The sequence below is a fragment of the Streptomyces sp. NBC_01622 genome, assembly GCF_045209635.1.
Taxonomy (GTDB): Bacteria; Actinomycetota; Actinomycetes; order Streptomycetales; family Streptomycetaceae; genus Streptomyces.
In genome coordinates, this window is record NZ_CP109293.1 from 3,953,442 (window position 1) to 4,182,212 (window position 228,771).

General features: G+C 69.3%; 213 protein-coding genes, 2 tRNA genes, 4 pseudogenes and 1 riboswitch (2 of these 220 running past the window's edge). Of the genes and pseudogenes, 92 read left to right on the forward strand and 127 right to left on the reverse strand.

Features of this window, described 5'->3' with window-relative positions; translation table 11 throughout:
- Both lon and OH768_RS17620 read right to left on the reverse strand, forming a co-directional pair.
- On the reverse strand, positions 1-931 hold the start of the coding sequence (lon, locus tag OH768_RS17615; RefSeq protein WP_406454691.1) for an endopeptidase La. The gene continues 1,490 nt to the left of window position 1, outside the view; 931 of the gene's 2,421 nt are visible here — the first part of the coding sequence; it begins with the start codon at positions 929-931; the stop codon falls past the left edge of the window.
- Between the two features lie 430 nt (positions 932-1,361).
- Positions 1,362-1,937, reverse strand: a complete 576-nt coding sequence (locus tag OH768_RS17620; protein WP_406454693.1) for a TIGR03086 family metal-binding protein — start codon at positions 1,935-1,937, stop codon at positions 1,362-1,364.
- Between the two features lie 150 nt (positions 1,938-2,087).
- On the opposite strand from OH768_RS17620, the gene OH768_RS17625 reads away from it, so the two are divergent.
- Positions 2,088-3,572, forward strand: coding sequence for a sulfatase (locus tag OH768_RS17625; protein ID WP_406454695.1), 1,485 nt, complete (start codon positions 2,088-2,090; stop codon positions 3,570-3,572).
- Here OH768_RS17625 and OH768_RS17630 read toward each other — a convergent pair.
- Positions 3,569-4,424 (reverse strand): annotated as a pseudogene (locus tag OH768_RS17630) (rhomboid-like protein). The gene OH768_RS17625 and the pseudogene OH768_RS17630 sit on opposite strands and share 4 nt — an antisense overlap.
- 166 nt (positions 4,425-4,590) lie before the next feature.
- On the opposite strand from OH768_RS17630, the gene OH768_RS17635 reads away from it, so the two are divergent.
- The 5 genes from OH768_RS17635 to OH768_RS17655 all read left to right on the forward strand — a co-directional run bounded on the left by OH768_RS17635 (position 4,591) and on the right by OH768_RS17655 (position 11,579).
- Positions 4,591-5,268: a spermidine synthase gene (locus OH768_RS17635; protein ID WP_406454697.1), complete on the forward strand. Its 678-nt coding sequence runs from the start codon at positions 4,591-4,593 to the stop codon at positions 5,266-5,268.
- Positions 5,269-5,381: 113 nt separating this feature from the next.
- Complete coding sequence (locus OH768_RS17640; protein WP_033282112.1) at positions 5,382-6,122, forward strand: response regulator transcription factor; 741 nt, start codon at positions 5,382-5,384, stop codon at positions 6,120-6,122.
- Positions 6,119-7,225, forward strand: a complete 1,107-nt coding sequence (locus OH768_RS17645; protein WP_406454700.1) for an ATP-binding protein — start codon at positions 6,119-6,121, stop codon at positions 7,223-7,225. The genes OH768_RS17640 and OH768_RS17645 overlap by 4 nt, the downstream gene beginning before the upstream one ends.
- Positions 7,226-7,506: 281 nt before the next feature.
- Positions 7,507-11,310, forward strand: a complete 3,804-nt coding sequence (locus tag OH768_RS17650) for a multifunctional oxoglutarate decarboxylase/oxoglutarate dehydrogenase thiamine pyrophosphate-binding subunit/dihydrolipoyllysine-residue succinyltransferase subunit (protein WP_406454702.1) — start codon at positions 7,507-7,509, stop codon at positions 11,308-11,310.
- An 86-nt stretch (positions 11,311-11,396) separates the two neighbouring features.
- The gene (locus tag OH768_RS17655; RefSeq protein ID WP_019075209.1) at positions 11,397-11,579 is read left to right on the forward strand and encodes a DUF6104 family protein; all 183 of its coding nucleotides are present in this window, start codon (positions 11,397-11,399) and stop codon (positions 11,577-11,579) included.
- A gap of 33 nt (positions 11,580-11,612) precedes the next feature.
- Here the strand turns inward: OH768_RS17655 and OH768_RS17660 are convergent, their stop codons facing one another.
- A complete protein-coding gene (locus tag OH768_RS17660; protein WP_406454704.1) occupies positions 11,613-12,458 on the reverse strand; it encodes a hypothetical protein in 846 nt (281 codons plus the stop codon).
- 173 nt (positions 12,459-12,631) lie between these two features.
- Here OH768_RS17660 and OH768_RS17665 point away from each other — a divergent pair, with 173 nt between their 5' ends.
- Positions 12,632-13,585: a DUF4097 family beta strand repeat-containing protein gene (locus OH768_RS17665; RefSeq protein ID WP_406454706.1), complete on the forward strand. Its 954-nt coding sequence runs from the start codon at positions 12,632-12,634 to the stop codon at positions 13,583-13,585.
- Between the two features lies 1 nt (position 13,586).
- The gene (locus tag OH768_RS17670; RefSeq protein ID WP_406454708.1) at positions 13,587-14,666 is read left to right on the forward strand and encodes a helix-turn-helix transcriptional regulator; all 1,080 of its coding nucleotides are present in this window, start codon (positions 13,587-13,589) and stop codon (positions 14,664-14,666) included.
- Between the two features lie 63 nt (positions 14,667-14,729).
- Here OH768_RS17670 and OH768_RS17675 read toward each other — a convergent pair whose 3' ends face one another.
- The 4 genes from OH768_RS17675 to OH768_RS17690 form a co-directional block, all read right to left on the reverse strand.
- Positions 14,730-15,299: a Clp protease N-terminal domain-containing protein gene (locus tag OH768_RS17675; protein ID WP_406454710.1), complete on the reverse strand. Its 570-nt coding sequence runs from the start codon at positions 15,297-15,299 to the stop codon at positions 14,730-14,732.
- Entirely contained in the window at positions 15,299-15,508 is a 210-nt protein-coding gene (locus OH768_RS17680) for a helix-turn-helix domain-containing protein (RefSeq protein ID WP_359602372.1), read from the reverse strand. The genes OH768_RS17675 and OH768_RS17680 overlap by 1 nt, the downstream gene beginning before the upstream one ends.
- Positions 15,509-15,619: 111 nt before the next feature.
- On the reverse strand, positions 15,620-16,585 hold the full coding sequence (locus OH768_RS17685; RefSeq protein WP_362984907.1) for a zinc-binding dehydrogenase: 966 nt from the start codon (positions 16,583-16,585) through the stop codon (positions 15,620-15,622).
- A 381-nt stretch (positions 16,586-16,966) separates the two neighbouring features.
- Complete coding sequence (locus OH768_RS17690; RefSeq protein ID WP_406454713.1) at positions 16,967-18,190, reverse strand: NADP-dependent malic enzyme; 1,224 nt, start codon at positions 18,188-18,190, stop codon at positions 16,967-16,969.
- A 501-nt stretch (positions 18,191-18,691) separates the two neighbouring features.
- On the opposite strand from OH768_RS17690, the gene OH768_RS17695 reads away from it, so the two are divergent.
- Genes OH768_RS17695 through OH768_RS17705 form a run of 3 tightly spaced genes read left to right on the forward strand, consistent with a single transcriptional unit; the run spans position 18,692 to position 21,412 of the window.
- A complete protein-coding gene (locus tag OH768_RS17695; protein ID WP_406454715.1) occupies positions 18,692-19,651 on the forward strand; it encodes an ABC transporter substrate-binding protein in 960 nt (319 codons plus the stop codon).
- A 28-nt stretch (positions 19,652-19,679) separates the two neighbouring features.
- A complete protein-coding gene (locus tag OH768_RS17700; protein WP_406454717.1) occupies positions 19,680-20,615 on the forward strand; it encodes an amino acid ABC transporter permease in 936 nt (311 codons plus the stop codon).
- Positions 20,612-21,412, forward strand: coding sequence for an amino acid ABC transporter ATP-binding protein (locus tag OH768_RS17705; RefSeq protein WP_406454719.1), 801 nt, complete (start codon positions 20,612-20,614; stop codon positions 21,410-21,412). Before OH768_RS17700 ends, OH768_RS17705 begins: the two co-directional genes overlap by 4 nt.
- Positions 21,413-21,485: 73 nt before the next feature.
- On the opposite strand, the gene OH768_RS17710 is transcribed toward OH768_RS17705, so the two are convergent.
- The gene (locus tag OH768_RS17710) at positions 21,486-21,695 is read right to left on the reverse strand and encodes a hypothetical protein (RefSeq protein ID WP_406454721.1); all 210 of its coding nucleotides are present in this window, start codon (positions 21,693-21,695) and stop codon (positions 21,486-21,488) included.
- A 449-nt stretch (positions 21,696-22,144) separates the two neighbouring features.
- Entirely contained in the window at positions 22,145-22,903 is a 759-nt protein-coding gene (locus OH768_RS17715) for a class I SAM-dependent methyltransferase (RefSeq protein ID WP_406454723.1), read from the reverse strand.
- 127 nt (positions 22,904-23,030) lie between these two features.
- Here OH768_RS17715 and OH768_RS17720 point away from each other — a divergent pair, with 127 nt between their 5' ends.
- Positions 23,031-23,660, forward strand: a complete 630-nt coding sequence (locus OH768_RS17720; RefSeq protein WP_406454725.1) for a CGNR zinc finger domain-containing protein — start codon at positions 23,031-23,033, stop codon at positions 23,658-23,660.
- Here the strand turns inward: OH768_RS17720 and sodX are convergent.
- Positions 23,564-23,998: a nickel-type superoxide dismutase maturation protease gene (gene sodX, locus OH768_RS17725; protein WP_406454727.1), complete on the reverse strand. Its 435-nt coding sequence runs from the start codon at positions 23,996-23,998 to the stop codon at positions 23,564-23,566. The two genes, OH768_RS17720 and sodX, sit on opposite strands and share 97 nt — an antisense overlap.
- Before the next feature lie 145 nt (positions 23,999-24,143).
- Between sodX and sodN the strand changes: the two genes are divergently transcribed.
- On the forward strand, positions 24,144-24,539 hold the full coding sequence (gene sodN / locus OH768_RS17730) for a superoxide dismutase, Ni (protein ID WP_019075224.1): 396 nt from the start codon (positions 24,144-24,146) through the stop codon (positions 24,537-24,539).
- Positions 24,540-24,649: 110 nt separating this feature from the next.
- On the opposite strand, the gene OH768_RS17735 is transcribed toward sodN, so the two are convergent.
- From OH768_RS17735 to OH768_RS17745, 3 genes are all read right to left on the reverse strand, one after another.
- Positions 24,650-25,462 carry a class I SAM-dependent methyltransferase gene (locus tag OH768_RS17735; protein ID WP_406454729.1) on the reverse strand — a complete coding sequence of 271 codons (813 nt, stop codon included), beginning with the start codon at positions 25,460-25,462 and terminating at the stop codon, positions 24,650-24,652.
- Positions 25,459-25,734 carry a hypothetical protein gene (locus OH768_RS17740; protein WP_406454733.1) on the reverse strand — a complete coding sequence of 92 codons (276 nt, stop codon included), beginning with the start codon at positions 25,732-25,734 and terminating at the stop codon, positions 25,459-25,461. Before OH768_RS17740 ends, OH768_RS17735 begins: the two co-directional genes overlap by 4 nt.
- A gap of 661 nt (positions 25,735-26,395) precedes the next feature.
- The gene (locus tag OH768_RS17745) at positions 26,396-26,725 is read right to left on the reverse strand and encodes a hypothetical protein (protein WP_406454735.1); all 330 of its coding nucleotides are present in this window, start codon (positions 26,723-26,725) and stop codon (positions 26,396-26,398) included.
- A 66-nt stretch (positions 26,726-26,791) separates the two neighbouring features.
- Between OH768_RS17745 and OH768_RS17750 the strand changes: the two genes are divergently transcribed.
- From OH768_RS17750 to OH768_RS17775, 6 genes and pseudogenes are all read left to right on the forward strand, one after another.
- Positions 26,792-27,283 (forward strand): ATP-binding protein, encoded by a 492-nt coding sequence (locus tag OH768_RS17750; RefSeq protein WP_406454737.1) that lies wholly within the window; start codon positions 26,792-26,794, stop codon positions 27,281-27,283.
- 469 nt (positions 27,284-27,752) lie between these two features.
- A pseudogene (locus OH768_RS17755) lies at positions 27,753-28,867 on the forward strand (hypothetical protein).
- Complete coding sequence (locus tag OH768_RS17760; protein WP_406454739.1) at positions 28,864-29,220, forward strand: ASCH domain-containing protein; 357 nt, start codon at positions 28,864-28,866, stop codon at positions 29,218-29,220. Before OH768_RS17755 ends, OH768_RS17760 begins: the two are co-directional and overlap by 4 nt.
- 687 nt (positions 29,221-29,907) lie before the next feature.
- Entirely contained in the window at positions 29,908-35,061 is a 5,154-nt protein-coding gene (locus tag OH768_RS17765) for a DUF6531 domain-containing protein (protein ID WP_406465318.1), read from the forward strand.
- A gap of 71 nt (positions 35,062-35,132) precedes the next feature.
- On the forward strand, positions 35,133-35,477 hold the full coding sequence (locus tag OH768_RS17770) for a hypothetical protein (protein WP_406454741.1): 345 nt from the start codon (positions 35,133-35,135) through the stop codon (positions 35,475-35,477).
- A gap of 520 nt (positions 35,478-35,997) precedes the next feature.
- Positions 35,998-37,230 (forward strand): annotated as a pseudogene (locus OH768_RS17775) (IS701 family transposase); the annotation flags it as partial.
- A gap of 193 nt (positions 37,231-37,423) precedes the next feature.
- On the opposite strand, the gene OH768_RS17780 reads toward OH768_RS17775, so the two are convergent.
- Together OH768_RS17780 and OH768_RS17785 are read right to left on the reverse strand one after the other, a co-directional pair.
- A complete protein-coding gene (locus tag OH768_RS17780) occupies positions 37,424-38,062 on the reverse strand; it encodes a TMEM175 family protein (protein ID WP_406454743.1) in 639 nt (212 codons plus the stop codon).
- A 501-nt stretch (positions 38,063-38,563) separates the two neighbouring features.
- Complete coding sequence (locus OH768_RS17785) at positions 38,564-39,115, reverse strand: class I SAM-dependent methyltransferase (protein ID WP_406454745.1); 552 nt, start codon at positions 39,113-39,115, stop codon at positions 38,564-38,566.
- Between the two features lie 36 nt (positions 39,116-39,151).
- On the opposite strand from OH768_RS17785, the gene OH768_RS17790 reads away from it, so the two are divergent.
- Positions 39,152-39,508, forward strand: a complete 357-nt coding sequence (locus OH768_RS17790; protein WP_406454747.1) for an ASCH domain-containing protein — start codon at positions 39,152-39,154, stop codon at positions 39,506-39,508.
- A gap of 74 nt (positions 39,509-39,582) precedes the next feature.
- On the opposite strand, the gene OH768_RS17795 is transcribed toward OH768_RS17790, so the two are convergent.
- The 4 genes from OH768_RS17795 to OH768_RS17810 are packed head-to-tail and all read right to left on the reverse strand — an operon-like array spanning position 39,583 to position 44,455.
- Entirely contained in the window at positions 39,583-41,223 is a 1,641-nt protein-coding gene (locus OH768_RS17795; RefSeq protein ID WP_406454749.1) for a glycoside hydrolase family 13 protein, read from the reverse strand.
- A gap of 45 nt (positions 41,224-41,268) precedes the next feature.
- On the reverse strand, positions 41,269-42,102 hold the full coding sequence (locus OH768_RS17800; protein ID WP_406454751.1) for a carbohydrate ABC transporter permease: 834 nt from the start codon (positions 42,100-42,102) through the stop codon (positions 41,269-41,271).
- Positions 42,099-43,145: a carbohydrate ABC transporter permease gene (locus OH768_RS17805; RefSeq protein ID WP_406454753.1), complete on the reverse strand. Its 1,047-nt coding sequence runs from the start codon at positions 43,143-43,145 to the stop codon at positions 42,099-42,101. The genes OH768_RS17800 and OH768_RS17805 overlap by 4 nt, the downstream gene beginning before the upstream one ends.
- An 11-nt stretch (positions 43,146-43,156) precedes the next feature.
- The gene (locus OH768_RS17810) at positions 43,157-44,455 is read right to left on the reverse strand and encodes an ABC transporter substrate-binding protein (protein ID WP_406454755.1); all 1,299 of its coding nucleotides are present in this window, start codon (positions 44,453-44,455) and stop codon (positions 43,157-43,159) included.
- A 367-nt stretch (positions 44,456-44,822) separates the two neighbouring features.
- Between OH768_RS17810 and OH768_RS17815 the strand changes: the two genes are divergently transcribed.
- The 4 genes from OH768_RS17815 to OH768_RS17830 all read left to right on the forward strand — a co-directional run bounded on the left by OH768_RS17815 (position 44,823) and on the right by OH768_RS17830 (position 47,871).
- Positions 44,823-45,896, forward strand: coding sequence for a LacI family DNA-binding transcriptional regulator (locus OH768_RS17815; RefSeq protein ID WP_406454757.1), 1,074 nt, complete (start codon positions 44,823-44,825; stop codon positions 45,894-45,896).
- Positions 45,897-46,247: 351 nt separating this feature from the next.
- Positions 46,248-46,658 (forward strand): helix-turn-helix transcriptional regulator, encoded by a 411-nt coding sequence (locus tag OH768_RS17820; RefSeq protein ID WP_019072194.1) that lies wholly within the window; start codon positions 46,248-46,250, stop codon positions 46,656-46,658.
- Positions 46,659-46,668: 10 nt separating this feature from the next.
- A complete protein-coding gene (locus tag OH768_RS17825) occupies positions 46,669-47,085 on the forward strand; it encodes a VOC family protein (protein ID WP_019072193.1) in 417 nt (138 codons plus the stop codon).
- Between the two features lie 45 nt (positions 47,086-47,130).
- On the forward strand, positions 47,131-47,871 hold the full coding sequence (locus OH768_RS17830; protein WP_406454759.1) for a VOC family protein: 741 nt from the start codon (positions 47,131-47,133) through the stop codon (positions 47,869-47,871).
- A 4-nt stretch (positions 47,872-47,875) separates the two neighbouring features.
- On the opposite strand, the gene OH768_RS17835 is transcribed toward OH768_RS17830, so the two are convergent.
- The 5 genes from OH768_RS17835 to OH768_RS17855 form a co-directional block, all read right to left on the reverse strand.
- The gene (locus OH768_RS17835; RefSeq protein WP_406454761.1) at positions 47,876-48,220 is read right to left on the reverse strand and encodes a DUF952 domain-containing protein; all 345 of its coding nucleotides are present in this window, start codon (positions 48,218-48,220) and stop codon (positions 47,876-47,878) included.
- 9 nt (positions 48,221-48,229) lie between these two features.
- Positions 48,230-49,438 (reverse strand): RNA polymerase sigma factor, encoded by a 1,209-nt coding sequence (locus tag OH768_RS17840; protein WP_406454763.1) that lies wholly within the window; start codon positions 49,436-49,438, stop codon positions 48,230-48,232.
- Between the two features lie 5 nt (positions 49,439-49,443).
- On the reverse strand, positions 49,444-49,857 hold the full coding sequence (locus tag OH768_RS17845; RefSeq protein WP_406454765.1) for a YciI family protein: 414 nt from the start codon (positions 49,855-49,857) through the stop codon (positions 49,444-49,446).
- 87 nt (positions 49,858-49,944) lie between these two features.
- Positions 49,945-50,130, reverse strand: a complete 186-nt coding sequence (locus OH768_RS17850) for a hypothetical protein (protein ID WP_406454767.1) — start codon at positions 50,128-50,130, stop codon at positions 49,945-49,947.
- A 4-nt stretch (positions 50,131-50,134) separates the two neighbouring features.
- Positions 50,135-50,740, reverse strand: a complete 606-nt coding sequence (locus tag OH768_RS17855; protein WP_406454769.1) for a GNAT family N-acetyltransferase — start codon at positions 50,738-50,740, stop codon at positions 50,135-50,137.
- 94 nt (positions 50,741-50,834) lie between these two features.
- Between OH768_RS17855 and OH768_RS17860 the strand changes: the two genes are divergently transcribed.
- Positions 50,835-51,605 (forward strand): transposase, encoded by a 771-nt coding sequence (locus OH768_RS17860; RefSeq protein WP_406454771.1) that lies wholly within the window; start codon positions 50,835-50,837, stop codon positions 51,603-51,605.
- A 358-nt stretch (positions 51,606-51,963) separates the two neighbouring features.
- Here the strand turns inward: OH768_RS17860 and OH768_RS17865 are convergent, their stop codons facing one another.
- Together OH768_RS17865 and OH768_RS17870 are read right to left on the reverse strand one after the other, a co-directional pair.
- The gene (locus OH768_RS17865; protein WP_406454773.1) at positions 51,964-53,070 is read right to left on the reverse strand and encodes a family 2 encapsulin nanocompartment cargo protein polyprenyl transferase; all 1,107 of its coding nucleotides are present in this window, start codon (positions 53,068-53,070) and stop codon (positions 51,964-51,966) included.
- 113 nt (positions 53,071-53,183) lie between these two features.
- Complete coding sequence (locus OH768_RS17870) at positions 53,184-54,590, reverse strand: family 2B encapsulin nanocompartment shell protein (protein ID WP_406454775.1); 1,407 nt, start codon at positions 54,588-54,590, stop codon at positions 53,184-53,186.
- Positions 54,591-54,886: 296 nt separating this feature from the next.
- Here OH768_RS17870 and OH768_RS17875 point away from each other — a divergent pair, with 296 nt between their 5' ends.
- Entirely contained in the window at positions 54,887-55,477 is a 591-nt protein-coding gene (locus tag OH768_RS17875) for an N-acetylmuramoyl-L-alanine amidase (RefSeq protein WP_406454777.1), read from the forward strand.
- Between the two features lie 48 nt (positions 55,478-55,525).
- The gene (locus OH768_RS17880; protein ID WP_406454779.1) at positions 55,526-56,431 is read left to right on the forward strand and encodes a 1-aminocyclopropane-1-carboxylate deaminase/D-cysteine desulfhydrase; all 906 of its coding nucleotides are present in this window, start codon (positions 55,526-55,528) and stop codon (positions 56,429-56,431) included.
- Between the two features lie 4 nt (positions 56,432-56,435).
- Here the strand turns inward: OH768_RS17880 and OH768_RS17885 are convergent, their stop codons facing one another.
- Positions 56,436-58,031: a Na+/H+ antiporter gene (locus OH768_RS17885; protein ID WP_406454781.1), complete on the reverse strand. Its 1,596-nt coding sequence runs from the start codon at positions 58,029-58,031 to the stop codon at positions 56,436-56,438.
- Positions 58,032-58,093: 62 nt separating this feature from the next.
- Between OH768_RS17885 and OH768_RS17890 the strand changes: the two genes are divergently transcribed.
- The 3 genes from OH768_RS17890 to OH768_RS17900 all read left to right on the forward strand — a co-directional run bounded on the left by OH768_RS17890 (position 58,094) and on the right by OH768_RS17900 (position 60,173).
- Positions 58,094-58,354 carry a UBP-type zinc finger domain-containing protein gene (locus OH768_RS17890; RefSeq protein WP_406454783.1) on the forward strand — a complete coding sequence of 87 codons (261 nt, stop codon included), beginning with the start codon at positions 58,094-58,096 and terminating at the stop codon, positions 58,352-58,354.
- Between the two features lie 266 nt (positions 58,355-58,620).
- Positions 58,621-59,034, forward strand: a complete 414-nt coding sequence (locus OH768_RS17895; protein ID WP_004925829.1) for an anti-sigma regulatory factor — start codon at positions 58,621-58,623, stop codon at positions 59,032-59,034.
- A gap of 17 nt (positions 59,035-59,051) precedes the next feature.
- The gene (locus OH768_RS17900; RefSeq protein ID WP_406454785.1) at positions 59,052-60,173 is read left to right on the forward strand and encodes an RNA polymerase sigma factor SigF; all 1,122 of its coding nucleotides are present in this window, start codon (positions 59,052-59,054) and stop codon (positions 60,171-60,173) included.
- A gap of 16 nt (positions 60,174-60,189) precedes the next feature.
- On the opposite strand, the gene OH768_RS17905 is transcribed toward OH768_RS17900, so the two are convergent.
- Positions 60,190-60,654, reverse strand: a complete 465-nt coding sequence (locus tag OH768_RS17905; RefSeq protein WP_406454787.1) for a hypothetical protein — start codon at positions 60,652-60,654, stop codon at positions 60,190-60,192.
- 116 nt (positions 60,655-60,770) lie between these two features.
- Here OH768_RS17905 and OH768_RS17910 point away from each other — a divergent pair, with 116 nt between their 5' ends.
- Both OH768_RS17910 and OH768_RS17915 read left to right on the forward strand, forming a co-directional pair.
- The gene (locus OH768_RS17910; RefSeq protein WP_406454789.1) at positions 60,771-61,739 is read left to right on the forward strand and encodes a diacylglycerol/lipid kinase family protein; all 969 of its coding nucleotides are present in this window, start codon (positions 60,771-60,773) and stop codon (positions 61,737-61,739) included.
- A gap of 319 nt (positions 61,740-62,058) precedes the next feature.
- Positions 62,059-62,316: a WhiB family transcriptional regulator gene (locus OH768_RS17915; protein ID WP_006142322.1), complete on the forward strand. Its 258-nt coding sequence runs from the start codon at positions 62,059-62,061 to the stop codon at positions 62,314-62,316.
- A gap of 209 nt (positions 62,317-62,525) precedes the next feature.
- On the opposite strand, the gene OH768_RS17920 is transcribed toward OH768_RS17915, so the two are convergent.
- On the reverse strand, positions 62,526-63,992 hold the full coding sequence (locus tag OH768_RS17920) for a sensor histidine kinase (RefSeq protein WP_406465320.1): 1,467 nt from the start codon (positions 63,990-63,992) through the stop codon (positions 62,526-62,528).
- A gap of 363 nt (positions 63,993-64,355) precedes the next feature.
- Positions 64,356-64,985, reverse strand: a complete 630-nt coding sequence (locus OH768_RS17925) for a TetR/AcrR family transcriptional regulator (RefSeq protein ID WP_406454791.1) — start codon at positions 64,983-64,985, stop codon at positions 64,356-64,358.
- Positions 64,986-65,094: 109 nt separating this feature from the next.
- On the opposite strand from OH768_RS17925, the gene OH768_RS17930 reads away from it, so the two are divergent.
- Positions 65,095-65,847: an SDR family oxidoreductase gene (locus OH768_RS17930; protein ID WP_406454793.1), complete on the forward strand. Its 753-nt coding sequence runs from the start codon at positions 65,095-65,097 to the stop codon at positions 65,845-65,847.
- Positions 65,848-65,857: 10 nt separating this feature from the next.
- Here OH768_RS17930 and OH768_RS17935 read toward each other — a convergent pair whose 3' ends face one another.
- A complete protein-coding gene (locus OH768_RS17935; protein ID WP_406454795.1) occupies positions 65,858-66,928 on the reverse strand; it encodes an SIS domain-containing protein in 1,071 nt (356 codons plus the stop codon).
- Between the two features lie 188 nt (positions 66,929-67,116).
- Here OH768_RS17935 and nagB point away from each other — a divergent pair, with 188 nt between their 5' ends.
- Positions 67,117-67,902 carry a glucosamine-6-phosphate deaminase gene (gene nagB / locus OH768_RS17940; RefSeq protein WP_406454797.1) on the forward strand — a complete coding sequence of 262 codons (786 nt, stop codon included), beginning with the start codon at positions 67,117-67,119 and terminating at the stop codon, positions 67,900-67,902.
- Between the two features lie 142 nt (positions 67,903-68,044).
- Here the strand turns inward: nagB and OH768_RS17945 are convergent, their stop codons facing one another.
- From OH768_RS17945 to OH768_RS17960, 4 genes are all read right to left on the reverse strand, one after another.
- Positions 68,045-69,637: a glycoside hydrolase family 3 protein gene (locus tag OH768_RS17945; protein WP_406454799.1), complete on the reverse strand. Its 1,593-nt coding sequence runs from the start codon at positions 69,635-69,637 to the stop codon at positions 68,045-68,047.
- A 9-nt stretch (positions 69,638-69,646) separates the two neighbouring features.
- Complete coding sequence (locus OH768_RS17950) at positions 69,647-70,510, reverse strand: carbohydrate ABC transporter permease (protein WP_359602442.1); 864 nt, start codon at positions 70,508-70,510, stop codon at positions 69,647-69,649.
- Positions 70,507-71,490, reverse strand: a complete 984-nt coding sequence (locus tag OH768_RS17955) for a carbohydrate ABC transporter permease (RefSeq protein ID WP_406454802.1) — start codon at positions 71,488-71,490, stop codon at positions 70,507-70,509. Before OH768_RS17955 ends, OH768_RS17950 begins: the two co-directional genes overlap by 4 nt.
- 99 nt (positions 71,491-71,589) lie before the next feature.
- Positions 71,590-72,876, reverse strand: coding sequence for an extracellular solute-binding protein (locus OH768_RS17960; RefSeq protein ID WP_406454804.1), 1,287 nt, complete (start codon positions 72,874-72,876; stop codon positions 71,590-71,592).
- A 309-nt stretch (positions 72,877-73,185) separates the two neighbouring features.
- Between OH768_RS17960 and OH768_RS17965 the strand changes: the two genes are divergently transcribed.
- The 5 genes from OH768_RS17965 to mctP all read left to right on the forward strand — a co-directional run bounded on the left by OH768_RS17965 (position 73,186) and on the right by mctP (position 78,332).
- Entirely contained in the window at positions 73,186-73,950 is a 765-nt protein-coding gene (locus tag OH768_RS17965; protein WP_406454806.1) for a GntR family transcriptional regulator, read from the forward strand.
- A gap of 68 nt (positions 73,951-74,018) precedes the next feature.
- Positions 74,019-76,163: a carbon starvation CstA family protein gene (locus OH768_RS17970; RefSeq protein WP_406454808.1), complete on the forward strand. Its 2,145-nt coding sequence runs from the start codon at positions 74,019-74,021 to the stop codon at positions 76,161-76,163.
- Positions 76,135-76,335, forward strand: coding sequence for a YbdD/YjiX family protein (locus tag OH768_RS17975; RefSeq protein ID WP_406465321.1), 201 nt, complete (start codon positions 76,135-76,137; stop codon positions 76,333-76,335). The genes OH768_RS17970 and OH768_RS17975 overlap by 29 nt, the downstream gene beginning before the upstream one ends.
- Positions 76,336-76,461: 126 nt before the next feature.
- Complete coding sequence (locus OH768_RS17980) at positions 76,462-76,725, forward strand: DUF3311 domain-containing protein (protein ID WP_406454810.1); 264 nt, start codon at positions 76,462-76,464, stop codon at positions 76,723-76,725.
- A complete protein-coding gene (mctP, locus tag OH768_RS17985) occupies positions 76,722-78,332 on the forward strand; it encodes a monocarboxylate uptake permease MctP (RefSeq protein WP_406454812.1) in 1,611 nt (536 codons plus the stop codon). The genes OH768_RS17980 and mctP overlap by 4 nt, the downstream gene beginning before the upstream one ends.
- A gap of 388 nt (positions 78,333-78,720) precedes the next feature.
- Here the strand turns inward: mctP and OH768_RS17990 are convergent, their stop codons facing one another.
- Both OH768_RS17990 and OH768_RS17995 read right to left on the reverse strand, forming a co-directional pair.
- Entirely contained in the window at positions 78,721-79,899 is a 1,179-nt protein-coding gene (locus tag OH768_RS17990) for a hypothetical protein (RefSeq protein WP_406454814.1), read from the reverse strand.
- 92 nt (positions 79,900-79,991) lie between these two features.
- Entirely contained in the window at positions 79,992-80,942 is a 951-nt protein-coding gene (locus tag OH768_RS17995) for a hypothetical protein (RefSeq protein WP_406454816.1), read from the reverse strand.
- A gap of 494 nt (positions 80,943-81,436) precedes the next feature.
- On the opposite strand from OH768_RS17995, the gene OH768_RS18000 reads away from it, so the two are divergent.
- The 5 genes from OH768_RS18000 to OH768_RS18020 all read left to right on the forward strand — a co-directional run bounded on the left by OH768_RS18000 (position 81,437) and on the right by OH768_RS18020 (position 88,669).
- A complete protein-coding gene (locus tag OH768_RS18000) occupies positions 81,437-81,943 on the forward strand; it encodes a GNAT family N-acetyltransferase (protein ID WP_406454818.1) in 507 nt (168 codons plus the stop codon).
- Between the two features lie 45 nt (positions 81,944-81,988).
- Positions 81,989-82,120, forward strand: a riboswitch (cobalamin riboswitch).
- A gap of 122 nt (positions 82,121-82,242) precedes the next feature.
- Positions 82,243-84,672, forward strand: coding sequence for a ribonucleoside-diphosphate reductase subunit alpha (locus OH768_RS18005; protein WP_406454820.1), 2,430 nt, complete (start codon positions 82,243-82,245; stop codon positions 84,670-84,672).
- Positions 84,672-85,685: a ribonucleotide-diphosphate reductase subunit beta gene (locus tag OH768_RS18010; protein WP_406454822.1), complete on the forward strand. Its 1,014-nt coding sequence runs from the start codon at positions 84,672-84,674 to the stop codon at positions 85,683-85,685. Before OH768_RS18005 ends, OH768_RS18010 begins: the two co-directional genes overlap by 1 nt.
- A gap of 296 nt (positions 85,686-85,981) precedes the next feature.
- Entirely contained in the window at positions 85,982-88,066 is a 2,085-nt protein-coding gene (locus OH768_RS18015; protein ID WP_406454824.1) for a putative Ig domain-containing protein, read from the forward strand.
- A 141-nt stretch (positions 88,067-88,207) separates the two neighbouring features.
- Positions 88,208-88,669, forward strand: a complete 462-nt coding sequence (locus tag OH768_RS18020; RefSeq protein WP_406454826.1) for a hypothetical protein — start codon at positions 88,208-88,210, stop codon at positions 88,667-88,669.
- On the opposite strand, the gene OH768_RS18025 is transcribed toward OH768_RS18020, so the two are convergent.
- Entirely contained in the window at positions 88,644-88,817 is a 174-nt protein-coding gene (locus OH768_RS18025; RefSeq protein WP_406454828.1) for a hypothetical protein, read from the reverse strand. The genes OH768_RS18020 and OH768_RS18025 overlap by 26 nt on opposite strands.
- Before the next feature lie 78 nt (positions 88,818-88,895).
- Here OH768_RS18025 and OH768_RS18030 point away from each other — a divergent pair, with 78 nt between their 5' ends.
- The gene (locus OH768_RS18030; RefSeq protein ID WP_406454830.1) at positions 88,896-89,858 is read left to right on the forward strand and encodes a GlxA family transcriptional regulator; all 963 of its coding nucleotides are present in this window, start codon (positions 88,896-88,898) and stop codon (positions 89,856-89,858) included.
- 16 nt (positions 89,859-89,874) lie between these two features.
- Here the strand turns inward: OH768_RS18030 and OH768_RS18035 are convergent, their stop codons facing one another.
- From OH768_RS18035 to OH768_RS18080, 10 genes are all read right to left on the reverse strand, one after another.
- Positions 89,875-91,245 (reverse strand): cytochrome P450, encoded by a 1,371-nt coding sequence (locus tag OH768_RS18035; RefSeq protein ID WP_406454832.1) that lies wholly within the window; start codon positions 91,243-91,245, stop codon positions 89,875-89,877.
- Positions 91,242-92,327 carry an epi-isozizaene synthase gene (gene cyc1 / locus OH768_RS18040; RefSeq protein ID WP_406465323.1) on the reverse strand — a complete coding sequence of 362 codons (1,086 nt, stop codon included), beginning with the start codon at positions 92,325-92,327 and terminating at the stop codon, positions 91,242-91,244. The genes OH768_RS18035 and cyc1 overlap by 4 nt, the downstream gene beginning before the upstream one ends.
- A 289-nt stretch (positions 92,328-92,616) precedes the next feature.
- Positions 92,617-93,267 (reverse strand): peptide deformylase, encoded by a 651-nt coding sequence (gene def / locus OH768_RS18045; protein ID WP_406454834.1) that lies wholly within the window; start codon positions 93,265-93,267, stop codon positions 92,617-92,619.
- Between the two features lie 149 nt (positions 93,268-93,416).
- The gene (locus OH768_RS18050; RefSeq protein ID WP_019072153.1) at positions 93,417-94,397 is read right to left on the reverse strand and encodes a hypothetical protein; all 981 of its coding nucleotides are present in this window, start codon (positions 94,395-94,397) and stop codon (positions 93,417-93,419) included.
- A gap of 169 nt (positions 94,398-94,566) precedes the next feature.
- Positions 94,567-95,811, reverse strand: a complete 1,245-nt coding sequence (locus OH768_RS18055) for an HD-GYP domain-containing protein (RefSeq protein WP_406454836.1) — start codon at positions 95,809-95,811, stop codon at positions 94,567-94,569.
- Complete coding sequence (locus tag OH768_RS18060) at positions 95,808-97,148, reverse strand: HD-GYP domain-containing protein (RefSeq protein ID WP_406454838.1); 1,341 nt, start codon at positions 97,146-97,148, stop codon at positions 95,808-95,810. The genes OH768_RS18055 and OH768_RS18060 overlap by 4 nt, the downstream gene beginning before the upstream one ends.
- A gap of 115 nt (positions 97,149-97,263) precedes the next feature.
- Positions 97,264-97,566 (reverse strand): mycothiol system anti-sigma-R factor, encoded by a 303-nt coding sequence (rsrA, locus tag OH768_RS18065; RefSeq protein ID WP_262055769.1) that lies wholly within the window; start codon positions 97,564-97,566, stop codon positions 97,264-97,266.
- Complete coding sequence (sigR, locus tag OH768_RS18070; protein ID WP_019072149.1) at positions 97,563-98,246, reverse strand: RNA polymerase sigma factor SigR; 684 nt, start codon at positions 98,244-98,246, stop codon at positions 97,563-97,565. The genes rsrA and sigR overlap by 4 nt, the downstream gene beginning before the upstream one ends.
- Before the next feature lie 236 nt (positions 98,247-98,482).
- Positions 98,483-99,109, reverse strand: coding sequence for an alpha/beta family hydrolase (locus tag OH768_RS18075; RefSeq protein ID WP_406454841.1), 627 nt, complete (start codon positions 99,107-99,109; stop codon positions 98,483-98,485).
- A gap of 1 nt (position 99,110) precedes the next feature.
- Positions 99,111-99,926, reverse strand: coding sequence for an SOS response-associated peptidase (locus tag OH768_RS18080; RefSeq protein WP_406454843.1), 816 nt, complete (start codon positions 99,924-99,926; stop codon positions 99,111-99,113).
- A gap of 50 nt (positions 99,927-99,976) precedes the next feature.
- Between OH768_RS18080 and OH768_RS18085 the strand changes: the two genes are divergently transcribed.
- The 4 genes from OH768_RS18085 (at position 99,977) to OH768_RS18100 (ending at position 103,584) form a co-directional block, all read left to right on the forward strand.
- Positions 99,977-100,699 carry a M50 family metallopeptidase gene (locus OH768_RS18085; RefSeq protein ID WP_406454845.1) on the forward strand — a complete coding sequence of 241 codons (723 nt, stop codon included), beginning with the start codon at positions 99,977-99,979 and terminating at the stop codon, positions 100,697-100,699.
- 123 nt (positions 100,700-100,822) lie between these two features.
- On the forward strand, positions 100,823-102,151 hold the full coding sequence (aroA, locus tag OH768_RS18090) for a 3-phosphoshikimate 1-carboxyvinyltransferase (RefSeq protein WP_406454847.1): 1,329 nt from the start codon (positions 100,823-100,825) through the stop codon (positions 102,149-102,151).
- 12 nt (positions 102,152-102,163) lie between these two features.
- Positions 102,164-103,174: a ribosome small subunit-dependent GTPase A gene (rsgA, locus tag OH768_RS18095; protein WP_406454849.1), complete on the forward strand. Its 1,011-nt coding sequence runs from the start codon at positions 102,164-102,166 to the stop codon at positions 103,172-103,174.
- Positions 103,175-103,260: 86 nt separating this feature from the next.
- Positions 103,261-103,584 carry a multidrug efflux SMR transporter gene (locus OH768_RS18100; RefSeq protein ID WP_043674501.1) on the forward strand — a complete coding sequence of 108 codons (324 nt, stop codon included), beginning with the start codon at positions 103,261-103,263 and terminating at the stop codon, positions 103,582-103,584.
- Between the two features lie 4 nt (positions 103,585-103,588).
- Here OH768_RS18100 and OH768_RS18105 read toward each other — a convergent pair whose 3' ends face one another.
- On the reverse strand, positions 103,589-104,209 hold the full coding sequence (locus OH768_RS18105) for a TetR/AcrR family transcriptional regulator (RefSeq protein ID WP_406454851.1): 621 nt from the start codon (positions 104,207-104,209) through the stop codon (positions 103,589-103,591).
- Between the two features lie 226 nt (positions 104,210-104,435).
- On the opposite strand from OH768_RS18105, the gene hisN reads away from it, so the two are divergent.
- Positions 104,436-105,236 carry a histidinol-phosphatase gene (gene hisN, locus OH768_RS18110; protein ID WP_317884661.1) on the forward strand — a complete coding sequence of 267 codons (801 nt, stop codon included), beginning with the start codon at positions 104,436-104,438 and terminating at the stop codon, positions 105,234-105,236.
- Between the two features lie 37 nt (positions 105,237-105,273).
- Here the strand turns inward: hisN and OH768_RS18115 are convergent, their stop codons facing one another.
- The 9 genes and pseudogenes from OH768_RS18115 to OH768_RS18155 form a co-directional block, all read right to left on the reverse strand.
- Positions 105,274-106,509, reverse strand: coding sequence for a tyrosine-type recombinase/integrase (locus OH768_RS18115; protein ID WP_406454853.1), 1,236 nt, complete (start codon positions 106,507-106,509; stop codon positions 105,274-105,276).
- 82 nt (positions 106,510-106,591) lie between these two features.
- On the reverse strand, positions 106,592-106,834 hold the full coding sequence (locus OH768_RS18120) for a helix-turn-helix domain-containing protein (RefSeq protein ID WP_317773352.1): 243 nt from the start codon (positions 106,832-106,834) through the stop codon (positions 106,592-106,594).
- A gap of 467 nt (positions 106,835-107,301) precedes the next feature.
- Entirely contained in the window at positions 107,302-108,792 is a 1,491-nt protein-coding gene (locus OH768_RS18125; protein WP_406454855.1) for an ATP-binding protein, read from the reverse strand.
- A 2-nt stretch (positions 108,793-108,794) separates the two neighbouring features.
- Positions 108,795-109,648: pseudogene (locus OH768_RS18130) on the reverse strand (DNA primase).
- 91 nt (positions 109,649-109,739) lie between these two features.
- Positions 109,740-111,584: an ATP-binding protein gene (locus OH768_RS18135; RefSeq protein ID WP_406454857.1), complete on the reverse strand. Its 1,845-nt coding sequence runs from the start codon at positions 111,582-111,584 to the stop codon at positions 109,740-109,742.
- Between the two features lie 345 nt (positions 111,585-111,929).
- Complete coding sequence (locus OH768_RS18140) at positions 111,930-112,226, reverse strand: hypothetical protein (RefSeq protein WP_406454859.1); 297 nt, start codon at positions 112,224-112,226, stop codon at positions 111,930-111,932.
- Positions 112,227-112,345: 119 nt separating this feature from the next.
- Positions 112,346-113,356, reverse strand: a complete 1,011-nt coding sequence (locus OH768_RS18145; RefSeq protein WP_406454861.1) for a DUF2637 domain-containing protein — start codon at positions 113,354-113,356, stop codon at positions 112,346-112,348.
- Positions 113,353-113,649, reverse strand: a complete 297-nt coding sequence (locus tag OH768_RS18150) for a DUF6303 family protein (RefSeq protein WP_406454863.1) — start codon at positions 113,647-113,649, stop codon at positions 113,353-113,355. The genes OH768_RS18145 and OH768_RS18150 overlap by 4 nt, the downstream gene beginning before the upstream one ends.
- Positions 113,646-113,903, reverse strand: a complete 258-nt coding sequence (locus OH768_RS18155; protein WP_406454865.1) for a DUF6284 family protein — start codon at positions 113,901-113,903, stop codon at positions 113,646-113,648. Before OH768_RS18155 ends, OH768_RS18150 begins: the two co-directional genes overlap by 4 nt.
- Positions 113,904-114,394: 491 nt before the next feature.
- Between OH768_RS18155 and OH768_RS18160 the strand changes: the two genes are divergently transcribed.
- Together OH768_RS18160 and OH768_RS18165 are read left to right on the forward strand one after the other, a co-directional pair.
- Positions 114,395-115,240 carry a sigma-70 family RNA polymerase sigma factor gene (locus tag OH768_RS18160; RefSeq protein WP_406454867.1) on the forward strand — a complete coding sequence of 282 codons (846 nt, stop codon included), beginning with the start codon at positions 114,395-114,397 and terminating at the stop codon, positions 115,238-115,240.
- Between the two features lie 83 nt (positions 115,241-115,323).
- Entirely contained in the window at positions 115,324-116,049 is a 726-nt protein-coding gene (locus tag OH768_RS18165) for a hypothetical protein (RefSeq protein ID WP_329349478.1), read from the forward strand.
- Positions 116,050-116,248: 199 nt separating this feature from the next.
- On the opposite strand, the gene OH768_RS18170 is transcribed toward OH768_RS18165, so the two are convergent.
- The 8 genes from OH768_RS18170 to OH768_RS18205 form a co-directional block, all read right to left on the reverse strand.
- Positions 116,249-116,917 (reverse strand): DUF6461 domain-containing protein, encoded by a 669-nt coding sequence (locus OH768_RS18170; RefSeq protein WP_406454869.1) that lies wholly within the window; start codon positions 116,915-116,917, stop codon positions 116,249-116,251.
- Between the two features lie 72 nt (positions 116,918-116,989).
- A complete protein-coding gene (locus OH768_RS18175) occupies positions 116,990-117,754 on the reverse strand; it encodes a hypothetical protein (RefSeq protein ID WP_406454871.1) in 765 nt (254 codons plus the stop codon).
- 113 nt (positions 117,755-117,867) lie between these two features.
- Positions 117,868-118,236, reverse strand: coding sequence for a hypothetical protein (locus tag OH768_RS18180; RefSeq protein ID WP_406454873.1), 369 nt, complete (start codon positions 118,234-118,236; stop codon positions 117,868-117,870).
- A gap of 31 nt (positions 118,237-118,267) precedes the next feature.
- Complete coding sequence (gene istB, locus OH768_RS18185) at positions 118,268-119,014, reverse strand: IS21-like element helper ATPase IstB (protein WP_406454875.1); 747 nt, start codon at positions 119,012-119,014, stop codon at positions 118,268-118,270.
- A complete protein-coding gene (gene istA, locus OH768_RS18190) occupies positions 119,011-120,606 on the reverse strand; it encodes an IS21 family transposase (protein WP_406454877.1) in 1,596 nt (531 codons plus the stop codon). Before istA ends, istB begins: the two co-directional genes overlap by 4 nt.
- 965 nt (positions 120,607-121,571) lie before the next feature.
- Entirely contained in the window at positions 121,572-121,745 is a 174-nt protein-coding gene (locus OH768_RS18195; protein ID WP_406454879.1) for a hypothetical protein, read from the reverse strand.
- A gap of 253 nt (positions 121,746-121,998) precedes the next feature.
- Positions 121,999-122,199, reverse strand: a complete 201-nt coding sequence (locus tag OH768_RS18200) for a hypothetical protein (protein ID WP_406454881.1) — start codon at positions 122,197-122,199, stop codon at positions 121,999-122,001.
- A gap of 181 nt (positions 122,200-122,380) precedes the next feature.
- Positions 122,381-122,770, reverse strand: a complete 390-nt coding sequence (locus OH768_RS18205) for a DUF6415 family natural product biosynthesis protein (RefSeq protein ID WP_406454883.1) — start codon at positions 122,768-122,770, stop codon at positions 122,381-122,383.
- A gap of 226 nt (positions 122,771-122,996) precedes the next feature.
- Here OH768_RS18205 and OH768_RS18210 point away from each other — a divergent pair, with 226 nt between their 5' ends.
- From OH768_RS18210 to OH768_RS18225, 4 genes are all read left to right on the forward strand, one after another.
- Positions 122,997-123,257 (forward strand): hypothetical protein, encoded by a 261-nt coding sequence (locus tag OH768_RS18210; RefSeq protein ID WP_406454885.1) that lies wholly within the window; start codon positions 122,997-122,999, stop codon positions 123,255-123,257.
- Entirely contained in the window at positions 123,229-123,756 is a 528-nt protein-coding gene (locus tag OH768_RS18215) for a DUF6879 family protein (protein WP_406454887.1), read from the forward strand. Before OH768_RS18210 ends, OH768_RS18215 begins: the two co-directional genes overlap by 29 nt.
- Before the next feature lie 24 nt (positions 123,757-123,780).
- The gene (locus OH768_RS18220) at positions 123,781-124,632 is read left to right on the forward strand and encodes a helix-turn-helix domain-containing protein (protein ID WP_406454889.1); all 852 of its coding nucleotides are present in this window, start codon (positions 123,781-123,783) and stop codon (positions 124,630-124,632) included.
- A 141-nt stretch (positions 124,633-124,773) separates the two neighbouring features.
- Positions 124,774-125,016, forward strand: a complete 243-nt coding sequence (locus tag OH768_RS18225) for a hypothetical protein (protein ID WP_327401418.1) — start codon at positions 124,774-124,776, stop codon at positions 125,014-125,016.
- 35 nt (positions 125,017-125,051) lie between these two features.
- Here the strand turns inward: OH768_RS18225 and OH768_RS18230 are convergent.
- Positions 125,052-125,869 (reverse strand): IS5 family transposase gene (locus OH768_RS18230; protein ID WP_406448790.1). Its coding sequence is split into 2 segments (ribosomal slippage): positions 125,052-125,527 and positions 125,527-125,869, totalling 819 coding nucleotides; the frame shifts between segments, so codons are not numbered across the junction.
- Between the two features lie 51 nt (positions 125,870-125,920).
- Positions 125,921-126,738 (reverse strand): IS5 family transposase gene (locus OH768_RS18235; RefSeq protein WP_406454891.1). Its coding sequence is split into 2 segments (ribosomal slippage): positions 125,921-126,388 and positions 126,391-126,738, totalling 816 coding nucleotides; the frame shifts between segments, so codons are not numbered across the junction.
- Positions 126,739-126,837: 99 nt separating this feature from the next.
- Between OH768_RS18235 and OH768_RS18240 the strand changes: the two genes are divergently transcribed.
- A complete protein-coding gene (locus OH768_RS18240) occupies positions 126,838-127,272 on the forward strand; it encodes a DUF6228 family protein (protein WP_406454893.1) in 435 nt (144 codons plus the stop codon).
- Between the two features lie 247 nt (positions 127,273-127,519).
- Here the strand turns inward: OH768_RS18240 and OH768_RS18245 are convergent, their stop codons facing one another.
- Together OH768_RS18245 and OH768_RS18250 are read right to left on the reverse strand one after the other, a co-directional pair.
- Positions 127,520-130,834: an NACHT domain-containing protein gene (locus tag OH768_RS18245; RefSeq protein WP_406454895.1), complete on the reverse strand. Its 3,315-nt coding sequence runs from the start codon at positions 130,832-130,834 to the stop codon at positions 127,520-127,522.
- Entirely contained in the window at positions 130,835-131,167 is a 333-nt protein-coding gene (locus tag OH768_RS18250; protein ID WP_406454897.1) for a trypco2 family protein, read from the reverse strand.
- A gap of 244 nt (positions 131,168-131,411) precedes the next feature.
- On the opposite strand from OH768_RS18250, the gene OH768_RS18255 reads away from it, so the two are divergent.
- From OH768_RS18255 to OH768_RS18280, 6 genes are all read left to right on the forward strand, one after another.
- Entirely contained in the window at positions 131,412-131,768 is a 357-nt protein-coding gene (locus OH768_RS18255) for a hypothetical protein (protein ID WP_406454899.1), read from the forward strand.
- 388 nt (positions 131,769-132,156) lie between these two features.
- Positions 132,157-132,549 (forward strand): cyclic nucleotide-binding/CBS domain-containing protein, encoded by a 393-nt coding sequence (locus OH768_RS18260; protein WP_384156092.1) that lies wholly within the window; start codon positions 132,157-132,159, stop codon positions 132,547-132,549.
- A 100-nt stretch (positions 132,550-132,649) separates the two neighbouring features.
- Positions 132,650-133,066 carry a Fur family transcriptional regulator gene (locus OH768_RS18265; protein WP_406454901.1) on the forward strand — a complete coding sequence of 139 codons (417 nt, stop codon included), beginning with the start codon at positions 132,650-132,652 and terminating at the stop codon, positions 133,064-133,066.
- 152 nt (positions 133,067-133,218) lie between these two features.
- Positions 133,219-134,013: an ABC transporter ATP-binding protein gene (locus OH768_RS18270; protein ID WP_406454903.1), complete on the forward strand. Its 795-nt coding sequence runs from the start codon at positions 133,219-133,221 to the stop codon at positions 134,011-134,013.
- Positions 134,010-134,873, forward strand: a complete 864-nt coding sequence (locus tag OH768_RS18275; RefSeq protein ID WP_406454905.1) for an ABC transporter permease — start codon at positions 134,010-134,012, stop codon at positions 134,871-134,873. Before OH768_RS18270 ends, OH768_RS18275 begins: the two co-directional genes overlap by 4 nt.
- Positions 134,870-136,015, forward strand: coding sequence for an ABC transporter substrate-binding protein (locus OH768_RS18280; protein ID WP_406454907.1), 1,146 nt, complete (start codon positions 134,870-134,872; stop codon positions 136,013-136,015). Before OH768_RS18275 ends, OH768_RS18280 begins: the two co-directional genes overlap by 4 nt.
- Positions 136,016-136,063: 48 nt before the next feature.
- Here OH768_RS18280 and OH768_RS18285 read toward each other — a convergent pair.
- The 4 genes from OH768_RS18285 to OH768_RS18300 form a co-directional block, all read right to left on the reverse strand.
- Positions 136,064-136,137: transfer RNA gene (locus OH768_RS18285), tRNA-Met, on the reverse strand.
- A gap of 213 nt (positions 136,138-136,350) precedes the next feature.
- Positions 136,351-138,351 (reverse strand): tetratricopeptide repeat protein, encoded by a 2,001-nt coding sequence (locus OH768_RS18290; protein ID WP_406454909.1) that lies wholly within the window; start codon positions 138,349-138,351, stop codon positions 136,351-136,353.
- A 206-nt stretch (positions 138,352-138,557) separates the two neighbouring features.
- Positions 138,558-138,631, reverse strand: a tRNA-Met gene (locus OH768_RS18295).
- 72 nt (positions 138,632-138,703) lie between these two features.
- A complete protein-coding gene (locus OH768_RS18300; RefSeq protein WP_406465325.1) occupies positions 138,704-141,637 on the reverse strand; it encodes a UPF0182 family protein in 2,934 nt (977 codons plus the stop codon).
- 174 nt (positions 141,638-141,811) lie between these two features.
- Here OH768_RS18300 and OH768_RS18305 point away from each other — a divergent pair, with 174 nt between their 5' ends.
- Complete coding sequence (locus tag OH768_RS18305) at positions 141,812-142,354, forward strand: PPA1309 family protein (protein WP_043674543.1); 543 nt, start codon at positions 141,812-141,814, stop codon at positions 142,352-142,354.
- Between the two features lie 86 nt (positions 142,355-142,440).
- Here the strand turns inward: OH768_RS18305 and OH768_RS18310 are convergent, their stop codons facing one another.
- The 4 genes from OH768_RS18310 to OH768_RS18325 form a co-directional block, all read right to left on the reverse strand.
- Positions 142,441-143,538 carry a PDZ domain-containing protein gene (locus OH768_RS18310; protein ID WP_406454911.1) on the reverse strand — a complete coding sequence of 366 codons (1,098 nt, stop codon included), beginning with the start codon at positions 143,536-143,538 and terminating at the stop codon, positions 142,441-142,443.
- Positions 143,539-143,603: 65 nt separating this feature from the next.
- Positions 143,604-143,768 carry a hypothetical protein gene (locus tag OH768_RS18315; protein WP_406454913.1) on the reverse strand — a complete coding sequence of 55 codons (165 nt, stop codon included), beginning with the start codon at positions 143,766-143,768 and terminating at the stop codon, positions 143,604-143,606.
- A 130-nt stretch (positions 143,769-143,898) separates the two neighbouring features.
- Positions 143,899-144,360 carry a molybdenum cofactor biosynthesis protein MoaE gene (locus OH768_RS18320; protein WP_406454915.1) on the reverse strand — a complete coding sequence of 154 codons (462 nt, stop codon included), beginning with the start codon at positions 144,358-144,360 and terminating at the stop codon, positions 143,899-143,901.
- 109 nt (positions 144,361-144,469) lie between these two features.
- Positions 144,470-145,582, reverse strand: coding sequence for an SDR family oxidoreductase (locus tag OH768_RS18325; protein ID WP_355917631.1), 1,113 nt, complete (start codon positions 145,580-145,582; stop codon positions 144,470-144,472).
- 192 nt (positions 145,583-145,774) lie between these two features.
- Here OH768_RS18325 and OH768_RS18330 point away from each other — a divergent pair, with 192 nt between their 5' ends.
- Both OH768_RS18330 and OH768_RS18335 read left to right on the forward strand, forming a co-directional pair.
- Positions 145,775-147,202, forward strand: a complete 1,428-nt coding sequence (locus tag OH768_RS18330; RefSeq protein ID WP_406454917.1) for a zinc-dependent metalloprotease — start codon at positions 145,775-145,777, stop codon at positions 147,200-147,202.
- Entirely contained in the window at positions 147,199-147,714 is a 516-nt protein-coding gene (locus OH768_RS18335; protein WP_406454919.1) for an NUDIX hydrolase, read from the forward strand. The genes OH768_RS18330 and OH768_RS18335 overlap by 4 nt, the downstream gene beginning before the upstream one ends.
- A gap of 55 nt (positions 147,715-147,769) precedes the next feature.
- Here the strand turns inward: OH768_RS18335 and OH768_RS18340 are convergent, their stop codons facing one another.
- The 4 genes from OH768_RS18340 to OH768_RS18355 form a co-directional block, all read right to left on the reverse strand.
- Positions 147,770-148,525, reverse strand: a complete 756-nt coding sequence (locus tag OH768_RS18340) for an AIM24 family protein (RefSeq protein ID WP_406454921.1) — start codon at positions 148,523-148,525, stop codon at positions 147,770-147,772.
- A 17-nt stretch (positions 148,526-148,542) separates the two neighbouring features.
- Complete coding sequence (locus OH768_RS18345; protein WP_093629034.1) at positions 148,543-149,223, reverse strand: AIM24 family protein; 681 nt, start codon at positions 149,221-149,223, stop codon at positions 148,543-148,545.
- A gap of 11 nt (positions 149,224-149,234) precedes the next feature.
- Positions 149,235-150,908: a TerD family protein gene (locus OH768_RS18350; RefSeq protein ID WP_406454923.1), complete on the reverse strand. Its 1,674-nt coding sequence runs from the start codon at positions 150,906-150,908 to the stop codon at positions 149,235-149,237.
- 114 nt (positions 150,909-151,022) lie between these two features.
- The gene (locus OH768_RS18355; RefSeq protein ID WP_406454925.1) at positions 151,023-151,619 is read right to left on the reverse strand and encodes a M48 family metallopeptidase; all 597 of its coding nucleotides are present in this window, start codon (positions 151,617-151,619) and stop codon (positions 151,023-151,025) included.
- Between the two features lie 219 nt (positions 151,620-151,838).
- Here OH768_RS18355 and OH768_RS18360 point away from each other — a divergent pair, with 219 nt between their 5' ends.
- Both OH768_RS18360 and OH768_RS18365 read left to right on the forward strand, forming a co-directional pair.
- A complete protein-coding gene (locus tag OH768_RS18360) occupies positions 151,839-153,065 on the forward strand; it encodes a ThiF family adenylyltransferase (protein ID WP_406454927.1) in 1,227 nt (408 codons plus the stop codon).
- Positions 153,058-154,446 (forward strand): ABC1 kinase family protein, encoded by a 1,389-nt coding sequence (locus tag OH768_RS18365; RefSeq protein WP_406454929.1) that lies wholly within the window; start codon positions 153,058-153,060, stop codon positions 154,444-154,446. The genes OH768_RS18360 and OH768_RS18365 overlap by 8 nt, the downstream gene beginning before the upstream one ends.
- 34 nt (positions 154,447-154,480) lie before the next feature.
- Here the strand turns inward: OH768_RS18365 and OH768_RS18370 are convergent, their stop codons facing one another.
- From OH768_RS18370 to OH768_RS18390, 5 genes are all read right to left on the reverse strand, one after another.
- Positions 154,481-154,690: a hypothetical protein gene (locus OH768_RS18370; RefSeq protein WP_406454931.1), complete on the reverse strand. Its 210-nt coding sequence runs from the start codon at positions 154,688-154,690 to the stop codon at positions 154,481-154,483.
- Between the two features lie 134 nt (positions 154,691-154,824).
- Positions 154,825-155,154 carry a hypothetical protein gene (locus OH768_RS18375; protein ID WP_406454933.1) on the reverse strand — a complete coding sequence of 110 codons (330 nt, stop codon included), beginning with the start codon at positions 155,152-155,154 and terminating at the stop codon, positions 154,825-154,827.
- Positions 155,151-155,519, reverse strand: a complete 369-nt coding sequence (locus OH768_RS18380; RefSeq protein ID WP_019072119.1) for a WhiB family transcriptional regulator — start codon at positions 155,517-155,519, stop codon at positions 155,151-155,153. The genes OH768_RS18375 and OH768_RS18380 overlap by 4 nt, the downstream gene beginning before the upstream one ends.
- A 174-nt stretch (positions 155,520-155,693) precedes the next feature.
- Positions 155,694-156,011 (reverse strand): hypothetical protein, encoded by a 318-nt coding sequence (locus OH768_RS18385; RefSeq protein WP_262055790.1) that lies wholly within the window; start codon positions 156,009-156,011, stop codon positions 155,694-155,696.
- A 168-nt stretch (positions 156,012-156,179) separates the two neighbouring features.
- Positions 156,180-158,378: an ATP-dependent DNA helicase UvrD2 gene (locus OH768_RS18390; RefSeq protein ID WP_406454936.1), complete on the reverse strand. Its 2,199-nt coding sequence runs from the start codon at positions 158,376-158,378 to the stop codon at positions 156,180-156,182.
- Positions 158,379-158,562: 184 nt separating this feature from the next.
- Between OH768_RS18390 and OH768_RS18395 the strand changes: the two genes are divergently transcribed.
- Complete coding sequence (locus OH768_RS18395) at positions 158,563-158,805, forward strand: mycoredoxin (RefSeq protein WP_406454938.1); 243 nt, start codon at positions 158,563-158,565, stop codon at positions 158,803-158,805.
- Between the two features lie 86 nt (positions 158,806-158,891).
- Here the strand turns inward: OH768_RS18395 and nudC are convergent, their stop codons facing one another.
- The 5 genes from nudC to OH768_RS18420 form a co-directional block, all read right to left on the reverse strand.
- Positions 158,892-159,836, reverse strand: a complete 945-nt coding sequence (nudC, locus tag OH768_RS18400) for an NAD(+) diphosphatase (RefSeq protein WP_406454940.1) — start codon at positions 159,834-159,836, stop codon at positions 158,892-158,894.
- A 154-nt stretch (positions 159,837-159,990) separates the two neighbouring features.
- On the reverse strand, positions 159,991-161,403 hold the full coding sequence (locus OH768_RS18405; protein ID WP_406454942.1) for a dipeptidase: 1,413 nt from the start codon (positions 161,401-161,403) through the stop codon (positions 159,991-159,993).
- 70 nt (positions 161,404-161,473) lie between these two features.
- Positions 161,474-165,001 carry a UvrD-helicase domain-containing protein gene (locus OH768_RS18410; RefSeq protein WP_406454944.1) on the reverse strand — a complete coding sequence of 1,176 codons (3,528 nt, stop codon included), beginning with the start codon at positions 164,999-165,001 and terminating at the stop codon, positions 161,474-161,476.
- 100 nt (positions 165,002-165,101) lie between these two features.
- Entirely contained in the window at positions 165,102-168,482 is a 3,381-nt protein-coding gene (locus OH768_RS18415; protein WP_406454946.1) for an ATP-dependent helicase, read from the reverse strand.
- 257 nt (positions 168,483-168,739) lie between these two features.
- A complete protein-coding gene (locus OH768_RS18420; protein ID WP_406454948.1) occupies positions 168,740-169,126 on the reverse strand; it encodes an MGMT family protein in 387 nt (128 codons plus the stop codon).
- Positions 169,127-169,312: 186 nt separating this feature from the next.
- On the opposite strand from OH768_RS18420, the gene OH768_RS18425 reads away from it, so the two are divergent.
- The 3 genes from OH768_RS18425 (at position 169,313) to OH768_RS18435 (ending at position 175,410) form a co-directional block, all read left to right on the forward strand.
- The gene (locus tag OH768_RS18425; protein ID WP_406454950.1) at positions 169,313-172,069 is read left to right on the forward strand and encodes a YbhN family protein; all 2,757 of its coding nucleotides are present in this window, start codon (positions 169,313-169,315) and stop codon (positions 172,067-172,069) included.
- A 96-nt stretch (positions 172,070-172,165) separates the two neighbouring features.
- Complete coding sequence (locus tag OH768_RS18430) at positions 172,166-173,710, forward strand: alpha/beta hydrolase (protein ID WP_406454952.1); 1,545 nt, start codon at positions 172,166-172,168, stop codon at positions 173,708-173,710.
- Positions 173,711-173,847: 137 nt separating this feature from the next.
- A complete protein-coding gene (locus tag OH768_RS18435; protein ID WP_406454954.1) occupies positions 173,848-175,410 on the forward strand; it encodes an alpha/beta hydrolase in 1,563 nt (520 codons plus the stop codon).
- Between the two features lie 80 nt (positions 175,411-175,490).
- On the opposite strand, the gene moeZ is transcribed toward OH768_RS18435, so the two are convergent.
- The 12 genes from moeZ to OH768_RS18495 all read right to left on the reverse strand — a co-directional run bounded on the left by moeZ (position 175,491) and on the right by OH768_RS18495 (position 190,754).
- Positions 175,491-176,669, reverse strand: a complete 1,179-nt coding sequence (gene moeZ, locus OH768_RS18440; protein ID WP_019072108.1) for an adenylyltransferase/sulfurtransferase MoeZ — start codon at positions 176,667-176,669, stop codon at positions 175,491-175,493.
- 63 nt (positions 176,670-176,732) lie between these two features.
- Positions 176,733-177,479: a spherulation-specific family 4 protein gene (locus OH768_RS18445; protein WP_406454957.1), complete on the reverse strand. Its 747-nt coding sequence runs from the start codon at positions 177,477-177,479 to the stop codon at positions 176,733-176,735.
- Positions 177,467-178,426, reverse strand: coding sequence for an NAD-dependent epimerase/dehydratase family protein (locus OH768_RS18450; RefSeq protein WP_406454959.1), 960 nt, complete (start codon positions 178,424-178,426; stop codon positions 177,467-177,469). The genes OH768_RS18445 and OH768_RS18450 overlap by 13 nt, the downstream gene beginning before the upstream one ends.
- Before the next feature lie 144 nt (positions 178,427-178,570).
- Positions 178,571-179,884, reverse strand: a complete 1,314-nt coding sequence (locus tag OH768_RS18455) for a hypothetical protein (protein ID WP_406454961.1) — start codon at positions 179,882-179,884, stop codon at positions 178,571-178,573.
- Positions 179,881-181,794: a DUF3492 domain-containing protein gene (locus OH768_RS18460; protein ID WP_406465326.1), complete on the reverse strand. Its 1,914-nt coding sequence runs from the start codon at positions 181,792-181,794 to the stop codon at positions 179,881-179,883. Before OH768_RS18460 ends, OH768_RS18455 begins: the two co-directional genes overlap by 4 nt.
- A gap of 201 nt (positions 181,795-181,995) precedes the next feature.
- The gene (locus OH768_RS18465; RefSeq protein ID WP_406454963.1) at positions 181,996-183,633 is read right to left on the reverse strand and encodes a dipeptide ABC transporter ATP-binding protein; all 1,638 of its coding nucleotides are present in this window, start codon (positions 183,631-183,633) and stop codon (positions 181,996-181,998) included.
- Positions 183,630-184,628, reverse strand: coding sequence for an ABC transporter permease (locus tag OH768_RS18470; RefSeq protein ID WP_406454965.1), 999 nt, complete (start codon positions 184,626-184,628; stop codon positions 183,630-183,632). Before OH768_RS18470 ends, OH768_RS18465 begins: the two co-directional genes overlap by 4 nt.
- Positions 184,625-185,722, reverse strand: coding sequence for an ABC transporter permease (locus tag OH768_RS18475; protein ID WP_406454967.1), 1,098 nt, complete (start codon positions 185,720-185,722; stop codon positions 184,625-184,627). Before OH768_RS18475 ends, OH768_RS18470 begins: the two co-directional genes overlap by 4 nt.
- A gap of 4 nt (positions 185,723-185,726) precedes the next feature.
- A complete protein-coding gene (locus tag OH768_RS18480; RefSeq protein WP_406454969.1) occupies positions 185,727-187,445 on the reverse strand; it encodes an ABC transporter substrate-binding protein in 1,719 nt (572 codons plus the stop codon).
- 193 nt (positions 187,446-187,638) lie between these two features.
- On the reverse strand, positions 187,639-187,731 hold the full coding sequence (locus tag OH768_RS18485; RefSeq protein WP_327389191.1) for an Ms4533A family Cys-rich leader peptide: 93 nt from the start codon (positions 187,729-187,731) through the stop codon (positions 187,639-187,641).
- A gap of 56 nt (positions 187,732-187,787) precedes the next feature.
- Positions 187,788-189,569, reverse strand: a complete 1,782-nt coding sequence (locus OH768_RS18490; protein WP_406454971.1) for a DUF3152 domain-containing protein — start codon at positions 189,567-189,569, stop codon at positions 187,788-187,790.
- Positions 189,570-189,578: 9 nt separating this feature from the next.
- Positions 189,579-190,754 (reverse strand): alpha/beta fold hydrolase, encoded by a 1,176-nt coding sequence (locus tag OH768_RS18495; RefSeq protein ID WP_406454973.1) that lies wholly within the window; start codon positions 190,752-190,754, stop codon positions 189,579-189,581.
- Positions 190,755-190,988: 234 nt separating this feature from the next.
- On the opposite strand from OH768_RS18495, the gene OH768_RS18500 reads away from it, so the two are divergent.
- The 4 genes from OH768_RS18500 (at position 190,989) to OH768_RS18515 (ending at position 192,875) form a co-directional block, all read left to right on the forward strand.
- On the forward strand, positions 190,989-191,207 hold the full coding sequence (locus OH768_RS18500) for a hypothetical protein (protein WP_406454975.1): 219 nt from the start codon (positions 190,989-190,991) through the stop codon (positions 191,205-191,207).
- Positions 191,208-191,420: 213 nt separating this feature from the next.
- Positions 191,421-192,065 carry a TetR/AcrR family transcriptional regulator gene (locus OH768_RS18505; RefSeq protein WP_019072096.1) on the forward strand — a complete coding sequence of 215 codons (645 nt, stop codon included), beginning with the start codon at positions 191,421-191,423 and terminating at the stop codon, positions 192,063-192,065.
- 143 nt (positions 192,066-192,208) lie between these two features.
- Positions 192,209-192,436 carry a DUF3107 domain-containing protein gene (locus OH768_RS18510; protein ID WP_019072095.1) on the forward strand — a complete coding sequence of 76 codons (228 nt, stop codon included), beginning with the start codon at positions 192,209-192,211 and terminating at the stop codon, positions 192,434-192,436.
- Between the two features lie 169 nt (positions 192,437-192,605).
- The gene (locus OH768_RS18515; RefSeq protein WP_406465328.1) at positions 192,606-192,875 is read left to right on the forward strand and encodes a hypothetical protein; all 270 of its coding nucleotides are present in this window, start codon (positions 192,606-192,608) and stop codon (positions 192,873-192,875) included.
- Between the two features lie 248 nt (positions 192,876-193,123).
- On the opposite strand, the gene OH768_RS18520 is transcribed toward OH768_RS18515, so the two are convergent.
- Complete coding sequence (locus OH768_RS18520) at positions 193,124-193,861, reverse strand: ferritin-like fold-containing protein (RefSeq protein WP_406454978.1); 738 nt, start codon at positions 193,859-193,861, stop codon at positions 193,124-193,126.
- Between the two features lie 480 nt (positions 193,862-194,341).
- Between OH768_RS18520 and OH768_RS18525 the strand changes: the two genes are divergently transcribed.
- Entirely contained in the window at positions 194,342-197,011 is a 2,670-nt protein-coding gene (locus OH768_RS18525) for a DEAD/DEAH box helicase (protein ID WP_406454980.1), read from the forward strand.
- Between the two features lie 161 nt (positions 197,012-197,172).
- The gene (locus tag OH768_RS18530; protein ID WP_406454982.1) at positions 197,173-198,051 is read left to right on the forward strand and encodes an alpha/beta fold hydrolase; all 879 of its coding nucleotides are present in this window, start codon (positions 197,173-197,175) and stop codon (positions 198,049-198,051) included.
- Positions 198,052-198,057: 6 nt separating this feature from the next.
- Here OH768_RS18530 and OH768_RS18535 read toward each other — a convergent pair whose 3' ends face one another.
- Positions 198,058-198,951, reverse strand: coding sequence for an NYN domain-containing protein (locus tag OH768_RS18535; protein ID WP_406454984.1), 894 nt, complete (start codon positions 198,949-198,951; stop codon positions 198,058-198,060).
- Positions 198,952-199,147: 196 nt separating this feature from the next.
- On the opposite strand from OH768_RS18535, the gene OH768_RS18540 reads away from it, so the two are divergent.
- Positions 199,148-199,300, forward strand: a complete 153-nt coding sequence (locus tag OH768_RS18540; RefSeq protein ID WP_019058373.1) for a hypothetical protein — start codon at positions 199,148-199,150, stop codon at positions 199,298-199,300.
- 106 nt (positions 199,301-199,406) lie between these two features.
- On the opposite strand, the gene OH768_RS18545 is transcribed toward OH768_RS18540, so the two are convergent.
- The 3 genes from OH768_RS18545 to OH768_RS18555 all read right to left on the reverse strand — a co-directional run bounded on the left by OH768_RS18545 (position 199,407) and on the right by OH768_RS18555 (position 201,734).
- Positions 199,407-200,012, reverse strand: a complete 606-nt coding sequence (locus tag OH768_RS18545; protein WP_406454986.1) for a MarC family protein — start codon at positions 200,010-200,012, stop codon at positions 199,407-199,409.
- Positions 200,013-200,066: 54 nt separating this feature from the next.
- On the reverse strand, positions 200,067-200,924 hold the full coding sequence (locus tag OH768_RS18550) for a PHP domain-containing protein (protein ID WP_406454988.1): 858 nt from the start codon (positions 200,922-200,924) through the stop codon (positions 200,067-200,069).
- 168 nt (positions 200,925-201,092) lie between these two features.
- Complete coding sequence (locus tag OH768_RS18555) at positions 201,093-201,734, reverse strand: DUF6758 family protein (protein ID WP_406454990.1); 642 nt, start codon at positions 201,732-201,734, stop codon at positions 201,093-201,095.
- A 148-nt stretch (positions 201,735-201,882) separates the two neighbouring features.
- Here OH768_RS18555 and OH768_RS18560 point away from each other — a divergent pair, with 148 nt between their 5' ends.
- Entirely contained in the window at positions 201,883-203,124 is a 1,242-nt protein-coding gene (locus tag OH768_RS18560) for an MFS transporter (protein WP_406454992.1), read from the forward strand.
- A gap of 42 nt (positions 203,125-203,166) precedes the next feature.
- Here the strand turns inward: OH768_RS18560 and OH768_RS18565 are convergent, their stop codons facing one another.
- Positions 203,167-203,763, reverse strand: coding sequence for a suppressor of fused domain protein (locus tag OH768_RS18565; RefSeq protein ID WP_406454994.1), 597 nt, complete (start codon positions 203,761-203,763; stop codon positions 203,167-203,169).
- 511 nt (positions 203,764-204,274) lie between these two features.
- Between OH768_RS18565 and OH768_RS18570 the strand changes: the two genes are divergently transcribed.
- Both OH768_RS18570 and OH768_RS18575 read left to right on the forward strand, forming a co-directional pair.
- The gene (locus OH768_RS18570; protein ID WP_406454996.1) at positions 204,275-205,393 is read left to right on the forward strand and encodes a magnesium and cobalt transport protein CorA; all 1,119 of its coding nucleotides are present in this window, start codon (positions 204,275-204,277) and stop codon (positions 205,391-205,393) included.
- Between the two features lie 23 nt (positions 205,394-205,416).
- Entirely contained in the window at positions 205,417-205,932 is a 516-nt protein-coding gene (locus OH768_RS18575) for a hypothetical protein (protein WP_406454998.1), read from the forward strand.
- A 6-nt stretch (positions 205,933-205,938) separates the two neighbouring features.
- Here OH768_RS18575 and OH768_RS18580 read toward each other — a convergent pair whose 3' ends face one another.
- Entirely contained in the window at positions 205,939-206,670 is a 732-nt protein-coding gene (locus OH768_RS18580) for a hypothetical protein (RefSeq protein ID WP_406455000.1), read from the reverse strand.
- Positions 206,671-206,861: 191 nt separating this feature from the next.
- Here OH768_RS18580 and OH768_RS18585 point away from each other — a divergent pair, with 191 nt between their 5' ends.
- Genes OH768_RS18585 through OH768_RS18595 form a run of 3 tightly spaced genes read left to right on the forward strand, consistent with a single transcriptional unit; the run spans position 206,862 to position 209,919 of the window.
- Positions 206,862-208,169 carry a magnesium transporter MgtE N-terminal domain-containing protein gene (locus OH768_RS18585; RefSeq protein ID WP_406455002.1) on the forward strand — a complete coding sequence of 436 codons (1,308 nt, stop codon included), beginning with the start codon at positions 206,862-206,864 and terminating at the stop codon, positions 208,167-208,169.
- Entirely contained in the window at positions 208,159-208,743 is a 585-nt protein-coding gene (locus tag OH768_RS18590) for a DUF1003 domain-containing protein (RefSeq protein WP_406455004.1), read from the forward strand. The genes OH768_RS18585 and OH768_RS18590 overlap by 11 nt, the downstream gene beginning before the upstream one ends.
- 42 nt (positions 208,744-208,785) lie before the next feature.
- Complete coding sequence (locus tag OH768_RS18595; protein WP_406455006.1) at positions 208,786-209,919, forward strand: Mrp/NBP35 family ATP-binding protein; 1,134 nt, start codon at positions 208,786-208,788, stop codon at positions 209,917-209,919.
- A 61-nt stretch (positions 209,920-209,980) separates the two neighbouring features.
- On the opposite strand, the gene OH768_RS18600 is transcribed toward OH768_RS18595, so the two are convergent.
- From OH768_RS18600 to sigE, 5 genes are all read right to left on the reverse strand, one after another.
- Complete coding sequence (locus OH768_RS18600; protein WP_406455008.1) at positions 209,981-210,640, reverse strand: hypothetical protein; 660 nt, start codon at positions 210,638-210,640, stop codon at positions 209,981-209,983.
- A 222-nt stretch (positions 210,641-210,862) separates the two neighbouring features.
- Positions 210,863-211,291 (reverse strand): sec-independent translocase, encoded by a 429-nt coding sequence (locus OH768_RS18605; protein WP_406455010.1) that lies wholly within the window; start codon positions 211,289-211,291, stop codon positions 210,863-210,865.
- A 201-nt stretch (positions 211,292-211,492) separates the two neighbouring features.
- Positions 211,493-212,947 (reverse strand): S1C family serine protease, encoded by a 1,455-nt coding sequence (locus OH768_RS18610; protein ID WP_406465330.1) that lies wholly within the window; start codon positions 212,945-212,947, stop codon positions 211,493-211,495.
- A gap of 35 nt (positions 212,948-212,982) precedes the next feature.
- Positions 212,983-213,957: a zf-HC2 domain-containing protein gene (locus tag OH768_RS18615; protein ID WP_406455012.1), complete on the reverse strand. Its 975-nt coding sequence runs from the start codon at positions 213,955-213,957 to the stop codon at positions 212,983-212,985.
- Positions 213,954-214,727, reverse strand: a complete 774-nt coding sequence (gene sigE, locus OH768_RS18620; RefSeq protein WP_235029434.1) for an RNA polymerase sigma factor SigE — start codon at positions 214,725-214,727, stop codon at positions 213,954-213,956. Before sigE ends, OH768_RS18615 begins: the two co-directional genes overlap by 4 nt.
- A gap of 198 nt (positions 214,728-214,925) precedes the next feature.
- Here sigE and OH768_RS18625 point away from each other — a divergent pair, with 198 nt between their 5' ends.
- The gene (locus OH768_RS18625) at positions 214,926-215,624 is read left to right on the forward strand and encodes an O-methyltransferase (RefSeq protein WP_315986651.1); all 699 of its coding nucleotides are present in this window, start codon (positions 214,926-214,928) and stop codon (positions 215,622-215,624) included.
- 87 nt (positions 215,625-215,711) lie between these two features.
- Here OH768_RS18625 and OH768_RS18630 read toward each other — a convergent pair whose 3' ends face one another.
- Positions 215,712-215,879, reverse strand: a complete 168-nt coding sequence (locus OH768_RS18630; protein WP_003966491.1) for a DUF3117 domain-containing protein — start codon at positions 215,877-215,879, stop codon at positions 215,712-215,714.
- Positions 215,880-216,254: 375 nt separating this feature from the next.
- On the opposite strand from OH768_RS18630, the gene OH768_RS18635 reads away from it, so the two are divergent.
- A complete protein-coding gene (locus OH768_RS18635) occupies positions 216,255-217,058 on the forward strand; it encodes an enoyl-CoA hydratase/isomerase family protein (RefSeq protein WP_406455014.1) in 804 nt (267 codons plus the stop codon).
- Positions 217,059-217,064: 6 nt separating this feature from the next.
- Here the strand turns inward: OH768_RS18635 and OH768_RS18640 are convergent, their stop codons facing one another.
- Positions 217,065-217,637 (reverse strand): DNA-3-methyladenine glycosylase I, encoded by a 573-nt coding sequence (locus OH768_RS18640; RefSeq protein ID WP_406455016.1) that lies wholly within the window; start codon positions 217,635-217,637, stop codon positions 217,065-217,067.
- Entirely contained in the window at positions 217,634-217,981 is a 348-nt protein-coding gene (locus tag OH768_RS18645) for a DivIVA domain-containing protein (RefSeq protein ID WP_406465331.1), read from the reverse strand. Before OH768_RS18645 ends, OH768_RS18640 begins: the two co-directional genes overlap by 4 nt.
- A gap of 135 nt (positions 217,982-218,116) precedes the next feature.
- Between OH768_RS18645 and folP the strand changes: the two genes are divergently transcribed.
- On the forward strand, positions 218,117-218,977 hold the full coding sequence (gene folP, locus OH768_RS18650) for a dihydropteroate synthase (protein WP_406455018.1): 861 nt from the start codon (positions 218,117-218,119) through the stop codon (positions 218,975-218,977).
- A 185-nt stretch (positions 218,978-219,162) separates the two neighbouring features.
- Here folP and OH768_RS18655 read toward each other — a convergent pair whose 3' ends face one another.
- Both OH768_RS18655 and dapE read right to left on the reverse strand, forming a co-directional pair.
- A complete protein-coding gene (locus OH768_RS18655) occupies positions 219,163-219,921 on the reverse strand; it encodes a TIGR00730 family Rossman fold protein (protein ID WP_406455020.1) in 759 nt (252 codons plus the stop codon).
- Positions 219,922-219,998: 77 nt separating this feature from the next.
- A complete protein-coding gene (dapE, locus tag OH768_RS18660; protein WP_406455022.1) occupies positions 219,999-221,078 on the reverse strand; it encodes a succinyl-diaminopimelate desuccinylase in 1,080 nt (359 codons plus the stop codon).
- 85 nt (positions 221,079-221,163) lie between these two features.
- Between dapE and OH768_RS18665 the strand changes: the two genes are divergently transcribed.
- Both OH768_RS18665 and OH768_RS18670 read left to right on the forward strand, forming a co-directional pair.
- Positions 221,164-222,156 (forward strand): heavy metal transporter, encoded by a 993-nt coding sequence (locus OH768_RS18665; protein ID WP_406455024.1) that lies wholly within the window; start codon positions 221,164-221,166, stop codon positions 222,154-222,156.
- Positions 222,157-222,439: 283 nt separating this feature from the next.
- Complete coding sequence (locus OH768_RS18670; protein ID WP_406455026.1) at positions 222,440-222,892, forward strand: ATP-binding protein; 453 nt, start codon at positions 222,440-222,442, stop codon at positions 222,890-222,892.
- A gap of 144 nt (positions 222,893-223,036) precedes the next feature.
- On the opposite strand, the gene OH768_RS18675 is transcribed toward OH768_RS18670, so the two are convergent.
- Positions 223,037-224,131, reverse strand: coding sequence for a bifunctional succinyldiaminopimelate transaminase/glutamate-prephenate aminotransferase (locus OH768_RS18675; RefSeq protein ID WP_406455028.1), 1,095 nt, complete (start codon positions 224,129-224,131; stop codon positions 223,037-223,039).
- A gap of 138 nt (positions 224,132-224,269) precedes the next feature.
- Positions 224,270-224,590 (reverse strand): ferredoxin, encoded by a 321-nt coding sequence (gene fdxA, locus OH768_RS18680; protein WP_019058397.1) that lies wholly within the window; start codon positions 224,588-224,590, stop codon positions 224,270-224,272.
- A 140-nt stretch (positions 224,591-224,730) separates the two neighbouring features.
- Between fdxA and OH768_RS18685 the strand changes: the two genes are divergently transcribed.
- Both OH768_RS18685 and OH768_RS18690 read left to right on the forward strand, forming a co-directional pair.
- A complete protein-coding gene (locus OH768_RS18685) occupies positions 224,731-225,774 on the forward strand; it encodes a GNAT family N-acetyltransferase (protein ID WP_406455031.1) in 1,044 nt (347 codons plus the stop codon).
- Between the two features lie 17 nt (positions 225,775-225,791).
- Positions 225,792-226,643: a tetratricopeptide repeat protein gene (locus OH768_RS18690; RefSeq protein ID WP_406455033.1), complete on the forward strand. Its 852-nt coding sequence runs from the start codon at positions 225,792-225,794 to the stop codon at positions 226,641-226,643.
- Between the two features lie 97 nt (positions 226,644-226,740).
- Here OH768_RS18690 and OH768_RS18695 read toward each other — a convergent pair whose 3' ends face one another.
- The 3 genes in view from OH768_RS18695 to OH768_RS18705 are tightly spaced (at most 5 nt apart) and all read right to left on the reverse strand, a layout consistent with a single transcriptional unit that may run on beyond the window.
- Positions 226,741-227,355, reverse strand: a complete 615-nt coding sequence (locus OH768_RS18695) for a response regulator (protein ID WP_406455035.1) — start codon at positions 227,353-227,355, stop codon at positions 226,741-226,743.
- Positions 227,352-228,560 carry a sensor histidine kinase gene (locus tag OH768_RS18700; RefSeq protein WP_406465332.1) on the reverse strand — a complete coding sequence of 403 codons (1,209 nt, stop codon included), beginning with the start codon at positions 228,558-228,560 and terminating at the stop codon, positions 227,352-227,354. Before OH768_RS18700 ends, OH768_RS18695 begins: the two co-directional genes overlap by 4 nt.
- Before the next feature lie 5 nt (positions 228,561-228,565).
- Positions 228,566-228,771: the 3' portion of an ABC transporter permease gene (locus OH768_RS18705; RefSeq protein WP_406455037.1), read on the reverse strand. It continues 544 nt past the right edge of the window; the window shows 206 of its 750 coding nt (coding positions 545-750); its start codon lies beyond the right edge, outside the window; its stop codon occupies positions 228,566-228,568.

The window sequence follows — 228,771 nt, forward strand, 5'->3', positions numbered from 1 at the left end:
CCTCGGTCCGCTCGTTCCACGGGAGTTCGAGGACGGTGTCCAGCCACGTACGGATCCACGACCCCTCGGGCGACTGGTCGGAGGACCGCTCCAGCTTGTCGACCTCCTTGAGGGCGGCCTCGCGGACCTTCTCGGGAAGATCGGCGGCCTCGACCCGGGCGCGGTAGTCGTCGGACTCCTCGCCGTCCTTGGCCGAGTCGCCGTTCAGCTCGCGCAGCTCCTTGCGGACGGCTTCGAGCTGGCGGCGCAGCAGGAACTCGCGCTGCTGCTTGTCGACGCCTTCCTGCACGTCCTTGGCGATGGTCTCGGCAACGTCCTGCTCGGCGAGGTGGTCGCGCAGGTGCTGCGTGGCGAGCTTCAGCCGGGCCACCGGGTCGGCGGTCTCCAGCAGCTCGATCTTCTGTTCGGTAGTGAGGAAAGGTGAGTAACCGGAGTTGTCAGCGAGGGTGGACACGTCGTCAATGGCCTGCACGCGGTCGACGACCTGCCAGGCCCCCCGCTTGCGCAGCCACGCGGTGGCCAGCGCCTTGTACTCCTTCACCAGCTCGGTCACCGAGCCGGGCAGGGGTTCGGGCAGGCTCTCGTCGAGCGCGGTGCCCTCGACCCAGAGCGCGGCACCGGGACCGGTGGTGCCGGCGCCGATCTGCACGCGGCTACGGCCGCGGATCAGCGCACCCGGGTCGCCGTCGGCCAGCCGGCCGACCTGCTCGACGGTGCCGAGCACACCCGTGCTCGCGTATGTCCCGTCGATCCGTGGCACCAGCAGAACCTTGGGCTTTCCGGGCTCGGACCGGGCAGCGGCCTGGGCGGCCTCCACGGCGGCGCGTACATCGGTGTCGTTCAGGTCCAGCGGAACCACCATTCCGGGCAGCACGACCTCGTCGTCGAGCGGCAGCACGGGCAGGGTGAGCGGTGTGGACGTCGAAGCCATGATCTCCCCTTAGGCAGTCAAGTTGAGCTATGCCGACTCAATGCTTGAGCGCCTTCGATTGTTCCCCACCTGTTGTTCGCCGTGAGCGATCAGAGGGAGGGTGTCCGCCTCCGTGCAGGTCAACACGGAAACGGGTCGGGTGCTTCCCGGGAGTACGGGGGTGTTCTGCCGCTGGGAGAAAAGCCGCCTGATCTAGGCTCACAGCGCTCTGGAACAACTGCCCGAGAGTGTGGGCCGGGACATCCTGGAGCATCGGATCATCTCTGCGACCTTGCCCTGAGCCGGGACGAGTACGGCCGGGGCTTCTACTCCTGATGCAGCTCGGCCGGCCCTGGACGCGCGGGGAGGGTGGGGTGCGAAAGTGTGACACTCCGCTCCAGAAGCGTCACGCTTTTATGGAGGGGTGGGCGTGGCCACCGGGTCGGCGGGATCAGGAGAGTGTGCGGCCCAAGTACGCCAGCAACCGCGCATGCGGGGCCGCGTCCGCCGGGGCCTGGACCTCGGGGCCGAAGACGCCCGGTATGCGGTACGCGTCGAAGCCGCCCATGCCCCGCATCACCGCCAGCAGCTCCTCGCACAACTCCTCGTCCACCAGAGCCCGTTGGTCCGTCGCGACCGCCAGGTCCACGCCGTGGACGCAGATCTCCGTGAAGTGGATCAGGGCGGCCATCGGGCCGGGCAGCGCGCCGAGTGAGATGTGGACGGTGGCGTCGAGGGCACCGGGGCGGTTCCAGGCCGCGCGGTCGGTCTCGGACGCCTCCGCGTACGCGCCACGGGGATCCGCGCCCAGCCAGTCGGACTCGTGCTCGGCGCCCGGATCGGTGCCGTTCAGTTCGGCGGTGAAGATGCGCATTCCGCCCACCGTGTGGTTGAGGAGCGTCCGGGCGTCCCACTCCGCGCACGGGGTGGGGTCCGTCCACCGGCCCTCCGCAACTCCCGCCACCACAAGGCCGGTTGCCGCGAGCGCCCGCTCGATCCGCCGTACCACCGCGACCGTCTCCGCCACTTGGACCTCCCCCGTCCAGGACCGCGCTCGGCTGTCCACACCATCGCTACACCCCCGCAACGGCATTCATAGGCAACTGCCCCAAACTGCAAGCGGATTCACAGCTGAGCGAGTGCGCATACGTGAACATACGGGGACACGGGGGATGGCATGGACAAGGATCAGGAGCGGCGCGGGCCCGGCAGGCGTGCGGTCGCAGCCGGGGCCGCGGTAGTCGCTACGGCCGCGGCGATCCCGGCCGTCCTCCACGCGACAAAGGGTGACCAGCACACCTCCCCGGCCGAACCGGCCACCCCTGTACGGAACTTCGCCTCCCCAACTCCCCGCACCCGCAGCCGGGGCGACGACCGCCCCAACATCCTCCTCGTCGTCACGGACGACCAGCCCAAGGACACCGAGTGGGCGACCCCGCAGACCGTGGACTGGCTCGGCGACCACGGCGTCACCTTCGAGCGGGCGCACGCCAACACCCCGCTGTGCGCGCCCTCCCGCGCCTCGATCATGTCGGGCCGCTACGCCCACAACCACGGCGTCCTGGACACCCGCCACCCCTACCACCTGGACCAACACACCACCGTGCAGCGGCAGTTGCACAACTCCGGCTACCGCACCGGCCTGTTCGGCAAGTACCTGAACTACTGGCACACCGGCGACAACCCGCCCCACTTCGACGAGTGGCTGCTCCAGGAACCGGTGGCGTACTACAACGGCCATTACAACGACGGCGGGACCGTCCGGAACATCCCCGGCTACAACACCACCGTCATCAAGAACCGCGCCCTCGCCTTCCTGGAGAACTCCCGCACGGACCGGCGGCCGTGGTTCGCCTACGTCGCCACGCGCAGCGCGCACGAACTGAACATCCCGGAGAAGAAGTACGCCCGCACACGCGTCCCCGAGTGGCCGGGGCGGCCGTCCGTCTTCGAGACCGACAAGGCCGACAAGCCCGCGTTCCTGCGCCACGCGAAGCACGGTCTGACCGCCGGACAGGCCCTGCGCGCCCGCCAGTTGAGGACCCTGCTGTCGGTGGACGACGCGATGCGCGACTTCCGCGACCAACTGCGGTCGCTCGGTCAGCTGGAGAACACGCTCGTGCTGTACACCAGCGATCACGGGCTGTGCTGGGGCGACCACGGCTGGCTGCGCAAGTCGGTGCCGTACCGGCCGAGTCTGGAGGTGCCGTTCCAGCTGTCGTGGCCGGCCCGGGGCCTCGACAGGGGCACCTCCGACGATCGTCTCACCGGTCACGTCGACCTCGCGCCCACCCTCCTCGACGCGGCCGGCCTCACCCCGGACACCCCGCACGACGGCCACTCGCTCCTCGGCACCGGCGACCGGGACCATCTGCTCGCCGAGTGGTGGTGGAACCGGCAGGACAAGGAGCCGATCCACACCTGGGCGACGTACATCGGCAGGTCGGAGCAGTACACGGAGTACTACCGCACCCGTCTCGACCAGAACGGCCTGCCCACGGACGGCGACGGCAAGGTGGTCTTCCGCGAGTACTACGACCTGCGCGCCGACCCCTACCAGCTCACCAACAAGCTGCACGGAGCAACCCCCGTGCAGGAAGCGCGACTTGGCATCCCGGCATTGGCGAAGGGGCTGAACGCGGCCAGACGGGCGGGGAGTTAGACCGGGGCCACCTCGACCCGGGCCACCTCGACCCGAGCCAGCCGAACCATCCGCCCGGCCCGCTGCCAGCGCCGTATCAACGGCCAGGTCGCGACGCCTATCGCGAGCGAGATCAGATGGCCCCAGTTCGTCATGGGGTCGGTGAACGCGATCAGGTCGGTGACCAGTGTCCAGCCGAACAGGGCGAGCAGCGGCAGCCCGAGCCAGGGCCTGAGCAGACCGGCCAGCGCCCCGGTGCTCGCGGCGACGCCGAAGCTGATGCCGTAGTCGAGGCGGTGCAGCGAGGTGTCGGGCAGGTGCCCGGCCAGCACGGCCAGCCCCACGGTGCCCTCGGTCGCGAGCGTGGCCAGGATGTGCCCGGTCAGGAACACCCCGGCGGCCCGCACCCCGCCGATCCGCCGCGGTCAGCACCAGCAGGAAGAGGATCGCGTACGGCGACAGCACCCCGCCGACGATCCACAGCGCGCTGGCGACCAGCACGAGGAACGGGTCGCTGACGAGGTGGGTGACATCGGTACTGGAGGCCTGGTGCAGCTGGTTCACCAGCGTGGCATCGGCGTACTGCGCGATGAGCGAGGTGACGACGAGCAGCGTCGCGTAACCGAAGGTGAACGGCGTCCCGGTGGGCGTGGGCAGCACCCGCCAGGGGCGGAGAAGACGCAGCGCGGCCGGGACTCGCGGCGCGCGGGGAACGGCAGGCGTGGACGCCAAGACGGACACCGCCGGCCGGCTCAACCCCCAGGCCGTTTCCACCACTTCGCGCTGTCTCGGCATCGCGTCCAGCAGAGGTGAGTCCTCCTCGGCCTGGGGCGTGGCGGAGACCTGGGTATCGGCCGTCGCGGTCCGTTCCACCGTGAGGAGCTCCTTCCGTTTCACCCCACCCTTCGCCGTCCCACCTGTCGCTGTCTATGACCGACGCCACGCGAGAGCCGATTCACAGCAACCCGAGAGGCTTCTTACGCGTCCACCGGGGGCCGATCCCGCCGCCCGTTCCGGTGAAACTGCCAAAATGGACCGCATGACCACCGCGTACGACACTCCCGTTGTCCTGGACCGTCGCGAGGGCCCCTACGGCGAGGTGGTGCTGCGCCGGCATGGGGAGTTGCTGCAGATCATCGCCAACGGGTGCTTCCTGATGGACACCTCGGACGGGCGCTCGGAGCGGCTGCTGGTCGACGCCGCGTACGCCGCGCTCGACGGGCGCCCCCAACCGGACGTGCTGATCGGCGGGTTGGGCGTGGGTTTCTCGCTCGCGCACGCCGCCGCCGACCCCCGCTGGGGCCGGATCACGGTCGTGGAGCGGGAGCCCGCGATCGTCGAATGGCACCGCTCCGGACCCCTGTCCGAGCTCTCCGCGTCCGCTCTCGCCGACGCGCGCACCGACATTCTGAAAACGGATCTGGTCGCATTCGTCAATGAGACTTGCGCCACTTTCGACGCGCTCTGCCTCGACATCGACAACGGGCCCGGCTGGACCGTCACCGACAGCAACGAGAGCCTCTACTCACCGGCCGGACTGGCAAGCTGCGTAAGGGTGTTGAGGCCTGGCGGGGTACTCGCCGTGTGGTCGGCACAGCCCTCTCCGGAATTCGAACGAACCTTATGGAATGCCGGGTTCAAACAGGTGCGTACCGAAGAGATCCCCGTTGCCCGAGGAGTTCCCGACGTCGTACACCTCGCCGTCCGACCTGGATAGCAAAGGTGTGCTCCCTGCCCGTACCCTGCTTGCCTGACGCAGATCATTCAAGCGTCAAGCGCAGTCATGGGATCACCCCACTGGTTCCGGAAAGCACACTTCAGGGGCGGGCGATGGAGCAGACACACACCTCCCACAACGGCACGGCCACGGCCACGCCGGGCGCACAGCGCCGGGTACTGGTGGTCGAGGACGACCCCACGATCGTGGACGCGATCGCCGCCCGCCTGCGCGCCGAGGGATTTCTCGTGCAAACCGCGGGCGACGGGCCCTCGGCCGTCGACACCGCCGAGGCCTGGCAGCCCGATCTGCTGATCCTCGACATCATGCTGCCCGGCTTCGACGGCCTGGAGGTCTGCCGCCGGGTGCAGGCCGCCCGCCCGGTGCCGGTGCTGATGCTCACCGCGCGCGACGACGAGACCGACATGCTGGTCGGGCTCGGGGTCGGCGCCGACGACTACATGACCAAGCCGTTCTCCATGCGGGAGCTGGCGGCGCGGGTGCACGTCCTGCTGCGCCGCGTGGAGCGTGCCGTGGTGGCCGCCTCCACCCCGCGCTCGGGCATCCTGCGCCTCGGCGAGCTGGAGATCGACCACGCGCAGCGCCGGGTACGGGTGCGCAGCGAGGACGTGCACCTCACGCCCACCGAGTTCGACCTGCTGGTCTGTCTGGCGAACACCCCGCGTGCCGTGCTCTCCCGCGAGCAGCTGCTCGCCGAGGTGTGGGACTGGGCGGACGCCTCCGGGACCCGTACCGTCGACAGCCACATCAAGGCGCTGCGCCGGAAGATCGGCGCCGAGCGGATCCGCACGGTCCACGGCGTCGGCTACGCACTGGAGACACCAACGCCATGAACGAAGGGCCGACGTCACGGAGGAGCCCCGGGGAGCCCTGGGGCGGCGTACGCCCGTTCTCGATCAAGACCAAACTGGGCGCACTGGTCGTCATCTCGGTGCTCATCACCACCGGGCTGATGGTGATCGCCATGCGCACGGCGACCGAGCTGCGCTTCATCACGGTCTTCTCAATGATCGCCACACTACTGATAACGCAGTTCGTGGCCCATTCGCTCACCGCGCCGCTGGACGAGATGAACACGGTGGCCCGGTCCATCTCGCGCGGCGACTACACCCGCCGGGTGCGCGAGAACCGCCGCGACGAACTGGGCGACCTGGCCGAGACGATCAACGTCATGGCCGACGAGCTGGAGGCCCAGGAGCGCCAGCGCAAGGAACTCGTCGCGAACGTCTCGCACGAGCTGCGCACCCCCATCGCGGGCCTGCGCGCCGTACTGGAGAACGTCGTCGACGGCGTCTCGGCCGCCGATCCGGAGACCATGCGGACGGCCCTGAAGCAGACCGAGCGACTCGGGCGGCTCGTCGAGACGCTGCTGGACCTCTCCCGCCTGGACAACGGCGTCGTACCGCTGAAGACGCGCCGCTTCGAGGTGTGGCCGTATCTCTCGGGCGTGCTCAAGGAGGCCAACATGGTCGCCTCGGTGCGCGCCGGCATCGCGTCCGGCTCGGGCAGCCACACGCGCACGGACGTCCATCTGCACCTGGACGTGTCCCCGCCGGAGCTGACCGCGCTCGCGGACCCCGAGCGCATCCACCAGGTCGTCGCCAACCTGATCGACAACGCGGTGAAGCACAGCCCGGCGCACGGGCGCGTGACGGTCAAGGCACGGCGCGGGTCACTGCCGGAGTCGCTGGAGCTGGAGGTCCTGGACGAGGGCCCCGGCATCCCGGAGGCGGAGTGGGCGCACATCTTCGAGCGGTTCAACCGGGGAGCGGTGAGCGCGCCCCACGGACCCGGCAGCGACGGCGGTACGGGCCTCGGCCTGGCGATCGCCCGCTGGGCGGTTGATCTGCACGGCGGCCGGATCGGTGTGGCCGAATCCGACCGTGGCTGCAGGATTATCGTCACCCTTCCGGGAGAGTCATCCGTGCCAAGTTGACGTAAAGTTCGCCCCCGAGGCACAAGATCCACGGCGGTCCGCGCTGACGGACACGTGTGATCAGGCAGAGGCCCGCGCCGTTCGCGCGCCCGGCCCGCACCAAGACGCCCCCGCTGTAGCGGAACCACGCTTGTTTCCCGCCATTTCAGCCCCCGAAACACACTTTCCGGTGTGACTTACACGACGATGGACCGGCCCGACCTGACCTTCGTGGTCATGGGGGCGTAGCCTTAATTCCCGCTGTCCATCACCTTGTGAAGCGGAAGAGGGCGGTTGCCGCCGTGTCGTCACAGTCCCCCAGTAACTCGACCATCTCGACCGAGTCCGACCAAGCCGCGGGTAAGAATCCCGCGGCGGCGTTCGGCCCCAACGAGTGGCTCGTCGACGAGATCTATCAGCAGTACCTCCAGGATCCGAACTCGGTGGACCGAGCCTGGTGGGACTTCTTCGCCGACTACAAGCCGGGCGCGGCTGCCGCCCCGACCTCGACTTCGGCGGGTACTGCGGCCGCGGGGGCCGCAGGGACCTCCACCCCGGCCGCACCGGTGGCCCCGGCCCCGGCTGCTCCTGCGGCGCCCGCCGCTCCGGCGGTCCCCGCGCCGGCGCCCACAGCCGCCGCTCCGGCCCCGGCTCCCGTCGCCGCTCCGGCCCCTGTGAAGGCGGCGGCTCCGGCCGCGCAGCCGAAGAAGGCCGAGCCCGCGACCGAGGCCCCCGCCGGCCCCGAGTACGTGACGCTGCGCGGCCCCGCCGCCGCGGTCGCGAAGAACATGAACGCCTCGATCGAGGTGCCCACGGCCACGTCCGTGCGCGCGGTCCCGGTCAAACTGCTCTTCGACAACCGCATCGTCATCAACAACCACCTGAAGCGCGCCCGGGGCGGGAAGATCTCCTTCACCCACCTCATCGGCTACGCGATGGTGCAGGCCATCAAGGCCATGCCGTCGATGAACTACTCCTTCGCGGAGAAGGACGGCAAGCCGACCCTGGTCAAGCCGGAGCACGTCAACTTCGGTCTCGCCATCGACCTGGTGAAGCCCAACGGCGACCGCCAGCTCGTCGTCGCCGGCATCAAGAAGGCCGAGACGCTGAACTTCTTCGAGTTCTGGCAGGCCTACGAGGACATCGTCCGCCGCGCCCGCGACGGCAAGCTGACGATGGACGACTTCACCGGCGTCACCGTCTCCCTGACCAACCCCGGCGGCCTCGGCACGGTCCACTCGGTGCCGCGTCTGATGCCCGGTCAGTCGGTCATCATGGGCGTCGGCTCCATGGACTACCCGGCGGAGTTCCAGGGCACCTCCCAGGACACTCTCAACAAGCTCGGCATCTCGAAGGTCATGACCCTCACGTCGACCTACGACCACCGGGTCATCCAGGGCGCCGCCTCCGGCGAGTTCCTGCGGATCGTCGCGAACCTCCTGCTCGGCGAGAGCGGCTTCTACGACGAGATCTTCGAGGCGCTGCGCATCCCGTACGAGCCGGTCCGCTGGCTCAAGGACATCGACGCGTCGCACGACAACGACGTGACGAAGGCCGCCCGCGTCTTCGAGCTGATCCACTCCTACCGGGTGCGCGGCCACGTCATGGCCGACACCGACCCGCTGGAGTACCGCCAGCGCAAGCACCCCGACCTGGACATCACCGAGCACGGCCTCACCCTGTGGGACCTGGAGCGGGAGTTCGCGGTCGGCGGCTTCGCCGGCAAGTCCCTGATGAAGCTGCGCGACATCCTGGGCGTGCTGCGCGACTCGTACTGCCGCACCACCGGCATCGAGTTCATGCACATCCAGGACCCGAAGCAGCGCAAGTGGATCCAGGACCGGATCGAGCGCTCGCACTCCAAGCCGGAGCGCGAGGAGCAGCTGCGCATCCTCCGCCGCCTGAACGCGGCGGAGGCCTTCGAGACCTTCCTGCAGACGAAGTACGTCGGCCAGAAGCGCTTCTCCCTCGAGGGTGGCGAGTCGGTCATCCCGCTGCTCGACGCGGTCATCGACAGCGCGGCCGAGTCGCGCCTCGACGAGGTCGTCGTCGGCATGGCCCACCGCGGCCGCCTGAACGTTCTCGCGAACATCGTCGGCAAGTCGTACGCCCAGATCTTCCGCGAGTTCGAAGGCAACCTCGACCCGAAGTCGATGCACGGCTCCGGCGACGTGAAGTACCACCTGGGCGCCCAGGGCACCTTCACCGGCCTGGACGGCGAGCAGATCAAGGTCACGCTCGCGGCGAACCCGTCCCACCTGGAGACGGTCGACCCGATCATCGAGGGCATCGTCCGCGCCCGCCAGGACATCATCAACAAGGGCGGCACGGACTTCACGGTCCTGCCGCTCGCCCTGCACGGTGACGCGGCCTTCGCGGGCCAGGGCGTGGTGGCCGAGACGCTCAACATGTCCCAGCTGCGCGGCTACCGCACCGGCGGCACGATCCACATCGTCATCAACAACCAGGTCGGCTTCACGGCCGCCCCGGAGTCCTCCCGCTCCTCGATGTACGCCACTGACGTGGCGCGCATGATCGAGGCCCCGATCTTCCACGTGAACGGCGACGACCCGGAGGCCGTGGTCCGCGTCGCGCGGCTGGCCTTCGAGTTCCGTCAGGCGTTCAACAAGGACGTGGTGATCGACCTCATCTGCTACCGCCGCCGCGGTCACAACGAGTCGGACAACCCGGCCTTCACCCAGCCCCTGATGTACGACCTGATCGACAAGAAGCGCTCGGTGCGCAAGCTGTACACCGAGTCGCTGATCGGTCGCGGCGACATCACTCTGGAAGAGGCCGAACAAGCCCTCCAGGACTACCAGGGCCAGCTGGAGAAGGTCTTCACCGAGGTCCGCGAGGCGACGGCCCAGCCGGGCGCCGCCCCGATGGCGGACCCGCAGGCGGAGTTCCCCGTCGCGGTCAGCACGGCCATCTCCTCGGAGGTCGTCAAGCGGATCGCCGAGTCCCAGGTCAACATCCCGGACAACTTCCACGTCCACCCGCGCCTGCTGCCCCAGCTGCAGCGCCGGGCGACGATGGTCGAGGACGGCACGATCGACTGGGGCATGGGCGAGACGCTCGCGATCGGTTCGCTGCTGCTCGAAGGCACGCCTGTCAGGTTGTCCGGCCAGGACTCCCGACGGGGCACCTTCGGCCAGCGCCACGCGGTCCTCATCGACCGCCAGACGGGCGAGGACTACACCCCGCTCCAGTACCTCTCCGAGGACCAGGCCCGCTACAACGTCTACGACTCGCTGCTCTCCGAGTACGCGGTCATGGGCTTCGAGTACGGCTACTCACTCGCCCGCCCGGACGCGCTGGTGATGTGGGAGGCGCAGTTCGGCGACTTCGTCAACGGCGCGCAGTCGGTCGTCGACGAGTACATCTCGGCGGCGGAACAGAAGTGGGGCCAGACGAGCGGTGTGACGCTGCTCCTCCCCCACGGCTACGAGGGCCAGGGCCCCGACCACTCCTCGGCGAGGGTCGAGCGCTTCCTCCAGCTCTGCGCGCAGAACAACATGACAGTAGCGATGCCGACCCTGCCGTCGAACTACTTCCACCTCCTGCGGTGGCAGGTGCACAACCCGCACCACAAGCCGCTGGTGGTCTTCACCCCGAAGTCGATGCTGCGCCTCAAGGCCGCCGCGTCGAAGACGGAGGAGTTCACGACCGGTCAGTTCCGCCCGGTCATCGGCGACGAGACGGTGACGGACCCCGCGGCCGTCCGCAAGGTCGTCTTCGTCACGGGCAAGCTGTACTACGACCTTGAGGCCGAGCGCGCCAAGCGCGGCACCACGGACGTGGCGATCATCCGCGTCGAGCGCCTGTACCCGCTGCCGGGTGCGGAGCTCCAGGCCGAGGTCAACAAGTACCCGAACGTCGAGAAGTACCTGTGGGCCCAGGAGGAGCCGGCCAACCAGGGCGCCTGGCCGTTCATCGCCCTCAACCTGATCGACCACCTGGACCTCGCTGTTGGCGCGGACGTGCCTCACGGGGAGCGACTGCGGCGGATCTCGCGCCCGCACAGCTCGTCCCCGGCCGTCGGTTCCGCGAAGCGGCACCAGGCGGAGCAGGAGCAGTTGGTGCGGGAGGTCTTCGAGGCGTAACCGTCCCGAACCCGTCGTACGCGGCCGGGCCGCACCCCCACTCCGGGGGTGCGGCCCGGCCGTTTGCGCGCACTTATCCTTGACCCATGTACTTCACGGACCGTGGCATCGAGGAACTGGAGAAGCGGCGCGGCGAGGAAGAGGTCACCTTCGAGTGGCTCGCCGAGCAGCTGCGGACGTTCGTCGATCTGAACCCGGACTTCGAGGTCCCGGTGGAGCGCCTGGCGACCTGGCTGGCCCGGCTGGACGACGAGGACGACGACGAGTAGGAGTTTCTACGACGACCGGTCCGGCCCCCGTTGTCAGTCGCGCGGGCGGGCCAGTTCGTAGGCGATGCCCAGTGCCCCGTGGGCCAGGAGCAGTGCCCCCGCGACGGTCCAGCCCGCGCTGCGGCGTCGTAGGCCCCAGGCCGTGAGCGGGAGGCCCGCCGTCAGCTGGGTCAGGGACAGGGCGCGTGCCGCGGGGGTGCCGGACCAGGGGAGCCAGGGGCCCAGGCGGCTGTTGTCGACCGCTTCCAGTTCCGTGCGGACCACCTCGCGCCAACCCGAACGCTCGATCTGGCGGGTGTCCGGGCGGGTGCGGGCGATCTCGTGGAGGCGGTCTGCCGGTTCGCCGGGGGCGAGGCCTGCCGGAAGGGCCACTCCCGCGCGCGTGAGGACCGCCAGGAGGCCGCGCAGGCGGGTGCGGGCGTCGGCCTCGGGGTCCGGTTTCGTCAGGCGGTCGAGGGACTGCAGATCCAGTACGGGGTCCAGGGCCAGGCGGGCGGCGAAGGTGCGCATCGCCTCGTCCTCGCCGGCGGGAGTGCCGTCGGCGAGCCAGACGTAGCCGACGGGACGGCGGAAGCCCGAGGCCAGGGTGTAACCGGCGCGGTCGGCGTCCCACCACAGGGCGAGTACGGGCCAGGGGGCGCCGACGGCCAGCGCGGCGGCCCAGCCGGTGAGGACGCGGTCGACCGGTTCGTCGCCGTCCAGCCAGGGCTTGCCCTCGGGGACGAGCACACTCCAGTCGTCGCCCGCGCGGGTCAGCAGCATGCGCTCGCGGAGCAGATGTGCGGCCGGAGCGACGGAATCCGGTTCGGCCCGGCAGAGCAGCAGGGCGCCCGGTCCTGCACCGGCCCGGCGTCCGACCTGGGATTTCTCCGTGGACATGGTCACACGCTAGGGCAATACGCCTCTTTCCGCCGGTCGTCGGACGGTCGGCGATCACCGAAACGAGTGCCTTGACTTTCCGCATCCACGATATATCGTGTTTCTCGGAAGACGCGATATGGCGCGTCGTGTCCGATCCCATCCCGTGCGGTTCGACCGAGGAGGTCTGCATCATGTCCGAGTGGTCCGTCGCAGAGCCCAGGAAGCTCACCTTCGACGAGCCCGTGAGCGATCTCCATGTACGCATCGTCAACGGAACGGTGAACGTCGTGGGGACGGACGAGGGTTCCGCCCGCCTCGAAATCTCCGAGATCGACGGGCCGCCCCTGGTGGTGACCCAGCAGCACGGCACCCTGACGGTGGCGTACGAGGACCTGCCCTGGAAGGGCTTCCTCAAGTGGCTGGACCGCAAGGGCTGGCGGCGCAGCGCGGTGGTCTCGCTGGCCGTTCCCGCGAGCACCCGGGTCGAGGTCGGCGTGGTCGGCGCCGCGGCCGTCGTCTCCGGGATCAGCGGGCCTTCGGTGGTGCGGGGCGTCACGGGCGACACGACCCTGGTCAGCCTCTCCGGTGCGGTCCGCGCCGAGACCGTCTCGGGGAACCTGGAGGCCCAGGCCGTCACCGGCGACCTCCGCTTCAACTCCGTCTCCGGCGATCTCACCGTCGTCGAGGGCTCGGGGAGCTCCGTTCGCGCCGAGTCGGTGAGCGGCTCCATGATCGTGGACCTCGACCCGGACGGCCCGACCGACATCCGGCTGACCAATGTCTCGGGCGAGATCGCCATCCGGCTGCCGCATCCGGCGGACGCGGACGTCGAGGCGAACACGGCGAGCGGTTCCATCTCCAACGCCTTCGACGGACTGCGGGTGCACGGCCAGTGGGGCGCCCACAAGATCACCGGCCGGCTGGGCGCGGGCACCGGAAAGCTGCGCGCCACGACCGTCTCCGGCTCGATCGCCCTGCTGCGCCGGCCGGCGGCGGAGGACGAGGAAGAAGGCACTGAGGACGACGTGACCGGTGCCCCCGCGAACGGGGCTCAGGGCGACTCGGGGGACAATTCCGTTTCCGGCCCGGACGATGCTTCCGGCAGCGCAGCGGCCGACGGCACGACCGACAAGAAGGTGCTCTGACATGCCTCCCGTCTTCGCCCACGGCCGCCTCCGCCTCTATCTGCTGAAGCTGCTGGACGAGGCCCCCCGCCACGGCTACGAGGTGATCCGCCTCCTGGAGGAGCGCTTCCAGGGGCTGTACGCGCCGTCGGCGGGCACGGTCTACCCGCGCCTGGCCAAGCTGGAGGCCGAGGGCCTGGTCACCCACACCACCGAGGGCGGCCGGAAGGTGTACGCCATCACGGACGCCGGCCGCGCCGAACTGGCCGACCGCAGCGGCGAGTTGGTCGACCTGGAGCTGGAGATCCGCGAGTCCGTCGCCGAGTTGGCCGCCGAGATCAGGGCCGACGTCCGGGGCGCGGCGGGCGACCTGCGGCGCGAGATGCGCGCGGCGGCCTCAGAGGCCCGGCGGGGCACCGGCAGCGCGCGGGCCCGAAGCGGCGACCACGAGGGCACCGCCGGGGACTTCACGGACTTCGGCGACAAGGAGTCGTGGCGCGCCGCCAAGGAGGAGATGCGCCGCGCCAAGCAGGAGTGGAAGGAGCAGGCCCGGCGCGCCAAGGACGAGAGCCGGCGGGCCCGCGAGGAGGCCCAGCAGGCCCGGCGCCAGGCCAAGGAGGCCCAGGCGCGGGCATGGGCACAGGCCCAGGAGGAGATGCAGCGCATCGGCCGCCAGGTCCAGGAGCATGCGCAGGACCACTTCGCGCGCGGCGACTGGCCCACGGGCGTACGGGAGAGCCTGACCGAACTGGCAAAGGAGTTCGGGGACTTCGGGAAGGAGTTCGGCAAGGACTTCGGGTTCGGGGGGCGGCCGGGTACGGGCAAGTCGGCTTCGGCACCGGCACCGGGGGCGTCGGCACCGGAGTACAGCCAGACCCCGGAGGACTTCCCCGCGGAGTACGAACCGGCCTGGGCCCACGAGGGCTCCACCGGCGACCCGGCCCGCGATCTGGACCGGCTCCTCGACCGCTTCCGGGACGACATCCGCGACGCGGCCCGCGACCGGGGCGTCACCGAGGACCAACTCCGCGACACCCGCCGCCACTTGTCCGCGGCGGCGGCACACATCGGGGCGATACTGCGGGGCGGACGCAAGTCCTGAGCCGAGGCCGAGGCCCGCAGGCGGTGCGCCGCGACATCAAACCGAGGCGCACCGCCCCGCTCCTCAGCCCGCCTTCGCCTCTCCCCCGCCGTACAGCACTCGTGTCGCCGCCTCGTGGGTCACCCCGTGATCGGCGAGCACCTCACCCGGCACGCCGGGGAGGATGGTCAGGGCGAGGAGGAGGTGTTCGTCGCCGATGTGGCCGTCGTGGTGGGCCACGGCGATGCGCAGGGACTTCTCCAGGACGTTCTTGGCACCCCGGCTGAAGGTACGGCGGCCCGACCACAACTTCCCGCCCTTGCGGTCGCCGGACATCGCCCCGACACCGTGCACCTCCTCGACGCGAGCCACGATCTCCGAGACGTCGATACCGAGCCCGGCAAGGGCGTCGGCCTCGGACTGCGAGAGCCCGGCTCGTCGGCGAGCGTCGTCCAGAGCCTGCCGTAGGGACTGCTTGCGTTCTTCGGTGGTGAGGCCGAGGGCGGTAAGGGTGAACGAGGCCCGACTGCCCTCGCGGTCGAGGAGTGCCAGCAGCAGGTGTTCGGCGTCGACGGAACCGGACCCCGACCGCTCGCAGTGCTCCACCGCGCCCTGCACCACGGCGCGGGCGTCCTTCGTGAACCGTTCGAACATCACTGCCTCCCGTACTTCTTGTGGACGGCCTGCCTGCTGACTCCGAGTTCCGCGGCGATCTCCTGCCACGACCAGCCCTGGTTGCGCGCAGCGCGCACCTGCACCGCCTCCAGTTGCTCCACGAGCTTGCGCAGCGCGGACACGGCACGGAGGCCGACCCGTGGGTCACGGTCACCCGCGCGCTCGGCGAGATCCGTTGCTTCGGTCATGATGTCAACCTACGTTGACAGGCACCCCCCTGTCAATCAAAGTTGACAAACGCCGACGGCCGGCCCGGAAAGAACCGGGCCGGCCGTGAGCCAGACAGAAGGGACGAGACGTCAGCCGTTCGTGAGCACGATCTTGCCGAACTGGCCGCCGGAGTCGAGGCGTTCGAAGCCCTCGCGGGCCCGGTCCAGTGGGAGTACCTCGTCGATGACCGGGCGGACACCCGTCGTGGCGCAGAAGGCGAGCAGGTCCTCCAGCTCGTCCTTGGTGCCCATGGTCGAGCCGACGACCTTGAGTTCGAGGAAGAAGATGCGGGTCAGTTCGGCGTGCGAGGGGCGGTCGCCGCTCGTGGCACCGGAGATGACGAGCGTGCCGCCGGGCTTCAGCGACTTGACCGAGTGGGACCAGGTGGCCGCGCCGACGGTCTCGATGACGGCGTCCACACGCTGCGGCAGCCGAGCCCCCGGCTCCACCGCCTCCAAGGCACCCAACTCCAGCGCGCGCTTCCGCTTGGCCTCGTCCCGGCTGGTCGCGAAGACCCGTAGCCCGGCCGCCTTCGCGAGCACGATCGCCGCCGTGGCGACACCGCCGCCCGCGCCCTGCACGAGCACCGAGTCGCCGGGCCGTACGCCGGAGTTGGTGAAGAGCATGCGGTACGCCGTCAGCCAGGCCGTGGGCAGACAGGCGGCCTCCGCGAAGGACAGCTCCTTCGGCTTCGGCAGCACGTTCCACGTCGGTACGGCGACCTGCTCGGCGAAGGTGCCCTGGTAGTGCTCGGTGAGGATGGAACGGGGTTCCCTGGGGCCGACGCCGTGGCCGGTCTGGCCGATGACGGAGTGCAGGACGACCTCGTTGCCGTCCTCGTCGACGCCGGCGGCGTCGCAGCCGAGGATCATCGGCAGCTTGTCCTCCGCGAGGCCTACGCCGCGCAGGGACCACAGGTCGTGGTGGTTGAGGGAGGCGGCCCTGACATCGATGGTGCTCCAGCCCGGCCGGGCCTCGGGGGCGGGACGCTCCCCCAACTCAAGGCCGGAGAGCGGCTGGTCGCGGTCGATTCGGGCGGCGTAGACGGCGAACATGACCTTGACCATAGGCTCCGCCGGTGGCGCGGGGAACTACCTCGCGGTGTGACGCATGCCCTCTTGCCAAGGGGCGGGGGGTGTTTGTGCCGGGGTCTTCTGGGGGCTGCGCCCCTCAGACCCCCGCTTTGGGCCCGAACGGCCTTGCCCTCAAACGCCGGACGGGCTGAGATATCCGGACCGACGCCAACACGCCCACCCAGGCCGCAGCCGAGGGCCCAGAGCCCAGAGCCCTCAGCCGCCAGCCGCCAGCCGCCAGCCGCCAGCCGCCAGCCGCACAACGACCCGGGCTCCCACGGAATACGTCCACCCCTCAATCACCCGATCGGGTGGGCCGGTGGGCAAAAAATGGCCCCGCCCGAGTGGGCGGGGCCATTCGGACTACCGTCGGGCAACACCCTCCGCCCGCGCCGCCGCCGCGACAGCCGCGGTGACCGCAGGCGCGACCCGCTCGTCGAACGGCGACGGAATCACATAGTCCGGGGCGAGATCGTCCCCGACGACCCCGGCCAGCGCCTCGGCCGCCGCGATCTTCATCCCCTCGGTGATCCGAGACGCCCGCACCTGCAGCGCGCCCGCGAAGATGCCCGGGAACGCCAGCACGTTGTTGATCTGGTTCGGGAAGTCGGACCGGCCCGTGGCGACGACCGCCGCGTACTTGTGCGCCACATCGGGGTGCACCTCGGGGTCCGGGTTGGCCATGGCGAAGACGAACGCGCCGTCGGCCATCGAGGCCACCGCCGGCTCCGGGACCGTACCGCCGGAGACACCGATGAAGACGTCGGCGCCTTCCAGCGCCGCTTCCAGCGTCCCGGAGAGTCCCGCCTTGTTGGTGAGCTCGGCGAGTTCCCGCTTGACCGGCGTGAGGTCGTCCCGGTCGCGCGAGACGACGCCCTTGCGGTCCGTGACGGCCACGTCGCCGAGCCCTGCCTCCAGCAGGAACTTGGCGATGGCCACCCCGGCCGCACCCGCGCCGGAGATGACGGCCCGCAGGTCGCCCAGCTCCCGCCCGGTCAGCTTCGCCGCGTTGCGGAGGGCCGCAAGCGTCACGATCGCTGTGCCGTGCTGGTCGTCGTGGAAGACGGGGATGTCGAGCCGCTCCTGGAGCCTGCGCTCGATCTCGAAGCAGCGTGGCGCCGAGATGTCCTCCAGGTTGACGCCCCCGAAGGAGGGCGCGAGGCGCACGACGGTCTCGATGATTTCGTCGACGCCGGTGCAGTCCAGCGCGATCGGCACCGCGTCCACGCCGCCGAACTGCTTGAACAGGATCGCCTTGCCCTCCATGACGGGGAGGGAGGCCTCGGGACCGATGTCGCCGAGTCCGAGCACCGCCGTACCGTCCGTCACGACGGCGACCACGGACGACTTCCATGTGTAGTCGTGGACGAGTTCCGGCTGCTCCGCGATGGCGGTGCACACGCGCGCGACGCCGGGTGTGTACGCCAGGGACAGGTCGTCCTTGTCGCGGATCGGCACGGTGGCCTGCACGGCCATCTTGCCGCCGCGGTGCAGCGCGAACGCAGGATCGAAGGAATCGAGGGGCTCGGCCCCGCCGTCCTGATCCGTACTGCTGTCGCTGCGAGGATTGACGATCTCCGCTGCCACTTTGTCTTACCCCTTAAGTCTTCATTGATTTTGAGGGTGGCCACTCCCTGGTGAGGGGTGGGCGGGCACCGCGCAGGGCCCAGAGAGTTGATGCGTACGAGCACCTGCGCGACGGGCGCGCCGCACACGCGCCCTGAGCCCCGGATGAGGGGTGTAAAGAACCTTCTTACCGGACGGACGGCACCGAGGACGAGTCCAATAGGCGCAAGGTCACATCGCGTCGGCCGAGGGCGGAACGATGATCGATCACATCGTGGGACCTACCGAAGATCTTCCGGCCGGAAGGAGTGATTCCAGCAGATGGTCCGTGATCAGGGCGTCCTCATGTACCGACCTGATGCGTTTCGGGGGTCACCCGTTATCCGATTTTGACATAGGGAGTCCCCTGAATGGTTCAGTCCGAATGGCAAGATGCCCTAATCACACGAGGTCGCGACACCCGAAGGTGTGTGTTCTCGTCGACCCGTCGGCACCGCCATCCATCCGCCGGAGGAACCCATCATGACCGCACGCTTCACCCGTCGTACGACCGCCCCGCACACCCGGCTGGCAGCGGTCGGTGCGATCGCGGTCGCCGGCTCCCTGCTGCTCGCCGGCTGCGGTGACCAGACGAACAAGAACAGCAGCTCGGACTCGTCGTCGTCCTCCTCGGCGCCGCTCGCGAGCAAGCTCCCCGCCGACATCCGCAAGGCGGGTGTCATCCAGGTCGGCTCGGACATCGCGTACCCGCCGGTCGAGTACATGGAGAGCGGCAAGGCCGTCGGCATCGACCCCGACATCGCGGACGCGCTCGGCAAGCAGCTGGGCGTCAAGTTCGAGTTCCAGAACGGCAAGTTCGACAACCTGATCGTGGGCCTCCAGGCCAAGCGCTTCCAGGTGCTCATGTCGGCGATGAACGACACCAAGGACCGCCAGAACGGCATCAACTCGGACACCGGCAAGAAGGTCGGCGACGGCGTCGACTTCGTCGACTACTTCACCGCCGGTACGTCGATCCTCGTCCAGAAGGGCAACCCGAAGGGCATCAAGTCGCTCGACGACCTGTGCGGCAAGGTCGTGGCCCTGCAGAAGGGCACCACATCCGAGGGCATCGCCAAGACGCAGAGCAAGAAGTGTACGACCGACGGCAAGAAGGCCATCACGCTGCAGACCTTCGACACCGACCCCGAGGCGCTGCTGCGTCTGAAGCAGGGCGCGTCCGTCGCCGACCTGAACGACTTCCCGGTGGCGGCCTACAACGCGAAGACCTCCAGCGGCGGCAAGGACTTCGAGGTCGTCGGCGACCAGATCGAGGCAGGCCCGTACGGCATCGCCGTCAGCAAGAGCAACACCCAGCTGCGCGACGCCCTCCAGGCCGCCCTCGCCGCGATCATGAAGAACGGCGAGTACACCAAGATCCTGCAGAAGTGGAACGTCACGGACGGCGCGGTGACCGAGGCCAAGATCAACGGCGGCTCCTGATCCCGCGCGACGCTGAAAGGCAGTCACCGTGACTGAGATTTCCGACCGGGTTCCGCCACCCGCGCCCTCGGTGCCGCCCGAGCAGATCAAGGCCATCCCGGTCCGCCACTACGGCCGCTGGGTGGCCGGGGTCGTGATCCTCGGCCTGCTGGCGCTGATCGGGATCGCGTTCTCCAACGCGAAGATCAACTATGGCGTGATCCCGGACTACCTCTTCGACCCGGGCATCGTGGCCGGCGCCTGGACCACGCTGTACATCTCGGTGCTCGCCATGCTCCTCGGAGTCGTGCTCGGCATCGTCATCGCCGTGATGCGGCTGTCGTCGAACCCGGTGACCAGCACCGTGGCGTGGTTCTACATCTGGTTCTTCCGCGGCACCCCGGTCCTGGTGCAGCTGCTGCTCTGGTACAACATCGCGCTGGTCTTCCCCGTCCTGAACCTCGGGTTCTACAAGGACGAGATGAACCAGGTGATGACACCGGTCCTGACGGCGCTGCTCGGACTCGGCCTGAACGAGGCCGCGTACATGTCCGAGATCGTCCGGGCCGGCATCCAGTCGGTCGACGAGGGCCAGACGGAGGCATCGCACGCGCTGGGCATGACGCAGGGCAAGACGCTGCGCCGGGTGGTCCTCCCGCAGGCGATGCGGGTCATCATCCCGCCGACCGGCAATGAGTTCATCAACATGCTGAAGACCTCGTCCCTGGCCTACGCCGTCCAGCTCCCCGAGCTGATCAAGAAGGCCACGGACATCTCCAGCACCTCGCTGGCGGTCGTCGAGATGTACTTCGTGGCGTGCATCTGGTACCTGTTCCTGACCACGGTCTTCAGCATCGTGCAGTACTACGTCGAGCGCCGTTACGCCCGTGGTTCGAGCCGCAGTCTGCCGCCGACCCCGCTGCAGCGGATGCGGAAGTACCTCCGCATGTTCGGCTCGTTCCGCCGCCCGGAGGTGGCCCGATGACCAGTCTCGCCAAGGACATCGCCCCGGGCACCGGCGGCCACCCGATGGTCAGGGCCGAGGCCGTGCACAAGTCGTTCGGGCTCGCGCACATCCTCAAGGGCATCGACCTGGAGGTGAACCCGCGCGAGGTGTTCTGCCTGGTCGGCCCGTCCGGTTCCGGCAAGTCCACCTTCCTGCGGTGCATCAACCACCTGGAGAAGATCAACGCCGGGCGGCTCTACGTCGACGGCCGGCTGGTCGGCTACCGGCAGCAGGGCGACAAGCTCTACGAGTTGAAGGAGAAGGAGGTCTCCGCGCAACGGCGGGACATCGGCATGGTGTTCCAGCGCTTCAACCTCTTCCCGCACATGACGGCGCTGGAGAACGTCATGGAGGCGCCGGTCCAGGTCAAGCGCGAGACCAAGGCCGTGGCCCGGGAACGGGCGCAGCAGCTGCTGGACCGCGTGGGCCTCGGCGACCGCAAGGATCACTATCCGGCGCAGCTGTCCGGTGGCCAGCAGCAGCGGGTGGCGATCGCCCGGGCGCTGGCGATGCAGCCCAAGCTGATGCTCTTCGACGAGCCGACCTCGGCGCTCGACCCGGAGCTGGTCGGCGAGGTGCTGGACGTGATGCGGGACCTGGCGGCGGACGGCATGACGATGATCGTCGTCACCCACGAGATGGGCTTCGCCCGCGAGGTCGGCGACTCGCTGGTCTTCATGGACGACGGCGTGGTGGTCGAGTCCGGCCACCCGCGTGAGGTCCTGACGAACCCCCAGCACGAGCGGACCAAGTCGTTCCTGTCGAAGGTGCTCTGAACCGCGGTACCGAAAAAGGGCTGGGGCGGAAGGGAATTCCCTTCCGCCCCAGCCCTTTTCATCCGCACATGGCTCAGTGCAGGTATGTCGTCCAGCCCTGGCCCGGCACATAGACCTGGTGCCCGCGCTTCTCGATGATGTCGCGCGAGTCGCAGGTCGCCTTGCTGGTGCCCGCACCGGTGAGGGTCTTTCCGTATTTGTTCGACCGGTAGAACGTGTCGGTGTAGATACAGCCGACATAGGCCCGGACCTTGCGACCGCACGGGTTCTTGGTGAAGTTCACCGTGTACGACTTGCCCGGTGTACGTGTAGGAGATGAACTGCGCGGCACCGCGCGGCCCGTCCTGGATGAAGCCCGTGAACAGGACGTAGTTCTGCGGGCCTTCCTTGAAGTCGCAGTCGCAGACCTTCGGTGCGTTGAACGCGCCGTCAGTGTCGGCGCACTGCCCGACTCGGCCCGATCCGTCCATCGACTTCCACTTCACGACGGCACGCATACCGTCCTTGCGAAGGTCGTTGACAATGAACTTGTCTCCGTCGGCGTCGAAACAGACGTCATAGACGGATCCCTGATCCACGGCACATGTCTTGCTCGCCGGACCTTTCCCCACTCCAAGCCCCCCGTGGACTTGGAGTGAGCATTGGATCACTACCCAAATAGAGAGGCAAGCAATTTGCTTGAGTAACTATGCAACCCGGATGGGAATTTCGGATATACCGGAACCGCAACCCCTACTTCAGCGCCAGCAGCAGCGTGTCCGACGGCGAGCACCACACCGCCCGCGCCTCCCCGAACCCCTTCTCGCGCAGCATGCGCGCGTGCCATGCCGGTGAGGGCATGTCGCCGTCCGCGTGGGCACCGTAGATCTCGAAGCGGCGGGCGGTCGGTGCGGCGAGGACCGGGTCCTGGGCGGCGAGTTGCCACCACTCGGCCCAGTCGAGGGCGCCGTTCCTCTGGGCCTGTTCCATACGGGCGTGGCTGCGGGTGCGCTCGATCGCGTTGATCCGGGGCGTGGTGTCGTCGATCATGTGGTCGGCGTTCATGAAGACGCCGCCGTAGCGGACGAGTTCGGCGAGTTCGCCGTAGAGGGCCGCGAGGGGTTCGTTGCGCAACCAGTGCAGGGCCGTGGCGGTGAGGACCGCGTCGTACGAGTCGTACGGCAGCTCCGTCGTCCACCGCGGGTCCTTGAGGTCGGCCGTGACGAAGGAGACCCGCTCGTCGCCCTCGAAGGTGCCGCGGGCGATGGCGAGGAGGGCGGGATCGAGGTCGACGCCGGTACTGGTGGCGTTGGGGAAGCGGGCCACCAGCCGGGCCGTGATGCTGCCGGTGCCGCAGGCGAGGTCGAGGACGCGCGGCTCGGGCCCGACGCAGGCCTCGACCATGTCGAGCATGATCCGGAAGCGGTCCTCCCGGTCGGGCATGTACCACTCCTGCTGCCGGTCCCAGCTCTCCTGCCAGGACTGCCAGTCGGTTCCGACACCGGTCGTCATGAGGCCCCCTGTCCACTCCGTGTCGTAGTACCACTGCCGTAGTACCACCGCCGTAATACCCTGGAAGCACGATCAGCTGTTACCCGACCGCATCCACGACCATAGAGCGCCTCCGTAAGGACTACAAGTGGAACTGGCCTATTACTCGGACTATGCCGTACGCCTCGTCAACACCGAGGAACCGGCCCGGGGCAAGGACGTCCTGACCTCGGTCGAGGCCGTGCGGGACCTGTTCGGCAGCAACAAGGAGGCGGCCCGCCGCGCCACCGACGCCGACGTCACCCGCTTCCGTTCGGTCCGGGCACGGCTGCGGGCGGTCTTCGAGGCGGCCGACGGCGGCGACGAGACGCTCTCCGTGAACCTGCTGAACTCGCTCCTCCTGGAGTTCCCGGTCAGTCCGCAGATCTCCGGGCACAACCACCGGGACGACGACGGCCGCCCGCTGTGGCACATGCACCTCGCGGACCATCCGTCGAACGCGACCGCCGGCTACGCAGCCATCGCGGCGATGGGCCTGGCCTTCCACCTCACCGAGTACGGCGTCGACCGCCTGGGCCTGTGCGAGGCGCCCCCGTGCCGCAACGCATACCTCGACACCTCGACCAACCGCTCCCGGCGCTACTGCTCGGACCGCTGCGCGACCCGCGCCAACGTGGCCGCCTACCGGGCCCGGAAGCGCCTGGAGGCCGACCGGTCGGAGAGGACTGGCCTGGCGGCCGAGAGCGCCCAGCGCGCGAGCGCGAACGGCGAACGCTGACCGGGCTTGAGCGGCCGGTACCGGAAACGCACCTTGCCCAGCACCAGGTCCTCGGGCACGGCGCCGTAGTCCGTACTGTCCCCGCCGGCGAACGCGTTGTCCCCGAGCACCCACCAGCCGCCGTCCCGCCGCTCCACGGCCCGCTTGACGACCAGCAGGTCCTGCTGGAACGGATGCCGCAGCACGACGACGTCCCCGGGCCTGATCCTGGCGCCGTACTGCACCACGAGCAGATCCCCGTGGACTAGCGTCGGCACCATGGACGGCCCGGTCACCTCGGCCGTCCCGAAGGGCAGTACGGCCCTCCCGCGCTCGGTCTCCTGCGACAGCTCCGGCATCCCCGGCACCTCCCCGGTCCTATCCTCCACCAGTCTGAGTCCGACCCCGGACTTTTGTCCTAAGCCCATGGGGGCACTCGCGAAATCAGCTTCTCCAGGGAGTAATGTCCCACCTGAGAAGACGATCACGAGGAAGGAACGCTCCATGCTTTCCCGCCTGTTTGCCCCCAAGGTGAAGGTCAGCGCGCACTGCGACCTGCCCTGCGGTGTGTACGACCCGGCCCAGGCCCGCATCGAGGCGGAGTCGGTGAAGGCCGTACAGGACAAGATGGCCGCCAACGACGACCCGCACTTCCAGGCGCGTGCCACCGTCATCAAGGAACAGCGCGCCGAGCTCGCGAAGCACCACGTCTCGGTGCTCTGGAGCGACTACTTCAAGCCCCCGCACTTCGAGAAGTACCCGGAGCTGCACCAACTGGTCAACGACACCCTGAAGGCCCTCTCGGCCGCCAAGGCGTCCACCGACCCGGCGACGGGCCAGAAGGCGCTGGACTACATCGCCCAGATCGACAAGATCTTCTGGGAGACCAAGAAGGCCTGACACCCCCAACTGCCCCGGCCCGACCGGCGATCGGTGCACCATCGCGGGTCAGTGGGTATGGGGAAGGGGCTCTGCCGGTTCGCCGGCGGGGTCCCTTCGTCGTTCCTGCGTCAGCGACGGCAGACGAGGACACCTCCCAGACACGTGATCTCGAAAGCCCCATACCGGGCGATGTGATCCACGAGGATCGTTCGGGCCCGCTCGATCGTGGCGTAGAACGGCACGTCGTGCTGGTCCGCCCAGGCCCGGTAGGAAGCCATATGCGCGATGACCGGCTCAGGATCGTCGACCGTGATGGTGCCGGGCAGTTCCATCGTCTCCACCCGCCCGAATTCCTCACCCAGGAAGGCCGAGGCCTTCTCCAGGGACAAGCGGGCGCTGAGCGATACACGGGCCGGGCCGCCGCCGGTGCCGAGGACATCGCCCGCAGCCCGCTGCCACAGGTCGTCGAGTTCCGCCTTGTCCCGGTCGCTGTTGGTGGAGGCGATCACCAGCCCGTCACGGGCAACTACGCGGGACAGTTCCCTGACCGCCTGTGGGATGTCGGAGACGTGGTAAAGCATGTGCAGCGCCAGGGCGGCATCAACGCTCTCGGTCGCCAGCGGCAGGCGGATCGCATCAGCCACGCCGACCGGGCCGGGGACGTCGGCGAGGATGCCGGGGGCGATGTCCAGGCCCAACAGGGCCAGATCGGGACGGTTCTCGCGCAGCCGCTGGATGAACTTGCCGTTGCCGCAACCGACATCGACCACATGCCCACGCACACCGCTCAGCTTCTCGGCGACGATACCGGGCAGGTCGTAACGAGGCGTCTGCCACTGGTAGAGCGACTGGCGAGCGGCGAGATCCCGGTCGCTGCTGTAGGCGCTTCCGGCGAGGCGGCTCCGGTCGGTGACGGCGGCGTGTGCGGACAGTTCGGTCACGTCGGCAGCTCCGTGGGAGGGGCGGCGGGTGAGGTCGCAAGGACGGCCGTGTGGTGGAGTCGTTCACGCAGGTGTGCCGCCTGCGCGGCTCCACCGTACTGCGGCCCGCTCAGCTCCCGACCTAGAGCGATGAGCCGGCGCACGATACTGGCCGACATGCGCTCCGGGGAGGAGTCGAGGACGAAGGCGAGCACCTCCTCTGTGCCGTCCAGATCACCCAGAAGCAGATGGCCACAGGCGAGATCGACATGGGCGGCGAACAGGTCGCCCACCGACTGGTCGTCGTCCTCGGCGCTGCGGTAGAGCCGGATCGCGGTTCCGCGCTGACGATGGCTTGCTGAACTTGCTCCCGTCCGCCCACCGCCAGGTAGCTCGTACCGGCGTACGTGAACTGCTTGGCAGCCGGGAAAGCGAAGATGCCTGGCACCTCGTCGAGACCCACCATCGCCTCGCGAGAGCGCTCGGCATCCGCCAGCGCGGCCACTACACCCACCCGGTCTCCCACTATGGCCGGCGCCCGCGCCTCCAGGCTCGCCAGCCGAGCCCCGATGCTCCCGCCAGCCCGGTGCCGACGACCCGCCTGCGCCAGCCGCGCCGCCTGCTCGTACCGTCCAGTCCAGTAGGCGATCAAAGACTCAACGGCTCGCACCCAGGCCAACATCCCTTCATGGCCGGCAGCTTCGGCGCACGCCCGGGAAGTGCGAGCGTGTGTGGCTGCGGAGTCGTAGTCGCCCAGGTCCAGGCACACGTGAGCGGACAGGCCGCACAGACGGGAGGCCGCGACGTACAGGTCGGTGGTCTGCCGGGGGTGCTGTCGTCCGCGCAACAGCTCGAACACCCCGTTCCGCAGTCGCTTGATCTCGACGTACAGCTCCAGCAGCGGGTGACTGACGTAGCTACGGGCGAGCCGAGTGATATCGGCCTCCAACTGCTCTACGACAAACTCGTCGGCGTTCCGCTGCGCGTGAACCGGGCGAACTCCGCCGAGTCCACGGCATCCACCGACACAGCCCCCACTGCGGTGCGCGGATGCGCCATGCGCTGCGCGGGCAGCGTCTGTTGCGCTTCTGCCGGGCCGCCGCCGTTCCGTCGGCTCTTGCTGATCGCAACCGCTCGGTCGAGTTCCCCAGCATCGACGCCGAACACCTGCGCCAGGTATTTCCGCGTGTACGGCACCGGGATGCGTACCTCGCGCTCGTAACGCCCGATCTCCTTGCCCGTCTTGGTGGCACGCCCCTCCAGGGCGTTGTACTCGTCGGCCACCTGTTGCTGGGACCAGCCACGCTCGGTACGCAGCCTGATGAGCAGCGCAGCGGTTGGCTGTTGGCCATGCCCAGCAGACTGCCCGGCGAGCCGGACACCCTCGCGCCGGACCAAGCCCTCGAAGGCGCCGTCGAGCACAAAACGATGCTCTTCGACCGACGCCGGACCACCCCAGGAGCCGCCCGCTCCTTCGTCGCCGAGACCCTTACCCAATGGGGTCGGACCGAACGCCTCGACGACATCCGGCTGTGCATCTCCGAACTCGCCACCAACGCCATCCTGCACGGAGCCCCTGCAGGCGGTCAGGTCCTCGTACGCGTCGAACTGCACGCCACCGTGCTGCGTATCGAGGTGCACGACGGCGGCAACGGCACACCCATCAAGCGAGAGGCACGGAGCACCGACGCCGAAGGCCGCGGCCTGCTCCTCGTATCCGCAGTGGCCGACCACTGGGGCGTAGAAGAACGCCATGGCCCCGGCAAGTGCGTCTGGGCCGCCTTCCACCACAGCACGGTGCCGACATGCTGGCGCCGGCCAATACCGAGGCGTTCACGCTGACCGCCGGTCTGATCGCCTCCCTGGCTACCACCACGTGGCTGGACACCGCCCCGACCGGCACCGCTCTGTGCTGCCTCCTGCCGGTGCCCCAACAACCCCGCAGCCTCTACGAGTCGCCGACGGTCATCGAACAACGCATGCGCGCGGTCGCCGAAGCTCTGCACCTCAGCCCCGCCACCGCACCTCCGCCGGACATCGGACCGCGTCTGCGCCAGATCACCCCGACCGAGGTGGCCTTGCGCGTCGCCGGCACCCCCCAACCGAAAACGGATCCCCGCAGGCCGCCCCTGGACCCTGCTCCTCGGCCAAGGAACCCCGGCAGCCCTTGTCCTGGGCCTCGACCCGCTCTCCCGCAATGCCACGCCGGCAGAGATCGACACCTACCTGGACCACGCCACGCCCCGCCAGCGCCTCCTCTTCGGCCACACCCGAACCGAATGAACCCCAACCCACCCCAGGGGGACATCCCTTGACGACCCACCCCGTCTCACCGAACACCGTCCTGGCCAACGCCCTCCACCCTGCCGAGGACGTCCTGACCCCACGCATCCTGGCCACCCCACCCCAGCGGATCGTGCTGGTCGTCGGCGCCCAGATCAACGGCGCCCCGCACATCGGCACCTCGCTCGTACAGTCACTCGCCTTCGCCATGGCCGCCCGCCTGCGCGACCGCTTCGGCATCTCGACCGAGGTCCTGTTCAGCGCCCTCGACAACGCCCCACACGAGCTGACCACCGACCCGGTCAGCGGTCACCGCTACCAGCATGCCTACGCCCAGGCCCTCGGCGATCAGGCCCTGACCGACCTCGTCGGCGCCCTCTATCAACCCCTGTTCACCGCGCTGTCCCGGCGTCTGGGCATCCCGCACCAGGTCGAGACCTACAGCCAGCAGCAGGCTGGCGAGCACTTCCGCCGCACCTGGCTACGGCTCCCCCCTCGCCTCGACGCCGCCCGCTGGTGGCTGGCCCCCTCCACCGGCACGCCGCACGTGCGCGTCCCATGCCCACAGCCTGGCTGCGGCTGGGCCGAGAAGCACGCCGAGCGCGCTCGCGTCCAACTCACCGACCGCGAGGCCGCGCAAGTGGCTGCCGTCTGCCTCCGCCACGGTCCTTACCAGGCCACCATCGCCCGGCCGATGGCGCCTACCTCGACCTGGCCACGCTGTACCGCAACCTCGTCAAAGAACTCGCCCTGTCAAACCCCCACGGCACCCTGCACGTCATGGTCAAGGGCGGCGACTGGGTCTTCGGCTCCCACCTGGTCGACGAGGCTCTCCAGGCCGTCGGCCTCACCCGCGGACAGCTCCCGGCCCGCCTGTTCTGCCCCCAGGTCGTCACCGACACCGGCGCCAAGCTGTCCAAGTCACTGATCCGCGAGGGCCGGGTTTCTCTGCCGGAGGGCGCAGCCAGCTGGATGCTCGATACCCGGCAGTGGCCCGGCACCATCGCCGAGTACGCCGAGCAACTGCTGGCCATGACCGATACGTTGCTGTCCGACCCCCGCCACTTCTTCCGCTCGTACTCGGCCGCCGAGATCGGCCGCATGATGACCGCGCCAGCCCTCAGGAGCGTTCCCGCCCCATGATTGACACCACCGCCCGCGTCCGCGAACTCAACCTCTACCGCCAGTACTTCGACCTCGTCGCCGCGGGCACCAAGACCATCGAGGTACGGGTGAAGTACCCGCACCTCGCCGACCTCGCCGCCGGTGACATCATCCGGTTCCGCATCAAGGGCACCGATGAGACCTGCGAAGTAAAGGTCAAGCGCGTAAACGAGTACCCCAACTTTGAGGCGCTGCTTGACGGCGAGGGAGCGGCCAACGTCAACCCGACCGCCGCCCGCGAACAGCAACTCACCAACATTCGCGCTATCTACTCGCCCGAGAAGGAAGCTCTGGGCACCCTCGCCATCGAAATCGTACGCATTGCGAGTTGAGACCCGAGCCAACGGCCAACGGCGCCTTGCAGGAAGTTCCGTATCCGGAACGTACTCACATCGGATGACGAAACACGCTGGCCAGTCCAACGACAACTGGGCACCTACGGACGCGGGTAGGGCTAATGCATACGCCGACGGGCTCGACACGAAGGCGACAGCAACCACCGCAGCGGTCATGGGCGGGCTCGCCTGCCCGTTTTCGCCCCTCACGGACGACGGCGCCCGTCACACAGACAGAAGACGGATCGATCAGTTACCTCTAATCCATCCGATATCCATGAGGAATTCAGATGGCCCGCCACCAACAATAGGCGTGTTCGCGCCCATCTCCCATGGAGTTGGATGTATCGCGTCCACGCGGCCAGGCAATTCACAACGGCAAGCCGATCACCCTTCTGAGGCTTTCAGCCAACCCTCATGCAGCAGGTTCACCCACAGGCACTCAGGCCAATGATCACCGCGTCACACCCTTCACAGCAGGAACACAGGGGGTACGCAGTGCACACACGAGCACGAAGATTCGTCATCGCGATCCTGAGCCTGGCTCTGATAGCAGTCGCAGGCGTCGCACCCGCGTGGGCCCTGCCCAGCAGATCGACCGGCAAGTCGACCGACGCCGTCACCACGTCGGCCTCGGCTTCCGTCCAGAAAGTCCAGGCCGATCGGCCGAAGCCTCCCAAGGCCATGACCTTGACGGAGCGCCGGAAGCAGGTGAAGCAGTCCCTGGACGAGCTGTCACCCATGCGTCGCTACAGAGACTCACCCACCAGGAAACCGGTGGGCAAGCCCCACCCCAGACCCGGCAAAAGCGCTCTCGAGCGCCGCCTCATCGCTGAGGGGAACACGACGCGCCGGCCCCTAACAGCGGCGGCAACCGCTGATCCGGCATGGGTTTCGAGCTTGGCCCTGGCTTCTCCGGGGAGGCTCAGCATCGGCGGATACCTGCAGTTCTCCTCCGGCACCGGTTCGTCCTATTCAGGGCTGCTGTTGCTCATCCGGAACGAGGCGGGAACGGTCGTCTATGCCCAGGAGATCAACAAGGCCACCGATGATCCGGTGGGGAAGGGGCAGCTGGACAACGGAGCCTGGTGTTACGGCTGGTGGCCGAACGAGCCCCACGCCGACGACCAATGCTTCTGGTGGGGTGGGAACGCTCTGGGCGGATACCTCGAAGACGGCAAGAACTACTACGCCCACATCTACCTCAAGGGTGCGGACGGTACCTACAGCCCGAATGGCACCACCTCTCCACTGGTCCAGGCGTTCTACACCCCCGATATCCCCGGCGCCCAGGCCGGCATCTGCTCCTGCTACGGACAGGCCCACCGCGCGGACCCGGTCAGCACGGCCACCGGCATGTTCTTCGAGCAACTCACCGACGCCCAGACGATCGGCGTCGGCAAACAAGTGGCCCTCGACCGCACGTACCGCTCCGACTCCACGGCGACCGGACTGCTCGGCCCCGGCTGGGCGACTCCCTTCGACACGAAGCTGACGATCGCCTCCGACAAGGTCACCTATCAGGCCGATGACGGAGCCAGGTTCGTGTTCCCGCAGGCCAGCGACGGGACGTACACCACACCCGCAGGGTCGGTCGCCAAGCTCGTCAAAGGCACCAGCACCTACACCCTCACCACCCCCGACCACACCACGAGGACCTTCAACAGCACCGGACAGCTCACGTCGCTCGTCGACAACGCCGGCAAGGGCCTGACGTTGACGTACACCTCGGGCAAGTTGTCCTCCGTCAAGGACGCGGCGGGCCGCACCACGGGCTTCACCCTGAACGCGGACGGCCAGGCCACCAAGGTGAGCCTCCCGGACTCCACCTCGGTGTCGTACGCCTACACGGACGGTCTGCTGACGGGGGTCACCGACCCGGCGGGCAAGGTCTCCTCCTACGGATACAACGCCGACAAGCGACTCACCTCCTACACCGATCCCGCCGGCGGCAAAGTCACCAACAGCTACGACTCCACCGGCCGGGTCAACTCGCAGAAGGACCCCAACGGCAAGACCACGAGCTTCATCTGGGACAGCGGCGGGGTTTCGCACACCACGGCCCCCGACGGCGGTGTGTGGAGCGACATCTACGCCGGCAACATGCTGATGGAGAGCATCGACCCGTACGGCAACACCGTCTCGTACGACTACGACCGCTATCTGCGCCCGACGGAGATCACCGACCAGCGCGGCAACACCACGTCGATGACGTACGACAGCGCCGGACGCATGCTCACCCGCAGCGCGCCGTCGTCACTCGGCTACTCCGAGAGCTGGACCTACGACAGCGCGGGCAACATCCTCAGCCACACCGACGGGCGCGGCAACAGGACGTCGTATGCCTACAACACGGCCAACCAGCTGACCTCCAGCACTGATCCGCTCGCCGGCAAGACGTCGTACACGTACACGTCGCTGGGCGCCCTGGGGACGGTGACGAGCCCGCGCGGCAAGCTGACGACGTACGGCTACGACGCGGCGGGCAACCGGACTTCGGTCACCACCCCGCTCGGCGAGAAGTCGACGTTCACCTACGACGGTGCAGGCCGCATCCTCTCCAAGACCGACCCCCGCGGGAACGTCTCCGGCGCCGACCCGGCGGCCTACACCACGAAGTACACCTACGACGGGCGTGGTCTGCTCAGCACCGCCACCGACCCGCTGGGCCGCACCACCACCTACGGCTACAACGGCGCCGAGCAGCTGACCTCCGCCAAGGACCCGGCAGGCAACACCACCACGTACGGCTACGACGACGCCGGAAACCTGCTGCGGACCACCGACGCGGCCGGCAAGTCGGTCACCCGCACCTACGACTCCGGCGGCCAGCTCCTCTCCGAGACCGACCCGCTGGGCGACAGGACGACCTACACCTACGACAAGCTCGGGCGGCTGCTGAGCACGGTCTCCGCGCGTGGCAACGTCTCCGGCGCCGATCTCGCCGCCTACACGACGAGCTACGCCTACGACGAGGTGGGCAACCGCACCAAGGTCACCGGCCCCACCGGCGCGACCGTCAGCACCGAGTACGACGCCGTGAACCGGCCGACCAAGGTCACCGATCCGTTGGGCAACGTGACGGCGTACGCCTACGACGCGGTCGACAACGTCACCAAGGTCACCGATCCCCTCGGCAAGAGCGTCTCCTCGGTCTACGACAAGAACGACCGGCTGAGCACCACCACCGACCAGCTCGGCAAGACCACCACCTACGCCTACGACACCGACGGCAACCTGCTCAGCCGAACCTCCTCGCTGGGCAACAAGGAGTCCTGGACCTACGACGGCGACAGCCGCCAGGCCACCTCGGTCGATCCGCGCGGCAACGTCTCGGGCGCCGACCCGGCGCAGTTCACCACCGCCAACGGCTACGACCCGGCCGGGAACCTCACGACCGTCACCGACCCGCTCGGCGGTGTGACCGGCACCGAGTACGACGCGGCGGGCAACGTCACCAAGCGCACCGACGCCGACAAGCGCGTGACGACGTACGGCTACGACAAGCTCGACCAGCTCACCACGGTCACAGCGGCCGACGGCGGCAAGACCGCTTACGAGTACGACGCGGCAGGGAATGTCACCAAGCGCACCGACGCCAACAGCCACGCCACGGCGTACGCCTACGACGACGCTCGCCGACTGACCACGATCACCGACCCGCTCAACCGCGCGGCGTCGTACGCGTACGACGCCGAGGGCAACCTCACCAAGAAGACCACCCCGGTCGGCTCCACCAGCTATCTCTTCGATGCCCGCGGGCAGCTCACCAAGGTCGACTACTCGGACAGCACCCCCGACGTGTCGTACGCCTACGACGCCGCGGGGCGCATGACAACCCGCGCCAATTCCAAGATCTCCGAGGACTTCGGCTACGACGCGGCCGGCCATCTCACCAAGACGCGCAGCTTCGCCTACACCTACGACGCCGCCGGGCAGATGCTCACCCGCAAGTACTCCGACGGCAACACCATCGCCTACGCCTACGACAACGACGGCCGCACCTCGTCGATGACGGCCGACGGAGTCACCACCAACTACGCCTGGGACGCTTCGAGCAACCTGACCCGATCCACGCTGCCCAACACCGAGACCGAGGACCGCGCCTACGACCGAGCCGGCCGGCTGACCGCGGTCACCTCCGCCAAGTCCGGCACCACGGTCACCAAGACCGCCCTCACCCTGTCCGCGGCCGGACTGCCCACCCACGTCGACGTCACCCGGGCCAGCGTGGGTACCGGCGGCTACGACCAGACGTACGACACCGCCGGTCGCCTGACATCCGGCTGCTACCCGCAGCCCTGGGTCACCGGCTGCGCGTCGACCCGTACCACCTCGTACACCTACGACAAGGCCGGCAACCGCCTGACCTCATCCCTCGGCGCCACCGGCACGAGTTACTCCTACGATGCGGCCGACCAGCTGACGTCCACGACGAGCGGCACCACGACCACCGCCTACAACTACGACGGCGAGGGCAACCAGACCAAGGCGGGCGCCGACACCTACACCTACGACCTGGCCGGACAGATCTCCGCCGCCACCGTCGCCGGCAGCAACTACACCTACGACCACGACCCGAGTGGCAACCAGGTCACCGCCAGCAAGGACGGAACGGTCACCACCCGCACCCAGTGGGACCCCAACGCCCCGCTGCCCATCATGGCCACCGAGTACGACAGCGCGTGGGCCATCAAACAGTCGTACCGCTACGACCCACTGGGCCAACCCGCCGCCACCGAGACCGGCGCGGGCGCACTCTTCTACTACCACCACGACGCCCAGGGCTCCCCGGTCGACGTCACCGGCAGCACCGGAACGCTCTACCAACGCTGGGCCTACGACCCTTACGGCACCCGCGTCCTGGGCACAGTCACCACCGGCGCACCCGCGAGCACCCCGTCGTACACGGGCGCCCGCTACGAGACCACCACGGGCAACCTCGACCTCCACGCCCGCCAGTACAACACCACCACGGGCCGCTTCAACCGCTCCGACCCGGCGACCCCCGACCGCAACAGTGCCTACGTCTCCGCGTACGCCTACGCCGACAACACACCCACGGTGTACACCGACCCCAGCGGCCTGACGCCCGTACCAGGCGACAACGGCAACGGGAAGGTCGACAGCCTCGGCGAAGGTCTGAAGATCTTCGGCAACGGCTTCCTACAGGGCCTGAAGGCGCCTTTCGAGTTCATGGGCGACGCCCACGACGCCGTCACCGGACAGAACGGCGGCGTCGGAGCCTTCGTCGACAAATACCTGCCGGTCCGCCCCGCGTACCGGCTCTATAGGGCCGAGTACCTGCTCCGCCAGCAGGGCTGCGACGCGCTTGCCGACCTGTACGCCCAGGCGGCTGACGAACTCGCCCAGCAGCTGGCCGTCAGCGGTGTCGGGGGACTCACGGGATGGAGAAGACAGGCATACGAGTCCGAGACATCGATCCTCGAATCGGGCGGTATAGCTCCCAGAGACGCCAAGGGTAAATACGCCCCACGTGACGGTGAGGAGGGTCGTGATGGTTCGAATGACGAGCTGACGACCTGGGAGAACTTGGAGCTGGATGGTGCGACGGTCATCCGCAGGGAAGTTGCGGTCAAAGCGCCTGGGTTCAAAGTTCGCAAGTATGACGGGCTGGTCGGATTCAACGGACACTGGTACGGGATCGAAACCAAGGGAGGAAGCGCCAGACGCAACCCGGATCAGAAGAAATTCGACGACTGGCTGAACCTGCCCGGAAATACGGTTACCACCAAGGACGGCATAAAGCTTGAAGGAGTCTTCGATTCCTGGATCCCACCCGGTAGCATGACGTCGCGCAAGGGCCTGGACGATTAGTCTGCCGAGCCGACAGCAGCGTGGACGCCGGGCCTACACGGCGTCCACGCTGCTCCACAGAGAGATGAAAAATGAGCTACGACTTGGCATTCTGGTACGAAGAAAAAGCAATCAACGCGGAGGCGGCATACCAAAAGTACGCGGCCATGACGGATGGGGAGTCGGGAATCGTAACGGAGCATCCAGGGGTAGCAGAATTCTGCCGCGATGCCTTGCAGGCTTATCCGGATCTATCGGAAGAGAACGCGGAGGAATCTCCATGGTCTTCCCCGGTCTACTGCACTGGAGAATGTGTTTTGGTCGCCGTCTCCTGGTCACGGAAAGATGAAGTCTCCACCTCGCTCATCGCCATGGCACAGAACCGGGGTCTCGTGACCTACGACCCCCAGAAAGAGGAAGTAATCCAGCGAGGCTGACCTTCCGTCGTGCACTCTTCTCGGCCGTACAGCCCTGGCGGGACTTCGACCAGCAAGAGACTGTGCGTTCCGCGCCGTGCCGCTCCATCCACGAGTGCGGTGACCATGGAACCGCCGAGGCCCCTGCCCGTAACAGGAGCCCACCGACAGGGCCGTGGTGGCCCACGTTCTTCGAACAATGGGGAGCCTCAGTCCACCGCCGCCCGCAAGGCCCGAAACTCGTCCACGGCCTCCAGCCAGTCCGCACACAGTCCGCAAGACACCCGTTCAACACCGTCGCACCCCATCGCCACCCATCGCCAAAAGGCCAGGTCAGCGCTCCACAGGAAAGATCCCCGCAGGTCACCGACCCGACCCACTACTAGTACTCCAGCTGTAGATCGTGATCTTGCTGGTCGGGGCCGGTCCGGGAACGGGTACGGCCACCGGTGATCATCGGTGTGTGAAGACAGAAGATCAGGCGGTGGCCGCAGGTCACAACATAGATCCTGCCCGCTGGCAGGACACGTTCGAGGTTCTGATGGGCCGTATCGCGGGGCGGTTTGCCCGAGTGGAACCGCGGCGCCGTGCACGGGAGTTCGTGCTCGGGCTGTTGTCCGACCTGCCGCGCAAGAACTGCTGGACGCTGGCCGAATACGCCGGGGATGCGACCCCGTATGGCCTGCAGCATCTACTGTCGAGGGCGAAGTGGGATGCAGACGCGGTCCGTGACGACCTGCGCGGCTTCGTCGTCGAGCAACTGAACGATGAGGACGCGGTGTTGGTGGTCGACGAGACCGGTGACCTGAAGAAGGGTACGGCCACGGTGGGCGTGCAACGCCAGTACACCGGTACCGCCGGACGGATCGAGAACAGCCAGGTCGCCGTCTATCTCGCCTACTCGACCGGCCGGGGCCACGCGGCGATCGACCGGGAACTGTACGTGCCTCGCTCGTGGACCATGGACACGGCCCGCTGCCGGTCCGCCGGGATCCCCGAGGAGGTCGGCTTCGCCACGAAGCCCCAACTCGCCGTCCGCATGATCAACAGGGTCCTGGATGCCGGGGTTCGTGCGCTCTGGGTGGCCGCAGACGAGGTCTACGGAGGCAATCCGCAGCTGCGGGGCGCTTTGGAAGACCGCCAGACCGGCTACGTCCTCGCTGTCGCCTGCGACCACCAGATCGCCACCCGGGCGGGGAAGGTGCGGGCCGATGCCCTGGTCAAGAAGCTGCCGAAACGGGCCTGGCAGAAGCTCTCCGCAGGCGTCGGCGCCAAGGGGCACCGCTTCTACGACTGGGCCCTGGCCGAGGTGGCCGACGAGGGGCCCGGTCACCGCAGTCTGCTCGTCCGCCGCAACCGTAGCAGCGGCGAACTCGCCTTCTACCGCTGCTACTCGGCCTGCCCGGTGCCGCTGGCCACGCTGGTGCGGGTGGCCGGGGGCAGATGGACCGTCGAGGAGACGTTCCAGGCCGCCAAGGGCCTCGCCGGGCTGGACGAACACCAGGTCAGACGGTGGACGTCCTGGCATCGCTGGGTCACCCTCGCGATGCTCGCCCACGCCTTCCTGGCCGCCACCACCGCACACGAACGCGACCATCACCCGGCCCCGGACGATCTGATCCCGCTGACCTGCAACGAGATCCAGCACCTGTTGTTCACCGCGTTCATCACCAAAGGCGTCCGCTCAGCCGCACATCGCCTCGGCTGGTCCGACTGGCGACGACGCCATCAAGCCCGATCCCGGGCCTGCCACTACGAACGGCAGGCCAGCCAACAACGTGTCACTGAGCGGGCCAGTTGGCGGGCTTCGCCAGACGCTGCGCTCAGGCCCAGGCTGGTCGCAGCGGACAGTGCAGGCCGGCTCAATGTCCAGGGGCTGATCGAGTCGTGGCCAAGGGCGAAGCCGGGGCGTGCGGAGCGGTGGCTGGCGGGTGGCCTCTGACTGGATCGTGCTTGGGCCAGGGGACTCACTGGTGCGGGCGTCGACGCGGATAGTGGCCGAGGACGTAGTGGGAGGGGATGAGCGTGAGCCAGAACCACATGGCTGCTTCCGTGCTGACGAAGGCCAAGGGAATGGAGAGGCCAAAAATCAGAACGCTGGAACCGAGTTGGGCGGTGAAGCGGCGGCGGGCCACAGCGGCGGATGACGCGGGCGAGGGGTGCACTTGGTGTTGCGTGAGCAGCAGCAGGGTTGCGTGCACCGCATGGATCGCCGCCATGGCACCCGCGTAGAGGGCGACGGCTTCGGGCTGAGAGGCGTACTCGGCCAGGAGCCCAGTGGGGAAGGGCAGCAGCGCAACCAGACCGAGACCGAGGAGGATCAGGCGGGTGACCACGGCCGTCTCAATGGGTAGTGCGGTGAGGATGCGGCGGTGGTCACGCCAGAATCCGGCGATGAGGGTGAAACTGAGTGCGAAGGCGCCGAGGCTGGGCAGCGCATCGCTCAGGGCCCTGTGGAATGCGGCGTCGTCCAGATGTGCAGGGACCGCCACGTTGATGACGAGCAGTGTCATCGCGATGGCGTATATGCCGTCGGACAGAGCGACCAGGCGTGCCGCGCCCGGGGCGTTCTCGTGTGTGTGCGTCTCTGGCACCGGCTCCGTCATGTCGACGACAGTAGGGCGTTGTGCCCAGGCTGTGACGCATCGGCCAGGGCTTGGGCGGCTTAGCCTGTGGATGGCCGACTATTGCTGAATGTCGCACCTGGTGGCCGAGCTGGAACGAACCGATTCCGCACTCGCTACCCGCCTTCGAATCATGGCCGCAGAGCTCCCGGCCGAGGTGAGTGAGTGACTGGACCCTCGAAACGGGACCATCGGCAACCTCCGGCGCCAATCATCGCGACCACGTGTCACGTGCCTGGCAGAGTCACAATCCGCCAACTGGCGTGCTCAGCCCCGCCAGTTCAACCGCTGGCCCTCCAAGCGGAGCGCTCGATCACACAACGATGAAGATCACGATCTACAGCTGGAGTACTAGGAGACCAAGAAGGCCTGACCCACCCAACTGCCCCGGCCCGACCGGCGATCGGTGCACCATCGCGGGTCAGTGGGTATGGGGAAGGGGCTCTGCCGGTTCGCCGGCGGGGTCCCTTCGTCGTTCCTGCGTCAGCGACGGCAGACGAGGACACCTCCCAGACACGTGATCTCGAAAGCCCCATACCGGGCGATGTGATCCACGAGGATCGTTCGGGCCCGCTCGATCGTGGCGTAGAACGGCACGTCGTGCTGGTCCGCCCAGGCCCGGTAGGAAGCCATATGCGCGATGACCGGCTCAGGATCGTCGACCGTGATGGTGCCGGGCAGTTCCATCGTCTCCACCCGCCCGAATTCCTCACCCAGGAAGGCCGAGGCCTTCTCCAGGGACAAGCGGGCGCTGAGCGATACACGGGCCGGGCCGCCGCCGGTGCCGAGGACATCGCCCGCAGCCCGCTGCCACAGGTCGTCGAGTTCCGCCTTGTCCCGGTCGCTGTTGGTGGAGGCGATCACCAGCCCGTCACGGGCAACTACGCGGGACAGTTCCCTGACCGCCTGTGAGATGTCGGAGACGTGGTAAAGCATGTGCAGCGCCAGGGCGGCATCAACGCTCTCGGTCGCCAGCGGCAGGCAGATCGCATCAGCCTTCTTCCGCTCGTACTCGGCCGCCGAGATCGGCCGCATGATGACCGCACCAACCCACAGAAGGGTTTCCGCCCCATGACCGACACCACCGCCCGCGTCCGCGAACTCAACCTGTATCGCCAGTACTTCGACCTCGTCGCCGCGGGCACCAAGACCATCGAGGTACGGGTGAAGTACCCGCACCTCGCCGACCTCGCCGCAGGTGACATCATCCGGTTCCGCATCAAGGGGACCAATGAGACCTTCGAGGTCAAAGTCAAGCGCGTCACCGAGTACCCCGACTTCGAGGCACTGCTCGACGGCGAGGGACTGACCAACGTCAACCCGACCGCCAACCGCGAACAGCAGCTCGCCAACATCCGCACCATCTATCCGCCCGAGAAGGAAGCCCTCGGCGCCCTCACCATCGAAATCCAACGATTTGACCAGTAGGGACCAGGGCCTGTCCGGCCGGCGGGGAGGGGAGACCGAACAGGCCCTGGCGGACTTGAGACCACCGATCGGTGTTACACCGCGAGCCAGGCCGCCTGGTCCGGGGCCAGTCGGCCGTCGTCGACGGGTTCGCTGGTCAGCAGGATCGATGTGTGGTCGGGCAGCCGGTAGGGCTCGGTGGAGAGGTTGAGCAAGCAGACGAAGCCGGGTTCGCGGCGGAAGGCGAGGACCCCGGCCGGGGTGTCCAGCCAGGTCATGCCTCCGTCGCCGAGGGCGGGATGTTCGCGACGCAGGCTCAGGGCGCTGCGGTAGAGCTGCAGCATGGACGCCTCGTCACCGGTCTGTGCTTCCGCGCTTCGCTCGGCCCAGTCGGCGGGCTGCGGCAACCAAGGTTCGGCGGACGCGTTGTCGGGGCTGAAACCGTACGGTGCGGCCTGTCCGGACCATGGGATCGGGACGCGGCAGCCGTCGCGGCCCCGTTCGGTGTGGCCGGAGCGTTCCCAGACGGGGTCCTGGAGGACGGACTCGGGCAGGTCCTCGACCTCGGGCAGGCCGAGTTCCTCGCCTTGATAGACGTAGGCGCCGCCGGGCAGGGAGAGCATCAGCAGGGCGGCCGCGCGGGCGCGACGGGTGCCCAGCTGCAGGTCGAGGGGGCCTTCGGGTACGTAGGACTCGTTGGCCAGCCAGCGTCGTGCCGCTGTGCGGCCGTAGCGGTTGGGGTGGCGCATGACGTCGTGGTTGGAGAGCACCCAGGTGGCCGGCGCGCCCACGTTGCCGAGCATCGCGAGGGTGTCGTCGATAACCGTGCGCAGGTCCTTCGGGTCCCAGCTGGACATGAGGAAGTCGAAGTTGAAGGCGGTGTGCAGGCCGTCCTCGCGGACGTAGGCGGCGAGACGCTCGGGGGTGTCGGTCCATGCCTCGGCGACGAAGGAGCGGTCGCCGGGGTACTCGTCGGCCAGCTTGCGCCAGGCGCGGTAGATGTCGTGGACCTCGTCGCGGTCCCAGAAGGGGTGGTCGGTGTGGGGCCTAGGCTGCCCGTCCGCGGGGGCGGGGAGGGGTGGCAGGTCGGGCAGGTCGGGGTCCTTGACGAGTCCGTGGGCGACGTCGATGCGGAAGCCGTCGACGCCCCGGCTGAACCAGAACCGCAGGACGGATTCGAACTCCGCGTGGACTTCGGGGTGTTGCCAGTTGAGGTCGGGCTGCTGGGGGGTGAACAGGTGCAGGTACCACTCGCCGTCCGGCACGCGGGTCCAGGCCGGGCCGCCGAAGCGGGAGTCCCAGTCGTTGGGTGGCTGATCGCCGTCGGGGCCTCGGCCGGGGCGGAAGATGTAGCGTCCGCGTTCCGGGCTGCCCGGTCCGGCGGCCAGTGCCGCCTGGAACCAGGCGTGCTGGTCGGAGGTGTGGTTGGGCACGATATCGGGGATGATGCGGATCCCGTGCTCGTGCGCCTCCTCGATGAGCTGCTCGGCCTCGGCGACCGTCCCGAACAGCGGGTCGATCTCGCGATAGTCGGCCACGTCGTAACCGTGGTCGGCCATCGGCGACTTGTACCACGGGTTGATCCAGAGGGCGTCGACACCGAGCGACTTCAGGTACGGCAGGCGGGAGCGGATGCCGGCGATGTCGCCGACGCCGTCGCCGTTCCCGTCGGCGAAGCTGCGGATGTAGACCTGGTAGATGACGGCGCTGCGCCACCAGGGGCTCGTGGGGGACATGGTGCTGAAAGGGTCCTTTGAGAGTGGGTCTGTGGGGGACGGCGGCTACTTGGCCGCGCCGGCGGTGAGTCCGGCGACGATGCGGCGCTGGAAGAGCAGCACCATGACCACCAGCGGGATGGTGACGAGGACGCCGGCGGCCATCTGGCTGCCGAACGGGGTCTCGTACGTCGTGGCGCCGGTGAACTTCGAGATGGCGACCGGCGCAGTCTGCATGCCGGGCTTGTTCGTCATCGTCAGGGCGATGAGGAACTCGTTCCAGGCGGCGATGAAGACGATGATCGCGGTGGTGAAGATGCCCGGCGCGGCCAGCGGGACGATGACCTTGCGGAACGCCTGGCCGCGGGTGCAGCCGTCGATCATGGCGGCATGCTCCAGCTCGTCCGGCATCTGCCGGAAGAACGTGGTCAGGTTCCACACCGCCAGTGGCAGCGTGAAGGACATGCTCGGCACGATCATGGCCTGGTAGGTGTTGATCCAGCCGATGTCGGTGAACAGCTTCAGCAGCGGCACCACGATCGACACCACCGGGAACATCGAGGTGGCGATGATCAGCGTGAGGATCAGCCGCTTGAACCGGAACTCCAGCCGGGCCATGGCGTAGGCGGTGAACGTGGCCAGAAGCAGCGCCAGGACGGTGGTGATGCCGGCGACGATCAGGCTGTTGAGCACGGCCCGGGAAAAGCCCTGGGACGTGTCGAGCAGGGCTCGGTAGTTCTCGAACGACACCCGGGAGGGCAACAGCGAGGTGTCGAAGATGTCGGACGTGCTGCGCAGGCTGGAGACCAGCATCCAGTAGAACGGGGCCAGGCAGTACGCCACCACCGCGAGGACACCCGCGTAGAGCAGCCAGCCGCGCAGCTTCGCCGAGGCCATCATGCCGTCACCTCCGAACGGCGGGAGAAGGGCGTCCTGCGGTGCTTGCGTCTGGGCTTGGCCGTATCGCTGTCGCCGACGAGGTCGGCGCCCAGCAGCCGGACAAAGGCGAGTGCGACGAGGAAGACGTAGAGGAAGAGGAGCACCGCGTAGGCCGAGGCAGGTCCGAAGCGGACGTTGGACGCCTCGCTCTGCGCGAGCATGGAGAGGGTTTCCACGGAGTTCTTCCGGGCGCCGACGAGGATGTAGGGCAGGTCGAACATCCGCAGGGCGTCCATGCAGCGGAACAGCATCGCCACCAGCAGGGCGGGCTTCACCAGCGGCAGGGTGATGTGCCAGAACTGGCGCGGGGCGCTCGCACCGTCGATGCGGGCCGCCTCGTACACCTCCTTGCCGATCACCTGCAGGCCGGCCAGGACCAGCAGCCCGATGAAGGGAGCGGTCTTCCACACCTCGGCGATGATGACCGCGACCTTGGCGTGGAAGCCCTCGGTGGTCCACAGGATCTGGTGACCGATCAGGGCGTTGGCCACGCCGTTGCTGTTGAAGATCCATCGCCACAGCAGGCCGGAGATGGCCGTGGGGACGGCCCAGGGGATGAGGATGCCGGCCCTGACCAGCGCCCGGCCGCTGAACGCCTTGTGCATGATGAGGGCCATGGCCACACCGATCACCGTCTCCAGCCCGACGGTGACGACGGTGAAGAAGGTGGTGTTCCAGAAGGCGTTCCAGAACCGGTCTCCGGCCGCGCCGAAGATGTCGGCGTAGTTCTTCAGCCCCACGAACGGCTCGGTGTCGCTGATGAAGCCGGTCTTCGGGTCCAGCCCCTTCGTCCCGTGCAGAGACTCCTGCAACGCCATGACCGTCGGGTAGAGCACGACGATCGTCAGCACCAGGAGCGTCGGGGACACCAGGAGCGCCGCCATCCGCCCCGAACCCGAGGTCGCCCGGCCCCGGGAAGGTCTGCCGATCACGGGCGATCGGCTGCCCGCCGCACGGTCGGCCTCACCGGTGGCGGGTCCGGGCGGGATCTTGGTGTCGGCCATGGCCCTGCTCCTCACTGCGCCGCGGACTTCTGCAGCTCCTGCTGCAGGTCCTTCAGCGCCTGCGCACTGGTCTTGCTGCCGGTCAGCGCGGCGTACGCCTCCTGCTGGATCGCGGACGTCACATCGCCGTACTGCACGACCCGCGGGCGCGGCACGGCGTGCAGGATCGACTGCTTCAGGACGCGCAGGTACGGGTACTGCGCGGCCAGGGTCTTGTCGTCGTACAGGTCCGTGTACGGCGGGGCGAAGGCGGCGTCCTTGAGGAAGGTCGTCGAGTTCTCCTCGTCGGTGAAGAACTTCATGAAGTCCAGCGCAGTGGCCTTGTTCTTGGCGAAGGACGACAGGCCCAGGTTGGAGCCGCCCAGGCTGGAGGCGCCGACTCCGTTCAGGCCGGGCAGCGGCGCGACCGCGAACTTCCCGGCCACCTTGCTCTTCTGGGCCAGCGCGTACACGTAGGGCCAGTTGCGGTGGAAGATCAGCTTGCCGGACTGGAACGCCTGACGGCCGTCCTCCTCCTGGTAGGTGATGGCCTCCTTGGGGATCGTGCCGTCCTTGAAGGAGTCGACGAGGAAGTCCAGGCCCTTCTTGGCCGCCGGGGTGTTGACGTCGGGCTTGCCGTTGGCGTCGGTGATGACACCGCCCGAGGAGTTCACGGCCTCGCCGAAGTTCACCGTCAGGCCCTCATATTTCTGGAACTGCCCGGCGTAGCAGGACATGCCCTTGGCCTCGGGCAGCTTCTCGACCTTGGCGCAGTCGGCCTTCATCTGCGCCCATGTCGCCGGCGGGGCGCTGATGCCGGCCTTCTTGAGCAGGTCGGTGCGGTAGTACAGCACGCCGCCGTTCGAGATGTACGGGGCCGCGTACAGGCTGCCGCGGTACTTCGCCGTCTCCACCACCGGCTTGAGCATCTTGTCCAGCGGGAACTGCTTCTCGGGCAGCTTGTCGATCCACTGGTGCGCGGCGAACTCCGAGGTCCACACGGCGTCGAGGGACAGGATCGTGTAGGTGTCGGACTTGGTCTCGGCGTTCTGGATCATCTGCTGGCGCTGCGAGTCCGCATCCGTCGGCAGCTGGATGAAGGTGACCTTCTCCTTCGGGTGCAGCTTGTTCCAGCGGTCGAGCACCTTCTGGACGACGCCGGTGGTGTCCTTGCCGGACACGTATGTGATCGGGCCACGGCCCGTGAACGACGTGTTCTGGGACTGCCCCGAGGAGCTGCCGCCGCCGGAAGAACCGCAGGCGGTGAGGGTAAGCCCGGCGGCGACGAGCACGGCCGAGCACTGAAGGGCTCTGGTGGTTCTGGCGTTCACTGTCTCTCCTGGACGTGCGGAACCGAAGTCTCGGCGAGGGCGCCCTGTAGGGAGTAGCTACCGAGATGACTCTGGGATGGCTCTGTTACGAGACTGTGCTGTCACGGCATTTCGTAGATCAAAAGCGCAGGTCAAAGCATCGAAGGATGACTTCGCGGCGACGGCTCCGAACCCGCTGAGACAACGCTTGCACCGTAGGAGTGCACCTGGCGGAAGTCAATCCGTAACTTGCCGGTAGCACGAAGAAGATTGGGTGGACGTGTAGCTCATATACGGGCATAACAGGTCACTGTCTCCGCCGAGCGGGTCGTGACAGCGCTGTCACAGAAGGTCTGGCGGGAGGCTGAAGCTGTGCTAACTTCCGGTCATGCCGCCAGCTCAACGACTGCCCACCATGACTGATGTCGCCGAACGGGCGGGGGTCTCCCCGTCCACCGTCTCGCGCACCTTGCGCGGCCTGACATCGGTCTCACCGGACGTCCGCGCACGGGTCGAGCAAGCCGCCCGTGAGCTGAACTTCGCCGTCTCACGGCACGCAGCGAGTCTGGTCACCGGCAAGACCGGGGTCGTGGCGGTGCTGGTGCCCACGCTGGATTCGTGGTTCATGGGCTCGGCACTGACGCGTCTGGGCCCGTTGCTGCGGGAGGCCGGCCTGGAGATGACCGTCTACGTGATCCCCGACCTGGCCGAGCGCACCGCGTTCTTCGAGCGCCTCCCCGCCCGCCGCAACGCCGACGCCCTGCTGGTGTTCTCCTTCGACCTCACCGCCGAAGAGACCGCGCGCCTGGACGACCTCGGAATGCCGGTCATCTACGTCAGCCAGCACGTCGAGGGCCGCCCGAGCGTGTACGCCGACGACGTGGCCGGAGCCTGCAAGGCCACCCGCCACCTGCTCAACCTCGGCCACCGCCGGATCGCCTTCGCCCAGACGGTGGGCGCCCGCGGCTTCAGCTTCAGCACCCGCGACCGACTGCTCGGCTACCGGCAGGCGCTCACCGAGGCGGGCATCCCCCTGGACGACGACCTGGTGGTCACGATCCCGCCCCGCGACAAGCGCGGCACCATGGAGGCGGTCGGAAACCTGCTGAGCCTGCGGGAGCCGCCCACAGCGATCTTCGCCGACGCGGACGAGCAGGCCGTCTCCGTCATCTGGACCCTGCGCAAGACGGGGATCGAGGTGCCCGAGCGGATTTCCGTCGTCGGCTTCGACGACCAGGACACGGCCGAGTGGTTCGACCTGTCCACGGTCGCCCAGTCACCCTCCGAGATGGGCCGCATCGCCGGCGAACTGGCCCTGACGCTGATCGACGACTCCGAGGCCGACCGCACACAGCACGTCGTCCTGCCCACGACGCTGATCCCGAGGGCCACCACGGCCCCGCCGCCCGGAACTCCCGACCAGCGCGAAGGCAACGGCGAGCTGCCACACGAAGGACGGTGACGGCAACGCCTTGATCGCGCAGTCCGCACACAGTCCGCAAGACACCCGCTAAAGACCGTCGCACCCCATCGCCACCCATCGCCAAAAGGCCAGGTCAGCGCTCCACAGGAAAGATCCCCGCAGGTCACCGACCCGACCCACTACTAGGAGACCAAGAAGGCCTGACCCACCCAACTGCCCCGGCCCGACCGGCGATCGGTGCACCATCGCGGGTCAGCGGGCAGGGGTCCCTGGGCATGTGTCAGTAGGCATGACGAAGGGGTCCGACCGGTTCGCCGGGCGGGCCCCTTCGTCATGTCCGTCGACCCGCCCCGCCTCCCGTCCGTCCGCACCCGTGCCATCCTGGACGACGTGAACCGCGAAGACCTCGTACGGCTGCGTCAGGCCCGCGACCGGATGAACCGCGAGTACGCCGAGCCGCTCGACATGGCCTCGATCGCGCGGACCGCGCTGATGTCGCCGGGCCACTTCCAGCGGAGCTTCCGCGCCGCGTACGGGGAGACGCCGTACAGCTATCTCATGACCCGGCGGATCGAGCGGGCGAAGGCGTTGCTGCGGCGCGGCGATCTGAGCGTGACGGAGGTGTGCATGGCCGTCGGCTGTACCTCACTCGGTTCCTTCAGCTCCCGCTTCACCGAACTGGTCGGCGAGACCCCCAGCGCCTACCGCGCCCGCTCCCACGAGGCCGGCGCGGTGATCCCGTCCTGCGTCGCCCGCACTTTCACCCGGCCAAACCGGGCAGGACCGCCCCTCCGGCCCTAGCCTGTCCCTCATGGATCTCAAACTCCGCCAGTGCTTCATCGCCGTCGACGACCACGACAAGGCGCTCGCCTTCTACTGCGACGTGCTGGAGCTGGAAATCCGTAACGACGTCGGTTTCGAGGGCATGCGGTGGGTGACCGTGGGGTCACCCCTGCAGCCGGACGTGGAGATCGTGCTGGAGCCGCCGGCCGCGAACCCGGACGCCTCCCCCGCCGACAAGCAGGCCATGGCCGAACTGCTCGCCAAGGGCACCTTGCGCGGGGTCAACTTCACCACCGCCGACTGCGACGCCCTCTACGCCCGCGTCCAGGAGTCCGGCGCCGAGGTGGTCCAGGAGCCGACGGACCAGCCGTACGGCGTCCGCGACTGCGCGTTCCGGGACCCGGCCGGGAACATGCTGCGGTTCATGCAGCGCAGCGGGGACTGAAAATCCCGGGAGGGCAGGTCGCCTCCTCCGGCTTACGATCACGCCATGAGCATCCGCTGGACCTACGCCTTCGTCGACCGCCCGCGCGCCCTCCTCGACCCCGCCCGCGCCTTCTGGACGGCCGTCACGGACACCCGACTGTCCGAACCGCGCGGTGAGGAGGGGGAGTTCGTCACCCTGGTGCCAGAGGGGGCGGATCCCTGCGTGAAGGTCCAGGGGGTCGAGGCCGGCCCGGGCGGGGCTCATCTCGACTTCTCCGTCGAGGACGGGCCGGCGTTCGTGGACTCCGCGCTGCGGCTCGGCGCCGACTCCGTCGCCGAGCACGACGGCTGGACCGTACTCCGGTCCCCCGCCGGGCAGTTGTTCTGCGCGGTCCCCTGGCACGGCGAGTCGCTACGACCGCCCGTCGTGGACGGCAGCCGCCTCGACCAGGTGTCCCTCGACGTCGGACCCGGCTCCTACGACGCCGAAGTCGCCTTCTGGAGCGCCCTGTTGCCCGGCTGGGCGTCACTGCGGGGTGCGCTCCCCGAGTTCCATGTGCTCAAGCCGCCGCCCGGCCAGCCGATCCGCATCCTGCTCCAGCGGCTCGGCGAGGAACGCCCCGCCTCCGCCCATCTCGACCTGGCCTGCGCGGACATCAGCACGACCAGGGCACGGCACGAGCGGCTCGGCGCGAGTGTCGTCTCCCACGGCACGCACTGGACGGTGATGCGGGACCCGGCGGGCGGTGTCTACTGCCTGACGGGGCGCGACCCGGAGACCGGCGGGCTGCCCGGCCGCCCCTAGCGACTCATCCCGCCCACGTCTCCACCCCCACCACCGCGTCCACCGGAATCGGCCCGTAGATGTGCGGGAACTCCTCGCCGCCCGGCTCCGGCGCCTCGTACTTCGGGGGTGCGCCGAGCCGTCCCGGGTCCACCTCCAGGACCACCAGGTCGCCGGGTCCGTCGTAGGAGCCGTACAAGAAGGCTGCCACGCGCGGGAGTTGGGCGCGGGTCGAGCAGTGGATGAAGCCCTCCTCCTGGAGGGTGCGGCCACGGGTCGACCACTCGTAGACACCGCGCTCGCGGGCCGCGTCCCAGAGGGCGCGTTCGGTGATGTGGAGGATGGTGGCGGTGGGTTCGGATTCCGGCATGGGGCCACGCTAAGGCCTCAGCCGCGCGGCCCGCGCCCGCAGGTAGCGCTGCTCGGGCAGGCTGAGGGTCCTTGCCGCCGCCGACTCGTAGGCGGCCCGGGCCGCGATGAACTCGCCGGCCCGTTCCAGGAGGTGGCCGCGGACCGCGTCGGGGCGGTGCCCCTCCCCCAACTCGTCCGCCACCAGGTCCAGTTCGGCCAGGCCCGCGCGCGGACCGTCGACCATGGCGACGGCGACAGCCCGGTTGAGGCGTTCGACGGGGCCGGCGACCAGGCGCACCAGCACCTCGTACAGGCCGAGGATCTCGTGCCAGTCCGTCGCCCGCGCCGACGGCGCCTCGTCGTGTACGGCGGCGATCGCCGCGCGCAACTGGTAGGGCCCCGCGGGCCCCTGGGACAGCGCCCGGGTGACGAGGGCGACGCCCTCCTCGATCGCCGACTTGTCCCAGCGGTCGCGGTCCTGTTCGTCGAGGGGGACGAGTTCGCCGTGCGTGCCGGTGCGGGCGGCCCGGCGGGCGTCGGTGAGCAGCATCAGCGCGAGCAGCCCGGCCACTTCGCCGACTTCGGGGAGCAGCCGGTGCACGGCACGGGTCAACCGGATTGCCTCGCCCGCGAGTTCGCGCCGCGTCAGACTCGGGCCGGACGTCGCCGTATAGCCCTCGTTGAAGATCAGGTACAGCGTGTGCAGGACGGCCGGCAGCCGCTCCGCCCAGTTGTCCGGCCGCCCGAAGCGCACACCCCGCACCTTCGCCTTCGCCCGGCTGATCCGCTGTGCCATCGTCGCCTCGGGTACGAGATACGCGCGGGCGATCTCCGCCGTCGTCAGTCCGCCGACCGCCCGCAGGGTGAGCGCGATCTGCGCGGTCGGGGTCAGCTCCGGATGGCAGCAGAGGAAGAGCAGGGAGAGGGTGTCGTCCTCGCGCGGCGGCTCGGCCGTGTACGGCTCCCGGGGCGCGAGTGCCGCCGCCCTCTCCTCCCGCGCCCGCCGCGCCTCCTCGCTGCGCAGCGCGTCCGTCAGCCGCCGCGAGGCGACCCGGATCAGCCATCCGCGCGGATTCTCCGGCACACCGTGCTCCGGCCACTGCCGGGCCGCCGCGAGCAGCGCCTCCTGTACGGCGTCCTCGGCGGTGTCGAAATGGCCGTACCGCCTGACCAGCGCGCCGAGGACCTGCGGCGCGTGTCGGCGCAGCAGGTCCTCGGTGCCGGTGGTGTCGCGCATACGGCTCAGACGTCCGCGGTGCCGCCCTGGATGGGACGGATCACCACCGCGCGGCTGACGGCACCCTCGGGCAGGGGGCAGCGGGTGACGCGGTCGGCGATCTCCGTGACGCGTTCCAGGCTCGCGCACTCCAGGACCCAGTAGCCGGCCATCAATTCCTTGGTCTCGCTGTACGGGCCGTCGGTGATCACGGCCTTGCCGTCCGCGCCCAGCGCGACCAGCCGGGTCCTCGCCGGTTCGGTCAGCCCCTGCGCGTCGATCAGCTCACCCGTCTCGGACAGGTCGTCGTTGATGGCGCCCATGTGGGCGAACATGGCCTGCATCTCCGCCTCGCTCCAGGCCGGGGACCCGGGGGTGGGCTTGCCCTGCATGCCGTCGTAGTCCGCCTGTGTGCCCTGCACCATGACCAGGTACTTCATGAGTCCGCTCCTTCGGCTCGTGCCACCCGTGCCGGGCGGCTTCTCACAGGAGACATCGGAGCCGGGCCGGGATTCTCGACACGGGTTTCAGGATTCTTTCGGGGCGGTGTCTGCCCGGGGCTCGGCGCCCTCGCCGACGTACGCCTCGCACTCGGGGTTCCGGCACGGGCCGGCCTCCCACTTCGGTACCCATGCGCCGAGCGTCTTGTACCGCCGGACGACGGTGGCCACCGGCTGTCCGCAGACGGGACAGGTGTGCTCTTCTCTGCCCATGTACTCAGCCTAGAACCGTGCGGGGCTCGCGCCACATCGGATACATGCGCGGGCCGTCCGGGAGGTCGAGGGTGCGGTCGGTGAAGGTGTAGCCGAGCCGCGCGTACAGCTTGGTGCTGCGCTCGCTGCTCGCCTCCAGGTACGCGGGCAGGCCCTCGCGGTCGCAGCGCTCCAGGACGTGCCGGATCAGCGCGGCGCCGAGGCCTTCGCCCTGCCGGCCCGGTGCCACGGCGATCATCCACAGGTACTCGTGGGCCCGGCCGGTGGGATGCCCCTCGTCCATGAGCCGGGCGATCGTCTCGACCCGCTCGTTGTCCGGGTCCACGAACTCCCGCAGCGCTACGGCCTCGTCCGCGCCGTCCGCCGCGTGCGCCTCGCCCGGCATCGACAGCCACAGCGCGCAGGCCGCGCCGTCCTCGGCCAGGTCGATACGGCCGTCGGCGAACACGGAGTCCGTGAAGGCGGCCATCAGCTTGTGGTGGGTCGTACGGCGGTACTCGGCGTCGGGGAAGATCCAGCCGCTCACCGGATCGTCCTGGAACGCGTCGTCCAGCAGCCTGACGATCAGCTCCCGGTCGCCCTCGCCCGCCGCCCGTATCGCCACGCCCATGTCCCGCCCCCACGTCTCAACAGTCCTATTCCGTACGGGTGTTGAGCCTAAGACTTGTCCCGTAACTGCTGGTCAGGGATGAGATGATCTTGTCGTGGCTGGTGTGATCACGGCGTCGGAGCCGTCCTGGATAGCCCCGTTCACCGGGCTGAGTCCGCGTCAGTTCGGGAAGCTGATCACGGCGTTGCGACGCGAGGGCGCCGACCCGGTGCGCAAGGGCCGGCCGTGGAGCCTGCCGCTTGAGGACCGGGTGCTGCTGGTCGCCGCCTACTGGCGGACCAACCTGACCCTGCGCCAACTGGCGCCGCTGTTCGGGGTGTCGAAGTCGGCCGCCGACCGCATCATCGACCACCTCGGACCCGCGCTCGCCCTCCAGCAACGCAGGCGGTTCCGCAAGGACGCCGTGCTGATCGTGGACGGCACCCTGGTCCCCACCCGCGATCACCAGGTCGCCGAGCAGTCGAAGAACTACCGCTACTCGACCAACCACCAGGTCGTCATCGACGCCGACACCCGGCTCGTCGTCGCCGTCGGCCGCCCGTTGCCCGGCAACCGCAACGACTGCAAGGCGTGGGAACTGTCCGGCGCGAAGGACGCCGTCGGCAAGACAACGGTCATCGCGGACGGCGGCTACCGCGGCACCGGCCTGGTCATCCCGCACCGACGTGAACCGGGCCAGGCCCAACTCCCTGAATGGAAAGAGGAACACAACACCTCCCACCGCAAAGTCCGCGCCCGCGTCGAGCATGCCTTCGCCCGCATGAAGACCTGGAAAATCCTCCGCGACTGCCGCCTCAAAGGGGCCGGTGTCCACCACGCCATGCTCGGCATCGCCCGCCTGCACAACATCACCCTCGCCGGGTGACGGAGAAAAGGCAGGGCATCCAGCACATCAAAGATCATTTACGGGACAACGCTTAGCGGGACTTTCGGGCGAGTGAGCCGAAGGGACGCGCCTGTGTCGAGAGGGCATGGGGGCCCCTCCCGCTCGAGCGAAGCCGAGAGTGGGGGAGCGCGGAGGCCCGAAGGGTCGAGCACGATCGCGCTCTCGACACCGCCACGCGCCGGTAGGCGCATATTGAACACAGCGGCGCCCCGGAGGCGAACCGAGCCTTAAAAAAGGGGGAGCCCCGCGCACCGTGGGGATGCGCGGGACCCGACGGTCCGGAGCCCGGTGGCCGTGCGGAGTCAGGGCCGCACGGTTCCCGAAGGCTCCGGAGTCTTCAACTGCTGCGCCGGGTGACGAACTCGGCCAGCGCGAGCAGACCGCCCGCGTCCTGCGGGTCCGGAATCGCCCGGGCCAGCTCCTGCACGGCCCGCGCCATCCGGTCGGCGGCCTGGGCCTGCGCCCAGTCCCGGCCGCCCGCCCGCTCGACGGCGAGCGCGGTGCGCTCCAAGTCCCCTTCCTCGTACGGCAGTCCGTACAGTTCGGCGAGTTCCACGGCCGCCGAGGTGCCCGAGGTGAGCGCGGCGACCACGGGCAGCGACTTCTTGCGTACGGCGAGATCGGCGCCGGCCGGTTTGCCGGTGCGGCCGGGGTCGCCCCATATGCCGATGACGTCGTCGATCAGCTGGAAGGCGAGCCCGGCCTGCCGGCCGAACGCGTCCAGCGCCTCCACGTCCTCGGCGGACGCCCCCGCGTACAGCGCGCCCACCGCGCAGGCGCAGCCGAGCAGCGCGCCGGTCTTGGCCTCGGCCATGGCGAGCACCTCGTCGAGGGTGACCTCGCCGGGGGCGCGCTTCTCCATGGCGGTGTCCGCATGCTGGCCCGCGCACAGTTCGACGACGCAGCCCGCGAGCCGGGCCGCGGCGGCCGAGGACGCCGGGTGCGGGTCCTCGGCGAGCAGCCGCAGCGCCAGTGCCTGGAGCGCGTCCCCGGCGAGGATCGCGTCGGGGTCGCCGAACACGGTCCACGCGGTGGGCCGGTGTCTGCGGGTGGTGTCCCGGTCCATCACGTCGTCGTGCAGCAGTGTGAAGTTGTGGATCAGCTCCACCGCCGCCGCGGCCCGCAGCGCGCCCGCGCGAGCCCGTTCGCCGCCGAGCGCGGTGGCCGCGGTGAGGACGAGGGCGGGGCGGATCGCCTTGCCCGCGTTGCCCGCCATCGGGGTGCCGTCCGCGTGCTCCCACCCGAAGTGGTAGAGCGCGATCCGGCGCATCGAGCCGGGCAGCGAGTCGATCGCCGAGCGCAGCTCGGGGTCGACGGTCGCCCGGGCCTCCTCCAGGATCACCGCGGCCTCGTGCCCGTCGATCGGCGGTGCGCCCGGCCCCGTTCCTTCGACCGGCTGCGTCCCGTCGGCGCGCTGTTTCGTCTCCGCCCTGGACTCGGCCATGGGGTCCCCCTCGGAGAGTCCGCGGACGGTGGCGTTTCCAGTGCGGCTGAGCACATGTGACCGGGATGTACCCGCCCTGACGGGCGGGGACACCGCGTCCAGCTGCTGAAACGTCACCTCCAGCGGCCGATCTCGACGTTCTCCAGGACGCCGAGGGCGTCCGGCACCAGGACCGCCGCCGAGTAGTAGGCCGTCACGAGGTACTTGATGATCGCCTGTTCGTTGATGCCCATGAAGCGCACCGACAGGCTCGGCTCGATCTCGTCCGGGATGCCGGCCTGCTGGAGGCCGATGACACCCTGGTCGGCCTCGCCGGTACGCATGGCGATGATCGAGGTGGTCCGCCGGTCGCTGACCGGGATCTTGTTGCATGGGTAGATCGGCACCCCGCGCCAGGTCGGGATGCGGTTGCCGCCGACCTCGATGGACTCCGGGACCAGTCCGCGCTTGTTGAGTTCGCGGCCGAACGCCGAGATGGCGCGCGGATGGGCGAGCAGCATCCTGGTGCCGCGCCGCCTGCTGAGCAGCTCGTCCAGGTCGTCCGGGCTGGGGACGCCGTCGTGGGGCTGGAGCCGCTGGTCGTACTCGCAGTTGTTGAGCAGGCCGAACTCGCGGTTGTTGATCAGCTCGTGCTCCTGGCGCTCCTTCAACGCCTCGACGGTGAGCCGGAGTTGCTGCTCCGTCTGGTTCATCGGCTGGTTGTAGAGATCGGCCACGCGCGAGTGGATGCGCAGGACGGTCTGGGCGACGCTCAGTTCGTACTCGCGCGGCCGGGCGTCGTAGTCGACGAAGGTGTGCGGGATGTCCGGCTCGCCGGAGTGGCCGGCGGCGAGGTCGATGGCCTTCTCGCCGTACTTGTTGGTGCGCTGCTCGGGGATCGCGCGCAGTTGTGTGAGGTGGTCGCGCAGGGTGTCGGAGCGCTCCGCGACCTGCTCGACGTCCCCGCGGGCCAGCACGAGAACCGTGCAGGCGGTGTCCGCGCGGGCCGTGTACTCCCAGATGGCATCCGGGTCGAGCAGGGCCTGGTCGCCGAAGTAGGCGCCGTCGGCGAGGACCCCGAGGACCGTGTCGTCGCCGTACGGGCCCGTGCCGATCTTCTCCACCCTGCCGTGCGCCAGCAGGTACACCTCGTCGGCCTGGCCGCCGAACGACGCGATCGCCTCCCCCGGGGCGAACTCGCGCTGCCGGCAGCGGACGGCCAGCTCCGAGAGGACCTCCTCGTCCTCGTAGTCCCGCAGCGCGGGCAGTTCGCCGAGCTCCGCGGGGATGACCTCGACGCGGTCGCCGGTCTTCACGAATGTCACCCGGCCGTCGCCCACGGAGTAACTCAGCCGTCGGTTCACCCGGTATGTGCCACCCTGCACGTTCACCCACGGCAGTGTGCGCAGCAGCCAGCGCGAGCTGATCTCCTGCATCTGCGGCGCGGACTTCGTGGTGGTGGCCAGGTTCCGCGCAGCCGCTGTACCAAGACTCTGCTGCGGCTTGTTCTGCTCCGCGCGGACCTCTTCGCCTACCGACATAGAGAAATGCCCTCCCCATTCATGCCGGGCCTGTGCGCCCGGCATCGTTCTCGCGCTCCAGCCTTCCTCACTCAGCGTGCCGGTGGTATTACCCGAAAGGGCGGGAATGGATCTTCACGTGCTGGGCACAGGGGCTGTTTACGTCGAATGTTGTTCGAGTTGCGGCCGGGGCCGCCGTTGTCCGGATCGGCTCGCACGCCGTACGAACAAGTCGTCCGTACTGGAGTTTTTCGGTACAAGCAGCGATAACAGGCGGCCGTGCACGTCGGCCGTCGCACAGCACGAAGGAGGCGTTCATGGCCTCACCCATGTCCGCGGGCGGTTTCCTGGCCGGTCTGAAGGCGGAGGGCGTCACGGTCGTCGAGGTCGGCGACTGGGAGCATCACAACCGCAACCACAAGGGCCCGTGGGGACCCGTCCACGGCGTGATGATCCACCACACGGTCGCCAAGGGCAGCGCGCACACGGTGGACCTCTGCCGCGAGGGCCGCCGGGACCTGCCCGGCCCGCTGTGCCACGGCGTCATCACCAAGGACGGCACCGTCCACCTGGTCGGCTACGGCCGCGCCAACCACGCGGGCCTGGGCGACGACGACGTGCTGCGCGCGGTGATCGCCGAGAAGCGACTGCCGCACGACAACGAGGCCAACACCGACGGCAACCGGCACTTCTACGGCTTCGAGTGCGAGAACCTCGGCGACGGCGAGGACCCGTGGCCCGAGGCCCAGTTGGAGGCGATCGAGAAGGTCGCCGCGGCGGTCTGCCGCCACCACGGCTGGTCGGAGCGGTCGGTGATCGGGCACCTGGAGTGGCAGCCCGGAAAGGTGGACCCGCGCGGGTTCACGATGGACTGGCTGCGCGAGCGGGTCGGCGAGCGCCTGAAGTGACTCCCGGAGGACACGGATGACGGGGGCGGCCCGGGTGACAATGGTGCCGTGACCAGCCCCGACCTCGCCGCCCTACGGCCCCGGCTGCCGTCGCCGGTGGAGGAGATCACGGACGGGCGCTTCGGCCGGCACGGCGTCCGGCTGCTGCTCAAGCGGGACGACCTGATCCACCCGGACCTGATCGGCAACAAGTGGCGCAAACTCGCGTCCAACCTCGCGGCGGCGGCCGGCCGTACGGTCGTCACGTTCGGCGGCGCCTACTCCAACCACCTGCGCGCCACCGCCGCCGCGGGGCGTCTCCTGGGCCTGGGCACGGTCGGCGTGGTCCGCGGCCAGGAGCTGGCGGACCGCCCGCTCAACCCGTCCCTGGCCCGGTGCGCGGCCGACGGGATGCGTCTCCACTTCGTCGACAGGTCGACGTACCGGCGCAAGAGCGAGCCCGAAGTGCTGGCCGGCATCCTGCGCGAGGTGGACGCGGAGGACGCGTACGTCGTCCCCGAGGGCGGCAGCAACTCCCTTGCCGTGCGCGGCTGCCGGGCCCTGGGTGAGGAACTGCGCGCGCGTGCCGACGTCGATGTCGTCGCCCTCGCCTGCGGGACCGGCGGCACGCTGGCCGGGCTGGCCGCCGGACTCGCCCCCGACCAGCGCGCCCTGGGGATACCGGTCCTCAGGGGCGGCTTCCTGAGCACCGATGTCGCGGCCCTTCAGGAGCGGGCCTTCGGTGCCCGGCGGGGCGACTGGTCGCTCGACGAACGCTTCCATTTCGGGGGCTACGCGCGCGTGTCGGCCGAACTCGACGCCTTCGCCGAGGACTTCGAGGACCGGCACGGGCTGCCCGTCGAGCGTCTCTATGTCGCCAAGTTGCTGTACGGACTTGTTGTCCTGGCGGACGAGGGCGCCTTCCCGCGCGGGAGCACAGTCGCCGCCGTCATCACCGGGCGACCCTTCCAGTGATCTTCTAGGCGGCCTCCCGATAAGCCGCCGCCTCCTCCAGGTCGAGGCGGCGGAGCAGGGTGCGCAGCATCTCGTCGTCGATGTAGCGGCCGTCGCGCAGCCGCACGAACATCGAGCGTTCGGCGCTGATCATCTCGCGGGACAGGCGGCGGTAGGTGTCGTCGACGGTCTCGCCGGTCACGGGGTTGGTGGCGCCCAGGCGCTCCCAGACGGCGTTGCGGCGGCGCTCCAGGACCTCGCGGAGCCGGTCGGCCAGCGGAGGCGGCAGGGCGTTGCGCTCGTCCTCCAGAAGGGCGTTCAGGCGTTTCTCGGCCACCCGGGAGGCCTGCGCCTGGGCGTTGGCCTCGGCGAGCGTCTCGGCCTGGGGGTCGCGCCCGGGGAATTTCAGCAGCCGGATGATCGGGGGCAGGCTCAGTCCCTGCACCACCAGGGTCCCGATGACCGTCGTGAAGGTCAGGAACAGGATGATGTTGCGCTGCGGGAAGGGGTCGCCGCCGTGCACCGTGAGCGGGATCGAGAAGGCGATGGCCAGCGAGACCACGCCCCGCATCCCGGCCCACGCGGTGGTCATCGCCCCCTTCCAGGTGGGATTGTCCTCGCGTTCCCTGATCCGCGCCGAGAACACGCGGGGCAGGAAGGCCGCCGGATACACCCACACGAACCGGGTCGCGACGACGACCAGGAAGAGGGCGATCGCGTACAGGGCGGCGTCCAGGCCCCGGTACTCGCCAAGTCCCTTGAGCACCACCGGCAGTTGCAGCCCGATCAGGGCGAACACCGCCGACTCCAGGACGAAGGCGACCATCTTCCACACCGCCTCCTCCTGGAGGCGGGTCGCGAAATCGACCTCCCACGCGCGGTGACCCAGATAGAGCGCCACGACCACGACGGCGAGCACTCCGGAGGCGTGCACCTGCTCGGCGACCGCGTAGGCCACGAACGGGATCAACAAGGAGAGCGTGTTCTGCAGCAGCGCCTCCTTGAGGTGGGTGCGCAGCCAGTGGATCGGCACCATCATCAGGAGCCCGACACCGACACCGCCGACGGCCGCGAGCAGGAACTCCCCGATACCGCCCGCCCAGGTGGCGCCCTCGCCGACCGCCGCCGCGAGGGCCACCTTGTAGGCGGTGATCGCGGTGGCGTCGTTCAGCAGGGACTCGCCCTGGAGGATCGTCGTGATCCGCGAGGGCAGTCCCACCCGGCGGGCCACCGCCGTCGCGGCGACCGCGTCCGGCGGCGCCACCACCGCGCCGAGCACCAGCGCCGCGGTCAGCGGCAGCCCCGGCACGATCACGTACGCGGCCCAGCCGACGACGAACGTGGCGAAGAGCACGTACCCCACCGACAACAGCGCCACGGGCCGCACTTGGGCCCGCAGGTCGAGGTACGAGCTGTCGGTGGCCGACGTGTAGAGCAGCGGGGGCAGCAGCAGCGGCAGTACGACGTCCGGGTCCAGGGTGTAGTCCGGGACCCCCGGGACGTACGAGACGGCCAGCCCGACCGCGACCAGCAGCAGTGGCGCCGGCACCGGGGTGCGCCGGGCCCCGGCGGCCACCACGGCACTTCCCGCCACCAGCAACAGCAGTGGCATCACGTCCATCGTCCTCGCCCGCCCTCGTTTTTCCGCGCGGCCAACCGCACAGCCGTCGTAATCTGGCAATCATGAAACCGTGCACGCACGCCGACGCGCTGCCGCTCCCGGAACCGAAGCCCCAGAGCGAGACCTGCCTCGAGTGTCTGGCGGCCGGCACCCACCCCGTACAGCTGCGACTCTGCCTCTACTGCGGCCATGTCGCCTGCTGCGACTCCTCGCCCCTGCGCCACGCGACAGCACATCACAAGGAATCCGGGCATCCGGTGATGCGGACCTACGAACCCGGTGAGAGCTGGCGCTGGTGCTTCGTCGACCACGTACTCCTGTGACCCCGTAATCCGACCGCCGGTTTCGACGGTTCGACCGTCTGACGTCTGGGTACGTCAACCCGGCGCGCGCTCTTCCCAATTGGGCCCGCAGGACCCCTAGCCACGGAGCGTATCCGTAGGTTTACTATGAGTGACAGCATGGGGTTGGGGTCCCGGGGACAGGAAAGTTCAGAGCGCGGTAGCGTCACCGCTGAACCAAGTATCGCGTTACCCCGGGGGGCGACCCCTGGGCCCCCGAAAGAGCATGTACCACCTTGGAGGTGAGGGTGTCCCAGATCGCAGGCGAGCCCGCGACCCAGGACTTCGTGGAAGTCCGGCTGCCGGCTGCGGGTGCCTACCTGTCGGTGCTGCGTACGGCCACGGCCGGCCTCGCAGCCCGTTTGGACTTCACCCTCGACGAGATCGAGGACCTCCGCATCGCGGTGGACGAGGCCTGCGCGATCCTGCTCCAGCAGGCCGTGCCCGGCTCAGTGCTCAGCTGTGTCTTCCGGCTCGTGGACGACTCGCTCGAAGTCACCGTCTCCGCCCCGACGACGGACGGTCACGCGCCCTCGCGCGACACCTTCGCCTGGACCGTGCTGTCGGCCCTCGCGGGCAAGGTCTCATCGGCAGTCGACGAGGACAAGACCGTTTCGATCAGCCTCTACAAACAGCGCGGCGCGGGACCCGGGCCGGCGTGAGGAACGGGGACGGGCCGGTGCGGGACGAAGAGCGCGGCACACGGGAGCTGCCGGCCGAGGGCGGCACGGACGGAGCACGCCGTACGGCGGACGCCGGCCCCCTGGTGCCCTGCGGCGGAATCCCCGAGCAGGCCCGGCCGCATCCGGAGGACGAACCCTCGGAGGCCGGTGTGACGGACGACGGTCAACGTGAGCAGGACGGTGCCGTGCGTATTGGTGGGGTCTCCCCCGTTGCCGGGGGTTCCCCCGCTCCGACTCAGTCGAGCGTGGGGGAGGAGGCGAAAGCTCGGGGAAGGGCGACGGACCAGGCGATGAGCGAGCACGAGCGGGACGACGTGGCGGGCGCGCAAAGCGTGCAGAGGGTGCAGAGCACCAGGCACGACCCCCACGACCGCAGCGGAGCGCGCGCGCTCTTCATCGAGCTGCGCACGCTCAAGGACGGCAGCGTCGAGTACGCGGAGCTGCGCAACCGGCTGGTCCGTATGCACCTGCCGCTCGTCGAGCATCTCGCGCGCCGCTTCCGCAACCGCGGCGAGCCGCTGGACGACCTGACCCAGGTCGCCACCATCGGCCTGATCAAGTCGGTCGACCGCTTCGACCCGGAGCGCGGTGTCGAGTTCTCGACGTACGCGACCCCCACGGTCGTCGGCGAGATCAAGCGGCACTTCCGTGACAAGGGCTGGGCGGTGCGCGTCCCACGCAGGCTCCAGGAGCTGCGGCTGTCGCTGACCACGGCGACGGCTGAGCTCTCGCAGCGGCACGGCCGCTCCCCCACGGTCCACGAGCTGGCCGAGAAGCTGGGCATCTCGGAGGAGGAGGTCCTGGAGGGCCTGGAGTCCGCCAACGCGTACTCCACGCTGTCCCTGGACGTCCCGGACACGGACGACGAGTCCCCGGCGGTCGCGGACACCCTGGGCGCGTACGACGAGGCCCTGGAGGGCGTCGAGTACCGGGAGTCGCTCAAGCCGCTCCTGGAGGACCTGCCGCCCCGGGAGAAGCGGATCCTGCTGCTGCGCTTCTTCGGCAACATGACGCAGTCGCAGATCGCGCAGGAGGTCGGCATCTCCCAGATGCATGTGTCCCGACTGCTGGCCCGGACACTGGCCCAGCTGCGGGAGAAGCTCCTCGTCGAGGAGTAGGACACCGGGCCGGAGGTCAGCCCTTCGGCTCTTCGGTACGGCGGCCGGGCCCTCGGATTCCGAGGGCCTGTGTCGTCGCCGGGTTGACCAGCAGCACCAGTGAGGCGATCGCGACCACCGCGAGCGCGATTCCGGCCGGGATGGCCACGCTGTCGGCCTGGAGCAGGTTGTAGGCCACGGGCAGCGCGATGATCTGCGTGATGACGGCGGGGCCCCGGCTCCAGCCGCGCCGGCCGAGCAGTCCGCGTGCGGCGAGCAGCGGCAGCAGCGCGAGCACCACGAGGGTCACGCCTCCGGTCACGGCCTGCTGCCGGTCGTCCGGGTCACCGGTGAGTCCCAGGACGAGCATCCAGACACCGCCGACGGCCAGCGCGAGACCCTCCAGTGCGACGAGGACCGCCGCGTAGGTCAGACGGCGCGGACGGGGTCCGTCGGGGCCGTCGGTCTCCGTCTCCGGGGCGGGGGTCTGCTCAGCGCTCACCCCAGAAGGGTAGCCCTCGTAAAACGGCCCCGGGTGTCCAGGCTCACGCCCTCTCCTCTTACCGAACCCCTACCTCGGTATGGGACGGGTACCCCCCAGTAGGTACGCTGCAACTCATGCGTGCACTTCTCGTGGTCAATCCGGCGGCAACCACCACAAGCGCACGTACGCGCGACGTCCTGCTCCACGCGCTCGCCAGCGAAATGAAGCTGGAGGCCGTCACCACGGAGTACAGAGGCCACGCGCGCGACCTCGCCCGGCAGGCCGCGGAGAGCGGGAACGTCGACCTGGTGGTGGCCCTCGGCGGCGACGGCACCGTCAACGAGGTCGTCAACGGCCTGCTGCACACCGGCCCCGACCCGGAGCGCCTGCCCGGCCTCGCGGTGGTCCCCGGCGGCTCCACCAACGTCTTCGCGCGCGCCCTGGGCCTGCCCAACGACGCCGTGGAGGCCACCGGCGCGATCCTCGACGCCCTGCGCGAGGGCAGCGAGCGCACGGTCGGGCTCGGGCTGACCTCCGGCACGCCCGGCACCGAGGACGAGGCGGTGCCGTCGCGCTGGTTCACCTTCAACGCCGGGCTCGGGTTCGACGCCGGGGTGGTCGGGCGGGTCGAGCAGCAGCGGGAACAGGGCAAGAAGTCCACGCACGCGCTGTACGTGCGCCAGGTGGTCCGGCAGTTCCTCGGCGAGCAGCACCGCCGGCACGGGACGATCACTCTGGAGCAGCCCGGGGAGGACCCGGTCACCGATCTGGTGGTGGCCATAGTCTCGAACACCTCGCCCTGGACGTATCTCGGCAATCGCCCGATGTACACGTCACCTAAGGCGTCGTTCGATAAAGGCCTCGACGTACTCGGTCTCAGCCGTCTGTCCAGCGCCGCGGTTGCCCGATATGGCACCCAGTTGCTCACTTCGTCCCCCGAGCGCGGCCCCCATGGCAAGCACGCTGCGGCTCTGCACGACCTGAGCGAGTTCACCTTGCATTCGAAGGCCCCGTTGCCCCTCCAGATGGACGGCGACCACCTCGGACTGCGTACGAGCGTGACGTTCACAGGCGTACGCCGTGCACTGCGTGTGATTGTGTGAGCAGAAAGGGCTGAAGTCCTTTCACTCGAACGTTTAGACCAGGATCCACCCCATGGAAGTACGGCTGTGACCTAGTCGACACCGAGGAATCAAAAAAAACTTTCCAGAAGGGGTTGTATCCGCCGCTGAGGTTTGCGAGTCTCTACGTGGCGATCGAGACGGCCCGCAACACCGGCCTCCACGGATCACCGGAACCCCTCTTCAATCCACAGGACCCCGCCAGTGAACCTGGCGTTCGGCCCTTCACTTGTTGAGGGATTCGTGAAAGCGTTCACATTCACAAGCAACCCGCACGTAATACCAAGGAGAGGTAGCAGCCATGGACTGGCGTCACAACGCCGTTTGCCGCGAGGAAGACCCCGAGCTCTTCTTCCCCATCGGCAACACCGGTCCTGCGCTGCTGCAGATCGAGGAAGCCAAGGCCGTCTGCCGTCGCTGCCCCGTTATGGATCAGTGTCTGCAGTGGGCGCTCGAGTCCGGCCAGGACTCCGGCGTCTGGGGTGGTCTCAGCGAGGACGAGCGCCGCGCCATGAAGCGCCGCGCCGCTCGCAACCGGGCCCGTCAGGCCTCCGCCTGACGTCCACCCTGCTAACAGCCTGAGCTTGGCGGCGCGTACAGCGAGTACGCATCTCCCGCCCCCGAGCCGCAGCGCGCAGTACCCCCGATGCGCATAGCAACGAGCGACTGGCCCCGGATCACCCAGTGATCCGGGGCTCTTTGCTGTTCAAGTGCACGCGTGCGTACGGCTGTTCGGACCCGTGCATGTGGAGGTCGTCTGCGCGTACGTCACTTGTGTGCCTGCACCGGCACATCCAGAATCACCCGGGTCCCCCGCTCCGGCCCCGGCACCATGTCGAACGTGCCGCCCAACTCGCCCTCCACCAGGGTCCGTACGATCTGCAGGCCCAGGTTGCCCGAGCGGTGCGGGTCGAATCCCTCGGGGAGTCCTACGCCGTCGTCCTGCACGGTGACCAGGAGGCGGGCCTCCTTGGAGCTGCCGCCGCGCACGGCCGACACCTCGACCGTGCCGGTCTCGCCCTCGCGGAAGCCGTGCTCCAGAGCGTTCTGCAGGATCTCGGTGAGGACCATGGAGAGCGGGGTCGCGACCTCGGCGTCCAGTATTCCGAAGCGGCCGCTGCGCCGGCCGGTGACCTTGCCCGGGGAGATCTCGGCCACCATCGCGAGCACCCGGTCGGCGATCTCGTCGAACTCCACGCGCTCGTCCAGGTTCTGGGACAGCGTCTCGTGCACGATCGCGATCGAGCCGACCCGTCGTACGGCCTCCTCCAGCGCCTCCCGGCCGCGCTCCGACTCGATCCGGCGGGCCTGCAGACGGAGCAGGGCGGCGACCGTCTGGAGGTTGTTCTTCACCCGGTGGTGGATCTCCCGGATGGTCGCGTCCTTGGTGATCAACTCCCGCTCGCGGCGCCGCAGTTCGGTGACGTCCCGGAGCAGCACCAGTGAACCGATGCGGGTGCCCTTGGGCTTGAGCGGGATCGCCCGGAACTGGATGACCCCGTCGCGCGCCTCGATCTCGAACTCGCGCGGCGCCCACCCGCTGGCGACCTTGGCGAGCGCCTCGTCCACCGGTCCCCGGGTCGGGGCGAGTTCGGCGGTGGTCACGCCCAGGTGCTGGCCGACGAGGTCGGTGGCGAGGCCCATGCGGTGGTACGCCGACAGGGCGTTGGGCGAGGCGTACTGCACGATGCCGTCGCCGTCGAGCCGGATCAGTCCGTCGCCGACGCGCGGCGAGGCGTCCATGTCGACCAGCTGGTTCGGGAACGGGAAGGAACCGGCCGCGATCATCTGCGCGAGGTCCGACGCGCTCTGCAGATAGGTGAGTTCGAGGCGGCTCGGGGTGCGCACGGTGAGCAGATTGGTGTTGCGCGCGATGACTCCCAGGACGCGCCCGTCCCGTCGTACCGGAATCGACTCGACGCGGACGGGGACCTCTTCGCGCCACTCGGGGTCGCCCTCGCGTACGATCCGGCCCTCATCGAGGGCGGCGTCCAGCATGGGGCGGCGGCCGCGCGGGACGAGGTGGCCGACCATGTCGTCCTGGTACGAGGTGGGGCCGGTGTTCGGGCGCATCTGGGCGACGGAGACATAGCGGGTGCCGTCGCGCGTGGGGACCCACAGGACCAGGTCGGCGAAGGAGAGGTCGGAGAGCAGCTGCCACTCCGAGACCAGCAGGTGGAGCCACTCGAGGTCGGAATCGTCGAGTGCGGTGTGCTGGCGTACGAGTTCGTTCATGGAGGGCACGTCTGCGAGCGTACCCGCCGGTCTGTACCTGTCCTAAAAACACCCGCGGGCCGCGGCGCCTGAGAGGGACCCTCAGCCCTCTCGGCACCGCAGCCCGGAGCAGCAACGGCCACGGGGTGTGCGGTCCCGATCGGCCGATGGATGAGGACCCGGGGCAGTCAGGGCAGAGAGCTCCGGTTCCTCGGTCCGTCTTCCTGTGCGGGGAAGACGGAGGCTTGCGCCTTTAACACATTGTGGACTAGACCACTAATCCGTGTCCATGCGTTGAAGGATGTTTGATGGCGACGCTTTCCCGCACCCGTCCGCAACTACTCGGACGTCCCAGCATCCACCGCGAAGCCTAACCGTGTTGAGTCATGTGCGGGGCCAGATGGTCATGGCAATTTCCGCGAGCGCCTCCAGCTCCGCGCGGCTCGCCCCGTCCCGCGCCTGCTGGGACATTCCCTGGACGACCGCCCCCGCATGCCGGGCCAGCGCGGCGGCGTCGAGGTCCGCCGGCAGCTCCCCCGCGGCGATGTCCGCGGCGATACGGCGCTCGAAGGCGGCGAGGTTGGCGTTGCGCCGCGCCCGCAGGGACTCCTCGACCTCGGGGGTCGTGCAGTTGGTGGCCGCGTGGATGACGAGACAGCCGTGCGGCCGGCCGGGGGCCGTGTACTCGGCGGCGGCCTCGCGCAGGATCCGCGCCACGGCGGCCCGGGCGGTGGACTCCTCGGCGAGCGCCCGGTCTGCGAAGGAGCCGTAGCGCGTGCCGTACTCCTCGACGACCTCGGCGAACAGGGCCCGCTTGTCGCCGAAGGCGGCGTAGAGGCTGGGGGCGCCGATGCCCATGGCGCGGGTCAGGTCCGAGACGGAGGTGGCCTCGTAGCCGTGCTCCCAGAAGGCGAGGACCGCCCGCTCCAACGCGGTCGTACGGTCGAAGGAGCGCGGTCGCCCGCGCGACTTCCCTGCCTTGACCTGCTGTTTTGCCCCGTCGCTGCCCACCATGGAGTGAATTGTATAGCGACTGCTAGAGAAATGTCGGTGCGCTCATGTACGGTCTTTTCTGTAGCGACCGTTAGGGAAATCGCTGAAGAGACGCGGAGGGGGCGTGGACATGGGTGTGCTCGCGGGCAGGACGGCACTCGTCACGGGTGCGGGCAGGGGAATCGGACGGGGCATCGCGGAGCGGCTGGGGCGGGACGGGGCGCGGGTCGCGGTGCACTACGGCAGGAGCGAGGCGGCGGCGAAGGAGGTGGTCGCCGCGATCGAGGGCGCGGGCGGCTCGGCGTTCGCGCTCGGCGGGGAACTGGGTGTGCCGGGTGATGCCGAGCGGCTCTGGGCGGAGTTCGACCGGCACGCGGACGGGCTGGACATCCTGGTGAACAACGCGGGGATCGGGTCGTCGTCACCGATCGGGGAGATAGGGGAGGACGAGTACGACCGTGTCTTCGCGGTGAACGTGAAGGCGCCGTTCTTCCTCGTCCGGCACGGGCTGGGCCGGCTGCGCGACGGCGGCCGGATCATCAACATCTCCTCGGGGCTCGCCCGGAGCGCGGCGATGCCGCACAACATCGCGTACTCCATGACGAAGAGCGCCCTGGACGTCTTCTCCCGGGACCTGTCCAAGGTGCTCGGCCCCCGGGGCATCACGGTGAACTCGGTGGCGCCGGGCCTCATAGACACGGACAACACCGCCGAGTTCCTGCACGGGAGCGAGGACGGCTGGGCCCGGGCGGCGGCCTTCTCCGCCCTGGGGCGGGTGGGAGAGACGGCCGACGTGGCGGATGTGGTGGCGTTCCTGGCGTCCGACGGCGGGCGGTGGATCACGGGGAGTTGGGTGGACGCGACGGGAGGTTCCCTCACATAGGAGCGTGGGGTCAGCGGGTCTCCGTCACCTTGGCCAGGGCGCGGGGCGCGTCCGGGTCCTGGCCCCGGGCGATGGTGACCTCGTAGGCGAGGAGCTGGAGCGGGAGGATCTCCAGGATCGGCTGGAGTTCCTCGGGGACGCCCTCGACGGGCAGGACGAAGCCGGCCGAGGCCTGTTCGACCTGGCCGGCCGGGCCGATGACGACCAGGTCGGCGCCCCGGCCGCGCAGCCGGTCGAGCACGGGCTGGAGGGCGGCGCCGCCCTTGCCGTCCGTCACGACCGCGATGACCGGGGAGACGTTGTCGACCATGGCGAGGGGGCCGTGCAGCAGATCGGCACCGGAGTAGGCGAGGGCGGGGATGTAGCTGGTCTCCATCAGCTTGAGGGCGGCTTCCCTGGCGGTGGGATAGCCGTAACCACGGGAGGTGATGACCATGCGCTCGGCGAAGCGGTAGCGGGAGGCGAGGGTGCGGACCTCGTCCTGCCGGGCGAGCAGTTGCTCCGCGAGGTCGGGCAGCGCCTTGGCCGCGGCGCCGTCGCCGCCGCGAAGTCCCTCGACGAAGAGATAGAGCGCGAGCAGGGAGGCCGTATACGTCTTGGTAGCGGGGAGGGCCTTCTCCGGTCCGGCCATGATGTCGATGTGGTACTCGGAGACGGCGGCCAGCGGTGAGTTCGGGTTGTTGGTCACGGCGACGGTGATCGCGCCGGCCTCGCGGGCGGCGCGGGTCGAGGCCACCAGGTCCGGGGAACCGCCGGACTGACTGACGGTGACGACGAGGACATCGGTCAGATCGGGGCGGGCGCCGTAGGCCGTGGTGGTCGACATCGAGGTGAGTCCGCAAGGCAGGCCGAGGCGGATCTCCAGGAGGTACTTGGCGTACAGGGCGGCGTTGTCGGAGGTGCCGCGGGCGGTGAGCAGCACGAAGCGGGGCTCGCGGGCGGCCACCTCCTGGGCCACCTGCCGGATGCGCGGAGCCCCCTCCTCCAGGATGCGGCGCAGGACGGCCGGCTGCTCGGCTGTTTCGCGGGCCATGATCCGGCCCGGTACGTCGTTCTCGGGGATCGGTGCCGTGGCGGTCATGCGGGTCCTCCGGAGGTGCGCGGGGAAGGGCGACGACGGTCCGTCGGGTCCATTTCACCCCCTCTTCCAGGAGACCGCCCGCGCGGGGTGGTGGGACAGGGATCACCTGGGCGGTCGGACCCGATTCTGTTAGATTGACCCTCGATTGGTCTAAACCACATGGCTCACTTCAGAACGGCAGGCCCAGCGTGGAAGTTGTCATCGTTCCGGACGCCGAGTCGGGCGGCGAGCTCATCGCCGAGGCCATGGCACAGCTGCTCCGGCGCAAGCCGGACGCCCTGCTGGGCGTAGCCACCGGCTCGACGCCACTGCCCATCTACGAAGCGCTGGCGGCCAAGGTCCGCGCCGGCGCCGTGGACACTTCGCGGGCGCGGATCGCCCAGCTCGACGAGTACGTGGGGCTGCCCGCCGAGCACCCGGAGTCGTACCGCTCGGTGCTGCGCCGTGAGGTGCTGGAGCCGCTCGGGGTCGGGATGGACTCGTTCCTCGGGCCGGACGGTGCGGCCGAGGACGTACAGGGGGCCTGCGAGGCGTACGACAGGGCGCTGGGCGAGTCCGGCGGGGTGGACCTGCAGATACTGGGCATCGGGACCGACGGGCACATCGGGTTCAACGAGCCGTGCTCGTCGCTGGCCTCGCGGACCCGGATCAAGACGCTGACCGAGCAGACGCGGGTGGACAACGCGCGCTTCTTCGACGGCGACATAGGTCAGGTCCCGCACCACGTCATCACGCAGGGCATCGGGACCATCCTGGAAGCGCGGCACCTGGTGCTGCTGGCGACCGGTGAGGGCAAGGCGGACGCGGTCGCCGCGACCGTGGAGGGGCCGGTCGCCGCGGTGTGCCCGGCGTCGGCACTGCAGTTGCACCGGCATGCGACGGTCGTGGTGGACGAGGGCGCCGCGTCCAAGCTGAAGCTCGCGGACTATTTCCGGCACACGTTCGTCAACAAGCCCGACTGGCAGGGGATTTGAGGCGCGGGGCTTGAGGCGCGGGTTCTTCTTCCGCACGCGCGAACGCACACGTCGTGCCGGTGCCGGGCTCCCTCGTGGAGGGCCCGGCACCGGTGTATTCGGAGGTGTTCCCCCGGGTCGGGGTCGCTCCCCCGGCTCGCGGTCACGCCCCGGCGATGACCTCCGCCGCCGCCTGACCACAGACTCGGGCCGCGCCGTGGGTGGCGATGTGGAGGGCGCCTCGGGGGGCGGCCTGCGGTATGCCCATCTCGACCACGACGGTGTCGGGGCGGGCCGCCAGCAGGGTGTCGAGGGCGGACGCCATCCAGGGGTGACGGTGTTCGTCCCGGACCACGGCGACGATGCGTCGCGTCCCGGCCGCCGTCAGGATCGCGTCGGCCGCGTCCGCGTCCTCGCCGGTGAAGCTGCTCGACTCCGTGCCGGGCAGCAGCCGGGCGAGTTCCGCGGCCACGCCCCAGGGCGTCTCGTCACCGACGGCGATGTTGGCGACGGGGGTGAGGAGAGCGACGTAGGGGGGTTCGGTGAGGGGGGTGAAGGTGTCGGCGTCAGTGCTGGTGCCGACTTTCATGCCGGTGACCGTGAGGGCGCGGCGGGCGGCGACGAGACCGATATCGACGCGCGTCACGTCCGACGGGGACGCGGTGGCCGTGACTGGAGCGGAACCCTCCGCTGCCGCTGCGGAGCCCTCGGCGGCAGCTGATGCCGAGGCCGCCCAGCGGGCCAACCCCCGTACCCGTTCCGCCGCTTCGGCCAGGCGTTCCTCCGGGAGTTCGCCCGCGCGGACCGCGCTCACCAGGGCGTCCCGCAGGCGTCGTACCGTCTCGTCGTCCGCGAGGCCGCCGCCCACGCAGAGCGCGTCGGCGCCGGCGGCGATGGCGATGACGCTGCCGCGTTCGATGCCGTAGGTGGCGGCGATGGCCTGCATTTCGATGGCGTCGGTGACGATGAGGCCGTCGTAGCCGAGTCGGCCGCGCAGGAGGTCGGTCAGGATGTGCGGGGAGAGAGTGGCCGGGTGGTCCGGGTCCAGGGTGGGGACCAGGATGTGGGCGCTCATCACCGCGCGGGTGCCGGCGGCGATGGCCGCGCGGAACGGGAGGAGTTCGCGTCGCTCCAGGACGGAGGACTCCGCGTCGATGCGTGGCAGCGCGTGGTGGGAGTCGACCGCGGTGTCGCCGTGGCCCGGGAAGTGCTTCGTGCAGGCGGCGACGCCCGCGGCCTGGAGGCCGGTGACGTAGGCGGCGGTGTGGCGGGCGACCAGTTCGGGGTCGGCGCCGAAGGAGCGGACCCCGATGACCGGGTTGGAGGGGTTGGAGTTCACGTCGGCGGACGGCGCCCAGTTGAGGTTCACGCCGCATGCGGCGAGCCTGCGGCCCAGCTCGTACGCCACCTCCCTCGTCAGGTCCACGTCGTCCACCGCGCCGAGCGCGTGGTTGCCGGGGAAGGAGGAGCCCGTGCGCACCTCCAGGCGCGTGACGTCTCCGCCCTCCTCGTCGATCGCGACCAGCACGTCGTCCCGTTCGGCCCTCAACTGGGCGGTCAGAGAGGAGAGTTGCTCGGGTGACGCGATGTTGCGGCCGAACAGGCCCACCGAGGCCAGGCCTTCGCCGAGGCGCCGGAGCAGCCAGTCGGGGGCGGTGGTGCCGGGGAATCCGGGTTGCAGGACGGTGAGGGCGTCGCGCGTCAGGCCATCCTTTTCAGGATTGGACGCAGTTGTACCGCTGGCGAATGTCGTCATCGGTTGGCGTTATCCCTTCACAGCGCCGGCGGTCAGGCCCGCGGCCATCTTGCGCTGGACGAGGAGGAAGAGGACGACGATCGGCACGGCCATCATCGTGGCGCCGGCCATCATCGGGGCGTATTCGGTGCCGTGCTTGGTGGTGAAGTTGCCGAGCCAGACAGTCGCCGTCTGGTGCTCCTGGCTGAGCAGCATCAGGGCGTAGAGGTACTCGTTCCAGGCCTGGATGAAGCCGTAGACCGAGGTGGCGACCATGCCGGGGGCCAGGAGGGGAAAGACCACGCGGATGAAGGCGCCGGTGCGGGAGCAGCCGTCGACCATGGCCGCCTCCTCCAACTCCTTCGGGATGTTGACGATGAAGCCGCGCAGGGTCCACACCGTGAACGGGAGGATGAAGGTCAGGTACGTGATGATCAGGCCGGAGAGCTTGTCGTACTGGTCGAGGTCGTTCAGCAGCAGGAAGACCGGGATGATCATCGAGACCAGCGGAACCATCTGGACCGCGAGGATGCCGACGATCACGATCTTGCGGCCGCGGAAGGCGAAGCGGGAGATGGCGAGCGCGGCCAGCAGGCCGACGATGATGCCGATCACGACGACCGACAGGGACACGATGAGGCTGCGGCCGACCGGGCCCCAGAAGTCGGCGATGTCCAGCGCGCGGCGGAAGTTGTCGAGCGTGATGCCGGTGGGCAGCAGGCTCGGGTCCGGGTCGATGGCGTCCTTGGCCGGTTTGAACGCCGTGTCGACCATCCAGTAGAGCGGAAAGCCGACGACGAGGAAGACGAGGAGGCCGACGAGGTTCCAGCCGAGCTTGGACTTCTTGCGCCCGCCGGTCGGCCTGCGGGGCGCGTCGGTCGTGAGCGCGCTCATTCGACCTCTCCGATCTGAAGCATCTGACGCATGTAGACGGCGACGACACCGAGCAGCAGCACCACCGTGACCAGGGCTATCGCAGAACCCTGTCCGTAGTCGTTGACGACGAAGGCACGGTCGTACGAGTAGGTGCTCAGGAGTTGGAAGTCGGCCTCGGGATGGCCGCCGCGCATCACGAACACCTGGGGGAAGACGCCCATGTCCCAGATCACCGAGAGGGTCGTGAGCATCACGATGATCGGCTTGAGGATGGGCAGGGTGACGTACCGGAAGACGCCCCAGGCACCGGCGCCGTCGAGGCGGGCGGCCTCCTCCAGTTCCTGGGGGACCTGGGTGAGTCCGGCGCTGAGGGTGATCACCACGAAGGGCACCGCGCCCCAGACCACCAGCAGCATGATGACGAGGAGGCCCTGCGGTCCGCTGGCGAACCAGTTGTGGCCGACCATGTCGACGCCGGGGAGCTTGCTGAGCAGGGCGTTGAAGACGCCGTAGTCCGTGTCGAAGAGCCACTTGAAGACGGTGGTCGCGACGATGACCGGCATGCCCCAACTGGCCACCAGGACAATGTTGATGAGCGTCTTCAGCCAGCCGGAGACCCGCTGCTGGAGCAGGGCGAGGGCCATGCCGGCGACCATCGTGAGGACGACCGAGCCGGCCGCGAAGACGATCGTGCGGACGACGACGCCCCAGAACTCGCCGTCGCCGAGGATCCCGGAGAAGTTGTCGAAGCCGATCCACTCGGCGGGCTTGAAGCCCCACAGCTGGGACTGTCCGAAGGTCTGGAAGGACAGCGTGACCAGGCGGACCAGCGGATAGCCCATGACCAGGGCGAGAATGAGCAGACAGGGGGCGAGCAGCAGCCAGGGGACCCCGGTACCTCTCGACGTCCGCTTTCTGCGAGGTGCGCCCAAGGCGCGCGGTGGGGGCGCCTGCCGCGGCGGCGGCACCTTGGCAGGGGTGGTCGTGTCGGCACTCATCGCGCGCTCCTCAGCGGTCCCTCAGGTCGTACGGCCGTACGTGAAGGCGGGGCCCTGCCCCGAGGACACCCAGGTGTCCAACAGGGCCCCACCCCCAGGTCACTTGGTGTTGATGACCTTGTCGATCGCGGTGTCCGCGGCCTTCGCGGCGTCCTCGACCGACTGCTTGCCGGTGCCGATGTTCTGCAGCATGGTCTGCAGGACCTGAGCCTTCTCGACCTGGCCCCAGCCCGGTGCCATCGGGACGAACCAGTTGGACTCGGCCGCGGTGGCCGGGACCGCCGTCGCGGGGTCGCTCTTCAGCGTCGCGAGGTCGGTCTTGTTGTTGGGCAGGTTGCCCTTGGCCATCAGGCCCTTCTGGCCGGAGGGGCCGGTGAAGGCGTTGATCCACTCGGCGGCGAGCGCCTGCGCCTTGGACTTGACCGGGACGGCCAGGTCGGAACCGCCCAGGAACACGGGCATGTTCTTGCCGGACGGGCCGGGCATCACGAAGTTGACGAGGCTGGTCTTCAGCTTGCCGCCGGTCTTGTCGACCTTCGGGTCGGCCGCGCTCGCGCCCTCCCACGCGGCGCCGAAGATCATGGACGCCTTGCCCTGGCCGTAGACGATGTAACGGTCGGACTCGTCCTTGGTCTTGTCACCGTGCATGTACTTGTCGATGACGGTCTTGAACTCGTTGAGGCCCTTGATGGACTCCGGCGAGGAGAGGTTGCCCTTCCACTGGCCGCCGGACTCCGCGGCGATGGAGCCGCCGGCGTCGTAGACGAAGGACATGGCCGCGTACCAGTCACGGGTGGGCTGGTACCAGGCGCTGAACTTGCTGCCTTCCTTCTTCTGGATCTTGTCCAGGTCGGCGGTCAGCTCGGTGTACGTCGTCGGGGGCGCCTTGATGCCGGCCGAAGCGGCGATGTCCTTGCGCCAGTTGGCGACGCGGCCACCGGCGTAGTAGGGGACGCCGTAGGTCTTGCCGTCGTAGGTGACCGAGGCCTTGAGGCCGTCGAGCCAGGCGGAGGAGTTGGTGAACTTGGAAGCGTCGACGGGTGCGAAGGCGCCCTTGACCATGTAGCTCAGCATCTCGGTGTTGCCCATCTCGACCACGTCGGGCGCCTTGTCGGTGGCGAGAACCGCGTCGAGCTTGGTGTTCTTGTCCGGCCAGCCGTAGTACTCGTGCTTGATCTTGACGCCGGGGTGCGCCTTCTGCACGGCCGCGTCGGCCGCCTTCACCAGGTTGGGCCAGTTGTTCTGCGCGTCGACGGTGAGCCAGACGGTCAGCTCCTTGGCGTCGGCGCCGCTCTTCGAAGAGCCCTTGTCGTCGTTGCCCCCGCACGCCGCGATGGAGACCATCATGCCCGCGATACCGATCGCGGCTATCAGCTTGCGCTTCACGCCACCCTCCTCAGGGATGCCTGCCACACCTCCCGCCCATGGGCCGGGACCTGAACCAATGGTGTAGACCAGTACCGGGAGCTTGGACCAGACCACAGAGCCTGTCAAGGGTTCCCGAAACCGCCCTGACCAGCCGTTATGGGACCTACATATGCAGGAACCTTTAAGTAAGAAGGCAGCGAAAACAACCGTGCCGGAGTACTCTCTTCCGCTAGACCACTTGGCCTTGTGGACTAGACCAAAAGCGACCGCGACGGTATACAGAAGGGATCACGAAGTGACCCTTGTCCGGAGCCGGAAAGGCGGAGCATGAGCACCGACGTCAGCAGTGCGGAGAACGAGGGTGGGGCTACCGTCCGCACCGCGCGTGTGCCCAAGTACTACCGCCTCAAGAAACACCTGCTGGACATGACGGAGACGTTGCCGCCCGGCACTCCGGTCCCGCCCGAGCGCACCCTGGCCGCGGAGTTCGACACCTCGCGCACCACCGTCCGCCAGGCCCTTCAGGAACTGGTCGTCGAGGGCCGCCTGGAGCGTATCCAGGGCAAGGGCACGTTCGTCGCCAAGCCGAAGGTCTCGCAGGCGCTCCAACTCACCTCGTACACCGAGGACATGCGAGCCCAGGGCCTCGAACCGACCTCGCAGCTCCTGGACATCGGCTACATCACCGCCGACGACACCCTCGCCGACCTGCTCGACATCACCACCGGCGGCCGGGTCCTGCGCATCGAGCGCCTCCGCATGGCCAACGCCGAGCCGATGGCCATCGAGACCACCCATCTCAGCGCGAAGCGCTTCCCCGCCCTGCGCAGGTCGCTGGTCAAGTACACGTCCCTCTACACCGCGCTCGCCGAGGTCTACGACGTCCATCTCGCCGAGGCCGAGGAGACCATCGAGACCTCGCTGGCCACCCCGCGCGAGGCCGGCCTCCTCAGCACCGACGTCGGCCTCCCGATGCTGATGCTCTCCCGCCACTCGATCGACAAGGAGGGCAAGCCGGTGGAGTGGGTGCGGTCGGTGTACCGGGGCGACCGCTACAAGTTCGTGGCGCGACTCAAGCGTCCGCAGGACTAGGGGACTTACGCAGTAACGCTGGTTGCTCTACGTTCCTCCCGTCGCCGCATGGACGGGAGGACTCCCCGGTGCGTACCGCGAACGTCCGAACCATCGTCGTCTGGACCCTCGTCGCGCTCGTCGCCGCGGCGGGCTGGTCCGTCCTCGCGCTGGCGCGGGGCGAGAACGTGTCGGCCGCCTGGATGGTGGCCGCCGCGCTCGGCTCGTACGCCATCGCCTACCGCTTCTACTCGAAGTTCATCGCGTACAAGGTCCTGAAGGTCGACGCGACCCGGGCCACCCCGGCCGAACGCCTCGACAACGGCATCGACTTCCACCCCACCGACCGCCGCGTCCTGCTGGGCCACCACTTCGCCGCGATCGCCGGCGCCGGACCGCTCGTCGGCCCCGTACTGGCCGCGCAGATGGGCTACCTGCCCGGCACGATCTGGATCATCGTCGGCGTCATCTTCGCGGGCGCGGTCCAGGACATGGTGGTGCTGTTCTTCTCGACCCGGCGCGACGGCAGGTCTCTTGGGCAGATGGCCCGCGAGGAGATCGGCCCCTTCGGCGGCGCGGCGGCGCTGATCGCCACCTTCGCCATCATGATCATCCTGCTCGGGGTGCTGGCCCTGGTCATCGTGAACGCGCTGGCCTCCTCCCCCTGGGGCACCTTCTCCATCGGCATGACCATCCCGATCGCCCTGCTGATGGGCTTCTATCTACGGGTACTTCGCCCCGGCCGCGTCTCCGAGGTGTCGCTGATCGGCGTGGCCCTGCTGCTGCTCGCCCTGGTCGCGGGCCGCTGGGTCGCCGAGTCGTCCTGGGCCGGCACCTTCACGCTCGCGCCCTCGACGCTGGTCATCTGGCTGGTGGCGTACGGCTTCATCGCCTCGATCCTGCCGGTGTGGACCCTGCTCGCCCCGCGCGACTACCTCTCCACCTTCATGAAGATCGGCACCATCGCCCTGCTGGCGATCGGGGTCGTCGTCGCCCTGCCCGACCTCAAGATGCCCGCCGTCACCGACTTCGCCAAACACGGGAACGGACCGGTCTTCGCCGGCTCGCTCTTCCCCTTCGTCTTCATCACGATCGCCTGCGGCGCCCTGTCCGGCTTCCACTCGCTCATATCGAGCGGTACGACCCCGAAGATGATCCAGAAGGAGACGCAGATCCGGATGATCGGCTACGGCTCCATGCTGATGGAGTCGTCGGTCGCGATCATGGCGCTGGTCGCCGCGAGCATCATCGACCCCGGCCTGTACTTCGCGATGAACGCACCGGCGGGCGCGATCGGCACGACCGTGCAGAACGCCTCGCAGGTGGTGAGCAGTTGGGGCTATCACATCTCCCCCGCCGACCTCGCGCAGGCCGCGAAGAACGTCGACGAGGCCAGCCTGCTCTCCCGCACCGGCGGTGCGCCCACCCTCGCGGTCGGTGTCTCGGAGATCTTCGCCAAGGTCACCGGCGGGAGTCTGCGCGCCTTCTGGTACCACTTCGCGATCATGTTCGAGGCGCTGTTCATCCTGACCGCGCTGGACGCGGGCACGCGCGTGGGCCGGTTCATGCTCCAGGACATGCTGGGCAACGTCTACCGGCCCTTCAAGAACGTGAGTTGGAAGCCGGGCCTGGCGGTGACCAGCGCGATCGTGTGCGCACTCTGGGGCTACTTCCTCTGGGTCGGCGTCCACGAACCCCTCGGCGGGATCAACCAGCTCTTCCCGATCTTCGGCATCTCCAACCAGCTGCTCGCCGCCGTCGCCCTGGCCGTCTGCACCACCCTCCTGGTGAAGTCCGGCCGCCTCAAGTGGGCCTGGATCACCGGGATCCCACTCGCCTGGGACGCCACGGTCACGCTGACCGCGAGCTGGCAGAAGGTGTTCTCCAGTGACCCCAAGGTCGGCTTCTTCAAGCAACGGTCCGTGTTCCAGGACGCGATCGACGCGGGCAAGGTCCTGCCTCCCGCGAAGAACATGGACGACATGCACACCGTCGTCACCAACTCCACGGTGGACGGAGTGCTTTCGGCCATTCTCGCGGTGCTGGTCGTGGTCGTGATCGCGGACGCCCTTCGGATCTGCGTTCGACACATCCGCCGCCCGGCACTCTCCACACTGAGCGAGACGCCGTACGTCGAGTCGAAGATCGTGGCACCGGCCGGGCTGATCCCGACCCGGGAGGAGAAGGAGGAGGCGGCGGCGCGTGATGTGGTCGGCGTTCAGGCGGGCGACTAGCGGAGTGCGCTGGTACGTCCGGGAGCTGATGGACGAGTCGGCGTACGAGCGGTATGTCGCGCATGTACGCCGGGACCATCCGGACGCGGAGGTGCCGAACCGACGCGACTTCGAACGAATGCGGACGGACCGCCAGGAGGCCGACCCGCGCCAGGGTTTCCGCTGCTGTTGACACCGATGTCGGGCCTTCACTGAATCGACATGACGATATGCGGACGGGGTCTTTCGCTGCGGTGATTCCGTGACCTACATTGCCTGCGCGTTACACAGGTGATCAGTGAGGGGACGGAGCCGCGAAATGTCAGATGTGCCTGAAGTTCCGCCCGAAGTGGGGGCGCCGGTGGTGACACCGGTCCGCGTGGTCATCGCCGTCTGCCTGTTCGCACCCTTCGTGGCGCTGCTCTGGGTCGGCTCCTACGCCAAGACGGACCCCGTGTTCATCGGCATCCCGTTCTTCTACTGGTACCAGATGCTGTGGGTGCTGATCTCGACGGCGCTGACCATGACCGCCTACAAGCTCTGGCAGCGTGACCAGCGCACCCGTCATGGAGGCAACCGGTGAACGACGGCGTGAACGGCGTCGCTCTCGGCGTCTTCATCTTCTTCTTCCTGGCCGTCACGGTCCTGGGCTTCCTGGCCGCGCGCTGGCGCCGGGCCGACAACGAGCACAGCCTCGACGAATGGGGCCTGGGCGGACGGTCGTTCGGCACCTGGGTCACCTGGTTCCTGCTCGGCGGCGACCTCTACACCGCGTACACGTTCGTCGCCGTCCCCGCGGCGGTCTACGCGGCGGGCGCGGCCGGCTTCTTCGCGGTGCCGTACACGATCCTGGTGTACCCCCTGATCTTCACGTTCCTGCCCCGCCTCTGGTCGGTGTCGCACAAGCACGGATACGTGACGACGTCCGACTTCGTGCGCGGACGCTTCGGTTCGAAGAGCCTCTCGCTGGCGGTGGCGGTCACCGGCATCCTCGCGACCATGCCGTACATCGCGCTCCAACTGGTCGGCATCCAGGCCGTGTTGGACGTGATGGGCGTGGGCGGCAGCGCCAGCTCCAACTGGTTCGTGAAGGACCTGCCGCTGCTGATCGCGTTCGCCGTGCTGGCCGCGTACACCTACTCGTCCGGCCTGCGCGCCCCCGCGCTGATCGCGTTCGTGAAGGACGGGCTGATATACATCGTGATCACGGTGGCGATCATCTACATCCCGATCAAGCTCGGCGGCTTCGACGACATCTTCAGCGCGGCGGGCGCCAAGTTCAAGGCGGCCGGGGCCGGCGGACTCATACCCGCACCGGCGGGCCAATGGACGTACGCCACACTCGCGTTGGGCTCGGCACTGGCCCTGTTCATGTACCCCCACTCGATCACCGCGACGCTCTCCTCCAAGAGCCGCAACGTGATCCGCCGCAACACCACGATCCTGCCGCTGTATTCACTGATGCTGGGCCTGCTCGCCCTGCTCGGCTTCATGGCGATCGCGGCCGGAGTCAAGGTCACCAACGGGCAGTTGGCGATCCCGCAGCTGTTCGAGAACATGTTCCCGGACTGGTTCGCGGGCGTGGCCTTCGCCGCGATCGGCATCGGAGCCCTGGTCCCCGCCGCCATCATGTCCATCGCGGCGGCGAACCTCTTCACCCGCAACATCTACAAGGACTTCATCAACCCGGACGCGACCCCCGCCCAAGAGACCAAGGTCTCCAAGCTGGTCTCGTTGCTGGTGAAGGTCGGTGCCCTGGCCTTCGTCCTGACGATGGACAAAACAGTCGCCATCAACTTCCAGCTCCTGGGCGGCATCTGGATCCTCCAGACCTTCCCGTCCCTGGTGGGCGGCCTCTTCACCCGCTGGTTCCACCGCTGGGCCCTCCTCACCGGCTGGGCAGTCGGCATGCTCTACGGCACCCTCGCGGCCTACGGTGTGGCCTCCCCCACCCAGGCCCACTTCGGCGGCTCCGCGAAGGAGATCCCGGGGATCGGCGAGATCGGCTACATCGGCTTGACGGCGTTCGTACTGAACGTGGCGGTGACGGTGGTCCTGACGTTCGTACTGAAGGCCCTGAAGGCGCCAGAGGGCGTCGACGAGACAAGCCCGGCGGACTACACGGCGGATGCTGGGGACCCCGGGGTGGAGGTGGAGTTGCCGCCGGCGACGGCGGGAGCAGCCCACTAGTCAGTCGCGCGTGCGCCCGGCCATCGCCTCCCAGAAGCTATCCAGCTCCCGGACGCGCATGCTGACCCAGTGCGGTGTCTTCCTGCGCAGGGCCCTGGGCGGACAGCGACGCACGCGCCCCGGCAACAGTGCCTGCTGCTGGCGGCAGAACGGCTCGCGGATCTCGCCTCGGGGCACACAGCCCCGGGGCGGGTACGGGCAGAGCTGGAACTTGCACCGGGCAGACAGGTGCTGCCCGGTGCGGGCGGGACCGAGGTACCTGCCCGCAGGTCCGGCCGCAGCGGCTCACGGTTCGTGCGGATGCACGGCGGGAGCGGCATGCCGGGCTGCTCCACGCGAGCCAGCCGCTCCTCGACCTCGTCCGGATGCCCGTCGCGCTCGACGAGGTTCAGCATGACCAGGACGTCGGCGACGAGGTGCTGGGCCCGCGCGTCCAGGCTGCTCCAGCCGGCCGACGGCGGGATCCACAGGTTGCACCGGCGATATCCCCCTGGGTAACGGGTGCGGGAGCCGATGGTGTCGGTGGCGCCCTTCTCGTCGATCCACAGGTACCGCTCGGGCTGCCCGGTCTCCAGCGCGAGGGCCACCAGATCGGCCGCCTCGGCGACGAAGGGATGTAGGGGCCGCCGGGCCGGGCACCGTTCGCGTTCGACCGTCCGGGCGCCCCGCTCACGGTGCCCGCCATCGACAGCCAGCGCTCCACGGTCTGTACGGCGGTCATCCCGCCGATCGCCTCGGAGAGTTCGTGCACCCCGTGGCCGTCGCCTTCCGGGCCCGTCACGGTGTCGTCGTGGTTCGCGTGGTCATGGTGGTGGCCCACCCTGTCCGGCAGCTCCCACCGGGACTGCTGCAACACCTTCTCCGCCTGCCGCATGAGATCGGCGCGACCGCGCGGGTACGCGTGCGGATGGCGTTTACGCCGGTTGGCCACGTACTTGAAGCCCTGGGCCAGCACGGCCTCAAGGGCCAGTGGCAGGTCGGGGGCGCCGCCCGTGAACTTCGGGTCGAGGTGGCGCAGCCACTTCGTGAGTCGTTCCCGGGCCTCGTCACGGTGGGCGTCGTCGACGGAGCCCAGGAGCATGGGGATCATCCAGGCCCGCATCACGAACTCCCGGAACAGGGCGACCCGTCGCCGCCGGTACTCCTGGTTGAGGTCCTGCCGTTCGTGTTGCAGACGGTCGATGCGCTCGGACAACGTGGCGCGCGAAGGCGGGCGATCGGTCCTCGCACCCGCCATCCTCCTGGCCCACGTCTCGAACTGCCGCCGCTTCCACAGCCTCAGCTCGCCGACCCTGTCGTTGTACTCCTGCACGGGATCGCTGTTCAGGCCGATCCGTTCGCGGATCACCGCGAACGCCTCGTTGCCGCCGCTGCCGATCTCCTGCGCCGCGGCCAGGCGCACCGAGGAGGAGGGCTCCTCGATGCCCATCCGGAAGAGCTGGTAGTACAGCGGAGTGGTGTCGATCCTGCCCGACACCGAGCGCAGCGCCGCCCCGAGCCGCTTGAGCAGTCGCCGTTTCGCAGCCGTTGGGCCAGGCTGAGCCCGCTCACGGGGACCTGCCGCCACAGCTCCTTCATCTCCTTCTTCGCCTCGGCCCGGACGCTGCCTCCCTCGCCCCCGCGCGCCGACGGGACAGCAGGACCAGGGCGATGAGCAGTTCACGGCTGGGGCCGGGCGGCTGCAGTGCCTGCTCGACCAGCGCCCCGACCTCCCGCTCCCCGAGGTCGGTCAGTGCGCGGAAGCCGAAGTAGGCCTGGAAGATGCTGTGCGGGAAACGGACCCGCTTCTCGAAACCCTCCACCGGCCCGAGCCTGTTCGCGTACCCCGCGAAGCGCGCCAGCGCGGCGTGACACTGGCCCAGATTGCCCTCGCGCAGCAGCCTGCCCTCCTCGTGACTGAGCCGGTCGCAGAGGGTGTGCCATCCGCGAAGCCCACCTCCAGTTTGTCCTGGAGCAGCCCGATGCAGGCCAGGGCGGAGACCACTTCGAGGGCGTCGCGGCGCTGCTGCGGTCCCAGCTCCGCGTGTCCAGCCGCTGTGCGTCGCCCCGCGCACCGTCGCGTTCCAGGGCGCCGTGCCGGTGCGGTTCACGGGCGATCTGCAGGTAGATCGGCGACTCGGTGACCTCCGCCGTCTCCACGATCCAGTCCACGCGCCGCTCGTCCGTGTCCGGGACCCGCGCCTCCACGAAGTACAGCGCCTCCTCCTCGCTCAGCGGGTCCAGCTCCACGATCGCGGCGAGGGTGCTCTCCAGCGGACTGTGCGGCCGGGAGGCGATGACCAGGGGCAGCTTCTCCTCGTGGGCACGCTCGATGGCCCGGCGGATGATGTTCTCCCGGTTCTGCTGGAGGTTCTCGTTGAGGAGGGCCTCCTCCAGACCGTCGGCGATGACCACCGGCTTGTCGTCGGCGAGCAGTTGCTGCCACACCCGCTCGGTCTTGCTGCGCGCGAGGATGCCCATGGGCGACTCCTCGACGAAGCGCTGCTTCGCCATGCGCTCGAAGTTCAGGTCGGCCCCGTCGTCCGCGTCCCTCAACCGGACCGGCACGGGCACCGCGTTCTGCCGGGCGAGCAGTTCGGTGAGCCGCACCAGGACGGCGGTCTTCCCCACCCCGACACCCCCGACGAGGAGATAGGGCCGACGAAACGGAGAAGGGCGTCGAACCCTTCGTTGCCCTGCCGCCACTTCTCGAAACTGGTCGAGTGATGCTTGATGAGGATGTACAGGCCCTCCGCACACCACACGAGCACCACGAGCGCGGCAGCCAGCCAGACAGCCCTGGTGACGTTCGTGTACGAGACCCACCTGCACCACTTCTTTGGGCGCGTTGTGCCGCGGCGCGCCTCCAGACGGATCGTCAGGGTGTGCCAGTGACCGAGGAGGAACCGTCTGACCCGGACCCCGGCCCGGCGCAGATCCAGCGTCGCCATCGGTGCATCGCGCAGTCGCTCCCTGCCAGGCGGGTGACGGACGACCCTGGTCATCATGCGTTCTCCCTCCGAGAGCGATTCTCGGGACAGAGGACCACGCGGGCACCGGCACCTCTTTCCATGGAATCACTCCCGGGACACCCCGCGACTCGGCCGTCGGGCAGACTCGAAGCCATGGACATCGTGATCAGGCAGGCGGCCCCCGGCGAGTACGACGGCCTGGGTGAGATCACAGCCCAGGCCTACCTCCAGGACGGCCTCCTCGACTTCGGCGAAAGCGACGCATACCTCGACGAGTTGAGAGCCGTGGCAGAACGAGCCGCCGCAGCCGACGTACTCGTAGCCGTCGACGACGACCACCTCCTCGGCGGAGTGACCTTCGTCCCGTCCGGCGGCCCCATGGCCGACATCGCACAACCCGGCGAGGCCGAGATCCGGATGCTGGCGGTCGCCCGCGAGGCCCGCGGCAAGGGCGCCGGCGAGGCCCTGGTCCGCGCCTGCGTCGACCGCGCCCGGGCCACGGCGGGCTGCACAGCCGTAGTCCTGTCGACCCAAGGCACCATGCACGCGGCCCACCGCATCTACGGACGCCTCGGGTTCACCCGCACCCCGGACCGGGACTGGAATCCCCTGCCGGAGCTCGACGACATCACTCTCCTCACCTATGAGTTGACGCTCTGAAACAGCCGCGACACTACATCTGGGGTTGCCACGACAGCCCGGCACAAGATGTATGCTCATGCTCGCTGTCGCCGCAGGGGAATCCGGTGCGAATCCGGAACTGTCCCGCAACGGTGTACTTGCGTGCATACGCACGCCTGGTCAGTCCGAGGACCTGCCGACGGCGCGCCCAGCCACCCGGCCAGGGCGCATGACGTCCGGGCCTCGTGGAGTGGGCCGGTGGACGCGACGCCCCGTGCGCTCGTGAGCTGCCGCCTGCCCTCCGCAAGGCCCCGTGCCGAGCGAGGGAGAGCCCCACCGTGACCATCGCGCCAGCAGAGCCGGCATCAGCGACCCAGGCGAACGAGGCGAACGCAGCGTCCGTAACCGGCGTTCCCGGAACGGCCGTTCCCGGTGCCGACGGTCCCGGTGCCGCGATCCTGCGGACCCTGACCGAGCTGACCGCCGACCTTCCCGACGCCGACCCCGGCCGGGTCGCCGCCGCCACACTGCGCGGCCGGTCCGCCCACGCGGACGAGACGGAACTGCGCGAACTGGCCACGGAGGCCGCCGCCGGCCTCATCTCCGAAGACCCGGTCTACTCCCGGCTCGCCGCCCGGCTGCTGACGGTCAGTATCGCCGCGGAGGCCGCCTCCCAGGGCGTGACGACCTTCACCGAGTCCGTCGCCGTGGGCCACCGCGAGGGCCTGATCGCCGACCGCACCGCCGAGTTCGTGACGCTGCACGCGACCCGCCTCGACGCGCTGATCGCCGCCTCCTTCGATGAGGGCGCCGACGACCGCTTCGGCTACTTCGGGCTCCGTACGCTGCACAGCCGCTACCTCCTGCGGCACCCGATCACCCGCAAGGTCATCGAGACGCCCCAGCACTTCATGCTGCGGGTGGCGAGCGGTCTGGCCGAGGACGACTCGACCCGCGCACTCGACGAAGTCGCCGCGCTGTACCGCCTGATGAGCCGCCTCGACTACCTCCCCTCCTCCCCCACCCTCTTCAACTCCGGCACCCGGCACCCCCAGATGTCGTCCTGCTACCTCCTCGACTCCCCGCTGGACGAGCTGGACTCCATCTACGACCGCTACCACCAGGTCGCCCGCCTCTCGAAGCACGCCGGCGGCATCGGTCTTTCGTACTCCCGTATCCGCAGCCGCGGTTCGCTGATCCGGGGCACGAACGGGCACTCCAACGGCATCGTCCCGTTCCTGAAGACGCTGGACGCCTCGGTCGCCGCGGTGAACCAGGGCGGCCGGCGCAAGGGTGCCGCCGCGGTGTACCTGGAGACCTGGCACTCCGACATCGAGGAGTTCCTGGAGCTGCGGGACAACACCGGTGAGGACGCCCGGCGTACGCACAACCTGAACCTGGCGCACTGGATCCCGGACGAGTTCATGCGCCGGGTGAACGAGGACGGCGTCTGGTCGCTGTTCTCGCCGGCCGACGTACCGGAGCTGGTCGACCTGTGGGGCGCGGAGTTCGACGCCGCGTACCGCGAGGCCGAAAAACAAGGCCTCGCGAAGAAGACCATCCCGGCCCGTGACCTCTACGGCCGCATGATGCGCACCCTCGCGCAGACCGGCAACGGCTGGATGACCTTCAAGGACGCGGCCAACCGCACCGCCAACCAGACGGCCGAGCCGGGCCACACCGTCCACTCCTCGAACCTCTGCACCGAGATCCTGGAGGTCACGGACGACGGCGAGACGGCGGTCTGCAACCTGGGTTCGGTGAACCTGGGCGCCTTCGTGGTCGACGGTGACATCGACTGGGAGCGGCTGGACGAGACCGTTCGCACCGCCGTCACCTTCCTCGACCGCGTGGTCGACATCAACTTCTACCCGACCGAGCAGGCGGGCCGTTCCAACGCGCGCTGGCGCCCGGTCGGCCTGGGTGCGATGGGCCTCCAGGACGTCTTCTTCAAGCTGCGCGTCCCCTTCGACTCCCCGCAGGCACAGGCCCTCTCCACCCGTATCGCCGAGCGCATCATGCTCGCCGCGTACGAGGCCTCCGCCGACCTCGCCGAGCGCAACGGCCCGCTGCCGGCCTGGGAGAAGACCCGTACGGCGAAGGGTGTTCTGCACCCCGACCACTACGACGTGGAGCTGACCTGGCCGGAGCGCTGGACGGCGCTGCGGGAACGTATCGCCCAAGTCGGCATGCGCAACAGCCTGTTGCTGGCGATCGCCCCCACGGCCACCATCGCCTCCATCGCGGGCGTGTACGAGTGCATCGAGCCGCAGGTCTCCAACCTCTTCAAGCGCGAGACGCTGTCCGGTGAGTTCCTCCAGGTCAACTCGTACCTGGTGAACGAGCTGAAGCAGCTCGGCGTGTGGGACGCCCGCACCCGGGAGGCGCTGCGGGACGCCAACGGCTCGGTACAGGCGTTCAGTTGGATCCCGGCCGAGGTCCGCGCCCTGTACCGCACAGCATGGGAGATCCCGCAGCGCGGCCTGATCGACATGGCCGCCGCCCGCACCCCGTTCCTGGACCAGTCCCAGTCCCTGAACCTGTTCCTGGAGACGCCGACGATCGGCAAGCTCTCCTCGATGTACGCGTACGCCTGGAAGCAGGGCCTGAAGACGACGTACTACCTGCGCTCCCGCCCGGCGACCCGCATCGCCCGCGCGGCCCAGGCCCAAGCCCAAACCACCGTCCCCGTACAGCAGTTGACCCCGGACGAAGACGCGGTCGCCTGCTCCCTTGAGAACCCCGAGTCCTGCGAGGCCTGCCAGTAATGAGCTCCACCGAAAAGAACCTCCTCGACCCGGGCTTCGAGCTGACCCTCCGCCCCATGCGCTACCCGGACTTCTACGAGCGCTACCGGGACGCGATCAAGAACACCTGGACCGTCGAGGAGGTCGACCTCCACTCGGACGTCGCCGATCTCGCGAAGCTGACGCCGGGTGAGCAGCACATGATCGGCCGGCTGGTCGCGTTCTTCGCGACGGGCGACTCGATCGTGGCGAACAACCTCGTGCTGACGCTGTACAAGCACATCAACTCCCCGGAGGCGCGGCTCTACTTGAGCCGTCAGCTCTTCGAGGAGGCCGTGCACGTGCAGTTCTACTTGACGCTCCTCGACACCTACCTCCCCGACCCGGAGGACAGGGCCGCCGCCTTCGACGCGGTGGAGAACATCCCCTCCATCCGCGAGAAGGCCGAGTTCTGCTTCAAGTGGATCAACGAGGTCGAGAAGCTGGAGAGCCTCCAGACCCAGGCCGACCGCCGCCGTTTCCTGCTCAACCTGATCTGCTTCGCCGCGTGCATCGAGGGGCTGTTCTTCTACGGCGCGTTCGCGTACGTCTACTGGTTCCGCAGCCGGGGTCTCCTGCACGGCCTGGCCACCGGCACCAACTGGGTGTTCCGCGACGAGACCATGCACATGTCCTTCGCGTTCGAGGTGGTCGACACCGTCCGCAAGGAGGAGCCGGAGCTGTTCGACGACCAACTCCAGCAGCAGGTCACGGACATGCTGAAGGAGGCCGTCGAGGCGGAGCTGCAGTTCGGGCGTGATCTGTGCGGTGACGGGCTGCCGGGCATGAACACCGACTCGATGCGCCAGTACCTGGAGTGTGTCGCCGACCAGCGCCTCCAGCGGCTGGGCTTCGCCCCGGTCTACGGCTCCGAGAACCCCTTCTCCTTCATGGAGTTGCAGGGTGTGCAGGAGCTGACCAACTTCTTCGAGCGCCGCCCGTCGGCCTACCAGGTCGCCGTGGAGGGCACGGTCGACCTCGACGAGGACTTCTAGCCCCCGCCCGCCGAACGCCCTTTATCTGCTTCTTACTTCGCGGACGGCCCATGGAGCTTCCATGGGCCGTCCATGGAGTTTCTATGGAGCGGCAAAGTTCATGGGGTGCGTCTGTTCGCGGTCACGCCGCCCCGGCTAGGTTCTGCCCGTCCTGTCCATGTCATGCACAACGGCATCACAGAACGCTCCAAGTGTCATGCCCATGACGGCGTTCAATGCCGCCGCTACGCGCGTCACAGGCCTGCCACCACGCCGAGGAACCCCACTCCAATCGACTCGACGGAGGCAGTACCCCCATGCGTGAGAAGCCCAGACGAAGCCTGCGAAGACTACTGACCGCCGCCATACCCGCCCTCACCCTCAGCGTCTTCGGGCTCGCGGCGGCCTCCCCCGCCGACGCGCGGCCCGCAGCCCAGGCAGTCGTCCAGTCCGCCCAGGTCTCCAAGGTCACCCAGAACGCCAAGGCCCTGACCGCCCCCGCGGCCCAGGCCGTCCACTCGACCGGCAAGGCCGGCCAGAAGGTGCCGACCGAGCACCTGTGCGCGACCGCGGCCCCCGGTTCGGCGGCCTGTTTCGCCCAGCGGCGCACCGACATCAAGCAGAAGCTGGCCTCCGCGGTGAAGGCGGACGCCGCCGCCGCGGTCTCCGGGCTGAGCCCGGCCAACCTGCACAGCGCGTACGCCCTGCCCTCGACCGGCGGTTCCGGTCTGACGGTCGCCGTGGTCGACGCGTACAACGACCCCAACGCGGCCTCGGACCTGGCCACTTACCGCTCCAACTTCGGCCTGTCGGCCTGCACCGTGGCCAGCGGCTGCTTCAAGCAGGTCAGCCAGACCGGCTCGACCACCTCCCTGCCGACGAACGACACCGGCTGGGCGGGCGAGGAAGCGCTCGACATCGACATGGTCAGCGCGGTCTGCCCGAACTGCAACATCATTCTGGTGGAGGCCACTTCGGCCACCGACGCCAACCTCGGCGCCGCCGAGAACGAGGCCGTCGCCCTGGGCGCGAAGTTCGTGTCGAACAGCTGGGGCGGCTCCGAGTCCTCCTCCCAGACCTCCGAGGACACCTCGTACTTCAAGCACCCGGGCGTCGCGATCACCGTCTCCTCCGGTGACAGCGCCTACGGCGCCGAGTACCCGGCAACGTCCCAGTACGTGACCGCAGTCGGCGGCACGGCCCTCTCCACGTCCTCCAACACCCGCGGCTGGACCGAGTCCGTCTGGAAGACCAGCAGCACCGAGGGCACCGGCTCCGGCTGCTCGGCGTACGACGCGAAGCCGAGCTGGCAGACCGACACGGGCTGCACCAAGCGCATGGAGGCCGACGTCTCCGCCGTCGCCGACCCCGCCACCGGCGTGGCCGTCTACGACACCTACGGCGGCTCCGGCTGGGCGGTCTACGGCGGCACCAGCGCCTCGTCCCCGATCATCGCGGGCGTCTACGCGCTGGCCGGCACCCCGGGCTCCAGCGACTACCCGGCGAAGTACCCCTACTCCCACACCAGCAACCTGTACGACGTCACGAGCGGCAACAACGGCTCCTGCTCGACCTCGTACTTCTGCACCGCGGGCACCGGCTACGACGGCCCGACCGGCTGGGGCACCCCGGACGGCACCGCCGCCTTCACCGCCGGCACCACGACCGGCAACACGGTGACCGTCACCAACCCGGGCAGCCAGTCCACGGCGACCGGTTCCACGGCCAGCCTGCAGATCTCGGCCTCGGACAGCGCGGGCGCGACCCTCACCTACAGCGCGAGCGGGCTGCCGACCGGCCTGTCGATCAGCAGCTCGACCGGTCTGATCTCCGGCACCGCGTCCACCGCAGGCACCTACGCCGTGACGGTGACCGCGACCGACTCCACCGGCGCCTCCGGCTCGGCCTCCTTCACCTGGACGGTCAGCACCTCCGGCGGCGGCTCCTGCACCTCGACCCAGCTGCTGGGCAACGCGGGCTTCGAGTCCGGCAACACGACCTGGACCGCGAGCAGCGGGGTCATCACCAACTCCAGCAGTGAGGCCGCGCACGCGGGCTCGTACTACGCGTGGCTCGACGGCTACGGCTCGACCCACACCGACACGCTGTCCCAGTCGGTGACCGTCCCGTCCGGCTGCACCGGCACGACCTTCACCTTCTACCTGCACGTCGACACCGCGGAGACCACCACCAGCACGGCTTACGACAAGCTGACGGTCACCGCCGGCTCGACCACCCTGGCCACCTACTCCAACCTCAACGCGGCGAGCGGATACGTCGCGAAGTCCTTCAGCCTGTCGGCCTTCGCCGGCACCACCGTGACGCTGAAGTTCAGCGGAGTCGAGGACTCCTCCCTCCAGACCAGCTTCGTCGTCGACGACACCGCCGTCACGACCAGCTGACCTCCTCATGAGCTGAGCCCCGGCCGTCTCGCAGCGGCCGGGGCTCTGTCATGTGCGCGAGTGTCATGTCCACGAATACTTCACTTCTCACGGCGGATCCGGATGCATCCGTGACACGTCAAAGGGGCAAGGAGGCCCCCCATGCGTCGATCCATCCTCGCTCCGTCCCTCGCCGTCGCCAGCCTGGCACTCGCCCTCACGGGCTGCGGCGGCACGAAGTCCGACACCGGCAGCGGCAGTGTGTCGCCGTCCCAGTCCCCCACACCGGGCAAGAGTAGGTCGGCCTGTACGTCGAAGGAGACGCTCGCCGCGGCCGACACCAACGGCACGTTCTGTCTGACGACCGGCAGCACGATCCGGATCCTGCTGGACGGGACGGCGTCCCGGCCGTGGGCGCAGGTCAAGACCGCCGGCACCGCCCTGGAGGCCACCAACAGCGGGATCCTGATCCGGCCCGGCGACGCGAGCAACGCGTTCAAGGCGGTCTCGGCCGGGACCGTGAAGCTCACGTCGTCCCGGCCGCTGTGTGCGACCGCCCCGCACAAGATCTCCTGCAAGGGCATTCAGGAGTGGTCGGTCACCGTCGTGGTGACGAAGTCATGATCCGGTGAGCGGTCCGGATCTGACGGTCGATGCGCCGCTCGTGCGCGATGCCGAGCAGCGACGGGAAGGCCACGGCGACGAAGATGCCGAGGACGGTCAGCAGGGCGATGAGGTTGTCCATGGCTGCGTTCATAGACACCAGTGTCACGGCTTACACTCCTTACCGTGAGTGGCAGAACTGCCGTGCACCCTCGATTTACTGCCACTTCCGGCGCACACTGGCAGCATGCTGAAAAACGTGGCCGTGGTCCTGCTCGACGGAGTCCACCCCTTCGAACTCGGCGTCGTCTGCGAGGTGTTCGGCCTCGACCGCAGCGACGAGGGCCTGCCGGTCTACGACTTCGCCGTCGCCTCGGCCGAGGGGCCGACGCTCGCCACCCACGCGGGCTTCTCGCTGGCCGTCCAGCACGGGCTTGAGCGGCTGGAGAGCGCGGACCTGATCGCCGTACCGGCCGGTGCGACCTATGCGGCGCGGGAGTACCCGGAGGAGCTGCTCGACGCGCTGCGGCGGGCCGTGGACCGGGGTGCCCGGGTGCTCAGCGTCTGCTCGGGGGTGTTCGTGCTGGCCGCCGCCGGACTGCTGGACGGGCGGCGGTGCGCGGTGCACTGGCATCACGCGGAGCTGCTGGCCCGGCGGTATCCGAAGATCGTCGTGGAGCCGGACGTGCTGTACGTCGACGCGGGCCCGGTGATCACCTCGGCGGGCACCGCGGCCGGTATCGACGCCTGTCTGCACATCGTGCGCAAGGAGCAGGGTCCTGAGGTCGCCAACGCCATCGCGCGGCGGATGGTCGTACCGCCGCACCGGGACGGGGGCCAGGCCCAGTACATCGAGCGGCCGCTGCCGCGCTCGCAGTGCGACACCGTGGGCGAGGTGCTGGTGTGGATGGCGGAGCACCTCGACCAGGAGGTCACCGTCGAGCAGCTCGCCGCCCGCGCCCACATGTCGCCGCGTACTTTCGCCCGCCGTTTCCAGCAGGAGACCGGGACCACGCCGTACCGCTGGATCCTGCGTCAACGGGTGCTGCTGGCGCAGCAGTTGCTGGAGGGGACGGACGAGACGATGGACGAGATCGCCTGGCGCACCGGCTTCGGCACCGCGCCCGCCCTGCGCCACCAGTTCGTCCGTGCCCTGGGCACCACCCCGAACGCCTACCGGCGCACGTTCAGGGGCCCGGAAGCCGCCTGAACGCACGCCTGTCGTCTCACCTGGGGACCGGCCTGAGCATCAGCCGGTGCGGGTGGAGGGTGATGCCGACCCGGGTGGTGTCGTAGGAGCCGGACACCAGCTCGAAGCGGTACTTCGTCGCCACCGCCGCCGTGAACAGGCTCAGCAGGGCCATCGAGAAGTGGTCGCTGGGACACTTCCGGTTGCCCACGCTGAACGGGCTCATGGCGAACTTCGGTACGTCCTTGGACCGTTCCGGAAGCCAGCGGTCGGGGTCGAACTCCTCGTTGCGCGCATACGAACGCGGGTCGCGCTGGATCGCGTAGGGGCTGTAGATGATGTCGGCCCCGGCCGGAATCCGATAGCCGCCCAGTTCGGTGTCCGTGACCGCCCGCCGCGTCAATATCCATACGGCGGGCCACAGGCGCAACGTCTCGACGAGGACATTGTTCGTGTGGGTGAGCGCGCGGACGTCGCCGAATGCCACCGGGCGTCCGCCCGTCACGGATTCAACCTCTTCGCATACCTTGTCGGCGTGTTCCGGGTGTTCGGTGAGGACCTGGAGCAGCGACATGATCGTGGACGCCACGGTTTCACTTCCGGGGGTGAGGATCGCGACGACCTGGTCGTGGATCTCCTGTTCCCCGATCGGCTCGCCATTCTCGTCGGTCGCCTCCAGCAGCGCTGTCAGCAAATCGTCCGGCTTTTGACCAGATGCCCGGCGTTCGGCAACGATCTCGTCGACGAGGAGATGCAAATCGGCCAGCGCCCGGTTGAATTCGCGGTTGGCCGGAAGGGGCAGCCGGTAGAGCGGTCCGGCCGGGACGACCATCCGCCGGTACATGCCCCGGAAGACGGTGGCGAGGGCGACGCACAGCCGCTCGGCGCGCTCGTCCATGAAGTCGCCGCGCAGCAGACAGCGGGCCGCGATCCGCACGGCGACCCGGAAGGCCTCGGAGGTGCAGTCGATCGTCCCGCCGTGCTGCCAGCGCTCGGTGAGCGCGTGCACCTCCTCCTCCATGATCGGCCCGTAGCCGGGTATCGCGTCGAGCCGGAACGCGGGCTGGATGATGCGCCGTTGGCGCCGGTGGGTGGGCCCGTTGGCGGTGGCCACCCCCTCCTTGCCGAGCAGTCCCTCCAGGGACTCCCACAGCGGGCCCGCGATGATGTAGTCGGGGCTCAGCGCCACTGCCCCGGTGAGGGCCGGCGCGGTCACGGCGTACACCGTCTTGGGGCCGAGGCGGAGCCGTACGACGTCGCCGTGGTCACGGAGTCGGGCCATGAAGGCCAGCGGGTCGCGGACCAGCTTCCAGCCATGGCCGAGCAGCGGGACTCCGCCGCCCGCGACGGGCGGCTCCAACAGTTCCGGCACCTCCGGTGCCGCGGGCTTCACAGACTCGACGGTCATTTCTCACCTGCCGCTTCGTTGTTGACATACGGGGGAGTGGACCGGTCGTCCCAGCTGTCGACCATGTAACGGCCGGACTCGTGGTGGAACCAGTAGACGGAACTGAACCAGTTCCGCATATTGCCGAGGCAGGACCGTACGGCGGCGCTCAGTTCCATTCCCCGTACGGTGCCGTCCTCGAGCCGGTCGGCAAGACGTAAGGTCTCCTGTTCCGCGACGATGAAATCGGCAATGCATTCCTCGACCCGGCGCCTCACTTCGGCGATCGCGTCCTCAAGAGTCAGCCCCTCGTATTTGATGAGGCTGATTCCGAGATTGTGGACCTCGTCGCCCGCTATTTCCTTCGGCAGGGAGCAGAGGTCGTTGTACCAGGCGGCGAATTCCTGGCTGAGCAGTGCCGCCCGCCTATATCCCGGGTGTTTCCTTATGCTGTCCGGGAGTTCGCAGCCCGCGCTCGTCTCCAGCAGATCCGTCCAGATCCAGTGCGCAAAGGTGAGCCGTCGCAGTGCGAGGTATTCCTCGACCGTGGGGATGTTCCCCTCGGAGCGGTTGCGGAATTCCCGGTCGTAGGCCTCGATCACGGCGTGGAAGTGCCGGGCGAACCGCGCGTTCCAGGTGGCGGGGAGGAACGAGTAGATCCGCATCATGCAGTCGGCGAACCCGGCGACCAGGGGATCCGGGTGAAGCAGGTGGTGGCGTGGTGAGTCCAGTGCGGCGTGCAAGCGGAACCGGAGCCGCCGCCAGGCGTCGGGCCGGCCGTACACGATGTCCCGGTCATGGCGGTCGTCCCAGACGAAGAACCACGCGCTGTAGTCCGCTATCGCCTGGAGCACGTCGTCCGGTGCGCCCAAGTAGTACCCGGCCATCAAGTCCGTGTAGCAAAGACCGTCGGCATATTCGCGTATCTTGTCCGCCGGCATGAGTCGCTTTCCCAGCAGCCAGACGCGTGTCTTCTCCTGGAGCCTCGGCCAATAGGGATGCAGTCGCCGGGGAAACACCGCCTCGATCACCGGGAGAGAGAGTGATGGTGGAACGGCGATCGCCGTCGATGCCGTTGTGGTGCTGTGCGAGAAAGCAGGCACGAACAAACCCCTCTCAGCCGCCAGTTGCGCACGCCCCTCCCGCTGTGCCGGGCGTGCGCCGTTGCGTATCCCCGCACTTCCCATTCAGCACCACAACTGACCGCTCTGGGAACGGATTTGCTTCCTTCACTACCCCCAAGCGCCGAGAATCCATCCATGTGTGACTGATTCTGGATCACTACGAGAGCGAAAACGATCGAATGTGCGACGGACATGCGAACGGCGCCTGATCAGGGAGTTGCACCTGAACAGACGCCGTACGCAAGGGGGTTGTGATCGTCCCTGGGACTCAGTCGTTGGCGACCACGGGGTAGCGGGGCTCGTTCTCGGCCATCTGCTGCAGCGCGTCCTTGCGGTCGCGCTTGGAGAGCCGGTCGATGTAGAGGTAGCCGTAGAGGTGATCGGTCTCGTGCTGCAAACACCGTGCGAAGTAACCGGTGCCGCGGACCTTGATCGGGTTGCCCCGCTCGTCCTGCCCGGTCACCTCGGCGTAGTCGGGCCGCGCGAGCGGCGCATACGCGGTCGGCACGGACAGACAGCCCTCGTTGCTCTCGTCCAGGTGCCGCTTGTCGGCGGGCAGATCGACCAGCCTGGGATTGCAGACGACACCGACGTGCCGCTTGCCCTCGTCGTCCTGGCAGTCGTAGACGAAGACCTTCAGGCCGACGCCGATCTGGTTGGCGGCGAGGCCGACGCCCTCGGCGGTGCGCTGCGAGGCGAACATGTCCGCCACCAGCGTCTCCAGCTCCGCACCGAACTCGGTGACGTCCGCGCACTCCTTGTGCAGCACCGGATTCCCGACGACCGTGATCGCCCGCGAGGTCCCCCGCTCCCGCCAGGCCGCCTCACGCTCCTCGGTCCCCTCGGTATCGACGACAAACCCCTCGTCGTCCACGGGAAGCACGCCCACGTGCTGCTGATCGGTGTCCTGCTGCGCCATGACGGACGTAAGCCTTCCTAGGTAAAACGGGGGGAGATGTTGCAGCTACAGGGTACGTGGATGCCTTTAAGGGGCGCGGGGCTGTGCATATGTGCGGCTCCGCCGCGTGGGCGCGAGCAGCGACAACGAGCCGCAGCCGAAGAACGACCTCAGCAGACCTCTTCCAAATCCCGCCAGTCCCGAGAATCAGGGCTGTCGGCAACCCACCCGTCCAACAACCCACGAACCAGCGAGGCGGGCGCAGCCAACCCACACTCCCGCTCCGGCACCCACAACTGCCCATCGGTCCGATGCCCCAGCGGCCCAGGATGCCCCGGCTCACTGTGATCATGCGGATCAAGATGCTCCCCGTCACCCTCGTCGGAAGGCATCCGCGACTCCGAACACATCCGGCACAGCAACCGCACGGAGGACGACCAGTCCTCCGCCGCGAACCCCGCATCAGCAGCCAGCTGCTCCAACGCGTCCCGGTCGGCCTCGGCGGCAGCCTCAAGCAGCACCACCCACGTCGGCACAGGCGACGGCGCCCACAGCTCGATCTCGTCGAAGACCGGGTAGGAGTGCCCGGCGGCGGTGGTCCGCTCGCCGTGCGGCACCCCGTCGTGCAGGACGACCTCACCCCAGCGTCGCCCGGACGAGGGAAGCGGAATGGACAGCACCTCGATCCGCGCCGGATCCAGCCGCCGCCCCCACACCACCTCGGCCTCCCCCTCGGGAGACAGCCGTACGGCCGCGCTGCCGAGGTCCATGCCGGCCGGTTCGCCCGCCGCGGTGACCCCGCCCGGCACCCGCAGCCCGTACGCCTGCCAGGCGCGCCGGGCCAGCGGCCAGTCCTGGAGGGCGGTGGCCGCGATGCCCACGTTCCACCAGTCAGGTGCGCCGGCCTCCCGCTCCAGCAGCGCGACAGCGCGGAGCCCGGCCGCCCGGGCCTGCTCCCAGTCGTGCCGGAACTTGTGCAGCAGGGCGAGGTTGAACCAGGACTCGGACAGCCAGGGTTCAAGATCGGCGGCACGTGTCAGCAGCGCGCCGGCGTCCTCGTAGCGACCGTCGCCGATCAGCGTGAACGCGCGGTCTGTGGCCTGCCGCCAGGAGGCGGAGGGCCGGTGCCGTCCCTTGCCGAAGATCCTCACGATTCCCGCCTGCCAGTTCCGTTCGTTGGGCTGGCTCTGCCCCCGGACACCCTCTTCTTCGCATCCAACCACGTACGGCTGGGAGGGCGCTCATTACCGATGGGTTACCCAGCCGAGGGCAAGGTCAGACAGCCCGCCCGTCACCCACCACCACCCTTGCCGGAGGCGCTCACGCGCCACACCCTTGATTCGAGAGCACCCGGGCCAGCGCCTCCACGACCTCGGGAGCGTAGTCCCCGGCGGTCCCGAGGCGCAGCTCCTCCAGCGCCCGGAGGGGCCCGCCGGGGCCTCCTGCCCGGGTTTTCTCCTCGTACGCGTTGACGGCCCGCACGATCCGCGCGGAGACCGGCTGCTCCCGGCACGGGTCGGCCTGCCGCTCCACGACGGCCGCCACCTGGGGGCTCACCCCGGTCTGCCGTACGACGGCCCCGCCGAGCAGTGCTATCCGCCGCTGCTCGGCCACGGGGAGTACGGCGGTGGCTCCGGCCGGTACCGGGTCGACGAGGCTGAGCTGGCCGATGTCGTGCATCAGGGCTGCGTACTCCAGGACGGCGAGGTCGGGTTCGGACAGTCCCATGTCCCGCCCGACCGCCTGACAGAGCGCGGCGACCCGGCGGGCGTGCCCGGCCGGGGTGTATCCGGCGATCTCGGTGGAGCGGGCGAGGGAGGCGATGGTCTGGCGGTAGGTGGTCCGTACGGCCGCGTACCGCCGGAAGGACAGCTGGGTCAGCAGCAGCGGCACGGAGAAGACGGGCAGCGCCCACAGCCCCACGACGGCGACCGCGAGCGCCATCACCGCGCCGGTCGCGCAGACCGCGGACCCGATGCCGAGCATGCCGCGCAGCTCGTCGCGGAGCAGCGGGCCGAAGGGCCAGCGGGTGCGGGAGTGGGCGAGCGCGGCGGCGAGCACGGCGTCGCAGAGGGCGGTGAGGGAGAGGAGCGCGAGCAGGAGCAGGGCGTAGGCGGGGCCGCCCCAGTGTCCGAACACCCCTTGGTTGTAAAGGGGTTGGAAGCAGACGGCGGCGAAGCCGACGGTCAGTACGCGGCGCGCCAGGTGGTCCGGGGTACGGCTCCGGCCGCGCGCGATATGCGGCACACAGCCGACGAGGGAGGCGGCGACGACCACGGTGACGACCTGGAAGGCGCCGTGGTGGGTGGGCTGTCCGGCGTCGGCGCCGAGCAGCGCGTAGGAGAGGGCGCCGGCGGCGCCGAGCGGGGCGGTCTCCCGGAGCCCGAGCCCGGTCGTCCCGTTCCACCGGCTCAACTCCCCTACAGCGACGAGCACTCCGAAGGCGAGGGCGACTCCGCGTTCTTCGAGGCCGGTCCAGAGGGTGAGGGCGAGGGAGGTGGTGGCGAGGAGGGCGGCGGAGGTGTGGATGAGGGTGAGGGGCAGGAGGTTCCGGCGCCGCGTCATCGGTGTACTCCCGGCCGGCTCGGGACCGGCGCGGGCGGCGGAACAGGGGTGGCGGGTTCGTCCGCGGTCACGGCGGGCCGCCAGCCGTACTTGCCGAGGGCCAGCATCAGCGCGGCCACCATGCGCGGATCGAACTGCGCCCCCGCACACCGCTCCAGCTCCGCCAGAGCGGCCGGCACCGGCCGGGCCCGCCGGTACGACCGGGTGGACGTCATCGCGTCGAAGGCGTCGGCCACGGCGACCACCCGCGCGGACTCCGGGATCTGACCGCCCAACAGCCCGTACGGGTAGCCGCTGCCGTCCAGCCGTTCGTGATGGTGCAGGACCGCCGCCCGGGCCTCCCCCAGGAAACCGATCCCGCGCACGATCTCGTGTCCGTACTCGGGATGCAGTTCGATCACCCGCCGCTCCTCGGGCGTGAGCGGCCCGTCCTTGCGCAGCAGTCGCGTGGGCACGCCCAGCTTCCCGACGTCGTGCAGGATCCCGGCGAAGCGCAGCACTTCCACCCGGGAGTCGTCCATGCCCAGTTCCCGCGCGATCATCATCGACGCCTGTCCGACCCGCTCGCTGTGCCCGCGGGTGTAGCCGTCCTTGATGTCGACGGCCTGGACGAGGGCGCGGATGGTGGCCTGGTGGGCGGCGTGTTCCCGGTGGTACTGGGCGAACACCCACCAGGACACCCCCATCGGCAGCAGCACGAGCAGCGCGGCGACCGGGCCGTAGGGGCTGCGCCACAGGACGGCCATCATCAGCCCGGCGAGCCCGTGCACGCCGATGGGCGCCAGGGACCGTAGAAACAGACCGCGCCAGGCCCGTCGTAGCGGCATCCTCCCCCACTGCCCGAAAGGCGTGGGAGGTGCCTCCACGCCGAGGGCGTGGATCCCGCCGTCCAGGACGGTCAGGACCAGGCAGAAGGCGAGGACGGCTGCCAGGGCGGGCAGCAGCGCGTACGGGAAGTCGGAGGCGACGACCGCGTTCCGGCCGCCCAGCGCCCAGTGCACGCTTCCCGCCGCCCACACGGCGAGCGCGAGCTGCGCGGCCCGCCAGCTCCGCCGCAGCCAGAGCGGGCCCTCGTCGACGTAGGAGAACAGCGCGCCCGGCAGCGGTACGAGCGCGGCGGCGGGCGGCGGCAGCAGGAAGGCCGCGGCGAGCAGCACCGGGTAGAAGGTGCCGGCGAACCGGCGCCGGGCGATCTGCTCGCAACCGGCGTAGAGGGCCGCCAACAGCGCGACCGCCCACCAGGGTGCGTGGACGGTCGGCAGCGGAAGCAGACAGAGCAGGGCGCCGAGGACGGCACAGAGGACGTACGCACGTGCCCGTGCCGGTGTCGCCTCCATGGCTGACGCCCTTCCCCCCGACCATGCCTGTCCAGGCCGAGGAGCCTAGGGCGATCAGGGGGAGGCCGCGGGCGTATCACCCGCGGATTAGCACATTCGAGTGACGACAGTCCGTTCAGGACTCCTGCGGAGAAGCCGCCACATCATGCTCAGGCACGACCTGCCCCGACCGGATCATCTCCAGGCGTCCCATCACCTTGGAGCGGAGGTCCGACGGCACGTCGTCCTGCCCGCAGCACCGCTTCACGAGCTTCTTCACGGCCTGCTCCAGGCCGTACTTCTCCAGGCACGGCGAGCACTCCTCGAAGTGCACCTCGAACTTGGTGCAGTCCGCGTCCGGCATCTCTCTGTCGAGGAACTCGTAGAGATGCGCGAGGACTTCACTGCAGTCCGTCTCGTGATGGTCACCGCAGCTCATGAGCCCGAGCCTTTCGCTTCGTTCGACTCCCCGGCACCGGCCGGGACAAGTCCGCGGTCACGCGCGTAGTCCTCGAGCATGCCGCGCAGTTGACGGCGGCCCCGGTGCAGCCGGGACATCACCGTACCGATGGGTGTCCCCATGATGTCCGCGATCTCCTTGTACGCAAAGCCCTCTACGTCCGCGAGATACACGGCGATGCGGAATTCCTCCGGGATGGCCTGGAGGGCTTCCTTCACATCCGAGTCGGGCAGGTGGTCGAGCGCCTGCGACTCGGCGGAGCGCAGACCCGTCGACATGTGCGACTCGGCACGCGCGAGCTGCCAGTCCTCGATCTCCTCGGCCGCGGAGCGCTGGGGTTCGCGCTGCTTCTTGCGGTACGAGTTGATGAACGTGTTGGTGAGGATCCGGTACAGCCACGCCTTGAGGTTGGTGCCCTCACGGAACTGGTGGAAGGACGCGTACGCCTTGGCGTACGTCTCCTGCACCAGGTCCTCGGCGTCGGCCGGATTGCGGGTCATGCGCAGTGCGGCCGAGTACATCTGGTCGAGGAATTCGAGCGCGTCCCGCTCGAAGCGCGCACTGCGCTCCGCCGTGGACTCCGTGCTCGTGCCCTGGCCCTCGGGCTGCTCCGCCTGGCCGTGTTCGGTCCCTGCGTCGGTACCGGGAACCGGACCCACCTCCTCAAGATTCCGGGCAGCACCGAAGCCGATGCCACCAGAATCGGAGGATAGACGACGATCCGGTCCGCCCGCCGCCCCAATAGGGGTGGCCTTGGTCGCGTGCAGCACCGACCAGTCCAGGTCCGGGCGGCTGCTACGGGCCGGGCAGAAGGTCGAACCCATGCGGAGGACTTCCTTTCTACGACTCTCTGTGCCCTGCACAACAGTGGTAAGGGTCCCGGCATTCCCGCCCTTCACCCGAGTGTTCGAGTCCACTCCACCACTCGCCCGGTGATGATCTCCAGGGCCTGGTCCTGACCGATCTCCGCCCGCTTCGGCACCGCGAACCCATGGTCGCCGTACGGCACTTCGACCAGTTCGAAGTCGCCCTCCGGAAACTCAGCCGGTTTCCCGAAGGGATCGTTGCCGCCCTGCACCACGAGCGTGGGTACCCCGGCCCCGAGCAGTTCGCCGGCCCGCGACTTCTCCGGCTTCCCGGGCGGGTGCAGCGGGAAGCTCAGGGCGAGGACGGCGGCGGCGCCCAGCTCCGTCGCCGTACGACAGGCAACCCGAGCTCCGGCGCTACGGCCCCCGGAGACCACCGGCAGACCGGGTTTCGCGACGGCCGGCCAGATCCCCCGCCACCCCACGTCCAGCGTCTTCGGCGCGGGCGCCACCTTCTTCCCGGCCACCCGCCACGGCTGCTCGACCAGCGCGACGGTCACCCCGTGCCCGGGGAGGACGGTCGCGAGGGCCTGAAGATCCCGCGCCTCGATGCCACCGCCGGCCCCATGACTGACGGCCAGCACGAGCCGCGCCTTCTTCGCCCTGTGCCAGGTGATGCGGGCGGTCCCCGCGTCGGTCTCGATGATCTCGCTCACATCAGAAGAGTGTGCCTTCTTCCGGGCCTTCCAGTTCCTTCAGCAGCTCCGGTCCGTTGTTGCGGACATTGCTGACGGCCGTCGACACCGGATAGGCGCGCATCAGCCCGGCGGGCGGCGGGACGAGCAGCTCGCGCAGGTCCTCGGGGTCGCTGCGGGCCGGGTCGAGCCAGGCGTCCCAGCGGTCCGGGGTGAGCATCAGGGGCATCCGGGGGTGGATGTCGGCGAGGGCGTACGGCCCGTCGGCGGGGGCGACCGCGAGCGGGGTCGTCTCCGCCTCGGTGGTGATCACCGAGCAGGTGACCCACCAGGCCAGCGGATGGTCGTCGGGCAGCGTCCGGTCCCGCCAGAACTCGTACAGCCCGGCCATCGCGAACACCGACCCGTCGGCGGGAAGCACGAAGTACGGCTGTTTCCGCTGCCGCTTCTTCTTCCCCTCGACCTCCAGCTCCCGCTCGTCCTTGGCGGTGACCCACTCGTAGTAGCCGTCGGCGGGGATGATGCAGCGCCGGGCGGCGAATGCGCGACGGTACGACGGCTTCTCGTGCACGGTCTCCGCGCGGGCGTTGATCATCCGGGCGCCGCCCTCGGGCGTCTTGGACCAGGAAGGAACGAGCCCCCACTTCAGCTTGCGCAGCTGGCGAACCGGCTCGGGGCTCTCCGCGTCCTTAAGTGGACGGTCGAGGACTGCATAGACCTCTTTGGTCGGGGCCACGTTGTAGTCGGGGGCCAGAACCTCCTCGGGCTCCCACTTCTCGATCTCAAAGACTCCTGCGAGATCCTCGGGCCCACGACTCGCTGCATACCGTCCGCACATACGTGCAACACTGCCAGATTCGACGACCACCACGGGAGCCTCCGCCGCCAATGGACAGCACCGCAATCGCCTCGATACCCGCCCTCTGGGACGAGGTCTTCGGCAGCCAGCCCGACCCGGATCTGTGGGTGGTGATCGCCACCATGGTCGCCGCGCTGACCGTGGTAGTCCCGCACGGACTCTGGCGCGTCTCCCGCAACGCCATCACCATCGCCCACGAGGGCGGCCACGGCCTGGTGGCCCTCCTCACCGGCCGCCGGCTCACCGGCATCCGCCTCCACTCCGACACCAGCGGCCTCACCGTCAGCCGCGGCAAGCCGCACGGCCTCGGCATGATCCTCACGGCAGCCGCCGGCTACACCGCTCCCCCACTCCTGGGCCTGGGCGGCGCCGCACTCCTGGCCGCCGACCACATCACCCTCCTCCTGTGGCTGTCGACCCTCCTCCTGATAGCCATGCTGGTGATGATCCGCAACGCCTACGGCGCCCTGACGGTGGTCCTCAGCGGCGCGGCCTTCCTCCTGGTGTCGTGGCTGACGGGCCCCCAGGTGCAGGCGGCGTTCGCGTACGCGGTGGTGTGGTTCCTGCTGCTGGGCGGAGTGCGCCCCGCTTTCGAGCTCCAGGCGAAGAGGTCGAGGGGCGGAGCGGGCGACTCGGACGCGGACCAGTTGGCTCGTCTGACGCACGTACCGGCGGGTCTATGGCTGTTCCTCTTCCACCTGGTATCCCTCTGCTCGCTCATAGGCGGCGGCAGGTGGCTGCTGGAACTATGAAGCGCCCCGAAGGGGCAAGCTTCAGGCGCGCGGGACTGTATCTATTTGCGGCTCCGCCGCGCGGGCGCGACCGGCCCCAACGGCGCAGCACCCGAAAGACGGCCTACTTATACAGTGGGTCACATGGCCCCGAACAACGACCAACCCGCCCTCTGGCCCGCCCCCCACGCGCGCGGAGCCGTCGACGCGACGGTCCACGTGCCCGGGTCCAAGTCCGTCACCAACCGCGCCCTCGTCCTCGCCGCCCTCGCCAGCGAACCCGGCTGGCTGCGCCGCCCCCTCCGCTCCCGCGACACCCTGCTGATGGCAGGCGCCCTGCGCGCGATGGGCGTGGGCATCGAGGAGGGCGTGGGCACGGAGAAGGGCTCCGGCGAGTTCTGGCGGGTCATCCCGTCGGGCCTGCACGGCCCGGCCACGGTCGATGTCGGCAACGCCGGCACGGTGATGCGCTTCCTGCCGCCGGTCGCCGCCCTGGCCGACGGCCCCATCCGCTTCGACGGCGACCCGAGGTCGTACGAACGCCCCCTGAACGGCGTGATCGACGCCCTGCGCGTCCTCGGCGCCCGGATCGACGACGACGGCCGGGGCGCGCTGCCGCTGACGGTGCACGGCGGGGGCGCGCTGGACGGCGGACCGGTGGAGATCGACGCCTCGTCCTCGTCGCAGTTCGTGAGCGCGCTCCTGCTCTCCGGACCCCGTTTCAACCAGGGCGTAGAGGTCCGCCACATCGGCTCCTCCCTGCCCTCCCTCCCGCACATCCGCATGACCGTCGACATGCTGCGCGCGGTCGGCGCCCAGGTGGACACCCCGGAGTCGGGCGGCGAACCCAACGTCTGGCGGGTGACCCCGGGCGCGCTGCTCGGCCGGGACCTGACGGTGGAGCCGGATCTGTCGAACGCGCAGCCGTTCCTCGCGGCGGCGCTGGTGGCCGGCGGCAAGGTGGTCGTACCGGACTGGCCTGCGCGGACGACGCAGCCCGGTGACCGGCTGCGGGAGATCTTCACCGAGATGGGTGGTTCCTGCGAACTGACCGAGTACGGGCTGGAGTTCACCGGTTCGGGTGCGATCCACGGCATCGACGTGGACCTGGGCGAGGTCGGCGAACTGACCCCGGGCATCGCGGCCGCCGCCGCCCTCGCGGACTCCCCGTCCACGCTCCGGGGCGTCTCCCACCTGCGGCTGCACGAGACGGACCGGCTGGCCGCGCTCACCAAGGAGATCAACGAGCTGGGCGGTGACGTGACCGAGACCGCCGACGGTCTGCACATCCGCCCGCGCCGCCTGCACGGCGGGATCTTCCACACCTACGAGGACCACCGCATGGCCACCGCGGGCGCGATCATCGGCCTCGCGGTCGAGGGCGTGCAGATCGAGAACGTGGCGACGACCGCGAAGACCCTCCCGGACTTTCCCGACCTGTGGACCGGGATGCTCGGGAGCGATGGGGCGTAGGGGACTCACGCCATGCGCCGCTACGGCAAGAACACCGACGAGGACGACATCCGCCAGCGCCCGAACCGCAAGGGCAACCGGCCGCGTACGAACATCCGCCCCAAGCACGAGGAGGCGGTCGAGGGCATGGTCCTCACCGTCGACCGGGGCCGGTTGACCTGTCTGGTCGAGGACCGGGTCGTGATGGCGGTCAAGGCCCGCGAACTGGGCCGGAAGGCCGCGGTGGTCGGCGACCGGGTGGCCATCATCGGCGACCTGTCCGGGGACAAGGACACCCTCGCCCGTATCGTCCGCATCGAGCCGCGCACCTCGGTGCTGCGCCGCACGGCCGACGACGACGACCCGTACGAGCGCGTGGTCGTCGCCAACGCCGACCAGCTCGCCATCGTCACCGCCCTCGCCGACCCCGAGCCGCGCCCCCGCCTCATCGACCGCTGCCTGGTCGCGGCCTACGACGGCGGCCTCGACCCGCTGCTCGTACTGACCAAGTCGGACCTCGCGTCACCCGACGAACTCCTGGAGTTGTACGGCGCGTTGGGCGTCCCCTACGTCGTCACGAGCCGCGAGGAGCTGGAGAACGGCAGCGCGGTGGAGCGGGTCCGCAAGCAGCTCGACGGCAAGATCACCGCATTCGTCGGGCACTCCGGTGTCGGCAAGACGACCCTCGTCAACGCGCTGGTCTCGCTGGAGCGGCGACGCAGCACCGGCATCGTCAACGCGGTCACCGGGCGCGGCCGGCACACCACGACCTCGGCCCGCGCGATCCCGCTGCCGGACGACTCCGGCTGGGTCGTCGACACCCCGGGCGTCCGTTCCTTCGGCCTGCACCACGTGGACCCGTCCCGGGTCATCAAGGCCTTCCCCGACCTGGAGCCCGGCACGGTCGACTGTCCGCGCGCGTGCAGCCACGACGAGCCGGACTGCGCGCTGGACCAGTGGGTGGCCGACGGTCACGCCGACCCGCAGCGGCTCTACTCGCTACGGCGGCTGCTGGCCACCCGTGAGCGAACCGAGGGCGACTGATCACCGGCTGACCACCGCGTGTTTGTGGGGACTCAAGTTCGGTAAGTGCATAATCGCACCGAGCCGGACAAACGGGAGGACAGCACATGGCGTGGCTGCTGGTTGTCGTGGCCGGAATCCTGGAGACCGGGTTCGCGGTATGCCTGAAGCTGTCCCACGGCTTCACGCGCCTGTGGCCGACGGTCGCCTTCTGCTCCTTCGCGCTGGGCAGCTTCGGCCTGCTCACCCTCTCCCTGAAGAAGCTCGACGTGGGCCCCGCCTACGCCGTGTGGACCGGCATCGGCGCGGCCGGCACCGCGATCTACGGCATGGCCTTCCTGGGCGACCTGGTGTCGACGCTGAAGCTCGTGTCGATCAGCTTCGTCATCGTCGGGGTGATCGGACTCCAGCTGTCCGGTTCCGCCCACTGACTTCCTAGGTGATCGGGGCCCGGTGGGCCGGGGTCAGCGCACTCCGTACGAGTTCGCCGACACCGCCCTCTCCCGGTGGCGCCGCCACACAGGACAGGGCGAGGCGTACGACGAGTTCGCAGGAGCGGGCCAGGTCGGCGGTGTCCGGCCGAGGCGCTCCGGGGCCGGCGAGCGCGGCCACGGCACGGTCGCGGACGACCGCCACGAAGTCTCCGGGCGAGGGCAGCGGTCCGTCGGCCCGGCGCTGTGCCGGTACGGCGGAGGAGGACGGCACCGCGGACAGGGTCGGCGAGGGCAGCCGTTCGCTCCAGCAGCCGGTGAGCATGGCCCGCACCAACGCGTTCTCCCGGGCCGCCGACGTCGTCCACTCGGCGGTCGCGGTCAGCCGCTCACGGGCGTCGGCATGCGCGCCGAGGGCCCGGTCGACGCCGCCGAGATAGCCGTCGGCCTCCCTTCTGACCAGCGCCCGCGCGAGCCCCTCCTTGCTGCCGAACTCGTTGTACAGCGTCTGCCGGGACACTCCGGCCGCGGCGGCCACGTCCACCATCCGTACGGTGGACCACGACCTGCGTGCCAGCGCCGTATAGGCGGCGTCCAGCAGGGATTCCCGCGCTGCAGGCATCATTCGCCTCCCGGGGACGAGCGGCTCTGCGCCCAGATTTGACGCGCACGGGAGCACTGTCAAGGGTTCACGACGGCGCCGGGGGGCGCACTTCGGCCATTGCGCGCGGGAGTTGGGCCGGTGGCCGCGGGTCGAGGCCGGCCGTGGCGCTCTCCGGGAGGCTCCCACCTCCCGTTTCGCCCACCGGACCCTGTAGCCCCGCCCCGACCCCTGAAGATACGGTTCACGCATGGCCGACTATCACGATGACCTGCGCCTCGCCCACGTCCTCGCGGACGCCGCAGACGCCGCGACGACCGCCCGGTTCAAGGCGCTCGATCTCAAGGTCGAGACCAAGCCGGACATGACTCCGGTCAGCGAGGCGGACAAGGCGGCCGAGGAACTCATCCGCGGCCATCTGCAGCGCGCCCGCCCGCGCGACGCGGTCATCGGCGAGGAGTACGGCGTCGAGGGCACCGGCCCCCGCCGCTGGGTGATCGACCCGATCGACGGCACCAAGAACTACGTGCGCGGCGTTCCCGTCTGGGCCACGCTGATCTCCCTGACGGAGGCGGCGGAGGGCGGCTACCAGCCCGTCGTCGGCCTGGTCTCCGCGCCCGCGCTGGGTCGCCGCTGGTGGGCCGCGAAGGGCCACGGCGCCTACACCGGCCGCAGCCTGTCCTCCGCGTCCCGGCTGCGCGTCTCCCAGGTCTCGAAGCTGGCGGACGCCTCCTTCGCGTACTCCTCGCTCACCGGCTGGGAGGACCAGGGCCGGCTCGGCGGCTTCCTGGACCTGACCCGCGAGGTGTGGCGCACGCGCGCGTACGGCGACTTCTGGCCCTACATGATGGTCGCCGAGGGCTCGGTGGACATCTGCGCCGAGCCGGAACTCTCCCTGTGGGACATGGCCGCCAACGCGATCATCGTCACCGAGGCCGGCGGCACCTTCACGGGCCTCGACGGCCGCCCGGGCCCGCACAGCGGCAACGCGGCGGCGTCGAACGGCATCCTGCACGACGAGTTCCTGGGGTATCTCAACATGCGCTACTGACCTGACTTGCGGCTTGACCTGGTCCTTTCCCCCTCCCCTAAGACCCCTGGGCCGTGGTGGGGCCGTCATCCACCTTCGGGCCGTCCTCGAACACGCCGTTCACCGCTTCACGCGTCCGCTTCTCGCTGCTCGGCATCAGGTGCGTGTACGTCCGCAGCGTGAAGCCCGGGTCGTGGTGTCCCAGGTACTCGGACAGAGCCTTGATGTTCTCCCCCGCGTCCAGCAGAACGGACGCGTAGAAGTGCCTCAGCGCGTGCATGCCGTTCGCCCTGCCGCGCGGCACGCCCACGGTGTCGAGGGCGGGGCGCCACGCCAGGCGGTTGAACACGACGCGGTTCACCGCGCGCTCTCCAACGTTGGTGAAGAGCAGGGAGGCGGTCACCGGTGGGCCGTCGACCGACCGCCACGGCAGTGTTACTGCCGTGGGCGGCTGCTTCGCTATGTGGTCCTCAAGCGACCGCGCGACGCTCTCAGGCAGAGGGACAGTGCGCGTCTTGCCGCCCTTGGGCAGAGCGAACACCTGCTTACCGGCAATGAGCTTGACCTGTCGCACGACGTGCACGACACCTTCCACGAAGTCCACGTCGTCAACGGCCAGACCGAGCACTTCGCCCTGCCGCATGCCGCACCCGCCGGCCAGGTCCACCATCCCCCGGTACCGCTCCGGCAGTGCCGAACGCATGGCCAGCACGCGCTCAGGCCTCCACGGCACGATCCGGCGGGGTTCCAACTTGGGCGCCTTCACCGACGACGAACGGCAAGGGTTGTGCGAGATCAAGCGGTCGTCAACGGCTGCCCCCAACATCGCATTGAGGTTGGCGAAGATGACCCGCTGATAGGCGGGCGCCACCCCGCCATCCTGAAGCTTCCGCAGCCACTCACGAACGTGAATCGGCTTCAGCGAGTCCAGCGACCGACTGCCCAAGTGCGGCACTACGTGCAGGCGCACGCGCTGCTCTGTGCTCACGAAGGTGCCGGGGTCGATGGTCAGCGACGCTAGCCACCGTTCCGCGTGCTGCCGGACCGTCAGGCGCCCGGCGCGCGGGTCGATGTACTGACCGCGCGTCAGGTCCGCCTCGATCTGAGACAGCCACTTCTCGGCGACGCGCTTCTGTCCATCGGGGAAGCTCTTGGACTTCTCGGCGCCGTCGGGGCCGACGTAGCGGGCTCGGTAGCGCAGGCCGGTTCCGTGGCGATCGGACTTGAGTCGGACGGTCTTACCGTGGGCATCGGTTTCGGTCTTGTACCAGCGATCTTGGATGTGGCCTGCCATGTGATGGCGGTCCCTTCTGGACATGAGAAGGGAGGGCCACGGGGCCCTCCCTGGGGTCCTGAGCTGTGCGATTGGGGCTATGTCAGGCGGCGGTGCGGTCGTCGGTCTTGCGTTGAGTGACGTAGGCGCGAACGTCGGCGGGGTCGTAGCGGACGTACTTGCCGATGCGGAAGCTGGGCGGCCCGGTGTTCTTCTTGCGCCACTGGTAGACGGTCTCTTTGGGCACCTCGAACATCTCGGCGATGTCGTCGGGCGTGAGGTACCGGTCCGGGAGGCCGCCCCGGAGCGTGGCGCGGAGATCGGGTTGAGCGGACGTTCGGCTCATTTGGTCCTCGGAAGTTGAGTCACGTCGTACTGGCTTGAGGGGGGCGGGAGTTCACGTCTGTCCGAGGTGTGGATTTCTGCGTCATTGCGTCAGCAGCGTCATTCAGGCGCTTGGCCTGCGACTTTGGGTGACGCGGCGGTGTCGAGGTGCGTCATTGGTGCGTCATGGGCTGCGTCATCCGCGACGTAGCCCATGACGCAGATGACGCAGGATGACGCAGGCAAGGCCGTCTGCGTCATGGCCGTAGTCACAGGTCAGGTGCCGTTTTCCGGCGTGCATGACGCAGATGACGCAGCGTCTTCCCTCTTAGGACAAGGAGAGGGGGGTCTGTCGTAGTGCGGTGCTGCTCAGCGCGTGAAGAAGGAGCCGCTTCGCGGCGCGTCCTTGGGGCGGCGTTCCGCCGAACAGCAAGAGGAGCACGCCTCGCGATGTGGTGCTCTTCTTGCTTGTCCGGGTGAGCGTGCGCGTCAGAGCATCCGCTGCTCATGTGGGGACGGGGCGGTGGGGCGGGTCATTTCGAGGTATCGGCCCGTGCTGGTGCGCCCCGAGTCGATGAGGACACCCCGGGCGGCCAGGGTGGGTTGGAGGCGCTTGAGGCGGTCGGAGAGGACTTTGCCCGTGGTCGGCCATCCCTTGGGCAGGGGACGGCCGTCGTCGCCGCTGTAGAGGCGGCTGAGGCAAGACAGCCATTCCGTGGACGTCATCCGCTGCGCCGTGCCCGGCCCGATGGTCTCGGCGTACTTGAGCACGGTCTGCGCCAGCAGGTCGCCCTCGATCACGTCGTCGTTCAGGTCGTCCAGACTGGCCCGGTACGCGGGAAGCGCCCACAGGCCGGTCGCCGCGTCGAACTGCGCGCACAGGTGGGCGAAGTCCGCCATCCGCAGGTCGGTGGGGGTCTCCGCGTCCACCGCCCGGACCTTGACCGCGAGGTCGAGCAGCGACCCGAGGACGAGCAGCGACCCGAGGACGATGGGCAGAACCTCCGCGTAGTCCGTCCACAGTTCCGCCTCGGTGCGCCGGATGCTAGGCCGCTCCAGGCGCAGAGGTAGGAGCCGTTCGGCGAGGTCGGGCCGGATGACGCCGACGTCGATCCCGGTCAGCAGCAGCGGCCGGCGGTAGCCGACACGGAACACGTCCCCATCGGTGAACAGGGCACGCTTGACGCTCTCTGCCCCGGTGACGATGCAGCACATCGCGTCCGACAGGTCCGGCGTCATGTGCGAGAGGTTGTCCAAGGCGGTGACCCATCCCGCCGCCACGGCCGCGATCAGGTTCTCTTCATCCTTCGGAGCCCGGCGCAGGTCACCGCTCATGCCCTCGATGATCCGCACCAGCATCCGCCCGCCAGTCGACTTCCCGGCACCCTGAGGGCCAGTGAGAAACGGCGCGGGCACCGGGACGGACGGTCCGAGGCAGCCGATCAGCCAAGCGATGGCCAGGCACTCTGTTTCCGCGTTGGCGAAGTTGCACAGCCGCATCAACAGGTCGATGCCCTTGCCGTTCGTGTCCTTGACGGGCAGGGGGAGTTCCCCGGTGAGCTGGGTCCGTCGCCAGCACACCTCACGCGGGTCGGGAGTGAGGATGTCCCACCCGGTGGGGTGGATACGCACGGACTGCCCGTCGTCGCGGCCCAGGTCCAGCCAGGTCGCCCCGTCGAATCCGGGGGCGACGCGGATGTGCACAGGCTGCACGTCCTCGGTCAGCGCGAGCGCTTCGATCAGGTCCAACGCCTCTTTCAGCGCGCTGCCGTTGAACGCGCCGCGTCCGTCACGGTAGAGGCCGACCATGAGTTCCTGCCGGTGGCTTCCCGTGGTGCCCTGCGAGCGGATCGGGCGGGCGATGGGCTGGCCGTTCTTCTGCGCGTACACGGTCCCGTCCGGTGTACGGAAGTACCGGAAGTGGGATTGCGCGTAGTCGGTGATGACCTCGCGGGCGGGGGTCTTCTCGTCCTCGGACATGGTCACAGTCCCAACGTGGTGCGGGCGTTGGTCCACGCGTCCGTGCAGTGCCGGAGCGATTCGCCCTTGGCCTGCGCGGCGGTGAACAACCGGGCGACGTACACCTCGGTGAGGCAGCCGCACCGCCCGTGCGTGGACAGCACGGCGAGGAACGTCCGGTAGACGGTGGCGTGCACCGCTTCACGGGCGTTGGTGATGTGTTGTTCGGCCATGGCGATGCCACGGTTCAAGTAGGTCGGTGTGCGGTGCGGGCACTCCCCGCCCCCGGCAAGGGCGGGCACGGTGACGGCCGTCGGTCGGACTGCGGTGGGCTTCTTCACGATGAGCGCGCGTACGGCGTCCGGCAGGGCGGTCATGGTGCCGGTGCCGAATCCGAGCCAGCGGGCGTAGGCCATGGTCGACTTGATGTCCACGCCGGGGCGTACGGCGTTGGCGGACTGCATCGCACCGAGGTAGAGCCAGTGTTCGCCCCGGGTGGTGGGCACGACGTGTGTGGGCGGCAGGTTCTCGCGGGCCCACGCGATCGCGTCGGCGTTGTCCAGGTCCACGGCCGTCAGCCCCGCCCCACCCGGGTGGTAGGCGACCGCTTCGGCTCGCAGCCAGGCGCGGCGCCAGGGGCCGGAGGTGATGACGTGTGGGTCGGTGGTCGCGGCGGCCCACGCGTGGCAGACGCCAGGGCAGGCGCACGGGCCCGGGGTCTTCATGTTGGGTCGGCCGCCACAGGCGTTGTTGGCGCAGCGGCGGCAGTTGCCGAACGGCACCTTCCCGGCGCGTAGGGGCAGCGGGGCAGGCCGGAGGCGGCCAGGTCGAGAGCGGTTTGCAGGTGCTCTCCCCGAAGGAGGGTCGGTTGGGTCATGCTGGAGACCTCCGCAGGTCTGTTGAGGACTGGAGACAAGGGCGGCCCGGCTTTGGCGAGACGGGGCCGCCCTTGACGTTCGCGGGAGTGCTCAGGCCGCTTGCCGGCCGGGCAGGAGCCTGCCGTCGGGGGTGCGGTGCAGGGCTCCGCTTGCGGTGAGGGTCTTGATCTCGCGGGAGACGGTGCCCTTGTTGAGACCGGTCGTGTCGGCCACGTCCTTGGCGGTGCGGGCCCCGGACTGCACGGCGGCGAGCACCTTGTCCCGGTTGGTCGCCGCCCCGGACGCTGCGGGCGTGTTCTTGACCAGGTGCAACGGCGGGCGGGGCGACGAGCCGCCCGACGTCTGCGCAGGAGCCCAGATCGATGTGGGCAGGGCGCGTACGCCCGCGTCGTCGAGGGTCCAGGTGCGCAGCATGCGCGGTCCGTAGCCCTTGAGGTAGCCGTGGCCCCGGTACTCGCGGCCGTCGGGGATCTGGTGCGGTGCGTAGTGCGCGCAGTCGTCGAGGGCGACCTGTGCCTGTGTCGTGCCGGCCACCCGCAGCGAGAACCGGGTGAGGAGGTTCGGCGCGATCAGCTTGTGCACGCCCGGCGCCCCGCCGTCGGTCAGCGGGTACTGCGTGGCCCACCACAGGACGACCCCGCGCGAGCGACCCAGAGACGACAGTTCGATCAGGCGTGGCAGCCGGTCCTTGTCCTTGGTGATCAAGGCGAGGATCACCTGTCCCTCGTCGACGACGACGGTGAGCTGCCGGCCGTCCCACACGCTGATGCCACGCGTCTTCATGTCGGTCTTGCGGCGGGTCATCTCCGCGTGCGCCTCATCGACCGCGTCGGTGATGTCGTCGCGTTCCACCGCGACGCGGCAGACCGGTTCCCAGATGTTGGCCTCTTCGCCCTTGCCGTCGATCAGGAGCAGATCCCCACGCAGGTGGGCAGTCGCCATGAGCGGGCGGAACGACCAGGACTTGCCGGTGCCGGACGCGCCGGACACCAACAGCCGCTCGTCGAACGGGATCAGGACCTCATCCCCGGTCTCGGTGTCCAGACCGAGGCTCATGGCGAGCGGGTCGGACGGGATACGGTCCGCAGTCCACAGCGAGGGGACGCCCGCGGCTGCCGAACGGGTCGCCAGACTCAGAACGGCCCAGCCGCCCCGGGAGGCGGAGGTGATCCGTATGCGCAGCGCGGTGCGGGCACCGAGCAGCGCACGGATGGAGTCGGCCTTGTCCGCGAGCGTCTTGACCGTCCACGTCCCGTCCAGCCGGATCTCACACCGGATGCCGCCCGGCTCCATCGCGGGAGGCGTGGTGACCGTGCCCGACAGACCACGATCCGGGGCGTGCTCGACCCAGTACGACGGGTCGAGGCGTTCCATGAGCTGACGCTCTTCCACCGAGACCGACTCGTCCACCGGCACCCGCAGCTTGCGCCGACCGAGCGCGATAGCGGCGACGTTCGCCCCGATCAGCACGGCCGATGTGGTGGCCGGCCAGAGGGTGAGGTGCGCGGTGGACAGGAGCGCGGACGCGATCGAGCTAGGCACGGCGTGCATCGAATGCGTTTGGATGGCGCGGGCCTTGAGGGTGGTCGGGTAGTTCACCCGCGCGGTCTTGAGTTTGGCGCGGGTGTCGCGCTCGTGGCTCAGGGCTGCTTTGGCCGCGACGCGGGCGGCGCGGCGGCCGGCCGTGAACGGGTTGTTGGACGCGGCGCGGGCGGCGTGTTGCTGCGACTTGGCGGTGGCGTGTGTGGAGCGCGCGGCGTTGTGTTCCTTCTGCGCGGCCATCAGCGCCTTCAGGTGCTCGGGGGTGCGCAGCTTGGTGCGCCGCTCCGCTTCAAGGTCCCAGCGGGCCGCGAACGGAGCGCACACCAGTGCGAGTGAATCGAGTGCCGTGGTGGTGGTGTTGGTGGTGGTCGACCATGCTTGCTTCCAGTCCACGAAAGGGTCCTCCAAGACCGTGGATGAGGGCCGGTGCGCCGTCGCGTGGCGTCACCGGCCCGCCGGGTTGCAGGGGAGTGGTGCTGTCGGTTGCGTCGACAGCACCGGTTGCAGCCCCTGCAACCACATCTGACCTGCGATGTTGCAGAGTTGAGCGGTGGGGAGGGGTGGGGGCCCTACGCGCACGCGCGCGTAGAGCGGCGGAAAATGGGGCTGTGCAACCCCCTCGCGGGGTCCTCAACGGCCGTTCACGGCCCGGGGGATGTGCACCCACACACGCGGGGGGTCGGGGGCTGTGCGGGCCGCCTGCGGCTTCCGCCCGTTTCAGGTTCAGGCGGAAGCCGTTCAGTGCTTGGGGCGGACCAGCTTGAGCGTGACGCCACCGACGCCGATGGGTCCGGTGGTCTGGGCGATGACGGTGACCGCGTGGGCGGCGGTGTCGAGCAGCGCGCACAGGGCGGCGACCAGTCCCCAGCAGCCCATGGCGGCGGCTCCGGCGATGACGATCGGGAACAGGTAGTGGCCCAGAGGACGCCCGGCGTGGACGATGACGACGACCGGCTGCCCGGTGGCTTCGGCACGGCGGTAGACGTCGGCGGGAATGTGCGGGGCGATGATCCCCGGCGGGTCACGATGTGCCATCAAGGCTCTCCCTCACGTCAGTTGGAGCCGGCGCACGGCACGCACACGCCGAGCGAGGCGGGAGAGGGCGAGACGCCACCGGTACACAGGAAGCGACGCGCTCGCGTGCGCGGTGGTCATCAGCGGCCCGTGCCGGTGAGGTCGACCGGTACGCCGTTGAGGGGGCCGCGTAGTTCGGCGTAGCGGGTCGAGACCCAGCCCACCGACCAGCCGCACAACTCTGCAGCCGTGCGCACCGACATGCCCTCCGCGTGAGCGGCGGCCACGATCGCGCGGGCGTCGTCCTCGGAGAGCTTCTCCGTGGCAGGGCCGGCGGACAGCAGCGCGGCGCGTTCACGCGCGGCCCGCTCCTCCCGCTCGCTCTGTTCACGACGCTCCCGCTCAGCGCGCTCGCGCTGCTCGCGTTCCGCGCGTTCGGCGGCTTCACGTTCATGGCGTTCACGCTCCCGCTCACGCTGTTCACGCTCACGGTCGGCGCGTTCACGCTGCTCGCACTCGGCACGCTCACGGGCCTCTTCCCGCTCGCGTTCCTCACGCCGCGCGGCGGCCTCCCGCTCGGCCTGTTCACGAGCCATGCGGGCCTCATGCTCACGCTGTTCACGAGCGAGTTCCGCCGCGTGCTCGCGTTCCTCACGAGCCCGCCGCGCAGCCTCGTCACGTCGCTCGATCGCAGCCCGTTCACGGGCTTCCCGCTCCGCTTGCTGCTTGGCTTCCAGCGCCAGCACGGCGGCTGTGATCGCGCGCCGGTAGGCGAGTCCGGTCTCCGCCGTGACGATCAGCAGCAGCGGGGCGACCGCGTGCACGGCCACGCCCACCAGGTCGTTCTTGAGCGCGGAGTCGGCGACGTTGAGGGCGAGGGTCATGCAGCCGGTCATCCACCGCAGCGCGACGGGCCACCGCCCGCCGTTGCCCCCCAGCCGGGCCAGCACCGCGTCCAGGCGGACCACGATGACCACGGCCGCATCCACCACCAGGGGCAGGATGGGCGCGGTCCAGGCCCACTGGGCGGGGGTGTGGGCGGAGGCGAGCGGGGTGACGGTGAGGATCGAGTAGAGCATCGCGCCCGCCACGATCAGCCACGTGCCGGCCGACAACGCCCGCTCCGCTGAACGGATGTGAGCGGCGTTCATACACTCACCCCCAACCATGAACACACCCGGATCGCCGCGATCAGGACCACCGGAGAGGCGGAGTCGTCGGGGGCCTCGCTGTCCTCGCTCCACTCCCACTCGGCACCCGGTACCGGCTCGAAACCGAGCACGCTGAGCGCGTCCGTACGGTCCGTGAACGTCGGAACCGTCCGCCCGAACCGGTAGTCGGGCCACCGCTCGGTGGTGTTCAGCAAGGCCACGTACAGGCGCCAACGGCCGTCACGGACGGACATCTGCGCGGTGAACTCCCGCACGGCGTTCTGTCCGTTCACGCCGCACCGCCCCGGTGCACGGTCGCGGCCTGGCCCGCCAGCGCGGTCAGCAGACGGCGGCGGGCCCGGCGGATACGCCGAACGTCCAGCTCGGTGGGGGTCCGGTCCATCGTGATGATCTGCGCGTCCAACAGGTCGACGTCCGCCAGGATCGCGGGCATCTCCAACTCGATCGCGTCCAGCTCGGCGTCCGTCGGCTCCATGAACTCGGCGAACGCGGTAACAACCTCTTGAACAGTGACGATGTGGTCCATTGGGTCGTGTGTCCTTCCACAGGTGAACGGCCCGAACAGCGGCCCCGGTGTTCGAGCACCGGGGCCGCGCGCCGTTGAAGTCGGGTTTCCGGCTCCCCTCAGCGCCGCTCGTGCGAGACGAGCAGCGGAGGCAACCGGCCGCAGAGAACTGCGGTGGATGAGTGGTCTCTTTCGGGGACGCGGCTGCCGGATCAGGTACAGCTCGCTAGGGCCCCGTTGTAGGCAGAGACCTGACCTTTCGGTCTGCCATCCGGACTGCCAAGGGATCGCCTGCCGCGAGGCAGACGACTGTCCGGTACCCTCCCCCCGTCCGCTGCGGGGCTCCTGGTTGTGCTGTTCTTGCAGGTCAAGCAGGTGTGGCGCATCCTCCCTACGCCGCTTAGGGGGGGTTGCGATCTTTCCTGATAGGTACCGTAAGCAACGAGAGGGGTGCGCGCAACCCCCTCTAGCGATAGAGTTCGCTAGCCCCCCTAGACGAGGAGTGGAGAGCTGTGCACGACGACATGAAGCGGGTCTCTGAGATCGCGGCCCCGGTCGACCGAGCCAAAGCAGCGATCGACCTGATGGCGACCTATCAGGGATGGGTGCTTGAGCTGTCCCGCATCCGCCGCGAGGCCATCGAAGAAGCGCAGGCGTCCGGCATGACGCAGACCGAAATCGCCACGCAACTCGGGGTGAGTCGAGGTCGCGTAGGGCAGCTGGCGTCGGCAGGCCCGCCCCCGGAGCGCGCGTTCTTCGGCACAAACCTGGTGACGGTGTCGCTCGGTGGCAAGCCCGAGGCAGGCAAGGGCCCTGATCAGAACCCGAGTGAGGTCGTGACCAGGGAAGACCTCAAAAACTTCGACCACCTGCGCAAGCTGCTGGGTGGGATGAAGCTTGAGGCTGAGTACGAGGTGATCCCGACGACCGGAATCGTCAACCTCAACCGCGACAACCACGTGGTCGTCTGTGGACCGCGACTGTCGCCCATCGTCGCCCAGGTGCTCGAAGGGGACGACAACCTGCGCTTTGAGAAAGACCGAGCCTGGCACCTGGTGGACCAGAAGGCCAGCAAGGAGTACCGATCGCCGATGGATGAGGACGGCACGGCCGGCGACTTCGGCTACCTGGGCCGACTCCCCCGATTGGACGGCCGTGGCACGTTCTTGTACATCGCCGGAATCCACGCCATAGGCGCCAACGGGGTCGTGCACTACTTGGAGAACAACCTCGCTGAGCTATACCGAGAGGTTCGCACCCGCCGGTTCTCGACACTCATTTCCTGTCGCTACGACCCCAAGACGCTCGACGTACTGGAGAGCCGCCGCGTCACCCCGCTGTACCGACACGAGGGATGATCATGCGCGTCTGCATGGACACACAACCGGGGGGAGCCAACCCCAATGAGGACTGGGTAGCAGGAACAACCACGCTCGCTGTCGTGCTGGACGGACTCAGTACGGCAGGCCTCAGCACGGGATGCCGACACGGCGTCCCGTGGTACGTCGCACACCTCGGCGGTCAGCTTCTTGCGGCCCTCGCAGACCCGGACCGCCAACTCTCAGATGGTTTGGCGGATGCTCTCGAACGTGTTGCAGGGCTGCATCCCGAGTGCGACCTCAAGAATCCGGGGACGCCGTCCTCCACGGTCGCGGTCTTGCGGCATCGAGACAGCGACCTGGACCATCTCGTCCTCGCAGACTCCCCCATCGTGTTTGAGGGGCCGCAGGGCTACTCGGTGATCACTGATCTCCGGGTGGACGACATCTTGCCCGAGATGAGAGCTGAGGTTGAGCAGTACGAGACTCACACCTCGGAGCACAGGGAGGCCGTGCAACGATTCGTGCTCGCGCAGCGGCAAGTACGCAACACGGCAGAGGGGTACTGGGTGGCTGCGGCAGACCCAGAAGCAGCAGAGCACACCCTGACCGGCACTACATCACTCAGAGAAGTGCACGCTGCCGCCGTGATGTCTGACGGCGTATCAAGGCTCGTGAGCGAGTACGAGATGGCGACCTGGTCGGAAGCGTTCGCCACGCTCCGGGCCGGAGGTCCCCGTGAACTGATCGACACCGTACGCAGGGTTGAGGCCACGGACCCCACTGGGCGCCGGTGGCCGCGGTACAAGTCCGGGGATGATGCCGCAGTGTCCTTCTGCCAATGGTGACTTGACCAGCGAAAAGTGCACGACGTTCTGACATCAATGACTGATGTGGACGAGCACGAATTGCGTGACCGTTGACAAACGTGGAACGTCACGTATCGTAACCGCCCACACTGCGATGAACGTCGGATTTCTATACGGAGTTATGTAAGCCGCGTACGACCAGCGGCACGGATAGCCCGGTCCGCCGGAAACTGGCCCTCTACCGCGTGGGTGGGCGGAAGGTGCCGATGCGTGAACCCAGGGGCCTCGTCTCGGCCGCATGGACGAAGGGAAGGGGCGCCGCCGGCGAAGGAAGTGGGGGAAGGGTCCACGGTAGGGCTGTGGTGAGCAGCGGGCCTGCCACGATGTCAGCGGTGAGGTGTCCGCCGATGCGGTCACCGACGGCTTCAAGGGCTCCGAGGACAGCTGGAACGCTGTGGTGGTCGGCCCGGTGGCGTTCGGCCGTGTCCCAGAGCGGGTGGACGTCGGCAGCCTGCAGAGAGGATTCCTGTCCTGGTTCGAAGCGCTCGCGTGGCTGTCCGTCCACCCAGTGTTCCAGGGTGTGCAGCGCGTTGGCTCCGTGGTTGACGGCGACTGTCTGGGTGTCCTGGGAGAGTGCTGCGAGGACTGCAGGCATGATTCCTTGAACGCCAAGAGTCTCACAGCAGAAGGTCCATTCCCGGATGGATCCGACCCTGAGGATGGAGCTGTCCGGGCCCGGCTGGAGGAGTTCGTAAACCTGCGGGAAGGCGATGCTGCTGGCTTGGGAGGGGTCGGCTCCGTAGCGTCGGAGAACGGCCTCGGGGGTCACGCCGTGGGTGAAGGTGAGGCACATGCCCCCGTAGCCGCCACGCAGCATCCAGTCCCAGTTCGGGGACGACTCGGTCATCCGTACTCCTGTTAGTTCACTTCGGACCCGGCTGTCCCCGGGTTCTTCCCCGGGGACAGCCGGGTAAGGGACTCAGCTTGTGATTACGACCTCGTACTTCTCAAGATCGATGATGCGCTCCGTCTGGCTGTTACTGCCCACCTTGCCGCCGGCCGCCGAGTTTTGAGTCAGGGGCACGTGACCGCGAACGCATGGTTCATTGTGGGTGACCGCAGGGGCGTTGGGATCCTGGTAGAACTGCCAGACACCGTTCTGGAGCAGGGGAACGACGTCCGCGCACGCGGCGCCGTTTGTGCCTCCCTGGTAGGACGCAGCGAAGGGATACTCGTCGCAGCTGTCGTCGGGGACGTTGGCTGGAAGCGTCACGAAGGGCCTGGTCGCTCCCGCTCCGCATGTGTTCCTGCGGTTCGCTGTCTGTGTGGGTTCGTCGGCGAGCCGTTGGATCGGGTTGGCTGTGGATCCCCAGTGGTCGATGAGGTTGGCTTCGGCCCAGCCGTAGGTAGCGGCAGCGGCGCCGTACGAGGACAACGGCAGAATGAGCTGAGCGCGGACGCTGGAGATGACACAGCCGGTGCTGGTGTTGCCGGCGAACATGGTGTCGCAGCGCACCTGACGGGGATTGCTCCAGATGGCGTCAATGTTGATGGGGGTGGTTCCGGGCTGATCCACCCGCAGGTCGTATTTGGTCGTGATGTCGCTGACCAGGCCCGCACCTGGCGTGGAGAGAAAGGTGACGTTGCCGGTTGCCGACTGGCCAAGTGTCAGCAGCCGACTGCCGGCCCACGGGTTGGGCACGGTGGCGGTGCACGCGGCGGTGCAACTGGCCGTGAGGGTCACTCCCAGCTCCTTGACCGTGCCCGTTGTGGACGGTCACGTAATTCCCCACCGACCTGGTCACGTAATTCCCCAGGCGCCGGGGGCTCGGGCTCCGCTCTCGCGGAGCCCGAGGGTCAGTCTCGCCAGTCGAGTTGCTGTTCCGGGATCCCGACGGAGCGGCCGTAGTCCTGAGCTTCGCGGCGGCCTTCGGCTTGCCCGCGTGGATAGCTGAAGACCTTGTTGGCAAAGATCACGAACGTGTCGGACGGGGTGTGGAAGTCGGTGTACCAACCTCCCGTTGAGGAGAGGCAGGACGCCAGCTGATCCGCGAGGTGCTGGGCCTCGGGCTCCTCGGCGGCGAAGTCCAGCAGAGTCCAGAGTCGCGGCTGGTCATCGCCGGCGTTCGTCACTTCGATGCGTGTCAGCTTGGTGATTTGCAGTGGGATCCCGGTCAGCTCGGCTCCGGTCTGCAGGCTTTCGGCGATCAGCACACCTTCGAGCATCTGAACCTCCTTGATTGTCGGTGGAGCGAGACTAACTTCCGTTCTTGGGGCGCTTGTTGGGGCGATAGCTGGGGCCGTTCATGATGACCTGATGGCTGGCATTGATCAGCCGGTCCAGCAGCGACTCGGCGACGACCGGATTGGGGAAGAGCGGATACCAGTCGCTGGGCGCCCTGTTGCTGGTGATGATCAGAGAGCGCCCCTGCCGCTCGGAGACGAGTTCGTAGAGGTCATCAGCCTGAGATGCAGACAGCTGACGCATCGCGAAGTCGTCGAGGATGAGCACGTCGGGGCGGATCAGGTCGCGCATGCGCTTGTCCCAGGTGCGATCCGCGTGACCGCCGGCGAGCTCGCCCAGGATTCGGCTGGTCTTGCTGAAGCGGACGTTGGCGCCCTGGCGGACGGCCTGGTGACCGAGGGCCTGTGCGACGTGTGTCTTCCCGACGCCGACCGGACCGAACAAAATTACGGACTCGCCGGAGTGGAGCCAGCGCAGGGCCGCGAGGTCGCGGATCTGGGCAGTAGGCAGCTTCGGGGACGCGTTGAAGTCGAAGCTCTCCAAGGTGACCTGCTGCTCGAACCTGGCCCTGCGCAGGCGCCGTTCGAGAGCGACGGTTTCGCGGCGGGTGATTTCGTCCTGGCAGAGGACCTGAAGGAAGTCCAGGTGACCGAGTTCGCCGCCCTGGGCCTGAGTGAGGCGGGCATCGAGAGTCTCGAGCATCCCCGAAAGCCGCAGCGTCTTGAGCGACTCGCGCAGGGCGGTGGTCATCACGCTCATCGCGCGGCCTCCTCGGCATCGCCGTGGCCCTGGTCGTCGTGGAGTTCGACCGGCCTCTGGGCTGGGATGTCGGCGGCGAACAGTCCCTCGGGTCCATGCAGGAAGGCCGCGGCCCCGGCGTCGCCGGTGTCCGGCTCGGGGTCGGTCTCGGTGCCGGCGGCCAGGATGCCCTTGACCGTGCGGTAGGACGGGTCGCCAACCGTGATCGCCTTCCTGCAGGCGGCTTCCAGCCGCGTGTCGCCGTACTTCTTCCGCAGCCCGAGGACCCCCTGGGCTGCGCGGAGCCGGTAGAGCGCGTTGACCTCCAGGAGCTGGTCGATCACCTCCCGGCAGGAGTCGCCGACCTGCGAGGCTTGGCCGCGGCACCAGATCGGCGTCCGCATCTGGAAGGCGATCTTCTCGGGCGGGTAGTCGTTCTTGTCGGTGCGCTTGCCCTGCTCCAGGGCGGCGTGCGTCTTGACCAGCTCGCCCTCGTGGAAGATCTGCACCATCGTGGCGGTGGAACGGACGTCGACGCGTCGCCCGACCAGTTTCCAGGGCACCGAATACAAGGTGCGGCCGACCTTGACGTGAATGTCCGGGCCGACGGCGGCCTTCGACCATCTGGCCAGCACGAACGGCTCGGGCGGCAGCGGCAGGAGGGCCTCGGCCTCGACCGCCTCGAACACCGCCAGCGGCTTGGCCCCGCCCAGCGGCCGGCACTGCCGCTGCCCGGCGACGTTCCTGCCCCAGAGGAGGGCCTCGGCCTGCATGTGCTCCAGCGAGGTGAACTGGCGACCGCTCCAGAGCGAGTCCCGGACATAGGGCATGGGCCGCTCCACACGGGGCTTGTCCTTTGGATGAAGAGCCCTTGCCGGATCTACCAACGTGCCGTAGTGCAAGGCGAGTTCGGCATACGACTTGTTGATCTGCGGGTCATAGAGGTCGGGCTTGTCCACTCCGGTCTTGAGGTTGTCCGGCACCAGACGGCGCGGGACGCCGCCGAAGTAGCGGAAGGCTTCCACGTGCGCGACGGTCCACGAGTGCTGATCCATGTGGACCACGGGACGGACGAACATGTGCCGCGAGGCGGGCAGGACCATCACGAACGCCCAAATCCGGTGCCGCTTGCCGGTAGTTGGGTTGAACCACTGCCCCAGGAAGCCGTAGTCGATCTGGGCCTCCGAGCCCGGCTCGACGTCGTCTCGCAGCACGGTGACCTTGGAGCGGGCCGCCTCGTCGGGCAGGTTCTCGGTTGCCCAGCGCCGGAACGTCGACAACGAGATCTTCAACTTGCCTTCGTCCCGCAGCCGTTGATGGATGGTGGTGACCGTCGTGGTCTTCAGCAGGTCCTTGACGTAGTCGCGGTGCGGTTCGATCTCTCCCCATCTGACCTGGTTCAGCTTCCGGCTGGCGAGCTCCGGGAACCAGCTCTTGAGCAGCTTGGCCCAGTCCGTCTCGCTCATCGGCGGCCCGCCCGGGGTGATCCCCGCCTTCTCCGCCGGCGCCAGGTACTTCCTGATCGTCTTGCGGTCCACCCCCAACGAGGCGGCCACCTGACTCTTGGACCGGCCCGCGTACCAGTGCACGTAGATCTCGACGATGTCGACCACGGTGAATGTTCTCCTTGCCATCCGGTATGCCCGTTGACCTCTCGGCTCGCAGGTCAAGGGACCGCGGCGACTCCGAGAGGACAGGACCCTCAACCCGGGCACCGGCATGCCCATGGGGAACCCGACCGATTCGCAAGGAAGATCCGACGTCAGCTCAAACCACCCGAAACAGGGAAAATAGGTCCAGTTCGAGCGTGGTCAGCAGCACCACCAACGGTCAGCGCCCCGGTGGGGAATCGTGACCGCGAGGGTGGGGAATTACCTGACGCTGATCATGCAGATCGTGGGGAAAATTCTGACCGCTGACACCCGTGGCCTCGGAGAAGGTGGCTGTCTGAGATTCCTGCCACTGGCCGCTGGACACCGACAGGGTGGCGTTGGCACTGACCAACACGACTCCTGTGCCGAGGATTTCGCCTTCCTCGCTCCAGTTGGTGAGAGTGGCTTTGAAACTGTTAAGGCAGTAACTGTGCCGATCGTAAGAATACGAAGCTGGTGTGGTGCTGCATGTCACGGCAGCCGGCTGCGCGCTCGCCAGCTGACTGCCGTGCACCGGGTCGCTGCTGTCGGACGCCCCTGCCAGTTGGATGCACGCGGTGGCTGCTCCGGCCTTCCGAGCTGCTGAACCTGCGGGCAGCTGTGCGCAGTGCCTGGCCGATGACTTCAGGGCGCTCGTCAGGTGTGAGGCCGACTGCGGGGCGAGATCCTGCGGGTTGAAGGAGCCAAGCAGTCTTCCGTGGGCGGGAGGGGCGTCTGCGTGGGCTCCTGGCGCGGTCACGAGAGTTACGGCGGCTGCGGCAGCGAGGGATAAGAGGGCGGAGAGTATGCGATTTCTACGGACCTGCATGAAGATCCTTTCGGGTGACCTGGTTCGTGGCGCTGTCAACTTCCCGGGATGCGGCGTGATCGTATAAGCGACCTCGATCAACTCACCAGGCGCAGCGGACTCGTTGGCCTGATGTCACTCAGGTGATCAGCTGTTCAAGGAGAGTTGGCCGAGATGAATGCACGGTGCAGCGGCTGCTGGTGGCGAGGAGTTGGGAAACACCGCCGGGGATGCGGGCGACGGCGGATGCGGCTTCGTCCAATGGTTGCTGGGCGGCGCGGTTGACGACGGGGAGATGGCAAGTGGCCGTCATGATCAGTGCTCTGGAACTCGTCGGCGCCCGAGGTCAGAACGACAGCAACTCTCTCCGCGCTGACGTGCACCCGATGACATGCACATCGATCCCGGGAAGCAACACATCCTCGATCGCCACGGCCCCCGTACCTGGGCAATCCCCACGAGAAACGTTCCCGCAGGCGCACGACGATCAGGGGTTCACGGAATCACGGCCAGGACCAATTAAATGACCGTCGACAACAGAGTCGTGTCATCGGGGTTGTCCTGCATCAGGACCTCGTCCACTCCGCGATCAGCACGCGCGCCAGAATGCGCACCAGCGCAGTGTCCGGCTCGACGAGGTCAGCATGCTCGCGGTGTGCCCACACGTCCCGCCCCGGTCCGCTCATGCTCTCCTCGTGCCAGAGGTGAACTGCGTCGCCAGGATCGGTGATCGGCTCGTCGCAGTAGCGGCAGAAGCGCAGGGTCATGACGCACCCGCGATCTGCGTGTGGCAGGGACAGGTGCAACGTCGTACGAGGACCAGGCCGCCCCCGTGGGGTAGTGGGATGTCCTTGGTCTGACGGCAGTCGTGGTGCAGTTCCTGGTATCCGTCCAGGGCGGCCACCGCGCACTCGGCTGAGCGCATCGAAGGGTCGTCGATGGGCGCGGTCACGGGCGCGCGCCGAGGTTCTCGTAGTGGTCGCACAGAGCGTTCAAGGTGCGTGCCAGGCGTCGGGCGTAGCCGACTTCTTCGCCGAATCTGCGGATCGGCTCGGCACGGAGCTTTCCCCGCGCCTCGCCTACGCAGGCGAGCGCGCAGTACCGGGGGATGCTGTCCTTCTTCAACCGCCTGACGGACTGCTCGACCTCGGGGATGAGCAGCTCCAGGTGGCCCCGAATCATCTGCGTCAGCGTCTCCAGCTCATCAGCCGTCGGGGGCAGCGCCACGGCGTCTGGGTCCAGCAGAATCTGCACGGTCTCGCGCATGACGGTGATGTCAGGGCCATCGGCTTGCCGGCGCTCAGTACCTTCGGATGCTGCGGTGGTGCGGTTCGCCATGTCGACCCCTGCCCAGTCGGCCACGCCCGGGGCCGTTCGCATGGTCGCCGGGTCTCGTCGTGCCTCTTGAAACTAGGAGTGCGATGGACACCAATGCCAGCAATGTGCAGATCTTTGCATCCATGCCAACCAGCCCTGCTCCTTGGCGAGTTCGGCCCCTTGACCAGCTACGCCATCTGCCGGACCGTGTCACAAAGAACTGCACATCTCATGGATGGAGACAGTCATGTCGCTACGGTTCATCGGGATCGACCCCGAGACCAAGACCGCGGACTCACCGACCGTGTGGGTCGACCAGGAGAAGGGCGAACTCGTCTTCCAGGGATGGAAGCCCGACCCTCAACTCGAAGCAGAGTGCGCCACGTTCGAAGTGCCAGGTCATGCCGTCGGCATTCCGGTGGACGAGGCCGTCATCCGGATCCCTGCCAGGATGGTGCACATGATCAGGGAGGCGTGCGATGTCCTCGATCGGTCCGACGATCGCTGAACTCATGGTCAAGTGCACACGTTCCGCTGTGCACCTTGAGATGCGAGATCACTACGGGGTGGCCGCAGAGGCTGATGACTTCCGGACCTGGTTGGAGACCGGCCGTCTCGACACCGATCCGGGATCGCCGGACTGGGCCCCCTGGGTGGACCTGGTCTCTCGTGCCGTGGCGCGCGGCGTCTCGGTGCGGCGCGCCCGGATCGTGTCCGAACCCGTCTCGGACTACATCCGCTACGAACACGCCTCCACCGGCGTCAACGTGCACGCCGGGGAACAGGTGCGTTGGTTGCCCCGCCGCCGTGCCTCGGATATCGCCCTGCCGGGCAACGACTTGTGGCTCTTCGACGACCGGGTGATCCGGTGGGGTTACTTCTCCGGCGACGGGGCCATGATCGGCCACGAGGTCTCCGAGGATCCAGCCGCCGCGAAGCTGTGCGCTGAGTCCTTCGAGGCCGTATGGGCGCGCGCGATCCCGCACGACCAGTACCAGATCCACTGACCAGAAAGCACCGGCAGCCAATCCATGCCCGCCTCGCCCTCCTCGTCTGCCCAGGCCGCACGTGAAGCCGTCGCCCACCGGCTGCGCGACCTGCGCAAGGAAGCCGGCCTGACGGTCGTGCAGTTGGCTGCCGCGTGCGGCTGGCACTACTCCAAAACCTCACGCATCGAGAACGCCCTCACCGGGCCATCCGCGAACGACATCCGACGCTGGTGCACCGCGACCGGGTCGGACGGACGAGCGCAGGATCTCGTCGTGCAGTCCATCAACGCGGAGTCGATGTACCGGCAATGGCGTGACCAGGTCCGCGCCGGACTGCGCCACATCCAGGACAGCAGGATGCAGGCGTCCCGCGAGACCGAGACTTTCCGGATCTACTCCTCCAGCATCGTCCCCGGGCTCTTGCAGACAGAGGGCTACGCCCTCGCTGTCCTCGGTATCGCCGCAGGCATCCACGACCTCGACATCGACGACAGCGCGGAGGCCGCGCGCGCTCGGCTCGAACGCTCCCGCATCATCCACGAACAGGGACACCGTTTCGTCGTAGTCATCGAGGAAGCCGTCCTCCACTCCCAGGTGGCCAGCCCCGACGCGATGGCAGCACAACTCGGCTACCTCCTCACCGCCGGAGCCCTGCCGGCCGTCTCCCTCGGCGTCATCCCCATGACCATCCGTCGGACGCACTGGCCCGAAGAGACCTTCCACATCTATGACGACAAACACGTCTCCGTCGAGCTGGTGTCCGCCGAGGTGAACGTCACCCAGCCCTCCGAGATCGCCCTGTACGTGAAGGCATTTGAGCAGTTGCGCAGCATGGCCGTGTACGGCGCAGACGCTCGCGCTCTGATCGTGAAGGCCATCGAAGCCCTGCGCTGAGCACGGACTTTGACCAAATCGGTGGTCGATCTACATCCAACCCTTCGGTTGCCACTCGCTGTCGTCACCGCACCTGTAGACCTTGCCGTTGTCCGAGCCGCACCCCCGGGTCTGTCCCGGCGGCGGCTTAAGATCCAGGCCATGGCAGACATTCCCGACGAATTGATCAAGCTGGAACGTTCCTCCGAAGACGCCCGTCAACAACTCGCCGGCCTTGTCGGTGAGGAGCACGAGGCCCAGTGGAAGGCGTGGCGTACAGCAGCCGAGGACTTCCAGGCCGCAGTGACCGAATACGCGACGCGCGAGGACGTGACCATGTCGCGGCATGAGGTGGAGCAGGCAGCGAAGCGGGCTGTACGGCACGCCGAGCCCGCTGATGCCTGACATATGGGTCGTCGGACCAGCTCTTAGACCGTGTCCTATGTGGTGAGGCGGACGTATCGCTTGTAGCAGCAGAGGGCGGCGGCAAGTCCGAGAAAGGCCAGGTAGTTGCGGGGATGACGTTCGTAGCGGGGGCTGAGTCTGCGGTAGCCGGACAGCCACGACATCGTGCGCTCGATCACCCACCTGCGGCGGCCCAATCGTTCGCTGGACTCGATTCCTTTGCGGGCGATGCGGACTCCAATGCGCTTGCCGCGTAACCATTTCCGCAGGTCCGGCCGGTCGTAGGCCTTGTCCGCGTGGAAGCGCTGGGGCTTGAAGTAGCGGCCGCGATCCGGGTCGTGTCTCGTTTGGTGACCCGCCACCATGGGCTTCAGACCCTCGCTGTCATGGGTGTTGCCGGCGGAGACGCCGACGAGGAGGGGCAATCCGTTCGCGTCCGACAGAACGTGCATCTTGGAACCCGGCTTGCCCCGGTCCACGGGGCTCGGACCTGTGTGTTCGCCCCCTTTTTCGCCCTGACGTGGGCGGTGTCGAGGACGACGCGGGAGACATCGATGAGGCCGGCGTCGTCCAGGCGGTGCAGGACGGCTTCGTGCAGGCGGCCCCAGACACCGGCTCTGGACCAGATCAGGAATCGGCGGTGGACGGTCGACTTCGAGACACCGAAGCACGGCGGTAACGCTCGCCAGGCACACCCGCTGACCAGGACGTAGATGATGGCTGCGAACAGCGTCTCATCAGGCGTGCCCTGCGTCCCGCCGCCTTGCGGCCGCACTTTCGACGGCGGGATCAGCGGCTTCGCGATCTCCCACAGCCCGTCCGGAACAATCCAACTCCACGTACCCCGCCCCATGAACAGACCAACGTCCGCCTCACCACATAGGACACGGTCTTAGAGGTTGTCTCACGTGGTGAGTTTTGCGAGTTTCTTGTAGCAGGTGAGAGCTGCGGCGAGGCCCAGGAAGGCGAGGAAGTGGCTGCCCTTGCGTTCATAGCGAACGGTGAGACGGCGGTAGCCGAACAGCCAGGCGATCGACCTCTCGATCTTCCAGCGGTGTCGGCCGAGCCGCTCGCCGGACTCGATGCCCGGGCGCGCGATGCGCGGGATGAGTCCTTGGGAGCGAAGCCAGGCAAGGTGTTCGGCGGAGTAGTACGCCTTGTCGGCGCGGACCTTGACCGGTCGCCGTCGTCGTGGCCCGCGCCGGGAGCGTATGGCGGGGAGACCCAGGAGCAGCGGCTTGAACGCCTGGCTGTCATGCACGTTCGCACCGGACACTGCGACGGCCAGCAGAATGCCCTGCGCTTCGGACAGCACATGCAGCTTGCTGCCCTTCTTGCCGCGATCGACCGGGTTCGGCCCGGTCAGCGAGCCCCCCTTTTCGCACGGACGGACGCGGCGTCGATGATCGCTGAGGTCCAGTCCAGCGCACCTCTGGCACCGAGTTCGTCCAGGACCGCCCGGTGCAGCCGGCGCCACAGACCGGCCCTGGTCCACGCCGCGAACCGGCGATGCGCGGTGGCAGGCGAGGTGCCGAACGTCGGCGGCAGATACCGCCAGGCGCAACCGCTGGTCAGCACGTACACCACGGCCGTGAACACCTTCCGATCCGCCACCGGTACCGTCCCGCCACCCTGCGGTCTGGGCCGGAACGGTGGTATCAGTGGCGCGGCAATCTTCCACAGCCCATCGGGGACCAGGTCCCGCGCAAGATCCACAGCCATAGCGGACGATCATGCCCCACGCGGGGCCGGTGGCCCGTCCTCGGGGCAGTGTGGGAATAGCAGTTGGCGATCGAGCCCCACGACTTCTAACCTGCACAAATGACCGAAGACGGCCCTGCGGTACGCGTGGGAGATACCGGACCGCGACCGGTCCACCTGCTCTTCTCCGAGCCGGCAAGACCGTTCGAGAACGACCCCACACTCGACTTCGTCGTGAAAGCTCGCGGGCAATGGGTCAGTATCGAGACCCTGGTTCGGACGTGGGACGGCGACGGCCTCGACACCTTCCTCTCCTCACTGGCTGAGGATTTCCACGGCTGGGAAGGAGCGCGCGCCTGGCGCTCTCTGGAACGCGACCTGACGATCTCGGCGGAACACCACTCGGGCGGCTACGTGCACCTGACGTGGGGCATCCACGATCGGCCTCCGTCCGAGGAGTGGCACTTCGAGACCACCACCGTGCACGCGGCCGGCGAGGAGATGCGAAACCTCGCCGCCGAGTTCCACACGTTTCTCACGAGCACGGTCGAGTAGCTGGGGCAACAACACGTGAGACAACCTCTTAAGCAGTTGCTCGCCGACGGCGGTCCGTTCGACCAGGGCGACTTGTGCGCCCGGCATCTTGCGGGACCGGACAGCCCATACGCGTCCGACCGAGTTACAAATTTCTCTACTGGTTCGAGGGCACAGCAATTAGCCACCTGATGCCAGAGAAATGGACAACCAGTTCCCGGGCCACCAGTAACATAAGAAAAACCGACTTCCATCGAGGCTTCACCATTTATGGAATCGTCTCCCTAAGCCAGCCCCAAGAATCAGCCCCCTTTACCCTCTCGTCGGAATTTCGCCAGGAAACGCGACATCCACTAAGGCTTGCGATTAGACGCAAAGGAGGACGATCGCCGAAATCGCCGTAATAGAAAATCAGCTCTTGAAGGTTCGGATAGATGTCCGCGACCCTGTAGAGCTCATCCAACTCAGTTGCAGATCCAAGCCAAAGTGATCGCACCTGCGGCAGGGAAATCGCGTCGCTGAGGTTACCGAGCTGCTCACCAGATATCTCAAGCCTACTGAGCGAGGAAAGATCTTCCCAAGTTGCCCTGGCAGACGGCGGAATAGCGGCCGCACTAAAGGTGATCTGATCAATTTTAGAGCATGCCGTGATGCTACGAATGGCGGATTTCGGGAGTGGAGTAGATGGGACCCTCAAGAAAACAAGGCCTTCAGGAATCGAAAATTCCTTGTCCCAACCAATGACTGCCCCAGGGCCAGGTTCTATAGTCAGGTGTTTCAGGTGTCTCATTGTCTCTATTGCGTCGAGATGCGCGATGTACACCTCCCCCAGCAACGATAGCCTCGCAATAGGCGCGCCTTCAAGGGCCGAGAGATCAACCCTTCCCGGGCAATCCCAGATCTGCAAATCTTCAAGTTCTGAGCAGTCATTCAGGGTTGCTAGATCCAAAGATCGCTTGTTGCCGCGAAGAGTTAGACTGGTCAGGCAATCGTGAGGAATCAAAGCTATTTGAGAATCAGAAAAGTCGCCATGGAGCTCAACATCATTAGGACGCGCCTGATTAGCCACAAGAGTCAGTTGTTCGTGTGTCTTAATCACGTACGATAGCTTCTCAGGGGGAAGCAGGCATAGCACTCGGTTCCAGTACTCTCCTACGTCAAACCTATCCCAAGCTTCCGCTATAAGCGAAGCCTCAGCCGCGGTTACCGAGTCCATTTCGGCATATCTCGCAAGCAAAGGAATAGCTTGCTCACTACCTACAGTGATTGCTGCTGTAACCACTGCCTCGCGAGTGGCGTCATTTAACCCTACGGGGCCCGGAAGGAGATCCAGGATCAGCGTACCCGTGCGAGCTAGGGCTTTGGCGGCTTGGTGCGTTCGTGGCGGTATCAGTTTTTTGATCGCTGCTTGAACGTCTTGTCTGACCGACGGATCCAACGCCGTGGCGTGCTCCAGAGAAGCGGCAGCAATTAGCCGCCGCCGACTCCGATGCTTAGCGCCTTCCTTTGCCTTATCAAGGACGCCTTTGAGTAGTACTGTTCTTTCCTTTGGGCGCGCATGGCCTACCGCCATGCGGAATACGTCAGCCCACTGATCCTCGTGAGCGTGGTTGATCAGGGCACCAAAGTTATCGTCCTCAACAGCGGCCATCGCGGCCAGATAATCCTGAAAAGTTCTGTGAATAAAGTCAACTGTGCCAGTCGTTGGCTGCCGAAGCAGACCGCTTCGCTCCAGCAGATAAATCAGCACCTCGCCTGCGGTTCCCTTGACCGAGGGAATAGCAGGGAGGATTATCGAAATTATCTTCACTGCGGATTCATAGTTAATCTCCGAAGCGCTGTTAATCGTCAACCAGAAGGCTATTCGCTGGAGAAGCTGAATCTGTTCCTCGAGCCGCAGAAGTTGCAACCCTTCTGGGATTAGCACACCGCGCTCTCTATCGCGGCGAACCAAAAGCATTTCTAACGCTGCGGCGTATAGTTCCATACGGCCTTCAGGCAGGTAACCCCTACGATCCCGATTTAGAGCGCATATGAGAGCACACATCAGCGGCGTAGTCGCAAGCTGCGCAAGCCCTGGCTTCGACAGAATCGCATTCTTCAGAGAGCTGCGCCAACCTTCTATCTGCGCCAGAAGCTCTGCACTCTTTGGGTCATCCAGTATTCCGGCCGCAGTGTCATGCCACTTGTCAATGAAATTGAAAATATCGCTTCTACTCATAGGAAGTAACTCAAGCTCTGAGAAATGAGCCTTAATGAGCCACCCTTCCCGAACTGCTGATGGACGCGTAGTGACCACATACCACGCTTCCGGAAAAGCAGCCATCAACTCGCCAAGCCATGAACGTGTACGCTCGCGGTCTCCTTCAGGGACCTCGTCTACACCGTCAACCAGCAGCAGTACCTGTCCCTGAGACAATTGCTTGGAGACCCACCCATCAGCGCCAGGAAAGCGCGCGAGCGGCTTAGCTACAATAGAAAGAAAATCCTCAGGGCTTGGCAGTGACTCTCGTTGCACCAAATGCCTTAGTCGCAGAAATATAGGAACACAACCCGAAAACTCGGAAAGGGGCTCTGGAAGATCTTCCTGCGCGGTTTTAGTCGCAAGCCATTGCAGCAATGTCGTTTTCCCAGACCCTGCCTCACCGCGAATCAACACGCGTCGCCGCCCCGCCAGAGCATATTCGGCGCGTTGCGATCGCCTCAACATCTCCTGTTGCTTGCTTTCCAGGTCTCGGCGAGGCTGAAATTCGGCCTGTTCCTTATCTCGCATTTCGGCCACTAGTTCGAGGCTCAGATAGCCGGTGTCGATCGGCCAAGACTCGTCGTGGGCGTCCGCTCTACTAAGCCCAATGATTGTCAGCTCTTTGTGTTGACTAACTACAAAATCGCGATATTTCTGCGAAAATTTACTCTCCTCCTGCCTTTGTGGAGTCAAGCTCTCACTAGTGGGCCTAAAGTTTTCGCTGGCGCACGCATCTAGAAACATTGGGTCGTCGAACAGAACGCTAGCGGGTGTTACCAGGATCCGGGAATTATTCCATCTCGCTTGATCGGCACGTACAATTCCGACGAGCAAGCCGTCAACGAATAGGGGAGCTCCAGAAAGGCCAGCCCAGGGTGAATCACCTTCCTGCATAGCTGTGGGTACTGCGTGATTCAAGTCGACCGCGTAAGTGCCCTGCAACATACCGGCAGCAGGCTTGAGGATCCCTGAAAGCTGATCCACATCAAGCTGACCCTGTTGATCGCGCTGGGCATCCGAATAACCTACGATTTGCGCATTCGGCCACACTTGAAGGCCGCTGAGTCGACCCATTATCAACGGTTCGGTCGATTGCGCAAAGAGGCCCTCATCTAGACGAAGAAGGGCCGCATCACATTCATCGTTATATGCCGACCAAACTAACCGACCACGTACGGGCCTACTGGTTCCAGGCGTGATAACCAGCGCTTCTCGGTCAGGAGCCACAACATGAGCAGCGGTGAGGACTAACGACGGAGATATTAGGTAGCCGCTGCCCTGGCGAGAACTCAGTATTGCAGCAATTGCTCTACTCGTCGGATGCAAGACGCCAACCAATCAGCGCTCAGAGTTAAACTTACCTAGGCCGCCCAAATTTTCATTTCCTACTTCAAGATTTCCGCCGCTCTTCGCGTTTTTCGGCGTTAAGGTAAATGAAACCCGGTGGGACCGTGCTGATGACCTGTTCGCATCGACACTTGCGCTCAGAAGCCAGGCCTTGACTCCCCCTCGAGCCCCTACTTCACGGCGAATCTCGACCTCGAACTCCATCTCAATTGGCCCAACTTCGAACCGGATCTCTTTGCCCACGCCACCCGTAGCCGCTCGTAGCAATTCATCCCTAATCGCCTCAACTGCGACAGAAAGCTCAATATCTCCAAAATCAGACATGCCAACCTCTTGGTTGTTGTAACGCCCCGAGCACTCAACATAGAGGCCGGTAGGTGTGTTGGGGGTCGAAACCGTCGAACGTCGGTGGCGGCTCTCCTTCCGTCTCATTCAGTGCCGTTCACGGCCGTTCAGACAAGACCGAAGCTGGCAGTCCCTCCCGCGACCGGACACCCATGAACGCAGGTGAACGGCACCGTCCAGGGCCCCCAACACCACCACCAGTCGAGGCGGTTAGCTTGGGAGTGTGGACGAGGAAGCGATCGCCATCAGACTCACGCGCGATCAAGTGTTCGCGCTGTCGGGCTGGCTCTACCAGGCGATGTTCCAGTCCGACGATCTTGAGGGGATCGTTCACGACCGCAGGGTCTGGTCACCGATCTACGTGGTGTCAGGAACGCTGGACAAGTCCCTGAGCGAGATCTTCATGGCCGACTACAGCCCACGGCTTGAAGCGGCCAAGGAGCGCCTCTGCGCCGACCTGTACGGCGAAACCGACGGATCAATGACGCCAGGCGAGGACGTGACCACCGCACCACAAGCGCACCAAATCAAGCGGGGAATCACGGTGAATGCGACAAAGGTCTATGAGACCTCGACCTGACCGTTGGCCCAGGTCAGCGCCCGAACCTCCCGCAGATGATCGCAGCTTCCCAAGCTAATGCCCGGAGACGAGCTGGGGTTGCTGCGGCGACCTTGCTGGGCCGTCTGTGGGCCGTCCGAAGGTGGCCAAGGACAACCAGCAACGACCACTGACGGCCACAACCGCGCAGCTCGTCGGCAAGGTGGAGGATGACCCCGCACCCCACCGACAACTGCGATCAATACATGCGCTACTGAGCGCAACGGGACGCCTGCACACGCCCCCAACCGGCCGCGCGCGCCCTCTTGTTGACCCGTGCTTTACCTGCGACTCTGAGGGTCCCCCCACTTGTGAACTTGTGAATCCGGGAACTAGCTCATCCGGATTCCCTAGGAGGTGGCCTCATCCCATGCTGGTCCGCGACGCCATGAGCACGGTGGTTCTCACCATCGGCCCCGCCCACACCCTCCGCCAGGCAGCCGCCCTGATGTCCTCGCGCCATGTCGGCGCGGCCGTGGTCCTCGATCCCGACGCCGGCGGCATCGGGATCCTCACCGAACGGGACATCCTCAACTCGCTCGGCCGGGGCCAGAACCCGGACACCGAGCGCGCCCATGCCCACACCACCACCGACGTCGTGTTCGCCACCCCGGCCTGGACGCTGGAGGACGCGGCGAGCGCGATGGCCCACGGCGGCTTCCGCCATCTCATCGTCCTCGACCGCGCCGAGCCCGCCGGCATCGTCTCGGTCCGCGACATCATCCGCTGCTGGGCACCCGCACGACAGCAGGTACCGGCCTGACAACCGCCCGGACCGAGTAGTTGGATCCAGTCCAAGTCCGGCAGCCCTCCAAAGTCACACCTATTCGGAAACTGGTCATGTTGCTGTTAGGCTGGCCTGCATGAGTGACCTTCTGGAGCGGCTGCGCGGACGCGGATGGCGGATGACCGCACAGCGGCGCGTCGTGGCCGAAGTGCTCGACGGCGACCACGTCCACCTGACCGCCGACGAGGTCCACTCCCGCGCCGTGGCCAAGCTCCCCGAGATCTCCCGGGCGACGGTCTACAACACGCTCGGCGAGCTGGTCTCCCTCGGCGAGGTCCTCGAAGTAGCCACGGACAAGCGCGCCAAGCGCTACGACCCGAACGCGCACAGCCCGCACCACCACCTGGTCTGCGCCAACTGCGGCCAGATCCGCGACGTCCACCCGGGCGGCAACCCCCTCGCCGACCTCCCCGACTCGGAGCGCTTCGGCTACACGGTCTCGGACGTCGAGGTGACGTACCGCGGGCTGTGCCCGAACTGCGCGAGCGCGTAGCAAGTCCTCCACGAGCCCCGGTACCGCAGCAGGCGGCCACCGGGGCTTTGTGCTGCGCACAGGCTTCCCGAATCTGACGGACCGTCATATCGTCGTGCGGCACTCCCCACCCCCCGTACCGACACCCGTACCGAACTCCGCAAGGAGCAACCGTGGGAGACCCGCACCCAAAACTCCACGCCACCCAACTGACCCGCACCTTCGGCCGCGCCCCGCACCAGGTCCAGGCCCTCGGCCCGCTCGAACTCACCGTCGCCCCCGGCGAGTTCGTCTGCCTGGTCGGCCCGTCCGGCTGCGGAAAATCCACCCTGCTGCGCATTGCCGCGGGCCTCCTGCGCCCGAGCACGGGCACCCTGGAGATCCGCACATCACTGCGATCCGATATGCGGCTCCGCCGCGTGGCCCGCCCGGCGGCCATGATCTTCCAGGACTACGGCATCTACGACTGGAAGTCGGTCCGCGCCAACGTCCGTTTCGGCCTGGACATCCAGCGCGTCCCGCGCCGCGAGGCGAACGCCCGCGCCGACGAGTGGCTGACCCGCATGGGCCTCGCCGACTTCGCGGACGCCTACCCCGCGACCCTCTCCGGCGGCATGCGCCAGCGGGTCGCCATCGCCCGCGCACTGGCCGTAGAACCCGAACTCCTGCTGATGGACGAGCCGTTCGCGGCTCTGGACGCCCAGCTCCGCACGATCCTCCAGGACGAACTCCTCGATCTCACCCAGTCGTTGCGCACCACCACCCTCTTGATCACGCACAGCCTGGAGGAGGCGCTCGTGCTCGGTGACCGCGTGCTGGTGATGTCCGCGCGCCCGGGCCGGATCATCGCCGAACACCGTCCGCCGTTCCCGCGCCCACGCACCGGCGACATCCGCGACACCCCCGAATTCACCGCCCTGAAAAGCGAGTTGTGGGAGCTGCTGCGGAAAGAGGCGGTGCCCGCATGACGACGATCGCCCCCGACCGCGAGGATTCGGTCCTGGTCCGCCGCCCCGGCCCGCAGGAACTCCATCCCGTACGCACCCACCGCCGCCGGCGCGCACTGGAACTCTCCCTCGCCGTCGCCGTACCCCTCGCCCTGATCCTGTGGTGGCAACTGGCCGCCACCCAGGGCTGGATCGACCCCCGCGTCTACCCGGCCCCCTCCACGATCTTCTCCGACGGCTGGGACCGGGCCACCGCCGGCGACCTGTGGCCGGACGTATGGGCCACCACCCGGCGCGTCCTGGGCGGCTACGCGATCGGCACGGCGGCCGGCTACGCCCTGGGCCTGCTGATGGGTTCCCTCTCACTCGTCCGGGCCGCGCTGGAACCGCTGTTGGACGCCCTGTACGTCGTACCGAAACTGGCCCTGCTGCCGGTCTTCCTGAACATGTTCGGCCTGGGCGAGGGCCCCCAACTGGCGCTGGTGGCCGCCACGGTCTTCTTCTTCGTGTGGATCTCGACGATGTCGGCGGTCATCGCCATACCCTCCGGACACCGTGACGCGGGCCAGGTCTTCGGCGCCTCCCCCTGGCAGATGTTCCGCCATGTCCTCCTCCCGGCCTCCCTCCCGGCGGTCCTGGTGGGCGCGCGGATCGCGGCGGGCGTGGCCGTCCTGGTCATCGTCGCCTCGGAACAGATCGCCGCGACGAACGGCCTAGGGCACCTGATCTTCGACTCCCGCGCGCTGTTCCAGAACGACGTGATGTTCGTGGGCATCGTGTGCGTCGCGGTCCTGGGGGTCGTCTTCTCCGAACTGGTGCGTGTGGCGGGCCGGTTGCTCACACCGTGGGCACCGCGGGACCGAGGACGGGGGCAGTCATGAGACGGCGTGCGTACGGTGTGGTGATCGTCGTGGCGGCGGTGCTGGCGTCGGCGGGCTGTTCGTCCAAGTACGCGGACGACTCCGGGAGTTCGGCCACGGCGGCCGTCGGCAACCGCACGGTCAAACCCGTGACCGGCTGCGGCAAGTCCTCCTGGACGGACCCGGCGGACCTCTCCCCCACCCGCACCCCGGCCCGCTGCAAGCCACTCACCCCCGCCCCGCACCCCCTCCCCGAGACACGGAAGGTGACGATCGCGACGGGGACGCTCAGCGCCGAGTACGTGGCCCCGCTCGAAGTCGCCCTGGACAAGGGCGAGTTCAAGAAGGAGGGCCTGGACGTCACGCTCAAGGTGCTCCCGACCCCGGACGCGCTCCCCCTGCTGGCCAAGGGGAACATCGACGCGATGTGGGCGGCCCCGGAGGCGGCCGTCATGAACGGCGTCGAGGGCGGCTTCGACATCAAGTGGGTCGCCGGGAACTTCTCACCCGACCCCGAGTCGAAGAGCGGTCTGTGGGTGAAGCTGAAGAAGGGCGAGGCGGCGGCGGACGTCCGGATGGCGGGCCGCAGGATGGGCACGATGATCGGCAAGGGCTCGGTGATCGCGTACCCCATGGAGAAGGCCCTCGCGACGCACGGCGGCGGCCTCGACAGGATCCAGTACCAGCAGCTCGGCTCGGCCGACGTCCTCACCGCCCTCCAGAACGGCGGCGTCGACTCCGCGTGGCTCCTCGACCCGGTCTGGCGCAAGGTCGACGGCAACCCCGCGTACGCCTTTCTGGGCGGCCAGCCCCTCGGCGAACCCCTGGGCGGCATGCTGTACGGCCGCAGCTTCCTGCACGACGACGTGGACGCCGGCGTGGCCCTCCTCCGGGCCTACATCCGCACGGTGAACACGTACTTCGCGGGCGACTACAAGAGCGACCCCGCCTTCGTCACATACCTCGCGAAACTCCTGAAGACGGACGAGACGGTCCTGAAATCAACCCCGTCGCTCACCATGGACTGGGAGATCCGCGCGGGGACGACGACGCGATTGCAGGCCGCGTACAGAGCGGCGGGCGTGTCAAAGGGGCCGGCACTTCCGGAATCCAGGACGGTGGACCGCTCGCTGTACGAGGAGGCGGTGGGCCACCAGCCGTAGAAACACCGAGGGCCGGAACCCTTTCGGATTCCGGCCCTCGGCCTTGAGTAGCGGGGACAGGATTTGAACCTGCGACCTCTGGGTTATGAGCCCAGCGAGCTACCGAGCTGCTCCACCCCGCGTCGGTAAACACGACACTACGTCAGTCGTACCGAGAGAAGCAAATCGTTTAACAGCGCAGGTCAAAGCCCTTCACTTCTGAGCCCGGTCCGGCAAAATCCAGCCCGTCCGGCGTTTGAGGACGTGGCCCCTTCAGGGCCGAAGCGGGGGTCTGGGGGTGGCAGCCCCCAGTGACGGGACGGGTAGGGGCGGCGGGGGCGAAAAACTCCCCACCCCTACGCCGTCAGCTCCTGCCGCAACGCGTCCCGAAGCCGAGCCGCCCGCTCGGACACCTCCGCAGGCCCGAGGGACACGGCCCGATCAGCCCACCGCTGCCCCTCCGCCAGCTCCCCGCGACGCGCGTAAACCAGCGCCAGCCGCAACGCCGCCCGCCCATGCCCGGCATCCGCAGCCCGAGCCCACCACACCGCGGCCTCCGGCTCACTTCCTTCCCGAACCAGCAACAGCCCAAGGTTGAAAGCCCCGTTGCGCGACCCGGCCTCGGCCGCCTCCCGGTACCACCGGGCCGCCTCGACGACATCCCCGCGCGCGGCGGACAGCATCCCGACCCGCACCTGGGCCCGCCGGTGCCCCTGCGAAGCCGCCCGCTCGTACCACTCCTCGCACTCGGTCTTCTCGTGCACCTGTTCGCCCAGCTCGTGCGCGGGCGCCGGCGGTCGCCGCGCGTCGAGCACCGAGGCCAGCCGGTACGCCGCCTCCGCGCTCCCCCCGCCGGCGGCGCACCGCAGATGCCGCTCGGCCTCCCGCTCGTCGCCGTCCCGCAGCCGGGCGATCCCGACCTGCAACGCCGCTTCCGTGTGCCCGGCCGCCGCCGCCCGCTCGTACCAGGGCAGCGCGACTGTCTCCTCGCCGCGCCCGGCGAAGAGAATCCCGAGGTTGAAGGCCGCGTCCACGCTGCCTGCCTCCGCGGCCTTGGAGAACCACGGCTCGGCACCGGTCGCGTCGCCGCCCTGGAGCAGCAGTACGGCGAGCGCGTTGGCCGCCTCGCGATGTCCGGCGTAGGCCGCGCGCCGGTACCACTGCTCGGCCTGCGCGGTACGCGCCTGCTCGGCGCAGAGCAGCCCGAGGTTGTACGCGCCGTTCACGTCACCGGCGTCCATCGCGGCCCGGTACCAGCGCTCGGCGGTCTGTGTCTCGCCGCGCTCGGCGTGCAGCGCGCCCAGCGCGTTGGCCGCGTTGCCGTCACCGTCCTGGGCGGCGCGCAGCCACCACACGGCGGCGCTCTCGGTGTCGCCGGCGTCGCGCAGCAGGAACCCGAGTGCGCAGGCGGCGCGGGCCTCGCCGTCCTTGGCGGACGTCAGATACCAGCGCCCGGCCTCCTTGAGTTCGCCCCGCTTCTCCAGGATCGCCCCGAGCTGCAGAGCGGCCCGCTGATGCCCACGGGCGGCGGCCTGCCGGTACCACTGCTCGGCTTCGTTCCCGGGAACCGGGGGCGCGGAGCCCGCAGGGCCTCCGGAGGGCGATCCGGCACCGCTGTCGGCCCCGTCCCCGTTTCGACTGGCGACCCTGCTCCCGCCTCCGCCCCTTTCCCCGTCCTCGGTCCGGTTCTGGCCTCCGGCCCTGCTCCCGCTGCCGGCCCGCTCCCCGTACCGGACCCCGTCCGAGATCCCGTCCCGGTCTCCGATCCCGTGCCCGTCCCCGTATTCGTCCTCATGCGGCGCCCGCCGATCGAGCGCGCGCGCCAGCCGGTACGCGGCCTCGCGGTGCCCGCGCTCCGCGGCGGACCGCATCCACTGCTCGGCCGCGGTGTCCCCCCGGTGCTCCAGCAGGTCGGCGAGGGCGTACGCGCCGAGCGCGTGGCCCTGCTCGGCGGACTGGCGCAGCCAGTACTCGGCGGCGGGTTCGTCGCCGCGCTCGCGGTGGTACCGGCCGAGTGCGTGCGCGGCGGCGGCGGAACCGGCCACGGCGGCGATCCGCCACCATCCGGCGGCCTCGTCGGCGTATCCGCGCTGGTGCAGAAGGACACCCAGGTTGTTGGCCGCGGCCCGGTCGCCCTCGGCGGTGGCGGCACGCAGCAGGGGCTCGGCTCCGTCGAGATCACCGCGGCGCAGCAGCATCGCTCCGAGGACACTCGTCGCCTCGACGTCGCCGGCCTGTGCGGCGAGCCGTGTGCGTGCCTCGTCGACAGCCTCCCCCTCACCGGTCTCGTCCCGGTCGGAAGGCTGCACAAAACGCCCTGTATCCAACAGAGTTGCCTTGTCCCCCATAACGTCCATCGTCGCACCACCTGCAACCTGGGTACACCTGGTATACCGCAGCCAGTGAGGTCTCTACAGCGTTTTGTCGACATGCCCACAGAGAGACAAGCGAAACACGGTTTCACCAAGTCCCCCGGGCGGCACGGCCGTCACCCTCGTCGGCACATGCGTTCGCACAGCGCGAAGGCCCGGATCCTTGAAAGGATCCGGGCCTTCGCGATCAGTAGCGGGGACAGGATTTGAACCTGCGACCTCTGGGTTATGAGCCCAGCGAGCTACCGAGCTGCTCCACCCCGCGCCGTTGTGTTGCAACCGTACCACGGTGCGGGGTGGGCCTCTGACCTAGTGATCAACTGCCGCCTGAGCTGCGCTAACCACTCGCACTGCTCGGACTGCTGCTGGCACTCGGACTAGTGCTGGGACTCGGACTGCTCTTGTCGCTGCCGCTGCTCTTCTCAGCAGCGGCCTGCGCGTCCTCGGCCCGCTTCAGCGCGGCCTGCAGATCCTTCTGCGCCTGTCCGTACGCCTCCCAGTCGCCCTTCTTCAGGGCCTGTTGGCCCGCGTCGAAGGCCTTCTGGGCGTCGGTCAGGGCCTGTTGGACCGTTGGGTTGCTGGATGTCGGTGGACTCGTGGTGCCCGTATCCGGTGGCGTGGTGGCGGTCTCCGCCCCGAAGACCTTGTTGAGCCCCTCGTCCAGCGTGTCCTCGAAGGCGGTCTTGTTCCCGTAGGCCACCAACACCTTGCGCAGGAGCGGGTACTTGAGTCCACCACCGCGTACGTAGACGGGCTCCACGTACAGCAGTCCTCCGTCGAGCGGCACCGTCAGCAGGTTGCCGTACTCGATGTCGGAGTCGCCGCCCTTGAGCAGCTTGATGGATTCGGCGATGTCCTGTTGGGAGTTGAAGGCGCTCTGCACCTGTTTAGGGCCGCCGACGGTCGTACTGGTCGGCAGCTTCAGGATTCTGATCTTGCCGTAGTCGGGGCTGCCCGCCTCGGAGTCGACCGCCATGAAGGCGCTGAGGTTGTCTCTCCCGTTCGGTGTGAACGTCGTCGTCAGGGAGAACGCCTGCGCGGACTGGTCCGGCATCTTCATGCTCAGGTAGTACGGCGGTACCGCGCTGCCCGACTTGTTGGTCGGGTCGTCCGGCACCTGCCACACCTCGCTGCCGCTGAGGAACGTCTGCGCGTCCGTCACGTGGTAGCGGGTGAGCAGTTCGCGCTGGACCTTGAACAGGTCCTGCGGGTACCGGAGATGGGCCATCAGCGAGGCCGAGATGTCCGACCTGGGCTCGACCGTGCCGGGGAACGCCTTCATCCAGGTCTTCAGGACCGGGTCCTGGGTGTCCCACTGGTAGAGCTTGACCTGACCGGTGTACGCGTCGACGGTCGCCTTCACCGAGTTGCGGATGTAGTTGACCTGGTTCTGCTGGGCCACCACCGCGCGGTTGTTGTTGGTCGCGGTGAGCGAGTCGGCCGTGGTGTCCCCGAGGGTCGTCCGGGAGGCGTACGGGTATCCGTTGCTGGTGGTGTACGCGTCGACGATCCACTGGATGTGGCCGTCCACGACCGCCGGGTAGGCGTCACCGTCGATGGTCAGCCAGGGCGCCACCGCCTCGACGCGCTCCTTGGGCGTGCGGTTGTACAGGATCCGCGAACCCTCGCCGATCGCACCGGAGTAGAGGATCTGCGGCTCGTTGAACGCCACCGCGTACGCGGCCCGGTTGAGCGGGTTGGAGAGGTTGACCCCGCTCTTGCCCTTGTAGCTGGTGGTCTTCTCACCGCTGTCGTCGGAGTAGTCGATCTCCTTCTGGGGACCGCCGACGATCGAGTACGTGGTGGTCTTCTCGCCGTAGTAGATCTGCTGCTCGTACTTGCCGAGGTCACCCGAAGACGGCAGATCGGACTCGGTGAAGACCGGGCGGCCCTCGGAGTCGACCTCGGTGCCCTTGGCGGCGACCACTCCGTAGCCGTGCGTGTAGCGGAAGTGGTCGTTGATCCAGTTGTTCTTCGGGATGCCGTTGAGGTTCAGCTCGCGCAGCCCGATGACCGTGTCCTGGTCCTTGCCGTCCTCGGTGTAGCGGTCGACATCCAGGTTGGTCGGGAACGCGTAGTAGTTCCTGATCTGCTGGAGTTGCTGGAACGTGGGCGACACGACGTTCGGGTCCACGATCCGGATGCTCGCCGTGGAATCGACGTCCGCGCGGAGCTTGGTCTTGTCCTTGGTGGTGCTCGTCCCCGAGTACTCCGTGACCTTGGTGTCGTCGATGCCGTAGGCCTCGCGCGTCGCCTTGAGGTTCTTCTGGACGTACGGGGCCTCCTTGGCCTGCTCGTTGGGCTGGACCGTGAACTTCTGGACGATCGCCGGGTACAGGCCGCCGATGAGGATCGCGGAGAGCACCATCAGGCCGAAGCCGATGACGGGCAGCTGCCAGGTGCGCCGCCACAGGGTGGCGAAGAACAGCAGCGCGCAGATGACGGCGATGCAGAACAGGATCGTCTTGGCCGGCAGATACGCGTTCGCGTCGACGTATCTGAGGCCGGTCCAGTCACCCGTCGCCTTGAAGTCGCTTGATTTGACCGCGAGTCCGTAGCGGTCGAGCCAGTAGGCGACCGCCTTGAGGGCGACGAAGATGCCGAGCAGCACCGACAGATGCCCGGTGGCGGCGGCCGTGGCGCGCGCGCCCGGGCTGGTGATGCGCAGGCCGCCGTACAGGTAGTGCGTCAGCGCGGCGGCGAGCAGCGAGAGGATCGCGGCGGCGAAGCCGAAGCCGAGCAGGAAGCGGTACCAGGGCAGGTCGAAGGCGTAGAAGGAGACGTCGAGATGGAACTGCGGGTCCTTCTGGTGGAAGGGCACGCCGTTGACCCACATCAGCCAGACCCGCCACTGGCTGGACGCCGAGGCGCCCGCGATCAGCCCGACGAGGGAGGTGATCGCAAGAAGCAGCCACTTCTTGTACGGCGCGATGCCCATGCGGTAGCGGTCGAGGCTCTGCTGCTCCATCGACATGGCGCTGAGCGGCGGGCGCAGACGGTGCGCCAGCCAGATGTTCACGCCGACCGCGGCCGCCATCAGCAGGCCGAAGACGAAGAACAGGCCGATCTTGGTCGACAGGGTGGTGGTGAACACGGACGAGTAATGCACCGACCGGTACCAGAGCCAGTCCGTCCAGAAGCCCGCGAACATCGTGAACGCCATGCCGAGTACGGCAAGGACGCCCAGTGTCATGAGCAAAGTCCGGACCCGCCGGGACGGGCGGCCCACTCTGATCCGCGGCCCTTGCGGGCCTCCGCCGCGGTCCGGCATCTGGAAAGCCAAGGTGCGCACCTCGAAGTTCGCTGTTGGTCGCTGTCGTTGCGTCAGGCCCCCGGGTTCGCGGACCGTCCGTAGCCCCACGTGATCGCGGGCCCACACCTATGCAACTTACTCACCGCTTACTCGGTTCCCGATTCCGGCCATGAACGAGGCAGGATTGTGACCATGTCCAACACCCCCATGGCAGCGAACCCCCTCACCCGGGCCGTACTCGAGATCGACGAGTACGCCTCCGGCCTCGGCTGGGACCAGCCCGCTCGCCTCTTCGCCCTCGTAGACACCGCGCGACTGCGGGCCCAGGAGCCCGGTCTCGCGGCCCAACTCGGCCTGCGGGACGAGCCCGAGACCACCGGTCTCACCCCGATCGAGCAGGAGGAGATCCCGGCCGGAAAGCCGCTGGACGAGTTCCTCGGCACGATCGCCTGGCCCGACGCGGTGGCCGGCTGCGCGCTCACCGTCGAGCGGCTGATGCTGCCGCCGTCAGCCGAGGCCTCCGTCCCGGACGGGCTGAGCGAGAAGAAGCTCACCCAGTGGGTCGCCCAGCACCCGGACCGCCAGGAGGTCCGCATGACGGTCGCGGTCCTGCGCGACGGCACCCGCGACTCGGCCCTGCGGCTGCGCGAGAAGGACTCCCCCACGGAGGTCCTCACCGGCGGCGCCCTCGTCCCGGGCCTCGCGGAGGCCCTGTCGGCGACCTTCGAGGACTGACGTCCTCTCCTACGGCTCCGGGGGCGCCCTCGGCCTGAGGGCGCCCCCGGAGTCGTACGCGAGGTCTTCTTAAAGAAGAGGCCTGTTCAGTCCTTGGTGCTGCACTTCGGGAGGTCGGCGGTCTTGCCGCTGTTGATCAGCTTGAGGTCGCTGATCGCGTCCTTGATGGTGTTCACCTTGACGAGCCTGAGGCCACTGGGGGTGTCCTTGGCGGCCTCCGCGCAGTTGTCGGCGGGCGTCAGGAAGTACTGGGCGCCCTTGTTGCGCGCGCCGACGGTCTTCATCGAGATGCCGCCGATCGGGCCGACCTTGCCGTTGTCGTCGATGGTGCCGGTGCCGGCCACGAACTTGCCGCCGGTGAGGTCGCCCGGGGTGAGCTTGTCGTAGATGCCGAGCGCGAACATCAGGCCGGCGCTCGGGCCGCCGACGTCGGCCAGCTTGATGTCGATGCTGAACGGGAACGTGTGATCGGTTCCGGCCGAGATGCCGACGATGGCGCGCTTGGCACCGGTGTCGTCGGAGGTCGCGGTGGTGATCGTGATGTCCTTCGTGGCGGTCGCCGTCTTGTTCGCCTTCACCGCGGCGGCCTGGTCCTTGGCCGACACGATCCTGAACACGACCTTCTGGCCCGGCTTGTGCTTGGTGACCAGCTTCGCGACGTCGTCTGGCTGCTTCACCGTCGTACCGTCGACGGCCTTGATCACATCACCGGCGTGCAGCTTGCCCTCGGCCGGGGAACTCTTGAGGACCGTCGAGACGATCACCCAGGACTTCACCGGGATGCCCAGCTGGTCCAGGGCGGCGACCTTGGCGCTCTCCTGGGACTGGCTGAACTCCTCGGCGTTCTCCTGCGTCGACTGCTGCTCCGTCTTGCCGTCCGGGTACAGCGTGTCGTGCGGGACGACCTTGTCGTCGTGGGCGAGCCAGCCGTACACGGCCTCGATGAGGTTCATGTTGTAGTCGGCGCTGGTGACGCGGACCGTCGTCATGTTCAGGTGGCCGCTCGCCGGGTAGGTCTTGCGCCCGGTGATCTGCAGCACCGGTTCGCCGTCGTGGTCCCCGAGCGTGTTCACCGTCGGGCCCGGTGACATCTCCGAATACGGGACGTTGATGAGAACTCCCGCGCACAGGAGCGCGATCAGCATCAGCGTGGAGGCGAGCATCGTCGCGGTGCGGCGTGGCATGGCACGACAGTACGGGACGCTTCTGTCAGCGCACCGTCAGGGCCGCCCTCCGGTCACGCTTCCCTTCACATGCCCGAGTGGGGCTTGTCCATCGCCTCGCGGAAGCGGGCATAGCCGTCCAATTCCGGACCGTCACTGCGCACCTTGCGGGTCCTGTTGGCCCAACTGCCCCACAGGCCGGCACCTATCGCAGCCACCAGCGGAATCAACAACCAGGCGAGTGCTGCCATGCCGACCTCCCAACCCTACAGAGTCACCTCAACCGACTGATCAGCAGATCAGCCAGCCCCACTGACAACGCTCATCCCAGGGGGGCGGTTACGCAACCGGGGGGGCGGGTGAGAAGTACGTGAGTGCGCATCAGCAGGCGCCGACCCACTCATCGGTGCCGTCGGAGAACTGCTGGTGCTTCCAGATCGGCACCTCGTGCTTGAGATCGTCGATCAGCTTCCGGCAGGCCTCGAAGGCCTCACCCCGGTGGGGACACGACACGGCGACGACGACCGCCAGGTCCCCGATCTCCAGATCCCCCACTCGGTGGACGGCGGCCAGCGCCCGCACCGGGTAGTCCGCGACGACCTTCTCGGCGACGCGCCGCATCTCGGCCTCGGCACTGGGGTGGCACGAGTACCCCAGCCGGTCGACGTCTGCACCGCCGTCGTGATTGCGCACGGTCCCGACGAACAGCGCCGTCCCACCGGCCGCGTCGTCCCCGACCGCCCGGAAGACCTCGTCCACGGAGAGCGGCGTCTCCCGGATCCCGATCAGCTTGACGGGATCCTGCGCGGCCTGCTCACCGGGGTGGTCGATCGTGGGTGCCATGCCTCCATCGTGCCGCACCCCGCCGACAGCGCGGAATAGCACTTTCGCCAGGCACGCGCGCGTGCCTGTTTGGAGCGTCCTACAGAGTGTCCTCGGGGAGCACCGCTCCTCAGATCCGGCGCCGGGCCTTCCGCGCCCGCCGTACGACCGCCGCCGCGCCCAGCAGCGCAACCGTCGCGCCCGCGGCACCAGCCGCCGTGGCGTCCTTGCGGCCGAGCCGTCGCCCGACGACCGTGTGCCGCCCGGAGACCTCCTCCAGGAGCTCCGCGAGCACTTCCTCGTTGGTCCACTGGGGCCGCCAGCCCGCGTCGTGCAGCCGGCTCCCGCTCACCACCCAGGGGTACATCGTGTACGCCAGGTCGCCGGCCGGGGACGGGGTGAGCCCGATGCGGTGCAGCCGGGCCGCCGCGCCGAGCGCGACCGCGGACGGCAGCTCCATGCGCCGGATGCCGCTGAGCTCCTCGACCTCCTCCTGCTCCAGCCATCCGTCGCAGCCGACGGCGAGTTCCCCGTCGACCTTCTCCAGGACGGCGTACTCCAGGGCGCTGCACAGGTCCTCGACATGGCAGAACTGCCAGGCGGGCCGTGACCCGGCCACCACCAGCAGCCGGGGCGACTCGAAGTACCTGGTCAGCGCGGTGTCGGTGCCGCCGACGAGGACTCCGGGGCGGACGACGGTCACATTGAGCCCGGGATGCGCCCGAGGCGCGCGCCGCGCGAGCCGCTCGACCTCCAGGAGGTCGCCCACACCAGTGGCCTCCGCGGTGGCGCGGAGTTCGGCGTCCTCCGAGAGCGGCAGTTCGTTGTCGGGCAGCGCTCCGTAGACCATCGCCGAGGTGCAGAGCACGACCCGGTGGACCCCGGCCGCCGCGGCGGCGGTCAGCACGGTCTGCGTCCCCCGCACGTTGTACGCCGAACGGGCGGCCGGGTCGGTCTCCAGATCGAGGTCCAGTGCCAGGTGTACGACGACGTCGGCGCCGCGCAGTTTCTCCGCGATGGCCGGATCCCGCACATCGAGGATGTGCCACTGGGCCGCCGCGCACTCGCCGCGCCGCTCGTCGATGGCGATGACCTGCTTGATCTCCTCGGACGCGGCGAGCCGCTCGGTGAGGAGCGCCCCGATCCCGGACGCGGCGCCGGTGACCGCGACGACGGGCCCGCGCACGGCAGGACTGGTTGAATGGTTTCGCGCTGCGCGAACCTGCGGATCTGGGGAACTCACCGGGCGTCTCCAGCGGTTGTCTTCAGTACGGACGCGCGTGACGCGTCCGGACCAGGTGGCATCCATCCTGCCGCAGGCGAGGTCTCGGCGAAGCACCGAGGCCCGATCGGCCCGCGGTGTCTACCCTGGGTGGTGTTGAAGGGCAGTCGCGCCGTCGGAGAGAACCGGCGGCCTTAACAGCCGAGGAATCCCGTGAGTGACACCCCATTCGGATTCGGCCTTCCGCCGGAGGAGCCGGACGACGGCGACGAGGGCAAGAAGAAGGACCAGGAGAGCGGTGGTGGTCAGGGACCGGCCAACCCGTTCGGTTTTGGCGGGCTGCCCGGTGCCGGGGGCTTTGGCGGCCCCGGCGCGGACAATCCGCTCGCAGCCATGTTCGGCTCCCTGAACCCCAATGACCTGGGCGCCGCGTTCCAGCAGCTGGGCCAGATGCTCTCGTACGAGGGCGGCCCGGTGAACTGGGAGATGGCAAAGCAGATCGCCCGCCAGACGGTCTCCCAGGGCACTCAGGACGGCACCAAGGACGCGAGCATCGGCCCTGCGGACCGCAGCGCGGTCGAGGAGGCCGTCCGCCTCGCCGACCTGTGGCTGGACGACGCGACCTCGCTGCCGTCCGGTGCCGGCTCCGCCGTGGCGTGGTCCCGCGCGGAGTGGGTCGAGGCGACCCTGCCGGCCTGGAAGGAACTCGTGGACCCGGTCGCCGAGCGTGTCGGCGCGGCCATGGGCGATGTCCTGCCGGAGGAGATGCAGGCCATGGCGGGCCCGCTGATCGGCATGATGCGCTCCATGGGCGGCGCCATGTTCGGCACGCAGATCGGGCAGGCCGTGGGCGTGCTCGCGGGCGAGGTCGTCGGCTCGACCGACATCGGCCTGCCGCTCGGCCCGGTCGGCAAGGCCGCGCTGCTGCCGCTGAACATCGAGGCCTTCGGCAAGGACCTGGGCATTCCCCAGGAGGAGGTGCGGCTCTACCTCGCCCTGCGCGAGGCCGCCCACCAGCGCCTGTTCGCGCATGTGCCGTGGCTGCGCTCGCATCTGTACGGCGCGGTCGACGGGTACGCGCGCGGGATCAAGGTCGACACCGCCAAGCTGGAGGACGTGGTCGGTCAGTTCGACCCGCAGAATCCGGAGCAGCTGCAGGACGCCCTTCAGCAGGGCATGTTCCAGCCGGAGGACACGCCGGAGCAGAAGGCCGCCCTGGCCCGTCTGGAGACGGCTCTGGCGCTCGTCGAGGGCTGGGTGGACGCGGTGGTCCACGCCGCCGCGAAGCCGCGCCTGACGTCCGCCGACGCGCTCCGCGAGACCCTGCGGCGCCGCCGCGCGACGGGCGGTCCCGCCGAGCAGACGTTCGCCACGCTGATCGGCCTGGAGCTGCGCCCGCGCCGGCTGCGCGACGCCTCCCGCCTGTGGGCCTCGCTCACGGACGCGCGCGGTGTCGACGGCCGGGACGGTCTGTGGGCCCACCCGGACATGCTGCCGACGGCCTCCGACCTGGACGACCCGGACGGCTTCGTGCACCGCGAGCAGCTGGACTTCTCCGAGTTGGACAAGCTGCTCGGCGAGGCGGCGAGCGGCACGGAGGAGAAGCCGGACCTCAAGAAGAAGGACGACGACTCCGAGTGACCCTGCACGACGACGCGGTCCTCGTACTGAAGAGCTACGAGGGCCAGACGGAGCTGCGCCAGGCCTACCTTGACCACCTGGCCGCTCACCCGGACGGCATCTGGAAGGCCTGCGGGGATGGGCACATCACAGCGAGTGCCCTGGTCATCGACCCAGAGCAGGGGCGAGTGCTGCTCACGCTCCACAAGAAGCTGCGGATGTGGCTCCAGATGGGCGGCCACTGCGAGCCGGTCGACGAGACGCTGGCAGCCGCGGCCCTGCGCGAGGGGACCGAGGAGTCGGGCATCACGGGGCTGCGTCTGCTGCCGGGCGGCCCTGTGCGCCTGGACCGGCATCAGACACCGTGCGCCTGGCATCTGGACGTCCAGTACGCGGCGCTCGCCCCGGCCGGAGCCGTGGAGGCGATCAGCAACGAGTCGCTCGACCTGCGCTGGTTCGCCTACGACGAGGTGGCGGCCGTAGCCGACGAGTCGGTCGTGCGGCTGCTGGAGGCGACGCGCGCCGGGCTCTGAACGTGTAAGGGGCGCCCGCATTGGCGGGTGCCCCTTACGTTCGACTCCTTGACGCTCAGCTCCAGACGTTGCCCTGGTTCTGCGCGTGGGCGCCGTGCTGGCCCATGCCGTACTGGGCGGCGAGGCCCTGGCCGATCGCGGCGTTCTGCGGCGGCAGGAGTTCGCTGGGCTGGACAAGCGCGTAGCCGCTGCCCATGAAGCTCAGCTCCCAGCCCTCGCCGGTGTTGCCGCGGCGCCGCCACACCCCGGAGGAGTGCGTCTGGGCCTGCATCTGGACGCGCAGGCCGGTGGACCAGGCGACGATGGCGTCGGCGTCGCAGTTGACGTACTTGTCGGGCGTGACCTGCATCATCAGCGGCGCACCCGAGGTCATCAGGGCGACCTTGCCGCGGCCGGTGATGTTGAGCTGGTACTTCCCGGAGCCGGAGATGCCGTACTGGCTGTCCACGGCGATGACCTCGTGGTGCAGCGAGGAGTCCATCGCGAGGACGTAGCTGCTGTCGACGGTCAGGCCGTCCTGCTCCACATCCACTACGTGGATGTGCTGGGCGAGGTTGGCGAGGAAGACCGTGCCCTGCCCGTGGCAGCGCATCAGGCTGAGGCCCTCGCCGGTGGCCGCACGCGCGTAGGCCTGCTGGGTGTTCTGGTACTCGGCGTCGAACTCGACGAGCCCCTGGTAGGCGACCATCGTGCCCTTGCGGGCGAGGATGTCGTCGTGGCCCTCCAGGACGATGCGCAGCATCTGCTTGTTCTGGAGGCTGTAGCGGTCCTGGGACTGCGAGTCGTTGAACGCGAAAAGCGGGCTCTGCATGGTGTCGTGTTCCCCCCTCAGCCCCGGAACCGGAGACGGTCGGTGCTGTCCTCGCTGGGCTGGACGACGACGATGCCCTGCCCGGAGAAGGCCATCTGATAGGCCTCGCCGCTGCCGCGGCCGATCAGCGACTGCGCCTTGAAGCTGCGCTTGCCCTTCACCTTGAGGTTCGGGGACCAGGCGACGAGGGCGTCCGGGTCGACGTAGGTCTCGTCGTCGCCGCCACCGCAGTCGACGACGATCGGCTTGCCGCGGGAGGTCAGCGCGACCCAGCCCTGGCCGCTGATCTTGGTGTTCCACAGGCCCTGCCCGGCGAACTTGGCGAGCCCCTTGACGCGCTCGACACCCCAGGTGAGGGACGTGTCGAAGGCGAGCAGATTGGTGGCGTTGACGGAGATCCCGTCGCCGTTGAGGTTGATCACGACGACGTCCGCGCCGTAGTCAGCGAGGTAGAGGAGTCCGTCTCCGGAGCACTTCATCAGGGGCGCGCCCTCGCCGGTCATCCAGTCGCGCGCGATCTGGCGCACGGCCGGCGGGTTGGGCTCGTACTGGATGAAGCCCTCGTAGGCGATCATCGAGCCCACGCGCGCGAAGAGGTCGCTTCCGGTCTGCATGGCGACCTTCAGCATGTTGTTGCCGTGGTTCTCCATGCGGGCGGTGACGGGTGCGGGGGCGTAGCCCGCGAGCGGCTGGTTCATGACGGGCTCCCTCAGACCTCGTACGGCTGGACGACGACGAAATTGCCGGGGGCGGCCCGGAACTGCAGGTTGACGCTCTCGCCGGTGTCTCCGGGGTACGCGTTGCGGCGCATCCGGACCTGGCTGGAGACGATCACCTGGGCGGCGGCGGACCAGGCGACGACCGCGTTGCAGTCGGCGAACGTGGTCGGCGTGACCGGCAGGACGACGGGCGAGCCGTGGGTCTTCACGACGATGGTGCCGGTCCCCTGGAACTGCATCGTGAACAGCGCGCCTCCGGGGATGCCGTGTCCCTCGATGCGTCTGACCTCGTACTGGAGGCTCTCGTCGAAGGCGAGGACGTTCTCCGCGGAAACGCAGATCGCGTCCCCCTGGAGCTCGACGGGGTGCAGGTGGGTGGAGTTCTCGGCGAGGAACACCTGCCCCTGGCCGGTGCAGCGCATCAGCTGCATCTCCTGGCCCGTCGCGTTGCCCACGAGGCGGCCGGCGAACCCGGCGCCCTTGTAGCCGAAGTCGACCTTGCCCTGGTAGAGCACCATGCTGCCCTGGCGGGCCAGTACCGGCTGGCCGCCGATGCCGAGGTCGACGCGGATCAGCTTCTTGTTCTGCTGCGTCCAGCGCTGCCCGGTGGGCGTCTCCTTGAACTTCTGCAGCGCGGCCGACACACCGGCGCCCTGGGGAGCGCCGGAGGGCACTCCGTAGCCGGCCGGCTGGGCCGGAACCTGCCCGTATCCCGGAGGGGCGGGCGGCTGCTGGCCGTAGCCCGGAGGCGGGGTGGCCTGCCCGTAGCCGGGAGGAGCCGGGGGCTGGCCGTACCCGGGAGGCAGCGGCGCGGTCTGTCCGGGGGCCTGCTGCCCGTACGGCTGCGGCGGCTGGCCGTAGGGCGCGGGAACGGGGCCCGGGGGCGGCACAGTTCCGGGGCCGGGCGGGGTCATCGGCGCGATGATCGTCGGCGCGGCGTGCACGGAGGGCGCGGGTGCCGGGGCCGGGGGCGGCGTGGCTCCCGGCGGGGGCGCGAAGCCCTGCGCGGGGGCCGGGACAGGGGCGGGTGCCGGGGCGGACGGGGTGCCGAACGCGGGCGGCGCGGAGGTCTGCGGGGGCGGCGCGAAGCCCGGGGCCGCGCCGGACTGCGGCTGCGGGGCGGCGGGGGCCTCCTCCTCCATGACCTCGCCGCCGAAGTTCTTCAGCAGCGCTTCGAGGCCGCCGTCGAAGCCCTGGCCGACGGCGGCGAACCGCCAGACGTCCTTCAGGTAGAAGTCCCCCAGCATCACGGCCCGCTCGGTGGTGAACTCCGAACCGTTGAACGAGTAGCGGGCCACTTCCTCGCCACCCGCGACGATCCGGACATACCCGGGGGCGATCTGGGACATCTGTCCGGCGCCGTCGAGCGTGGCCGTGAACGCCAGCTTGTGGATCTGCGGCGGGATCTTGTCGAGCGTGACCCGGAAGGACTCGGCGTCGCCCGCCTGGGCGCCCAGGAGCTGGATGGACTCCTCGGGGGACTTCGGCTGGTTGAAGAACACGAAGTACCGGTCGTCCGAGAGCCGCTCCTCGGCGTCGAGACCGAAGCAGCTGATGTCGAACGTCAGCCCGGGGCCGGTGATCTGTACGCCTACGTACAGATCGGTGCCCGCGGTGAGGTCACTGATCTTGGCCTTGTGGCCGCGTTGGAATTCCCTGGCCATGCGTAACGACCGTCCCCCATCCCGATGCGATGTGCGTCGCGTCAGGCTAACGGCAATCTCCGACACCGGAGTAAGTCGGTACAGACCCGGTACACAATCCCCCACAGGGGACGGTCACTCCTCGCGGGCGCCCGGCGGATGGGGCAGCCGTTCGGCCGCGACCACACCTTCGAGGTACCCCTTGGCCCGCTCGGTGCGCGGATACGCCTCCAGGAGCCGCCAGAAACGCGGGCCGTGCCCGGGCACCAGGAGATGCGCGAGCTCGTGCAGCAGCACGTAGTCGACGACGTACTCGGGCATGCCCTGCAGCCGGTGGGAGAGCCGGATGCTGCCCTCGGAGGGCGTGCAGGATCCCCAGCGCGTGTTCTGGTTGGTGACCCAGCGCACCGAGCTGGGCCGGGCGCGGCCGTCGAAGTACTGGGCCGACAGGCGCTCGGCGCGCTCGGCCAGCTCCGTGTCACCGAGCACGCGTTTGCTTTCCTGGGCGGCCAGCTTGTCGAGCATGACGGTGACCCAGCGCTTCTCCTCCGCCTCGGACATGCGGGCGGGGATCAGCACGACGGTGCGATCGCCCTCGCGGTACGCGGAGACCGTTCTGCGCCGACGCGCACTCCTGCGAACCTCGATCGCGCTCGCCCCCGAGCCGCTTGGCGGCTGGCTCGTCGTACTGCGCTGTGGTTTTCCGGCGCTGTGCAGTGGGTCGGCGGGCACGCCATGACGTTACCCTCTGCACACGCGGGAAGTCCCGACTCCGGGACGGTTTCGGTGTCGATCCCCCACCAAGCGTTTGATTCGTACGACGAATCCCCACCGCCTGTGGACAACTTTCGGCGGCCGGCGGCCGGGCCGGGCAGGCTGGCACCACCGGCGGAGCACCGACCAGTTCCACCGGAACACGGGACGTACTTCCTACGGCTACGGGGGACTGTCATGCATCCGACGGTGAAGCCCGCGCTGCGGCGCGGCTGGCGTGATCTCAACACCGTGCAGTTCGGGATGACACCGGCGCACGCGATGACGCTCGGCCCGATGGACACGGCGACGGGCAGTTTCCTGGAGCTGCTCAACGGCACGCGCGGACTGCCGCTCCTGCGCGAGGAGGGCCACCGGATGGATCTGCCCGAGGGCCATGTCGACCAGTTGGTGAAGGGGCTCACGCACGCGGGCCTGCTCGACGACGCGAAAGGCGGCGGTCCCGCGGCCGACGCGCTCCGCGCGAAGAAGGACGTCCTGGACCGGCTGCGCCCGGACCTCGCGTCGCTCTCCCTGACCACCGGCGAGCCGGGCGCGGCGATGGCCCGACTGGCGGCGCGTCGGGGACTGCGCGTGCAGGTGAGGGGCGCGGGCCGAGTGGGCGCGGTGCTGGCCTCACTGTTGTCGGGTGCGGGGGTCGGCGAGATCGACGTGCGCGACGGCGGTGACACCGAGCCCTGGGACGTCGCTCCGGGCGGGCTGCCCGCCGAGGCCGTCGGCGAGCGCCGGGACGAGTCGGCACGGCGGGCGGTACGCCGGGCGGCCCCGGACCGGTCGCCGCGCCGAACCTCGGGGACCGCGCGGGAGGAGAGCGAACCCGGTTTCTCCCTGGTGGTCCTCGCCCCGCGCGACGATGTCGCCGTGCACGCGCCGGACCCGTCCGCCGCCGCCGACCTGATCGCCTCGGGGACCCCTCATCTGTACGCCGGTGTCGTGGAGGCCACAGGAACGGTGGGCCCGCTGGTGCTGCCCGGCGAATCGGCGTGCGCGGGCTGTCTGCACCACGCGCGCACCGACCGGGACCCGACCTGGCCGCGGCTGGTCGCGCAGTGGCGCTCCGGCAAGCAGCCCCGGGTGCGGCCCTGCGATCTGGCGCTGGCCACGACCGTCGCCGGGCTGGCTGCCGCGCACGCGCTCGCCTTCCTGGACGGGCAGTCGCCATCGAGCGCGGGCGCGCGGTGGGAGGTCTCGCTTCCCGGTCTGCACTGGCACGCGCGGCCGGTCTGGGCGCACTCCGCGTGCCCCTGCGGAGCCGCGGAAAAGGAGGCGGAGAAAGGTAAAGAGGGACACACCTCTACGGACGAGGATCGACACGCGACAATGGCAGAGGACCGGCCGTCGAGGGACGTGCGCCGTAAGGCAGACTCGGCCCGGCCGGCTGGGACTTGGAGGGCGCATGTCTGATCTTCCCCGCAAGGCGGTCACCCGTACCGCCAAGCTCGCCGCGCTCCCGCTCGGCTTCGCCGGGAGAGCCACGTGGGGGCTCGGGAAACGGATCGTGGGCGAGTCCGCGGAGATCGTCGGCCGCGAGCTGCAACAGCGCACGGCGGAGCAGCTGTTCAAGGTGCTCGGCGAGCTCAAGGGCGGGGCGATGAAGTTCGGGCAGGCGCTGTCCGTCTTCGAGTCGGCGCTGCCCGAGGAGGTCGCCGGTCCCTACCGTGCCGCGCTGACCAAGCTCCAGGAGGCGGCGCCGCCGATGCCGACGCGCACCGTGCACGGTGTGCTGGCGGAGCGGCTCGGCGAGAACTGGCGCGAGTTGTTCGTGGAGTTCGAGGACAAGCCGTCGGCCGCGGCGTCCATCGGCCAGGTGCACCGAGCGGTGTGGCACGACGGCCGCGAGGTCGCGGTCAAGGTGCAGTACCCGGGCGCCGGCGAGGCCCTTCTCTCCGACCTGACCCAACTGAGCCGTTTCGCCCGCCTGTTGGGCCCGCTCATTCCCGGGATGGACATCAAGCCCCTCATCGCCGAGCTCCGCGACCGGGTCTCCGAGGAACTGGACTACGGCCTGGAGGCGCAGGCCCAGCAGGTGCACGCGGAGGAGTTCGAGGGCGACCCGGATGTCATGGTGCCCGCAGTGGTCCACCAGTGCGACCAGGTCCTGGTCACGGAGTGGATCGACGGGATTCCGCTGTCGGAGGTGATCTCGGAAGGCACGCAGGAGCAGCGCGACCGGGCAGGTCAGCTCCTGGCCCGCTTCCTCTTCTCCGGACCGGCCCGTACGGGCCTGCTCCACGCGGACCCGCATCCGGGCAACTTCCGTCTGCTGCCCGCCGACCCGGACGGCAAGGGCGACTGGCGCCTGGGTGTCCTGGACTTCGGCACGGTCGACCGGCTGCCCGGCGGTCTGCCGACCCCCATCGGCGATTCCCTGCGCATGACGCTCGACGGCGACGCCGAGGCGGTCTACGAACTGCTGTGCGCGGAGGGCTTCGTCAAGGATTCGATAGAGCTGGACCCGGACGCCGTCCTCGACTACCTGGTGCCGATCATCGAGCCGGCCCAGGTCGACGAGTTCACCTTCACCCGCGGCTGGATGCGCAGTCAGGCCGCCCGTATCGCCGATCCCCGTTCCCCCGCCCACCAGTTGGGCAAGCAGCTCAATCTGCCGCCGGCGTACCTCCTGATACACCGAGTGACATTGAGCACAATCGGCGTTCTGTGTCAGCTGGGTGCGACGGTGCGGCTGCGCGAGGAGCTGGAGGAGTGGCTGCCGGGCTTCGTGCCGGAGGAGCCGGACGAGTACGAGGAGTTCCCGGACGAGGAGGAACAGGCGGCGGAGGCCTGAGCCCCACGCGAGGACGGGCGCAATCGGTCGCGGCCTACCACCAGTCGGAGTCCAACCGTCCCTCGATCGCCCTGAGGTTCTCCCTGGCGCAGGTGTCGCAGAAATAGTGCCGCGTTCCGTTCTCCACGGAGCAGGTCCAGGTGGATTGCGGGCCTTCGGCCCGGGTGCCGCAGCGGGCGCACACGAGGGGCTGGGGCTCCGCGGTGGAGGCGCTGATGTCACTGCCTCCGGGACTACTCGTCACCCGGCGACGATATCGCCGCGACCGGGGATCGGCGGCAGAACGCACCGCGGGGGCCGGTCCGTTCGGACGGACCGGCCCCCGCGGGGAGCATTCGCCTCCCGGGCTGGGGAGGCCACCGTTTCAGGTGTGATCGGTTACTGCATGACGGCCATGGCGAGCGCACGGCGGGCGCGCATCGAGGCACGCTCGGCCCTGCGCTGCATCCGGCGCGCGGCCAGCAGGCGCGTGACCTGCCGTTCCCGCTCGGCCTCCCGCAGACGCTCGTGCATATGCGCACGGGCCAGGGCTTCTGGAATGAGTTGCATCTCTCGGGTCCTGTTCTGGCGCGACTCGGTCGCACCCGGGGTGGTGAAGTCTGGGATCGCGGAGCCCGCGGGCTCGCTGGGAGTGGACGGCTTCATCGGGGCCTGCTTCTTGGGGTCGTGCGTGAGGGGGCGGTCGATCGTTCCGAGGGTGGTGTTCATGCCGTGACCGGGTTCTTGCGCGGACGGCCACGCGGCCGCTTGCGGGCCACGACGACACCCTGGACGAAGAGCTCGCCACCCCAGACGCCCCAGGGCTCACGCCGCTCCTTGGCGCCGGCGAGGCAGGCCTCGATCAGCGGGCAGGTGCGGCAGAGGGACTTGGCGTACTCGACATCGGCCGGCGACTCGGCGAAGAAGACCTCCGGGTCGTAGGAACGGCAGGGGACGGGCACGCCGAGGTTCTCGATGGCGTCGTCGAGCGCGGTGAGCGCAGTGAGCGGAGTCAAGGTGGAGTCCTCCGTGAGGCCGGGCGGGGGGATCGTTTCGGAAGGCGGTACGGACGGGGCGTGCGCTTCGAGTTGCACGGTTGTTGTTCCTCGTCTGGTCGGTCCGGCCCTGTTGGGCCGGGTGTCGGCTTGGTACCGGGTTCTTTTCTTGTCCCGAGGCCCCTTCGCTCCGTCATCCCCGTTCGGGGACAAACAGAAGGGCCGCGGATCCCGGATGGGGTTCCGCGGCCCTGAAGGCGCCGGCCTGATCAATCAGGCTGGATCACTCCAGGGTTCTGGCCCACGGAAGGCCCACATCTGGTGGTGCTGCGTCGTCTGCTTCCGGCTTCCGGCACCGGGCGCAAAGGCATAGGCCTGCGCCTGTGCTCCTACTGCTTCCAGCGCCTTGGTCGGTCGCTCATTGCGCTCACGGATGGGAAGAACCGCGAGAGACACGGCGGACGCCGGACGGGCGGCAGAAATGCCGGACAGACCGGTGCCCAGGTTCGAAACGCCGAGCATGCACAGGGAGACGACCGAGGGATCGGTCATTTTCACGGTGCTGGCGGAGCTGGTGTTGATGCTGATCACTGGAATCGCCTCCTCTCGGCGTCTCGGGGGACCGGGGGTGAGCCCGATCCTTCGGATATGCAAGTACATCACGGAATCAGGGCCTCCGAGAAGGCCTTCTGTTCCCGTGGCTTAGAACCTATGGGGATCGCTGGGGCATGCGCAAACTATTTTTCCGACGAGTTTTCATCAGTCCCCCGCAGCACCCCCCGCAGGCTCCTGACCGCCGCAGATGGCCAGGACATCGGCCCCGTAGCGGTTGAGCTTGCGCACTCCGACGCCGGGGATCCGCGCGAGTTCGCCCTCGTCGTCGGGGACGGTCTCGGCGATCGCCATCAGCGTCTTGTCGGTGAAGACGCAGAACGCCGGCTGACCGCTGCGCTGCGCCTGGACCTCCCGCCACTCGCGCAACCGCTCGTAGAGGCCCTCGTCCATGTCGGAGGGACAGTCCTCGCAGCGCATCAGTTTCATCTCGCCGGCGTCGGTGAGCGTGCGACCGCAGACCCGGCAGCGGGCCACGGTGCGCTGTGTCCGCCGTGGGACAGCTTGGGGGCCGGTGCCCGTGTAGCCGCGCTCGATGCCGCCGGGGGCGACCAGGCCGGGTCTGCCCGCGGCGCCGGTCGAGCCGGGGCGCAGGCCGTCCAGGAAGCGGCTGGGGCGGCGGTTGGGCCTACTGCCGGGTGCGCGGGCGAGAGCCCAGGAGACGTGGAGCCGTTCTCTGGCGCGGGTGACTCCGACGTACAGGAGGCGGCGCTCCTCCTCGATCTGTTCGTCGGTCTTCGCGTAGCTGATGGGCATCATGCCCTCGGCGACGCCGACCAGGAAGACGGCGTCCCACTCCAGGCCCTTGGCCGAGTGCAGGGAGGCAAGGGTGACGCCCTGGACGGTGGGGGCGTGCTGGGCGTTCGCGCGCTCGTCGAGTTCGGCGACCAGGTCGGCGAGGGTGGCGCCGGGTCTGGCCGCGGCGAAGTCCTGGGCGAGGTTGACCAGGGCCGCCAGGGACTCCCAGCGCTCTCTGACGGCTCCGGAGCCGGCCGGTGGCTCGGTGGTCCAGCCCTCGCCGGAGAGGACGGCACGGACCTGGGAGGGCAGGTCGACGACGTCGTCGAGGAGGGAGTCGTTGCCGCCGAAGCGGGCGGCGCCGCGCAGGGCGACGCCGGCCTTGCGGACCTCGGGACGGTCGAAGAACCGCTCGGCCCCGCGCAGTTGGTAGGGGACTCCGGCGTCGGCGAGGGCCTGTTCGTAGGTCTCGGACTGGGAGTTCGTGCGGAACAGGATCGCGATCTCGCTCGCCGGCACGCCCGCTGCCATCAGGTCACGGATGCGGCGCGCGGCACCCTCGGCCTCGGCGGGCTCGTCGGTGTAGTCGGCGTAGACGGGCTCGGGACCCGCGGCGCGCTGGGAGATCAGCTCCAGTCGGTGGTCGGCGGCCCGGCCGCGGGCCTGGGAGAGCAGGCCGTTGGCGAGGTGGACGACCTGGGGTGTGGAGCGGTAGTCGCGGACCAGCTTGACGACGGTGGCGCCGGGGTGGCGGGTTCGGAAGTCGAGAAGGTGGTCGGGGGTCGCCCCGGTGAACGAGTAGATCGTCTGGCTGGCGTCGCCGACGACGCACAGATTGTCGCGGTCACCGAGCCACAGCTCCAGAAGGCGCTGCTGGAGCGGGCTGACGTCCTGGTACTCGTCGACCACGAAGTGCTGGTACTGCGAGCGGACCTGTTCGGCGATGTCGTGCCGGTCCTGGAGCACGGCGACGGTCAGCAGCAGGACGTCCTCGAAGTCGATGACCGCGCGGTCGCGTTTGACGTCCTCGTAGGTGGCGTAGAGCTGGGCGATCTCGGCGGGGGCGCGGGGAACGTCGCGGCCTGCCTTGGCCGCCGCGGCGGCGTAGTCGGAGGGGACGGTCTGGGTGACCTTGGACCACTCGATCTCGGCGGTGACGTCCCGCAGTTCGCCGCGGTCGAGTCGGATGCGGCAGGCCGCCGCCGCGTCGGCGACGAGCTGGATCTTGCGGTCGACGAGCCGGGGCATGCTGCCACCGATCGCTTTCGGCCAGAAGTACTGGAGCTGACGCAGGGCGGCGGAGTGGAACGTACGTGCCTGCACTCCCGTGGCGCCGAGTTGGCGCAGCCGACCGCGCATCTCGCCGGCGGCGCGGTTGGTGAAGGTGACGGCCAGCACGCTGGAGGACTGCAGGACCCCGGCGCGCACTCCGTACGCGATGCGGTGGGTGATCGCCCGTGTCTTGCCCGTGCCGGCGCCCGCCAGCACGCACACCGGACCGCGCAGGGCGGTCGCCACCTCGCGCTGCTCGGGGTCGAGCCCTTCGAGCACCGCGTCGGCCGAGTCCGGTACCTGCGGGAAGAGGGGGGAGTGCGTTGCTGCTGTCACACGGCCATGCTGCCAGGTCGCCGGAGACGGGTGAGCCGGTTGTCCACAGGGAGGCACCCGCAGTCGTACTAATGCGGCAGGCGTCACGTGCCATGGGATACCCCCGGCGGGAATGGCGGGTGCGTCGCGTACGTTTCCTCCTCTGCGAGGACATATTCCCTGAGCTGTTGAGGAGCGCGAGAGAATGTCGGGCACCGTGACGATGTACAGCACCACCTGGTGCGGTTACTGCCGTCGGCTGAAGAGCCAGATGGAGCGCGAGGGCATCGCGTACAACGAGGTCAACATCGAGCTGGACCCGGATTCCGCGGCGTTCGTCGAGAAGGCGAATGGCGGGAATCAGACGGTCCCGACTCTGCTCTTCGCGGACGGTTCGACGCTCACGAACCCTTCACTGGCCCAGGTCAAGCAGAAGGTCGGCGCCTGACCGACGTTCGGCGCACGCGGCTCCGCGGAAGGCGGCCCCTGATAGGTCAGGGGCCGCCTTCTTGTTGCCTGCTTCTTGTGTCGGCCTCAGACGAAGGTTCTCGTCGGCAGCGGCTTGCCGTACCAGAGTTCGATCAGGCGGGCCGCGATCGAGATGCCGTACGGGGGCAGGACCTCTTCGGACTCGAACGCTGCGCGCAGTTCTTCGCGGGAGAACCAGCGGGCCTCGTGGATCTCGTCGCCGTCGACGTTGATGTCGGTCGAGGTGGCGCGGGCCATGAAGCCCAGCATGAGGCTGGACGGGAAGGGCCAGGGCTGGCTGGCGACGTACTCGACGTGGCCGACGGTGATGCCGGCCTCCTCGAAGACCTCGCGGCGCACCGACTGTTCGATGGACTCGCCGGGCTCCACGAAGCCGGCGAGCGTCGAGAAGCGGCCCTCGGGCCAGTGGACCTGGCGGCCGAGCAGGATGCGGTCCTCCTCGTCGGTGACCGCCATGATCACGGCGGGGTCGGTGCGCGGGTAGTGCTCGGCGCCACAGGCCGGGCAGCGGCGGATGTGGCCGGCCGCGGCGATCACCGTGCGCTCGCCGCAGCGGGAGCAGAAGCGGTGCAGGCGCTGCCAGTTCTCCAGGGCGACCGCGTGCACCATCAGGCCCACGTCCCGGGGAGACAGCAGCAGGCCCGCCTCGCGCAGGCCCGCGGGCCGTGCCGACTGGTCGATACGGCCGGGCAGGGCGTCCTTCTGGAGGGCGAAGTAGCGGACGCCGTCCTCGTCGGTGCCCAGGAAGTAGCGGTGCGCTTCCGTGAGGGGTGCCTCGAAGGACGGGGTCATGACGAGTTCGGTGCTGCCGTCGGGCGTCTCGTCGATGAGGACCTGGCCGCCGGAGACCACGAAGCATCGGGTGGTGGGGTGGCTCCACGCCGCGGCGAGCCAGGCCTCGTCGAGCCGGTGGTGGGCGGCTCGGTCGATGCCGCTCGGGGCGGTGAGCGAGATGGGTCGGTCGGCTGTGTGGTCGGTCCAGGTGGTCACGGGTGCTTCCAACTCCCCCGGCAATGCGGATTGTTTCGGCGGGCGGTTCAGCGGGACGTACGGCAGGAGGCGACCGGGTCCGGCGGGGACGGTGTGCGGGGCGGTTCTTCCAGTGTGCCTCGCACGCGCTGCCGTTCCGGATCGCGGGGGTTCGTCAGGGCGCGTGGCGCCAGGTGTCGGCGAGGTCTCCCCACAGGTGGGCGGTGGTTTCGACGCCCTTGAGGAGGAGATCGAGTTCGACCTTCTCGTTCGGGGCGTGCCAGCCGTCGGAGGGGACGGAGATGCCCAGGAAAAGAACGGGTGCCCCGAGGACTTCCTGGAGGTCGGCGGCCGGTCCCGAGCCGCCCTCGCGGGTGAAGAGGACCGGTTTCTCAAAGGCACGAGCCATGGCGCGGACCACGGATTGCAGGGCCGGGTGGTCCAGAGGGGTCAGGCACGGGCGCGTGGCCGCGCTGAACGTGATCTCCTGCCGGATTCCCTCGGGCACCTGGCGGGTGGCCCAGTCGCGGACGACCTTCTCGATGTGGTCGGGGTCCTGGCCGGCGACCAGCCGGAAGGAGAGCTTCACCGTGGCCGAGGACGGGATGATCGTCTTGCTGCCCGGGCCCTGGTAGCCGCCGCCGATGCCGTTGACCTCGGCGGTGGGGCGGGCCCAGATGCGCTCCAGCGTGGTGTGTCCGGCCTCTCCGTGGGTGGCGTACGACTTGGCGGCGCGCAGCCACTCCTGCTCGTCGAAGGGCAGCTCGGCGAAGAGTTCGCGCTCCTGCTCGGTGAGTTCGACGATGCCGTCGTAGAAGCCGGGGACCGTCACGCGTGCGTGCTCGTCGTGCAGCGCGGCCACGAGGCGGGCGGCGGCGGTCGCCGGGTTGGGCACGGCGCCGCCGAAGGAGCCGGAGTGGATGTCCTGGTCGGGGCCCTGCAGCCGGATCTCGCACTCGGCGAGGCCGCGCATGCCGGTGCACACCGTGGGGGTGTCCTCGGACCACATGCCGGTGTCGGAGACGATCACGGCGTCGGCGGCGAGCCGGTCGGCACGCTCCTCGACCAGTGCCCGGAAGTGCGGGGAGCCGGACTCCTCCTCGCCCTCGACGAGCAGCTTCAGGTGCACGGCCGGGGCGGTGCGGCCGGTGGCGGCGAGGTGGGCGCGGACGCCCAGTGTGTGGAAGAACACCTGGCCCTTGTCGTCGGCGGCCCCGCGCGCGTAGAGGCGGTTTCCGCGGACGACGGGCTCGAAGGGCTCGCTGTCCCAGCCGTCCTCGCGGGCGGCGGGCTGTACGTCGTGATGCCCGTAGACGAGAACCGTGGGTGCTTCGGGGTTGTCGGAGGGCCACTCGGCGAAGACGGCCGGTGCGCCCGGGGTCGGCCAGACCTCGGCGGTCGGGAAGCCGGTCTCCCGGAGTGTGGCGGCGAGCCAGTCCGCGCTGCGCCGGACGTCGGGCGCGTGGTCGGGCTGCGCCGACACGGACGGGATGCGCAGCCACTCGGCGAGGTCGTCGAGGAAGGCTGCGCGGTGCTGCTCGATGTACGTGCGGACCGCGCTGACGGCACTGTCAACGGTGTGGCTCATGGTCACGAGCCTATCGGCCCGCACTGACATCCTCGGTGGGCGGTTCCTCACAGTTTGCTTGCACGGCCGGCTACTCCCCTTGCGCGCCCGGTGATTCCACCTGCGCGCCCGGCTCCTCCAGCAGCAGCCGCTCCAGTGCGGCCCGGTCCGGGAGGCCCTCCGGCCGGACGACCTCGCCGCCGCGCACGTACAGGAACGCGGCCGTGACCGCTTCCAGGGGCACGCCCTGCAGCTCGGCCCAGGCGAGCCGGTAGATCGCGAGCTGGAGCGGGTCGGCGGTGCGGGTACGACTGGTCTTCCAGTCGAGGATCTCGTACGTCGCCCCGTCGCCGTCGCCCTGCTTGTAGACGGCGTCGATACGGCCCCGTACGACGCGGCCGGCGATCGAGAGCTGGAAGGGGGTCTCGACGCGGTAGGGCGTGCGCCGGGCGTACTCGGTGCGTTCGAAGGCGTCCTTGAGCGCTTCCAGATCTCGTTCGTCGGCGATCTCGGCTTCGCTGCCGGGCAGTTCCTCCGGCTCCAGCATGGGCAGGGTCAGCTCTTCGAAGCGTGATTCCACCCAGGCGTGGAAGCGGGTGCCTCGACGTGCGGCGGGTTGCGGGGGGCGTGGCATGGGGCGCGCGAGTTCCTGCGCGAGCCCGTCCGGGTCGGCGGCCAGGTGCAGCAGCTGGGTGGCGGTCAGGGAGGTCGGCAGGGGGACGTCGGTGACGCCTCGGCGGGCGCGCAGGAGTTCACCGGCGAGCGCGTCGAGGTCGCGGTCCCAGGAGGCGATGGCTCGGGCTTCCTCGGGGGTGAGGCGGGTGCCGGGCGGTTCCGTGGGGTGCGGGCGGACGCCCTCCGGCGCGCCGGGGTGTTCGGCGGGGTGCGGGGCCGTCGCCTGGTGCGGGACGGTCGGGCGGTCCTTGGTCCAGGCGTCCCAGTCGGCGGGGTTGTCCTCCGGGAGGCCGTCTTCGGCATCGAAAGGAGTTTCCTCGTAGAGGGGCTCGTCGTAGGGCGGCTCGTCGTCCTCCGGTGGCGGGGGCCAGTCCGGGTCGTCGTGCGCGTCCGGGTCGTGGGTGGCCGCAGGGTGGCTCTCGTCGTGGGAGGCGAGGCGCTCCAGGTGGTCCATGACCATCTTGGCGGCCTTGTGACGGTGGGCCATCGCCCTGTCGTCCAACGGCAGCGGCCAGGCCTGGTCGACGGTGGCCGTCTGCAGGGCAGGGTTCTCCGCTCCCTCTTCGGGTTCGTCCGCCCAGGCCTCGATCTCGCCGTACCCGGCCGCGGAGTGGTCGTAGAGGGCCTGGAGGAAGTCGGACGGTCCTCGGCGTTTCTTCTGGGTGGGACCCCACCAGTGGCCGGAGCCGAGCAGCAGGGAGCGGGGGCGGGTGAAGGTGACGTAGCCGAGGCGGAGTTCCTCGGTGCGCTGGTGGTCCTTCATGGCCTCGTGGAAGGCCTTCATGCCTTTGGAGTCCCAGGAGACGACGTCGGGCAGGGTGGCGGTGTCGCCGCGCAGCGCGTGCGGGAGGACCTTGCCCTGGGCGGTCCATTTCTCACGGCCCTGGCTGCTGGGGAAGGTCCCGGTGACCAGTCCGGGGACGGCTACGACGTCCCACTCCAGGCCCTTTGACTTGTGGGCGGTGAGGACCTTGACGGTGTTCTCGCCGCCGGGGAGGGCGTTGTCGAGGCCCTTCTCGTACTGGGCGGCGGTACGCAGGAAGCCGAGGAAGGCGAGCAGGGTCGCCTCGCCGTCGCCGACGGCGAAGGAGGCGGCGACGTCCAGGAAGTTCGACAGGGTCTCGCGGCGGCGGGCGGCCAGGGCGTGCGGGGACGCCGCGAGTTCGACCTCCAGGCCGGTGACGGCCAGGACACGGTGCAGGACGTCCATCAGGGGGTCGGACAGGGAGCGGCGCAGGTCGCGCAGTTCGGTGGCCAGGCGGGCGAAGCGTACGCGCGCGTCGGGTGAGAAGGGCAGTCCGTCGTCGTCCCCGGCGCCGTCGGAGCCGTACAGGGGTGTCTCCAGGAAGGTGTCGAGGGCGTCGGCGAGCGATATCACCTCGGAGGGGTCGACCCCCTCTACGGCTTCGGCGAGCCTGCGGTCCGGGTCGTCGTCAACCCCCACGCGCGCGTGGGCCACCAGGAGCCGGGCGCGCCGCCCCAGGAGGGCGAGGTCGCGGGGGCCGATGCGCCAGCGCGGGCCGGTCAGCAGCCGGACCAGGGAGGCATTGGCGCCGGGGTCCTGGAGGACTTCGCAGACGGCGACGAGGTCGGCGACCTCGGGCAGGTGCAGCAGTCCGGAGAGGCCGACCACCTCGACGGGGATGTCGCGGGTCACCAGGGCGCCCTGGATCTCGGCGAAGTCGGTGGCCGTGCGGCACAGGACGGCGATCTCGCCGGGTGCCTTCCCGGTCCCTACGAGGTGGGCGATGGAGTCGGCGAGCCAGTCGATCTCCTCGGCGTGGGTGGGCAGCAGCGCGCAGCGCACCATGCCGTCGCGCTCGGCGCCGGGGGCCGGGCGAAGGGCCTCCACGCCCGCGTGCATGGCGCGCAGGGGTTCCGCGAGGCCGTTGGCGAGGTCGAGGAGTCGGCCACCGCTGCGGCGGTTCTCGCTGAGCGACTGGCGGGCGGCAAGGCGGCCGTCGGCGTGCGCGAAGTGCTCGGGGAAGTCGTCGAGGTTGGCGACGGACGCGCCGCGCCAGCCGTAGATCGCCTGGCAGGGGTCGCCGACGGCGGTCACCGGGTGGCCCGTTCCGGAGCCGAACAGGCCTGCCAGGAGGATGCGTTGGGCGACCGAGGTGTCCTGGTACTCGTCGAGCAGCACCACCCGGAACTCGTCGCGCAGGATCTCGCCGACCTCGGGGCGGGTGCGCGCCAGGGTCGCGGACAGGGCGATCTGGTCACCGAAGTCGAGCAGGTCGCGCTCACGCTTGGCGGCCCGGTAGCGGTTCACCAGTTCCGTGAGTTCACGCCGGGCGGCGGCTGCCTCGGGGACCTTGCGGAGTTCGGGGTTGCCGAGTTTGACGCTCTCCAGGGCGCGCAGCAGCTCGGTGTCGTACGCGCGCAGCTTCTCGGGCCGTACGAGGTGTTCGGCGAGCTCGGCGTCGAGGGTGAGGAGGTCGCTGACGAGGTCCGGGAAGGAGCGGGTGAGCGCCGGGTAGGGGCCGGGGGCCTCGCGCAGTACGCGCGCGGCGAGCTGGAAGCGGGTGGCGTCGGCGAGCAGACGGGACGTCGGTTCGAGTCCGATGCGCAGGCCGTGGTCGGTCAGGAGGCGGCCCGCGAAGGCGTGGTAGGTCGAGATCACGGGCTCGCCCGGGGGGTTGTCCGGGTCGATGACGTCGGGGTCGGTGACGCCTGCCTTGATCAGCGCCTTGCGGACGCGCTCGGCGAGTTCACCGGCGGCCTTGTTGGTGAAGGTCAGGCCGAGGACCTGTTCGGGGGCGACCTGGCCGGTGCCGACCAGCCACACCACGCGGGCCGCCATCACGGTCGTCTTGCCCGACCCGGCTCCGGCCACGATCACCTGCGGGGCGGGCGGCGCGATGATGCAGGCCGTCTGCTCCGGGGTGAAGGGGATGCCGAGGAGCTCCTTGAGCTGATCGGGATCGGTGATACGGGCGGGCATGTCGGAGAGGCTAGCGGCGGCCACTGACAGTCGAGGACCAATCACCCTCGGGGGAAGAAGAAGCGCAGGTCAGCACATGTGGTGCGATGTGTCACGCGCGCTACTCGACCACGTGCCGTCCCTCGGGCCGCGCGCTGCACGAGGCACGGAACGCGCAGTGCGTGCAGTGCTGGCCGGTCTTCGGTGTGAACCGCTCGTCGAGGACCTTCCCCGCGGCCGTGGCCAGCAGCTCACCGGCCCACTCCCCCTCCAGGGGCTCCTGGGCCTGCACCTTGGGCAGGGTCTCGCCCCCGTCCCGCACGGCGGCGCCCTGACGCAGCTGGACGAGTTCGGCGCCGCCCGGCTCGGGGCGCACTCCGTCGAAGGCGTCGTCCACGGCGCCTTCCTGGACGGCGAGTTGGTAGACGGCGAGCTGGGGGTGGCGTTCCACCTCACGGGCGGTCGGCGTCTGTTTGCCGGTCTTGAAGTCGACGACGTAGGCGCGCCCTTCGTGGTCCGTCTCGACGCGGTCCATGGAGCCGCGGATGCGCACTTCGTAGTCGCCCGCTTCGAGGGTGACGTCGAAGTCGTGCTCGCTGGCGACCGGGGTGCGGCCGGCGCGGAGGCTGTTGGAGTCGACGTGCCACTTCAGGAAGCGTTCGAGCGCCACGCGCGCGTTGTCCTTCTCCTGCGCCGACTTCCAGGGCGCGTCGAAGGCGAGCGCGTTCCACACGGTGTCGAGGCGTTCCATGAGGACAGCAAGGTCGGCGGGGGTCCGTCCGGAGGCGACCTCGTCGGCGAGGACGTGCACCACGTTCCCGAAACCCTGGGCGGCGGTCGCGGGGGCGTCGGCCTTCACCTCGCGGCCCAGGAACCATTGCAGGGCGCAGGTGTTGGCGAGCTGGTCGAGGGCGCTTCCGGAGAGCACGACGGGCTGGTCGCGGTCGCGCAGCGGCACCTTGCTCTCGGTCGGCTCGAACATGCCCCACCAGCGGTACGGGTGCGCGGACGGGACCAGCGGGCGGCCGTCTTCGTCGGCGAGCGCGGCCAGCCGGGCCAGCCTCCGCGCGGCGGCTTCCCTGAGGGTGTCGGACACGCGCGGGTCGACGGTCGTGGCGCGCAGCTCGGCGACCAGTGCGGCGACGGACAGCGGGCGGCGCGGGCGGCCGGTGACGTCCTTGGGCTCGACGCCGAGTTCGGTGAGGAAGCGGGACGGCTGGTCGCCGTCGTCGGCGGGTGCCTTCACGGCGGTGACGACGAGGCGTTCGCGCGCGCGCGTGGCGGCGACGTAGAACAGGCGGCGTTCCTCGGCGAGCAGGGCCCCCGGGGTGAGTGGTTCGGCGAGTCCGTCGCGGCCGATGCGGTCCGCCTCCAGGAGCGAGCCGCGGCGGCGCAGGTCCGGCCACAGGCCCTCCTGGACACCGGCCACGACGACCACCCGCCACTCCAGGCCCTTGGAGCGGTGCGCGGTCATCAGGCGTACGGCGTCGGGGCGTACGGCACGCCGTGTGAGCGTGTCGGCGGCGATGTCCTCGGCATCGATCTCCTCCAGGAAGTTGAGGGCGCCGCGGCCCCCGGTGCGTTCCTCCGCGCGGGCCGCGGTCGCGAACAGCGCGCAGACGGCGTCCAGGTCCCGGTCCGCGTTGCGCCCGGCCGCGCCGCCACGCAGGGTGGCCCGCTCCAGCCGCCCGGGCCAGGGGGTGCCCTGCCAGAGATCCCACAGCGCCTCCTCGGCCGTACCGCCGCCCGCCAGGCGCTCCCGTGCCTTGCGCAGCAGCGCGCCCAGGCGCTGGGCACCACGCGCGTACGTGGGGTCGTGCGCGACCAGCCGCTCCGGCTCGGCGAGCGCCCGCGCGAGCAGCACGTCCGAGGGCGGCGGCACGGAGTTGCCCCCGGCCCGCTCCTCCTCGCGCAGCGCCCGGCCCAGGCGGCGCAGGTCGGCGGCGTCCATGGCGGCGAGGGGCGAGGCGAGCAGGGTGAGGGCGGTCTCGGTGTCGAGCCAGGAGGGGGCGGGCGGGTCTTCGGGATCGGCTTCCGGCACAGTGTCTACGTCGTCGGCCCCCTCCTCGGCCCGTACGGCATCGGTGTCGTCCTCGGGGCGTGCCGACGCCTCCGCCGTGGCGACCGCGCGCAGTGCCGTCAGCAGGGGGGCCACCGCCGGCTCGTGGCGCAGGGGCAGGTCGTCGCCGTCGATGTCCAGGGGAACGCCTGCCGCCGTGAGGGCGCGGCGGACCGTGGGGATCGTCCGGGAGCCGGCGCGCACCAGGACGGCCATGTCGGTCCAGGGGACGCCGTCCTCCAGGTGTGCCCTGCGGAGGATGTCGGCGATGTTGTCCAGCTCCGTGCCGGGAGTCGGGTACGTGTACACCTCGACGCGTCCACCGTCGCGCACCGGGGACAGCTCGCGGTGGGCGCGCACCTTCTGTGCCGGGAGACGGGTCAACGGCATGCGCTGGGTCAGCAGGCGGGTGGCGGTCAGCAGGGTGGCGCCGGAGCGGCGGGAGGTCCGGAGCACCTCTACGGGGGCGGGGCTGCCGTCCGCGCGCGGGAAGGCGCTCGGGAAGTCCAGGATGCCGTTCACGTCGGCTCCCCGGAACGTGTAGATCGACTGGTCGGGGTCGCCGAAGGCGACGAGGGTGCGGCCGCCGCCGGCGAGGGCGTGCAGCAGTCGCACCTGGGCCGGGTCGGTGTCCTGGTACTCGTCCACGAACACGGCGTCGTACTGCGCGGCGAGCCGCTCGGCGGCCTCGGGGCGGTGGGCGAGGAGCACCGCGCGGTGGACCAGTTCCGCGTAGTCGAGCACTCCTTGGAGGTCGAGTACGTCGAGGTACTCGGCGAGGAAGGCGGCGGCTGCCCGCCAGTCGGGGCGGCCGATGCGGTGGGCGAAGGCGTCCAGGGCCGCGGGGTCCAGGCCGAGTTCGCGGCTGCGGGCGAGGACCGCGCGGACCTCGTCGGCGAAGCCGCGGGTGGTCAGGCAGGCCCGCAGTTCGTCCGGCCAGCGCATGTGCGCGAGGCCGAGCCGCTCCAGGTCGGGCTGGCCGGCGAGCAGTTCGCGTACGGCGACGTCCTGCTCGGGGCCGGACAGCAGCCGTAGCGGCTCGACGAACAGTTCGCTGTCCTGGTGGGCGCGGACCAGGGCGTAGCAGAACGAGTGGAAGGTGGTGGCCCGGGGCGCGCGGGCGGCGCCGATGCGCAGTGCCATGCGGTCGCGCAGTTCGACGGCGGCCTTGCGGCTGAACGTCAGCACGAGGATCCGCGCGGGGTCACCTCCCCGGGCGATGCGGGCCGCGACGGACTCCACGAGGGTGGTGGTCTTACCGGTGCCGGGACCTGCGAGGACGAGCAGTGGACCGGCCCGGTGGTCAACCACCGAGCGCTGTGGCGCGTCCAGGTGAGGGGGAGCCGGCCGGGTCGGCGGGGTACGCATCAGTCGGTAAGCGCCACGGTTCCCCTGTCGCACCTGGGGGTGCGACAGGCGCCTGGTGGAGGAAGAGGAGCTCACGTGGTTCGCCGGTCCTGGTGGGTGTACTGGTTGGCAGGCTGCCGCGCGTCGAGGTCGGTGGCAGCGGGGTGAGGGGGACGCGTGCAGCCGACGCTACGCCGACGGGTCGTACGGGAGCGGGACTTCTGCTTCTTCCCCCGCGGCTCTCACGACCCGTGCGTCCCTCGCCCCTCGAACGTACGGCATGCCACGGATGTGCCCCGGTTCCCCCGTACGGGCCACAGGCCGCACCGGGGCGGGTCCGATGGCGGAAGTTGTCAGGTGTGACCGTCCGCGCGCTCGCCGCCCTCCCATCGCGCCCGTTTCATGTCGACGCGTGGCAGGTGGCCCTCGGCGGCCCTGCTCGCCTCCTTCAGAGGGGTGCCCTCCGCGCGGTAGCGGGCGAGGGCCTCCAGTTCGTGGCCGGGAAGCAGCACGCCGTCCGCGCGGACGACCCGCCACCATTCGACGGCTCCTCCGTAGAGGGCCATCACCCGGCCGACCTGGCGCGGCCCGCCCTCCTCCAGCCATTCGGCGACGTCGCCGTACGTCATGACGCGCCCGGGCGGAATGCGTTCGGCGACGTCGAGGACCCGTTCCGCGTACTCGGGCAGCGCGTCCGCGTGCTCCGGGCCGGTGTCGTCCGGAAGGCTCTGCTCGCTCATCCGCCCCATCCTGCCGCACGCCACCGACAATGCGACGCGCTGGCGACTGTGCGTATCCCTCGCCCCGGAGCGGCGCTTGGGGCAGACTGTGCGCCCCCGCATTTGCACCCTGATGCCCCCGTGTGTCGGTGGGGCATGCCACCATCGTGCGGGCGGTGACAGGTGATACGAGATCAAGAAGAGACGATGAAGCAGCAGGGTGTGCACCCCGAAGACGCGGAGGGCACCTCTGGCGCTGCGTCGCGCCCGGACACCGCCGACGCGCCCGAGCAGGACCCCTCGGAGGGTCCCGCCGAGACGCCCGCGCCCAGCCCCACGCCCGGCCTCGAGGACTGCGACGGCGAGACGCATGCCGAAGAGGTCGAGGGCGACGAACCGCTCCTCCCCGCGCGCGTGCACCGTCCTTCCGATCTCATGCGCCTCCTGGTGGGCTTTCTCGCGATCGTCGTACTGCTCGCGATCGCCGCGTTCGCGCACGGCACGACCTCGGGGCTCGAACAGGACATCAACAAGGGCACCGGGCAGGCACCCGACCTACTGATCAAGATCGCGGGGCTGGCGTCGAGCATCGCCATCCTGTTGGTGCCGGTCGCCTTCGCGATCGAGCGGCTGATCAAGCGGGACGGGCTGCGCATCGCCGACGGCGTGCTCGCGGCGGTCCTCGCGCACGGGGTGACACTCGCCACAGACCTGTGGGTCGCCAAGGCCGCCCCGGGGTCCATCCAGGAGGCACTCACCCAGCCCTCCCCCGGTGACATCCACGCGCTCACCGACCCGGTGCACGGCTACCTGGCGCCCGTCATCGCCTACATGACGGCCGTCGGCATGTCCCGGAGGCCACGCTGGCGCTCCGTGCTGTGGATCGTGCTGCTGCTGGACGCCTTCTCGATGCTGGTCACCGGGTACACGACTCCGTTCTCGATCATCCTTACGGTGCTGATCGGCTGGACCGTGGCCTACGGGACGCTGTACGCGGTGGGTTCCCCGAACGTCCGTCCCACCGGGCGGACGCTGATGGCGGGCCTGCGGACGGTCGGCTTCCACCCCGTGGGCGCGGCCCGCGAGGAGGCCGTCGACACCGAGAACGGCGATCGCGGCCGACGCTACTTCGTCACCCTGGAGGACGGTCCGCCGCTGGACGTCACCGTGGTCGACCGGGAACAGCAGGCCCAGGGCTTCTTCTACCGCGCGTGGCGCAATCTGACGCTCCGGGGCTTCGCGACCCGCAGCAGCCTCCAGTCGCTGCGCCAGGCGCTGGAGCAGGAGGCTCTGCTCGCCTACGCGGCGATTGCGGCCGGGGCCAACGCCCCCAAGCTGATCGCGACCTCGGAACTCGGCCCCGACGCTGTCATGCTCGTCTACGAGCACACCGGCGGGCGCACTCTCGACTCGCTCGCGGACGAGGAGATCACCGACGATCTGCTGCGCCTGACCTGGCACCAGGTGCAGGCGTTGCAGTCACGGCGCATCGCCCACCGCAGGCTCGCCGGTGACGCGATTCTGGTGGATCGTTCCGGCACGGTGATCCTGACCGACCTGCGGGGCGGTGAGATCGCGGCCGGCGAACTGCTGCTGCGCATGGACGTCGCCCAGTTGGTGACGACGCTCGGGTTGCGGGTGGGCGCCGAGCGCGCGGTGGCGTCGGCGGTCGGTGTCCTCGGCCCCGACGCCGTGGCCGACTGTCTGCCGATGCTCCAGCCCATCGCGCTGTCGCGCTCCACGCGCGCGACGCTGCGCCGGCTGTCCCGGGAGCGGGCCCAGCGGGAGCGCGAGGCGATCCTCGAGGCGTCCCGGCAGACCAGGCTGGCGCACGCGGAGGCGAGCTCGGAGAGCGGCTCCGCGCCCGTACTCGAGAAGCCCGACAAGAAGGCCGTACGGGCGGAGCAGCGGGCCGAGAAGCGGGCCATCGACGATGCCCTGGACGAGGCGCGCGAGGAGGATCTGCTGACCCAGATCCGCCACCAGGTGCTGTTGATCAGGCCGCAGGCGCCGGTCGAGCCGGCTCGTCTGGAGCGGGTGCGGCCGCGCACGCTGATCAGTTTCATCGCCGGTGCGATCGGTGCGTACTTCCTGCTGACGCAGCTCACGCACATCGAGTTCGGGCCGCTCGTCGCCAACGCCCAGTGGGGCTGGGTGGCCGCGGCCGTGCTGTTCTCGGCGCTGAGCTACTTCGCGGCGGCGATGGCCCTCCTGGGGTTCGTGCCGGAGCGGGTGCCGTTCCTGCGGACCGTGGCGGCGCAGGTCGCCGGGTCGTTCGTGAAGATCGTGGCCCCGGCCGCGGTCGGCGGTGTCGCCCTGAACACACGCTTCCTGCAGCGTGCCGGGGTGCGGCCCGGGCTCGCGGTGGCGAGTGTCGGCGCGTCGCAGCTGTTCGGGCTGGGCTGCCACATCCTGATGCTGCTGTCGTTCGGCTATCTGACCGGCACCGAGAAGACGCCGTCGCTGTCGCCCTCCAGGACGGTGATCGCCGGGCTGTTGACGGTGGCGGTGCTCGTGCTCGTGGTGACGTCGGTGCCGTTCCTGCGGAAGTTCCTCGTCACGCGCGTGCGGTCGCTGTTCGCGGGTGTCATCCCGCGCATGCTCGACGTGCTGCAGCGGCCGCAGAAGCTGGTCACCGGCATCGGCGGCATGCTGCTGCTGACGGCCTGCTTCGTGATGTGCCTGGACGCGTCGATCCGGGCGTTCGGCGACCAGTCGACCTCGCTCAGCCTGGCCAGCGTCGCCGTCGTCTTCCTCGCGGGCAACGCGCTCGGTTCCGCGGCCCCCACGCCGGGCGGTGTGGGCGCGGTCGAGGCGAGCCTGACGCTCGGTCTGATCGCCGTCGGCCTGCCCAAGGAGGTCGCCGCTCCGGCGGTGCTGCTGTACCGGCTGCTGACGCTGTGGATTCCGGTGCTGCCGGGCTGGCTGTTCTTCAACCACCTGTCCCGCAAGGGCTCCCTGTAGAGCACGCACGCAGACGGACGTGGGGTACGCACGCGTGCGTACCTCGTACGGCCCGTGCCCCGAGCGCCCCGTCGTGTACGACCTCAGGATGGGATCATGCCGAACCCCTCCCGGCTGCGTGCCGCTGCCCTGACCACCACCGTCGTCCTGCTGTCCGCCACGCTGGCGGGCTGTGGCGGCGACTCCAAGGACAAGGATCCGACGGCCCAGAAGCTGAGCTGGAAGGACTGCCCGGCCCCGTCCGAGTCGGAGGGCGGCGGCGCCGCGCCGTCACCGCTGCCGAACGGCGACACGTGGCAGTGCGCCACCATGAACGCGCCTCTCGACTGGAGCAAGCCCAAGGGCGACACCATCGGGCTCGCGCTGATCCGGGCGAAGGCCAGTGGTGCCGCGAACAAGCGGATCGGGTCGCTCGTCTTCAACTTCGGCGGCCCCGGCGGCTCGGGCGTCACCACGCTGCCCGCGTTCGGCGAGGCCTACGCGGCCCTGCGCACCCGCTACGACCTGGTGAGCTTCGACCCGCGCGGAGTCGGCCGCAGCGCCGGCGTCAAGTGCGAGAGCGACTCCCAGCTCGACGAGTACTTCCAGCAGGACGCCACACCGGACAACGCGGCCGAGCGAACCAAGCTCCTGGCCAACACCAAGCAGTTCAACGCGGCCTGCGAGAAGAACTCCAAGAAGATGCTCCGCCAAGTGCGCACCACCGACGCGGCCCGCGACATGGACCTGATCCGCCATGTCCTCGGCGACGACAAGCTGCACTACTTCGGCATCTCCTACGGCACCGAACTCGGCGGCGTCTACGCCCACTTGTTCCCCAAGCACGTCGGCCGTGCGGTCTTCGACGCGGTCGTCGACCCCACCCAGAACTCCGAACAGGGCTCCCTGGGACAGGCCAAGGGCTTCCAACTGGCGCTCGACAACTTCGCCGACGACTGCACGTCGAAGACCACGGACTGCCCGATCGGCGACACCGCGCAGGACGTCAAGGACCGGATCGCCAAGCTGCTCAAGAGCCTCGACAGCAAGCCGATCCCGGGCATCTTCCCCCGTCAGCTGACCCAGACCGCCGCGACCAACGGCATAGCGCAGGCGCTGTACTCCAAGGACTTCTGGGAGTACCTCACCGAGGGGCTCGAACAGGCCTACAGCGGTGACGGCAAGGTCCTCATGGCTCTGTCCGACTCGATGAACGGGCGCAGCGAGAACGGCGAGTACAGCAACATCACCGCGGCGAACGTCGCCATCAACTGCGCGGACGACAAGCCTCGTTACACGACCGACTACGTGGAGCGGAAACTGTCCGAGTTCCGGGCCGCGTCCCCCCTGTTCGGGGACTTCCTGGCCTGGGGCATGGTCACCTGCACCGACTGGGCCGTGCCGGGCGCCGCCGACCATCCTGACGTGAGTGCGGCCGGTTCGGCGCCGATCCTAGTCGTGGGCAACACCGGCGACCCGGCCACGCCGTACGAGGGCGCGCGGAAGATGGTGGACGCGCTGGGCAAGGGCGTCGCGGTCGAGCTGACGTACAAGGGCCAGGGGCACGGGGCGTACGACAGCAAGAACAAGTGCGTGCAAGGCGCGGTGAACGGCTATCTGTTGAACGGAAAAGTGCCGGCTGCCGGCACCGTCTGCTCCTGACTCTCCCTCCGAAATCCCAGCAAAGGAGCAGGTCAAACGGTTATCCACAGGCCGTCACGGGCTCGGCTCGCGCCGCCTACTATGGCCTGACTGCCATCCGCGGCGTGACGCGGACGGCCTGCGAGGGGGGAATGCACATGGCGCGATTCGTACGGTGGACGGCCCTGATGGCCGCCGCCGCACTGCTGACGGCCGGCTGTAGCAGCGGCTCGTCGGACGACGGCAAGGACGGCGCGGGCGCGGGGGACGCCAAGCCGTCCGCGGCCGACTCGTCCTCTTCCACGTCCACCACGGCCGCGCTGCCCGTGTCACTGACCGCGCAGAAGCTCGACTGGGGGCGCTGCAAGGCCACCGGCGACTCGGCCGCGCCCAGCAGCGACTGGCAGTGCGCGACGCTCAAGGTGCCGCTGGACTGGACGAAACCGGACGGCTCCACGATCGGGCTCGCGCTGATCCGCTCGAAGGCGACCGGCGGTGACCGCATCGGCTCTCTGCTGTTCAACTTCGGCGGCCCCGGCGGCTCGGGCGTGGACTACATGCCGGCGTACTCCACCACCGTGTCCGCGCTGCACGAGCGCTACGACCTGGTGAGCTGGGACCCGCGCGGGGTCGCCGCCAGCGAGGGCGTCCGCTGCCGCAGCGACAAGGCGATCCAGGCCGCCGAGGACGTGGACGCCACACCGGACACACCGGCCGAGGAGAAGGCGTACTTCCAGGACGCCACCGACTTCGGCAAGGGCTGTGAGAAGGCCGCAGGAAAGCTGATGGCACACGTGTCGACGACCGACACGGCCCGCGACATGGACCTGATGCGCCAGGTCCTGGGTGACACGAAGATGCACTACTTCGGCATCTCGTACGGCACCGAACTCGGCGGTGTCTACGCCCACTTGTTCCCGACGAAGGTGGGGCGGCTGATCCTGGACGCGGTCGTCGACCCGAGCGCCGACTCGGTGGGCCACGCCCTGAACCAGACCCGGGGCTTCCAGCGCGCCCTGGACGACTACCTCAAGTCGACGGGACAGGACCCCGCGCAGGGCTCGAAGAAGATCGCGGCCCTGCTGAAGCAGATCGACGCCAAACCGCTGGCGACCTCGACGGGGCGGAAGCTGACGCAGACGCTCGCCCTGACCGGCATCGTCCTTCCGCTGTACAGCAAGCAGAGCTGGCCCACGCTGACCAGCGCCCTGGACTCCGCCAAGAAGGGCGACGGCTCGGAGCTGCTGGCGCTCGCCGACGGCTACAACGACCGTGACAGCGCGGGGCACTACGGCACGACGACGCATTCACAACGGGTCATATCGTGCTTGGACGACACGCAGCGGCCGACGCCCGAGCAGACGCAGAAGCTGCTGCCGGAGTTCGAGAAGATCTCCCCCGTGTTCGGCGACTTCCTGGGCTGGGACACGGCCGGGTGGTGTCACGACTGGCCGGTGGCCGGGCAGTACGACACCCCGGAGGTCAGCGCGCCCGGTGCGGCGCCGATCCTGGTGGTCGGCAACACCGGGGACCCGGCGACGCCGTACGAGGGCGCCCGCAAGATGGTCGACGAGCTGGGCAAGGGCGTCGGTGTGGAGCTCACCTGGAAGGGCGAGGGCCATGGTGCGTACGGCAGTGGGAGCGACTGTGTCGACTCGACGGTGGACGCGTATCTGTTGAAGGGGACGGTGCCCAAGGACGGCAAGGTCTGCGCCTCCTAGCCCGGGCGGCCGGAGCGAGCAGGGCAGCGGAAAGGGGCCCGGCACCTGTCGTGCCGAGCCCCTCCCGGGAGGGCGTGTGCCTAGTAGACCGGCTTGTCGGGCTCGATCTGGTTGACCCAGCCGATCACTCCGCCGCCGACGTGGACCGCGTCCGCGAAGCCGGCCGACTTCAGGACGGCGAGGACCTCCGCGCTGCGGACACCCGTCTTGCAGTGCAGGACGATCTTCTTGTCCTGCGGGAGGGTCTCCAGGGCGGTGCCCATGAGGAACTCGTTCTTGGGGATCAGCTTGGCGCCGGGGATCGAGACGATCTCGTACTCGTTGACCTCGCGGACATCGATGATCTCGATGTTCTCGCCGTCGTCGATCCACTCCTTGAGCTGCTTGGGAGTGATCGTCGAACCGGCGGCGGCCTGCTGAGCCTCCTCGGAGACGACGCCGCAGAAGGCCTCGTAGTCGATGAGCTCGGTGACGGTCGGGTTCTCGCCGCAGACCGCGCAGTTGGGGTCCTTGCGGACCTTGACCTGGCGGTACTGCATCTCCAGGGCGTCGTAGATCATCAGACGTCCGACGAGCGGGTCGCCGACACCGGTGAGGACCTTGATCGCCTCGGTGACCTGGATGGAGCCGATGGACGCGCACAGCACGCCCAGGACGCCGCCCTCGGCGCAGGAGGGGACCATGCCGGGGGGCGGGGGCTCCGGGTAGAGGCAGCGGTAGCAAGGGCCGTGCTCGGACCAGAAGACGGAGGCCTGGCCGTCGAAGCGGTAGATCGAACCCCACACGTACGGCTTGTTCAGCAGTACGGCGGCGTCGTTGACCAGGTAGCGGGTCGCGAAGTTGTCCGTGCCGTCGACGATCAGGTCGTACTGGCTGAAGATGTCCATCACGTTCTCGGCTTCAAGCCGCTCTTCGTGCAGGACCACGTTCACGTACGGGTTGATGCCCAGCACGGAGTCGCGCGCCGACTCCGCCTTGGAGCGGCCGATGTCGGCCTGGCTGTGGATGATCTGGCGCTGCAGGTTCGACTCGTCGACCTCGTCGAACTCCACGATGCCGAGCGTGCCCACGCCCGCCGCGGCCAGGTACATCAGCGCCGGCGAGCCCAGACCGCCGGCGCCCACACAGAGCACCTTGGCGTTCTTCAGCCGCTTCTGCCCGTCCATGCCCACGTCGGGGATGATCAGGTGGCGGGAGTACCTGCGGACCTCGTCTACGGTGAGCTCGGCAGCCGGCTCGACCAGGGGTGGCAGCGACACGGGGACTCCGTTGGTCGGTCAATCACTACAGTTGTTCTCCGCGTAACACTGCCATGCCCTTCTTCATTCCGAGACACCCGTTCCGATCCGCGAGACGATCTCGTCCCAGTAGCCGGGCATGGTCTCCCATGGGTCGGTGCGGCCGCGATCGGTGCGGTCGGTGAAGTAGATGGTCGAGGCGCCCTGCCAACGGGCGATGCGCAGCGCCTCGTCGAGATGGCCGCGCGGGACGCTGTGCACGAAGTGGCAGAAGCGTTCGGGCGGGTGGTCGGCGGTCCACTCGGCCACCTGCGACCAGCGGTAGTCGCTCCACGGGCCGGAGAAGGTCACCAACTGGTCGGCGAACTCGGCGTATCCGGGGTGCGGGTGGGTGCCGTGCCCCAGGACGACGTGAGCGCCGTCGCGGATCTCGCGGAGCGTGGTGACCGTGCGGCGGACCTCGGGAAGCGCCGTGCCTGCGGTGGGGCAGCGGTCCAGGAGGAAGCCGTCGGCCCGGTACCAGTCGAGATAGCGGTGCGCCTCGGAGATCAGCTCGCCGAAGGCACGGGCGCCGTACGCGGCGTCCAGGTGGCCGAGCACGCGGACGCCCATGTTGCGGAGCCGGCCGGCCGCTTCCAGGCAGTGCGGGTCGGGACGCGCTCCCGGACCGGAGGAGACGTTGAGGACGACCCAGTGCAAGGGGGTTCCGGGGCGGGTGAGTTCGCCCCACTCGGCCGGTGCGACGAGGGGGTGCGCGTAGCCGGGAATGCCGAAGCCGGTACGGACGCCGGTGCTGGCGGTGCCCGGGGTCGTGCTGGTCAGATGCGGCACGCCGCCTCCATCCAGATGTCGGCGAGGGACTCCTCCAGGTTGATCCGGGGCCGCCAGCCGAGCCGGTCGCGCGCGGTCCGCACATCGGCCTGCTGCCAGCTTCCGCAGCCGTCCGGGTACGGGTACGCGACCGGGGCCGCGTGGTCGGGGTCGGTGCGGGGGTGGCCGATGGCGGCCCGCAGCGGTCCGGGCGGGCCGTCGAGTTCGTGCAGTGCCCCGCCGTATCCGGCGACGCGGGCGAGGACGGAGGCGGCGTCGCGCAGCCGGACCGCGCGGCCCGAGCCGATGTTGATGACGCCCTGCGCGGCGGAGAGCGAGGCGGCGTGGACGGCGCGGGCCACGTCCCGTACGTCGACGAAGTCGCGTTGCGCGCCGAGGCCGCCGAGCTTGAGTTCACCGTCGCCGGACTGCATGGCCCGGCGCATGGCCTCGGCGAGCCGGCCGAGCGGGGAGCCGGCCGGGGTGCCCGGTCCGGCGGGCGAGAACACGCGCAGGACGACGGCGTCGAGACCGGAGCCCAGGACCAGTTCGGTGGCGGCGAGTTTGCTGACGCCGTACGGGCCGCCGGGGCGGGGGACTGCGTCCTCGGCCGTGGAGGAACCGAGCTGGCTGGGACCGTACTCGGCGCCGCAGCCGATCTGCACGAGCCGAGCTCCGCAGCCGCTGCGGCGCAGCGCCTCGCAGACGGTCGCGACGGCGACGGTGTTGTGCCGGGTGAGTTCGCGGGCGCCGCCTCTGGTGGCACCGGCGCAGTTGACGACGACTCCGGGATGGACGGCGTCGAGGAAGCGGGTGAGTGCTCCAGGACTGCCGGACGCGAGGTCGAAGCGGACGTCGGCGTCGTCGCCGCGGCCGAGCGCGGTGAGCTGGACGGCCGGGTCGGCGAGCAGGCGGTCGGCGACGAACCGGCCGAGATAGCCGTTGGCTCCGATCAGCAGGACCCTCATCGGACGGCTCCCGTGGCCGACTCTCCGGATCGGGAGGTGATCATCTGGCGTTCTCCTTCACAAGGTGATGCGGTTGCCTCCGGCTGTGGGGCCGGGCGCCTGCGGCTGGGTGACGGGGCCGGTTGGTTCGAGGTCATGGCGGCGTCACCGCGGCTCGTCCGCCGGCGCGTGCGCGGAGGCTCTGGTCAGCGTGCGGGTGGTGTGGAACAGGAGGGTCAGTGCGGCTGCTCCGCAGGCCAGGGCGGGGATGCCGCCCGGCCCCCAGGAGCCCAGGAGGGTTTCGACGGGGGTGGCCAGGAAGCCGCAGTCGGGGAGCCGGCCGATCAGGTCCAGGGCCAGGGCCGTGGCCTCCGTCGCGGCTGCCGCGCCCAGGGCGAAGGCCGGGGCACGGGTGAAACCGTGCACGAATTGAAGGCGGGCGAGCAGCAGGAGCGCGCCAAGCGTGACGGCCTGGGCGTACGCGGCGGGCTCACCCAGGACAGCTCCGCAGAGGGCGAGGAGGGCAGCGAGGGCACACAGGAAGAGGGCGAACGTGCCGAGCAGCAGCGGTTGCACGGAGTCGGTGAAGTCCTCCAGGCCGCGGCTGGTGGCGAGCTTGCGCCGGGCGCGTACGGCGAAGTGGTGGGCGCACCAGGCCGCTGGGACGCAGGCCAGCGTGAAGGCCAGGACGGGTGCGGTGGCCGTGGGCCAGGGTCCGCCGGCGATGCCGGTCGGCAGGTTGTCGGGGCCGCCGTCGTCCACGGCGCGGAGCAGACCGTCGCCGAGGAGGGCGTAGGCGAGCAGCCAGTACGTCCAGAGCCGCGTGCCGGGCGGGGTGCGCCATGCGGGGGTGCCGGGCGGGGTGCTCAGTGGGCCCCGACCGAGCGCCATGCGCACGCCGAACGCCACGGCGAGGACCCCGGTGACGGCCACCGCCGACCGCACCCGACCGTCCGTGAGCCGCAGGCCGGTCACGGCTGCGGCACAGAGGACTCCGGGCAGCAGAGCGCGTACGGCCCAGGCGGCGCGGGGCGCGGGCGTGGTGGCTACGTCGGTGTCGGAGTGCGGGGCCGCCGTGTCGGCGCGGGGCACGCGCGCGTACATCTCCTCGGCGAGCGAGAAGACGTCACGGTGCCGGAAGCGGGTCGCGGTCCGGTCGGTGACCCCGTGCGCCTCAAGGCCCGCCGCGATCTCCAGCGGGTCGACGGCCCGCTCGCACAGTTCGCGATGCCGGTGCATCAACGCCTTCACGGGGTCGGCGGCACCGCGCCGGGCGGGGGCGGGCTTGCGGCTGGTTGTGTGAGGGGGCTGTACGGGGGCGGGGCGGGCGGTCGGCGGATCGGTGTCGTCGTCGGCCCGCGCTTTCTCCGTCTCCGACTCGGGCTCCCCCCGTCCTCCGAGCCACTCCCCCGACCGCTCGTCCCACGCCTCCGCGCTGCCGGGCGTTCCGGGGCGGTCGAGTTCGCCGAGGCCGCTCATCGGGCCGCCTCCGTCGTCGGCAACGGAGTGGTGGCGTGTACCGGTGCTCCCGCCGCCCAGCGTGGGCCGCCGCGAGCCACGACACGGGCTGCGGGGGCGGTCGCCGGGCCTGCCGTAGAGCCGGTGGCCGAGCCCGCCGTGGAACCTGTCGCCGGGCCTGGTGTGGGGCGGCCGGTCCAGCGGCCGGGGACGTGGGACTCCGCGGGGGCGGCGAACGGGAGGGGTTCGCCGGTGTCGTCGAGGACGACGCGGTGGACCGGGGAGTGGGAGACGACCTCCAGGTAAATGCCGTGAAATGCCGTGATGTTCTGCTCGACGGTGAACAGTTCGAGTGCGCGGGCGCGCGCGGCGGCGCCCAAACGCTCACGGCGCTCGGGGTCGCGCAACAGGCTCACGCACGCCTCGGCGAGCGCCCGAGGATTGCGCGGGGGCACGACGAGTCCTGTGCCGCCGATGACCTCGACCACCGCGCCGACGTCCGTGGACACGGTCGCCCGGCCGCAGAACATGGCTTCGACCAGGCCGATCGGGAAGCCCTCGACGACGCTCGACAGGACGATCACCGTGCCGGACGCGTACGCCTCGGCGAGCGTGGGGGCTTCCGGGCCGCCGATCTCCTCGAAGGACACCGGGTTCTCGCCGACCGCGTGCACGCCCTCGGCCTCGTCCGGGAAGAGCTGTGCGGCCAGCGCCCGGCAGTGGCCCAGGTAGGCCGCGCCCTCGGCACCGGCGGGCGCACCGACGATCCGCAGGCGCGCCTTGGGCTCCTCCTTGCGGATCTCCGCGAAGGCGTGGAGCAGGGAGATCAGGTCCTTGGCGGGTTCGATACGGCCGACCCACACCAGCGTGTCCGCGTCGGCCCGGTCGGGCGCCTCGCCCACCTCCGCGAATCGGGACGCCTCCATGCCGGGGTGGACCGTGCGCAGCTTCCTACGGTCGGCGCCGCAGCGTTCCTGCCAGCGGCGGGTGTGGGTGTTGCCGGGGGTGATCAGCGCGGCCCGCCGGTACACCTCGGCGGTCAGCCTGCCGTGGAAGGCGGCGAGCAGGGCCCGTACGGCGGGCGGGGCGTCCGCGGAGGCCAGGTAGTACGTGCGCAGCTGGACGCCGTACTCGGTCACCAGCAGTGGTACTCCGGCGAAGTGCCGGGCGAGCAGCCCGGGCAGGGCCGCGGTGCCGCCGGCCGTCGCGTGGCAGAGGTCCACGGAGCCGAGGGCGTCGTCCTCGTACCAGTCGAGCGAGAGGGGGCGCAGGGCGCGTTCGACGTGCGCGGCGACGGTGAGGAGATCGGGTACGCGCGCCTCGCGTGCCGTGTGGAGTGCGCCGGGCGCACGACAGGCGCGTTCGAGAGCACGTACGGCGCTCTCGGAGCGCAGCGCGGACACGAGTCCGCCCTCGTCGCGGGCGAGTTCCGCGAGCCCGTACAACGCGTTGGCGAAACGGTCCGCCACAACGGCGGAGGCCTCCCCTGAGAGCACGGAAGGCCCTGCGGAAACAGGCCCCGAGGACTCCGCGGGCCTCACGGAGCCAGCCGACTCCGACACGGCCGACTCAGAGACCGCCGAGTCAGAAACGAACGACTGCGACTCCGCCGACACGGCCGGCCCCTGCACCGGCGCATCCCCTGCGCACAGCACCGCCGCCAACTCCTCGTAGTACTCGCGGAACCGCCGACGTGCGCGGCGGCCGAGCGCCGGTCCGTCGTCCTCGGGGCTCCACAGCGGCGCGGTACGCACTCGCCGGACCTGGGGCGGCAGTTCGAGCCAGCCCTCGTCCTCCTGGCGTTGGCTGCGGCTGAGCGCGTAGACGTCGAACTCGTGCTGCCCGAGCCCGCGCACGAGCCGGTCGCACCAGAGTCTGGCGTCACCGCTCACATACGGATAGCCACCCTCCGTAACCAGTCCGATGCGCACGACCACACCCCCGATCTCCCTTGTGGGGAGCCACCGTTGACCCGGCGGCTCGCAGCGGGACGAACGTATGCGGACATGACGGTGGCGCGACGGACGGTTGTCCATCGCGCCACCAAAAGGGGTGAACGGTCGTAACTTTCCCGTGCGGGTCGCGTTCGCTCGCGCTAAGGGATCACCCGGGGGCAGATCGTTCTACGATCCTCAGGTCGTCGCCAACTCCCGTCGAACCACCCTCCGCTGGGCCGCCACCTCCGGATCGAGGGCCGGTACGGCGGCCAACAGCTGCTTTGTGTACGGGTCCTGCGGGGAGTCGTAGACCTCGTCGGCGGGGCCTTGTTCAACGATCCTCCCGCGCCGCATCACCGCGACCCGGTCGCTGACCTGACGGACGACGGCGAGGTCGTGGGCCACGAACACGAGGGCGAGGCCGAGTTCGCGCTGGAGTTCACCGAGCAGGGCGACGACCTGGGCCTGTGTGGTGACGTCGAGCGCCGAGACGGGCTCGTCGCACACGATCACACGCGGGTCGGCCGCGAGCGCCCGCGCGATGCCCACGCGCTGGCGCTGGCCGCCGCTGAACTCGTGCGGATAGCGGTCGTAGTGCGCACCTTCGAGCCCAACGCGCTCCAGAAGTTCCCGGACGCGCCCCCGAATGCGCCCCTCGTCACGCTCGCCACGCGCGCGGAGCGGGTCGGCGATCGACTCGCCCACGCTGCGGCGGGGGTTGAGGGAGGAGACGGGGTCCTGGAAGACCATCTGGACGTCGGGACGTACGCCTCCGCCTGGCTTGATCTCGCCGGCCGTCGGCTTGAGCAGCCCGACCAGCATCCGGCCCAGCGTGGTCTTGCCGCTGCCGCTCTCGCCCACGATGCCGAGGGTCTCGCCCCGGTGGACGGTCAGCGACACGTCGTCCACGGCCGCGAACGCCCGCTTCCCGCGCCCGAATTCGCGCCGCAGGCCCGTGGCCTCCAGGACGACCTCCGGGGCCGCCGAGGGCGCCTCGGAGGACCCGTCGGAGCGAGCGCGCCGCGCGTCCACGCGCGGGACCGCGCCCAGCAGATCCCGGGTGTACGGCTCGGTCGGCGACCCGAGCACGGTGCCCACCGGCCCGTGCTCGACGGCCCGCCCGTGCCGCATGACCAGGATCTCGTCGACGCTCTCGGCGGCCACGCCCACGTCGTGCGTGACGAGCAGCAGCCCCAGGCCGGTCTCCTCGCGCAGCGTGTGCAGCAGGTCGAGGATCTGCGCCTGGACGGTCACGTCGAGCGCGGTCGTCGGCTCGTCGGCGATGAGCAGGTCCGGCTCGCAGGCCAACGCCATCGCGATGAGGGCGCGTTGCCGCATGCCGCCGCTGAACTCGTGCGGACGCGAACGAGATCGCCGCACCGCGTCCGGAATCCCCACCCGGTCCAGTACCTCGACGGCACGCGCGCGTGCCGCCCGGCGTGACACGCGCGTGTGCACGCGGTACACCTCGGCGATCTGGTCGCCGATCGCGTAGTACGGGTCCAGGGACGACAGCGGGTCCTGGAAGACCATCGCGGCCTTGCCACCGCGCAGCCGCCCCAGGTCCGCGTCGGATGCCTCCTGTACGTCGATGCCGGCCACGCGCACCGAGCCGCCGACGTCGGCTCCCGTGCCGCGGTGCAGCCCCAACAGGGCAGAGGCGACCGTGGACTTGCCGGAGCCGGACTCGCCGACCAGGCCTAGCGCGGCGCCCTTCTCCAGCCGGAAGGACAGGCCGTCGACGGCGCGCAGCGATCCGAACCCGACCGTCAGGTCGGTGACCTCCACCAGGACGTCCACCGAGACGTCCGCCGAAACGTCGACCGAACTCATGAGAGCACCACCCGTCGGTCGGCCACCGCGTACAGCACGTCCGCGACGGCGTTGGCGATGACCACGAAGAAGCCGATGACCAGGACCATGCCGACGACCACAGGGAGGTCGACGACATTGACGGCGTGGACGAGTTCCTGTCCGATGCCCGGCAGTCCGAAGAGGGTCTCGGTGAGCACCGCGCCGCCGACCGCCGAGCCGACGTTGTTGGCGTTGAGCGCGATGATCGGCGCGAACGCCCCGCGCAGCGCGTGCCGCCCGATGATCGACCGCTCCCCGACGCCGTATGCGCGGAACGTGCGGATGTGGTCCTCCGCGAGCGTCTCCAGCATCGACGCCCTGGTGAGCCGGGCGAACGCGGCGGCCTCTATGAGGGCCAGGGAGAACCAGGGCAGCAGCAGGTTCCAGGCCCACTGCTCGGGGTCGTCGGTGAGGCCGACGTACTGCGGGAAGGGCAGCAGTTGGAGCTGCCCGCAGACGACGATCATCAGGACCAGGCCGATCACGAAGACCGGGGTGGCGACGCCCGCGAGGGTGATGCCGGTCAGCAGGCGCTCGGTGAACCGGCCGCGCCGCCACGCAGACAGGACGCCGGTGCCGACGCCGAGGATCAGCCACAGCACCATCGCGCCGAACACGAGGGACAGGCTGACCGGCAGCTTGGTCAGGATCAGCTGGGTGACCTGCTGGTCGCCCTGGTACGACAGTCCCAGGCAGGGCGCCGAACAGTGCTCCACGGAGGTGCCCGTGGAGTAGTCCTGGCCGACGAGGATGCCCTGGAGGAAGTGCCAGTAGCGGAGGTACAGCGGGTCGTCGAGCCTCAACTGCTGGGCGACCTGGTGCACTTGCTCCGGGGAGCAGCGCGGGCCGCAGGTGATCTGGGCGACGTTGCCGGGGGTGACGAAGAAGACCACGTAGACGATCACCGAGATCGCGAGCAGGGTGATCACGGTGCCGATACCGCGGCGCAGGACGAATCCTCCGAAGCCGCTCATGACGTGGCCTCCTTGGAACCCGTGCTCTTCGTAGTCGCACCCTTGGTACCGGCGTCGCCCTTGGTGCCGGCGTCCTTGCCGCTCGTGCCCTTGGTGCCCGCGTCCGCCTTCGCCTCGCGCTTGCGGCCGGTGCCGATACGCAGGCGGGAGGCCGCGCGCGGGTCGAGGGCCGTGCGGATGCCGTCGCCGAGGATGGTCAGCGACAGGACGGTGACGAAGAGGGCGCCGGCGGGCAGCAGCAGGTACTGCGGGGCGGCCTGGTACCAGACGTCGGCGGCGGTGAGCATCTGTCCCCAGGAGGGCGTCGGGGGTTTCACGCCGACGCCCAGGAAGGACAGCGCGGCCTCGACGGTGATGTTCGTCGGGACGAGGAGCGCCGCGTATGTGATGACCGGTGCGGCGAGTCCCGGGAGCAGTTCGCGGCGGGCGATGCGCCAGGTGCCCCAGCCGCTGAGCCGGGCGGCGGAGACGTAGTCGAGTTGCTTCAGGGTGAGCGTCTGGGCGCGCACGATCTTCGCGACGGTGCCCCAGGCGATCAGGCCGATGACAAGGGCGACCAGCAGGGGCCGCGGGAAACTGCTGGGCACGATCGCCAGCAGCGCCAACGACATGATCATCAACGGCATCGCAATGATGATCTCGGTGAACCGGCTCAACAGTTGATCAATCCATCGACTGCCGAGCGCGGCAGCGACACCGACCACGACACCGATGAGGACCTGCACGACGGTCGCCCCCAGCGCGACACCGAGCGAGACCCGGGCGCCGTAGACGAGACGGGCGAACAGGTCGCGGCCGGTCTGCGGTTCGACGCCGAGCCAGTGGTCGCCGGTGATGCCCCCGAAGGAGCCGGTCGGCACACCTCCGCGCGCGGAGTCGATGAGCGACGGGTGGTAGGTGAAGGGGTCCTGGCCCTCGATCGCGGTGAGCAGTGGCGCGGCGAGCGCGACCAGGACGAGCAGGGCGACGACGGCCGCCGCGACGAGGGCGGCGCGCTGCGCGCGCAGCCGCCGCCAGAACTGACGGGCCCCCGAGCCCGCCGGGACGGTGACGTCCGTCCCGGCGGCCTGGGAGGCGACAAGTGCCTCGCTCATGGGGTTACTTGACCGCGACCTGGGAGATGTCCAGGACGCCGGTCCAGTCGCTGATCACGACGTTCTTGATGTCCTTGCCGACCAGTCGCTTGTAGACGGGGTGGAACAGCGGCACGGTCAGGGCCTGCTCGCCGATCTTCTTGTCCAGTGCACCCCACCTCTTGGCGGCCTCGTCAAGATTCGTCAACTTGTTGATCGCGTCAATCTCGGCATTGACCGACTTGTCATTGAGCAGGCCGGTGTTGAAGTTCGCGCCGTCCTTGACGATCTGGCGGCCGTCGAAGATCGGGGCGAGGAAGGGACCGCCGGAGGGCCAGTCGGCACCCCAGTGGGCGAGGAAGAAGCCCGGCTCGGTCTTGACGCTGTGGATCTTGTCCTTGTAGTCGTTGATCTCCAGGCCCTGCAGCTTGACGGTGATGCCGGCCTTCTTGAGCGCGTCCTGGATCGCGGTCGCGATCTCCGGGCTGGTCTCGAAGTCCTTGTCGTTGGAGTGCGTCAGGGTGACGGTGATCCCCTTCGGGTAACCGGCCTCCTTCAGCAGTTCCTTGGCCTTCGCCGCGTTGCCGGACGCGCCCGCCGGGAAGAGGTCGTAGGGGTCGTACCCGAAGGACTTCTGGTTCGGCAGGAAGGTGGTCGCGGCCTCGGCCAGCGACGAACCGCCCGCCGCGTTGACCACGGACGACCGGTCGACGGCGTAGGAGATCGCCTGGCGCACCTTGACGTTGTTGAACGGCGCGACCGTGGGGTTGAACGCGATGTAGTTCGTGTAGCCGAAGTGCCCGGTGCCGACGCGCGCCGCGAGTTCCTTGTCGCCGGTCACCTTGGCGAGTTCGGCGGGACCGAGGTTGGTGTCGGTGGTGACAGCGGCGGCGTCCGCACCCTGGGACGCGGACAACCGCTGGTTGATCACGGACGAGTCGAGCCCCGACTTCACGTCGATCTTGTCCGGGTACGCCTTGCGCTCGGCGTCCGTCGCCGTAGACCAGTACTTGTTGCGCTCCAGGACGAGCGTCTCACCGTCGTTCTGGTTGCTGACGACCTTGTACGGCCCCGACGAGATCGGGTGCTGCTCGTACTTGGTGCCCGTGTCCTTCCCCTGCGGGACGGGCGTGAACTGCGTCTGCGTCGCGAGGTAGGGGAACTCGCCCTCGGGCTTGTTGAGGTGGAAGACGATGGTCCGGCTGTCCGGCGTCTCGATCGCGGAGAGCCCCTTCTTGTCCTTGTAGGGCCCCTGGTAGTCGGCCGCGCCGACCAGCCAGTCCCGCAAGTAGGGCGCGCCGCCGGAGAGTTCGGGGGCGAAGGAGCGCTCGATGCCGTACTTGATGTCGGCCGAGGTGATCGCGGTGCCGTCCTCGTACTTGAGGCCCTTCTTCAGGGTGTACGTCCAGACGGTCGCGTCCTTGTTGGGGCGCCCGGTGTCGGTGGCGAGGTCCGGGACGACCTTGGCGCCGGCCGCGCCGTTCTCACGGTTGCGGGTGGTGAGCGTACGGAAGACGAGGGAGGGGACGTTGCCGCCGCCGGAGGTGTACAGGCGCGCCGGGTCGAAGTCCTCCTGGGGATTGGAGTTCAGGACCGTGAGCGTGCCGCCCTTGTGCGGCGTGGAGTCGCCACCGGAGCCCTTGGCATCGTTGTCCTTCGGCCCGCAGGCGGCGGCGCCCGCTGCCACGGCCAGGCTGACGGATGCCACGGCCACGCGCCGGGCTATGACGGACGGTTGACGCATCGGAATGACGACCTCTCGGGGGGATGCTCGGGAATTCTCATGGGGTTTCCCGAATAGCGAGACGGATGGACGAGGGGTGAGACGGAAATGAACAGGCGTCTGCCCCGGCGTCAGGTCGTCGGAAATGCCCTGCCATGGTCCATGGGCACGGGCGAGGTGGTGCGGGTCGCGACACGAACGCCAGGGGCGGTGTTCAGCGACAGAGAATGTCGGCCACGCAGAGCGGGGTCACGCCGATGAGCGCCAGCTCGATGGCGGCGCGATTCACGACATGACTAGACCACATGCCCAAAAATATGAAGGAAGCTGCGGCTCGTGTCAATGTGACATAAGCGTCGCCTGTCAACTGCCCGGGTACGGCCAGGGGTTCGCCAGACAGTGGATCCCGTCGTGGTCGAGGAACTTGGTCTGCTGCTGCATGACCGGCGCCAACTCGCCGTCCTTGTCGCAGGTGACGTGCCCGTAGCCAAGACGATGACCGACTTCATGGTTGATCAACATCTGTCGATACGCATACATCTTGTCCCCATATGTTGACGACCCCTGCGCCCATCGATACGCATTGATCAACACCCGTTCGGTGGCCGCCGAGTCGCAGGACACATTGTCCTCGGTGGTGTCGAGGCCGGACTTGGCGCACCACTTCGCGGTGGTACCAGGGCTCGCGAGAGTGATCACGAAGTCCGGTTTGCCGGAGTAGATGCGCTCGAAGGTACGAGCGCCGTTGTGGGCCCAACTCCGGTTGTCGTTGAGCGTCTTCTGCACGGCCTCCGCGAAGAGCGTGCCGTCAAGCCCGAGCCCCTGCTCCACGTCCACGCGGTACGTGTACTTGCGCCCCTTGCCGGGTGCCTTGTCGACGCCGGGCACCGCGTCGAACTTGTCCGGCCCCTTGAGCGTGGCGCCGAGCGGGTACTTCTTGTCCATCTTCTGGGCATACGTCAGGGTCGCCAGCCGCGGCGAGGCGGACGCGCTGGGCTGCGCCGAGGCGGTAGCGGTCCCCCGTACGTCCCGGGCCTGGTCGGTGGCCGCCTCCGACCGCACACCGCCCTTGTCACCGTCCCCGGCGACCTGTCCGGCGACGACGACGGCCAGCACGGTGGTGACGGCCGCGGCGGCGATGCCGGTGTAGGCGCGCCCCTTGCCACCCTTGGCGGGACCGGTGCCGACGCCGGGACGGCCCCGGTCGCCGGGCGGCGCGCCCGCACTCTCGACGTCGCCCTCGGTGCCGTTTTCGGCGTCGGTGCCGGCGTCGCTCTCGGACGGCCAGTCGGTGACGGCGGCGTACGGGTCGGAGCGGTGCGCGGCGACACCGGCCCCGGGCGCGAAGACGTCACCGTCACCGTCACCGGCGAAGGCGTCGACGTAGTCCTGCCGGGGACCACGACCACGCTGACCGCCTCGCCGAGCCCCGGCCTGCGGCGCCTGCCGCTGCCGGGGAATGGGAAGCACCGGGCCCGCCCCGGGGGGTACGGGTCCGCCGGCGACCGGGGCTTGAGGCACCCCGGCCCGCCCGTCCCGCCCCCTCAACTCGCCCCAACCACCACCGGATTCAGGTTGCTCGGGGTGGCCGGCCCGAGCCTGCGGGACACCGCGCGCGGGAGTGCCATCGGGGAAGCGGGGGGTGCCGTGCGCAGGCGTGCCGTCAGAAAAACGCGGCATGCCGTGCGCCGGAGTCCCGTCGGGAAAGCGGGGACTGCCGTGTGCGGGAGTCCCATCGGCCGGTCGCGGGACACCGCGCGCGGGAGTACCGTCCGGAAGCCCCGGAAAGCCATGGGCAGGAGTTCCGTCAGGAAGCCTCGGGAAGCCGTGCGCCGGGGTCCCGTCGACGTAACGCGGCCCTCCAGGGCCCGGGTTCCCGCCCCCGGAACGCGGCGCCCCCGGCCGATTCACTCCCGGCTGAGCCTCCTGACCCGCTGTGCCCGCCCGGTTCGCTTGACCCGGCTGGCCCGCCTGCCCCGGCCTGCCCGCCTGCCCCGGCTGAGGCCCCTGAGCCCGCTGACGCCCTTGAGCCGCCCAACTGCCCTTGCCAGTACCGGCGTTGGCGTCGGCACCGGCCTCCGCGCCTATGCCTCCGTCCGCGGAGTCACCCTTGGTGGTGGATTTACGGCGACTATGGCGTCCCACGTCGCCTCCTCAACTCCCCGCGTTCGTATCGTCGTCCTTGGCGGCACCCGCGGCACCGCCGCCCTCGCTCACCGTACTCACCGAACCGCCGTCACGGACCCCCCGCGCACCGCTCCGGCCCCCTCGGCCACCGCGGCCCACCGGTTCCGCGTCAACCGTCCGACGCCCCGTCACCGTACCCGCGCCCTCACCGGTACCAGAACGGGCACCGGTACCAATGTCCGACCCCAACTCCCCCGAATCCGCAAGCAATTCACGAAACGCCGTGGCCACGATCTCCGGGTACTCCATCATCGCGACATGCCCGGCGTCCGGCAGGGACAGCAGTCGGGAGTCGCGGAAGGCGCGGGCGGCCCGCTGGGCCATGCGGTAGCCGACCAGTTGGTCCCGGCGGCCGTAGACGAGGAGGGTCGGGGCGAGGACGCGCTCGGCCTGGCGCCAGAGGCCGTGCTGGCCGCCCAGGGTGTACGCGTTCACGACGCCCCGGGAGGAACGGGCCATCACGTCCCAGAAGTACGGCAGTTGGAGCCGCCGTTCCAGTTCCTCGACGGCGTGGCGGAACTCCTCCGCCGTCACCTGGCCGGGATCGGCATAGCAAAGGGCCATGACGCCGCGGACGCGCTGTTCGGCCGTCCATTCCCTGCTGACGCGGGTGAACAGCGAGGCCACGCCCGGTACGCCGAGCAGTGCCGTCGGAACGGCCGTGCGCTGGACGCGGAGTTCCGGGAGGGCCGGGGAGACCAGGGTGAGCGTGCGGACGAGGTCCGGGCGTACCGCGGCCACGCGGGTCGTGATCGCGCCGCCCAGGGAGTTGCCGACGAGGTGCACCGGGCCGCGTCCGGCCGCGTCGAGGTAACGGATGACCGCGCGCGCGTGGCCCGTGACGGAGTAGTCGCCGTCGTCCGGTGGCGGGGAGTCGCCGAAGCCCGGCAGGTCAAGGGCCTCGCTGTCGACCACGCCGTCGAGCTCGGCCATGAGCAGCGACCAGTTCTGCGAGGAACCGCCGAGCCCGTGGACGTACAGCGCGGGCGCGAGTCCTTCGCGCAGCGGTGGCCTCGACCGCACCGTGAGGGTGACCCCCGGCAGCCGGACCGATCTGAGCCGCTCGCCGTCGCCGACTCTGACGGGCGCCACTTTGGGGAGCACGGCGGCGACCGACACGGAGGGCAGCTCTGTCGAAGACATGCGGCAATGTTACGAGACGATCACGCTGTGGTTCATGTGTTCGCCGTCACAGACAGCGAACGGGATGGGGGCGGACGACGACGGACCATCGGCGGGCAGGCACCATGCGGGGCAACCGAAGGACTGCCCCGCCCATCGCATGGCGTCCGGATCGGGTGTCTCCTAGGCTCGTACACAGGGCACCCGCATGTGGCCCCCTGCTTCGTCAGGGACGTACTAGGAAGGGAGCCCCTCATGGCCGTCGATCCCACCGATCCCGAGACCTTCGAGGACGAGAGCGGTGACGCCGAACTCGGCGTCGAAGCTCCGGAGGACGACGCCGCCGAGCAGTTGGCCGAGGTGACGGCGGGCCGCGAGGACCCGCTGACCGAGGTGGACCCGGACTCAGCGAACGAGGCCGACGTCATCGAACAGGCCCGCGTCGTCTCCCTCGACGAGGACGACTATCGCTGACCGCCTCACGGTCACCACCGTCCCCTGCGTCCCCCGGGAGCGCGCACCGAACCGCGCCCTCTTGCCCGCTCCATCCCCTTTCGAAACACTTTGCATGACTTCCGTCACCGTCCGGTCCGTGAAATTCTGCGCTCGCAGCGCGCACACCAGGGTTACCGAAAAGTACGATGGCCGCGCGGCGCTCACCGCATGAGGACGACATTGGGAGGCGGCGTGACAGCCATAGAGCAGACAGAGGCGGCACGCCCGCGGGGCACCCGCCTGCCGCGCCGTGCCCGACGGAACCAGCTGTTGGGTGCCGCCCAGGAGGTTTTCGTCGCACAGGGGTACCACGCGGCCGCGATGGACGACATCGCCGAGCGCGCCGGCGTCAGCAAGCCGGTGCTCTACCAGCACTTCCCGGGCAAGCTCGACCTCTACCTGGCCCTCCTCGACCAGCACTGCGAGTCGCTGATCCAGGCGGTGCGGACCGCGCTCGCGTCGACGTCCGACAACAAGCAGCGCGTCCGGGCCACGATGGACGCGTACTTCGCCTACGTCGAGGACGACGGCGGCGCCTTCCGCCTGGTCTTCGAGTCGGACCTGACGAACGAGCCCGCCGTGCGCGAGCGTGTCGACAAGGTGACGAACGAGTGCGCCGTGGCGATCTGTGACGTCATCGCCGAGGACACCGGCCTGTCGCGGGCCGAGTCGATGCTCCTGGCCTCCGGTCTGGGCGGTCTCGCCCAGGTCGTCGCCCGCTCCTGGCTGCACAGCGACCGCAGCGTCCCGCGCGACCAGGCGGTCCAGCTGCTGGCCTCGCTGGCCTGGCGCGGCATTGCCGGTTTCCCGCTGCACGGGAGCGAACAGCACCACTGACCCGCTGGCCCCCCTTTTGTTCCCGTCCGGTGTTCGCTCCTGGCGTTCCCGGCGCGGAACATCTACGTCCTCTCACCGGGCTAGTGTGTGCTGCGTACGGCGCGGAAGATCGCGCACTTTGCTGACCGTCGGAGGGACATAGCGTGGAGGTCAAGATCGGCGTGCTGCACACGCCTCGCGAGATCGTTCTGGAGACCGGTCAGAGCGCCGAGGAGGTCGAGCAGGCCGTGGCCGAGGCACTGACCGGGAAGGCTCCGCTGCTGAGCCTCGTGGACGAGCACGGCCGCAAGGTCCTCGTCCCCGCCGACCGGCTCGCCTATGTCGAGCTCGGCGAGGCGGCCCCGCGCAAGGTGGGCTTCGGCGCGCTGTAGTCACGGACAGACGAGGGGGCCCGGTGACCGGAAAGGCCACCGGGCCCCCTCGCGTTTCCATCACAGACGGAGCACAAGTCGCCCACAGGGGAGGATTGCATTCCGCAGGTCACGGGTATGACCGGCTACGACAGCAGTACGCAGGCCGACCGTGGGAGGGACCCCCGTGATGATCCTGGAAGCGCTCGGCTCCGCTGTGCTGGGTCTGCTGCTCGCATGGGCGGCCACCCACCGGCTCGCGAACCGTCTTCCGGCCCGCACCCTGGTCTTCTCCACCGGTGTCGCCGGAGCGCTCTTCGGAGACTTCGTCACGCACAGCGCGCTGGGCCCCGGCAGTGGCCTGCCGAGCCTGCTCGGCGCGGCGGTCGTCTCGGCCGCCTCGCTCTCCCTGCTCGTTCGACCGTCAAGACGACTCCGGGGACGGTCCGCACCTGCGTGACTAGGGCCTGTCCGGCGGAACATGCCGCAGACGCGGGGTCTGGTGCGCCCTCCCCCACTGCCCTAAAGGCGTGGGGGGACCCCCAGCGGCGTTGTCGTCGGTTGTCGACGTCCCCCAGCCTTCGGCCGGGAGGTGCCCCCACCGCGTCGACGCCCTCCTCCGCCTTGCAACTGGACGCACCAGACCCCGCTCACCGGCGCTGACCAGTCACCGTTGCTTTCCTGCGACCTGCATCCGCCGGACAGGCCCTAGGCGGCGAGCCCCAGGGCCGCCATCCGCTTGGTGTGCGCCTCGGTGATCCGGGAGAACATCCGGCCCACCTCCGCGAGGTCGAACCCGTCCGCCACGCCGCCCACGAGCATCGTCGACAGCGCGTCCCGGTCGGCGACGACCCGCTGGGACTGCGACAGCGCCTCCCCCATCAACCGCCGTGCCCACAGGGCGAGTCGGCCCCCCACGCGCGGGTCCGCGTCGATTGCCGCGCGTACCTTTTCCACGGCGAAACTCGCGTGCCCGGTGTCGTCGAGGACGCCGAGCACCAGCGAGCGGGAGTCCTTGTCGAGGCGGGCCGCGACCTCGCGGTAGAAGTCGCTGGCGATCGAGTCGCCGACGTACGCCTTGACGAGCCCTTCCAGCCAGTCCGAGGGCGCCGTCTGCCTGTGGAAGCCGTCGAGCGCGGCGACGAACGGCTGCATCGCCTCGGTCGGCTCGGCCCCGATCTCCGTGAGCCGGTCCCTGAGCTGCTCGAAGTGGTGGAACTCGGCCGACGCCATCTTCGCCAGCTCCGCCTTGTCCGCGAGCGTCGGCGCCAGCTTGGCGTCCTCCGCGAGCCGCTCGAACGCCGCCAGCTCGCCGTACGCGAGCGCGCCGAGCAGGTCCACGACCGCGTTGCGGTACTGGGGGTCGGCGGCGGCCGTGGTCCAGTCCTGGGCGGCGACTCCGGTGGGTTCGGCGGGTGCGTCGGAGGCATTGTCAGCGGTCGTCATGAAGCGCACAATAGCCCGCTCACCGCACGGCGGAAGGCCCTGGTCAATCAGTGTGACGACGACTACGTGACCAAATCGGCCAACGCATGTGCGTGATTCCGGGGTATGGTGGTAATGCGCCCGCCGAGTATTCGCCGGGCCGCACGAATGAGGATGCCCGGTCGGTGGCCCGATCGGCTCCGACCCGACAGCCCTCCTCGCCCGTACGGCACTTTGCGTACGAAGTTCGGAGGGGGACCCTCAGCGGTTCGAGCGCTAGAGCGTCGGCAGTGGTCCCGTGCCTCACGGTTTGCCCTCACGGGTTGTCCGTAAGGCAGCCGACGTCCCCGGCACGGTCCTGACACGACCCCCGCGCTCGCCTCGCACCGCGCACACAGAAGAGGCAGCACCCTGACTACTTTCCGAGAGCTCGGAATCCTTCCCGAGACCGCTGAGGCCCTTGAGGCCGTCGGTATCGTCTCCCCCTTCCCGATCCAGGAGATGACGCTCCCCGTAGCCCTTTCCGGCACGGACGTCATCGGCCAGGCCAAGACCGGCACCGGCAAGACGCTGGGCTTCGGCCTCCCGCTCCTGGAGCGCGTCACCGTCCCCGCCGACGTCGAGGCCGGCCGCGCCAAGCCCGAGCAGCTGACCGACGCCCCGCAGGCGCTCGTCGTCGTCCCCACCCGCGAGCTGTGCACCCAGGTCACCAACGACCTGCTGACCGCCGGCAAGGTGCGCAACGTGCGCGTCCTCGCCATCTACGGCGGCCGGGCCTACGAGCCGCAGGTCGAGGCGCTCCGCAAGGGTGTCGACGTCGTCGTCGGCACCCCGGGCCGGCTGCTCGACCTCGCGGGCCAGAAGAAGCTCGACCTCAAGCACATCCGGTCGCTCGTCCTCGACGAGGCCGACGAGATGCTCGACCTGGGCTTCCTGCCCGACGTCGAGAAGATCATCAACTTCCTGCCGGCCCGCCGCCAGACGATGCTGTTCTCGGCGACCATGCCGGGCGCGGTCATCGGTCTCGCGCGCCGCTACATGTCGCAGCCCACGCACATCCGCGCCACCTCGCCGGACGACGAGGGCGCGACGGTCGCGAACACCAAGCAGTTCGTCTACCGCGCGCACAACATGGACAAGCCCGAGCTCGTCGCCCGCATCCTGCAGGCCGAGGGCCGGGGCCCGGTCATGGTCTTCTGCCGTACGAAGCGCACGGCGGCCGACCTCGCCGACCAGCTCCAGCAGCGCGGTTTCGCCTCCGGCGCGGTCCACGGCGACCTCGGCCAGGGCGCCCGCGAGCAGGCGCTGCGCGCGTTCCGCAACGGCAAGGTGGACGTGCTCGTCTGCACCGACGTCGCCGCCCGCGGTATCGACGTCGAGGGCGTCACGCACGTCATCAACTACCAGTCCCCCGAGGACGAGAAGACCTACCTGCACCGCATCGGCCGTACGGGCCGCGCGGGCGCCAAGGGCATCGCGGTCACCCTCGTCGACTGGGACGACATCCCGCGCTGGCAGCTCATCAACAAGGCGCTGGACCTGGGCTTCCCGAACCCGCCGGAGACGTACTCCACCTCCCCGCACTTCTTCGAGGAGATGAACATCCCCGCGGGCACCAAGGGTGTCCTGCCCCGCTCGGAGCGCACCCGCGCCGGGCTGGCCGCGGAGGAGGTCGAGGACCTCGGCGAGACCGGCGGTCGCGGCGGTCCGCGCGGCCGTGGCGGTCGCGACGGCGGCAGGGGCGGTCGTGACAGCGGCCGAGGCGGACGTGACGGCGGCCGGGACAACCGGAACGAGTCCCGCTCCGGTGCCAGTGCCGGTCCCGTCGACGCCGAGCGCCCGGCGCGCACCCCGCGCCGCCGCCGTCGTACGCGCAACGGCGCCCCGATGGAAGAGACTTCGGCCGCTACGGCCGTGACGTCCACGCCGGAGGAGACCGCACTGGCCGCCTCCGAGGAGACCGCGACCCGCACTCCGCGCCGCCGTCGCCGCACCCGCACCGGAGCGACGGGAGAGCAGCTGCCGGCCACGGCAGTCACCTCCGCGGTCGCACCCGAGGCCGCGGAGCACGCCGTGGCGACGGCCGAGGGCCCGGCCCTGGACGCCTCCGCGCCGACGCGCCGACGCCGTACCCGCAAGTCTGCGGAGCCGGCGATCGCGACGGCCGAGACCGTGGTCGCCGAGACGCCGGTGGCTGAGGCCCCGGTCGCCGAGGAGACGAAGCCGCGCCGCCGGACCCGTAAGGCCGTAGCTGCCACGGAGCCGGTCGAGACGGTCGCCGTGGCCACTCCGGAGGCCGCTGCCGTAGCCGCCGTCGACACGGCCGAGGCCGTCGAGACCAAGCCGCGTCGCACCCGGACCCGGAAGACCGCGGCTCCGGCCGAGGTCGTCGCCGTCGACACGGCCGAGGGCACGGAGGCCAAGCCGCGCCGTCGCGCCACGACCCGCAAGGCCGTCGCCGACATCCCGGCCCAGGTGGCCGACGAGCCGGAGGTCAAGCCCCGCCGCCGTACGACCCGCAAGACCGCCGAAGCCCCGGTCGCGGCGGAGCCGACGGTCACGGAGGAGGCCAAGCCTCGTCGGACCCGCAAGACCGCGGTTGCCGCGGAAGCCGTCGTCGACACGGTCGAGGCCGTCGAGACCAAGCCGCGCCGTACCCGCAAGGTCGCTGCCGCGCCGGTGGCCACCGAGGCGCCGGAAGCCGTAGCCGCCACGGCCACGGCCGAGGTCAAGCCGCGCCGTACGCGGAAGGCCGCGGTTGCCGCCGAAGCTGTCCTGGACACGGTCGAGGCCGTCGAGGCGAAGCCCCGTCGGACCCGCAAGGCGGCCGCCGCTCCGGTAGCCACCGAGGCGCCGGAGGCCGTCGAGGTCAAACCGCGCAGCACGCGGACCCGGAAGACCGCGGCTCCGGCCGAGGTCGTCGCCGTGGACACGGCCGAGGGCACGGAGGCCAAGCCGCGCCGCCGCGCCACGACCCGCAAGGCCGTCGCCGACATCCCGGCCCAGGTGGCCGAGGAGTCGGAGGCCAAGCCCCGCCGCCGTACGACCCGCAAGACCGCCGAAGCCCCGGTCGTCGCGGAGACGGAGGCAGCCGAGGCGAAGCCGAGGGTGCGCCGTCCCCGCAAGGCCCCGGCGACTGCGACAACGGCGGCGGAGGCCGGCGAGAGCTGACCGGCCCTGCCCCGAAGGCCATAACACCGAACGGCCCGGCCCACTCCACGTGGGCCGGGCCGTCGGCGTTCCCCCTCCGCTCGCCGCTCCCGCTCCCCCGTTAACCCCGGTTACACCCTCCCGTCCCCATCCCGCTCGGCTCCGCCGGATAACCTCGGGCCATGAGTAGGCCCCCTTCCTTCGTCCCGCCCCCCGGCGCTCGCGCGTACCCGCTGCGGACCGGTCGCGGTGAGTTCGCCGTCGTGGACGCGCCCGTGGCCGGCGGTGTCGAGCCGAAGGGAGTCGCCCTGCTGCTGCCGGGATTCACCGGGAGCAAGGAGGACTTCAACCCCCTGCATGTGCCGCTCGGCGCGCGCGGGTATCGGACGGTCGCCGTGGACGGGCGGGGGCAGTACGAGACGGACGGGCCCCGGGACGACGAATCCGCCTACGCCCAGGACGAGTTGGCGCGGGATGTGCTCGCGCTGGCCGAGGCGGTCGGCGCGCCGGTGCATCTGCTCGGGCACTCCCTCGGCGGACAGGTCGCGCGTGCCGCCGTACTCCTGGACCACGCGCCGTTCGTGTCGCTGACGCTCATGGCGTCGGGTCCTGCGCAGATCTCCGCGTCCCAGCAGGATCGGGTGAAGCTGTTGCGGGACGCGCTCACCGTGATGTCGATGGCCGAGGTGTGGGAGGCGATCCAGGCGATGGAGGCACCCGAGGAGACCGAGACCGGCGGTGCGCTGGACGAGGGGCTCGACGACCGGGCCGATCTGCGGCGCCGCTGGCTGGGCACCAAGCCGGCCCAACTCCTCGCCACGGGGCGCCAGTTGTGCGTCGAGCCGGACCGGGTCGCCGAACTGGCCGCCGTCCCGCTGCCGTTCCACGTCCTGTCGGGTTCACGCGACGACACCTGGCCGGTGCCGCTCCTCGACGACATGGCCGTACGGCTGAAGGCGCGGCGAACCGTCATCGCGCGGGCCGAGCACTCACCGAACACTGACCAGCCGGCCGCGACGGCCCGGGCCATCGCCGACTTCTGGGACACCGCAGGCCGGTAAAAGACGCTAGTACTGCGTCTGCAGGTGCTCCCAGAACCCGTCCCGCAGCGACCGCCGCAGATCGGACTGCCCGCGCAGGGAGTACTGCAGCAGCCCCTCCGCCTCCACCAGCAGATCCTGGTCGACCGAACCGGGCAGATACGGATGCCCGGGCAGCAGTTCCACCAGCGCCTCCCGTCCCCGCGCGGCGAGCCACTTCGCGGCGATCTGCGCGCCCACGAACCGGACGTCGTCGCGGGTGGGCCGGGTGGCGGCGGCCTCGTAGACGGCGGACGTGCGCCGGGAGACGTACGGCTTGAAGAAGTCGAGGTCGAAGGTGCGCTGGCTGTCGACCTCCCAGAGGAGCGGCTCGGCCTGGTTGCGGCCCTCGGGGGCCTCGATGCCCCACAAGTGGACGCGGGCGCCGTACCCTTGAGCCGCTTCGACCGCCGACACCAGGTCCTCGTCGCCGCCGATGAGGGCCGCGTCGCTGATGGCGCGGTGCCGGGCAAGGGACTCCAGGTCGGAGCGGATGAGTGAATCGACGCCCTTCTGCTGGTTGTTGGCGTTGAGATTGCCCAACCGGACCTTCACGTCCGGGAGTTCGGCGATGGCCTGCTGCTCGGCGGTGTGGATGCGGCGCCGGGCGCCGTCGTACCAGTAGACGCGCAGCAGCCGGCTGTCCGCGAAGATCGTGCGGGCCTTGTCGATGAGCGCCTCGATGAGGCCCTCGGTGTCGAGGTCGAAGGTGCGCCGGTCCTCGGTCCCGGAGACGAGCCGGCCCGCAGCTGCATACAAGTACCCGGCGTCGACGAAGATCGCATGCGTCGAGGGCGTCTTCGCCACTTCGGCGAGCATGCGCTGCAGCAGCTCGTTCGTGCGGTCGATGCGGGCGCTGAGGGCCGCGAGGTCGTCGTTCATCGCCTCCATTGTCCCGGCGGTCACGCTGCGAACACAACCGGTCCCGGTCAGTCTCGTGCCGATCTCTTACCGGTCAGTAATTAGGCGTTCGAAAAATTTCCTTAGCGTAGGGAATGTTTGTAACACGCATCCCGTTGACTACATCAGTACCCAAGTAGTTCTCCTCAGGAGGATGACCAGACGAAGGGAGAAGCCAATGCGCTTCGAAATCATGCGTCTTGACGAGGTCGACGGCACCACCGTGGACAGCACCGTCGTGGACGCCGCCTCCGTCAATCGGATCGTGCAACAGGCCGCCGCCATAGGACAGCGACTGTGGATCCGCCCCGCCGAGACCAAGGCCTCGTAACACTTACGACGCCGCGTAACACCTACGACATTCACGCGGATCTCCACCACACTTCAGAACCCCCGTACGGCACCGACGCCGTACGGGGGTTCTGCGTTCACGGGCCTCAGCCCGCCCGGACAACCTGGGTGATCCCGTTGATGATCTGCTGCACGGCGATGGCCGACAGCATCATCCCCGCGAGCCGCGTGACGAGGACGACCCCGCCGTCCTTGATGACCCGGATGATCAGCAGCGAGTACCGCATCACCACCCACAGCACGGCATGGATGGCGAGGATCGCCGCCCACACCGACACCTGCGTGGCCACACTGTCGGCCTTCTGCACGGCGAGGATGACGGACACGATCGCACCGGGCCCGGCGAGCAGCGGCATGCCCAGGGGTACGAGGGCGACGTTGACGTCCTTGGTCTGCTTCGGCTCGTCGGTCTTGCCGGTGAGCAGGTCGAGCGCGATCAGCAGGAGCAGCAGCCCGCCCGCGATCATCAGCGCGGGCACGGAGACATGCAGATAGTCGAGGATCTGATGCCCGAGCAGCCCGAAGACGGTGATGACCCCACCCGCCACACAGACGGCCTGGAACGCCATCCGCTTCTGCACCTTGGCCGGCCGTCCGGCGGTCAGCGCGAGAAAGATCGGGGTGATCCCTGGGGGATCCATGATGACAAAAAGGGTCAGGAAGAGAGAGCCGAAGACGGCGAGGTCGAACATGGGTGAGCCACAAGCCTTGCAGAGGAGAGGTGGGCGGGGAGGATGCGGGCGGGGTCAGACTCCGCCGGCCCCCGGCACCGGGAACGCCCCGGTCGCGCGCCGCGTGATCTCGCCGTAGACCTCGGGATCGGTCGTGTACTCACCGAGCTGCACGGACTTGCGGCTCCCGTGGTAGTCGCTGGACCCGGTGACGAGCAGCCCGAGCTCCTTCGCGAGCCCGCGCAACCGCACCCGCGTCTCGGCGTCGTGGTCCATGTGGTCGACCTCGATACCGTCGAGCCCGACCGCGGCCATCTCGGCGATGGCGGACTCGGGCACGGTGCGTCCGCGCTTGCTGGCCGCCGGATGCGCGAAGACGGTGACCCCGCCCGCGGCCTTGACCAGCCGGATCGCCTCGAACGGATCGGTCTCGTGCTTCGCCACATGGGCCCGGCCGCCGTCGCCCAGCCAGTCCGCGGTGAAGGCGTCGTTCACGGTCGGTACGACACCCAGCTCGACCAGCGCGGTGGCGACATGCGGCCGCCCGACCGACCCCTCACCGGCGATCCGCGCGACCTGCTCCCAGGTCACCGGCACACCCAGCCCCTGAAGCCGCTCCACCATGGCCCGGGCCCGCGGCACCCGGTCGTCCCGCACCAGCTCCCGCTCGGCGAGCAGCGCCGGTTCCTCGGGATCGAAGAGATAGGCCAGCATGTGCATCGAGATCCCGTCGGTCCGACAGGACATCTCGGCCCCGGTGACCAGCGTGATCCCGGCAGGCAGAGCGTCGATCGCCTCCGCGTACCCCCGGCTGGTGTCGTGATCGGTCAGCCCGACGACATCAAGCCCAGCAGCGGCAGCATTCCGCACCAGCTCAGCAGGCGAGTCCGTTCCGTCCGAGGCCGTGGAGTGGGTGTGCAGATCAATACGCACGACAAGACTCCAGGCGCTGGCAGGACGGGACCACACAAGGGTAACGGCATCCCCGGGACCTCTATGAACACAGCTGAGGCACACCCCCTAAGGGGCGCGGGGAACTGCGCGACAAGCCCCCACACGCCCGCACCCGCTCCACAACCGACCGAGGCGCCCCCTTAGGCGCTACGGCTCCAGCAAGCGCGGCGACAACGCCCCACACGGCACGAGATCCAGTTCCGCCCCCGCGTCCCGCAAATCCGTAAGCACCAACTCGTCATACATCAACAACCCCGACTGCTCAGGCCAGACAACGGCCCACAGCCACAACCCCAACGCCTCACCGGCGAAAACGGCCCGATCATCCGGCGCCGTAGCCACATGCCACAACGGCGTAGGCCGCCCGGCCGCCAACAGCTTCGCCTGCGGCGGCTTCTCGACGCTCATGTACGGCCCGGGATCCGGCCCGTCGATCCCGGCGTACCGCGCCCCGAGCCCGACCCCCAGCTCCTCCGCGACGAGGATCAGCTCACCCATCCCACCGAGCGGCCCGGGGCCCGAGCACGCCACAGCCGTCGCACGACCCCCGCTCCGGTCGTCCCCCGCGCACGCCACGCCCGTGAACAGCCAGCCGACCGGCAGGGGCCACGGCATCCACACGGGTACCTGCGTGCGATGCACGACGACGCTGAGGGCCTCGACGCTGGGCGGGATCACGGGCTGCAGCGGATGCACCGTGCCGTGGACATCGCACTGCCAGGAATCGGCGAAGAGTCCGGGAGCCCTGACCCGGCCACCACACTTCGGGCAACTGGGTTCGCCCCTCATAGGGCCCCACGGTCCTACCCTCGCACCCACACGTCAAGGACGATCACCCGTCCGGGCGGGGCCACTCACGGAACAAAACTAGATGCATCTTGCATTTATTACCTTGCCTAACTTACTATGTGCATACACCAACTACTTGGGAGGAAGCATGGACGGGATGGACGACCCCTTCGACGCGGGAGCCGGCACCGGCAGCCTGCTGCGGCAGCCGAAGGCCGTGTGGGCGACCGCCGGCGCCTCGGTCGTCGCCTTCATGGGCATCGGGCTCGTCGACCCGATCCTGCCGTCGATAGCCAAGGGCCTGGACGCCACCGCCGGCCAGGTCTCCCTGCTCTTCACCTCGTACTTCCTGATCACCGCCGTCGCGATGCTGGTGACCGGCTTCGTCTCCAGCCGCATCGGCGGCAAGAAGACCCTGCTGCTCGGCCTCGCCCTCGTCGTGGTCTTCGCCGGCCTCGCCGGCACCTCGGGCTCGGTCGGCGAACTCGTCGGCTTCCGGGCCGGCTGGGGCCTCGGCAACGCGCTCTTCGTCTCGACGGCCCTCGCGGTGATCGTCGGCGCGGCGGCCGGGGGCAGCGCCGCGGCGATCCTGCTCTACGAGTCCGCCCTCGGCCTCGGCATGGCCTGCGGCCCGCTGGTCGGCGCCCTGCTGGGCAACCAGAGCTGGCGCTACCCCTTCTTCGGCACCGCGTTCCTGATGGCGATCGGCTTCCTGTGCATCACGGCGTTCCTGAAGGAACAGCCGAAGCCCGCCCGCAAGACATCACTGCTGGACCCGCTCAAGGCGCTCGGCCACGGCGGCCTGGCCTCCGCCGCCGTGTCGTCCTTCTTCTACAACTACACGTTCTTCACCGTGCTGGCCTTCACCCCGTTCGTGCTGAACATGACCCCCTACAAGTCGGGTGCCGTGTTCTTCGCCTGGGGTGTGCTGCTCGCCGTCTTCTCGGTCTTCGTCGCCCCGCGCCTGCAGTCCCGCTTCGGCTCCCTGAAGGTGCTCGGCGGCTCACTGGTGCTGCTCGCCGTCGACGTGCTCGTCCTCGGCTACGGCAGCCACACCACCGCCGTCGTCTGCACGATCCTGTCCGGTGCCTTCATCGGCGTGAACAACACCGTCTACACCGAGCTGGCCCTCGGCGTGTCGGACGCGCCGCGCCCGGTGGCGAGCGCGGGCTACAACTTCGTCCGCTGGTTCGCCGCGGCCGCCGCGCCGTTCTTCGCGCCGAAGATCGAGGGCTGGACCAACATCCACATCCCGTTCGTGGTCGCGGCCGTCACCGCGGCGCTGGGCGCGCTGGTGGTCGTCGTACGACGGAACGCGCTCACGCACGACGCCGAGGTGCTGGAGCCGAAGCACGCGACTGAGGACAGTGTCGCGGTGTTCGCCAACTAGCCGATTCCCGGCCGTCGTTGGTGAGCTTGCTCACTCCGGCTGTCAGTCGAGCGGGACGGACCTGCGGGACGGATCCCGGAGGTCCGTCCCGTTCGTCAGCCAGCGTTCCTGGAGGGCCTGGGCGCCGTGGACGCGCTTCCAGGCGGCCTCGTTCGGGGTCATGGGGAGCAGGGGAAGGAAGCGGACCGGGTCGAGGGGCGCGTCGAGGTCCAGGTCCTCGACCAGACCGCCCGGCTCGGCGACCAGTACCGAGGTGAAGAGGGCGCCGGGCCACAGCGGCTCGCCCACGTCGAGCGAGGCGCCGGGGGCCACCACCACGCCCTCGACCTGCGGGGACGCGGCGAGGACGGCGAGCGGGCGGAGTACCTTGTCGGTGTCGGCGAGGCCGCCGCGCACGGACAGGACCAGCTCGGCGCGGGGGCCCGCGACCGGGTCGGCGAGCATCGCCGTGGGGTCGCTCATGGGCTGTGCGGACATGCCGAGCGTGGCGTAGCGGACGATGCCGCCCTCCTGGCCGGTGTCCTGGAAACGCAGTACCTCGACGCGGTCCGTGCCCAGGAAGGTGACCCCCGCGCGCGCGTCCGGTTCGCCCAGCGCGGTGCGCAACCGGGCCTCGACCAGAGCAAGAACATCAACCATGCGGGGAGCATAGAACTCGTCAGTACCGGGCAAAGCAGCGCCTTGACACTTCGGCCTGCTGATAGTCTGGGCCGGTCGTTCGGGCAGCACGCAGAAGCGTCGCGATCAAGTCCCGACGCCGTTGAGACTCCCCTACGGGGGACCGGCCGGAGGAGGTGGGGCTGCAATGGACCGAAGTCGGCCTGGCAGTACCACCCGCTCTTCCGACCGCTGATGTCGTCGCTCTGGCTCTAGCCCCTCCAGTCGGCTGCCGCCGCTCGCACTTCTTCACTGTCGCGGAAGAGCACTTCGTTTCCTTTTCCTGATCTGCCTGATCTGTTCGGTGTATCCGATCCGACCGATCTGTCTGTTCCGAAGTCAGTGCCTGTATCAGTAGCGAAACTCGCCACCGCGACGGTGCGGTGCTCCCCGCTTTGTGGACGTGCCAAACATCCGCACACAGGACGTCCCCATTCCGGGCAGTTCCAACCGTCGTTGGCGCCTTTCGTTGCTCGTCGCGAAGGAGCCCGCCATGTCGATGATCCGCGACCTGCGTGCCGTGGTCCGCCCGTCCCGCCCCTCCCTGCGCAAGGACGGCGGCGCGTACGACACCACGCGTGACCCCGGCACCCCGTCGGCCGTCGTCGACTGCGCCGTCTACCGCGACGGTGCCCGCGTCGACACCGGCAAGCCGCTGACCCCGCACGAGGCGATGCGCCAGGTGCGGCGCGACGGCGGCTTCGTGTGGATCGGGCTGCACGAGCCGACCGAGGCCGAATTCGCCGGTATCGCCGGGGAGTTCGGACTCCACCCGCTCGCCGTCGAGGACGCCGTGCAGGCCCATCAGCGGCCCAAGCTGGAGCGCTACGACGACTCCCTGTTCACCGTCTTCAAGACCATCCACTACGTCGAGCACGACCAACTCACCGCCAACAGCGAGGTGGTTGAGACCGGCGAGGTCATGTGCTTCACCGGCCGGGACTTCTTCATCACCGTCCGACACGGCGGCCAGGGCTCGCTGCGGGCGCTGCGGCACCGGCTGCAGGACGACCCCGAGCTGCTCGCGCGCGGCCCCTCGGCGGTGCTGCACGCGATCGCCGACCATGTCGTGGACGGCTATGTCGCGGTCGCGGACGCGGTGCAGGACGACATCGACGAGGTCGAGACCGAGGTGTTCACGCCGGGCCGCAAGGGCGGGGTCTCGCGCGGTGTCGACTCGGCGCGGATCTACCAACTCAAGCGCGAGGTACTGGAGTTCAAGCGCGCGGTGTCGCCGCTGCTGCGTCCCATGCAGCTGCTGAGCGAGCGGCCGATGCGGCTGATCGACCCCGACATCCAGAAGTACTTCCGGGACGTCGCCGACCACCTCGCCCGGGTCCACGAGCAGGTCATCGGCTTCGACGAGCTGCTGAACTCGATCCTCCAGGCCAACCTCGCGCAGGCGTCCGTCGCGCAGAACGAGGACATGCGGAAGATCACCGCGTGGGCCGCGATCATCGCCGTACCGACGATGGTGACGGGCGTGTACGGCATGAACTTCGAGCACATGCCGGAGCTGCACGCGCGGTACGGGTATCCGGTGGTGCTCGCCTTCACCGTGACGGTCTGTCTGGCGATCCACCGCACGCTGAAGCGCAACGGCTGGCTGTGAGCGGCCTGGATAGGCTGGGCGCCATGACTAGCAGCGAGCTGCTCGACCAGGCCCTCGTCGAGGAGGCCACGAAGAAGTCCGGCCTCGTCTGGGTCAACGGTCCGGGCGTCCCGGCCCGCGCCCTGTGGCACGTCTGGCACGAGGGCGCGGCCTGTCTGATCGGCGACGGTCCGGGCGAGCAGCCGCTGCCGGGGCTGACCGACGGCGGCACCGCCGAGGTCACGGTCCGCAGCAAGGACAAGGGCGGCCGGCTGGTCGTATGGACGGCGAAGGTCGTGGAACTGGCACCGGGCTCCGAAGCCTGGACCGCCACCGTCGGCGAGCTGAAGGGCAAGCGGCTCAACGCGCCCGACGGCGAGGCGATGACGGAGCGCTGGGCGCGCGAGTGCCGGGTGCTGCGGCTCGAACCGACGGGCGCCACGGCCGAGTTGCCGGAGGGGTCGCTCGCGGAGCCTCCGCTGCCTTCTCCCGCGACGACCCGTCAACCGGCCCCGGCCGCGCTGCCGCGCCTGCTGCTGAAGAAACGCAAACGGCGGTAAGTACCGCTAGGAAGACGGCAGTTGCTTGCCGTAGTCGACAGTGTCGTCGTCCGCAGGTTCCTTCACGGCGAAACTCTTGCCCCAGTCCGAGAAGGTCAGCGTGCCCGCGCCGCCCGCGCGGACCAGGCGGAGCGGATACGGCTTGCCCTCAAGGGAGACATCGAGGGTGCCGCCGGAGCCGTCGTCGCCGGTGATGCGGATCGTGCGGACGCCGTTCTGGTCGTGGTGTCCGTCCGTCGCGAGTGAACCGTGCAGGGTCAGCAGACTGGAGAGGAGGACGTCCTTGTCCGTGAAACCACTGAACTTCTTGTACGAGGGATCGTCCTGCGGCACCTTCACGTACTTGCCGTGCAGCGAGTCGCCGACGCCCGAGTCCCCGTTGCTGTTCCAGAAGTCCGCGTCGGCCTTCAGATACAGCTGCTCGCCGACCCGCAGCAGCCCGAACGTCGACCCCTTCGAGGTGACCGAGCCGCTGCCGCCGTCGGACTTCAGCCGCATGTCGAGCTTGTACGTGCGCCCGCTGGTGACGACGGTCCCGGACAGTCGTACCGCGTCGGCGGCGCCCGCGGCCGTCACCGACTTCGACTGGATCCTGTCGGCGGCCAGCTTGCCGACCCCGTTGGTCCCCGCGTCCGGATCCTCACTGCAGCCCGTCAGTCCCATGCCCGTCACGACCAGGGCACAGACCGCGCCGAGCAGCGCCGCACGACGGTTTCGGACCAGGGAAATCGCAGTCACAGGTGGGGGGCCTTTCGTGCGGGGGGCGGCGATGGCGTACGGCAGCGTACCGGGGGCGCCACCCAGCGGCGGAGCGGGTCCGTCCGGACCGCCCACCTGCGCGGATCGCATACGGACGGGCTAGCCTGAAGCCCGTCCGAGCGGGCAAATCGGAACATCCGGAAACCAGAAAAAGAAAGGGAGGTGCGGCCATGGCAGGGAGCGCCCCCAGGGTCTTCGTCTCGCACCTCTCCGGTGTCGCCGTCTTCGATCCCAACGGCGACCAGGTGGGCCGCGTCCGCGATCTCGTCGTCATGCTGCGCGTCGGCCGGCGGCCCCCGCGCCTGCTCGGCCTGGTCGTCGAACTCTCCACCCGGCGCCGCATCTTCCTCCCCATGACCCGGGTCACCGGCATCGAGTCCGGCCAGGTCGTGACCACCGGCGTGCTCAACGTCCGCCGCTTCGAGCAACGGCCCACCGAACGGCTGGTGTTCGGCGAACTCCTCGACCGGCGCGTCACCCTCGTGGAGACCGGCGAGGAGGTCACCGTCCTCGACCTGGCGGTGCAGCAGCTGCCGGCCCGCCGGGACTGGGAGATCGACCGGGTCTTCGTCCGCAAGGGCAGGACCGGCGGAGCCTTCAGAAGGGCCAAGGGGGAGACGCTGACCGTGGAGTGGTCCGCCGTCACCGGGTTCTCCCTTGAGGAGCAGGGACAGGGCGCGGAGAGCCTCCTGGCCACCTTCGAGCAGCTGCGCCCCGCCGACCTCGCCAACGTCCTGCACCACCTCTCCCCCAAGCGCCGCGCCGAGGTCGCCGCCGCCCTCGACGACGACCGCCTGGCCGACGTCCTCGAAGAACTCCCGGAGGACGACCAGATCGAGATCCTCGGCAAGCTGAAGGAGGAGCGCGCGGCGGACGTCCTGGAGGCGATGGACCCGGACGACGCGGCCGACCTGCTCGGCGAGCTGCCGGAGGAGGACCAGGAGCGGCTGCTGAACCTGATGGAGCCCTCCGAAGCGGCCGACGTACGCCGCCTGATGTCCTACGAGGAGCACACCGCGGGCGGCCTCATGACGACCGAGCCGATCGTCCTGCGACCGGACGCGACCGTCGCCGACGCGCTCGCCCGGGTCCGCAACGCCGACCTCTCCCCCGCCCTCGCCGCCCAGGTCTACGTCTGCCGCCCGCCCGACGACACCCCGACCGGCAAGTACCTCGGCACGGTCCACTTCCAGCGGCTGCTGCGCGACCCGCCGTACACCCTGGTCAGCGCGATCATCGACGGCGACCTGCAACCCCTGGACCCGGACGCCTCGTTGCAGCTCATCGCCGGGTTCTTCGCGACCTACGACATGGTCGCGGCGCCCGTGGTCGACGAGACCGGGTCGCTGCTCGGCGCGGTGACCGTGGACGACGTACTGGACCACATGCTGCCGGAGGACTGGCGGGAGACGGAATTCCATCTGGACGAGAACGAGAACGAGGCGGGGACAGAGGAGGTGGCGGCTCATGACTCCTGAGCGCGAGACCACGCGTGAGCGGACACCGGCGGGCGCGACCGCCACCACCCGGTCGCGGACCCGGCTCGACCAGCCGCGCCCGCCCCGGCGCCGACTGCTGCCCGAGTACGACCCGGAGGCCTTCGGGCGGCTGTCGGAACGGATCGCGCGGTTCCTGGGCACCGGGCGGTTCATCGTCTGGATGACGATCGTCATCATCGTGTGGGTGCTGTGGAACATCTTCGCCCCGCGCGATGTCCGCTTCGACAACTACCCGTTCATCTTCCTCACCCTGATGCTGTCGCTCCAGGCCTCCTACGCCGCCCCGCTGATCCTGCTCGCGCAGAACCGGCAGGACGACCGCGACCGGGTCAACCTCGAACAGGACCGCAAGCAGAACGAGCGGTCGATCGCCGACACCGAGTACCTCACCCGCGAGATCGCCGCCCTCCGCATCGGTCTCGGCGAGGTGGCGACCCGGGACTGGATCCGCTCCGAGCTGCAGGACCTGGTGAAGGAGCTGGACGTACGGCACGACGGGCATGTCGTATTCCCGGCAGAACGGTCTGCCGTGCGTGACGCAGACGACCGCTGAGGGGCTGGCCGAAGGGCCCACCCGGCGCCGTACCATCGACACATGGCTACGGAAGACGCGGTGCGTGAAGCACTGTCGACGGTGAACGACCCCGAGATCAACCGACCCATCACCGAACTGGGGATGGTCAAGTCGGTGGAGATCGGTGCGGACGGAGCGGTCGCGGTCACCGTGTACCTGACGGTCTCCGGCTGCCCCATGCGCGAGACGATCACGCAGCGCGTGACGGAGGCGGTCTCGCGCGTCGAGGGCGTCACCGGCGTCGACGTGACCCTCGACGTGATGAGCGACGAGCAGCGCAAGGAACTCGCGACCGCCCTGCGCGGTGGCACGGCCGAGCGCGAGGTCCCCTTCGCCAAGCCCGGCTCCCTCACCCGCGTCTACGCGGTCGCCTCCGGCAAGGGCGGCGTCGGCAAGTCCTCGGTGACGGTGAACCTCGCGGCGGCGATGGCGGCCGACGGTCTCAAGGTCGGGGTCGTCGACGCCGACATCTACGGCCACTCCGTGCCGCGCATGCTGGGCGCCGACGGCACTCCCACCCAGGTCGAGAACATGATCATGCCGCCGTCGGCGCACGGCGTGAAGGTCATCTCCATCGGCATGTTCACCCCGGGCAACGCGCCGGTGGTGTGGCGCGGCCCGATGCTCCACCGGGCACTCCAGCAGTTCCTGGCGGACGTGTACTGGGGCGACCTGGATGTACTTCTCCTCGACCTCCCGCCGGGCACGGGCGACATCGCGATCTCGGTCGCGCAGCTCGTCCCGAACGCGGAGATCCTCGTCGTGACGACCCCTCAGCAGGCGGCGGCCGAGGTCGCCGAGCGGGCCGGCTCCATCGCCGTACAGACCCACCAGAAGATCGTCGGCGTCGTCGAGAACATGGCGGGCCTTCCCTGCCCGCACTGCGGCGAGATGGTCGACGTCTTCGGCACGGGCGGCGGCCAGTCGGTCGCGGAAGGCCTGACCCGCACGACGGGCGCCTCGGTTCCAGTACTGGGAAGCATCCCGATCGACGTCCGCCTCCGCGAGGGCGGCGACGAGGGCAAACCGGTGGTGTTGAGCGACCCGGACTCCCCGGCGGGGGCGGCCCTGCTGGCGATCGCAGGCAAGCTCGGGGGACGGCAGCGGGGCCTTTCGGGACTGTCGCTCGGGATCACTCCCAAGAACAAGTTCTAGAGCTCTTCCTACGACGATGGGGGCGCCGTCCGGTGAGACGGCGCCCCCATCGTCGTAGCAGCTAGTGGGCGTACGCCGCGATGTCCTTGACCATGGCGAAGCCGAGCCCGTACGCGCTCATGCCCCTGCCGTACGCCCCCACGTGGACCCCCGCCTGGGTCGACCCGGCCAGTACCCAGCCGAACTCGGACTCGCGGTAGTGGAAGGGCGCCGGAACGCCGTCCACGGGCAGGGACAGGGTCGACCAGTCGTCGCCGGCGAGGTCGTCGGCCAGTACCCAGGCCGTCTCCGTCTGCTGCTCCAGCCAGTCGTCTCGCAGGGTGTGGTCCATCTGGCCGGGCCAGGTGAAGGACAGCAGTCCGACACCGGCGAGCCAGGCCGCCGAGGACACCGAGGTGGCCTCCAGGAGACCCGTGCCGTCGGCGCTGCGCCGCGCGGGGTTGCCCGCGACGGTGACGACCACCGCGAACTTCTCCTTGTCCTCCGTGCCCTCGTTGCGTACGGAGGGCTCGTCGCCGTGCCCGATCGAACCGTGCTCGACGGCACCGTCCGCCGCCATGCCCACCTGCATCAGCCAGCGCGGCCCCGTGAAGGCCTCGTCGAGGCCGTACCACGGGAAGGGCGCCAGCAGGTAGCCGTCGACCGTGCGCCAGGCGGAGGGGACCTGTTGTCCGCCCTCCGCGGCCGGCGCCTGCGCGCCTACCCGACTCGTCGTCTCCATGCCGGACGCCTCCTCGCTCTCGTCGGACCGGGGCGGCCCGCCCCCCTTCGGGCGACTCGCCCGGTCCGCACAACAACTCGGCAGCATAGCCACCTCGTGGGAGGCAGCCCGGAAAGCGCCCGGCGCGTGAGGCGTGCGGAGGCCGTGTTCAGGCCGTACGAGGGAGTGGCGAAGGTATGAAACGCGTCACGTGGGAAGCGCTGTGGGAGCCGCGCGGGAGGGTCAGGTGGCGTCCGCGTCGAAGGGCGGGCGCTCGTCCTTCCCGGGGTCCTCGGGCTTCTTGGTCATGTCGACACGACCACCGGAAGCGGACGGGGAACTCGGGGTGTCGGCGTTCTGCACCGCCTCCGTGACCTCGGCCATCTCCTTCTTCAGGTCGAAGCCGTTGCGGATCTCCTTGAGCCCCAGCTCGTCGTTGTCCAGCTGCTTGCGCAGGAACGTCTTGGGGTTGAGGTCCTCGAAGTCGAAGTCCTTGAAGTCCGGGCCCAGTTCCTCGCGGATGTCCGCCTTGGCGCTCTCCGAGAACTCTCGGATCTTCCGGATCGTCCGCATGACGTCCTGGATGACCTTCGGGAGCTTGTCCGGACCGAAGACGAGCACGGCGAGGACAATGATCGTCACCAGCTCTAGCGGTCCTATGTCATTGAACACCTGAAGCTCCTTGCGATGTCCTCGGTCCTCGGCCCTCGGTGGTCTGTGCGCGTCTTCCGTGGTCCGGGCCGGGTCCACGGTACCCGGCGATCCCACCCGACCGGTACTGTCCCGTGGGCTACGAGTGGGTGTACGGGACCGGTTTTCCGGGTTGTTTGCCTAGTGGGACGGGTCGCGGGGCTCTCACCTGTGACGTTTCTGTCAATCACCGGTCGAGGAGCCCAGAACGAGCGACACGGTCATGTCTTTGCCGCCCCGCCGGAGAGTCAGGCGCAAGTGGTCGCCGGGGCGGTGGGCGCGGGTCCTGACGATGAGTTCGTCGCCCGAGTGGACACGCTCGCCGTCGACCCCGGTGATGACGTCGCCCGCCTTGAGCCCGGCCCTGGCACCGGGGCCACCGGCGGTGACTGCGGGGTCGCCACCGCTGCCCTTCGTCGCGACGCGGGCTCCGTCCCCGGTGTAGCCCATGTCGAGGGTGACGCCGATAACCGGGTGGGTGGCCTTCCCGGTGTTGATCAGTTGCTCGGCGACGCGCTTGGCCTGGTTGACGGGGATGGCGAAGCCGAGCCCGATCGAACCGGCCTGACCGTCCCCCGTGTCGGTCCCGTCGTCGGCGGACCGGATCGCCGAGTTGATCCCCACGACCCGCCCCTGGGAGTCGAGCAGCGGCCCGCCGGAGTTCCCCGGGTTGATGGGCGCGTCGGTCTGCAGGGCGTCGACGTACGAGACATCGCTCCCGTCCGCCGCGTCGCCGCCGGCCGTGATGGGCCGGTCCTTGGCGCTGATGATCCCGGCGGTCACCGTGTTGTCGAGGTCGAAGGGCGCGCCGATCGCCACGACGGGGTCGCCGACCCGCACATTGTCGGAGTTGCCGAGGGGCATCGGCCTGAGCCCGCGCACACGGCTCACCTGCACTACGGCGAGGTCGTACCCGGTGTCGTGCCCGACGACCTTCGCCTTGGCGGTCTGTCCCCCGCTGAAGCTCACGGATATCTCGCCGTCGCCGCCCGCGGGCTGCACGACATGGTTGTTGGTGAGGATGTGCCCCCGCGTGTCCAGCACGATCCCGGTGCCGGTCCCCGATTCCTCGTCACCGCTCACACGCAGCGTCACCACACTGGGCAGCGCCCGAGCGGCGATCCCGGCCACACTCCCGGCCGCCCGCCCACCGTCCTCCGCACCCGCCTGCGGCAACACGACGTCCCCACCGCCGACACCGTCCCGCTCCAGATACGCCCCCACGACACCTCCGACGCCCCCGGAGACCAGGGCGAGCACCAGCCCGGAGACGATGAGGAGTTTCCGGGTGCGGTTGCGACGCTGCTGGTGGGTGGGGGGTGCGGCGCCGGTTTGCTGGAGAGGGGCGGGTAGTGGTGGGGGTGCCCAGGGGTCGTAGCGGTGCCAGGGGTCGGGAACGGGGTCGGGGGCGGGATCTAGTGGGGCAGGAGCGCCGGAGGCCGTTGTGGGGGCCTGTGGGGCGTCACCGGGCGCCTGCACGGGACGCCCCGGCTCGAAGTCGGCGTCGGCGGAAGCGACTTCAGCGCTCACAGCCACACCAGGCGTCACCGCGCGCCCTCGACCCCACCACTTCGGTTTCGGTGTCCCCTCGTTCATGTGCTCCCCACCGCCCGCCGTGCCACCCCGTACTCCCCGGATTCAACCAGGTCGGCGGGGTGCGGTGCAGGGGCCGGTCAGCGGAGGGGGCGGGAGGAGGCGGAGGGGGCGGGAGTGGGGGAAGAGGTGGCGTCGGGTGCGCGCAGCAGGCCGGGGGCCATGACATCGGGGGCCGTTGACCACGATGTGAGGGCGACCGGCGGGTTCGTGTTGAGCGGGCGTATCAGCGGGGACATGACCGCCGCACCGGCCACGACGGGCGCGGTCAGCGTGTGCATGACCTCGTCGTCGCCCCGGACGGCCGTCGGGGACGGCACCCCGGGCAGCAGCGGCGCGGAGACGGAGGTCGGGGCCATCGGGGTGTCGCCGAGCATCGACCGCTGGCTCGTGCCCTGGGCGATCAGGGGCCCGACGCCACGGCGGCGCCCGGAGTCGGCGGCCGCGGCGCCCGTGCCCTGCGTGCGCGCCGGGGTCACCCCCGCGCCGCCCCTTGCCTCGGCCGCGGTGTCGCCCGGCGTGACCGTCGCGACCCCGCCCAGGGCGATCGCGGCCAGTGAGACCGCGCCGGCGGCGACGAACGCGAACCGCATTCCGCGCGAGGCGGAGCGGTCGCTGTCGTGCCGGCTGACGTCATGGATACGGAAGCCTTCGCGGGCCGGTGCGGACGAAGAGGTCAGGGCTGTCGCGGCGTGCGGGCCCGCGGGGACGTAGCCGAACTCGAACGCGTCGAGCGGGCCGTCTCTTTTCACGCCGAAGAAGCCGGCTCCGGCGAAGAGTCCCCCGCCGGGTGGCTCCTCGGCGTCCGAGTCACCGTCTCCCCCGGGGAGTCCCTGGAGGCGGGCCAGAAAGCTTTCGGAGGGAGGCGGCGGGGCCATTTCCGCGAACACGTTCTTCAGTCGGCGCTGCGCGTCGGCCTCGGCCTTGCACTTCGTACAGGTGGCCAGGTGCGCCAGTACGCGATCGCGCGACTCATGACCGAGCTCCCCGTCCACCAGGGCGGAAAGTCGGTCTCCCAGGTGCTGCTCCGCAGGCGTAGGACGTGATCCACTCACGCGGACGCGCCCCCTCCCCCCAGCGCGGGCACACGCGCCACGAAGGAACGGCGCTCGGCCCGTGCTTCCGGCGAGCGGTGTGCGAGGGCCTTGCGCAGCTGGGAGCGGCCACGGTGGATCCGGGACCGGACCGTGCCGAGCTTGACGCCCAGGGTCGCGGCGATCTCCTCGTACGAGAGGCCCTCGATGTCGCACAGGACGACGGCCGCCCGGAACTCGGGGGCGAGGGTGTCCAGGGCCTGCTGGACGTCGGCGTCGAAGTGCGCGTCGTTGAAGACCTGCTGGGGCGACGGCTCGCGGCTGGGCAGGCGCTCGGCCGCGTCCTCCCCCAGCGCGTCGAAACGGATGCGCTGCTTGCGGCGGACCATGTCCAGGAAGAGGTTGGTGGTGATGCGGTGCAGCCAGCCCTCGAAGGTGCCGGGCGTGTAGGTCGACAGGGAACGGAAGACCCGGACGAAGACCTCCTGTGTGAGGTCCTCGGCGTCGTGCTGATTCCCCGTCAGGCGGTACGCGAGCCGGTACACACGGCCGCTGTGGGTGCTGACGATCTCCTCCCAGGTGGGCGGAGTCCACGCCTGCCCGTCCGCGTCGGTGGAGAAGGTCGCGGTCTGGGCATGGTCAGCGGCGTGGCTGTGGTCAGCAGCGGTGTCGTTCACGGATTTCGGCCTGCCCGCCGATCCGAGAAAGCGCCGGAGCACTCCTCCCCGATCCACAGGTACAGCCGCACCTCCCCTGTCGGCTCTGGTGGTGTCCAGTGGAGTCCCTACCATAGCCACCTCGCCCGTTAGCTCCGGATAAGGGGTTTTACGAGAATTTGATACACGCTCATACCGACCTCCCGGCGGTACGAGCCGATGCTCGGGCCCCTGCTCCCGCCGTTGCTCGACGTCCTGATCCATCCTCATCCCCCGCTCTCCCCTCCGGCCGCGTACCCCAGTGCATTCCTTCCCCTCTAAACGCCCGGTCCCATCAGCAGGTTCCCGGCACCAACGGATACAGTCACGCCCAGGCAACCACGGGGACAGGAGAGGGTCATTACCGGCAACCGGCAGACGAGCTGGGCGTTCGCCGACGCCTATGTCGCCGAGGACGAAGCACTGCGCTGGGCCCGGGACCGGGCCCGCGAGGCAGGGCTGCGCTCGGTGTCGCCCGGCACGGGCGCCGCGCTGCGGATGCTGGCCGCCACCGTGGACGCGAAGGCGGTGGCGGAGATCGGTACCGGGACCGGCGTGTCCGGGATGCATCTTCTCCACGGCATGCGGCCGGACGGGGTACTGACCACCGTCGACCAGGAGCCGGACCACCAGCAGTTCGCCCGCCAGGCCTTCCGCGCCTGCGGCTTCGCCAGCAACCGGGCCCGCTTCATCCCGGGCCGTGCCCTGGACGTGCTGCCCCGGCTCGCGGACGCCGGCTACGACCTCGTGTTCTGCGACGGCGACCGGCAGGAGTTCCTGGACTATCTCGCCGAATCGTTGCGCCTGCTGCGTCCTGGTGGCCTGGTGGTCTTCGAGGGCGTCTTCGCCAACGGCCGGACCGTGGACTCGGGCCCGCAGCCGACCGAGGTGCTGCGGCTGCGCGAGCTGCTGCGCGCGGTCCGCGAGATCCCGGAGCTGGTGCCGTCGCTGCTCCCGGTGGGCGACGGGCTGCTGTGCGCCGTCAAGCGGTAGGACGCCGTGGGAACGCGGGAAAGCAGCTGCCCCGGCACCATCTCGGATGCCGGGGCAGCTGAAGGGGTATGGTCGCGTTCCGCCGCGTCAGCCGACGACCTTCTTGAGGGCGTCGCCCAGCGCGTCGGCCTCGTCAGGGGTCAGCTCGACGACGAGCCGACCGCCGCCTTCGAGCGGAACGCGCATGACGATGCCCCGCCCCTCCTTGGTCACCTCGAGCGGGCCATCGCCCGTCCGCGGCTTCATGGCCGCCATGCTCGTTCCCCTTCCTGAAACCAGCTCATCGTCGCCGACGGCCCCATGGAGGGCACGCGCGGCCCCTAATGAGACACGCGTCACCGGCATCGAACACATTGCTTCCAAGCCATTATCCCGCATCTCAGGACCCGATGACCAACATCAGTCGGCATCGCTTGGGCAACGCGCGCGAGCAAAACCACTCAATTCGCCGATGTGACTGCGATACTCCGCCGCCGCGCGGACTCCCGCCGCCCGAATCGGGCCCGGAATTCTTTGACGCAGGTCACACGTCCGGTCCGGTGCGTGGACGGCGATCTCCGCCATGCTGTCCTACGGACACAGGGCGTACCGACCGGTACGCCGGAGCCGCCGCAGCGGAGGGGACACACCATGGCCGACACCGTGCTCTACGAGGTGAGCGACGGACTCGCGAAGATCACGCTGAACCGCCCGGAGGCGATGAACGCGCTGAACATCGCGACCAAGGTCGCCCTCCGGGAGGCGGTACAGGCCGCGGCGGGCGACGACGCCGTACGGGCCGTGCTGCTGACCGCGGCCGGCGAGCGGGCGTTCTGTGTGGGCCAGGACCTCAAGGAGCACATCACCCTGCTGGCCTCCGACCGCGAGGCCGGGACCGGGGCCACCATGACCACGGTCAAGGAGCACTACAACCCCATCGTGCGGGCGCTGGCCGGGATGGCGAAGCCCGTGGTGGCCGGGGTCAACGGGGTCGCGGCCGGGGCCGGCTTCGGGCTCGCGCTGGCCGCGGACTACCGCGTGGTGTCGGACAGGGCGGGCTTCAACACGTCCTTCGCGGGTGTGGCGCTGACCGCGGACTCCGGCATCTCCTGGACGCTGCCCAGGGTCGTCGGTCCCGGGCGCGCCTCCGACCTGCTGCTGTTCCCGCGCACGATCACGGCGCAGGACGCGTACGACCTCGGGATCGCCAACCGTCTCGTGCCCGCGGGCGAGCTGCACGCCGAGGCCGAGAAGGTGGCGCGGGCCCTGGCCGACGGGCCGACGGTGGCGTACGCGGCGCTCAAGGAGGCGGTGGCCTACGGCTTCTCGCACACCCTTGAGGAGACGCTGGAGAAGGAGGACGAACTCCAGTCCCGCGCGGGCGCGTCGGAGGACCACGCGATCGCCGTGCAGGCTTTCGTCGACAAGGAGACGCCGAAGTACCTGGGCCGCTGAGCCGACTCAGGGACGGCGGGCCACGCAGTCCACGAGGTGGTCGTCCACCAGCCCGCACGCCTGCATCAGGGCGTATGCCGTCGTCGGCCCGACGAATCTCAGGCCCCGCTTCTTCAGGGCCTTCGACAGGGCCGTCGACTCGTCCGTGACCGCCGGGACGTCCCCGAGTGCCTTCGGGGCCGGGCCCGGCTTCGGGGCGTGGGACCAGATGAACTCGTCCAGTTCGCCCGGCGCCCAGTCGGCCAGCACGCGCGCGTTGGCGATCGTCGCGTCGACCTTGGCGCGGTTGCGGATGATGCCCGCGTCGGCGAGGAGGCGTTCACGGTCGGCGTCCGTGAAGGTCGCGACCTCCGCGATCCTGAAGCCCGCGAAGGCGGCCCGGAATCCCTCGCGGCGGCGCAGGATCGTGATCCAGGAGAGGCCCGACTGGAAGGCCTCCAGGGAGAGCCGCTCGTAGAGGGCGTCGTCGCCGTGGACCGGGCGGCCCCACTCCTCGTCGTGGTACGTGATGTAGTCCTCGGTGGACAGCGCCCAGGGGCAGCGCAGGGCGCCGTCGGGACCGACCACGGCCTCGCTCACTGGTGGTCGCCTTCCGTGGGCTTCTCGATCGAGACGCGGTGGCTCTGCGCGCCCGCCAACGCGGACTCCAGGTCGGCGATCCGGGCGTCGCGCTCGGCGAGTTCGGCGGCGATGCGGCTCAGCGCGTCGTCCACCTCGGCCATGCGGTAGCCCCGCACGGCGAGCGGGAAGCGAATGCTCTCCACGTCGGCCTGGTCGACCGGCCGGTCCAGGGGCAGCGCGTCGTCGAGGCGCTCGGGCGCGACGTCGGGCAGCGGGGCGTTCTCGCCGCCGCCGATCACCGAGAGGGTCACAGCGCCGACCACGACGGCCAGCCCGACGACCAGGAACAGGAACATGAACATCGCTGGGGTCTCCACGGGCGTCGATGTCGGACGTGCCGAAGCCGAATGTGTCAGGGTCCGATCGTGCCATGCGACGCTGACAGTTAGGGTCACAGGCGGCTGAAGACGGGTCAGTACTAGGAGAGGTCACAGGGGATGCTCAGGCTGGGCAGGCGTGAATTCGACGCGCACGAGCCGGTGATCATGGCGATCGTGAACCGGACCCCGGACTCCTTCTACGACCAGGGGGCGACGTTCCGCGACGAGCCCGCCCTCGCGCGCGTGGAGCACGCGGTGGCCGAAGGCGCCGCAATCATCGACATCGGCGGGGTCAAGGCGGGCCCCGGCGAGGAGGTCACCGCCGAAGAGGAGGCGCGGCGCACGGTCGGTTTCGTGGCCGAGGTGCGGCGGCGCTTCCCGGACGTCATCATCAGCGTCGACACCTGGCGGCACGAGGTCGGCGAGGCCGTCTGCGAGGCCGGCGCGGATCTCCTGAACGACGCGTGGGGCGGCGTCGATCCCCGGCTCGCGGAGGTCGCCGCGCGGTATGGCGTGGGGCTGGTGTGCACGCACGCGGGCGGCGCCGAGCCCCGGACCCGGCCGCACCGGGTGACGTACGACGACGTCATGGCCGACATCCTGCGCGTGACCCTCGGGCTCGCCGAGCGGGCCGTTTCGCTGGGCGTGCCCAGGGAGTCGGTGCTGATCGATCCCGGGCACGACTTCGGGAAGAGCACGCGGCACAGCCTGGAGGCGACCCGGCGGCTCGGGGAGATGGTCGGGACGGGGTGGCCTGTGCTGGTGTCGCTGTCCAACAAGGACTTCGTGGGCGAGACGCTCGACAAGCCGGTCAAGGAGCGGGTCGTCGGCACGCTCGCGACCACTGCCGTGTCGGCGTGGCTGGGTGCCCAGGTGTACCGGGTGCACGAGGTCGCGGAGACGCGGCAGGTGCTGGACATGGTGGCGTCGATCGCTGGGCATCGGCCGCCGGCGGTGGGGCGGCGGGGGCTGGCGTAGGCCTGCGGCGGAGCCGCTGATGGATGCAGCGCCCCCGCCGCCCCTGCCCTCCCCCACTCTCGGCTTCGCTCGAGCGGGGGACCCCCATCGTCCCTGGGGGCTGCGCCCCCAGACCCCCGTTTCGGCCCCGAAAGGGCCTCGTCCTCAAACGCCGGACAGGCTGGAAGTGGACGGAGTTGCCGAAGCTACCGTCCCGCTTCCTTTGAGACCAGCGCTACCGCCTCGTCCACGTCGTCCGTCACGTGGAACAGCAGGAGGTCCTTCTCCGATGCCTTGCCCTGGGTGATCAGGGTGTTCTTCAGCCAGTCGACGAGGCCGCCCCAGTACTCGCTGCCGAACAGCACGATCGGGAAGCGGGTGACCTTCTGGGTCTGCACGAGGGTGAGCGCCTCGAAGAGTTCGTCGAGGGTGCCGAGGCCGCCGGGCAGGACCACGAAGCCCTGGGCGTACTTGACGAACATCATCTTGCGGACGAAGAAGTAACGGAAGTTCAGGCCGATGTCGACGTAGGCGTTGAGCCCCTGCTCGAAGGGCAGCTCGATGCCCAGGCCGACGGAGATGCCCTTGGCCTCCAGGGCGCCCTTGTTGGCCGCCTCCATGGCTCCGGGGCCGCCGCCGGTGATCACGGCCCACCCGGCCGCCACGAGGGCGTGTCCGAGCCGTACGCCCGCTTCGTACTCCGGTGAGTCCGGCTTGGTGCGGGCCGAGCCGAACACGCTGATCGCGGGCGGCAGTTCGGCCAGCGTGCCGAAGCCCTCGATGAACTCCGACTGGATGCGCAGAACGCGCCACGGGTCGGTGTGGACCCAGTCCGAGGGGCCGCCCGCGTCCAGGAGACGCTGGTCGGTCGTGCTCGCGGTCACCTGGCCGCGCCTCCGGAGGACCGGTCCCAGGCGCTGCTCCTCCGGTGGCTGCTGCTTGCCCTCGGGGTTGCCTGTAGCCATGTGCGCTCCCTCCACTTGCAGGTGTTTCGTACCTCAGCGTAGGTCTACGCGGGTTACGGAGGGGGGACATACGGATGTCAGGCGGTGAGCCAGTCCCGCAGCCGCCGCTCCGCCTCGGGGATGAGGGCCGCCTCGACCCTCTCGTCCACCTTGTGGGCGAGGAGTTGGGCACCGGGGCCGTAGTTCACCGCGGGCACTCCGAGGGCGCTGAAGCGGGCCACGTCCGTCCAGCCGAACTTGGGGCGGGCCTCGCCGCCGACGGCCGCCATGAAGGCCGCCGCGGCCGGGTGGTTGAGGCCGGGGCGGGCTCCTCCGGTGTGGTCGTCGACGACGAACTCGTCGACCCCGCAGTCGGCGAAGTACTCGCGCACAAAGGCCTCCGCCTCCGCCTCGCTGCGGTCGGGCGCGTAGCGGAAGTTGACGACCAGGGTGCACTCGTCGGGGATCACGTTGGTGGCCACGCCCCCTTCCACGCGCACCGCGTTGAGGCCCTCGTGGAACCGGAGGCCGTCCACGACCGGCGTACGGGCCTCGTAGGCGGCGAGCTTGGCCAGTGCCCTGGAGGCGGCGTGGATCGCGTTGGAGCCCATCCACGCGCGCGCGGAGTGTGCTCGTTCTCCCTTGAACTTCAGGAACACCCTGAGCGTGCCCTGGCAGCCGCCCTCGACCTGGCCGTCCGTCGGCTCCAGGAGGACCGCGAAGTCGCCCTCCAGCCACTCGGGATGGGCTTCGGAGACGTGCTTGAGGCCGTTGAGCGGAGCGGCGACCTCCTCGTTGTCGTAGAAGACGAACGTCAGGTCGCGGTTGGGGGTCGGGACCGTGGCCGCGAGGCGGAGTTGGACGGCGACGCCGGACTTCATGTCGCAGGTGCCGCAGCCCCACAGGACGCCGTTCTCGTCGAGGCGCGAGGGGACATTGCCGGCGATCGGGACCGTGTCGATGTGGCCGGCCAGAATGACGCGTTCCGTACGGCCGAGGTTGGTGCGCGCGACGATGTTGTTGCCGTACCGGTCGACCGTCAGGTGGGGCAGGGCGCGCAGCGCGGTCTCGATCGCGTCCGCGAGGGGCTTCTCGCTGCCGCTCTCCGAGGGGAGGTCGACGAGCTGCGCGGTGAGCCCTGCGGCGTCCAGCGTGAGGTCAAGTGGGGTATCGGCCATGCCGTCGACCCTAACGCGAACGATCGGGCCGCCGGTTGTCCACACCCGGCGCAGTGGTAACAGGAGCCTCCAGTACCTTGTGGAGATGCCTGAGCAGTCCCCCACCCCAAAGAAGCGTCGACGCGGCCGCCTCTTCAGGTTCTCGGCCGCCTTCGTGGTGCTGCTCGCGGTCGCGGGCTATCTGGTCGTCCAGTACGTCACCGGCGGCCGGGGCGGGCCCGGTTGCAAGGTGGTCTCCGGGAAGGGCGACGGCCAGGAGTTCGAGTTCACGCAGGAGCAGACCATGAACGCGGCGACGATCGCCGCCGTCGGCACCGGGCGCGGCATGCCCGCGCGGGCCGTGACGATCGCGCTGGCGACCGCGATCCAGGAGTCGCAGCTCGTCAACATCACGCACGGGGACCGGGATTCGCTCGGCCTGTTCCAGCAGCGGCCCTCACAGGGCTGGGGCACCGAGAAGCAGATCATGGACCCGACGTACGCGGCGGGCGTCTTCTACGAGCACCTCGCCAAGGTGGACCATTACCAGAAGCTCCCGCTCACCGTCGCCGCGCAGCGCGTGCAGCGCAGCGGTTACCCGGAGGCGTACGCCAAGCACGAGCCCGACGCCACGCTGCTGTCCGCCGCCCTCACCGGGCAGTCGGCCGCCACGCTGACCTGCCAGGGCCTCCCGAACACCACCGTGACCACCACCGGCCCTGACGCCGTACGGGCCGCGCTGGTGCGGGACTTCGGGCGCGAGGTGCTGAAGGAGACCGGCGCGGAGGTGACCGGCGGGGATGCCACATCCAAGGGCACGTCCAAGTCGAAGACGAAAGCCACGGCTGCGCCGTCTCCGAGCGCGGGTGCCACCGGTGGGAGCAGCACGGTGACCCTGCCGGTGCGGTCCGGCAGTACGACGACCGGCTGGCAGCTCGCGCACTGGGCGGTGGCCAACTCCTCGGCCCTGCACATCGACCGCGTGTCGTACGCCGGGCGCGAGTGGGCCGCCGGCAGCGCGAACGACCCGTGGCACTCGACCGGCACGAAGGCCGCGGGCGGGGTCCGCATCCAGACCGAGGGGCCGACCGGGCAGTAGCCGGACAGTAGTACGGGTCCTCACCCGTAGGGGTTATGCATGGTCGATCCGGGGCCGCGGGTGCTCAGGTTTTCGCTTGGTCACCCCCAGGTGCGCCGGAGTCCTTGAAAACAAAGGGCTGCAAGCATTCGACGGGCTCTCGGGCCGGGCGACCTTTGTCCGTTTTTATCCGTAGCTGATAATGCGATGCATTGCCAACTCTTTACGTTGGCGCTCCGCAACCTTCGCGCGCTTCGAGCGGTAGTCACTGCGTCCGAGCCCGGAGATCAACACAAGGAGCATCATGTCCCTCCCCCTGACCCGCCGGATCGCCCGTGCCGCGCTGCTCGTCGCAGCGGGAGCGGCAGCCGGGGTCGGTGCGGCCGGCTCCGCCAGCGCGGCCCCCTCCCTGCCGGCCACCCCGAACCTGGGCGCGCTGACCGCCCTGGACGGGGCGAGCGTCGGCAACACGGTCGACGGCGCGAGCCAGAACGTCACGGGGGTCGCCGGCAAGTCCGGTGGCCAGACGCTGGAGAAGGCGGTGCCGGCCGCAGGCAAGACCGGCGGAAAGGTTGCCAAGACGGTGGCTCCGGCTGCGCAGCACGTTGCCGGGGACACGGCCGGCCAGGCCGGAGGCCTGCTCGGTGACACCGCCAAGACCGCCCACGCGGGTGGCGGGCTGCCGACGGACGCGGTCACCAAGGGTGGGTTGCCGTCTGCGCAGGAACTGCCGCTCAAGGGGCTGCCGCTCGGCTGAGCGCGCCCTGCGTTGAAGGGGTCCAGGGAGTTCCCTGGACCCCTTTTCGCGTTGCTTTTCGGCGTACGGTCGGTGGGGGCTGGTCGCGCCCACGCGGCGGAGCCGCAAATGTCACAGCCCCGCGCCCCTAAAAGACAAAGGCCCTCAGCTGAGCCTGTTTACAGCTGCTCGTACTCGTTCGTCCGTCGCCGTCAACGCCACGCGTACGAAGTTCTCGCCCGCCTCACCGTAGAAGTCGCCCGGCGCCACCAAGATGCCCAGGTCGGCCAGGTGGGCCACCGTGTCCCAGCAGGACTCGTCCCGTGTTGCCCACAAGTAGAGGCTCGCCTCGCTGTGCACGATGCGGAAGCCGTGCTTCAGCAGCGCTTCGCGCAGCAGCGAGCGGCGGGCCTTGTAGCGCTCGCGTTGTTCCTGGACGTGGGTGTCGTCGCTCAGGGCCGCCACGACGGCCGCCTGGGTCGGGGCCGAGGTCATCATGCCGCCGTGCTTGCGGATCTCCAGGAGCGGGGCCAGGACCGCCGGGTCGCCGGCCAGGAAGGCGGCGCGGTAGCCGGCGAGGTTCGAGCGCTTGGAGAGGGAGTGGACGGCGACGATGCCGTCGTAGGAGCCGCCGTTGACGTCCGGGTGCAGGACCGAGACCGGGTCGGCCTCCCAGCCCAGTTCGAGGTAGCACTCGTCGGAGAAGATCAGGACGCCGTGCTCGCGGGCCCAGGCGACGGTCTCGGTGAGCTCCTGCTTCGAGAGGACCTTGCCGGTCGGGTTGGACGGGGAGTTCAGCCAGAGGAGCTTCAGGCCGGCCGGGTCCAGGTCGCGCGGGTCGTCGTAGACCTCGTAGTCGGCGCGGGCCAGGCGGGCGCCCACCTCGTACGTCGGGTAGGCGAGGCGGGGGTAGGCCACGCGGTCGCCGGGGCCCAGGCCCAGTTGGGTGGGGAGCCAGGCGACGAGTTCCTTGGAGCCGACGATGGGGAGGACGTGGCGGTGGGTGACGTCACGGGCGCCGAGGCGGCGCTCGACCCAGCCGGTGAGCGCGTCGCGCAGGGCCGGGGTGCCCCAGACCGTGGGGTAGCCGGGCGAGTCGGCCGCGTCGATCAGGGCCTTCTGGATCAGATCGGGGACCGGGTCCACCGGGGTGCCGACCGACAGGTCGACGATGCCGCCCGGGTGCGCCGTCGCCGTCTTCTTGTACGGCTCCAGCTTGTCCCAGGGGAAGGTGGGCAGACGGTCGGAGACTGCGGACACGGTTGCTCGCTCACTTTCTTCGGTACGGCCCGATGCGGCCGGCAGACCCGGTACGGCAAACGCCTCGGCCCCGTAGGGCGCTGACCGGGCGTGATCAGGCCGTACGGGACCGAGGCGGCGCGTCTGGGCGAGCCGCTCTTACTGGTTCTGCGGCGGCAGCGCGGCGACGAAGGGGTGGTCGCGCTCGATCAGGCCCAGCTTGCTGGCACCGCCCGGGGAACCGAGCTCATCGAAGAACTCGACGTTCGCCTTGTAGTAGTCCTTCCACTCCTCGGGAGTGTCGTCCTCGTAGAAGATCGCCTCGACCGGGCACACCGGCTCACAGGCTCCACAGTCGACGCATTCGTCCGGGTGGATGTACAAGGACCGTGAGCCCTCGTAGATGCAGTCGACCGGGCACTCCTCGATGCACGCCTTGTCCTTGACGTCGACACAAGGCTGCGCGATGACGTAGGTCACGCTGTCGTTCCTCCTCGATAGGGCGCTGGCGGGCCTCCGTAGGCTCCGCCGCCAGGCGCGCTGGAGCGCGGCGTCGTCCATGCCCGCACCTAGTATCTCCGTTCCGGGGCGTGATCCATACAGGAGGGGTGAACTGACCTGTGGAAATCTCTGCGGCCGGACGTCTCGAGGTCCGCATCACCGCTGCTGACGTGGGTAAACGGGTCTCCGTCCGGCGCTTGAACGACGGTGAAGACACGGCGGAGAAGTTCACCGACACGGTGGGTGTTCTCACATCATGGGACAGCGGTGTGCTGACGATCACACGAAAGGGTGGCGAGTCCGTCCGCATTCCGGAAACCTCGCTGGTGGCAGGCAAGGTCGTACCGGCCGCTCCGGCCCGTCGGCGGGGGCCCGCCGCCACCTACCGGGAGCTGGCGCAGGTCTCCGCGCGCGGCTGGCTGCCGGTGGAGAGCGAACGGCTCGGCGAGTGGGAGCTGCGCGCCGCCGCCGGATTCACCCGCCGCGCCAACTCCGTGCTCCCCCTCGGCGATCCCGGCCTGCCTCTCGACGCGGCCCTCACCGCCGTACGACGGTGGTACGGCGACCGCGGTCTGCCCGCCTACGTCCAGACCGCGACCGGTACCGAGGGCACGCAGGAGCTGCTCTGTGCCGAGCTGGAGCGGCGCGGCTGGACCCGTGAGGTGACGGCCGAGCTGTGGGTCGGGGCCCTGGCCCCGGTCGCCGACCTGGCCGACCCGGCCGGGGTCGTCCTCTCCAGGACGGCCGACGACGCGTGGCTGGCCCGCTATCAGCGCAAGGGGGTGAGCGAGGTGGCCCTGAAGGTGCTGGGCGGCGGCCCCTCGGTGTGGTTCGCGACGGTCCCCGGGGAGGGTGCCGAGCCCGCGGCCATCGGGCGGTGTGTCGTCGACGGGCGGTGGGCCGGCTTCGGCGCCGTCGAGGTAGATCCGGCGCTACGGCGGCGGGGGCTGGCCTCGCTCGTCATGGCCGCGCTGGCCTCGCGGGCGCTGGAGGAGGGGGCGTCGGCCGCGTGGTTGCAGGTCGAGACGGACAACGCGGGGGCGCGGGCGCTGTACACGGGGATGGGGTTCGCGGCGCATCACGCCTACCACCACTATCGCGAGCCGGCCTCGACCGATGACATCGCTGACATCGGTGACACCGGTCGCGACGGTTCGTCGTGAGGGGGTTCGAGTTCGCCATGCCCGTTCCCTGTCCCCCGTCGCCCGAGCGGTCGGCGGAGGTACGTGCCTGGTTCGCCGAGGAGGCTCGGTCCGAGCGGCCCGATCTGACCACGCTGTGCCTGCTGGTGGGGGCGACGGCCGACGGGGCGCTGGACGACGCCGGCATCGACGCGGCGCAGGTCGAACTGGACCGGCTGGCCGGGCAGTTGCCGTACCGCCCCGGCGGGCCGTTCGCCTGGGCGAACGCGCTGCGTCAACTCCTCGGTGTCCGCTTCGAGTTCCGGGGCACGCCCGGCGACTACCAGCGGCTGGGGTCCTCGCTGCTGCACGACGTACTGCGGCGGCGGCGCGGGCTGCCCATCCTGTTGTCCGTGGTGTGGATGGAGGTCGCCCGGCGGGCGGGGGCTCCCGTGTACGGGGTCGCGCTGCCGGGGCACTTCGTGGTGGGGTTCGGGCCGGCGGAGGAACAGGTACTGGCCGATCCGTTCGACGGGGGGCGGGTGTTGTCGGGCGGCGATGCGGAGTTGCTGGTCGCCGGGGCTACGGGGGCGGCGCTGCATCCCTCGATGCTTGTGCCTGCGGCGCCGCTGGAGGTTGTTTCGCGCATCCTGAACAACATCCGGGCGTGGGCCGCGGTGCGACCGGAGCGGTCGGATGTGGCTTTGTGGGCCGTCGAGTTGGCGTTGTTGCTGCCTTCGCATTCGGCTCGGTTGCGGTACGAGCGGGCTCAACTGCTGGTTGAGCGCGGGGATTTCCTCACGGGGGCGGCTGAGCTGGAGGCGTATGCGGAGGTGGTGGCGGTGGTGGATGAACCTGCTGCTGATCGGGTGCGGGGGCAGGCGCAGTCGGCTCGCGCCAGGCTGAACTGATGTGGCGGGTGCGTTGTGGCTGGGCGCGCCCACGCGGCGGAGCCGCAAATCGATACAGCCCCGCGCCCCTATCGGGGCGCTGATACTGGCCCGCGTTTTACAGCCAGCCCTTCTCCCTCGCGATCCGTACCGCCTCCGCCCTGTTGCGTACCGCCAACTTCTGGATGGCCGTCGAGAGGTAGTTGCGGACCGTGCCCTGCGACAAATGCAGGGCCGTGGCCAATTCGGCGTTCGTCGAACCGTCCGCCGCCGCCCTCAAGACCTCGCGCTCGCGGACGGTCAACGGGTTGGCGCCCTCTGCCAGCGCCGCTGCGGCCAGAGTCGGGTCGATGACCCGCTCCCCCGCGAGCACCTTCCGTACCGCTGCCGCGAGTTGGGCCGCCGGGGCGTCCTTCACCAAGAACGCGGCGGCGCCCGCCTCCATCGCGCTGCGCAGATAACCGGGGCGGCCGAAGGTCGTCAGGACCACCAGCTTCACCTCGGGCAGCGCCTTGTGGACCTGGGCCGCCGCCTCGATGCCGGTGCAGCCGGGCATCTCGATGTCGAGGAGGGCCACGTCGACGGCGTGTTCCCGGGCCGCCGCCAACACCTCGTCGCCGCGCGCGACTTGGGCGACGACCTCGATGTCGTCCTCCAGGCCGAGCAGTGCGGCCAGTGCCTCGCGGACCATCGACTGGTCCTCGGCGAGGAGGACCTTGATCGTACGGCTCATGCGGGGGATCCTACGTCCGCCGAAGAGACCGGAACGCCTGCGGGCACCCGTGCGACCAGCCGGAAGCCGTGTTTGAGGCGGGTCGCCTCCAGGGAGCCGCCGACCTTCGCGAGGCGCTCGCCGAGACCCGTCAGACCGTTGCCGGGGCCCTTGCCCGAGCCGGCCGAGCCGTTGTCCTCGACGGAGAGTTCGAGCATCGGGCCGTCCAAGGTCTGGCGCCGGACCACTTCGACCACACAGCGCTGGGCTCCGCTGTGCCGTACGACATTGGTGATCGCCTCGCGCAGGGCCCAGGCGAGGGCGGACTCACTGTCCTTTGGGACGTCGGTGAGGTCGGGTTCGGCGGGGAGGTCGGCAGTGACGCCTGCGGCCGTCAACGCGACCTGGGCGCCCGCGAGTTCGCCGGGGAGGCGGGGGCGGCGGTAACCGGTGACGGCCTCGCGGACGTCCACCAGGGCCTGGCGGCTGACCTGTTCGATGTCGGCGACCTGCTGGGCCGCCTTGTCGGGGTGGTCGGGGAGCATCCGGCCGGCCAACTCGCTCTTCAGCGTGATCAGGGAGAGGGAGTGGCCCAGCAGGTCGTGCAGGTCTCGGGCCAGCCTCAACCGCTCCTCGTTTGCGGCGAGTTGGGCGACGGTGGCACGGGCCTTGCGCAACTCGACCGTGGTGCGCACGAGTTGCCGTACTCCCGTCATGGAGTAGCCGATGAGCAGCACCACCAGGAACAGGCCCCAGGCGTCGTCCAGGTCGTGGGCGTGCCAGCCGGTCAGCATCATGGCCGCGGTGGTCAGCGGGATCGTCCAGTACGCGGCGCGCAGCGGGAGGGCCACCCCGCAGGAGACGGAGACGTAGACGAAGAGGCCGATCCAGGAGCCGCCGAGGGTGAGGGCCAGGGTGACGGCGAGTGCCCCGAGCAGGGCGACCAGCGCGGCGACGGTCCAACCGGCGTAGGGGCGGCCCATGGTGCGGAAGACGACGGCCAGGTAGGCCGCGACGAAGGCCGTCCAGCCCACCCAGCCGGCCGCCGTGGCCAGGGTGGTGTGGTGGCCGGACGTCAGGTCGTGCACCGGCGCGCTGAGGAAGACCAGCCACGGCACGACCCAGACCAGTTTGCGCATCGCCTCGGAACGGTTGCGGGGCGGCTGGCCGATCCGTACCAGCCGGTCGGCCCGGGCCTCCTCCTCGGACCGCAGGTCTTCCGTCATCGCGCTCACGCCTTCAGCGTGTCCTTCCGGTACAGCCAGGCCGCCCCGCCCGCGAAGAGTGCGAAGTAGACGACGAGGAGGGTGATGTCCTTTGCGTGCGGCGACTGGCTCTGCTCGATGGCCTGCCCCAGGGCAGCGTACGCGTGCGTGGGCAGCCACTTCGCGATGTCCTGGAGCCAGGCCGGGAAGGTTGTGGACGGGAACCAGAGGC

Coding starts and splice junctions, on each gene's coding strand:
- OH768_RS18080 (WP_406454843.1), bottom strand. CDS start 99,926: ATGTGCGGACGGTATGCAGCGAGTCGTGGGCCCGAGGATCTCGCAGGA.
- OH768_RS18240 (WP_406454893.1), top strand. CDS start 126,838: ATGACCGAAGACGGCCCTGCGGTACGCGTGGGAGATACCGGACCGCGA.
- OH768_RS17625 (WP_406454695.1), top strand. CDS start 2,088: ATGGACAAGGATCAGGAGCGGCGCGGGCCCGGCAGGCGTGCGGTCGCA.
- OH768_RS18695 (WP_406455035.1), bottom strand. CDS start 227,355: ATGAGCCGTACGATCAAGGTCCTCCTCGCCGAGGACCAGTCGATGGTC.
- OH768_RS18590 (WP_406455004.1), top strand. CDS start 208,159: ATGACTCCTGAGCGCGAGACCACGCGTGAGCGGACACCGGCGGGCGCG.
- OH768_RS18085 (WP_406454845.1), top strand. CDS start 99,977: ATGGACAGCACCGCAATCGCCTCGATACCCGCCCTCTGGGACGAGGTC.
- OH768_RS17660 (WP_406454704.1), bottom strand. CDS start 12,458: ATGTCCACGGAGAAATCCCAGGTCGGACGCCGGGCCGGTGCAGGACCG.
- OH768_RS18220 (WP_406454889.1), top strand. CDS start 123,781: ATGCCCGCCTCGCCCTCCTCGTCTGCCCAGGCCGCACGTGAAGCCGTC.
- OH768_RS17950 (WP_359602442.1), bottom strand. CDS start 70,510: ATGAGCGCGCTCACGACCGACGCGCCCCGCAGGCCGACCGGCGGGCGC.
- OH768_RS18395 (WP_406454938.1), top strand. CDS start 158,563: ATGTCGGGCACCGTGACGATGTACAGCACCACCTGGTGCGGTTACTGC.
- OH768_RS18595 (WP_406455006.1), top strand. CDS start 208,786: ATGGCTACGGAAGACGCGGTGCGTGAAGCACTGTCGACGGTGAACGAC.
- OH768_RS18215 (WP_406454887.1), top strand. CDS start 123,229: ATGTCCTCGATCGGTCCGACGATCGCTGAACTCATGGTCAAGTGCACA.
- OH768_RS17685 (WP_362984907.1), bottom strand. CDS start 16,585: ATGTTCGCCGTCTACGCCGCCCGAATCGACCGCGACCAGCCGCTCTCC.
- OH768_RS17655 (WP_019075209.1), top strand. CDS start 11,397: ATGTACTTCACGGACCGTGGCATCGAGGAACTGGAGAAGCGGCGCGGC.
- OH768_RS18630 (WP_003966491.1), bottom strand. CDS start 215,879: ATGGCGGCCATGAAGCCGCGGACGGGCGATGGCCCGCTCGAGGTGACC.
- OH768_RS18115 (WP_406454853.1), bottom strand. CDS start 106,509: ATGGCAGGCCACATCCAAGATCGCTGGTACAAGACCGAAACCGATGCC.
- OH768_RS18545 (WP_406454986.1), bottom strand. CDS start 200,012: ATGTTCGACCTCGCCGTCTTCGGCTCTCTCTTCCTGACCCTTTTTGTC.
- OH768_RS17935 (WP_406454795.1), bottom strand. CDS start 66,928: ATGACCGCCACGGCACCGATCCCCGAGAACGACGTACCGGGCCGGATC.
- OH768_RS17665 (WP_406454706.1), top strand. CDS start 12,632: ATGTCCGAGTGGTCCGTCGCAGAGCCCAGGAAGCTCACCTTCGACGAG.
- OH768_RS18155 (WP_406454865.1), bottom strand. CDS start 113,903: ATGGACCACATCGTCACTGTTCAAGAGGTTGTTACCGCGTTCGCCGAG.
- OH768_RS18015 (WP_406454824.1), top strand. CDS start 85,982: ATGCGTGAGAAGCCCAGACGAAGCCTGCGAAGACTACTGACCGCCGCC.
- OH768_RS18060 (WP_406454838.1), bottom strand. CDS start 97,148: ATGGAGGCGACACCGGCACGGGCACGTGCGTACGTCCTCTGTGCCGTC.
- OH768_RS17835 (WP_406454761.1), bottom strand. CDS start 48,220: ATGCCGGAATCCGAACCCACCGCCACCATCCTCCACATCACCGAACGC.
- OH768_RS17830 (WP_406454759.1), top strand. CDS start 47,131: ATGAGCATCCGCTGGACCTACGCCTTCGTCGACCGCCCGCGCGCCCTC.
- OH768_RS18375 (WP_406454933.1), bottom strand. CDS start 155,154: ATGAACACCACCCTCGGAACGATCGACCGCCCCCTCACGCACGACCCC.
- OH768_RS18570 (WP_406454996.1), top strand. CDS start 204,275: ATGTCGATGATCCGCGACCTGCGTGCCGTGGTCCGCCCGTCCCGCCCC.
- OH768_RS18340 (WP_406454921.1), bottom strand. CDS start 148,525: ATGCAGAGCCCGCTTTTCGCGTTCAACGACTCGCAGTCCCAGGACCGC.
- OH768_RS18655 (WP_406455020.1), bottom strand. CDS start 219,921: ATGGCTACAGGCAACCCCGAGGGCAAGCAGCAGCCACCGGAGGAGCAG.
- OH768_RS18030 (WP_406454830.1), top strand. CDS start 88,896: ATGCTGAAAAACGTGGCCGTGGTCCTGCTCGACGGAGTCCACCCCTTC.
- OH768_RS17930 (WP_406454793.1), top strand. CDS start 65,095: ATGGGTGTGCTCGCGGGCAGGACGGCACTCGTCACGGGTGCGGGCAGG.
- OH768_RS18495 (WP_406454973.1), bottom strand. CDS start 190,754: ATGTCTTCGACAGAGCTGCCCTCCGTGTCGGTCGCCGCCGTGCTCCCC.
- OH768_RS17955 (WP_406454802.1), bottom strand. CDS start 71,490: ATGAGTGCCGACACGACCACCCCTGCCAAGGTGCCGCCGCCGCGGCAG.
- OH768_RS18365 (WP_406454929.1), top strand. CDS start 153,058: ATGTCTGATCTTCCCCGCAAGGCGGTCACCCGTACCGCCAAGCTCGCC.
- OH768_RS18565 (WP_406454994.1), bottom strand. CDS start 203,763: ATGGTTGATGTTCTTGCTCTGGTCGAGGCCCGGTTGCGCACCGCGCTG.
- OH768_RS18145 (WP_406454861.1), bottom strand. CDS start 113,356: ATGAACGCCGCTCACATCCGTTCAGCGGAGCGGGCGTTGTCGGCCGGC.
- OH768_RS18100 (WP_043674501.1), top strand. CDS start 103,261: ATGGCGTGGCTGCTGGTTGTCGTGGCCGGAATCCTGGAGACCGGGTTC.
- OH768_RS17890 (WP_406454783.1), top strand. CDS start 58,094: ATGAAACCGTGCACGCACGCCGACGCGCTGCCGCTCCCGGAACCGAAG.
- OH768_RS17975 (WP_406465321.1), top strand. CDS start 76,135: ATGTGGTCGGCGTTCAGGCGGGCGACTAGCGGAGTGCGCTGGTACGTC.
- OH768_RS18280 (WP_406454907.1), top strand. CDS start 134,870: ATGAGACGGCGTGCGTACGGTGTGGTGATCGTCGTGGCGGCGGTGCTG.
- OH768_RS18425 (WP_406454950.1), top strand. CDS start 169,313: ATGAAGCAGCAGGGTGTGCACCCCGAAGACGCGGAGGGCACCTCTGGC.
- OH768_RS18055 (WP_406454836.1), bottom strand. CDS start 95,811: ATGACGCGGCGCCGGAACCTCCTGCCCCTCACCCTCATCCACACCTCC.
- OH768_RS17715 (WP_406454723.1), bottom strand. CDS start 22,903: ATGACGACCGGTGTCGGAACCGACTGGCAGTCCTGGCAGGAGAGCTGG.
- OH768_RS18265 (WP_406454901.1), top strand. CDS start 132,650: ATGAGTGACCTTCTGGAGCGGCTGCGCGGACGCGGATGGCGGATGACC.
- OH768_RS18125 (WP_406454855.1), bottom strand. CDS start 108,792: ATGTCCGAGGACGAGAAGACCCCCGCCCGCGAGGTCATCACCGACTAC.
- OH768_RS18645 (WP_406465331.1), bottom strand. CDS start 217,981: ATGTTCATGTTCCTGTTCCTGGTCGTCGGGCTGGCCGTCGTGGTCGGC.
- sodN (WP_019075224.1), top strand. CDS start 24,144: ATGCTTTCCCGCCTGTTTGCCCCCAAGGTGAAGGTCAGCGCGCACTGC.
- OH768_RS18140 (WP_406454859.1), bottom strand. CDS start 112,226: ATGGCACATCGTGACCCGCCGGGGATCATCGCCCCGCACATTCCCGCC.
- OH768_RS18635 (WP_406455014.1), top strand. CDS start 216,255: ATGGCCGACACCGTGCTCTACGAGGTGAGCGACGGACTCGCGAAGATC.
- OH768_RS18310 (WP_406454911.1), bottom strand. CDS start 143,538: ATGCCACGCCGCACCGCGACGATGCTCGCCTCCACGCTGATGCTGATC.
- OH768_RS18260 (WP_384156092.1), top strand. CDS start 132,157: ATGCTGGTCCGCGACGCCATGAGCACGGTGGTTCTCACCATCGGCCCC.
- aroA (WP_406454847.1), top strand. CDS start 100,823: ATGGCCCCGAACAACGACCAACCCGCCCTCTGGCCCGCCCCCCACGCG.
- OH768_RS17640 (WP_033282112.1), top strand. CDS start 5,382: ATGGAGCAGACACACACCTCCCACAACGGCACGGCCACGGCCACGCCG.
- OH768_RS18485 (WP_327389191.1), bottom strand. CDS start 187,731: ATGTGGTCTAGTCATGTCGTGAATCGCGCCGCCATCGAGCTGGCGCTC.
- OH768_RS18315 (WP_406454913.1), bottom strand. CDS start 143,768: ATGGCAGCACTCGCCTGGTTGTTGATTCCGCTGGTGGCTGCGATAGGT.
- OH768_RS18010 (WP_406454822.1), top strand. CDS start 84,672: ATGAGCTCCACCGAAAAGAACCTCCTCGACCCGGGCTTCGAGCTGACC.
- OH768_RS18225 (WP_327401418.1), top strand. CDS start 124,774: ATGGCAGACATTCCCGACGAATTGATCAAGCTGGAACGTTCCTCCGAA.
- OH768_RS18450 (WP_406454959.1), bottom strand. CDS start 178,426: ATGAGGGTCCTGCTGATCGGAGCCAACGGCTATCTCGGCCGGTTCGTC.
- OH768_RS18555 (WP_406454990.1), bottom strand. CDS start 201,734: ATGAGGGGCGAACCCAGTTGCCCGAAGTGTGGTGGCCGGGTCAGGGCT.
- OH768_RS18360 (WP_406454927.1), top strand. CDS start 151,839: ATGCATCCGACGGTGAAGCCCGCGCTGCGGCGCGGCTGGCGTGATCTC.
- OH768_RS18455 (WP_406454961.1), bottom strand. CDS start 179,884: ATGAGCGGCCTCGGCGAACTCGACCGCCCCGGAACGCCCGGCAGCGCG.
- OH768_RS18180 (WP_406454873.1), bottom strand. CDS start 118,236: ATGCTCGAAGGTGTGCTGATCGCCGAAAGCCTGCAGACCGGAGCCGAG.
- OH768_RS18345 (WP_093629034.1), bottom strand. CDS start 149,223: ATGAACCAGCCGCTCGCGGGCTACGCCCCCGCACCCGTCACCGCCCGC.
- OH768_RS17825 (WP_019072193.1), top strand. CDS start 46,669: ATGGATCTCAAACTCCGCCAGTGCTTCATCGCCGTCGACGACCACGAC.
- OH768_RS17705 (WP_406454719.1), top strand. CDS start 20,612: ATGACCAGTCTCGCCAAGGACATCGCCCCGGGCACCGGCGGCCACCCG.
- OH768_RS18035 (WP_406454832.1), bottom strand. CDS start 91,245: ATGACCGTCGAGTCTGTGAAGCCCGCGGCACCGGAGGTGCCGGAACTG.
- OH768_RS17695 (WP_406454715.1), top strand. CDS start 18,692: ATGACCGCACGCTTCACCCGTCGTACGACCGCCCCGCACACCCGGCTG.
- OH768_RS17815 (WP_406454757.1), top strand. CDS start 44,823: ATGCCGCCAGCTCAACGACTGCCCACCATGACTGATGTCGCCGAACGG.
- OH768_RS18575 (WP_406454998.1), top strand. CDS start 205,417: ATGACTAGCAGCGAGCTGCTCGACCAGGCCCTCGTCGAGGAGGCCACG.
- OH768_RS18435 (WP_406454954.1), top strand. CDS start 173,848: ATGGCGCGATTCGTACGGTGGACGGCCCTGATGGCCGCCGCCGCACTG.
- OH768_RS17770 (WP_406454741.1), top strand. CDS start 35,133: ATGAGCTACGACTTGGCATTCTGGTACGAAGAAAAAGCAATCAACGCG.
- OH768_RS18480 (WP_406454969.1), bottom strand. CDS start 187,445: ATGCGTCAACCGTCCGTCATAGCCCGGCGCGTGGCCGTGGCATCCGTC.
- OH768_RS17765 (WP_406465318.1), top strand. CDS start 29,908: ATGACCTTGACGGAGCGCCGGAAGCAGGTGAAGCAGTCCCTGGACGAG.
- rsrA (WP_262055769.1), bottom strand. CDS start 97,566: ATGAGCTGCGGTGACCATCACGAGACGGACTGCAGTGAAGTCCTCGCG.
- OH768_RS18670 (WP_406455026.1), top strand. CDS start 222,440: ATGTCCCTCCCCCTGACCCGCCGGATCGCCCGTGCCGCGCTGCTCGTC.
- OH768_RS17805 (WP_406454753.1), bottom strand. CDS start 43,145: ATGGCCGACACCAAGATCCCGCCCGGACCCGCCACCGGTGAGGCCGAC.
- OH768_RS17785 (WP_406454745.1), bottom strand. CDS start 39,115: ATGCGGCCGATCTCGGCGGCCGAGTACGAGCGGAAGAAGGCTGATGCG.
- OH768_RS18585 (WP_406455002.1), top strand. CDS start 206,862: ATGGCAGGGAGCGCCCCCAGGGTCTTCGTCTCGCACCTCTCCGGTGTC.
- OH768_RS18535 (WP_406454984.1), bottom strand. CDS start 198,951: ATGAACGACGACCTCGCGGCCCTCAGCGCCCGCATCGACCGCACGAAC.
- OH768_RS18540 (WP_019058373.1), top strand. CDS start 199,148: ATGCGCTTCGAAATCATGCGTCTTGACGAGGTCGACGGCACCACCGTG.
- OH768_RS17790 (WP_406454747.1), top strand. CDS start 39,152: ATGACCGACACCACCGCCCGCGTCCGCGAACTCAACCTGTATCGCCAG.
- OH768_RS17855 (WP_406454769.1), bottom strand. CDS start 50,740: ATGGGCGTGGCGATACGGGCGGCGGGCGAGGGCGACCGGGAGCTGATC.
- OH768_RS18200 (WP_406454881.1), bottom strand. CDS start 122,199: ATGACCCTGCGCTTCTGCCGCTACTGCGACGAGCCGATCACCGATCCT.
- OH768_RS17670 (WP_406454708.1), top strand. CDS start 13,587: ATGCCTCCCGTCTTCGCCCACGGCCGCCTCCGCCTCTATCTGCTGAAG.
- OH768_RS18600 (WP_406455008.1), bottom strand. CDS start 210,640: ATGGAGACGACGAGTCGGGTAGGCGCGCAGGCGCCGGCCGCGGAGGGC.
- istB (WP_406454875.1), bottom strand. CDS start 119,014: ATGAGCGTGATGACCACCGCCCTGCGCGAGTCGCTCAAGACGCTGCGG.
- def (WP_406454834.1), bottom strand. CDS start 93,267: ATGGCGCAGCAGGACACCGATCAGCAGCACGTGGGCGTGCTTCCCGTG.
- OH768_RS17845 (WP_406454765.1), bottom strand. CDS start 49,857: ATGAAGTACCTGGTCATGGTGCAGGGCACACAGGCGGACTACGACGGC.
- OH768_RS18350 (WP_406454923.1), bottom strand. CDS start 150,908: ATGGCCAGGGAATTCCAACGCGGCCACAAGGCCAAGATCAGTGACCTC.
- OH768_RS18105 (WP_406454851.1), bottom strand. CDS start 104,209: ATGATGCCTGCAGCGCGGGAATCCCTGCTGGACGCCGCCTATACGGCG.
- OH768_RS18420 (WP_406454948.1), bottom strand. CDS start 169,126: ATGAGCGAGCAGAGCCTTCCGGACGACACCGGCCCGGAGCACGCGGAC.
- OH768_RS18525 (WP_406454980.1), top strand. CDS start 194,342: ATGACGCTCCCCGTAGCCCTTTCCGGCACGGACGTCATCGGCCAGGCC.
- OH768_RS18320 (WP_406454915.1), bottom strand. CDS start 144,360: ATGGCACCCACGATCGACCACCCCGGTGAGCAGGCCGCGCAGGATCCC.
- OH768_RS18560 (WP_406454992.1), top strand. CDS start 201,883: ATGGACGGGATGGACGACCCCTTCGACGCGGGAGCCGGCACCGGCAGC.
- OH768_RS18290 (WP_406454909.1), bottom strand. CDS start 138,351: ATGGACGTTATGGGGGACAAGGCAACTCTGTTGGATACAGGGCGTTTT.
- folP (WP_406455018.1), top strand. CDS start 218,117: ATGCTCAGGCTGGGCAGGCGTGAATTCGACGCGCACGAGCCGGTGATC.
- OH768_RS17885 (WP_406454781.1), bottom strand. CDS start 58,031: ATGGACGTGATGCCACTGCTGTTGCTGGTGGCGGGAAGTGCCGTGGTG.
- OH768_RS18515 (WP_406465328.1), top strand. CDS start 192,606: ATGATCCTGGAAGCGCTCGGCTCCGCTGTGCTGGGTCTGCTGCTCGCA.
- rsgA (WP_406454849.1), top strand. CDS start 102,164: ATGCGCCGCTACGGCAAGAACACCGACGAGGACGACATCCGCCAGCGC.
- sigE (WP_235029434.1), bottom strand. CDS start 214,727: ATGGTAGGGACTCCACTGGACACCACCAGAGCCGACAGGGGAGGTGCG.
- OH768_RS18210 (WP_406454885.1), top strand. CDS start 122,997: ATGTCGCTACGGTTCATCGGGATCGACCCCGAGACCAAGACCGCGGAC.
- OH768_RS17925 (WP_406454791.1), bottom strand. CDS start 64,985: ATGGTGGGCAGCGACGGGGCAAAACAGCAGGTCAAGGCAGGGAAGTCG.
- OH768_RS18000 (WP_406454818.1), top strand. CDS start 81,437: ATGGACATCGTGATCAGGCAGGCGGCCCCCGGCGAGTACGACGGCCTG.
- OH768_RS18305 (WP_043674543.1), top strand. CDS start 141,812: ATGTCCAACACCCCCATGGCAGCGAACCCCCTCACCCGGGCCGTACTC.
- OH768_RS18530 (WP_406454982.1), top strand. CDS start 197,173: ATGAGTAGGCCCCCTTCCTTCGTCCCGCCCCCCGGCGCTCGCGCGTAC.
- OH768_RS18275 (WP_406454905.1), top strand. CDS start 134,010: ATGACGACGATCGCCCCCGACCGCGAGGATTCGGTCCTGGTCCGCCGC.
- OH768_RS17795 (WP_406454749.1), bottom strand. CDS start 41,223: ATGTCCCCCACGAGCCCCTGGTGGCGCAGCGCCGTCATCTACCAGGTC.
- OH768_RS17945 (WP_406454799.1), bottom strand. CDS start 69,637: ATGACGACATTCGCCAGCGGTACAACTGCGTCCAATCCTGAAAAGGAT.
- OH768_RS18470 (WP_406454965.1), bottom strand. CDS start 184,628: ATGAGCGGCTTCGGAGGATTCGTCCTGCGCCGCGGTATCGGCACCGTG.
- OH768_RS18410 (WP_406454944.1), bottom strand. CDS start 165,001: ATGCCCGCCCGTATCACCGATCCCGATCAGCTCAAGGAGCTCCTCGGC.
- OH768_RS18195 (WP_406454879.1), bottom strand. CDS start 121,745: ATGACGGCCACTTGCCATCTCCCCGTCGTCAACCGCGCCGCCCAGCAA.
- OH768_RS17965 (WP_406454806.1), top strand. CDS start 73,186: ATGAGCACCGACGTCAGCAGTGCGGAGAACGAGGGTGGGGCTACCGTC.
- hisN (WP_317884661.1), top strand. CDS start 104,436: ATGGCCGACTATCACGATGACCTGCGCCTCGCCCACGTCCTCGCGGAC.
- OH768_RS17870 (WP_406454775.1), bottom strand. CDS start 54,590: ATGTCGGTAGGCGAAGAGGTCCGCGCGGAGCAGAACAAGCCGCAGCAG.
- OH768_RS17760 (WP_406454739.1), top strand. CDS start 28,864: ATGATTGACACCACCGCCCGCGTCCGCGAACTCAACCTCTACCGCCAG.
- OH768_RS17920 (WP_406465320.1), bottom strand. CDS start 63,992: ATGAACGAACTCGTACGCCAGCACACCGCACTCGACGATTCCGACCTC.
- OH768_RS17910 (WP_406454789.1), top strand. CDS start 60,771: ATGCGTGCACTTCTCGTGGTCAATCCGGCGGCAACCACCACAAGCGCA.
- OH768_RS17915 (WP_006142322.1), top strand. CDS start 62,059: ATGGACTGGCGTCACAACGCCGTTTGCCGCGAGGAAGACCCCGAGCTC.
- OH768_RS18465 (WP_406454963.1), bottom strand. CDS start 183,633: ATGAGTTCGGTCGACGTTTCGGCGGACGTCTCGGTGGACGTCCTGGTG.
- OH768_RS18170 (WP_406454869.1), bottom strand. CDS start 116,917: ATGACCGAGTCGTCCCCGAACTGGGACTGGATGCTGCGTGGCGGCTAC.
- OH768_RS17780 (WP_406454743.1), bottom strand. CDS start 38,062: ATGACGGAGCCGGTGCCAGAGACGCACACACACGAGAACGCCCCGGGC.
- OH768_RS18665 (WP_406455024.1), top strand. CDS start 221,164: ATGCCTGAGCAGTCCCCCACCCCAAAGAAGCGTCGACGCGGCCGCCTC.
- OH768_RS18690 (WP_406455033.1), top strand. CDS start 225,792: ATGCCCGTTCCCTGTCCCCCGTCGCCCGAGCGGTCGGCGGAGGTACGT.
- OH768_RS18500 (WP_406454975.1), top strand. CDS start 190,989: ATGGCCGTCGATCCCACCGATCCCGAGACCTTCGAGGACGAGAGCGGT.
- dapE (WP_406455022.1), bottom strand. CDS start 221,078: ATGGCCGATACCCCACTTGACCTCACGCTGGACGCCGCAGGGCTCACC.
- OH768_RS17865 (WP_406454773.1), bottom strand. CDS start 53,070: ATGGCCGAGTCCAGGGCGGAGACGAAACAGCGCGCCGACGGGACGCAG.
- OH768_RS18430 (WP_406454952.1), top strand. CDS start 172,166: ATGCCGAACCCCTCCCGGCTGCGTGCCGCTGCCCTGACCACCACCGTC.
- OH768_RS17675 (WP_406454710.1), bottom strand. CDS start 15,299: ATGTTCGAACGGTTCACGAAGGACGCCCGCGCCGTGGTGCAGGGCGCG.
- OH768_RS18250 (WP_406454897.1), bottom strand. CDS start 131,167: ATGTCTGATTTTGGAGATATTGAGCTTTCTGTCGCAGTTGAGGCGATT.
- OH768_RS17850 (WP_406454767.1), bottom strand. CDS start 50,130: ATGGGCAGAGAAGAGCACACCTGTCCCGTCTGCGGACAGCCGGTGGCC.
- OH768_RS17800 (WP_406454751.1), bottom strand. CDS start 42,102: ATGATGGCCTCGGCGAAGCTGCGCGGCTGGCTGCTCTACGCGGGTGTC.
- OH768_RS18475 (WP_406454967.1), bottom strand. CDS start 185,722: ATGAGCGAGGCACTTGTCGCCTCCCAGGCCGCCGGGACGGACGTCACC.
- OH768_RS18205 (WP_406454883.1), bottom strand. CDS start 122,770: ATGGCGAACCGCACCACCGCAGCATCCGAAGGTACTGAGCGCCGGCAA.
- OH768_RS17980 (WP_406454810.1), top strand. CDS start 76,462: ATGTCAGATGTGCCTGAAGTTCCGCCCGAAGTGGGGGCGCCGGTGGTG.
- OH768_RS17840 (WP_406454763.1), bottom strand. CDS start 49,438: ATGCGCGACACCACCGGCACCGAGGACCTGCTGCGCCGACACGCGCCG.
- OH768_RS17680 (WP_359602372.1), bottom strand. CDS start 15,508: ATGACCGAAGCAACGGATCTCGCCGAGCGCGCGGGTGACCGTGACCCA.
- sodX (WP_406454727.1), bottom strand. CDS start 23,998: ATGCCGGAGCTGTCGCAGGAGACCGAGCGCGGGAGGGCCGTACTGCCC.
- OH768_RS18405 (WP_406454942.1), bottom strand. CDS start 161,403: ATGAGCCACACCGTTGACAGTGCCGTCAGCGCGGTCCGCACGTACATC.
- OH768_RS18700 (WP_406465332.1), bottom strand. CDS start 228,560: ATGACGGAAGACCTGCGGTCCGAGGAGGAGGCCCGGGCCGACCGGCTG.
- OH768_RS17635 (WP_406454697.1), top strand. CDS start 4,591: ATGACCACCGCGTACGACACTCCCGTTGTCCTGGACCGTCGCGAGGGC.
- OH768_RS18300 (WP_406465325.1), bottom strand. CDS start 141,637: ATGCCGGACCGCGGCGGAGGCCCGCAAGGGCCGCGGATCAGAGTGGGC.
- OH768_RS18520 (WP_406454978.1), bottom strand. CDS start 193,861: ATGACGACCGCTGACAATGCCTCCGACGCACCCGCCGAACCCACCGGA.
- OH768_RS17875 (WP_406454777.1), top strand. CDS start 54,887: ATGGCCTCACCCATGTCCGCGGGCGGTTTCCTGGCCGGTCTGAAGGCG.
- OH768_RS18120 (WP_317773352.1), bottom strand. CDS start 106,834: ATGAGCCGAACGTCCGCTCAACCCGATCTCCGCGCCACGCTCCGGGGC.
- OH768_RS17645 (WP_406454700.1), top strand. CDS start 6,119: ATGAACGAAGGGCCGACGTCACGGAGGAGCCCCGGGGAGCCCTGGGGC.
- OH768_RS18020 (WP_406454826.1), top strand. CDS start 88,208: ATGCGTCGATCCATCCTCGCTCCGTCCCTCGCCGTCGCCAGCCTGGCA.
- OH768_RS17750 (WP_406454737.1), top strand. CDS start 26,792: ATGCCCAGCAGACTGCCCGGCGAGCCGGACACCCTCGCGCCGGACCAA.